Source organism: Streptomyces sp. NPDC001536 (assembly GCF_042894505.1).
Classification (GTDB): Bacteria; Actinomycetota; Actinomycetes; order Streptomycetales; family Streptomycetaceae; genus Streptomyces.
Map to the genome: position 1 here is coordinate 1 of NZ_JBIAVQ010000014.1, position 230,686 is coordinate 230,686.

At 70.6% G+C, this 230,686-nt stretch carries 197 protein-coding genes, 5 tRNA genes, 1 pseudogene and 1 riboswitch; of the genes and pseudogenes, 57 read left to right on the top strand and 146 right to left on the bottom strand.

Features of this window, described 5'->3' with window-relative positions; translation table 11 throughout:
- Positions 1-264 precede the first annotated feature (264 nt).
- The 3 genes from ACFY0U_RS32535 to thyX all read right to left on the bottom strand — a co-directional run bounded on the left by ACFY0U_RS32535 (position 265) and on the right by thyX (position 3,957).
- A complete protein-coding gene (locus ACFY0U_RS32535) occupies positions 265-1,950 on the bottom strand; it encodes a ribonuclease J (RefSeq protein ID WP_388641923.1) in 1,686 nt (561 codons plus the stop codon).
- A 155-nt stretch (positions 1,951-2,105) separates the two neighbouring features.
- Positions 2,106-3,005: a 4-hydroxy-tetrahydrodipicolinate synthase gene (gene dapA, locus ACFY0U_RS32540; protein ID WP_388641925.1), complete on the bottom strand. Its 900-nt coding sequence runs from the start codon at positions 3,003-3,005 to the stop codon at positions 2,106-2,108.
- Between the two features lie 211 nt (positions 3,006-3,216).
- Positions 3,217-3,957, bottom strand: a complete 741-nt coding sequence (thyX, locus tag ACFY0U_RS32545; protein WP_388641927.1) for an FAD-dependent thymidylate synthase — start codon at positions 3,955-3,957, stop codon at positions 3,217-3,219.
- A 199-nt stretch (positions 3,958-4,156) separates the two neighbouring features.
- Between thyX and ACFY0U_RS32550 the strand changes: the two genes are divergently transcribed.
- Positions 4,157-4,396, top strand: a complete 240-nt coding sequence (locus ACFY0U_RS32550; protein ID WP_388641929.1) for a hypothetical protein — start codon at positions 4,157-4,159, stop codon at positions 4,394-4,396.
- A 90-nt stretch (positions 4,397-4,486) separates the two neighbouring features.
- Entirely contained in the window at positions 4,487-5,041 is a 555-nt protein-coding gene (locus tag ACFY0U_RS32555) for a hypothetical protein (protein ID WP_388641930.1), read from the top strand.
- Positions 5,042-5,110: 69 nt separating this feature from the next.
- Here the strand turns inward: ACFY0U_RS32555 and ACFY0U_RS32560 are convergent, their stop codons facing one another.
- From ACFY0U_RS32560 to rpsO, 5 genes are all read right to left on the bottom strand, one after another.
- Positions 5,111-5,563 carry a hypothetical protein gene (locus ACFY0U_RS32560; RefSeq protein WP_388641932.1) on the bottom strand — a complete coding sequence of 151 codons (453 nt, stop codon included), beginning with the start codon at positions 5,561-5,563 and terminating at the stop codon, positions 5,111-5,113.
- Complete coding sequence (dapB, locus tag ACFY0U_RS32565; RefSeq protein WP_388641934.1) at positions 5,563-6,315, bottom strand: 4-hydroxy-tetrahydrodipicolinate reductase; 753 nt, start codon at positions 6,313-6,315, stop codon at positions 5,563-5,565. Before dapB ends, ACFY0U_RS32560 begins: the two co-directional genes overlap by 1 nt.
- Before the next feature lie 43 nt (positions 6,316-6,358).
- Positions 6,359-7,738 (bottom strand): M16 family metallopeptidase, encoded by a 1,380-nt coding sequence (locus ACFY0U_RS32570; RefSeq protein ID WP_388641936.1) that lies wholly within the window; start codon positions 7,736-7,738, stop codon positions 6,359-6,361.
- Positions 7,735-9,951 (bottom strand): polyribonucleotide nucleotidyltransferase, encoded by a 2,217-nt coding sequence (locus tag ACFY0U_RS32575; protein ID WP_388641938.1) that lies wholly within the window; start codon positions 9,949-9,951, stop codon positions 7,735-7,737. Before ACFY0U_RS32575 ends, ACFY0U_RS32570 begins: the two co-directional genes overlap by 4 nt.
- Before the next feature lie 290 nt (positions 9,952-10,241).
- Entirely contained in the window at positions 10,242-10,529 is a 288-nt protein-coding gene (gene rpsO / locus ACFY0U_RS32580) for a 30S ribosomal protein S15 (protein WP_046263478.1), read from the bottom strand.
- A 271-nt stretch (positions 10,530-10,800) separates the two neighbouring features.
- Here rpsO and ACFY0U_RS32585 point away from each other — a divergent pair, with 271 nt between their 5' ends.
- Positions 10,801-11,082, top strand: a complete 282-nt coding sequence (locus ACFY0U_RS32585) for a DUF397 domain-containing protein (protein WP_171146652.1) — start codon at positions 10,801-10,803, stop codon at positions 11,080-11,082.
- A gap of 42 nt (positions 11,083-11,124) precedes the next feature.
- Here ACFY0U_RS32585 and ACFY0U_RS32590 read toward each other — a convergent pair whose 3' ends face one another.
- On the bottom strand, positions 11,125-12,621 hold the full coding sequence (locus ACFY0U_RS32590) for a PQQ-binding-like beta-propeller repeat protein (RefSeq protein ID WP_388641941.1): 1,497 nt from the start codon (positions 12,619-12,621) through the stop codon (positions 11,125-11,127).
- A gap of 494 nt (positions 12,622-13,115) precedes the next feature.
- On the opposite strand from ACFY0U_RS32590, the pseudogene ACFY0U_RS32595 reads away from it, so the two are divergent.
- Positions 13,116-13,196: pseudogene (locus tag ACFY0U_RS32595) on the top strand (SCO5717 family growth-regulating ATPase); the annotation flags it as partial.
- A gap of 627 nt (positions 13,197-13,823) precedes the next feature.
- A complete protein-coding gene (locus tag ACFY0U_RS32600; protein ID WP_388642298.1) occupies positions 13,824-17,081 on the top strand; it encodes an AAA family ATPase in 3,258 nt (1,085 codons plus the stop codon).
- 74 nt (positions 17,082-17,155) lie between these two features.
- On the opposite strand, the gene ACFY0U_RS32605 is transcribed toward ACFY0U_RS32600, so the two are convergent.
- From ACFY0U_RS32605 to rimP, 9 genes are all read right to left on the bottom strand, one after another.
- Positions 17,156-18,103 (bottom strand): bifunctional riboflavin kinase/FAD synthetase, encoded by a 948-nt coding sequence (locus ACFY0U_RS32605; RefSeq protein ID WP_388641943.1) that lies wholly within the window; start codon positions 18,101-18,103, stop codon positions 17,156-17,158.
- 133 nt (positions 18,104-18,236) lie between these two features.
- Complete coding sequence (locus tag ACFY0U_RS32610) at positions 18,237-21,983, bottom strand: trypsin-like peptidase domain-containing protein (protein ID WP_388641945.1); 3,747 nt, start codon at positions 21,981-21,983, stop codon at positions 18,237-18,239.
- A 234-nt stretch (positions 21,984-22,217) separates the two neighbouring features.
- Complete coding sequence (gene truB / locus ACFY0U_RS32615) at positions 22,218-23,123, bottom strand: tRNA pseudouridine(55) synthase TruB (protein WP_388641947.1); 906 nt, start codon at positions 23,121-23,123, stop codon at positions 22,218-22,220.
- A complete protein-coding gene (gene rbfA, locus ACFY0U_RS32620) occupies positions 23,120-23,566 on the bottom strand; it encodes a 30S ribosome-binding factor RbfA (RefSeq protein ID WP_037741849.1) in 447 nt (148 codons plus the stop codon). Before rbfA ends, truB begins: the two co-directional genes overlap by 4 nt.
- Positions 23,567-23,613: 47 nt before the next feature.
- Positions 23,614-23,907 carry a DUF503 domain-containing protein gene (locus ACFY0U_RS32625; RefSeq protein ID WP_079313067.1) on the bottom strand — a complete coding sequence of 98 codons (294 nt, stop codon included), beginning with the start codon at positions 23,905-23,907 and terminating at the stop codon, positions 23,614-23,616.
- A 136-nt stretch (positions 23,908-24,043) separates the two neighbouring features.
- On the bottom strand, positions 24,044-27,181 hold the full coding sequence (infB, locus tag ACFY0U_RS32630; protein WP_388641950.1) for a translation initiation factor IF-2: 3,138 nt from the start codon (positions 27,179-27,181) through the stop codon (positions 24,044-24,046).
- 163 nt (positions 27,182-27,344) lie between these two features.
- The gene (locus tag ACFY0U_RS32635; RefSeq protein WP_388641952.1) at positions 27,345-27,626 is read right to left on the bottom strand and encodes a YlxR family protein; all 282 of its coding nucleotides are present in this window, start codon (positions 27,624-27,626) and stop codon (positions 27,345-27,347) included.
- A 114-nt stretch (positions 27,627-27,740) separates the two neighbouring features.
- Entirely contained in the window at positions 27,741-28,727 is a 987-nt protein-coding gene (gene nusA, locus ACFY0U_RS32640; protein WP_388641954.1) for a transcription termination factor NusA, read from the bottom strand.
- Positions 28,728-28,729: 2 nt separating this feature from the next.
- Positions 28,730-29,227: a ribosome maturation factor RimP gene (gene rimP / locus ACFY0U_RS32645; protein ID WP_388641956.1), complete on the bottom strand. Its 498-nt coding sequence runs from the start codon at positions 29,225-29,227 to the stop codon at positions 28,730-28,732.
- A 213-nt stretch (positions 29,228-29,440) separates the two neighbouring features.
- Between rimP and ACFY0U_RS32650 the strand changes: the two genes are divergently transcribed.
- The 3 genes from ACFY0U_RS32650 (at position 29,441) to ACFY0U_RS32660 (ending at position 31,442) form a co-directional block, all read left to right on the top strand.
- Positions 29,441-29,971 (top strand): hypothetical protein, encoded by a 531-nt coding sequence (locus ACFY0U_RS32650; protein WP_388641958.1) that lies wholly within the window; start codon positions 29,441-29,443, stop codon positions 29,969-29,971.
- Positions 29,972-30,038: 67 nt separating this feature from the next.
- A complete protein-coding gene (locus ACFY0U_RS32655; protein WP_388641959.1) occupies positions 30,039-30,524 on the top strand; it encodes a ferritin-like domain-containing protein in 486 nt (161 codons plus the stop codon).
- 27 nt (positions 30,525-30,551) lie between these two features.
- The gene (locus ACFY0U_RS32660; protein WP_388641961.1) at positions 30,552-31,442 is read left to right on the top strand and encodes an aminoglycoside phosphotransferase family protein; all 891 of its coding nucleotides are present in this window, start codon (positions 30,552-30,554) and stop codon (positions 31,440-31,442) included.
- 202 nt (positions 31,443-31,644) lie between these two features.
- Here ACFY0U_RS32660 and ACFY0U_RS32665 read toward each other — a convergent pair whose 3' ends face one another.
- From ACFY0U_RS32665 to ACFY0U_RS32725, 13 genes are all read right to left on the bottom strand, one after another.
- On the bottom strand, positions 31,645-33,348 hold the full coding sequence (locus ACFY0U_RS32665; protein ID WP_388641963.1) for a proline--tRNA ligase: 1,704 nt from the start codon (positions 33,346-33,348) through the stop codon (positions 31,645-31,647).
- A gap of 73 nt (positions 33,349-33,421) precedes the next feature.
- Positions 33,422-33,991, bottom strand: a complete 570-nt coding sequence (locus ACFY0U_RS32670) for a GNAT family N-acetyltransferase (protein ID WP_388641965.1) — start codon at positions 33,989-33,991, stop codon at positions 33,422-33,424.
- A 75-nt stretch (positions 33,992-34,066) separates the two neighbouring features.
- Positions 34,067-34,915 carry a GNAT family N-acetyltransferase gene (locus tag ACFY0U_RS32675; RefSeq protein ID WP_388641967.1) on the bottom strand — a complete coding sequence of 283 codons (849 nt, stop codon included), beginning with the start codon at positions 34,913-34,915 and terminating at the stop codon, positions 34,067-34,069.
- Positions 34,916-35,165: 250 nt separating this feature from the next.
- Complete coding sequence (gene ispG / locus ACFY0U_RS32680; protein WP_388641969.1) at positions 35,166-36,323, bottom strand: flavodoxin-dependent (E)-4-hydroxy-3-methylbut-2-enyl-diphosphate synthase; 1,158 nt, start codon at positions 36,321-36,323, stop codon at positions 35,166-35,168.
- A gap of 170 nt (positions 36,324-36,493) precedes the next feature.
- On the bottom strand, positions 36,494-38,473 hold the full coding sequence (locus ACFY0U_RS32685) for a recombinase family protein (RefSeq protein WP_388641971.1): 1,980 nt from the start codon (positions 38,471-38,473) through the stop codon (positions 36,494-36,496).
- A gap of 121 nt (positions 38,474-38,594) precedes the next feature.
- Positions 38,595-39,887, bottom strand: coding sequence for a M50 family metallopeptidase (locus ACFY0U_RS32690; protein ID WP_388642300.1), 1,293 nt, complete (start codon positions 39,885-39,887; stop codon positions 38,595-38,597).
- Positions 39,888-39,895: 8 nt separating this feature from the next.
- Entirely contained in the window at positions 39,896-41,152 is a 1,257-nt protein-coding gene (gene dxr / locus ACFY0U_RS32695) for a 1-deoxy-D-xylulose-5-phosphate reductoisomerase (protein WP_388641973.1), read from the bottom strand.
- A gap of 97 nt (positions 41,153-41,249) precedes the next feature.
- Positions 41,250-43,181 (bottom strand): acyl-CoA dehydrogenase family protein, encoded by a 1,932-nt coding sequence (locus ACFY0U_RS32700; RefSeq protein WP_388641975.1) that lies wholly within the window; start codon positions 43,179-43,181, stop codon positions 41,250-41,252.
- Positions 43,182-43,283: 102 nt separating this feature from the next.
- Positions 43,284-44,093: an endo-1,4-beta-glucanase gene (locus tag ACFY0U_RS32705; RefSeq protein ID WP_388641977.1), complete on the bottom strand. Its 810-nt coding sequence runs from the start codon at positions 44,091-44,093 to the stop codon at positions 43,284-43,286.
- 74 nt (positions 44,094-44,167) lie between these two features.
- Entirely contained in the window at positions 44,168-46,345 is a 2,178-nt protein-coding gene (locus tag ACFY0U_RS32710) for a protein kinase (protein ID WP_388641979.1), read from the bottom strand.
- Positions 46,346-46,350: 5 nt separating this feature from the next.
- Positions 46,351-48,066, bottom strand: coding sequence for a PQQ-binding-like beta-propeller repeat protein (locus tag ACFY0U_RS32715; RefSeq protein WP_388641981.1), 1,716 nt, complete (start codon positions 48,064-48,066; stop codon positions 46,351-46,353).
- A gap of 23 nt (positions 48,067-48,089) precedes the next feature.
- On the bottom strand, positions 48,090-48,524 hold the full coding sequence (locus ACFY0U_RS32720; protein WP_388641983.1) for a hypothetical protein: 435 nt from the start codon (positions 48,522-48,524) through the stop codon (positions 48,090-48,092).
- 101 nt (positions 48,525-48,625) lie between these two features.
- Positions 48,626-50,833: a PQQ-binding-like beta-propeller repeat protein gene (locus tag ACFY0U_RS32725; protein ID WP_388641985.1), complete on the bottom strand. Its 2,208-nt coding sequence runs from the start codon at positions 50,831-50,833 to the stop codon at positions 48,626-48,628.
- A gap of 200 nt (positions 50,834-51,033) precedes the next feature.
- On the opposite strand from ACFY0U_RS32725, the gene ACFY0U_RS32730 reads away from it, so the two are divergent.
- Both ACFY0U_RS32730 and ACFY0U_RS32735 read left to right on the top strand, forming a co-directional pair.
- Positions 51,034-52,047: a LacI family DNA-binding transcriptional regulator gene (locus ACFY0U_RS32730; protein ID WP_388641987.1), complete on the top strand. Its 1,014-nt coding sequence runs from the start codon at positions 51,034-51,036 to the stop codon at positions 52,045-52,047.
- A 120-nt stretch (positions 52,048-52,167) separates the two neighbouring features.
- Positions 52,168-54,216 (top strand): TIM-barrel domain-containing protein, encoded by a 2,049-nt coding sequence (locus tag ACFY0U_RS32735; RefSeq protein ID WP_388641989.1) that lies wholly within the window; start codon positions 52,168-52,170, stop codon positions 54,214-54,216.
- A 99-nt stretch (positions 54,217-54,315) separates the two neighbouring features.
- Here ACFY0U_RS32735 and ACFY0U_RS32740 read toward each other — a convergent pair whose 3' ends face one another.
- The 7 genes from ACFY0U_RS32740 to ACFY0U_RS32770 form a co-directional block, all read right to left on the bottom strand.
- Positions 54,316-55,029 carry a hypothetical protein gene (locus tag ACFY0U_RS32740; RefSeq protein WP_388641991.1) on the bottom strand — a complete coding sequence of 238 codons (714 nt, stop codon included), beginning with the start codon at positions 55,027-55,029 and terminating at the stop codon, positions 54,316-54,318.
- Between the two features lie 38 nt (positions 55,030-55,067).
- Positions 55,068-57,284 carry a glycoside hydrolase N-terminal domain-containing protein gene (locus ACFY0U_RS32745; RefSeq protein ID WP_388641993.1) on the bottom strand — a complete coding sequence of 739 codons (2,217 nt, stop codon included), beginning with the start codon at positions 57,282-57,284 and terminating at the stop codon, positions 55,068-55,070.
- Positions 57,281-59,263, bottom strand: coding sequence for a beta-galactosidase (locus tag ACFY0U_RS32750; RefSeq protein WP_388641995.1), 1,983 nt, complete (start codon positions 59,261-59,263; stop codon positions 57,281-57,283). The genes ACFY0U_RS32745 and ACFY0U_RS32750 overlap by 4 nt, the downstream gene beginning before the upstream one ends.
- Positions 59,263-61,467 (bottom strand): 1,4-beta-glucanase, encoded by a 2,205-nt coding sequence (locus tag ACFY0U_RS32755; RefSeq protein WP_388641997.1) that lies wholly within the window; start codon positions 61,465-61,467, stop codon positions 59,263-59,265. The genes ACFY0U_RS32750 and ACFY0U_RS32755 overlap by 1 nt, the downstream gene beginning before the upstream one ends.
- Before the next feature lie 124 nt (positions 61,468-61,591).
- Positions 61,592-62,527, bottom strand: a complete 936-nt coding sequence (locus ACFY0U_RS32760; RefSeq protein ID WP_388641999.1) for a carbohydrate ABC transporter permease — start codon at positions 62,525-62,527, stop codon at positions 61,592-61,594.
- Entirely contained in the window at positions 62,524-63,558 is a 1,035-nt protein-coding gene (locus tag ACFY0U_RS32765) for an ABC transporter permease (RefSeq protein WP_388642001.1), read from the bottom strand. Before ACFY0U_RS32765 ends, ACFY0U_RS32760 begins: the two co-directional genes overlap by 4 nt.
- 27 nt (positions 63,559-63,585) lie before the next feature.
- Positions 63,586-65,286: an extracellular solute-binding protein gene (locus ACFY0U_RS32770; protein WP_388642002.1), complete on the bottom strand. Its 1,701-nt coding sequence runs from the start codon at positions 65,284-65,286 to the stop codon at positions 63,586-63,588.
- 326 nt (positions 65,287-65,612) lie between these two features.
- On the opposite strand from ACFY0U_RS32770, the gene ACFY0U_RS32775 reads away from it, so the two are divergent.
- Positions 65,613-68,465: a glycoside hydrolase family 3 C-terminal domain-containing protein gene (locus ACFY0U_RS32775; RefSeq protein ID WP_388642004.1), complete on the top strand. Its 2,853-nt coding sequence runs from the start codon at positions 65,613-65,615 to the stop codon at positions 68,463-68,465.
- Between the two features lie 200 nt (positions 68,466-68,665).
- Here ACFY0U_RS32775 and ACFY0U_RS32780 read toward each other — a convergent pair whose 3' ends face one another.
- The 3 genes from ACFY0U_RS32780 to ACFY0U_RS32790 all read right to left on the bottom strand — a co-directional run bounded on the left by ACFY0U_RS32780 (position 68,666) and on the right by ACFY0U_RS32790 (position 74,551).
- Complete coding sequence (locus ACFY0U_RS32780; protein WP_388642006.1) at positions 68,666-70,111, bottom strand: aldehyde dehydrogenase family protein; 1,446 nt, start codon at positions 70,109-70,111, stop codon at positions 68,666-68,668.
- A 306-nt stretch (positions 70,112-70,417) separates the two neighbouring features.
- The gene (locus tag ACFY0U_RS32785; RefSeq protein ID WP_388642008.1) at positions 70,418-72,004 is read right to left on the bottom strand and encodes a PucR family transcriptional regulator; all 1,587 of its coding nucleotides are present in this window, start codon (positions 72,002-72,004) and stop codon (positions 70,418-70,420) included.
- A 132-nt stretch (positions 72,005-72,136) separates the two neighbouring features.
- Positions 72,137-74,551, bottom strand: coding sequence for an ATP/GTP-binding protein (locus ACFY0U_RS32790; RefSeq protein WP_388642010.1), 2,415 nt, complete (start codon positions 74,549-74,551; stop codon positions 72,137-72,139).
- Between the two features lie 275 nt (positions 74,552-74,826).
- On the opposite strand from ACFY0U_RS32790, the gene gabT reads away from it, so the two are divergent.
- Complete coding sequence (gene gabT, locus ACFY0U_RS32795; protein ID WP_388642012.1) at positions 74,827-76,161, top strand: 4-aminobutyrate--2-oxoglutarate transaminase; 1,335 nt, start codon at positions 74,827-74,829, stop codon at positions 76,159-76,161.
- Between the two features lie 458 nt (positions 76,162-76,619).
- Entirely contained in the window at positions 76,620-77,222 is a 603-nt protein-coding gene (locus ACFY0U_RS32800; RefSeq protein WP_388642302.1) for a phosphatase PAP2 family protein, read from the top strand.
- On the opposite strand, the gene ACFY0U_RS32805 is transcribed toward ACFY0U_RS32800, so the two are convergent.
- The 8 genes from ACFY0U_RS32805 to ACFY0U_RS32840 all read right to left on the bottom strand — a co-directional run bounded on the left by ACFY0U_RS32805 (position 77,161) and on the right by ACFY0U_RS32840 (position 86,864).
- The gene (locus tag ACFY0U_RS32805) at positions 77,161-78,954 is read right to left on the bottom strand and encodes a chitinase (protein WP_388642014.1); all 1,794 of its coding nucleotides are present in this window, start codon (positions 78,952-78,954) and stop codon (positions 77,161-77,163) included. The genes ACFY0U_RS32800 and ACFY0U_RS32805 overlap by 62 nt on opposite strands.
- Before the next feature lie 88 nt (positions 78,955-79,042).
- Positions 79,043-79,495 carry a hypothetical protein gene (locus ACFY0U_RS32810; protein WP_388642016.1) on the bottom strand — a complete coding sequence of 151 codons (453 nt, stop codon included), beginning with the start codon at positions 79,493-79,495 and terminating at the stop codon, positions 79,043-79,045.
- Positions 79,496-79,675: 180 nt separating this feature from the next.
- Positions 79,676-81,103 (bottom strand): NAD(P)/FAD-dependent oxidoreductase, encoded by a 1,428-nt coding sequence (locus tag ACFY0U_RS32815; RefSeq protein WP_388642018.1) that lies wholly within the window; start codon positions 81,101-81,103, stop codon positions 79,676-79,678.
- 35 nt (positions 81,104-81,138) lie between these two features.
- Positions 81,139-81,939, bottom strand: coding sequence for an ABC transporter permease (locus tag ACFY0U_RS32820; RefSeq protein ID WP_388642020.1), 801 nt, complete (start codon positions 81,937-81,939; stop codon positions 81,139-81,141).
- Positions 81,940-82,869 carry an ABC transporter permease gene (locus ACFY0U_RS32825; RefSeq protein WP_388642022.1) on the bottom strand — a complete coding sequence of 310 codons (930 nt, stop codon included), beginning with the start codon at positions 82,867-82,869 and terminating at the stop codon, positions 81,940-81,942.
- Complete coding sequence (locus ACFY0U_RS32830; RefSeq protein ID WP_388642024.1) at positions 82,869-84,032, bottom strand: ABC transporter ATP-binding protein; 1,164 nt, start codon at positions 84,030-84,032, stop codon at positions 82,869-82,871. Before ACFY0U_RS32830 ends, ACFY0U_RS32825 begins: the two co-directional genes overlap by 1 nt.
- A complete protein-coding gene (locus ACFY0U_RS32835) occupies positions 84,029-85,276 on the bottom strand; it encodes a spermidine/putrescine ABC transporter substrate-binding protein (protein WP_388642026.1) in 1,248 nt (415 codons plus the stop codon). Before ACFY0U_RS32835 ends, ACFY0U_RS32830 begins: the two co-directional genes overlap by 4 nt.
- 52 nt (positions 85,277-85,328) lie before the next feature.
- Positions 85,329-86,864 (bottom strand): gamma-aminobutyraldehyde dehydrogenase, encoded by a 1,536-nt coding sequence (locus ACFY0U_RS32840; protein ID WP_388642028.1) that lies wholly within the window; start codon positions 86,862-86,864, stop codon positions 85,329-85,331.
- A 209-nt stretch (positions 86,865-87,073) separates the two neighbouring features.
- On the opposite strand from ACFY0U_RS32840, the gene ACFY0U_RS32845 reads away from it, so the two are divergent.
- A complete protein-coding gene (locus ACFY0U_RS32845; RefSeq protein ID WP_388642030.1) occupies positions 87,074-87,631 on the top strand; it encodes an NADAR family protein in 558 nt (185 codons plus the stop codon).
- 87 nt (positions 87,632-87,718) lie between these two features.
- Here the strand turns inward: ACFY0U_RS32845 and ACFY0U_RS32850 are convergent, their stop codons facing one another.
- Positions 87,719-88,669 carry a DUF4190 domain-containing protein gene (locus ACFY0U_RS32850; protein WP_388642032.1) on the bottom strand — a complete coding sequence of 317 codons (951 nt, stop codon included), beginning with the start codon at positions 88,667-88,669 and terminating at the stop codon, positions 87,719-87,721.
- A gap of 150 nt (positions 88,670-88,819) precedes the next feature.
- Here ACFY0U_RS32850 and ACFY0U_RS32855 point away from each other — a divergent pair, with 150 nt between their 5' ends.
- Both ACFY0U_RS32855 and ACFY0U_RS32860 read left to right on the top strand, forming a co-directional pair.
- Positions 88,820-89,881, top strand: coding sequence for an adenosine deaminase (locus tag ACFY0U_RS32855; protein WP_388642034.1), 1,062 nt, complete (start codon positions 88,820-88,822; stop codon positions 89,879-89,881).
- A gap of 45 nt (positions 89,882-89,926) precedes the next feature.
- Positions 89,927-90,610 carry a glycerophosphodiester phosphodiesterase gene (locus ACFY0U_RS32860; protein ID WP_388642036.1) on the top strand — a complete coding sequence of 228 codons (684 nt, stop codon included), beginning with the start codon at positions 89,927-89,929 and terminating at the stop codon, positions 90,608-90,610.
- Positions 90,611-90,678: 68 nt separating this feature from the next.
- On the opposite strand, the gene ACFY0U_RS32865 is transcribed toward ACFY0U_RS32860, so the two are convergent.
- Entirely contained in the window at positions 90,679-91,272 is a 594-nt protein-coding gene (locus tag ACFY0U_RS32865; protein ID WP_388642037.1) for an NADPH-dependent F420 reductase, read from the bottom strand.
- Here ACFY0U_RS32865 and ACFY0U_RS32870 point away from each other — a divergent pair.
- The gene (locus tag ACFY0U_RS32870) at positions 91,271-91,654 is read left to right on the top strand and encodes a winged helix-turn-helix transcriptional regulator (RefSeq protein WP_388642039.1); all 384 of its coding nucleotides are present in this window, start codon (positions 91,271-91,273) and stop codon (positions 91,652-91,654) included. The genes ACFY0U_RS32865 and ACFY0U_RS32870 overlap by 2 nt on opposite strands.
- Here ACFY0U_RS32870 and ACFY0U_RS32875 read toward each other — a convergent pair.
- Entirely contained in the window at positions 91,636-93,297 is a 1,662-nt protein-coding gene (locus tag ACFY0U_RS32875) for an RNA polymerase sigma factor (RefSeq protein WP_388642041.1), read from the bottom strand. The genes ACFY0U_RS32870 and ACFY0U_RS32875 overlap by 19 nt on opposite strands.
- A 271-nt stretch (positions 93,298-93,568) precedes the next feature.
- On the opposite strand from ACFY0U_RS32875, the gene ACFY0U_RS32880 reads away from it, so the two are divergent.
- Positions 93,569-94,717, top strand: a complete 1,149-nt coding sequence (locus ACFY0U_RS32880; protein ID WP_388642043.1) for a serine hydrolase domain-containing protein — start codon at positions 93,569-93,571, stop codon at positions 94,715-94,717.
- Here ACFY0U_RS32880 and ACFY0U_RS32885 read toward each other — a convergent pair.
- The 7 genes from ACFY0U_RS32885 to ACFY0U_RS32915 all read right to left on the bottom strand — a co-directional run bounded on the left by ACFY0U_RS32885 (position 94,710) and on the right by ACFY0U_RS32915 (position 100,045).
- Positions 94,710-95,225 carry a hypothetical protein gene (locus tag ACFY0U_RS32885; RefSeq protein WP_388642045.1) on the bottom strand — a complete coding sequence of 172 codons (516 nt, stop codon included), beginning with the start codon at positions 95,223-95,225 and terminating at the stop codon, positions 94,710-94,712. The two genes, ACFY0U_RS32880 and ACFY0U_RS32885, sit on opposite strands and share 8 nt — an antisense overlap.
- A gap of 56 nt (positions 95,226-95,281) precedes the next feature.
- Positions 95,282-95,737 (bottom strand): hypothetical protein, encoded by a 456-nt coding sequence (locus ACFY0U_RS32890; RefSeq protein WP_388642046.1) that lies wholly within the window; start codon positions 95,735-95,737, stop codon positions 95,282-95,284.
- Positions 95,721-96,212, bottom strand: coding sequence for an RNA polymerase sigma factor (locus tag ACFY0U_RS32895; protein ID WP_388642047.1), 492 nt, complete (start codon positions 96,210-96,212; stop codon positions 95,721-95,723). Before ACFY0U_RS32895 ends, ACFY0U_RS32890 begins: the two co-directional genes overlap by 17 nt.
- Positions 96,209-96,820: a class F sortase gene (locus ACFY0U_RS32900; protein ID WP_388642049.1), complete on the bottom strand. Its 612-nt coding sequence runs from the start codon at positions 96,818-96,820 to the stop codon at positions 96,209-96,211. Before ACFY0U_RS32900 ends, ACFY0U_RS32895 begins: the two co-directional genes overlap by 4 nt.
- Entirely contained in the window at positions 96,817-97,173 is a 357-nt protein-coding gene (locus tag ACFY0U_RS32905) for a sortase-dependent protein (protein WP_388642051.1), read from the bottom strand. The genes ACFY0U_RS32900 and ACFY0U_RS32905 overlap by 4 nt, the downstream gene beginning before the upstream one ends.
- A gap of 111 nt (positions 97,174-97,284) precedes the next feature.
- On the bottom strand, positions 97,285-98,475 hold the full coding sequence (locus ACFY0U_RS32910) for a spermidine/putrescine ABC transporter substrate-binding protein (RefSeq protein WP_388642053.1): 1,191 nt from the start codon (positions 98,473-98,475) through the stop codon (positions 97,285-97,287).
- Between the two features lie 130 nt (positions 98,476-98,605).
- Positions 98,606-100,045 (bottom strand): gamma-aminobutyraldehyde dehydrogenase, encoded by a 1,440-nt coding sequence (locus ACFY0U_RS32915; protein WP_388642055.1) that lies wholly within the window; start codon positions 100,043-100,045, stop codon positions 98,606-98,608.
- Positions 100,046-100,215: 170 nt separating this feature from the next.
- Here ACFY0U_RS32915 and ACFY0U_RS32920 point away from each other — a divergent pair, with 170 nt between their 5' ends.
- The 7 genes from ACFY0U_RS32920 (at position 100,216) to ACFY0U_RS32950 (ending at position 106,904) form a co-directional block, all read left to right on the top strand.
- Complete coding sequence (locus ACFY0U_RS32920) at positions 100,216-100,731, top strand: Lrp/AsnC family transcriptional regulator (RefSeq protein ID WP_046261928.1); 516 nt, start codon at positions 100,216-100,218, stop codon at positions 100,729-100,731.
- A gap of 19 nt (positions 100,732-100,750) precedes the next feature.
- A complete protein-coding gene (locus ACFY0U_RS32925) occupies positions 100,751-102,115 on the top strand; it encodes an aspartate aminotransferase family protein (RefSeq protein ID WP_388642056.1) in 1,365 nt (454 codons plus the stop codon).
- A gap of 205 nt (positions 102,116-102,320) precedes the next feature.
- Positions 102,321-103,061, top strand: a complete 741-nt coding sequence (locus ACFY0U_RS32930; protein ID WP_388642057.1) for an ABC transporter ATP-binding protein — start codon at positions 102,321-102,323, stop codon at positions 103,059-103,061.
- Positions 103,043-104,380, top strand: a complete 1,338-nt coding sequence (locus ACFY0U_RS32935) for a hypothetical protein (protein WP_388642059.1) — start codon at positions 103,043-103,045, stop codon at positions 104,378-104,380. The genes ACFY0U_RS32930 and ACFY0U_RS32935 overlap by 19 nt, the downstream gene beginning before the upstream one ends.
- A gap of 95 nt (positions 104,381-104,475) precedes the next feature.
- Complete coding sequence (locus ACFY0U_RS32940; protein WP_388642061.1) at positions 104,476-104,895, top strand: VOC family protein; 420 nt, start codon at positions 104,476-104,478, stop codon at positions 104,893-104,895.
- A 35-nt stretch (positions 104,896-104,930) separates the two neighbouring features.
- On the top strand, positions 104,931-106,052 hold the full coding sequence (locus ACFY0U_RS32945) for an LOG family protein (protein WP_388642062.1): 1,122 nt from the start codon (positions 104,931-104,933) through the stop codon (positions 106,050-106,052).
- A 147-nt stretch (positions 106,053-106,199) separates the two neighbouring features.
- Positions 106,200-106,904: an LAETG motif-containing sortase-dependent surface protein gene (locus ACFY0U_RS32950; protein WP_388642064.1), complete on the top strand. Its 705-nt coding sequence runs from the start codon at positions 106,200-106,202 to the stop codon at positions 106,902-106,904.
- Positions 106,905-106,963: 59 nt separating this feature from the next.
- Here the strand turns inward: ACFY0U_RS32950 and ACFY0U_RS32955 are convergent, their stop codons facing one another.
- The 6 genes from ACFY0U_RS32955 to ACFY0U_RS32980 all read right to left on the bottom strand — a co-directional run bounded on the left by ACFY0U_RS32955 (position 106,964) and on the right by ACFY0U_RS32980 (position 113,420).
- Positions 106,964-107,761, bottom strand: coding sequence for a maleylpyruvate isomerase family mycothiol-dependent enzyme (locus ACFY0U_RS32955; RefSeq protein ID WP_388642066.1), 798 nt, complete (start codon positions 107,759-107,761; stop codon positions 106,964-106,966).
- A gap of 25 nt (positions 107,762-107,786) precedes the next feature.
- Positions 107,787-108,809 (bottom strand): ABC transporter ATP-binding protein, encoded by a 1,023-nt coding sequence (locus tag ACFY0U_RS32960; protein WP_388642068.1) that lies wholly within the window; start codon positions 108,807-108,809, stop codon positions 107,787-107,789.
- Complete coding sequence (locus ACFY0U_RS32965) at positions 108,809-110,410, bottom strand: ABC transporter permease (protein WP_388642070.1); 1,602 nt, start codon at positions 110,408-110,410, stop codon at positions 108,809-108,811. Before ACFY0U_RS32965 ends, ACFY0U_RS32960 begins: the two co-directional genes overlap by 1 nt.
- 44 nt (positions 110,411-110,454) lie before the next feature.
- Positions 110,455-111,528 (bottom strand): thiamine ABC transporter substrate binding subunit, encoded by a 1,074-nt coding sequence (locus ACFY0U_RS32970; RefSeq protein WP_388642071.1) that lies wholly within the window; start codon positions 111,526-111,528, stop codon positions 110,455-110,457.
- 78 nt (positions 111,529-111,606) lie between these two features.
- A riboswitch (TPP riboswitch) is annotated at positions 111,607-111,714 on the bottom strand.
- 23 nt (positions 111,715-111,737) lie between these two features.
- Positions 111,738-112,844 carry a 23S rRNA (adenine(2503)-C(2))-methyltransferase RlmN gene (rlmN, locus tag ACFY0U_RS32975; protein WP_388642073.1) on the bottom strand — a complete coding sequence of 369 codons (1,107 nt, stop codon included), beginning with the start codon at positions 112,842-112,844 and terminating at the stop codon, positions 111,738-111,740.
- Positions 112,845-112,886: 42 nt separating this feature from the next.
- Positions 112,887-113,420, bottom strand: a complete 534-nt coding sequence (locus ACFY0U_RS32980; RefSeq protein WP_388642075.1) for an NUDIX domain-containing protein — start codon at positions 113,418-113,420, stop codon at positions 112,887-112,889.
- Between the two features lie 140 nt (positions 113,421-113,560).
- Here ACFY0U_RS32980 and ACFY0U_RS32985 point away from each other — a divergent pair, with 140 nt between their 5' ends.
- Positions 113,561-113,965 (top strand): hypothetical protein, encoded by a 405-nt coding sequence (locus tag ACFY0U_RS32985; protein ID WP_388642076.1) that lies wholly within the window; start codon positions 113,561-113,563, stop codon positions 113,963-113,965.
- 13 nt (positions 113,966-113,978) lie between these two features.
- On the opposite strand, the gene ACFY0U_RS32990 is transcribed toward ACFY0U_RS32985, so the two are convergent.
- From ACFY0U_RS32990 to rpsB, 6 genes are all read right to left on the bottom strand, one after another.
- On the bottom strand, positions 113,979-114,428 hold the full coding sequence (locus tag ACFY0U_RS32990) for an SRPBCC family protein (protein ID WP_388642078.1): 450 nt from the start codon (positions 114,426-114,428) through the stop codon (positions 113,979-113,981).
- A gap of 135 nt (positions 114,429-114,563) precedes the next feature.
- Entirely contained in the window at positions 114,564-115,697 is a 1,134-nt protein-coding gene (locus ACFY0U_RS32995) for a phosphatidate cytidylyltransferase (RefSeq protein WP_388642080.1), read from the bottom strand.
- The gene (gene frr / locus ACFY0U_RS33000) at positions 115,697-116,254 is read right to left on the bottom strand and encodes a ribosome recycling factor (protein WP_041821334.1); all 558 of its coding nucleotides are present in this window, start codon (positions 116,252-116,254) and stop codon (positions 115,697-115,699) included. Before frr ends, ACFY0U_RS32995 begins: the two co-directional genes overlap by 1 nt.
- A gap of 170 nt (positions 116,255-116,424) precedes the next feature.
- Positions 116,425-117,183 (bottom strand): UMP kinase, encoded by a 759-nt coding sequence (gene pyrH / locus ACFY0U_RS33005; protein ID WP_171146335.1) that lies wholly within the window; start codon positions 117,181-117,183, stop codon positions 116,425-116,427.
- Positions 117,184-117,363: 180 nt separating this feature from the next.
- Positions 117,364-118,200 (bottom strand): translation elongation factor Ts, encoded by an 837-nt coding sequence (gene tsf / locus ACFY0U_RS33010; RefSeq protein ID WP_388642083.1) that lies wholly within the window; start codon positions 118,198-118,200, stop codon positions 117,364-117,366.
- A 95-nt stretch (positions 118,201-118,295) separates the two neighbouring features.
- Positions 118,296-119,207, bottom strand: a complete 912-nt coding sequence (gene rpsB, locus ACFY0U_RS33015; RefSeq protein WP_388642084.1) for a 30S ribosomal protein S2 — start codon at positions 119,205-119,207, stop codon at positions 118,296-118,298.
- A 281-nt stretch (positions 119,208-119,488) separates the two neighbouring features.
- Between rpsB and ACFY0U_RS33020 the strand changes: the two genes are divergently transcribed.
- Positions 119,489-120,043 (top strand): murein hydrolase activator EnvC family protein, encoded by a 555-nt coding sequence (locus ACFY0U_RS33020; RefSeq protein ID WP_388642086.1) that lies wholly within the window; start codon positions 119,489-119,491, stop codon positions 120,041-120,043.
- 57 nt (positions 120,044-120,100) lie between these two features.
- Here the strand turns inward: ACFY0U_RS33020 and ACFY0U_RS33025 are convergent, their stop codons facing one another.
- The 17 genes from ACFY0U_RS33025 to ACFY0U_RS33105 all read right to left on the bottom strand — a co-directional run bounded on the left by ACFY0U_RS33025 (position 120,101) and on the right by ACFY0U_RS33105 (position 133,074).
- Positions 120,101-120,658: a TetR/AcrR family transcriptional regulator gene (locus ACFY0U_RS33025; protein WP_171146348.1), complete on the bottom strand. Its 558-nt coding sequence runs from the start codon at positions 120,656-120,658 to the stop codon at positions 120,101-120,103.
- Between the two features lie 94 nt (positions 120,659-120,752).
- Complete coding sequence (whiG, locus tag ACFY0U_RS33030) at positions 120,753-121,592, bottom strand: RNA polymerase sigma factor WhiG (protein WP_388642087.1); 840 nt, start codon at positions 121,590-121,592, stop codon at positions 120,753-120,755.
- A gap of 283 nt (positions 121,593-121,875) precedes the next feature.
- Positions 121,876-123,039 (bottom strand): DNA-processing protein DprA, encoded by a 1,164-nt coding sequence (gene dprA, locus ACFY0U_RS33035; protein ID WP_388642088.1) that lies wholly within the window; start codon positions 123,037-123,039, stop codon positions 121,876-121,878.
- Positions 123,036-124,661, bottom strand: a complete 1,626-nt coding sequence (locus tag ACFY0U_RS33040; protein WP_388642089.1) for a YifB family Mg chelatase-like AAA ATPase — start codon at positions 124,659-124,661, stop codon at positions 123,036-123,038. Before ACFY0U_RS33040 ends, dprA begins: the two co-directional genes overlap by 4 nt.
- A gap of 1 nt (position 124,662) precedes the next feature.
- Positions 124,663-125,034: a YraN family protein gene (locus ACFY0U_RS33045; protein ID WP_171143244.1), complete on the bottom strand. Its 372-nt coding sequence runs from the start codon at positions 125,032-125,034 to the stop codon at positions 124,663-124,665.
- Positions 125,035-125,141: 107 nt separating this feature from the next.
- Positions 125,142-125,450 (bottom strand): DUF2469 domain-containing protein, encoded by a 309-nt coding sequence (locus ACFY0U_RS33050; protein ID WP_005311352.1) that lies wholly within the window; start codon positions 125,448-125,450, stop codon positions 125,142-125,144.
- 56 nt (positions 125,451-125,506) lie between these two features.
- On the bottom strand, positions 125,507-126,031 hold the full coding sequence (locus tag ACFY0U_RS33055; protein ID WP_388642090.1) for an NUDIX hydrolase: 525 nt from the start codon (positions 126,029-126,031) through the stop codon (positions 125,507-125,509).
- Complete coding sequence (lepB, locus tag ACFY0U_RS33060) at positions 126,021-126,800, bottom strand: signal peptidase I (protein WP_388642091.1); 780 nt, start codon at positions 126,798-126,800, stop codon at positions 126,021-126,023. The genes ACFY0U_RS33055 and lepB (ACFY0U_RS33060) overlap by 11 nt, the downstream gene beginning before the upstream one ends.
- Before the next feature lie 86 nt (positions 126,801-126,886).
- Positions 126,887-127,846 carry a signal peptidase I gene (gene lepB, locus ACFY0U_RS33065; protein ID WP_388642092.1) on the bottom strand — a complete coding sequence of 320 codons (960 nt, stop codon included), beginning with the start codon at positions 127,844-127,846 and terminating at the stop codon, positions 126,887-126,889.
- Positions 127,734-128,828 (bottom strand): signal peptidase I, encoded by a 1,095-nt coding sequence (gene lepB / locus ACFY0U_RS33070; RefSeq protein ID WP_388642094.1) that lies wholly within the window; start codon positions 128,826-128,828, stop codon positions 127,734-127,736. The genes lepB (ACFY0U_RS33065) and lepB (ACFY0U_RS33070) overlap by 113 nt, the downstream gene beginning before the upstream one ends.
- Positions 128,821-129,537, bottom strand: coding sequence for a signal peptidase I (gene lepB, locus ACFY0U_RS33075; protein ID WP_388642095.1), 717 nt, complete (start codon positions 129,535-129,537; stop codon positions 128,821-128,823). Before lepB (ACFY0U_RS33075) ends, lepB (ACFY0U_RS33070) begins: the two co-directional genes overlap by 8 nt.
- A 47-nt stretch (positions 129,538-129,584) precedes the next feature.
- Positions 129,585-129,935, bottom strand: coding sequence for a 50S ribosomal protein L19 (gene rplS / locus ACFY0U_RS33080; protein ID WP_053848457.1), 351 nt, complete (start codon positions 129,933-129,935; stop codon positions 129,585-129,587).
- Between the two features lie 133 nt (positions 129,936-130,068).
- Complete coding sequence (gene trmD, locus ACFY0U_RS33085) at positions 130,069-130,902, bottom strand: tRNA (guanosine(37)-N1)-methyltransferase TrmD (RefSeq protein ID WP_388642096.1); 834 nt, start codon at positions 130,900-130,902, stop codon at positions 130,069-130,071.
- Entirely contained in the window at positions 130,902-131,465 is a 564-nt protein-coding gene (gene rimM, locus ACFY0U_RS33090) for a ribosome maturation factor RimM (protein ID WP_388642097.1), read from the bottom strand. The genes trmD and rimM overlap by 1 nt, the downstream gene beginning before the upstream one ends.
- 85 nt (positions 131,466-131,550) lie before the next feature.
- Positions 131,551-131,790, bottom strand: a complete 240-nt coding sequence (locus ACFY0U_RS33095; RefSeq protein WP_003973401.1) for an RNA-binding protein — start codon at positions 131,788-131,790, stop codon at positions 131,551-131,553.
- A gap of 2 nt (positions 131,791-131,792) precedes the next feature.
- On the bottom strand, positions 131,793-132,212 hold the full coding sequence (gene rpsP, locus ACFY0U_RS33100) for a 30S ribosomal protein S16 (protein ID WP_266821491.1): 420 nt from the start codon (positions 132,210-132,212) through the stop codon (positions 131,793-131,795).
- A 265-nt stretch (positions 132,213-132,477) separates the two neighbouring features.
- A complete protein-coding gene (locus tag ACFY0U_RS33105; RefSeq protein WP_171143234.1) occupies positions 132,478-133,074 on the bottom strand; it encodes a hypothetical protein in 597 nt (198 codons plus the stop codon).
- A gap of 773 nt (positions 133,075-133,847) precedes the next feature.
- On the opposite strand from ACFY0U_RS33105, the gene ACFY0U_RS33110 reads away from it, so the two are divergent.
- Positions 133,848-134,705, top strand: a complete 858-nt coding sequence (locus tag ACFY0U_RS33110; RefSeq protein WP_388642099.1) for an SAM-dependent methyltransferase — start codon at positions 133,848-133,850, stop codon at positions 134,703-134,705.
- 22 nt (positions 134,706-134,727) lie between these two features.
- Here ACFY0U_RS33110 and ftsH read toward each other — a convergent pair whose 3' ends face one another.
- The 6 genes from ftsH to ACFY0U_RS33140 all read right to left on the bottom strand — a co-directional run bounded on the left by ftsH (position 134,728) and on the right by ACFY0U_RS33140 (position 144,357).
- Positions 134,728-136,665 carry an ATP-dependent zinc metalloprotease FtsH gene (ftsH, locus tag ACFY0U_RS33115; RefSeq protein ID WP_388642101.1) on the bottom strand — a complete coding sequence of 646 codons (1,938 nt, stop codon included), beginning with the start codon at positions 136,663-136,665 and terminating at the stop codon, positions 134,728-134,730.
- A gap of 103 nt (positions 136,666-136,768) precedes the next feature.
- Positions 136,769-138,322, bottom strand: coding sequence for a signal recognition particle protein (gene ffh / locus ACFY0U_RS33120; protein WP_388642102.1), 1,554 nt, complete (start codon positions 138,320-138,322; stop codon positions 136,769-136,771).
- 82 nt (positions 138,323-138,404) lie between these two features.
- On the bottom strand, positions 138,405-140,858 hold the full coding sequence (locus ACFY0U_RS33125; protein WP_388642103.1) for a [protein-PII] uridylyltransferase: 2,454 nt from the start codon (positions 140,856-140,858) through the stop codon (positions 138,405-138,407).
- A 25-nt stretch (positions 140,859-140,883) separates the two neighbouring features.
- Positions 140,884-141,222, bottom strand: coding sequence for a P-II family nitrogen regulator (locus ACFY0U_RS33130; RefSeq protein WP_003997576.1), 339 nt, complete (start codon positions 141,220-141,222; stop codon positions 140,884-140,886).
- Positions 141,219-142,556, bottom strand: a complete 1,338-nt coding sequence (locus ACFY0U_RS33135) for an ammonium transporter (RefSeq protein ID WP_388642105.1) — start codon at positions 142,554-142,556, stop codon at positions 141,219-141,221. Before ACFY0U_RS33135 ends, ACFY0U_RS33130 begins: the two co-directional genes overlap by 4 nt.
- Positions 142,557-142,869: 313 nt before the next feature.
- Entirely contained in the window at positions 142,870-144,357 is a 1,488-nt protein-coding gene (locus ACFY0U_RS33140; RefSeq protein ID WP_388642107.1) for a hypothetical protein, read from the bottom strand.
- A gap of 435 nt (positions 144,358-144,792) precedes the next feature.
- Between ACFY0U_RS33140 and ACFY0U_RS33145 the strand changes: the two genes are divergently transcribed.
- Positions 144,793-145,458: a bifunctional DNA primase/polymerase gene (locus tag ACFY0U_RS33145; protein WP_388642109.1), complete on the top strand. Its 666-nt coding sequence runs from the start codon at positions 144,793-144,795 to the stop codon at positions 145,456-145,458.
- 81 nt (positions 145,459-145,539) lie between these two features.
- Here the strand turns inward: ACFY0U_RS33145 and ftsY are convergent, their stop codons facing one another.
- A complete protein-coding gene (gene ftsY, locus ACFY0U_RS33150) occupies positions 145,540-146,742 on the bottom strand; it encodes a signal recognition particle-docking protein FtsY (RefSeq protein ID WP_388642110.1) in 1,203 nt (400 codons plus the stop codon).
- A 108-nt stretch (positions 146,743-146,850) separates the two neighbouring features.
- Between ftsY and ACFY0U_RS33155 the strand changes: the two genes are divergently transcribed.
- Together ACFY0U_RS33155 and ACFY0U_RS33160 are read left to right on the top strand one after the other, a co-directional pair.
- Positions 146,851-148,272 (top strand): cytosine permease, encoded by a 1,422-nt coding sequence (locus tag ACFY0U_RS33155; RefSeq protein ID WP_388642112.1) that lies wholly within the window; start codon positions 146,851-146,853, stop codon positions 148,270-148,272.
- 53 nt (positions 148,273-148,325) lie between these two features.
- Positions 148,326-149,297 (top strand): LLM class flavin-dependent oxidoreductase, encoded by a 972-nt coding sequence (locus tag ACFY0U_RS33160; protein WP_388642113.1) that lies wholly within the window; start codon positions 148,326-148,328, stop codon positions 149,295-149,297.
- Positions 149,298-149,436: 139 nt separating this feature from the next.
- On the opposite strand, the gene ACFY0U_RS33165 is transcribed toward ACFY0U_RS33160, so the two are convergent.
- From ACFY0U_RS33165 to ACFY0U_RS33180, 4 genes are all read right to left on the bottom strand, one after another.
- A complete protein-coding gene (locus tag ACFY0U_RS33165; protein ID WP_388642114.1) occupies positions 149,437-150,852 on the bottom strand; it encodes a sugar porter family MFS transporter in 1,416 nt (471 codons plus the stop codon).
- Between the two features lie 239 nt (positions 150,853-151,091).
- Positions 151,092-154,679, bottom strand: a complete 3,588-nt coding sequence (gene smc, locus ACFY0U_RS33170; RefSeq protein WP_388642115.1) for a chromosome segregation protein SMC — start codon at positions 154,677-154,679, stop codon at positions 151,092-151,094.
- 228 nt (positions 154,680-154,907) lie between these two features.
- The gene (locus ACFY0U_RS33175; RefSeq protein ID WP_037649730.1) at positions 154,908-155,111 is read right to left on the bottom strand and encodes a hypothetical protein; all 204 of its coding nucleotides are present in this window, start codon (positions 155,109-155,111) and stop codon (positions 154,908-154,910) included.
- 382 nt (positions 155,112-155,493) lie between these two features.
- Positions 155,494-155,775: an acylphosphatase gene (locus ACFY0U_RS33180; RefSeq protein WP_388642118.1), complete on the bottom strand. Its 282-nt coding sequence runs from the start codon at positions 155,773-155,775 to the stop codon at positions 155,494-155,496.
- Positions 155,776-155,948: 173 nt separating this feature from the next.
- On the opposite strand from ACFY0U_RS33180, the gene ACFY0U_RS33185 reads away from it, so the two are divergent.
- On the top strand, positions 155,949-157,127 hold the full coding sequence (locus ACFY0U_RS33185) for a CAP domain-containing protein (RefSeq protein ID WP_388642120.1): 1,179 nt from the start codon (positions 155,949-155,951) through the stop codon (positions 157,125-157,127).
- Positions 157,128-157,213: 86 nt separating this feature from the next.
- A complete protein-coding gene (locus ACFY0U_RS33190) occupies positions 157,214-157,606 on the top strand; it encodes a winged helix-turn-helix transcriptional regulator (protein ID WP_388642122.1) in 393 nt (130 codons plus the stop codon).
- Here the strand turns inward: ACFY0U_RS33190 and mutM are convergent.
- The 8 genes from mutM to recG form a co-directional block, all read right to left on the bottom strand.
- Complete coding sequence (mutM, locus tag ACFY0U_RS33195) at positions 157,579-158,439, bottom strand: bifunctional DNA-formamidopyrimidine glycosylase/DNA-(apurinic or apyrimidinic site) lyase (RefSeq protein WP_388642124.1); 861 nt, start codon at positions 158,437-158,439, stop codon at positions 157,579-157,581. The genes ACFY0U_RS33190 and mutM overlap by 28 nt on opposite strands.
- Positions 158,440-158,511: 72 nt before the next feature.
- On the bottom strand, positions 158,512-159,315 hold the full coding sequence (gene rnc / locus ACFY0U_RS33200; RefSeq protein ID WP_388642125.1) for a ribonuclease III: 804 nt from the start codon (positions 159,313-159,315) through the stop codon (positions 158,512-158,514).
- A gap of 7 nt (positions 159,316-159,322) precedes the next feature.
- Positions 159,323-159,496, bottom strand: coding sequence for a 50S ribosomal protein L32 (rpmF, locus tag ACFY0U_RS33205; protein ID WP_015657589.1), 174 nt, complete (start codon positions 159,494-159,496; stop codon positions 159,323-159,325).
- 2 nt (positions 159,497-159,498) lie between these two features.
- Positions 159,499-160,152 carry a YceD family protein gene (locus ACFY0U_RS33210; RefSeq protein ID WP_388642126.1) on the bottom strand — a complete coding sequence of 218 codons (654 nt, stop codon included), beginning with the start codon at positions 160,150-160,152 and terminating at the stop codon, positions 159,499-159,501.
- A gap of 132 nt (positions 160,153-160,284) precedes the next feature.
- Complete coding sequence (locus tag ACFY0U_RS33215; RefSeq protein ID WP_388642127.1) at positions 160,285-161,334, bottom strand: ATP synthase F0 subunit B; 1,050 nt, start codon at positions 161,332-161,334, stop codon at positions 160,285-160,287.
- Positions 161,335-161,391: 57 nt separating this feature from the next.
- Complete coding sequence (gene coaD / locus ACFY0U_RS33220) at positions 161,392-161,871, bottom strand: pantetheine-phosphate adenylyltransferase (protein ID WP_384168565.1); 480 nt, start codon at positions 161,869-161,871, stop codon at positions 161,392-161,394.
- A gap of 26 nt (positions 161,872-161,897) precedes the next feature.
- Positions 161,898-162,485, bottom strand: coding sequence for a 16S rRNA (guanine(966)-N(2))-methyltransferase RsmD (gene rsmD, locus ACFY0U_RS33225; protein WP_388642129.1), 588 nt, complete (start codon positions 162,483-162,485; stop codon positions 161,898-161,900).
- A gap of 80 nt (positions 162,486-162,565) precedes the next feature.
- Positions 162,566-164,764: an ATP-dependent DNA helicase RecG gene (recG, locus tag ACFY0U_RS33230; RefSeq protein WP_388642130.1), complete on the bottom strand. Its 2,199-nt coding sequence runs from the start codon at positions 164,762-164,764 to the stop codon at positions 162,566-162,568.
- A gap of 163 nt (positions 164,765-164,927) precedes the next feature.
- Between recG and ACFY0U_RS33235 the strand changes: the two genes are divergently transcribed.
- Both ACFY0U_RS33235 and ACFY0U_RS33240 read left to right on the top strand, forming a co-directional pair.
- A complete protein-coding gene (locus ACFY0U_RS33235) occupies positions 164,928-166,766 on the top strand; it encodes an HSP90 family protein (RefSeq protein ID WP_388642131.1) in 1,839 nt (612 codons plus the stop codon).
- The gene (locus ACFY0U_RS33240; protein ID WP_388642132.1) at positions 166,766-169,933 is read left to right on the top strand and encodes a tetratricopeptide repeat protein; all 3,168 of its coding nucleotides are present in this window, start codon (positions 166,766-166,768) and stop codon (positions 169,931-169,933) included. The genes ACFY0U_RS33235 and ACFY0U_RS33240 overlap by 1 nt, the downstream gene beginning before the upstream one ends.
- Positions 169,934-169,936: 3 nt before the next feature.
- Here ACFY0U_RS33240 and ACFY0U_RS33245 read toward each other — a convergent pair whose 3' ends face one another.
- Positions 169,937-171,856: a DAK2 domain-containing protein gene (locus ACFY0U_RS33245; protein ID WP_388642133.1), complete on the bottom strand. Its 1,920-nt coding sequence runs from the start codon at positions 171,854-171,856 to the stop codon at positions 169,937-169,939.
- A gap of 259 nt (positions 171,857-172,115) precedes the next feature.
- Here ACFY0U_RS33245 and rpmB point away from each other — a divergent pair, with 259 nt between their 5' ends.
- Positions 172,116-172,301, top strand: a complete 186-nt coding sequence (rpmB, locus tag ACFY0U_RS33250; RefSeq protein ID WP_003993230.1) for a 50S ribosomal protein L28 — start codon at positions 172,116-172,118, stop codon at positions 172,299-172,301.
- 113 nt (positions 172,302-172,414) lie between these two features.
- Here the strand turns inward: rpmB and thiD are convergent, their stop codons facing one another.
- Together thiD and ACFY0U_RS33260 are read right to left on the bottom strand one after the other, a co-directional pair.
- A complete protein-coding gene (thiD, locus tag ACFY0U_RS33255; RefSeq protein WP_388642134.1) occupies positions 172,415-173,209 on the bottom strand; it encodes a bifunctional hydroxymethylpyrimidine kinase/phosphomethylpyrimidine kinase in 795 nt (264 codons plus the stop codon).
- Positions 173,206-174,171: a thiamine-phosphate kinase gene (locus ACFY0U_RS33260; protein WP_388642136.1), complete on the bottom strand. Its 966-nt coding sequence runs from the start codon at positions 174,169-174,171 to the stop codon at positions 173,206-173,208. Before ACFY0U_RS33260 ends, thiD begins: the two co-directional genes overlap by 4 nt.
- Before the next feature lie 206 nt (positions 174,172-174,377).
- On the opposite strand from ACFY0U_RS33260, the gene ACFY0U_RS33265 reads away from it, so the two are divergent.
- Positions 174,378-174,611: an Lrp/AsnC family transcriptional regulator gene (locus ACFY0U_RS33265; protein ID WP_003997603.1), complete on the top strand. Its 234-nt coding sequence runs from the start codon at positions 174,378-174,380 to the stop codon at positions 174,609-174,611.
- A 20-nt stretch (positions 174,612-174,631) separates the two neighbouring features.
- Entirely contained in the window at positions 174,632-175,135 is a 504-nt protein-coding gene (locus ACFY0U_RS33270) for a DUF3515 domain-containing protein (RefSeq protein ID WP_388642138.1), read from the top strand.
- Between the two features lie 12 nt (positions 175,136-175,147).
- Here the strand turns inward: ACFY0U_RS33270 and ACFY0U_RS33275 are convergent, their stop codons facing one another.
- The 3 genes from ACFY0U_RS33275 to ACFY0U_RS33285 are packed head-to-tail and all read right to left on the bottom strand — an operon-like array spanning position 175,148 to position 178,148.
- Positions 175,148-176,305, bottom strand: a complete 1,158-nt coding sequence (locus ACFY0U_RS33275; RefSeq protein WP_388642140.1) for a D-alanine--D-alanine ligase family protein — start codon at positions 176,303-176,305, stop codon at positions 175,148-175,150.
- A gap of 59 nt (positions 176,306-176,364) precedes the next feature.
- Positions 176,365-177,375: an NAD(P)H-dependent glycerol-3-phosphate dehydrogenase gene (locus ACFY0U_RS33280; protein ID WP_388642141.1), complete on the bottom strand. Its 1,011-nt coding sequence runs from the start codon at positions 177,373-177,375 to the stop codon at positions 176,365-176,367.
- Positions 177,372-178,148: a lysophospholipid acyltransferase family protein gene (locus ACFY0U_RS33285; protein WP_388642143.1), complete on the bottom strand. Its 777-nt coding sequence runs from the start codon at positions 178,146-178,148 to the stop codon at positions 177,372-177,374. The genes ACFY0U_RS33280 and ACFY0U_RS33285 overlap by 4 nt, the downstream gene beginning before the upstream one ends.
- A gap of 155 nt (positions 178,149-178,303) precedes the next feature.
- Here ACFY0U_RS33285 and cofC point away from each other — a divergent pair, with 155 nt between their 5' ends.
- Both cofC and ACFY0U_RS33295 read left to right on the top strand, forming a co-directional pair.
- Positions 178,304-178,942 carry a 2-phospho-L-lactate guanylyltransferase gene (gene cofC / locus ACFY0U_RS33290; protein ID WP_388642145.1) on the top strand — a complete coding sequence of 213 codons (639 nt, stop codon included), beginning with the start codon at positions 178,304-178,306 and terminating at the stop codon, positions 178,940-178,942.
- A gap of 94 nt (positions 178,943-179,036) precedes the next feature.
- Complete coding sequence (locus ACFY0U_RS33295) at positions 179,037-179,228, top strand: hypothetical protein (protein WP_388642146.1); 192 nt, start codon at positions 179,037-179,039, stop codon at positions 179,226-179,228.
- Between the two features lie 70 nt (positions 179,229-179,298).
- Here the strand turns inward: ACFY0U_RS33295 and ACFY0U_RS33300 are convergent, their stop codons facing one another.
- The 4 genes from ACFY0U_RS33300 to leuC form a co-directional block, all read right to left on the bottom strand.
- The gene (locus ACFY0U_RS33300) at positions 179,299-179,952 is read right to left on the bottom strand and encodes an HU family DNA-binding protein (RefSeq protein WP_388642148.1); all 654 of its coding nucleotides are present in this window, start codon (positions 179,950-179,952) and stop codon (positions 179,299-179,301) included.
- Positions 179,953-180,089: 137 nt separating this feature from the next.
- Complete coding sequence (locus ACFY0U_RS33305) at positions 180,090-180,320, bottom strand: hypothetical protein (protein ID WP_046258874.1); 231 nt, start codon at positions 180,318-180,320, stop codon at positions 180,090-180,092.
- Positions 180,321-180,585: 265 nt separating this feature from the next.
- Positions 180,586-181,179 carry a 3-isopropylmalate dehydratase small subunit gene (gene leuD / locus ACFY0U_RS33310; protein ID WP_388642149.1) on the bottom strand — a complete coding sequence of 198 codons (594 nt, stop codon included), beginning with the start codon at positions 181,177-181,179 and terminating at the stop codon, positions 180,586-180,588.
- A gap of 5 nt (positions 181,180-181,184) precedes the next feature.
- Positions 181,185-182,609 (bottom strand): 3-isopropylmalate dehydratase large subunit, encoded by a 1,425-nt coding sequence (gene leuC, locus ACFY0U_RS33315; RefSeq protein ID WP_388642151.1) that lies wholly within the window; start codon positions 182,607-182,609, stop codon positions 181,185-181,187.
- A 192-nt stretch (positions 182,610-182,801) separates the two neighbouring features.
- On the opposite strand from leuC, the gene ndgR reads away from it, so the two are divergent.
- A complete protein-coding gene (gene ndgR, locus ACFY0U_RS33320; RefSeq protein WP_007384919.1) occupies positions 182,802-183,518 on the top strand; it encodes an IclR family transcriptional regulator NdgR in 717 nt (238 codons plus the stop codon).
- A gap of 75 nt (positions 183,519-183,593) precedes the next feature.
- Here ndgR and ACFY0U_RS33325 read toward each other — a convergent pair whose 3' ends face one another.
- Positions 183,594-184,115 (bottom strand): DUF4188 domain-containing protein, encoded by a 522-nt coding sequence (locus ACFY0U_RS33325; protein WP_388642152.1) that lies wholly within the window; start codon positions 184,113-184,115, stop codon positions 183,594-183,596.
- Between the two features lie 89 nt (positions 184,116-184,204).
- On the opposite strand from ACFY0U_RS33325, the gene ACFY0U_RS33330 reads away from it, so the two are divergent.
- The gene (locus tag ACFY0U_RS33330) at positions 184,205-184,849 is read left to right on the top strand and encodes a MerR family transcriptional regulator (protein WP_388642154.1); all 645 of its coding nucleotides are present in this window, start codon (positions 184,205-184,207) and stop codon (positions 184,847-184,849) included.
- Between the two features lie 53 nt (positions 184,850-184,902).
- Here ACFY0U_RS33330 and ACFY0U_RS33335 read toward each other — a convergent pair.
- The 9 genes from ACFY0U_RS33335 to ACFY0U_RS33375 form a co-directional block, all read right to left on the bottom strand.
- Positions 184,903-184,975, bottom strand: a tRNA-Glu gene (locus ACFY0U_RS33335).
- 46 nt (positions 184,976-185,021) lie between these two features.
- A tRNA-Gln gene (locus ACFY0U_RS33340) sits at positions 185,022-185,093 on the bottom strand.
- Positions 185,094-185,113: 20 nt separating this feature from the next.
- Positions 185,114-185,186, bottom strand: a tRNA-Glu gene (locus tag ACFY0U_RS33345).
- Between the two features lie 62 nt (positions 185,187-185,248).
- Positions 185,249-185,321, bottom strand: a tRNA-Glu gene (locus ACFY0U_RS33350).
- A 40-nt stretch (positions 185,322-185,361) separates the two neighbouring features.
- Positions 185,362-185,433: transfer RNA gene (locus tag ACFY0U_RS33355), tRNA-Gln, on the bottom strand.
- A 90-nt stretch (positions 185,434-185,523) separates the two neighbouring features.
- Positions 185,524-186,255 (bottom strand): HAD family hydrolase, encoded by a 732-nt coding sequence (locus tag ACFY0U_RS33360; protein WP_388642155.1) that lies wholly within the window; start codon positions 186,253-186,255, stop codon positions 185,524-185,526.
- Positions 186,256-186,350: 95 nt separating this feature from the next.
- On the bottom strand, positions 186,351-187,835 hold the full coding sequence (gltX, locus tag ACFY0U_RS33365; protein WP_388642156.1) for a glutamate--tRNA ligase: 1,485 nt from the start codon (positions 187,833-187,835) through the stop codon (positions 186,351-186,353).
- Complete coding sequence (locus ACFY0U_RS33370; protein ID WP_388642158.1) at positions 187,819-188,595, bottom strand: fumarylacetoacetate hydrolase family protein; 777 nt, start codon at positions 188,593-188,595, stop codon at positions 187,819-187,821. Before ACFY0U_RS33370 ends, gltX begins: the two co-directional genes overlap by 17 nt.
- A 118-nt stretch (positions 188,596-188,713) precedes the next feature.
- The gene (locus tag ACFY0U_RS33375) at positions 188,714-188,899 is read right to left on the bottom strand and encodes a hypothetical protein (RefSeq protein ID WP_046258883.1); all 186 of its coding nucleotides are present in this window, start codon (positions 188,897-188,899) and stop codon (positions 188,714-188,716) included.
- A 604-nt stretch (positions 188,900-189,503) separates the two neighbouring features.
- On the opposite strand from ACFY0U_RS33375, the gene ACFY0U_RS33380 reads away from it, so the two are divergent.
- From ACFY0U_RS33380 to ACFY0U_RS33415, 8 genes are all read left to right on the top strand, one after another.
- Positions 189,504-193,322, top strand: a complete 3,819-nt coding sequence (locus ACFY0U_RS33380) for a nitrate- and nitrite sensing domain-containing protein (protein WP_388642160.1) — start codon at positions 189,504-189,506, stop codon at positions 193,320-193,322.
- 9 nt (positions 193,323-193,331) lie between these two features.
- The gene (locus tag ACFY0U_RS33385) at positions 193,332-193,745 is read left to right on the top strand and encodes a roadblock/LC7 domain-containing protein (protein ID WP_003973453.1); all 414 of its coding nucleotides are present in this window, start codon (positions 193,332-193,334) and stop codon (positions 193,743-193,745) included.
- A 111-nt stretch (positions 193,746-193,856) separates the two neighbouring features.
- Complete coding sequence (locus ACFY0U_RS33390) at positions 193,857-194,252, top strand: DUF742 domain-containing protein (RefSeq protein ID WP_030611532.1); 396 nt, start codon at positions 193,857-193,859, stop codon at positions 194,250-194,252.
- A complete protein-coding gene (locus ACFY0U_RS33395) occupies positions 194,233-194,808 on the top strand; it encodes an ATP/GTP-binding protein (protein ID WP_046258886.1) in 576 nt (191 codons plus the stop codon). The genes ACFY0U_RS33390 and ACFY0U_RS33395 overlap by 20 nt, the downstream gene beginning before the upstream one ends.
- A 380-nt stretch (positions 194,809-195,188) precedes the next feature.
- Positions 195,189-198,464 carry a nitrate- and nitrite sensing domain-containing protein gene (locus ACFY0U_RS33400; protein ID WP_388642163.1) on the top strand — a complete coding sequence of 1,092 codons (3,276 nt, stop codon included), beginning with the start codon at positions 195,189-195,191 and terminating at the stop codon, positions 198,462-198,464.
- Positions 198,465-198,474: 10 nt separating this feature from the next.
- Positions 198,475-198,888 (top strand): roadblock/LC7 domain-containing protein, encoded by a 414-nt coding sequence (locus ACFY0U_RS33405; RefSeq protein WP_005479603.1) that lies wholly within the window; start codon positions 198,475-198,477, stop codon positions 198,886-198,888.
- A gap of 97 nt (positions 198,889-198,985) precedes the next feature.
- Positions 198,986-199,564: a DUF742 domain-containing protein gene (locus ACFY0U_RS33410; RefSeq protein WP_388642165.1), complete on the top strand. Its 579-nt coding sequence runs from the start codon at positions 198,986-198,988 to the stop codon at positions 199,562-199,564.
- Complete coding sequence (locus tag ACFY0U_RS33415) at positions 199,545-200,126, top strand: ATP/GTP-binding protein (RefSeq protein WP_026248371.1); 582 nt, start codon at positions 199,545-199,547, stop codon at positions 200,124-200,126. The genes ACFY0U_RS33410 and ACFY0U_RS33415 overlap by 20 nt, the downstream gene beginning before the upstream one ends.
- Positions 200,127-200,268: 142 nt before the next feature.
- Here ACFY0U_RS33415 and ACFY0U_RS33420 read toward each other — a convergent pair whose 3' ends face one another.
- The 3 genes from ACFY0U_RS33420 to ACFY0U_RS33430 form a co-directional block, all read right to left on the bottom strand.
- A complete protein-coding gene (locus ACFY0U_RS33420; RefSeq protein WP_388642167.1) occupies positions 200,269-200,463 on the bottom strand; it encodes an acyl-CoA carboxylase subunit epsilon in 195 nt (64 codons plus the stop codon).
- Between the two features lie 57 nt (positions 200,464-200,520).
- Positions 200,521-202,104: an acyl-CoA carboxylase subunit beta gene (locus tag ACFY0U_RS33425; RefSeq protein ID WP_388642168.1), complete on the bottom strand. Its 1,584-nt coding sequence runs from the start codon at positions 202,102-202,104 to the stop codon at positions 200,521-200,523.
- Between the two features lie 154 nt (positions 202,105-202,258).
- The gene (locus ACFY0U_RS33430; RefSeq protein ID WP_388642169.1) at positions 202,259-204,595 is read right to left on the bottom strand and encodes a polysaccharide lyase 8 family protein; all 2,337 of its coding nucleotides are present in this window, start codon (positions 204,593-204,595) and stop codon (positions 202,259-202,261) included.
- A gap of 135 nt (positions 204,596-204,730) precedes the next feature.
- Here ACFY0U_RS33430 and ACFY0U_RS33435 point away from each other — a divergent pair, with 135 nt between their 5' ends.
- Positions 204,731-205,285 carry a YceI family protein gene (locus tag ACFY0U_RS33435; RefSeq protein ID WP_388642171.1) on the top strand — a complete coding sequence of 185 codons (555 nt, stop codon included), beginning with the start codon at positions 204,731-204,733 and terminating at the stop codon, positions 205,283-205,285.
- Positions 205,286-205,342: 57 nt separating this feature from the next.
- Here the strand turns inward: ACFY0U_RS33435 and ACFY0U_RS33440 are convergent, their stop codons facing one another.
- Positions 205,343-205,924 carry a YdeI family protein gene (locus ACFY0U_RS33440; RefSeq protein ID WP_388642173.1) on the bottom strand — a complete coding sequence of 194 codons (582 nt, stop codon included), beginning with the start codon at positions 205,922-205,924 and terminating at the stop codon, positions 205,343-205,345.
- A gap of 202 nt (positions 205,925-206,126) precedes the next feature.
- Here ACFY0U_RS33440 and ACFY0U_RS33445 point away from each other — a divergent pair, with 202 nt between their 5' ends.
- Complete coding sequence (locus ACFY0U_RS33445) at positions 206,127-206,909, top strand: serine protease (RefSeq protein WP_388642175.1); 783 nt, start codon at positions 206,127-206,129, stop codon at positions 206,907-206,909.
- An 88-nt stretch (positions 206,910-206,997) separates the two neighbouring features.
- Here ACFY0U_RS33445 and ACFY0U_RS33450 read toward each other — a convergent pair whose 3' ends face one another.
- Positions 206,998-208,347 (bottom strand): hypothetical protein, encoded by a 1,350-nt coding sequence (locus ACFY0U_RS33450; RefSeq protein WP_388642176.1) that lies wholly within the window; start codon positions 208,345-208,347, stop codon positions 206,998-207,000.
- A gap of 34 nt (positions 208,348-208,381) precedes the next feature.
- The gene (locus tag ACFY0U_RS33455; protein WP_388642178.1) at positions 208,382-211,393 is read right to left on the bottom strand and encodes a glycoside hydrolase family 3 N-terminal domain-containing protein; all 3,012 of its coding nucleotides are present in this window, start codon (positions 211,391-211,393) and stop codon (positions 208,382-208,384) included.
- 217 nt (positions 211,394-211,610) lie between these two features.
- Here ACFY0U_RS33455 and ACFY0U_RS33460 point away from each other — a divergent pair, with 217 nt between their 5' ends.
- Both ACFY0U_RS33460 and ACFY0U_RS33465 read left to right on the top strand, forming a co-directional pair.
- Complete coding sequence (locus ACFY0U_RS33460) at positions 211,611-212,105, top strand: hypothetical protein (protein ID WP_388642180.1); 495 nt, start codon at positions 211,611-211,613, stop codon at positions 212,103-212,105.
- Complete coding sequence (locus ACFY0U_RS33465) at positions 212,099-212,581, top strand: hypothetical protein (RefSeq protein WP_388642182.1); 483 nt, start codon at positions 212,099-212,101, stop codon at positions 212,579-212,581. Before ACFY0U_RS33460 ends, ACFY0U_RS33465 begins: the two co-directional genes overlap by 7 nt.
- Before the next feature lie 7 nt (positions 212,582-212,588).
- On the opposite strand, the gene cimA is transcribed toward ACFY0U_RS33465, so the two are convergent.
- The 10 genes from cimA to ACFY0U_RS33515 all read right to left on the bottom strand — a co-directional run bounded on the left by cimA (position 212,589) and on the right by ACFY0U_RS33515 (position 224,746).
- Positions 212,589-214,193, bottom strand: a complete 1,605-nt coding sequence (gene cimA / locus ACFY0U_RS33470; RefSeq protein WP_388642184.1) for a citramalate synthase — start codon at positions 214,191-214,193, stop codon at positions 212,589-212,591.
- A 302-nt stretch (positions 214,194-214,495) separates the two neighbouring features.
- Positions 214,496-215,746: a TolB family protein gene (locus ACFY0U_RS33475; RefSeq protein WP_388642185.1), complete on the bottom strand. Its 1,251-nt coding sequence runs from the start codon at positions 215,744-215,746 to the stop codon at positions 214,496-214,498.
- A gap of 29 nt (positions 215,747-215,775) precedes the next feature.
- Positions 215,776-217,797 carry a hypothetical protein gene (locus ACFY0U_RS33480; protein ID WP_388642186.1) on the bottom strand — a complete coding sequence of 674 codons (2,022 nt, stop codon included), beginning with the start codon at positions 217,795-217,797 and terminating at the stop codon, positions 215,776-215,778.
- A gap of 150 nt (positions 217,798-217,947) precedes the next feature.
- Entirely contained in the window at positions 217,948-218,550 is a 603-nt protein-coding gene (locus tag ACFY0U_RS33485) for a TetR/AcrR family transcriptional regulator (RefSeq protein WP_388642188.1), read from the bottom strand.
- On the bottom strand, positions 218,547-218,711 hold the full coding sequence (locus tag ACFY0U_RS33490) for a hypothetical protein (RefSeq protein ID WP_388642189.1): 165 nt from the start codon (positions 218,709-218,711) through the stop codon (positions 218,547-218,549). Before ACFY0U_RS33490 ends, ACFY0U_RS33485 begins: the two co-directional genes overlap by 4 nt.
- A gap of 9 nt (positions 218,712-218,720) precedes the next feature.
- A complete protein-coding gene (locus ACFY0U_RS33495) occupies positions 218,721-219,749 on the bottom strand; it encodes an agmatine/peptidylarginine deiminase (RefSeq protein WP_388642191.1) in 1,029 nt (342 codons plus the stop codon).
- A gap of 8 nt (positions 219,750-219,757) precedes the next feature.
- The gene (locus tag ACFY0U_RS33500; RefSeq protein ID WP_388642193.1) at positions 219,758-221,470 is read right to left on the bottom strand and encodes an urease subunit alpha; all 1,713 of its coding nucleotides are present in this window, start codon (positions 221,468-221,470) and stop codon (positions 219,758-219,760) included.
- A complete protein-coding gene (ureA, locus tag ACFY0U_RS33505) occupies positions 221,467-222,171 on the bottom strand; it encodes an urease subunit gamma (RefSeq protein ID WP_388642195.1) in 705 nt (234 codons plus the stop codon). Before ureA ends, ACFY0U_RS33500 begins: the two co-directional genes overlap by 4 nt.
- Positions 222,172-222,360: 189 nt before the next feature.
- Positions 222,361-223,449 carry a branched-chain amino acid aminotransferase gene (locus ACFY0U_RS33510; protein WP_388642197.1) on the bottom strand — a complete coding sequence of 363 codons (1,089 nt, stop codon included), beginning with the start codon at positions 223,447-223,449 and terminating at the stop codon, positions 222,361-222,363.
- A 253-nt stretch (positions 223,450-223,702) separates the two neighbouring features.
- Positions 223,703-224,746, bottom strand: a complete 1,044-nt coding sequence (locus ACFY0U_RS33515; RefSeq protein ID WP_266887658.1) for a 3-isopropylmalate dehydrogenase — start codon at positions 224,744-224,746, stop codon at positions 223,703-223,705.
- Between the two features lie 143 nt (positions 224,747-224,889).
- On the opposite strand from ACFY0U_RS33515, the gene ACFY0U_RS33520 reads away from it, so the two are divergent.
- Positions 224,890-226,449, top strand: a complete 1,560-nt coding sequence (locus ACFY0U_RS33520) for a purple acid phosphatase family protein (RefSeq protein ID WP_388642199.1) — start codon at positions 224,890-224,892, stop codon at positions 226,447-226,449.
- Between the two features lie 51 nt (positions 226,450-226,500).
- Here ACFY0U_RS33520 and ACFY0U_RS33525 read toward each other — a convergent pair whose 3' ends face one another.
- The gene (locus tag ACFY0U_RS33525; protein WP_020121043.1) at positions 226,501-226,632 is read right to left on the bottom strand and encodes a hypothetical protein; all 132 of its coding nucleotides are present in this window, start codon (positions 226,630-226,632) and stop codon (positions 226,501-226,503) included.
- A 239-nt stretch (positions 226,633-226,871) separates the two neighbouring features.
- Complete coding sequence (locus ACFY0U_RS33530) at positions 226,872-227,768, bottom strand: LysR family transcriptional regulator (RefSeq protein WP_388642200.1); 897 nt, start codon at positions 227,766-227,768, stop codon at positions 226,872-226,874.
- A 104-nt stretch (positions 227,769-227,872) separates the two neighbouring features.
- Between ACFY0U_RS33530 and ACFY0U_RS33535 the strand changes: the two genes are divergently transcribed.
- Positions 227,873-228,865, top strand: coding sequence for an NADP-dependent oxidoreductase (locus tag ACFY0U_RS33535; RefSeq protein WP_388642202.1), 993 nt, complete (start codon positions 227,873-227,875; stop codon positions 228,863-228,865).
- A gap of 81 nt (positions 228,866-228,946) precedes the next feature.
- Positions 228,947-229,813 carry an alpha/beta fold hydrolase gene (locus ACFY0U_RS33540; RefSeq protein ID WP_388642204.1) on the top strand — a complete coding sequence of 289 codons (867 nt, stop codon included), beginning with the start codon at positions 228,947-228,949 and terminating at the stop codon, positions 229,811-229,813.
- Here ACFY0U_RS33540 and ACFY0U_RS33545 read toward each other — a convergent pair.
- Complete coding sequence (locus tag ACFY0U_RS33545) at positions 229,797-230,657, bottom strand: alpha/beta fold hydrolase (protein ID WP_388642206.1); 861 nt, start codon at positions 230,655-230,657, stop codon at positions 229,797-229,799. The genes ACFY0U_RS33540 and ACFY0U_RS33545 overlap by 17 nt on opposite strands.
- Between the last annotated feature and the right edge of the window lie 29 nt (positions 230,658-230,686).

The following is a 230,686-nucleotide window of genomic DNA, read 5'->3' on the forward strand; positions in this document are numbered from 1 at the left end:
TGCGTTTCCGACTCTATCAGACCGTTTCCGGTTCCGATTTCCTCGGTGCTTTCCAGGTTCCCGCTTTCGCGTTTCCCTTTCCGGCGGCTCCGACTTTATCAGAGATTCTGAGTCGGAATTCCCACCCGCTTCGGGGACTGGATCCGGCGCACGAGGCGACCGGGTTCCCGTTCAGGCGGAGCCGTAAACGTACTGGAGCGGGGTGCCCCGATGCAAATCGAGGCGCCCCGCTCCTGGTTCACGCGTACGGAGTCCGACGGACCGTCAGACCTCCACCACCACCGGGAGGATCATCGGCCTGCGGCGATAGGTGTCGGAGACCCACTTGCCGAGGGTCCGCCGCACCAGCTGCTGCATCTGGTGCGGTTCGACCACGCCGTCCTGGGCCGAGCGCTCGAGGACCTCCGTGATCTTCGGGATCACGTCGGCGAACGCCGAGTCCTCGATGCCCGAGCCACGGGCCTGGACGTGCGGTCCGCCCGTGATCTTGCCGGTCGACGAATCGAGGACCACGAAGACCGAGATGATGCCCTCGTCGCCGAGGATCCTGCGGTCCTTGAGAGCCGGCTCGCCGACGTCGCCGACCGAGAGGCCGTCGACGTACACGTAACCCGCCTGGACCTTGCCGGAGATCTTGGCCTTGCCCTCGATGAGGTCGACGACGACGCCGTCCTCCGCGATGACGATCCGGTCGTGCGGGACGCCGGTGAGGGCGCCGAGCTCGGCGTTGGCGCGCAGGTGCCGCCATTCGCCGTGGACCGGCATCAGGTTCTTCGGGCGGCAGATGTTGTAGAAGTACAGCAGCTCGCCGGCCGAGGCATGGCCCGAGACATGGACCTTGGCATTGCCCTTGTGGACGACATGGGCGCCCCAGCGGGTCAGACCGTTGATCACGCGGTAGACCGCGTTCTCGTTGCCGGGGATCAGGGACGACGCCAGGATCACGGTGTCGCCGTTGACGATCCGGATCTGGTGGTCGCGGTTGGCCATCCGGGACAGGGCCGCCATCGGCTCGCCCTGGGAGCCCGTGCAGACCAGGACCACCTCGCGGTCGGGAAGGTCGTCGAGCGTCTTGACGTCGACCACCAGGCCCGGCGGGACCTTCAGATAGCCCAGGTCCCTGGCGATGCCCATGTTGCGGACCATCGAGCGGCCGACGAAGGCGACCCTGCGGCCGTACTCGTTGGCCGCGTCCAGGATCTGCTGGATGCGGTGGATGTGGCTGGCGAAGCTCGCCACGATGATCCGCTTGCGGGCGTTCCCGAAGACTTGGTGCAGGACGTTGGAGATGTCCCGCTCCGGCGGGACGAACCCCGGCACCTCGGCGTTCGTCGAGTCGGAGAGGAGGAGGTCGATCCCCTCCTCGCTCAGACGTGCGAAGGCGTGCAGGTCCGTCAGACGGTTGTCCAGCGGGAGCTGGTCCATCTTGAAGTCGCCGGTGTGGACCACCATGCCCGCGGGGGTGCGGATGGCCACGGCCAGCGCGTCCGGGATGGAGTGGTTGACCGCGACGAACTCGCAGTCGAAGGGGCCGATGCGCTCGCGGTTCCCCTCCGCCACCTCAAGGGTGTACGGGCGGATGCGGTGCTCCTGGAGCTTCGCCTCGATCAGCGCGAGGGTCAGCTTGGAGCCGATCAGCGGGATGTCCGGCTTCTCGCGGAGCAGGAAGGGGACGGCACCGATGTGGTCCTCGTGGCCGTGCGTGAGCACGATGCCCTCGATGTCGTCGAGGCGGTCCCTGATGGACGAGAAGTCCGGCAGGATCAGATCGATGCCGGGCTGCTCCTCCTCGGGGAAGAGGACTCCGCAGTCGACGATCAGAAGACGGCCACCGTACTCGAAGACCGTCATGTTTCGGCCGATCTCACCGAGACCGCCGAGCGGGGTGACCCGCAGGCCGCCCTCGGGGAGCGGCGGGGGCGGACCGAGTTCAGGATGCGGATGACTCAAAAGACTCTCCTCACCACACGCGCCACGTACCGGTAGGGCACGTGGCGCGCATGACGTTCGTGCTAGTAGCAGTTGTCGTTAATGGGTGCAGGCACCGGTGGCCCGCTTATTCAGTTGTGAAGTCCGTTGCGCGCCGGGGCGCGCGAAGTCTGTTGTCAGAGCTGTACCCCGCCGGCGGCAAGATCGATCTTGAGCTGCTCGATCTCTTCGGGCGCGAGCTCCACCATGGGGGCGCGCAGCGGTCCGGCGGGCAGGCCCTGGAGGGCGAGCGCGGCCTTCGTGGTCATGACGCCCTGGGTGCGGAACATGCCCGTGTAGACCGGGAGCAGCTTCTGGTGGATCTCGGTGGCCTTCTGTACGTCGCCGGAGGTGTACGCCTCCACCAGCGCGCGCAGCTCGGGGGTGACCAGATGGCCGACGACCGAGACGAAGCCGACCGCGCCCACGGAGAGCAGCGGCAGGTTCAGCATGTCGTCGCCGGAGTACCAGGCGAGGCCGGAGCGGGCGATGGCCCAGCTGGCGCGCCCGAGGTCGCCCTTGGCGTCCTTGTTGGCGACGATGCGCGGGTGCTCGGCCAGCCGGACGAGTGTCTCGGTGTTGATCGGGACGCCGCTGCGGCCGGGAATGTCGTAGAGCATGACCGGCAGCTCGGTGGCGTCGGCGAGGGCCTTGAAGTGCCGGTACAGGCCCTCCTGCGGGGGCTTGTTGTAGTACGGCGTGACGACGAGCAGGCCGTGGGCGCCGGTCTCCTCGGCCGTGCGGGCGAGTTCGAGGCTGTGGTGGGTGTCGTTGGTGCCGACGCCGGCGACGACGTGGGCGCGGTCTCCGACCGCTTCCAGTACGGCTCGTACGAGGTCCGTTTTCTCCGCGTCGCTGGTGGTGGGGGACTCACCGGTGGTGCCGTTGATGATCAGGCCGTCGTTGCCTGCGTCCACCAGGTGGGTTGCGAGCCGCTGCGCGCCGTCGAGGTCGAGCGCGCCGTCCGCCGTGAAGGGCGTGACCATGGCGGTGAGGACCCTCCCGAAGGGGGTCTGCGGAGTGGAGGTCGGAGCCATGGGTAACACGCTACTCGCTGCTCAAGGCGTGGTCTGCCCTCGGGGGGCTGGAAAAGTCATGACAAAGATGGAGCCCGGCACTGCCTGCTCGGGGGTTCAAGCAGTGCCGGGTCCGTTTGATCAGGCTAGATGAACTTCTCTAAATGCCGCAATACGGACACTTCGCACGGCTGACCCGTACATCTGTGCCCGGGCGGAGAACGCGGGTGCGTTACGGCGCCACACGGCCGTTCGCATTGAAGGCGGCGTAGGTGAGCGGCATGAGCTTGGCCCACTCCGCCTCCATCTTCTCGCCGACCATCTCGATCTCCCGCTGCGGGAAGGACGGGACCTTCGCCAGTTCGTGCTGGGTGCGCAGGCCGAGGAAGTGCATCAGCGAGCGCGCGTTGCAGGTGGCGTACATCGAGGAGAACAGGCCGACGGGGAGGACGGCACGGGCGACCTCGCGGGCGACGCCGGCGGCCAGCATCTCCTGGTAGGCCTCGTACGACTGTCGGTAGGAGTCCTCCATCGTGCGGGTGACCAGCTCCTGCTGGGCCTCGGTGCCCTCGACGAAGACGTACTTGCCGGGGCGGCCCTCCTGGACGAGCTTGCGGTCCGCGCCGGGGACGTAGAAGACCGGTTCGAGCTCCCTGTAGCGGCCGGACTCCTCGTTGTACGACCAGCCCACGCGGTGCCGCATGAACTCGCGGAAGACGAAGATCGGGGCGCTGATGAAGAAGGTCATGGAGTTGTGCTCGAAGGGGCTGCCGTGCCGGTCCCGCATCAGGTAGTTGATGAGGCCCTTGGAGCGCTCGGGGTCCTTCTGGAGCTCCTCCAGGGACTGTTCGCCGGCGGTGGAGACACGGGCGGCCCACAGGACGTCGGAGTCGGCCGCGGTGTGCTTGACCAGCTCGACGGTGACGTCGCTGCGGAAGCTGGGCTTGAGGTCGTCGGCGGGGGTGTCGGTCACGGCTCGGCGGGTCCTTCCATCACTTCTCTCGGGCGGCGCCCACTCTACGGCCCGGCACTGACATCGGGGCGTTCGGTGCCGGGACGCGACATCTTCGGTGAAGTTCTGTGAATTCGGGGCATCAGGGCACCTTTTGTGGCACTCGTGCGTCTGTATCAGCAACAGTCACTTATTCGAGCTTGAAAGGAGCGTCTCCCCGATGTTCCGTCGGCGTGAGCCCGTCCCGTTCGCCTTCGTCGCCGAGGCCGACAGGTTCCGCAGCAATGTCACTCCCCCGCCCCGTGAGAAGTCCTCCGCCGGGGAGATAGCCGGGAGCTGGCTCCTGGGCGTCACCATCGTCGCCGCACTGGTGGGGTCCCTGGTGCTCGGGATGCCCGCACTGACGCTCGATCACTCCCCCACATCGACGCAGGAGTCACAGGCGTCCCAGGGACACTGACTCATCCGGGCCCCCGAGGGTGGATCCAGGGGACAGCGGCGGATAGCCTCACCGGGCACAGCCCCCGCATGGATCGAGTGAGGACCAGTCGTGCCCCTGCCCTTCCTGACGGCCGACCGCGCATTCGAGACAGCCGACGACGTCGCGCTGCCCTTCGACGACCGCAAGCACTGGCGGCGTCCCTACCGGCCCGGTCCCTATCGGGTGGGTGCGGCCGCGCTGCTGTTGCTGCTCGCCTCGTATGTGCTGTTCGCGGCGGTCATCATCGCCCTCACCGGCTCCGCGTCCGAGGGCGGGGTGGTCTTCGGGATCGCGCTGGCCGTCATCGCCGTCGCGCTGCGGCTGCTGCGCATGGGCACGTGGGTGAGCGCCCACGGGGTGCGTCGGGTGGGGTTCTTCCTCACGCGTACGACGCGCTGGGACAAGGTCGTCGCCGTGCGGACGGTGCAGCAGCCGGTGCGCTGGCTGGGGCTGCCGCGCACGGTGCAGGGCCAGGCGCTGACCGTCGTACGCCATGACCGGGCGGCCGGGGACACGGTGCCGCTGCTGACCACGCACAACGCGGACTTCCTGGCGCGGCCCGAGGCGTTCGACCGGGCCGCCGACTCGGTGGAGGCGTGGGGCGCGGAGTACCAGCGGGGCTGACTCACCCGTAGAGACGCCGAAGGGGCCGGTCCGCAGCTGCTGCGGGCCGGCCCCTTCGGCTTACGGCAATCAGGCCTGGACGGGTTTTCCCTCGTGCAGGGCGATCGCGCGCTGCATCGCCTTGCGGGCGCGCGGGGTGTCGCGGGCGTCGTGGTAGGCGACGGCGAGGCGGAACCAGCTGCGCCAGTCGTCGGGTGACGCCTCCGTCTCGGCCTTGCGCTTGGCGAAGACCTCGTCGGCCGAGTCGCGGTCGATGCGGCCGCTGGGGGTGCGCTGCAACTCGTCGAGGGGCAGGCCGCCCTCGGCGTCGAGTTCGGCGGCGAGCTGGTTGGCCTTGCGGACGAACTGGGTGTTCTTCCACAGGAACCACACGCCGATGACCGGCAGGATCAGCACCGCCACGCCGAAGGTGACGGTGAGGAGCGTGCCGGTCTGGATGAGCATGACGCCGCGGCTGCCGACCAGGACGAAGTAGAAGACCAGGACGGCGGCCGTTATGGCGTAGGACAGCTTGGCGCGCATCAGCCCAGGTCCAGGAAGTGTTCCAGGCCGAAGGTGACGCCCGGGGTGGTGACCACGCGACGGGCGCCCAGCAGGATGCCCGGCATGAAGCTGCTGTGGTGGAGCGAGTCGTGACGGATGGTCAGCGTCTCGCCCTCGCCGCCCAGCAGGACCTCCTGGTGGGCCAGCAGGCCGCGCAACCGGACGGAGTGGACGGGAACACCGTCGACATCAGCGCCGCGCGCGCCGTCCAGGCCCGTCTCCGTGGCGTCCGGCGCCGGGGCGGTGCCCGCCTCTGCGCGGGCCGCGGCGATGAGCTGGGCCGTGCGCGTGGCGGTGCCCGAAGGCGCGTCGACCTTCTTCGGGTGGTGCAGCTCGACGACCTCCACCGACTCGAAGTAGGGCGCGGCGATCTGCGCGAACTTCATGTTGAGGACGGCCCCGATGGAGAAGTTGGGCGCGATGAGGACGCCTGTCTCCGGGGAGGCGGCCAGCCAGCCGTTCAGCTGCGAGAGACGCTCGTCGGTCCAGCCCGTCGTACCGACGACGGCGTGGATGCCGTGGCCGACGCAGTACTCGAGGTTGGCCATCACCGAGTCGGGCGTGGTCAGTTCGACGGCGACCTGGGCGCCCGTCTCGGCCAGCGTCTCCAGCTTGTCGCCCCGGCTCAGGGCGGCGACCAGCTCCATGTCCTCGGCGGCCTCCACGGCCCGTACCGCCTCGGAACCGATCCGGCCCTTGGCACCGAGGACCGCCACGCGCAGCTTGCTCATCTCTTGCTTCCTTAAAGACGCTTCCGAAGACAGACGGGGAGGGTTACGCCACGGCCTCGTGCAGACGGGACGCCTGCTTGTCCTTGAGCGGGCCGATGACCGACAGCGAGGGCCGCTGTCCCAGGATGTCGCGGGCGACCGCGCGGACGTCGTCCGGGGTGACCGCCGCTATCCGGGCCAGCATGTCGTCGACGGACATCTGCTCGCCCCAGCACAGCTCACTCTTGCCGATGCGGTTCATGAGCGCACCGGTGTCCTCCAGACCGAGGACGGTGGAGCCGCGGAGCTGGCCGATGGCGCGGGCGATCTCGTCGTCGGTCAGGCCGTTCTCGGCGACCTGGTCGAGTTCGTCCCGGCAGATCTTCAGCACGTCGTGGACCTGCGAGGGCCGGCAGCCCGCGTACACGCCGAACAGGCCGCAGTCGGCGAAGCCCGAGGTGTACGAGTACACGCTGTAGGCCAGGCCCCGCTTCTCGCGGACCTCCTGGAAGAGCCGGGAGGACATGCCGCCGCCCAGCGCGGTGTTCAGCACACCCAGCGACCAGCGACGCTCGTCCGTGCGGGCCAGGCCCGGCATGCCGAGGACGACGTGCGCCTGCTCGGTCTTGCGGCCCAGCAGCTCGACGCGGCCCGCGGTGCGCAGGGCGCGCCTGCCGTCGCGCGGGGCGATGGGCGTGGCGTCGGTGTTCTTGAGGGCGCCCGCCTTCTCGAAGGCCGCGCGGACCTGCCGTACGACCTTGTTGTGGTCGATGTTGCCCGCGGCCGCCACGACCAGGTGCGTCGGGTCGTAGTGCTTCTTGTAGAAGCGGCGGATGCGGTCGGCGGTGAGGGCGTTGACGGTGTCGACCGTGCCGAGGACCGGGCGGCCGAGGGGGTTGTCGCCGAACATCGTGTGCGCGAACAGGTCGTGCACGCAGTCGCCCGGGTCGTCCTCGGTCATGGCGATCTCTTCGAGGATGGCGCCCCGCTCGACGTTGACGTCGTCCTCGAGGATCAGGGAGCCCGTGAGCATGTCGCAGACGACGTCGATGGCGAGCGGCAGATCGGTGTCGAGCACGCGTGCGTAGTAGCACGTGTACTCCTTCGCCGTGAACGCGTTCATCTCGCCGCCGACCGCGTCGATCGCCGAGGAGATGTCCAGCGCCGACCTGCGCGTGGTGCCCTTGAAGAGCAGGTGCTCCAGGTAGTGCGTGGCGCCGTTCAGGGACGGGGTCTCGTCGCGGGAGCCGACGTGGGCCCAGATGCCGAAGGTGGCGGAGCGGACCGAGGGCAGGGTCTCGGTGACGACACGCAGGCCACCCGGAAGGGTGGTCTTGCGGACCGTGCCGATGCCGTTCGCGCCCTTGACGAGGGTTTGGGTACGGGCGACGGCCCGCGCCTCCGAAGAGGTGCGGGCCGTCGCCGTTGAGCTACTCGACGTCACTTGTCGGTGTCGTCCTTCTTCTCATCGTTCTCTTCGCCCTCGATGACCGGGATCAGGGAGAGCTTGCCGCGGGAGTCGATCTCGGCGATCTCGACCTGGACCTTGGAGCCCACGCCGACGACGTCCTCGACGTTCTCCACGCGCTTGCCGCCGGCGAGCTTGCGGATCTGCGAGATGTGCAGCAGACCGTCCTTGCCCGGGAGCAGCGACACGAACGCGCCGAAGGTGGTCGTCTTCACGACCGTACCCAGGTAGCGCTCGCCGACCTCCGGCATGGTCGGGTTGGCGATGCCGTTGATCGTGGCGCGGGCGGCCTCGGCCTGCGAGCCCTGGGCGGCACCGATGTAGATGGTGCCGTCGTCCTCGATCGTGATGTCGGCGCCGGTGTCCTCCTGGATCTGGTTGATCATCTTGCCCTTCGGGCCGATGACCTCACCGATCTTGTCCACGGGGATCTTGACGGTGATGATCCGCGGGGCGTTGGGGGACATCTCGTCCGGCGTGTCGATCGCTTCCATCATCACGTCAAGGATGTGGAGGCGGGCGTCACGGGCCTGCTTGAGGGCCGCGGCCAGGACGGAGGCCGGGATGCCGTCCAGCTTGGTGTCCAGCTGGAGGGCGGTCACGAACTCCTTGGTGCCGGCGACCTTGAAGTCCATGTCGCCGAAGGCGTCCTCCGCACCGAGGATGTCGGTGAGGGTGACGTAGTGCGTCTCGCCGTCGATCTCCTGGGAGATCAGACCCATGGCGATACCGGCGACGGGGGCCTTCAGCGGCACACCGGCGTTCAGCAGCGACATGGTGGAGGCGCAGACCGAGCCCATGGACGTCGAGCCGTTGGAGCTCAGCGCCTCGGAGACCTGGCGGATCGCGTAGGGGAACTCCTCGCGCGTCGGCAGGACAGGGACCAGGGCGCGCTCGGCGAGGGCGCCGTGGCCGATCTCGCGGCGCTTGGGGGAGCCGACGCGGCCGGTCTCGCCGGTGGAGTACGGCGGGAAGTTGTAGTTGTGCATGTAGCGCTTGCGGGTCACCGGGGAGAGGGTGTCCAGCTGCTGCTCCATGCGGAGCATGTTGAGGGTGGTGACGCCCAGGATCTGGGTCTCGCCACGCTCGAACACCGCGGAGCCGTGCACGCGCGGGATGGCCTCGACCTCGGCGGCGAGCGTACGGATGTCCGTGACGCCACGGCCGTCGATGCGCTTCTTCTCCTTGATCACGCGCTCGCGGACGAGCTGCTTGGTCAGGGAGCGGTACGCGGCGGAGATCTCCTTCTCGCGGCCCTCGAACTCCGGCAGGAGCTTCTCGGCGGCGAGCGCCTTGACGCGGTCCAGCTCGGACTCGCGCTCCTGCTTGCCGGCGATGGTCAGCGCGGAGGCGAGCTCCGGGCGGACGGCGGCGGAGAGCGCCTCCAGGATGTCGTCCTGGTAGTCGAGGAAGATCGGGAACTCGCCGGTCGGCTTGGCGGCCTTGGAGGCGAGGTCGGCCTGGGCCTTGCAGAGCACCTTGATGAAGGGCTTCGCGGCTTCCAGACCGGCGGCGACGACCTCCTCGGTCGGCGCCTCGGCACCGCCCTTGACCAGCTGGATGGTCTTCTCGGTGGCCTCGGCCTCGACCATCATGATCGCGACGTCGCCGTCCTCCAGGGTGCGGCCCGCGACGACCATGTCGAAGACGGCGTCCTCGAGCTCGGTGTGCGTCGGGAAGGCCACCCACTGGCCGTTGATCAGCGCGACGCGGACGCCGCCGATCGGGCCGGAGAAGGGCAGGCCGGCCAGCTGCGTGGACGCGGAGGCGGCGTTGATCGCCACGACGTCGTACAGGTGGTCGGGGTTGAGCGCCATGATCGTGGCGACGACCTGGATCTCGTTGCGCAGGCCCTTCTTGAAGGACGGGCGCAGCGGGCGGTCGATCAGACGACAGGTGAGGATGGCGTCCTCGGAGGGACGGCCCTCACGGCGGAAGAAGCTGCCGGGGATCTTGCCGGCGGCGTACATCCGCTCCTCGACGTCCACCGTGAGGGGGAAGAAGTCGAGCTGGTCCTTGGGGTTCTTGGAGGCGGTGGTGGCCGACAGCACCATGGTGTCGTCGTCCAGGTACGCCACGGCGGAGCCGGCGGCCTGCTTGGCCAGACGGCCCGTCTCGAAGCGGATGGTGCGGGTGCCGAAGGAGCCGTTGTCGATGACGGCCTCGGCGTAGTGGGTCTCGTTCTCCACTAGCGTTTCTCCATTACTTTTCGTCTTTTGTCCCGGCCCGCCCGTGTGGTGGGGGGACATGGGTGGAGAAGCGCGCCGTCTGTTGCGGGCCGGTCTTCGATCGAAGCACCCGGGTTCGCATTGCCCGGGAGCCACTACCGAGGACCGGCGGCGGCGAGGTGCACTTCTCCTCGTGGTACTGCGTTGTGCTACCACACTACAAAGTAGGTGTGACACTCCGCACGTTTCCGCACGTACGGCAAAGGGAGCGGTCCCCGACTCGTTTCGGGAACCGCTCCCTTCATGGCGTCTTACTTGGCGCCCGCCGCACCACGGCGGATGCCGAGGCGGTCGACCAGCGCGCGGAAGCGCTGGATGTCCTTCTTCGCCAGGTACTGGAGAAGGCGGCGGCGCTGACCGACGAGGATCAGCAGACCACGACGGGAGTGGTGGTCGTGCTTGTGGGTCTTGAGGTGCTCGGTCAGGTCCGAGATCCGGCGCGAGAGCATGGCGACCTGGACCTCGGGGGAGCCGGTGTCGCCCTCCTTCTGACCGAACTCGGCGATGAGCTGCTTCTTCACTGCGGCATCGAGCGGCACTCGAAACTCCTCGTAGTCTGAAAATGGCCACCGAGTGCCCCCGGTCTATGTCTCGGGGGAGCTTCCGTTACTCGGGAGGCGGGGATCCGCTGGGCGCGGCCTCCAGAGCGAAGGGCTCCGGGGGTGCGTACACGAACGGCCGTCACTCAGGGTACCAGGCAAAGGTGGGGGCCTTCGCCCCGGTTCCGGAAGCACCCTGACGGGGTGCGGGGGGCCACTAGGGTGAGCGCTCGGATCGTGGTCGTACGACGTCGGAAGGGGTCGCCGGGACATGGCGGAGACGGCAGAGGAGATCAAGGCGCGCAAGGAGCGGGAGCGGGACGAGCTCTACGCCCTCGACATCTCGGGCGTCGAGTGGCACAGCGCGCCGGGCACCGAGGAGCACGAGGAGCGGGTCGAGATCGCGTACCTGCCCGAGGGTGCCGTGGCCATGCGGTCCTCGCTGGACCCGGACACCGTGCTGCGGTACACGGAGGCGGAGTGGCGGGCGTTCGTGCTGGGCGCGCGGGACGGGGAGTTCGACATCGAGCCGGCGCCACAAGAGGCGGAGTGAGAGTGAGGGGCGGCACACACGCGTGCCGCCCTTTTCACTTCCTCAGTGCTTGAGCCCGGCGCCCCCGACGGCCAGGGCCATCAGCACCGAGTCGGTCGGGTACTTGTCGTCGGCGACCAGTTCCCGCTTCCCGAAGAAGACCCGGCCCTGTTCGTAGAGGATGTCCGACTGCTCCGGGGCGCTGAGCTCGCCGTCGTCGTCCTCGGGGAGTGTGAAGAGGAGGAGCGGGGTCTCCTTGTCCGTCCTCGGGTTCCAGCGCACCACGGCGGCCGGGGCGACGGCGCCCGCTCCGCGCCGGTAGATCAGCAGGTCGTCGCCGCTCATCCGCAGGGGGTAGACCTTCTGGAGCTCGCGTCCGTCGAACTTTCCGGCGGTCTTGCCCGTGACCAGGTCGAACGCCACGATCCAGTTCGACGGCTCGTTGGTCTCGATGCGCTCCTCGCTGGTGACGAAGGCCCGGTCGCGTCCGACGACCACGCCGTCGCAGGCCTCGTACTCGCCGAAGAAGGACAGTCCGAAGTACCGCTCGCCGCACGTGGCCTCGTAGCCGTTCAGCGCGATGGTCGTACGGTGCTTGCCCGCGCTGTCGAGTGAGATCAGGTCGGTCACCTCGCTGTCCCCCGCCGCGACGGCGAGCACCGGCGGTTCGGACGACGGCAGGTAGACGGTCTGGACCCCGCCGGCGACCTTGTACGTCCAGCGAACCTTGCCCGTGCGCGGGTCCAGCTTCTGCACCTGGAAGGTGACGTCGGGCAGTGATCCGCAGCTGAGCAGGGACAGCAGGGCGCGGCCGCCGGCGAAGGCCTTGTCCTGGCACTTGGCGCCGAGGCTGCTGTTCCAGAGCTGCTCGCCGGACTTCATGTCGTACGCCACGGAGCCCTGCCCCCAGGCCACGGCGACGACGCCCTTGGTGAGCGTGAGGTTGGTGTTGGTGACGTAAGCGGCGTTCGCTGCGGGCATCTTCTTCTGCCACAGCTTCTTGCCGGTGTCGAGGTCGAAGAAGACCACCTGGTCGCAGACGCCGTCCTTCTCCGAGCCCTTGGGCCGCGGAGGCTGGATGACGACGGCGGTACGGCCGTCCGCGGTGACGTGTCTGCTGGTGGCGCAGATATGGCCGTCCAGCTTGAGGCTCCAGGCCTTCTCGTCGGCGTCGAGGGCGATGTTGTAGCCCTCCAGACGGTCGGCGACGCCCTTGACCATGACCTTGCCGGTGGCCCAGGTGCCGGGCGCGTAGCGCGGGTCGGCGTCGTTGGTCTTGGAGAGGTTCTCCTCGTCGTGCTCGATCATCATCCGGCCCTCGGGCGAGGCGGGGACCGTCTCGGTCGTCTCCCTGATCTCGTCCGGGCTCTGCGCGACGGTTCGCTCGGCGCCGGCGGGTGCGCTGTCGCCCCCGGACGCGAGGAGCCAGCCGCCTCCGCCCAGCGCGACCGCCGCGACGACGGCCACGGCGCCCAGCAGTTTCGTACGGCGGCGCCTGCGGGCGGTGTCGGCCGAGAGTGCGGATTGGGTGTAGATCGAGGGAGGCGGGCCGAAGCTCACGCGAAGGAGCCCCTTCTGTTTCTGGCGGGATGATGACCGGATCGGCGACCGTTTCGGTGATCGGATCGGCCCTACTATGCCCGGCGGCGCGATCTGGACGGGGATCGGGGTGGTCCGCCGCCTCCCCCAACAGCCCTGCGCGGCAAGGCGCTTCGGGGATCCTTGTGCTCGGCTCCCCTCACCTTCCGTTTGTGTTCGGGGCGTTCACGAACATCGCCCTTTTTCGTCATGAATGCGAAAGCTGTGTAGGCCAGTTCTGGGCAGGTTGTGACGCGGTGGACGTGCGCTCAGGGGTGGACGGGCCTGCCGGGGTGGGGCTTGTGGTGATTAGGCTGGTACCGGGGGCGACGCCAGAACCCGTGGACCGGGCGTCAGTACTCAGGGGGAGAGCCGGTGGATCGGACGACCTCGAACGACTTCGGATGACCGGAAGACGACAAGAACAGGTCGCCCCTAGCACGGTATGAGGGTGCTCGACCACATCAGGAGGAATTGTGAGCAGCGATCGGGACGGGATCCGCGGGGGCTGGGCCACACCCGGCGATGACCAGCCCGACGCGGAGTCCGCCAGCGAGATGACGGGCGAGTTCACCATCGACTACGCGCCGCCTGCCTGGTACACGCAGAACGCTTCGGGGGGTTCGGGTGACGGGGGGACTCCGTCGGGTGCGGGTGGATCGCCGAGTGCGGGCGGACCGGCCGGTTCCTCCGGATCTTCCGGCTCCTCCGGATCTTCCGGTACGACGGGTTCGGCCGGGGCCGGTTCGTCGGCTTCGGGTACGCCCGGTGCCGCGCCGTCTCCCGTGGACTGGTCCGCTTCCTCGCTGCCGGGGCTGACGCCGCCCGCGCATTCGCGTCCCCAGGGTGCCGCTCCGGCGCCCGGGGCTCCGTTCACGCCTCCGGCGCCTGGTCCGGGATCTCCCTTCACGCCGCCCGCGCCGGGTCCTGGTGCTCCCTTCACTCCGCCCGCCGCTGGTCCGGGGGCGCCTTTCACGCCTCCGGCGCCGCCGTCCTCGGGTCCCGGGGCGCCTTTCACGCCGCCGGCGCCTGGTCCGGGCGTGCCCTTCACGCCGCCCGCGCCGTCGAACGAGGGGCCGGGTGCGGTGCCCGGGCTTCCGGCGGGGAGCGGGTTCGAGCCGCAGCGGCCACAGCAGCCTTCGCAACCCGAGTCGCCGGCCCCGGATGCCGGGTCGCCTACGGCCGTGCCGAACATTCCGGGGTTCCAGTCCCCGTGGGGCGCTCCGACGGCACCGCCCGCGTCGTCCCCGTCGAGCTTCGCCCTGCCCACGCCCGCGACTCCGCCGGCCGCCGCGGACTCCGACCCCGCCCCGGCAACGCCGCCCACCGCGCCGCCGACGAGCTTCACGCTTCCCGCGCCCACGGCTCCGCCTGCCCCTGCGGTGGCGGACTCCGACGAGTCGGCGCCCTCCGCGTCGCCGTCGAGCTCCACGCCGCCCGCCCCCGCGCTGGTCGACGAGGAGCCGGAGTCCGGGAACGGTGACCTGGAGAGCGGCGCCACGATGCGGTTCTCCGCGGCCTCGCTGAAGCGGGAGATCGCGGAGCGCGCTGCGGTGGCCGAGGAGGAGTCTGTGCCGGTGGACGAGGAGGCCGACGCCGCCGTCGCCGCTGACGCCGCCGAGCCCGCCGTGTCCGAGGACGCCGAGCCCGCCGAGGATGCCGTAGTGGAGCCGGCCGTGGTTGGCGAGGCGGACACCGCGGGTGCCGATGCGGTGGACGAGGTTGACGACCACGTCGCGGAGACGGTCGAACCGGCTACCCAGGACAGCGCGGAGACGGTCGAGGAGGCCGACGAGGCAGATGAGGTCGTCGCGTTCCCGGGTGCCTCCGAAGACACCTCGCTGGCCCAGGACGTCGACGCCGACGTGGCGGACCCGGAGCCCACGGCGGAGGACGCCGGTCCCGACGAGGAGACCGAGGCGGAGGAGGCCGCGCCTCAGGACGCCGTGTCCGAGGACGCCGATCCCGCCGAGGCCGAGCCGGCCGACGCCGAGCCGACCGACGCCGAACCGGAGGACACCGAGCCCTCGGACGCGGCGCCTGCCGAGGCCGAGCCGGAGGACGCCGTACCCGCGACCACGGAGCCCACCGACGCCGTACCGGCTGATGCCGAGCCCGAGGACGCCGTACCGACTGCTGCCGAGCCCGAGGACACCACGCCCGAGGACAGCGCCCCCCAGGACGCACCCCCCGCCTGGACTCCCCCGCCCGCGCCGCAGGCCGGAATGCCGCCGCTGCCGCCGTCGTACCAGCCCGCCGCTCCCGCCCCGGCAGCTCAGTGGCCGGCACAGCCCCAGGCCCAGCCGCAGCCCCAGCAGCCGGCCCCGGCGGCACCCGCGCCGCAGCCGACGGCCGCGCAGGCCCCGCCCGTACCGCAGCAGCAGCCGCCCTTCCAGCCGCAGGCCCCGCAGCCCGCGCCCGCCGCCTGGAACCAGCCGCCCGCGCCCCCGGCACCCGCCCCGGTCGCACCGCAGCCCGGCACCCCGGCCGCCCAGCAGCAGCCCGCGACCCCCGGCCCGCAGGACGGTTACGGCTTCCCGCAGCCCGGTGGCGCCCCCGCACCCAACCCACAGCCCGGCTACGGCTTCCCTCAGCCGGGCGCTGCCCAGCCGACCCCGCAGCCCCCGGTGCCCAACGCCCAAGGCGGCTACGGCTTCCCCCAGCCGGGTGGCACCCCCGCACCCACCCCGCAGGCCGGCGGCACCCCCCAGCCCGGCGCTGCCCAGCCGACCCCTCCGCAGCCCCCGGCGCCCAACGCCCAAAGCGGCTACGGCTTCCCCCAGCCGGGACAGCCCCCGGCCGGCGCCCCCTCGGACCCGCACGCCCAGCCGATGCCCGCCCCCGGTGCCCCGCAGCCCGCTGCGGACGGTTACGGCTTCCCGCAGCCCGGCGGCGCCCCCGCGCCCAACCCGCAGGCCGGCTACGGCTTCCCCCAGCCCGGTGGCCCGGCACCGGCCCCCAACGCCCAGGCCGGCTACGGCTTCCCGCACCCCGGTGCACCGAACGCCCCGCAGGCACCCGCCCCCGGCGGCTACGGCTTCCCGCAGTCGCCCGCGCCGCAGGCCGGCCAGCCGCAGCCGGGCGTACCGCAGGTACCGGCCCAGCCGGACGGACAGCCCCCGGCGGCCGCTCCGCAGGGGTACGACCCGCACGCCGCCCAGGCACCGCAGGCACCCCAGCCGCCCATCGACCCCCGCACCGGTACCGCCTGGCCGCAGCCCATGCAGCACGACCAGCGGCAGATGACCAACCCCGGTGCGGCGCCGCTCGGTTACACCGCTGCCGTGGAGCTGTCCTCGGACCGGCTGCTGAACAACAAGAAGCAGAAGGCGAAGAGCGGCCGCCCCGCCGCCCAGCCGTCCCGGTTCAAGATCGGTGGGAAGAAGGAAGAGGCCGAGCGGCAGCGGAAGTTGGAGCTGATCCGCACGCCCGTGCTGTCCTGCTACCGCATCGCGGTCATCAGCCTCAAGGGCGGTGTCGGCAAGACGACCACGACCACCGCCCTCGGCTCGACCCTCGCCACCGAGCGGCAGGACAAGATCCTCGCCATCGACGCCAACCCGGACGCCGGCACCCTCGGCCGCCGGGTGCGGCGGGAGACCGGGGCCACCATCCGTGACCTCGTCCAGGCGATCCCGTACCTCAACTCGTACATGGACATCCGCCGGTTCACCTCCCAGGCGCCGTCCGGGCTCGAGATCATCGCCAACGACGTCGACCCGGCCGTGTCCACGACCTTCAACGACGAGGACTACCGGCGGGCCATCGACGTGCTGGGCAAGCAGTACCCGGTGATCCTGACGGACTCCGGTACCGGTCTGCTCTACTCCGCCATGCGCGGTGTGCTCGATCTGGCCGACCAGCTCATCATCATCTCGACGCCGTCCGTCGACGGTGCGAGCAGCGCCAGTACGACGCTCGACTGGCTGTCGGCGCACGGGTACGCCGATCTGGTGTCGCGGTCCATCACCGTGATCTCGGGTGTCCGCGAGACCGGCAAGATGATCAAGGTCGACGACATCGTCAGCCACTTCGAGACGCGCTGCCGCGGTGTCGTGGTCGTGCCCTTCGACGAGCACCTCGCCGCCGGTGCCGAGGTCGACCTCGACATGATGCGGCCGAAGGTGCGCGAGTCGTACTTCAACCTCGCGGCGATGGTCGCCGAGGACTTCGTACGCCACCAGCAGATGCATGGCCTGTGGACCAGCGACGGCAACCCGCCCCCGGTGGCGGCCCCGCCGCTGCCCGGCCAGCCCATGCCCGGGCAGCCGTACCCGCACCAGCCTCAGCAGCCGTACGCCCCGCAGCCGGGCCAGCCCTATCCGCAGCAGGGCCAGCAGCCCGGTCAGCCCTACCCGCCGCAGGGTCAGCCGTACCCGCCGCAGGCCCAGCAGCCCGGCCAGCCCGGGTACCCGTACCCGCCCGCGCCCCCGCAGCAGTAGCCCACACAGCCGAAGGGCGGCCGGTGCTCACCAGCACCGGCCGCCCTTCGGCGTCGTAAGAGCGAGAAAAGCGGCTACTCGGCCGCCGCGATCAGCTCTCGGCACTTCTTGACGTCCTCGGCCATCTGCACCAGCAGCGCGTCCAGGGAGTCGAACTTCGCCTGGCCGCGTACGTACGCGAGGAAGTCGACGGCCACGTGCAGGCCGTACAGGTCGAGGCCCACCCGGTCGATGGCGTAGGCCTCGACCGTGCGCTCGGTGCCGTCGAACTGGGGGTTGGTGCCGACGGAGATCGCGGCCGGCATGGCCTCGCCCTGGGCGTGCAGCCAGCCGGCGTAGACGCCGTCGGCGGGGATGGCGGTGTGCGGGAGCGTCTCGACATTGGCCGTGGGGAAGCCCAGTTCGCGGCCGCGCTGCGCGCCCCGAACGACCACGCCCTCGACCCGGTGCGGGCGGCCCAGGATCTCACCGGCGCCCTCGACGTCGCCGGAGGCGACCAGGCGGCGGGTGAGCGTGGAGGAGAACGGCTCGCCGCCGCCCGCCTCGCCGCACACGAACAGGTCGATGACCTCGACCTCGAAGTCGTACGTCTTGCCCTGCTCGGCGAGGAACTCCACGTTCCCCGCGGCCTTGTGGCCGAAGCGGAAGTTGGGGCCCTCGACGACCGCCTTGGCGTGCAGCTTGTCGACCAGGACCTTGACGACGAACTCGGCCGGCGAGAGCTTCGAGAACTCCGTCGTGAAGGGCAGGATGAGGAGCGCGTCCACGCCCAGCTCCGCCATCAGCTCGGCGCGGCGGTGGTGCGGGGCCAGCAGGGGCGGGTGGCTGCCGGGGCGGACGACCTCGCTGGGGTGCGGGTCGAAAGTGACGACGACGGCGGGAACGCCCAGCTCACGGGCGCGTTCCACGGCATGCCGGATGATCAGCTGGTGCCCGCGGTGGACTCCGTCGTAGGAACCGATGGTGACGACGCTGCGCCCCCAGTCCTCGGGAATGTCCTCCAAGCCACGCCAGCGCTGCACTGTGACCGCTCCTCGTCGAACCTGTGTCCGTGTGTACGGCTTACCTCTTACGCAGGTCTAAGGGTGCCATGCCGCGTCGCTCCGGCCCGCATCGGCATGGGCGCTGTGACTCGACGCACGTGGCGCGGGCGGGTCAGGCGGGGACGCGTACGCCTGCCAGGTTCTCGATCATCCGGCGGGTGCTGGGGCCGACCACAGCCGCCCACCGCTGCGGAGCGTCGGTCAGCCAGCCCGCCACCTGCCCGGCGAAGCCCGGCACCTGACGGGCGAGATCGACGAGGCCGCGGTCGAAACGGGCCGCGCCCTCCGGGGTGCGGACGAGAAGGAGACCGGTGCGGTGGACGAGTTCGCGCAGTCCGTCGTCGGGGTGGCGGGCGGCGGCGCGCAGGAGGGCGTCCAGGACGGCGGGCGCGTGTTCGTGGCTCAGGAGGAAGTCGAGGAGTTCGCGACGCAGGGGGCGGGAGGCGGGGGTGCCGGGGGTGGCCAGTACGGCGGCGAGGGCGGCCCGCACCTCCTCCGAGCCGCCGTCCAGCAGGCCCGTGACCAGCGGGAGCAGTACCGCCCGCGCGGCCGGCCCCTGGTCGAGGCGCCGGTCCACGTATGCCGCCATGTCCGCCGCGGTCTCCGGGCGCTGCTCCACCGCCTCCTTCACGAGTACGGCGATCCGGCGGGCCTGCGTGGGCGTGGTGACGTCGGCGAGGGTACGCAGGGCCGCTCCGGCGCCGGGGCGGCGCAGCCGGGCGCGGAAGGCGTCCAGGACCGGCTCCGGGTGGGTGGCCAGGGCGGCGACCAGGGCGCTCGGCGGGAACTGCGGGTCGCCGGCCAGGAAGTGGCCGAGAGCCTGCGGGAGATGGCGGGCACGCGTGCGTGGATCGCGGACCAGGAGGGCGAGCGCGCCCCCGTGCAGGGTGCAGTCGGCGGGGCGGGCCAGCAGGGTGAGGGCGGTGTAGCGCAGCAGCTCGCGGTCGGCCTCCGTCGTCACGTGCGGGGCGGCGCGCAGGCCGTACGCCACCGCCGCGACCCGTCGGTCGGGGCGTTCGTCGTGCGCCCATCGGTCCACGGCCCGGCACACCGCCGACGGTTCGTCCTCCGCGAGCACGGCGAGCAGCTCGTCGGCCCGTCGGTGCGCACAGTCGACGAGCACCTCGGTGAGGTCGTCGAGGGCCAGCCTCCGGTGGGTGTGCAGCAGCGCCTGCGCGGCCTTCGCGACGGTCGCGTGCGGGGTGGCGGGCAGGGGGCGCTCGTCGTCGAACCAGCGGGTCAGATGCGGTGCTACGGCGGTGGCGTCGGCGGCGAGCAGTCCGGAGGCCGCGTCCAGGAAACGGGGGGCGGTGTCGTGCGCGGGGCCGTCGGCGAGGACGAGACGGCGGAGGAGGTCGAGGAGGGTGATCGGGGGGAGGGGGAGGGCGAGCCAGAAGTCGGGGGCGAACTCGGTGGATCGGGTGGGGGGTTGGGGGCGGGGTGGGGCGTGCTGGGGTCGGGTGCGGGGTGCGGTCTGCTGGGGTGTGTCTTCTTGCGCGTGGCCTTGAGCTCGTTCTTGCGCTCGGTCTTGGGCGCGTTCCTCGCGTCGCCAGGCCACCACGCGGTCCGCGAGCAGGCGCAGTACGCCCGTGTACGGCGTCGCGTCGGGGACGCGGAGCAGGGACTCGGTGAGGAGGCGGGCCGCCCACCAGGAGTGGGGGTCGGCGTCCAGGGCCTGGATCAGCTCCTCCAGGCGGAGGGCCAGTCGGGGGGTGCCGTGCTGGCGGGACAGGAGGAGCAGGGCCTGGACGACCGGGCCGATGCGGTGGTGCGGGACCGGGAAGGGGTGCGGGCTGTGGCGGTGGACCAGGGCGCGCAGGGCCTCGTCCAGGTCCAGGTGCATGCCCTGGATCCAGTCGGCGAGTTCCTCGTGGGCGAAGCGGTAGCCGTTGCCGGCGGGGACCAGGAGGCCCTCGGTGAGGACGGCGGACGCCCAGCCGGTGCCGCCGCCGAGGCGGGCGGGGGCCTGGCCCCAGGGGAACACCGCCTCGAACGACTCGCGGTCCAGTTCGCCCTGGCCCGGGCCGAGGCTGCGGCGGGCGGCCTCGTGCACCTGGCCGGAGACCTTTGCGGCGAGGCGGCGTACGGCGGTGCCGCGCAGGCCGTTCTCGGCGGCGAGGCGGACGGCGACGCGGAGGCACATCAGGTCGAGGTGGGCGGCGAAGACGTCGTGGCGGTCTGTGCGGGTGCCGAGGGTGTCGGTGTGGCTGTCGATGTCGCTGCCGGGGAGGGCGGCTCGGACCTCGGAGAGGAGGCGGAGGGTGAGGGGGTGGCGGGCGTCGGTGTCCGTGAGGGCGCCCTCGGGGATGCCGTAGCGGGCTCGGGCCTGGCGGGCTTCGTCCTCGTGCAGGTCGGCGAGGTGCACGCAGGGCGGTTTCTCGCCCCCTCCGCCCCTACCCGTCCCCTCCCTGAGGGCTGCGCCCCCAGACCCCCCATCGGCCTGAACGGCCTCGTCCTCAAACGCCGGACGGGCTGGGGGTGGCTGAGCGGCATCGGCATCGGCATCGGATGCCAGGCGGACCGGGAGATGCGGTCTGTGCAGGATCCCATTCGGAAAGCCCTCCCCCGCTCCCTCCCAGTACTCCCCCCGGCACGCCACCACCAGCCGCGCCCCCGTCTCCCCCAGCCACTTCGCCGTCCCCTCGGTCCACTCGGTCATGCGGTGGGCGAGGACCGGGGGCATCTCCTCGGGGCCGTCGAGGAGGAGGAGCAGAGGCCGATCCTCGGTGTGGGCGAGGCGGGACAGGTGCTCAGGGTTCACGTCTCCCAGGTCGGCGACCTGGGCCGAGCGTGACGCGGCGACGATCCGGGCCGCCCGGGTCAGCGCTCTGCGGGCCGCGTCGGCGACCGAGGTGTCGTCGTCCCTGAGGTCGGCGCCGCGCAGCCAGAGGGTCGGGGCGGGCCGGGGGCCCCGGTTGCGGCGGGCGGCGAGGGACGCGAGTTCTGTCGTACGACCGCTTCCGGGTGGGCCGACGAGGGCGAGGACGGCGGCCGGGCCCTCGGTGAAGGCCTCGAACTCCGTTGCCGTGGCGGCCCGTTGGATCGGGGGGACCGATCCGGGGGTGTCGGTGCCCGCCCGGCCGACGTAGCCCGCGAGCGCACCCGGCGGGCCGTCCTGGCCCACCGAGGTCGCCGTCAGTTCGAGGACGCCCGCGAGGTTGAGGTCCACGCCGTACGCGGGGACGGTCGCCGCGTTCTCGGCGAGGAGCTCGGCGAGCGGACCGGGCGGTGCCGGAAGCAGGGGTACCGCGAACCCTGCGTCACGGCCGCCGCCCTGGAGCGCGGTGCCGAGGACGCCGACCACCGCGCCGGTCGCGGCGTCGAGCACCGGTCCCCCGGCCGCCCCGCCACCCAGCCGCAGCGCGTCCCGCCCGGCTGTGCCGATGGCCAACTCCAGCGCACTGTCCAGGAGATGGAAGCGATCCGTCGCCGTGTACGTCACGGGGGCCGCGCCGAGCACCCTCGCCTCACGCCAGCACCCGGCGGCGATCCGCACATAGGCGCCGGTCCCGATCCGGTTCCGCACGGTGACGGGGAGCGGGTCGGCGCCGAGCCCCTCGGTCCGTACGAGGGCCAGGTTCAGCTCGGGCAGGGCGGTCACCGCGTCGGCGGTCACCACGCAGTGGCGGTCCTCGGCGGCGTAGAGCAGAAGTCTCGGCAGTCCGTCGACGGCCTCGTGGCTCGTGATCACGGTGCCGTGGTGGTCGGCCACGAACCCGGTGCCCCGGGGGCGGCCGGCGAGGTCGTGGATACGGACCAGGGATGCGTCGCCCGCCTGTCCCGGCCCGGAAGTCGCCGTGTGCTCGCTCTCACCCGCGCGCCGGCGGCCGCCCGCGGTCCGCGGGCCCCGTCCCGCCATGGTCGAACCTCCCCGCCGTGCCCTTCCCTGTCTTCGACGGTAGGCACCAGGTGATCGGCGGGACAGATCGCGCGGTGAACGCGCCCCCTTCCGCTCCCCCGCTTCACTCCGAGCGCCTGCCCGCACGGGTGAATGGGCGGGGATCGGTGGATACACCCTAGGGGTGGGGGAACCGAGGGGGGACCGTGGAGCGGCGGACAACTCCGTGACCGCCGCTCCACGGGCGGGAGCGTCTCAGCCGAAGACGGCGAGGCTCTTCGCCTTGCCCTTCTGCTCCTCCACAAGGGCCAGCAGATGGCCCTCGGGGGCGAAGACGGCGACGGTGCCGCGGCCCGAGTACTCGTCGGGCATCTCCAGGCGTACACCGTTGGTGAGCAGCCGGGTCCGCTTTTCGTCCACATCCCAGCGCGGGAACGCGGCCGCGGCCGCCTCGGCGATCGGCATCACCGTCAGCTCCTGCTGGTGCTGCTCCAGGGTCCTGGCCGCGTCCAGCTTGTACGGGCCGACGCGCGTGCGCCGCAGAGCGGTGAGGTGGCCGCCCACACCCAGGTCCGCGCCCAGGTCACGGGCGAGCGCCCGGATGTACGTACCGGACGAGCAGACCACCGAGACGACCAGGTCCAGGACGGGCGTGCCGTCCTCGGCGACGGCGTCGCGGACGTCGTACACCGCGAAGGACGAGATCCTCACCGGCCGGGCGGGGATCTCGAACTCCTCGCCGTCCCGCGCCCGCTTGTAGGAGCGCACCCCGTTGATCTTGATGGCGCTGACCTTGGACGGCACCTGCATGATGTCGCCGCTGAGCTTGGCGATGCCCGCATCGACGGCGTCCCGGGTGACCTTCGAGGCGTCTGTCGACCCCGTGATCTCGCCCTCCGCGTCGTCGGTCAGGGTCGTCTGGCCCAGGCGGATCGTGCCCAGGTACTCCTTCTCGGTGAGCGCGAGATGCCCGAGGAGCTTGGTCGCCTTCTCGACGCCGAGGACGAGCACACCGGTCGCCATCGGGTCGAGGGTGCCGGCGTGTCCGACGCGGCGGGTCTTCGCGATCCCGCGCATCTTGGCGACCACGTCGTGCGAAGTGAAGCCCGACGGCTTGTCGACGATGACAAGCCCGTCGGGCGTCTGGTTCTTCTGCGTCATTCGGCGGTGTCGTCCTCGTCTTCACCCGGCTTCTTGTACGGGTCCGCGTCACCGGCGTAGGCGGCGCCGGCCGAGACCTCGCGCACCTTCTCGTCGGACTGGCGTGCCTTGTCGAGGAGGTCCTCGATGGTCTTGGCGGTGTCCGGGAGGGCGTCCGCGACGAAGGTCAGCGTCGGTGTGAACTTCACACCGGCCGCCGCACCGACCGCGGAACGCAGCACGCCCTTGGCGCTCTCCAGACCGGCGGCCGCGGCCGCGCGCTCCTCGTCGTCCCCGTACACCGTGTAGAAGACGGTCGCCTCCCGGAGGTCACCCGTGACCCGGGTGTCCGTGATGGTGACGTGCGAGCCGAGCCGCGGGTCCTTGATCCCGCGCTGCAGCTTCTGGGCCACCACCTCTCGGATGAGGTCCGCCAGCCTCTTCGCCCGCGCGTTGTCGGCCACTGGTCCGTCTCCTTAAGTGTCTTGCTTCTTGCCAAGCGTTCGTCGCTTCAGTCTTCGTCGCTGTGGAGTCTGCGGCGAACCGAGAGCAGTTCCACCTCGGGCCGTCCGGCGACCAGCCGCTCACAGCGGTCCAGTACGTCGGTGAGGTGTCCCGTGTCCCCGGAGACCATCGCCAGCCCGATCTCGGCCCTGCGATGGAGGTCCTGATTGCCCGTCTCCGCCGCGCTCACCGCGTATTTGCGCTGGAGCTCGGCCACGATCGGACGGACGAGAGAGCGTTTCTCCTTGAGCGAGTGGACGTCGCCGAGGAGCAGATCGAAGGACAGAGTCCCCACATACATATGTGTGTCCGGATGTCCCGCCGGTTCGGGGTATGGGCGCCGCGTCGACGCCGATACAGGAACCGTACACGCAACGGCCGGGGCCGATCGACGGATATTACGTCCGCCGACCGGCCCCGATCGCGTGCTACGACAATCAGCCGCGCGGCTTCTCGCGCATCTCGTACGTCGCGATGACGTCGTCGACCTTGATGTCGTTGAAGTTGCCGAGGTTGATACCGCCCTCGAACCCTTCGCGGATCTCGGTGACGTCGTCCTTGAAGCGACGCAGACCGGAGATGTTGAGGTTCTCCGCGATGACCTTGCCGTCGCGGACGAGTCGAGCCTTCGTGTTGCGCTTGACCTCGCCCGAGCGGACCAGGACACCGGCGATGTTGCCCAGCTTGGACGACTTGAAGACCTCGCGGATCTCCGCCGTGCCGAGCTCGACCTCCTCGTACTCCGGCTTGAGCATGCCCTTGAGGGCCGCCTCGATCTCCTCGATGGCCTGGTAGATCACCGAGTAGTACCGGACGTCGACGCCCTCGCGCTCCGCCATCTGCGCCGCGCGGCCCGCGGCGCGGACGTTGAAGCCGATGACGATGGCGTCGGAGCCGGTCGCCAGGTTGATGTCGGACTCGGTGACCGCACCCACACCGCGGTGCAGGACACGAATGTCGACCTCGTCGCCGACGTCGAGCTGGAGCAGCGAGGACTCGAGAGCCTCCACCGAACCGGACGCGTCGCCCTTGATGATGAGGTTGAGTTCCTGCACCAGACCGGCCTTGAGCGCCTCGTCCAGGTTCTCCAGGGAGAACCGGACTCCACGCCGGGCGAAGTTGGCGTTGCGCTCGCGCGCCGCGCGCTTCTCGGCGATCTGACGTGCCGTGCGGTCCTCGTCGACGACCAGGAAGTTGTCGCCGGCACCCGGGACGTTGGTGAGACCCAGGACCAGGACGGGGGTCGACGGACCCGCTTCCTCGACGTTGTTGCCGTTGTCGTCGAGCATGGCCCGGACTCGGCCGTACGCGTCGCCGACCACCATGGTGTCGCCGATGCGCAGCGTGCCGCGCTGGACCAGGACCGTCGAGACGGCACCGCGGCCGCGGTCGAGGTGGGACTCGATCGCAATACCCTGCGCGTCCTGCTCCGGGTTGGCCCGCAGGTCGAGCGAGGCGTCCGCGGTGAGGACCACGGCCTCCAGGAGAGCCTCGATGTTGAGGCCCTGCTTGGCGGAGATGTCGACGAACATGGTGTCGCCGCCGTACTCCTCGGCCACCAGACCGAACTCGGTGAGCTGACCGCGCACCTTGGTCGGGTCGGCACCCTCGACGTCGATCTTGTTGACCGCGACCACGATCGGCACGTCGGCCGCCTTGGCGTGGTTCAGCGCCTCGATCGTCTGGGGCATCACACCGTCGTTGGCCGCCACCACGAGGATCGCGATGTCGGTCGACTTGGCACCACGGGCACGCATGGCGGTGAACGCCTCGTGACCCGGGGTGTCGATGAAGGTGATCTTGCGCTCTTCGTCGTTGACCGAGGTCGTGACCTGGTACGCGCCGATGTGCTGCGTGATACCGCCGGCCTCGCCCGCGACGACGTTCGTCTTGCGGATGGTGTCGAGCAGTCGGGTCTTACCGTGGTCGACGTGACCCATGACGGTCACGACCGGCGGACGCGCGACGAGGAACTCCTCGCCACCCTCGTCCTCGCCGAACTCGATGTCGAAGGACTCGAGCAGCTCGCGGTCCTCCTCCTCCGGGCTGACGATCTCGACGACGTAGTTCATCTCGCCGGCGAGCAGCTGGAGGGTCTCGTCGGAGACGGACTGCGTGGCAGTGACCATCTCGCCGAGGTTCATCATCACGGCGACGAGCGACGCCGGGTTGGCGTTGATCTTCTCCGCGAAGTCGGTGAGGGACGCACCGCGCGACAGGCGGACGGACTGTCCGTTGCCGCGAGGCAGCATCACGCCGCCGACCGACGGGGCCTGCATGGCCTCGTACTCCTGGCGCCTCTGCCGCTTCGACTTGCGACCACGACGCGCGGGACCGCCGGGACGGCCGAACGCACCCTGTGTGCCACCACGGCCACCGGGACCACCCGGACGACCGCCGAAGCCGGGACGGCCACCGCCGCCACCGGGACCACCCGGACCGCCGGGACGACCGGCGAAGCCGCCACCGCCGCCACCGGGACCGCCCGGACGACCGGCGAAGCCGCCGCCACCGCCACCGGGACCGCCCGGACGACCGGCGAAGCCGCCGCCGCCACCCGGACGACCGCCGCCACCGCCACCGGGACGACCACCGCCACCGGGACCGCGGCCACCGGGACCACCGCCGCCGGGACGCGGGCCGGCAGCCGGACGCTGCGGCATCATGCCGGGGTTGGGACGCGGACCGCCGCCGGGACGGGGAGCTCCGCCCTGCGGACGGGGCATGCCACCGGGGCTCGGACGACCGCCACCCGGAGCCTGCGGACGGGGACCGCCCGCCGCACCCTGGGGACGGGGACCGCCCTGGCCCTGGCCCTGCGGACGCGGGGCGCCGCCGGGACGGTCACCGGGGCCACCAGGACCGCCGGGACGCGGGGCACCGCCCGGACGGGGCGCCTGCGGGCGCGCCATGCCGGTGGAGCCACCAGAGGTGAAGGGGTTGTTGCCCGGACGGGGACCGGCCGGACGGGCACCGGGACGCGGCGCCTGGCCACCCGGACGCGGGGCGCCCGGACGGTCGCCACGGTCACCACGACCCTGGCCGCCCTGACCGGGACCACCGGCGGGACGGGGGCCGCCCGGACGGGGGGCCTGCTGGCCGGCCGGACGCGGGGCGCCCGGACGCGGGCCGGAGCCCTGGCCCTGGGCGGGCGCGGCGGGAGCCGACGGGGGTGCCGTGAACTCGGGCGTGGTCGGAGCCGGGGACGCCGGCGCGGGGCGCGGCGCGGGCTTCGGGCCCGGGGTGGGACGGGGGCCGGGAGCGGCCGGCGCGGCGGGAGCCGCGGGCGTCTCGGCAACGGCCGGCTTGGGGGCCGGCGGGCGCGGGGCGGCCGGACGGGCAGCCTGCGCCGGAGAGGGGGCGCCCGGCTTTGCCGGGGCAGCCTTGCGGGCGGGGGCGGGCTTGCCGCCTCCGTTGCCCTGCTGAAGGGCGTCCGTCAGCTTACGGACGACGGGCGCTTCGATGGTCGAAGACGCCGAACGGACGAATTCACCGAGTTCTTGGAGCTTGGCCATGACGACCTTGCTCTCAACCCCGAACTCCTTGGCGAGTTCGTATACCCGGACCTTAGCCACTTCGCTCCTTTTAGGTCCGGGTTGCGTCCGGACCGTCGCTACTTCATGGGCGTACTCATCGCGTGCTCATCGAGTGCTCATCGCAATCTCGACCTACTTCCAACTCGCGGGGTACCAGGGCCGCACGGGGGTTCCGTACGACGCTCCTTGCGGTGTTGCCTGCTCAGCAACTGTCTGTCTGCTCGACGTACTGGCGCAACGCCATTACGTCGAGCGCTCCCGGGGCGCGAAGCGCCCGCGTGAACGCCCGGCGGCGTACCGCCTGGTCGAGACAGACCAGGGCGGGGTGCACATACGCGCCCCGGCCGGGCAGCGTACCGCGAGGATCGGGGACGCACGCGTCCTTGATCGCCACGGTACGCAGCAGATCGGTCTTGGCCGCTCGCTGCCTGCACCCCACACAGGTGCGTTCAGGGCATGCGCGGGCACGCGTCCGGCCAGACACTGCTAAGTCTACCTCCCCGTAGCGACCTCACCCCTTTGGGGCAGGGATCGAACGGTTGTTGTCGTGATCTCAGCCCCCGTGGGCCGAGATCTATTCCCGATCGAGATCCGGGACCTATTCGCCCGGCTGCTCGGTGTCCGGACGGATGTCGATCCGCCAGCCGGTCAGACGAGCCGCAAGCCGGGCATTCTGCCCTTCCTTGCCGATCGCCAGCGACAGCTGGTAGTCCGGCACCGTCACGCGCGCGGAACGGGCCGCGAGGTCGACGACCTCCACCTTGGAGACCCGGGCCGGGGAGAGCGCGTTCGCCACCATTTCGGCCGGGTCGTCCGACCAGTCGACGATGTCGATCTTCTCGCCGTTCAGCTCACCCATGACGTTGCGCACCCGCCCGCCCATGGGGCCGATACAGGCGCCCTTGGCGTTCAGTCCGGAACGGGTGGACCGTACGGCGATCTTCGTCCGGTGACCGGCCTCGCGCGCGATGGCGGCGATCTCCACCGAACCGTCGGCGATCTCCGGCACCTCCAGGGCGAACAGCTTCTTCACCAGATTGGGATGTGTGCGCGACAGGGTGACGGACGGACCGCGTACACCCCTCGCCACCCGCACGACGTACGAGCGCAGCCGCATGCCGTGCGGATACGTCTCACCGGGGACCTGCTCCTGCACCGGCAGGATGGCCTCCAGCTTGCCGATGTCGATCAGCACGTTCTTCGGGTCACGGCCCTGCTGGACCACGCCCATGACGATGTCGCCCTCACGCCCTGCGTACTCGCCGAGCGTCGCGTCGTCCTCGGCGTCGCGCAGCCGCTGCAGGATGACCTGCTTGGCGGTGGTGGCGGCGATACGGCCGAAGCCGGACGGGGTGTCGTCGAACTCGCGGGCCTCCTGGCCCTCCTCGAGGTCCTCGGGGTCCTCCTTCGCCCACACCGTCACGTGGCCGGTTTCCCGGTTGAGCTCCACGCGCGCGTGGCGGCGGCTTCCCTCGGTGCGGTGGTAGGCGATGAGGAGGGCCGACTCGATCGCCTCGACCAGCAGGGGGAAGGAGATCTCCTTCTCCCGTACCAAGCCCCGCAGGGCACTCATGTCGATGTCCACGGCTACGCCTCCTCTTCCTTCTTGTCCTTGCGGTTGAACTCGACCTGCACGCGCGCCTTGTCGATGTCGGAGAAGGCGAGTCTGCGGCTGGTGGCCTTGCGGCCCTTGACTCCGGGCACCTCGACGTCCAGGCCCTCGTCGTCGACCTCGAGGATCCGTGCGACCACTTCGCCGCCCTCGGTCAGCTGGAACTTCACCAGCCGGCCCACGGCGCGCACATAGTGCCGGTGCTCCTTGAGGGGGCGCTCCGCGCCCGGGGTGCCGACCTCGAGGGTGTATTCGCCCTCGCCCATCGCGTCCGTCTCGTCGAGCTTCGCCGAGAGCGCGCGGCTCACATCGGCGATCTGGTCCAGGTCCGCCCCGGTGTCGGAGTCGACGACGACGCTGAGCACGCGCTTCCGTCCTACGGAGTCCACTGAGATCTCTTCCAGATCCAGTCCCTGGGAGCTGACGAGCGGTTCCAGGAGCTCTCGCAGCCTCTCGCTCTGGGTGGTGCTCATCCGGGTGACTCCTCGGCCGCGTGTGCTGTTGTGGGTAGGTCGCGTGTCTGGTCAAAGGGTATCCGGTCCCAAGGTGTGTTGCCGTCCACCGTGCGGCGACCGGGGGCCGCAGCGGTGCCGGTGAGGGGTTGCGGACCGGGGCGCGGGTACCGTGATCACCGGCGGGCCGCCTTCCCGCCCGTCTGTTCGTACGAGCCCCCGAGGACGACTGCCGTGCCGTACCCCCCGCCGCCGCGCACCCCCTCGGGGCCGCGCCGAAGAACCCTCCTCGCCTCCGCCGCGGGCGCCACCCTGCTGGTGGGGTGCTCCTCCGGATCCGATCAGACCGAGGAGAGCACCGGTGGCAGTCCGTCGGTCGCCGAACGGGCACGCACGCGTGCGGCGCGGGACAGCCGGGGGATCGTCGAGCGGTACGACGCGGTGATCACCGCGTATCCCGGGCTCGCGGACCGGCTCGGGGTGCTGCGGGCGGAGGCCGTGCGGCATGCGGAGGCGTTCGGCGGTACGCCGACGGCCACCGCCTCGGCGTCGCCGACCGCTCCAGGCTCCCCCGCCCCCTCCCCCTCCGTCGTACCCGGCACCGAGAAGGACGCCCTCGCCGGGCTCGCCGCCGCGGAGCGTTCCCTCGCGGACGCGCGGGCGAAGGCGCTCCTGGAGGTGCCGGGCGAGCTGGCCCGGCTGCTGGCCTCGGTGGCGGCGGCCGGGGCGGCGCACGCGTATCTGCTGACGGAGGCGGCCAAGTGAGCGACGCGGAGAAGAAGCGCGGGCCGGTCTCGTCGGCGGGCGGGTCCGTGCGGACGGAGGGCGTGCAGTGAGCGACGAGCAGGACAAGCGTGAGCTGGCCGCCCTCCAGGCGGCGCTGGCGGCCGAGCATGCCGCCGTCTACGGGTACGGGGTCGTCGGCGGGCGGATCCGTGAGGGGCGGCGGACCGAGGCGAAGTCGGCGTACGACGCCCATCGCGCCCGGCGCGACGCGCTGGCCCGTGAGGTGCGGGACCTGGGCGGCACCCCGGCGGCGGCAGCGGCCGGATACGCGCTGCCGTTCCCGGTGCCGGACTCGGACGCGGCCGTACGGCTGGCCGCCGAGCTGGAGGACCGGGTCGCCGGGGTGTACTCCGACCTGGTGCGGGCAACCGTGGACGGGCGGCGCTCCATGGCCGCCGAGGCACTGCGGGAGGCGGCGGTGCGGGCGGTTCGCTGGCGCGGGGAGAGCGTAGCCTTCCCTGGTCTCGCCGAACGGGCGGCGACCGCGTCGGCCTCGCCGACTTCGCCGGCTGCGGCAACGCCCACGGCGTAACGGGTACGGGAAGGGAACTGCTCGCGTATGGCTTTCGAACCGCCACAGCGTCTGGTGAGGGCGCTCGGTGAGACGGCACCCGGTGACGGCTGGTTGGAGAAGCTGCCCGAGGTGGCTCGGCAGGCCGTCGCGCTACGCGAGTCGACCGTGGAACGGGTGCAGGTGCCGGGCGGCCGCAGCAGCCTGGTCGTGCTGATCCGGCGGTCCGACGGCACCCCCGCCGTGCTCAAGCTGGCCCCGCCGCGGTTCCGGCCGGAGGCCGAGCGGGCGGCGCTGGCGCACTGGGGCGGGCTGGGTGCGGTGCAGTTGCTCGACGAGCCGGTGACCGAGGGGGTGCTGCTGCTGGAGCGGCTGCATCCCGATGTGTCGGTGCGGTCGCTGCCGGAGGCGAAGGCGCTGCTGGAGGCGGCGGGGACGTTGCGGCGGCTGTGGGTGGAGCCGCCGGGTGACCAGGTCTTCGAGACGGTGGCCGAGCGGACCGGGCGGCAGGCCGAGGCGATGGCTTCGAGCACGGACGCGGATGTCGCCGGGCTCGTGGAGGCGGCCCTCGCTGCGCGGGAGGAGTTGCTGGTCGAGGCGCCCGAGCAGCGGTTGCTGCATGGGACGTTTCGGCAGAGCAAGGTGTTGGCCGGGGAGCGTTCGCCGTGGCTTGCCGTGGGGCCGGATCCGGTGGTGGGTGAGTGCGCGTTCGATCTGGCGCGGCTGGTTCGGGATCGGGTCGAGGACTTGATCGCTCAGCCGTCGGGGGCCGCTATTACTCGGCGGCGGATCAAGCGGCTCGCCGAGTCGTTGGATGTGGATCAGGAGCGGTTGCGGGGGTGGACGTTGTTCCGGGCCGTGGAGTCCGGGGTGCGGGCGCGGCGGGTTGGTCGGCTTCAGGATGCTGAGTTGTTGCTGGAGTTTGCCGGGTGGCTTTAGGGGTTGAGTTTTGGGTGCGGGCCGGTGTGCTTGCCGCGTTCGGCCGGAGGCGAGGCCGGCGGAGGAGTCGGTCGACGAGGGGGACGAGCTGTCCGATGTGGACATCTCCGCGGCGAGGGATGCCGTCCGCCGGGTGCCTCTGCGGACCGCGGCGGCGGCACCTCTCGTTCCCTGCTTCCTGAGGAACTTCTGCGGATGACGGTCAGGCGCTGAGGCGGGCGATCGCCTCGTCCACCGTCAGTTCCTCGCGCTCGCCGGTCCTGCGGTCCTTGAGCTCCAGGACGCCCTCGGCGGAGCGGCGGCCCGCGACGAGGATCTTCGGTACGCCGATCAGCTCGGCGTCCGTGAACTTCACGCCCGGGGAGACACCGGCCCGGTCGTCGACCAGGACGCGGAGGCCCGCGGCGCGCAGCTTCTCGGAGACGTCGAGGGCCAGCTCGGTCTGGAGGGCCTTGCCGGCGGCGACGACGTGGACGTCGGCCGGGGCGACCTCGGCGGGCCAGCACAGGCCCTGCTCGTCGGCGGTCTGCTCGGCGATGGCCGCGACCGCGCGGGTGACGCCGATGCCGTAGGAGCCCATGGTCACGCGGACCGGCTTGCCCTGCTGGCCGAGGACGTCGAGCTTGAGGGCGTCGGCGTACTTGCGGCCCAGCTGGAAGATGTGGCCGATCTCGATGGCGCGGTCCAGCTTGAGGCCGGTGCCGCAGTTCGGGCAGGGGTCGCCCTCCTGCACGACCACGACGTCGACGTACTCGCCGACCTCGAAGTCACGGCCCACGACGACGTTCTTGGTGTGCGTGTTCGCCTTGTTGGCGCCCGTGATCCACGCGGTGCCCGGGGCCACGCGCGGGTCGGCGATGTACTTGACCTTCTCGCCCAGGCCCTTGGGGCCGACGTAACCGCGGACCAGGTCGGGACGGCCCGCGAAGTCCGCCTCGGTGACCATCTCGACGACCGCCGGGGCGAAGTGCGCCTCGACCTTGTCCATGTCGACCTCGCGGTCGCCGGGGACACCGACGGCGACGATCTCGCCGTCGACCTTCACGAGGAGGTTCTTCAGGGTCGCGGAGGCCGGGACGCCGAGGGAGGCGGCGAGGGTCTCGATGGTGGGGGTGTCCGGGGTCGGGATGTCCTCGGCGGCGGGGACGGCGGAACCGTCGACCGGCTTCAGCTCGTACGAGATCGCCTCGGTGTTGGCCGCGAAGTCGCAGTTGGGGCAGTCGGCGAAGGTGTCCTCGCCGGCGCCGGCCGGGGCGAGGAACTCCTCGGACTTGGAGCCGCCCATCGCGCCCGCGGTGGCGGCGCAGATGCGGTAGTCGAGGCCGAGGCGCGTGAAGATCTTCTGGTAGGCCTGGCGGTGCAGCGCGTAGGACTGGGCCAGGCCCTCGTCCTCGGTGTCGAAGGAGTACGAGTCCTTCATGAGGAACTCGCGGCCGCGCAGGACGCCGGCCCGCGGGCGGGCCTCGTCCCGGTACTTGTTCTGGATCTGGTAGAGGATGACCGGCAGGTCCTTGTAGGAGGACGCCTGGTCCTTCACCAGCAGCGTGAAGATCTCCTCGTGGGTCGGGCCGAGGAGGTAGTCGCCGCCCTTGCGGTCCTGGAGGCGGAACAGCTCGGGGCCGTACTCCTCCCAGCGGCCGGTCGCCTCGTACGGCTCGCGCGGCAGGATGGCGGGGAGCAGCACCTCCTGGGCGCCGATCGCGTCCATCTCCTCACGGACAATCCGCTCCACGTTGCGCAGGACCCGCATGCCGAGGGGGAGCCAGCTCCAGATACCGGCCGCGGTGCGGCGGACGTAGCCGGCGCGGACGAGGAGCTTGTGGCTGAGGACCTCGGCGTCCGCCGGGTCGTCGCGCAGCGTCTTCGCCATCAACTGGGACATGCGCTGGACCGGTGCGTTGGCCATGGTTCTCGTACTCCTGCCGGAAAAGGGTGATGGCTAGGAGGTTAGCCGGGGGGCCGGTTGCGGCGGAAATCGGTTAACGGCGGCGCAGCGGCAAGGGGGCGCCCATGACCGCGTACGGCTTCGGGGCGCTGGGGAACAGGACCTGTCGTGCGAGGTCCTGGTAGCCGAGGGAGTGGTAAAGGCCGCGGGCCGGGCTGTCGGTGTCGATCGCGGAGAGGATCGAACGGGGTTCACGGGCGCCGTCCGTGATGGTGGTGATCAGGGAGCGGCCGACCCCGCGGTTCTGGTAGCGCGGGTGGACGTGGAGTTCCGTGATCACGAAGGAGTCGTCCAGCCAGATGTCGTGGCCCTGGGCGCGGAGGTACGGCTCCACGACCGTGGACCACCAGTGGGTGCGGTCGTTGGGCATGCCGTAGACGAACCCGACGAGGTGTCCGTCCGCGGTCGCGCCGAGGGCTCTCGCGCCGGGGTACGTCATGTGGCGGAGGACGATCTGGCGGCGTACGGCCACCTCGTCGGCACCGAGTCCGAAGGCGATGGCCTGGACCGCGAGGGCCTCGTCGACGTGGGTGGAGAGGTCCAGGGGGCCGATCACTACGTCGTCGTCGGGGTGGCGGCGGTGTCCGTGACCGGGAAAGCGCATGTGGGGAGATTACAGGGGGGTGCGCGTCGGTGGTCGGCTGCGGGTTGTACGTGGTCGCTCGCGTGCTTCCCCGCGTCAGAACAGCACGCTCATGAACGCGCCCACCTCCTGGAAGCCCACCCTCTTGTACGTCCTTCTCGCCGACGTGTTGAAGTCGTTGACGTAGAGGCTGACCACCGGGGCCACGTCCGCGAGGGCGTAACGCAGGACCGCGGCCATGCCCGGGGCCGCCAGGCCCCTCCCCCGGTACTCGGGGGCCACCCAGACGCCCTGGATCTGGCAGGCCTGGTTCGTGGCCGCGCCGATCTCGGCCTTGAAGACGACCTTGCCGTCGGCGTCGAGGCGGGCGAACGAGCGGCCGGAGCCGACGAGTTCGGCGACCCTCGCCTGGTAGAGGAGGCCGCCGTCGCCGGCCAGCGGGGAGACGCCGACCTCCTCGGTGAACATCGCCACGCACGCCGGCATGATCGTTTCCATCTCGTTCTTGCGGACGCGGCGGACGTAGGGATCCGGGGCGATGTCGGTGGGCATGCGGTCGGTGACCATGAGGGGCTGGCGCGGGCGGATGTCCCGGGCCGGGCCCCAGCTGGGTTCGAGGAGACGCCAGAGTTCGGCGGTGGACTCCGCCGGGCCGACGATCGAGGAGCAGCGGCGGCCGGCCCTGCGGGCGCGGTCGGCGAAGGCGCGGACGGCTCGGGGGGTGGCGCAGATGGGGACCAGGTTGGCGCCGGCGTAGCACAGGGACGTCAGCATGCCGTCCTCGTACCAGCCCCACATCTCGCCGCCGAGGCGCCACGGGTCGAGGCCGGCGACCTGTACGCGGGACGTCACGAAGGCGTTCGCGACCGGCTCGCGGTCGAGGACGGCGAGCGCGGCGTCCAGGTCGCTCGGTTCGAGGACCCGGGAGGTCGTCTGGGTCAACACGGGCGGGGCCTCACACTGGGGACTGCTGATCTCCGCACTGTACCTGCGGAAGCTGAGCGGTGCCGCCCAGTGGAGGGGGCCGTTGTTTTTGGCGTGCGGGGCGTTGAGGTTGCCGGGGCGCCTCTGAGCTCGGGTGGTTGTGATTCGTCGGCGGCTGCGGGTTGTGTGGGGCTGGTCGCGCAGTTCCCCGCGCCCCTGGAGGGCTGGGGCCTGCGGCCCCTCAGCCCTCCAGCTCGTCCGGCTAAAACCGTCAGCCTGCTACCGCCACCGACGGCTCGCCCGACGCGACGCCTTCCGCCTCCATCTGCTCGGCCAGCTTCATGGCCTCCTCGATGAGGGTCTCCACGATCTTGGACTCGGGGACGGTCTTGATGACCTCGCCCTTGACGAAGATCTGGCCCTTGCCGTTGCCGGAGGCGACGCCGAGGTCGGCCTCGCGGGCCTCGCCGGGGCCGTTCACGACGCAGCCCATGACGGCGACGCGCAGCGGGACCTCCATGCCGGTGAGGCCGGCGGTGACCTCTTCGGCCAGCTTGTAGACGTCGACCTGGGCGCGGCCGCAGGACGGGCAGGAGACGATCTCCAGGCCGCGCTGCTTGAGGTTCAGGGACTCCAGGATCTGGTTGCCGACCTTGACCTCCTCGACCGGGGGTGCCGAGAGGGACACGCGGATCGTGTCGCCGATGCCCTGGGAGAGCAGCGCGCCGAAGGCGACCGCCGACTTGATCGTGCCCTGGAACGCCGGGCCCGCCTCGGTGACGCCGAGGTGGAGGGGGTAGTCGCACTGGGCGGCGAGCTGCTTGTACGCCTCGATCATCACGACCGGGTCGTTGTGCTTCACCGAGATCTTGATGTCCCGGAAGTCGTGCTCCTCGAAGAGGGACGCCTCCCACAGCGCCGACTCGACCAGGGCCTCGGGGGTCGCCTTGCCGTACTTCTGGAGCAGGCGGCGGTCCAGGGAGCCCGCGTTCACGCCGATCCGGATCGGGGTGCCGTGGTCCTTCGCCGCCTTGGCGATCTCCTTGACCTTGTCGTCGAACTGCTTGATGTTGCCGGGGTTGACGCGGACCGCGGCGCAGCCGGCCTCGATGGCCGAGAAGACGTACTTCGGCTGGAAGTGGATGTCCGCGATGACCGGGAGCTGGGACTTGCGGGCGATGGTGGCGAGGGCGTCGGCGTCGTCCTGCGTGGGGCAGGCCACACGGACGATCTGGCAGCCGGACGCCGTCAGTTCCGCGATCTGCTGGAGGGTCGCGCCGATGTCGGACGTACGGGTCGTGGTCATCGACTGCACCGAGACCGGGGCGTCTCCGCCGACCGCGACGGAGCCGACCTGGATCTGCCGGCTCTTACGGCGCTCGGCAACCCTGGTCGGAACGGACGGCATGCCGAGAGAAATCGCAGTCATCTGCTGTGCAACCCCAAGTCGTGGATCAAGGTCCGGCGCCAACGGAACAGTGGGCTCCAGGCTTCGAGATTACGGCACATGCCCAGGCTCAAGCACATCCCACCAATCAACCCACCCGAACGAAGACGGCCCGGCACACAGAGTGCCGGGCCGCCGTGAACGCCGTATGGCTAGGAGATTCTCACCGGGTTGATGAGGCCCGGATCGCTCTGGATGCTCAGCTCCGGAGCGGTCTCATGGCTCAACACGGGAGTGCCCTCACCTTCCCTGTTCAGGAGCTCCACGATCTCCGTCCACACGCCGTCCACCAGCCAGGCTCGCTGTCGGGGGCGAACCTTCCCCGGGGCACCGAAGCGCTCAGGAAGATCACGCCACAGGATTCCCGTGCGCAGACGATGGAGCATCCCCTCCAACGCAGACCGTAGGTCCAGCGATGACCGAAAGTGGTGCGCCCCGTACGTGGAGCGGAGCAGTTCCTCGATGCGGGCCCACTGGCTGTCCTCAGGGTCGGGAGGCACAAGTGTCCCCGTGTGCTCGTGCCACTGAGTGGTCGAGCACTTCGTCCCTTCGCGGTACCGAAACCCGGAATCCACGATGCGGACCCGTACCTTGAGCTCCTCGACCAGACAACGCTGGTCGGAGGACGACAGAGCCCGGATGTCCGGAGCGGCCGCGCCCAGAACATCCACAAGCCGGGCTTCCTTGTGAGCGCGACGCTCCAGCTCCGTCGGCCAGTCCTGGGCATGGGCCAGGATCCGCTCGAAGACCTCCTTCTCCGATTCGAGCTGACGCATCGCGGCCGTGACGACACGGCTCTGGGGTGCTTGGCACCGCAATCCGTCCAGTTCCTCCGCACACTGCGCGACCAGCCTCTCCAGCGACCTCACCCGCTCAAGGTGCCGAATCAGCCGCGTCTGCACCTCGGAGGACGTCGACAGCATCGGCCGAGTGTGGCGTGGCAGGGCGGCCAACACGGCATTGACGTGCCGCACCGCCTGCTCCTCGACGTGATCAGCGCGCAGAAACACACAGCCACATGAGACGGCTTCCTGCCATCCCGAGCAGCGGTACGTCCGCACCCCGTCGTTGCTGCGGAAGCACCCGACGTAGGGCCGGCCGCACGGCCCATGGATGCGCCCGGTGAGCGGGTACTCCCCCAAGGGAATCTTGCGTGGCCGAGCCAGCTCGGCCAGCGCCTGCTGAAAGGCATGGATCCGATCCGCCGGGAGGATCGCAGGCAGCGGGATCACCACACTCTCGCCGTACACAGGCCGCCCATCGCCGTCGAGCCTCGTGCAATGGCCGCCCCACTGCTGATCGGAACGGCGAAAGACGGCCTCTCCGAGAAACGCTGCGCTCCTGAGCCGCCGGTTGAGGTTCGAGGCCGTCCAGCGCTTTCCACTGCGGGTGAGAAACCCACGTCGGTTCAGTTCCTCGGCCATGTCCGCGACTGGGCGACCTCCCTCGATCACAAGGTCAGCCAGGAGTCTCACCACAACGGCCTCAGCCGAGTCGACTTCGAGAATCGACCCGAAGGCACCCTTCCCACTGATCCGATAACCATAGGGAGCCGGACCGCCCGGCCAGCCGCCCTCGACCGCCTTGAGCTGCCGACCCGACTGTGTGCGGGCGACGATACGGCGGTAGTCCGCCTCCACCGCCTGTGCCAGCCGGTCGACGGTGAGCCACCTTTCAACGCCCGGCTCACCCAGAGCCTCGGCACAGCACTCGACCCATGCCCCGGCATCTTCGATCTGCCAGATACAGCGCCAGATGGCGGCTTCGGTTCGCCCCAGACGGTCAAGGCTGTGCAGGAGCACCAAGTCCACCCGTCCTGCGGCGATTTCCATGAGTAGTTCGTCGAACCCAGGCCGGGAATCCGTTGCGCCGGATTCGCCTAGATCTTCCCAACGTCCCGCAAGACGCCACATCGGCCGCTGCTCTACGAACGCCCGAATAGTGTCAGCCTGAGCCGGGATTCCATACCTTCGCTTCTGCTCCGCCGTCGAGACCCGCATATAAGCAGCGACAGCGAGAGTCTCGGAGTCCCTGCCCTTGTCTTCTGCGCACAGCGCAGTACCTTGCTGCATGTCAGTCCCTTCGAGACTGGCCAGACCCCAGGGTGTTGGCGCACCGCTGGGGTCACCCATGAACAGCAAAAACGTACGAGGCACCCACTCCCGTCGCACAAAGAATTCACGCCCTTCACCCGTGCGAGCTGCATGAGCGAAGGGCGTGACGATTGTCGCGATGACAGAAAATGAGCGATTCTCAGCTCAAGCGGACCGGATTAACGACATCGGCGACCAAGACGAGCAGGGTAAAGCAAATAAAGATCCCCGCCACCACATAAGCCACCGGCATCAGCTTCGCCACGTCGAACGGCCCCGGGTCCGGTCGGCGCAGTACCTTCGCCACGTTCCGGCGCAGGGACTCCCACAGGGCGCCCGCGATGTGGCCGCCGTCGAGCGGCAGCAGCGGGAGCATGTTGAAGAGGAACAGGGAGAGGTTGAAGCCGGCGAGCAGCATCACGAACATCGCCAGTTGCTGGGAGGCCGGGATGTCGAGGGTCGCGATCTCGCCGCCCACCCTTGCCGCGCCGACCACGCCCATCGGGGAGTCCGGCTCGCGCTGGCCGTCGCCGAAGGCGGCGTCCCACAGGGCCGGGATCTTGGAGGGCAGGGCGGCCAGGGAGTCGACGGCGTCGCCCACCCGGTCCGTCATCCAGACCACCGAGTCGCCGAAGTCCTGCTTGACCACTCCGGTGGCCGCGCTGAAGCCGAGGAAGCCCGCCTTGACGTACTCGCCCTCGACGTAGGCGCCGTTGGAGTCCTTCTTCGCGACGAGGTTGGTGGCGATGGTCGCCTGGAGGGACACCTGCTTGCCGTCCCGGTCGACGACGATCGGGACCGTCTTGCCCGCGCTGTCGCGGATGAGGTCGGAGAGGGTGTTCCAGTCGTCGGTCCTCACTCCGGCGAAGGAGACGATCTTGTCGCCCTTCTTCATGCCGGCGGCCGCGGCCGGGGAGGCCGCGTCGGTCTTCTTGCAGGTGTCGCGGTTCTCGCTCTGGGAGATCACGCACGGGGAGACCGAGGCCACATTGGTGGTCTGCTGCTGGATGCCGAAGCCCATGAGGACGGTCAGGAACAGGCCGATCGCGAGGATCAGGTTCATGAACGGGCCCGCGAACATCACGATGACGCGTTTCCAGGGCTTGCGGGTGTAGAACATCCGCTTCTCGTCACCCGGCTGGAGTTCCTCGTACGCGGCCGAGCGGGCGTCCTCGATCATGCCGCGCCAGGGCGAGGTGGAACGGGCCTCCAGCTTGCCGTCGGGTCCTGGCGGGAACATGCCGATCATGCGGATGTAGCCGCCGAACGGGATGGCCTTGACGCCGTACTCGGTCTCGCCCTTGTTCCTCGACCAGAGGGTCGGGCCGAAGCCGACCATGTACTGCGGCACCCGGATGCCGAAGAGCTTGGCCGTGGACAGGTGCCCCAGCTCGTGCCACGCGATCGAGACCAGCAGGCCGAGCGCGAAGACCGCTATGCCGAGGATGAACATCAGGGTCGTCATGCACGGGCCTCCGCCGTCTGTGCTGCCAGTTCCCGGGCCCGGGTGCGCGCCCAGGTCTCCGCTTCGAGGACGTCCGACACGGTGAGTGAGGTTCCCGTGACCGGCGTGCCGTGTTCGTCCACGACGCGCGTCACGGTCTCCATGATCCCGTTGAACGGCAGCGCGCCGGCCCGGAAGGCCTCGACGCACTCCTCGTTGGCGGCATTGAACACCGCCGGGGCCGTGCCCGCGAGCTCCCCCACGTGCCTCGCAAGGTTGACCGAAGGAAACGCGTCGTTGTCGAGCGGGAAGAACTCCCACGTCGACGCCTTGCTCCAGTCGAACGCGGGGGCCGCGTCGGGGACGCGCTCCGGCCAGCCGAGGCCGATGGCGATGGGCCCCCGCATGTCGGGGGGCGTCGCCTGGGCGATCGTCGATCCGTCCGTGAACTCAACCATCGAGTGGACATACGACTGGGGATGCACGACCACCTCAATGCGGTCGAAGGGAATGTCGTAGAGGAGGTGTGCCTCGATGACTTCCAGGCCCTTGTTGACGAGGGTCGCGGAGTTGATCGTGATGACCGGGCCCATGGCCCAGGTGGGGTGGGCGAGGGCGTCCTCGACGGTGACGTTCGAGAGTTCTTCCTTCGTACGGCCGCGGAACGGGCCGCCGGACGCCGTCACCACCAGCTTCCGTACGTCCGCTCTCGTGCCGGACGCCAGCGACTGGAACAGCGCCGCGTGCTCGGAGTCGACCGGGATGATCTGCCCGGGCTTGGCGAGGGCCTTGACCAGCGGGCCGCCGACGATGAGCGACTCCTTGTTGGCGAGCGCGAGGGTGCGGCCCGCCTCCAGGGCGGCGAGGGTCGGGGCGAGGCCGATGGAGCCGGTGATGCCGTTCAGTACGGTGTGACTGTCGGAGGCGGCGACCTGGGTGGCCGCGTCCGGTCCGGCGAGGATCTCGGGGAGCGGCTCGCCCGTGCCGTACCGGCTCGTCAGTGCCTCGCGCAGCTGCGGCACAACGTCCTCGCGGGCGACCGCGACGGTCCGCACCCCGAGCCGGTGCGCCTGCTCGGCGAGGAGGTCGACCCGGCCGCCGTTGGCGGAGAGCGCGGTGACCCGGAAGCGGTCCGGGTTGCGCAGGACGAGGTCGATGGCCTGGGTCCCGATCGACCCGGTGGAGCCGAGGATCACCACGTCCTTGGGGCCGTCGCCCGCCACGGGGTCGTAGACGAGGTGCGGGTCGGCGAGAGGGGCTGGACTGTCGCTCATCCCCCCATTGTTGCCGTAAGGACGGTGTGTGAGGACAGCGCGTCCCCCGAAGGAGCCCTAAGGGGTTCTCCCCGCGGGACGCGCTGTCATGGGCCGGTCAGCGGATCGGGCGGTGGACGTTCTCGTGTTCGCTGGGGCCGGGTGTGGCGTCGGCGATCCACGGGCCCTCGCCCGAGGGGTCGACGATGCCCTCCTCCAGCCACTCGTAGGTGCCGGACATGACGCCCTTGACGACCTTGCGGTCCAGGTCGTCGGTGTTGGTCCACAGGCGGCCGAAGAGTTCCTCGACCCGGATGCGGGACTGGCGGCAGAAGGCGTCGGCGAGCTGGTAGGCCTCGCGGCCGTGGGCCTCGGTGGTGCGCAGGAGCTCGGCGCGTACGCAGACCGCGCTCATCGCGAAGAGTTCCGCGCCGATGTCGACGATCCGGCCGAGGAAGCCCTGCTTGGTCTCCATGCGGCCCTGCCAGCGGGACATCGCGTAGAAGGTGGAGCGGGCGAGTTTGCGGGCCGTGCGTTCGACGTAGCGGAGGTGGACCGAGAGGTCGACCTCGCGTTTGAATTCGTTGTACGAGTAGGGGAGTTGGCCCTGTCCGGCGACCAGTTTCGGCAGCCACTTGGCGTAGAAGGCACCGGCCTGGGCGCCTGCCTTCGCCTTGTCCGACAGGGACTTCTCCGGGTCGATCAGGTCGCCGGCGACGGAGAGGTGGGCGTCGACCGCCTCGCGGGCGATCAGGAGGTGCATGATCTCCGTCGAGCCCTCGAAGATGCGGTTGATACGGAGGTCGCGCAGGACCTGTTCGGCCGGGACCGCGCGTTCGCCGCGGGCCGCCAGGGAGGCCGCCGTCTCGAAGCCGCGGCCGCCGCGGATCTGGACCAGTTCGTCGGCGATGAGCCAGCCCATCTCGGAGGCGAAGAGTTTGGCCAGCGCGCCTTCGATGCGGATGTCGTTGCGGTCCTCGTCGGCCATCTGGCTGGAGAGGTCCAGTACCGCCTCCAGGGCGAAGGTGGTCGCCGCGATGAAGCTGATCTTCGAGCCGACCGCCTCGTGCTGGGCGATCGGCTTGCCCCACTGCTCGCGGGCGGCCGACCACTCGCGGGCGATCTTCAGGCACCACTTGCCCGCGGCGACACAGGAGGCGGGCAGGGAGAGACGGCCGGTGTTGAGGGTGGTCAGCGCGATCTTGAGGCCGGAGCCCTCCGGGCCGATGCGGTTCGCCGCCGGGACCCGGACCTGGTGGAAGCGGGTGACGCCGTTCTCGATGCCGCGCAGGCCCATGAAGGCGTTGCGGTTCTCGACGGTGATGCCGGGCGAGTTGGTCTCGACGACGAAGGCGGTGATGCCGCCCTTGTGCCCCTCGCTCTTGGGGACCCTGGCCATCACGACCAGGAGGTCGGCGACGACGCCGTTGGTGGTCCAGAGCTTCACCCCGTCGAGGACGTACTCGTCGCCGTCGGGCACCGCGCTCGTGGCGAGCCTGGCCGGGTCGGAGCCGACGTCCGGTTCGGTGAGGAGGAAGGCGCTGATGTCGGTGCGGGCGCACCGGGGCAGGAAGGCCTCCTTCTGCTCCTGGGTGCCGAACAGCTTCAGCGGCTGGGGGACGCCGATGGACTGGTGGGCGGAGAGGAGTACGCCGATCGCGGGGCTGGCGGAGCCCGCGAGGGCCAGGGCCTTGTTGTAGTACACCTGGGTGAGGCCGAGGCCGCCGTACTTGGTGTCGATCTTCATGCCGAGGGCGCCGAGCTCCTTGAGGCCGGCGATGACCTCGTCGGGGATGCGGGCCTCGCGCTCGATGAGGGCGCCGTCCACCTTGCTCTCGCAGAAGTCGCGGAGCTTGGCGAGGAACTCCTCGCCGCGCTGGGCGTCCTCGTCGGGCGGCATGGGGTGGGGGTGGATGAGGTCGAGCCGGAAGCGGCCGAGGAACAGTTCCTTGGCGAAGCTGGGCTTGCGCCAGTCCTGTTCCCGGGCCGCTTCGGCCACCTGACGGGCCTCACGTTCGGTGACGACGGGCTTCTGTTGTGGTGCGGACATGAGGGCCACCTCACCGCGAATCGGGATCATGGTTACCGACCGGTGCTACCCGATCGTATGTACCCGATACCGAGCGTGCCCACCACCCCTGGGAGCGGCCGTTCAGCCGATGTCGACGGAATACGCCTTGGTGTCAAGGCGGCCGGTGCCCTTGAAGACCTCGGTGCCGGACTCGATGCCGGAGACGTACTTGTCGTTGCCGAGCAGCTTGCGCCGAACGAGGGCCTGGGTGAAGTCGTCCAGGTTGAGCGTGGCCTTGGTGGTGTTCGTGCGGCGGACGAAGGAGTACACCTTCCAGCCGATGTCGCCCTGGTAGATGTCCCACATGGCGCCGCCGAGGCTGACGGATCCGTACTTGCTGCCGAGGGGTCCGGCGCCGCCCTGCCGGTTGAGCCAGATCATGATCTCGTCGGTGGGCTGGTCCTGCCAGTCAGCGGTGTTCTTGCTGTGCAGCCACAGGTCGTAGGCGACGTTCATGACGCCGGGGTTCGAGCTGACCGTGAACTCCCAGCTGGTCCTCACCGGCTTGCGGTCGCCGACGCGGATCGGCAGACCGGTGGCGGACTTGTCGACCTTCCAGCCCCAGTGCCAGCCGAGGACGCTGGACGCGTAGGACTTCACGTCGTAGTCCTTGCCGGTGCCGCTGTTGGCCAGGCTGTAGTTCGTCCCCCACGAGATCGTCGACCCCGACCGGGAGTTGTCCCAGACGCACTGCGTGCCGGTGGCCTTCTCCCGGTTCCAGACGTTGTTGTTCACGTAGTACTTGCCGAGCGTGATCGTGTCGAAGTCCGTGCACTTCTTGCTCGACTCGTCCGCCTGCGCGACGGTCACACCGACGGCCGCGGCGAGCGCGACCGTGGCGGAGACGAGGGTCTTCGCCTTCTTGGAGAAGCGGGGGCGGCGGTGCTGCATGGGGCGGGTCCTCACGAAGGGGGTGATCGATGACGTCCCTTCAGTGGGCACCGAGGCGTCAAAGGTTGCCGTCGCTAGCCGGTCAGTGGGTAGGCCCGCAGTCGGGTGCCGCGCAGGACGTACAGCGAGCGGCCGTCGGTCAGGAGTCTGACCTGGGCCGCCTGGGCGTCGACCGTTTTCAGGGTCCAGGCTGTCTTGTGGGTGCGGAGGTCCACCGCTGTCGCCTCCTCCTGGAGGACTCCGCCCGTCTGGGGGAAGACGTAGCCGGCCGCGAGGAGCGGGGGCGGGGCCGGTTTGTCGACGAGGGTGCGGTTGCTCTTCCAGGTCCAGCCCTGGTGGCGGTCGTCGCGTTGGACGACGGCCAGGTCCTTGCCCAGGGCCGTCAGGTAGATCGTCGTGCCGTCGATGGTCGTACCGCCGTGCAGGACGCGGCCCTTGGAGCCGGTGCCGGTGTCCTCGGGGTCGAGGCTCCACAGGGTGCGGCCGGTGCGCAGGTCGAGGCAGAGGACACCGCGGCCGGCGACGACCGCGGTGCCGTCGGCGGCGGCGACGGTGCGCTGGGTCAGCCCGTTGTACTGGACGTCGAGCGCGGTGGTGGACAGGGCGCGGCTCCACAGGGGCGCGCCGGTGGTGGCGCGGTACGCCGTCACCTCGTCGTTCTCCAGGAAGACCAGCACCCCGTCGGCGACCGCCCCGGCGGCCCCCTCGGCGGCGCTGCGCCGGACGCGTCGGCGCCAGCGCAGCCGGCGGTCGGTGACGTCGTAGGCCAGGAGGTACCGGTCGCGGCCGCCCGGTCTGTCGCCGTAGTGGGCGCCGGGGGCGTGTCCGACGGCGTAGACGGTGTGCCGGTCGGCGGTGAAGACGGGCTCCAGCAGCAGGTCGAAGCTGACGCCGAGGGGCGCGGAGTACCAGACCCGGCCGTCGGACGCCTCGATCCCGGCCAGCCGTCCGGTCAGGCCGCCGGTCTTCATCACGGCCGCGCTGCCGCAGGCCGTGAGGTGGCCGGCGTTGACGATCTCGCCGATCCAGCGCGGTGTGCCGGTGCGCGCGTCGATGCCGAACACCTGCCGGTCGTCGTACGCGGGGATGATCAGCGTGCCGTCGATGAGGACCGCGCCGGTGCCGATGCCGGCCCGTTTGAAGTCCGCGGTGTACTCCCAGCGGGCGCTCGGCGGATCGCCCGGGTCGCGGGTGGGGGACGTGGCGGGCGCCGGCCGGTGTACGGGCGCGGCCTCGTCCTCGCCGTCCGTGCGGGAGACCGCCCATACGGCGCCGCCCGCACCCGCGAGGGCCACCGCGGCGACGCCGGTCAGCAGCGCGCGCCGGGTCGGCCCGGGCGCGGTCGGCGGGGCGCCGCTCACCCGGGCCGGCGGGGCCTCGCCGGTGCGGGCGGTGCGTTCGGCGAGGTCGGCGAGGACCGGGGCGGGCAGCCGGTCGCCGAACCAGCCCGTGCCGCCGATCCGTTGGGCGACGGACGCGAGGGTGGGGCGCGTGTCCGGGTCCCGGTGGAGGCAGTCGGCGAGCAGCGGCCGTAACTCCTGCGGTACGACGGTGAGTTCGGGTTCCTCGTGAGTGATGCGGTAGAGGACCTCGCCCGGTTCGCCGTCCCCGAAGGGCGGGCGGCCGCAGGCGGTGTACGTCAGGACGGAGGCGAGCGCGTACACGTCGCAGGGCGGGCCGTCGCGGCCGTCGGCGGCGAGTTGCTCGGGGGCCATGTAGGCGGGGGTGCCGGGTGCCCCGCCGGTGCGGTGGTCGGTGTCCGCGGTGCGGGCGATGCCGAAGTCGACGAGTCGGGGGCCGGACGGGGTGAGCAGGATGTTGGACGGCTTGAGGTCGCGGTGGACCACTCCGGAGGTGTGCAACGCGACGAGCCCGGCGACGAGTTGGGCGCCCAGAGCCCGTACGGACTCCTCCGGCCACGGCCCGTGGGCCGTGACGGCCTCCGCCAGTGAGGGGCCCAGGACGTACGCGGTGGCCAGCCATGGGCGCCCGCCGTCCGTGCCCGCGCCGACGAAGGACGGCACATGCTCCAGATCGCCGAGGGCCCGTACGGTGTCCGTCTCGTGCTGGAAGCGGGCCGTGAAGTCGGGGTCGGCGGCGAGCGCGGGGTGCACGGCCTTGAGGGCGACGGTGCGGCCCGTCGGGGTGCGGGCGAGATAGACGGTGCCCATCCCGCCGGAGCCGAGCCGGGCCAGCAGCCGGTGGCCGCCGATCGTGTGGGGGTCGTCGTCGGTGAGCGGGAAGGGGCGCATCGGCCTCACCCCGCCGGGAGCGCGATGACGGTGGAGTCGTTGACGACCAGCGCGGTGTTGTCCACGACGAAGGCGGTGTAGAGCGAGGAGGCCGCCTGGCTGCTCTGGAAGGACCACTTGTACGCCCCGGAGCGCGGGTCGAGGGCCACCACTCCGGCGCCTCCGCCCCACGTCAGCAGGGTGCGGGCGGACTTGGTGAGGCTGAGCCCCGGCGCCTTGCGGGTGGCGTAGGGCGGGTCGGGCAGCAGGTCGCGGCGCCAGATCTCGCGGCCGTCGGCCGGGTCGACGGCGTACACCGTGCGGTTCGCGTCGGTGACGTACACGACGGTGCCCAGGCCCGGGACGCGCAGGACGTGGGGCACGTCGACGTACACGCCGGTGCCGGTGCCGTCCCCGTCGTCGTCGTTGAGGTTGATCTCCCACGACGGCTTGTCCGAGCGCAGCGGCGCGGCCGTCACCCGGCCCTGGTGGACCTGGTAGACCTGCCCGGAGAGCGTGTCCGCCGAGATCGTGGCGCCCTCGGTCGTCCAGGTGTGGCGGACGGGCGGGCCCATGGTGCCGGAGGCGATGTCGACCTCGGCGAGTTCGACGGCGCCGTCCTCCTTGTACAGGACGTGCAGTTCGTCCTTGCCCGGCAGGAAGATGAACGCGCCGGACTTGGCCACCGGTACCTGGAGCCGCCAGCGCTCCTTGCGGCCGACGAGGTCGAAGGAGACGAGGTAACTGCGCGGGGTGGCGCCCTTCGTGAAGTTGTCGGGGCCGTTGGCCTTGCAGTAGAGGATCCCGCGCCGTTTGTCGCAGGCGAGCAGTTCGCTCAGGACGAGCTCGCCGACGCCGTACGGCCGCTTGCCCCACCTCTGCCTGCCGTCGTCGGTGGCGACCGTGACCAGCTCGCCGTAGCACTGGAGGATCAGCGTGCCCGGCTCCCCGGGCAGCATCGGCTCGTTGGAGTCGATGCCGACGCGCTGCCAGACGGGGCGGCCGTCGGACATGTCCAGCGCGGTGAGCGCCGGGAACTCGGCGAGATAGACGACGTGGGTGCCGTCCGGGTGGGTGTCGTGCCACAGGCCGGTGTTGACGTTGTGGAGGAACTGGTTCTTGGCCTCGTAGCGCCACAGCGCGGCGGGCGGGGTGCCGCGCGGCACGGTGGCCGGTTTCGCCGTCGTACGGCGGCCCGCGACGGCCGGTGCGGTGAGCGCCCCGGTGCCGCCGCGCCCCGCCACCCATCCGGCGACCGCGCCGCCGCCCACCAGCAGTCCGGCGCCGGCGGCGGTGAGCAGGGTGCGGCGGGAGGGCCTCGCGAGAGGTGCGGGCGGCGGGGCGTCGGCGGCGGACTCCAGGGCCAGCGCGCGGTCCGCCTGCCGGGCCAGCGCGGCGAGCAGCCGGGCGGGCGGCTGGAAGGGCTCGTCGCCCAGTTCGTCCGCCAACTCCTGGGCGGTGGGCCGCTCTTCGGGGTCCTCGTGGGAGCAGCGGCGCAGCAGCGCGTCGTCCGGGGCGCGGCCCGCGGCGGCATGGGTGAGGACGTCCCCGAGGGCGGCGATGTCGTCCTGCGGGCTGCCCGTGAGGCGGGGCCGGACCAGGCGGGGGCCGTCGGGGGCGACGAGGACGGCGTCCGGGGAGAGGGCACCGTGCGCGTACCCCGCCGCGTGCAGCCGGGCCAGGGGCGCGGCGAGACACGCGGCGAGGGAGCGCACGGTGCCGGCGGGGAGGCCGCCGTACATGAGGGCACCGGCCTCGGCGAGGGTCAGCGAGGGGGTGAACCGCCAGGCGATCCAGGGGGTTGGGCGGCGGTGCCGTCTTCCAGGAGCTCGGGGAAGCCGGGGCCGGTGGCGGTGCGGAGGGCGGTGGCGGAGCGGCGGGTGGGGGTGGAGGTGGCGCGCGGGGTGGGGGTGTCGTGGTCGAGGTCGGTGGCGGTGCCCGGGTGGAGGGCGGTGCCCGTGGGGGCGGTGCCGTTGCTCTTGCCGTTCCGGTTCCCGCGTCCGTTGCCCCTGCCGCGGCCGGTCAGCCCTGCTCGGGTTTTCCCGTTGCCCACGCCGTCCCGGACGAGCGTGATCTCGGCCAGCCCCTCCTCGCCCGGCCTGCGGGCCAGCAGGCGCGGTTCGCCGCCCGCGGGTGTCAGCCGGGCCAGCAGGACGTAGGGCCCGAGCAGGCGTGCGTCGTCGAGGCTCAGCTCTTCCATGCGATCCCCCATCGCTCCCCGTCGCTCTGCGGTGCGCGCCGGCTCCCCAGCAAGCGCATTCCTCAAGCAGGGGTAACGACGTGCGCGGGTCGCGGCCCGTTTCACAGTGTGGGCATCGCGCGCAGGGTGTCGCGGCGGGCGACGAAGACCCGTCCGGCGGCGCCGGCGAGCCGCCAGCCCGGGGGATCTGCCTGGTCGGCGAAGGTCCACATGAGACGGCCGGTGCGGATGTCGACCGTGTACACGCCCCTGTCGGCGCCCGGCTGGACCGGGGAATCGGTCGGGTTGCCCAGCAGCCCGTACAGCGCGTGGCCGACCACGACATCGGCCCGGCGCGGTACGCCGCTGTAGTCCATGGAGACCGTCCAACGCGGCACCCCGGAGCGGGCGTCCAGGCACCGCAGGGCGGTGGGATCGGCGGCCGTGTACACCCGGCCGTCGGCGACGGTGGGCGCTCCGTAGAAGCCGTACGCCCGGTCCGGCGCCTGCGTCCAGCGGGCCTTGCCGGTGCGGGCGTCGAGCAGGGCGAGCGGGCGGCCGCCCACGCAGAAGGCACCGTCCCAGGCAGTCGGGGCGACGGCACCGACACGACCGCCGCCGATCAGCGCGGGCGTGCCGATGGTCCAACGCCAGGTCGCCCGGCCGTTCGCGGTGTCGAAGGCCTGGGCGGTGCCGTCGTCGGTGCACACCAGCAGCCGCTGCCGGGTCACGGCGGCACGCGCGGCGGCGACGCCGGTCACCGCGCGAGCGGAGGTCCACCGGTCCCGACGGTCCGTCAACCCCACCGCACGGACCCGGCGTTCACGGTCGAGGACGTACGCCGCCACGCCGTCCACCGCGAGCAGCTGGGCGGCACCGATGTCCCCGGTCCGCCAACGCGGCTTCCCCGTAAGGGAGTCGAGGCCGGTCAGGCGGCCGTCGCCGGTCACGACGAGGATCACCGGCCCGGCGACGAGCAGCTCACCGAGCCGGTCGGGAGCCTTGGTCCCCTTCCAGCTCCACGCCCGCCGCCCGGTGTGCTGCACCCACGCGGCCACGCCGCCCGGCGTGCCCGCGGCGACCACCTGACCCGCGGTGACCGGGCCCGGCCCGTCCGGGTGCAGCCCCGTGGCCCGCCAGAGCGCGGCGGGCACGGTGTCGGCGGTCGGGGCGGCGAGCGGCTCGGCGACGGGGACGCCGTTCTCGGTACGTTCGCCGGCCGGCTCGGCCCGGTCGCGGGTCAGCCACCAGACCCCGGCCCCCACGCCGGGCACGGCCAGCGCGGCGGTCGCGGTGAGCAGGCGCCGCCGGGTGGGGGACGGGACGGGGGCGGCGGTCCGCAGCAGGTGGTCCGCCTCGGCGCGGCGGTGGTCGATGTCGGCGGCGACGGGGGCGGTGAGCCATGCGGGGGCGGGGGTGACGGGCCGGGGGCCGCCGAAGCTGCGGGAGAGCTCCCCCGGCGACCGCCCGCCCGAGCCCTCCTCGGCCCATCCTGCCCGCTCCCCCGGCGACCGCCCGCCCGAGCCCCCCTCAGCCCACCCCGCCAGCTCCCCCGGCGTGGGCCGGCCACCCGCCCCCTTCGAAAGACAGGCCCGCGCCACCCCCACCAGCCCCTGCGGCACCCCCTCCAGGTCCGGCTCCTCGTGGACCACCCGATACCCGACCGCGGCCGGATGCCCCGCCCCGAAGGGCCCCCGCCCCGTGCAGGCGAAGACCAGCACCGCCCCCAGCGCGAAGACGTCCGCGGCAGGCCCCGCCCGGCGGCCCGTGATCTGCTCCGGCGGCGCGTATCCCGGTGTGGCCGGCGCCGCTCCCGGCTGGGTCAGGGTGAGGCCGTACTCGGGTCGGGCGATGCCGAAGTCGATGATCCGGGCGCCCGCCCGCGTCAGGACGATGTTGGACGGCTTCAGATCCCGGTGCACCAGCCCGGCCTCGTGGATGACCTCCACCGCCCGCGCCAGCTCCCCCAGCAGCGCCCGCGCCCCGGCCTCGCCGAGCGTGCCGTGCTCGGCGACCGCCTCGTGCAATGTCGGCCCGGCCAGATACGCGGCGGCGATCCACGGTACGGGCCCGTCGAGGTCGTACCCGAGCACCGGCGCCACCCCGGTCCCGCGTACCGCCGACGCCGCGTCCGCCTCGCGCCGGAAGCGCCGCACCATCACCTCGTCGCGTGCCGTCTCGGGCCGCAGCACCTTCACCGCCGCGACCTGCCCCCGGGCGTCCCGGCCCAGGTACACGGCGCCCATCCCGCCCTCGCCGAGCAACGCGACGACCCGGTACGGGCCGATCCACCGGCCGGGCTCCCCCGATTCCGTTCCGTGGCCCCCCACGATCGGCCATGGTAGGGAGGAACCCCACACCCCGGAAGAGCCGTCGGGAGGCCCGGAGGGGAGTCCGCGCCAAGTCGATGTCGAAGCGCTTCGACAACCTATGGACACCCACCTCGGGTGGAGCTACTGTCGAACCACCCTCACCCGCCCTTATTCGCACTGCGCACTGTCGAAGCGCTTCACAAAGCTTGGAGAGCTGGATGGTCACCCTCGCCGAGGTCGCCCAGCACGCCGGAGTCTCGGCGAGCACGGTGAGCTATGTCCTCAGCGGCAAGCGGTCCATCTCCGGGGCCACCCGGCAGCGGGTGGAGCAGAGCATCCGCGAGTTGGGCTACCACCCGAACGCGGGCGCCCGCGCCCTGGCCAGCAGCAGGTCGAACATCATCGCGCTGATGGTCCCGTTGCGCACCGACATGTATGTGCCGGTGATGATGGAGATCGCCATCGCGGTGGCCACCACGGCCCGGCTCCACGGCTACGACGTCCTGTTGCTCACCGGCGAGGAGGGTCCCGACGCCGTACGCCGTGTCACCGGCAGCGGGCTCGCCGACGCGATGATCCTGATGGACGTCGAACTCGACGACGAGCGGCTGCCGTTGCTGCGCGGCACCGACCAGCCCTCCGTGCTCATCGGCCTCCCCGCCGACATCTCCGGACTCACCTGCGTCGACCTCGACTTCCGGGCCACCGGAGCACTCTGCGTCGAGCATCTCGCGATGCTCGGCCATCGCGACATCGCTGTCATCGGCGAGGCTCCCGCGGTCTACGAACGGCACACCGGCTTCGCCGAGCGCACGCTCGACGGACTCCGGTCGCGGGCCCAGGAGTTGGGCGTACGACTGCTGCACCGGCCGTGCGAGGGCGGGTACGACGCGATGGCCGTGACGCTCGCCCGCATCCTCGACGAGCGCCCGTCCACCACGGGCTTCGTCGTGCAGAACGAGTCGGCCGTCGAGCCGCTGCTCGCCCTGCTGCGCCAGCAGGGCCGTGCCGTGCCCGAGGACGTGTCGGTCGTCGCGGTCTGCCCCGACCAGGTCGCCACCCAGGCCTCGGTGCGGCTGACGTCGGTCGCCATCCCCGCGCAGGAGATGGGCCGGCACGCCGTGGAGCGCCTGGTGGCCAAGCTCGACGGGCGCGGCAAGGACGAAGTCGTGCTCATCGCACCCGAGTTGACGGTCCGGGCGAGTACGGGACCCGCGCCGTCGGCGCTCTGACGAACCTGTTCCTTCCGTTCCTTCCGTTCCTTCCGTTCCTTCTGTTCCTTCTGCACCGAGCAGCCCGAGCAGACCCGCTGGGGCACCCCTTGTCTCCACTCGCCTCCAGGAGCACCCCTCGTGACTCAGCCTGCCGTAAACCAGCCCCAGCAGGGCGTTGTCAGCCTCGCGCAGTCGTCTCCCACCGTCGGTACGTTCCGTGAGCGGGACGGCTGGCTGGAGTGGAGCGGGCGCCAGGAGACGCTCCGTATCGAGCCCTGGGGCCCGGACGCGGTCCGGGTCCGGGCGAGGCTCGGCGGCCCGATCCTCGAAGGGCTGCCGGGCGCGTTGCTGGAGAGCCCGCCCGCCACCTCGTCCACGGTCAAGATCGAGGACGGCCGGGGGCAGTTGACCGTGGGCACCCTCACCGTCGAGGTCGACGCCGAGGGCCTGATCCGCTTCCTTCGCACCGAGGACTCCGCCGAGCTCCTCGCCGAGTCCCGCGCGCACTTCTGGTGGCCCGGCTCGCGTCTCTACACCGCCGTCGGCAACGGCCACCACCGTCTGGAGCAGCGCTTCGCCGCGTACGACGACGAGAAGCTGTACGGCCTCGGCCAGCACCAGCACGGCAGGCTCGACCAGAAGGGCCTGGTCCTCGACCTGGTCCAGCGCAATGCCGAGGTCGGCATCCCGGTGCTGACCTCCAGCCGCGGCTACACCCTGCTGTGGAACAACCCGGCGATCGGCCGGGTCGAGCTCGCCCACAACGGCACCCGCTGGGTGGCCGACTCGGCCCGCCAGATCGACTACTGGATCACGGCTGGCGCCCCGGCCGACGGCCAGCGCCGCTACTCCGCGGCGACCGGCCGCACCCCGATGATGCCGGAGTGGGCTGCGGGCTTCTGGCAGTGCAAGCTGCGCTACCGCACCCAGGACGAACTCCTCTCCGTGGCAAGGGAGTACAAGCGCCGCGGGCTGCCGATCTCCGCGATCGTCTGCGACTTCTTCCACTGGACGCATCTGGGCGACTGGAAGTTCGACCTCTCCGAGTGGCCCGACCCGGGCGCCATGGTGCGGGAGCTGGAGGAGCTCGGCATCAAACTCGTCGTCTCCGTCTGGCCGTCGGTGTCCCCGCTGAGCGAGAACCACCAGCTCATGGAGCAGCGCGGCTATTTCATCGGCACCCAGTACGGTCCGATGGCGCACGCCGACTGGCCGGACAAGGAGGTCGCCTCCACCGTCCAGGTCGCGTTCTACGACGCCACGAACCCCGAGGCCCGCGAGTTCATGTGGTCGCGCGTCCGCGACAACTACCTGGTCCCGTACGGCATCACGGCGTTCTGGCTGGACGCCTGCGAGCCGGAGCTGAAGCCGGGCTTCCCGGAGAACCTGCGCTACTGGGCGGGCCCGGGCCTGGAGGTCGGCAACAGCTACCCCGCCGAGAACTCCCGCACCTTCCACGAGGGCCTGACGGCCGAGGGCGAGGAGGTCATCACCCTCAACCGCTCGGCGTGGGCGGGCAGTCAGCGCTACGGGGCCGCCCTGTGGTCCGGTGACATCGGCACCGACTTCCCGACCCTGCGCCGCCAGATCGCGGCCGGCCTCAACACCGCGCTCTCCGGGATCCCCTGGTGGAACACCGACATCGGCGGCTTCCACGGCGGCGACCCGACCGACCCGGCGTACCAGGAGGTCATGGTCCGCTGGTTCCAGTTCGGCACGCTGTCCCCGCTGATGCGCCTGCACGGCTTCCGTGACCCGGGCATGCCGCTGGGCCCGGAGATGACCGGCGGTCCGAACGAGGTGTGGTCCTACGGCGAGGAGGCCGGCGCGATCCTGGAGCGGTACCTGCGACTGCGCGAGCGCCTCAAGCCGTACGTCCTCGACGTCATGCGCGAGGCCCACGAGGAAGGCCTGCCGCCCATGCGGCCGCTGTTCCTGGAGTTCCCCGAGGACCACGCGACCTGGTCGGTCGACGACGCCTATCTCTTCGGCGGCGACCTCCTGGTGGCCCCGGTGCTGACGGCGGGCGCGACGGCCCGCACGACCTATCTCCCGGCGGGCGCGACCTGGACGGACGCGTGGACCGGTGAGACGTACGAGGGCGGCACGACCGTGACGGTCGACGCCCCGCTGGACCGCATCCCGCTGTTCCTGCGGGACGGGGCGCGCCTGCCCGTGGCCGAGTAGACGCGCCGGTGCGGCCGGTCCCGATAGGGGAGGGACCGGCCGCACACGCGGGCCGACGCGGGAACCGGGGAGCCGCCGGTCCGGCGGCTCCCCTTGCGCTCAACTGCTGCTGACGGTCAGGTTGTTGGTCTGGAAGTCGAGCCCGCCGGACGACGAGGTGATCTCGTAGCCGAACTGCACGTCGCCGATGGTCTCGTTGCCGAACCAGCCCTTGGTGTCCTTGATCCACTTCAGGATCGGGAGGATGTTCACCGTGCCGGAGCTGGAGTCGGAGGTGCGCAGGAACGAGAAGACCTCGTTGACACCGTTGGTGCCCTTGTAGACGGTCCAGGTGTGGCCGCCGAGGGTGACGTTGCCCTGCGAGGTGCCCAGCGGGCCGACGGCTCCGTTGTAGTTGACCCAGAGCATGATCTCGTAGTCGTAGTCCGTGTCCCAGATGTCGTACGAGGTGTTGTACGCGCCGGACGACGGGACCGTGACGTTGTAGCTGCTGGAGAGCGAGCCGAGGGAGGTGATCGTCTTGTTGATCACCTTCTTGGAGTTGGGGTAGGACTTGATGCCGCCGGTGTTGGGGTGGTTGGCCCAGACACCCCAGTTGGTACCGGAGTTGGCCCACACGCACTGGCTGCCGGCGCCGGAGCCCCAGATGTTGTTGTAGAGCGTGTAGCCGTTCAGGGTCGTGTTGCCCCACTGGTCGCAGGAGTTCCAGACGGCGGCGGAGGCGGGGGCGGAGGCGAGGCCGACGGTGGCACCGAGGGCCATCGCCGGGGCCAGCACGGCCATGGTGACTTTGCGGAGAGTGCTCTTTGCCATGGTGTCCCTTTCCATGGGTGGGGGGAATTGCGGGGTGTTCACCACGCCCCAAGCGGGAGGACGTGGTCTTCTCCGGCGACAAGGTCGAGCGGCCGACCGCCGGTGGAAGTCCTCAGTTCGACGCGGTGGGTACGGGTGGGGCGTAGCACCGCGGTCGCTTCGTGCGGGGTCCAGACGAGGTCGAGCTCCGCGCCGAACCGGGTGCGGACGCCCGTGAGCCGACCTGCCGGGTACGCCGTCGGGAGGGCCGGCAGCAGGACCAGCCGGTCCGGCGTGGACTGGACGAGCATCTCGATGAGCACGGCCGGGAGGGTGTGGGCGGCGTCCGCGTTGTAGACGTCGCGGTTCGGGTAGTGCGCGCTCATCAGGGAGTCGTGGAAGAAGTCGCCCTTGAGGACCTGACCGAGGGCGTGCGCGACCCTTTCGCCGTCGCGCAGCCGGGCGGCGACGAGGGCGTGGTGGAGGTGGCCGTGGGCGGAGTCGTTCTCGGCGCCGCGGAGTTCGAGGGCGCGGTGCGCGGCCGCGGCGAGGTCGGGGGTGTCGTACGGGGTGATCTCGTCGAGCGGCCAGACGCCGTAGAGGTGGCTGAGGTGGCGGTGGTCGTAGGTGTCGTCGAGGCCGGGCCAGGCCCATTCGGCGAGGGCGCCGTCGTCGTTGATCCGGTGGGGCGGGAGCCGGTCGGCGAGGGCGCGCCATGTCGAGGCGTGCTCCGGGTGATGTTCGCCGGCGGTCAGCAGCGCGTGCCGGGCGGCCGAGAGGTCCATCGCCGCGTTGATCGCACCCCAACTGGCGTTGGCGGGGCGGTTCTCGGGTGAGTAGGACGGAACGACGACAAGACGTCCGTCAGCGTCCGTCCGGGTGAGGAAGTCCTCGTAGAACAGGGCGGCTTCGGCGAGCGCGGCGGCGGTGCGCGGGTCGCGCTCGCCTCGGGTCTCGTCGTGGTCGACGAGCGGCTTGAGCAGCCAGTCGGCGCCGGCCGTCCACAGGTGCAGCGGGTATTCGCGGCTGAAGTGGTACGTCAGCCCGGACTCGCCGTCGCTGTGCGGCGGGGCGACGATGCCCCGGGCGCCGAAGATAGCGCGGGCGTTGTCCCGCCAGTCGTCGAGCTGACGGTGGATCAGGGAGGCGTGGGCCTCGGTGACTTCGGGCAGGGCGGCGGCCGCCGCGGACGCGGTCTGGAGGTTGACGTTGGCGTCGTTGGTGAACGCCCCCGACCAGGCGGTGTCCCAGTCGCCGGTCCACAGACCGGTCAGGCGGGGCGGGAAGAGGCCGCTGGAGGAGAGCAGGTGGTAGCGGCCGGCGGCGAAGAGGCGTTCCAGGAGGGCGGGGCTGTCGGTGCGGGTGAGCAACTCCGAGCCGGGTAGGGCGCGTTCGGCGGGGTCGGCGTCGAGGTCGAGGGTGACGCGTTCGTAGGCGGTGCGGTGGAGGGCGGTGTGGCGGTCGAGGAGGAGGGTGTACGGGTCCGGCTCGTCCGCGGCGAGTTCACGGAGGCCGCGCGCCTGCTCCAGCACGTCGAGCTCGCCGGTGTGCCGCAGTACGCGGGTCAGCAGCAGTACGGACTCGGCTCCGGCGATCCGCAGGCCGGGGGGTGTGAGCGTGGTGGTGCCGCCCGTGACGAGGACCAGGGTGACGCCGGTGTAGGCGCGGTCGCTGCCGGGGTAGCGGGCCCGCAGGGTGAGCAGGGCGCCGTCGGGGGTGAGGACGGCGCCGTGGCCGACGCCGAGGTCCTTCGGGGCGCCGGGGAGCCGGTGGTCCAGGGAGATGTCGAGGTCGGCCGCGATGACCTGCTGGACGATGACGTCGTCGGCGCGGGAGACGAAGACGCGGCTGTGCCGGCCCTCGGACTCGCTGTGGACGACCCCGGTGGCGAACGCGACGGAACGTCGGTGTCCCCGAGCACCGCCGGACGCCGTGCGCAGCCGTATCTGGAAGGCGGGGTGGAAGGGCTGCACCCACTGGAGGTCCCGTCCGTCCGTGAACCCCTCCGCCGCGGCCGGCTCCCCGGCGAGCAACCGGTCCTGGAGTGCGGGCAGTTCGGCGGCGAGCTCGGGCGGGCGGGCCTGCTCGGCACCGTTGGGGCGGACGAGGGTGTGATGGGTGACGACGACCCGCTCGTCGTCCGGCTCACCGAACACAAGAGCGCCGTGATGGCCGTTGCCACTCAGGAAGCCGTCCTCCCAGCGGGTCGCGGGGCGGGGTTCCCAGGTGCCGTGCACGATGCCGGTGTCCGCGTTCACGTTCCCGTTGACGTTCATGTGCGCAACACCACCACGCCGTACCGGTCCAAGGTCAACTCGTCCGTGACGATCGCCCCCGTGAGGAGGTCGTGGTGAGTGCCGGGGAGCTCGACGGTCACGGATTCGCGGGAGTGGTTGAGGACGAAGAGCAGGTGACCACGTCGTACGGCCTCGACGCTCGCGGGGAGCCGGTCGAGCACCGGGCGCACGTCCGCCTCCGACGCGAACTGCGCCAGCAGAGCGCGCAGTTGGTCCGCCTCGGGAAGTGTCGCGAGATACCGCGCCCGCCCCTTGCGGAGCACCGCCGGCAGCCCGTCGAGGTCACCGCCCTTGAAGACGGCCTCGGCGACCGCGTCCTCGTCCTTCTCGATCTCCTCCGACCACAGCGTCCCGCGGAACCCGTCGCACTCGACGCCCTCCCCCGCGTCCAGCGGCCACCACTCGTGCAGGGTGCGGATGCCGAACAGCTCCCGCAGCCGTCCGTCCATGCCGCCGGGCCGCACCCGGTCGTCCTCGTCTGCGATGCCGGTGAGGAAGCCGGAGACGAGGGTGCCGCCCTGTCGGGTGTACGCGACGAGGTTGTCGATCGCCGTGTCGCTCAGGGAGTACAGCTGGGGGACGACGACCAGCTTGTACGCGCTCAGATCGTGCTCGGGGTGGGCGAAGTCGGTGGCGAGGTGGGCCTCCCACAGGGCTCGGTGCCAGGCGGTGAGGACCTGGGTGTAGTCGACCTCGGTGGAGAGCCTGCCCTCGTGGGCGCCGGCCCACCAGGAGTGCCAGTCGTGCAGGACGGCGATGTCGTTGGCGGTGTGCGTGCCCGTCACCTCGCCGGAGATCTGGGCGAGTTCCGCGCCGAGCCGCTTGACCTCCTGATACGTCCGCCCCCGCTCCCCCGCGTGACTGACCATCCCGGAGTGGAACTTCTCGGCGCCCTGCCGCGACTGCCGCCACTGGAAGTAGCAGACGGCGTCGGCGCCACGGGCGACGGCCTGGAGGGACCAGAGGCGGTTGAGGCCGCGCGGCTTGGGGTGGTTGACGCCCCGCCAGTTGACCGGTCCGGCGGCCTGTTCCATCAGCATCCAGGGTCCGCGGGCCTGCGAACGGGTCATGTCCTGCACCAGAGCGCTGGTCTGGGCACCGAGGGGGTCGCGCGGATCGGGGTAGAGGTCGACGGAGACGACGTCCTCCTCCTCGGCCCACCGCCAGGCGTCCTGCCCGCTCCACAGCGGCATGAAGTTGGAGGTGACCGGGACGTGCGGGGTGTGGCGGCGCACGATGTCCCGCTCGGCGACGTAACACTCCAGGAGCATGTCGGAGGTGAACCGCTTGAAGTCCAGCACCTGGGCGGGGTTCTTGAGGTAGTGGGCGTGCCGGGGCGTGTGCACCTCGGTCCAGTCGCCGTAGCCCTGGCTCCAGAAGGCGGTGCCCCAGGCGTCGTTGAGTTCCGCGAGCGTGCCGTATCGGTTCTGGAGCCAGCGGCGGAAGCGGGCGGCGGCCTCGGGGCCCCAGTCGTAGGTGCAGTACTCGTTGTTGATGTGCCACATGGTGAGGGCCGGGTGGCCGCCGTAGCGGGCGGCGAGGTCCTCGGTGATGGCGGCGGCGTACCGGCGGTAGACGGCGCTGGAGTGCGAGAAGTGCTGCCGGCCGCCCCACCACTCGGTGCGGCCGTCCTGGTCGACGGGCAGGGTGTCGGGGTGCAGATGTCCCAGCCAGGGCGGGGGCGAGGAGGTCGGGGTGGCGAGGACGACGCCGATGCCGTGTTCGTGCATCAGGTCCATCAGCCGGTCGAGCCAGCCGAAGTCCCGCTCTCCCGGCCGGGGTTCGAGCTTGGACCAGGAGAAGACGCCGAGGGTGACGGAGTTGACGCCGGCGTCCTTCATGAGCCGGACGTCCTCGTGCCAGGTCTCCTCGGGCCACTGCTCGGGGTTGTAGTCGCCGCCGAAGAGGATGCGACCGCGCGTCGCGTCGCCGAGTTCGGGCCTCTTCTCCATGGCCATCAGACGGGCTCCCCGTACTGGATGCCGCGCCCGTTGGTGGCGAGGTAGACGCGCCCGTACACACGCGGGTCTCCGGTGATGACCTCGCCGGTCCACCCCCACTGATGCCGGTCGTCGTTGATCCGCACCCAGGTACCGGCCTCGTCGTCGGACCGGTGCACTGCGGTGATGCTCTCCGTGGAGCCGACCATGTAGATCGCCGGGTAGTCGGCCCCGTCGGCGGCCTTGCCGAAGCCGAGGGTGTACGAGGCCCAGCAACTGGCGACCTTGTCGAAGCTCAGGCCCCCGTCGGTGGACCGGTGGAGCCCGTTCGACTTCACGCTCAGCCACAGGTCACCGGGGCGCCCGGGCGCGGCGACCAGCTCGAACTGGCTGTCCCCGGAGGGCAGCCCGGTCGCACGCCCTGTGAACGTGAGGCCACTGTCAGTGCTGGCGTATAGCGTTCCTGTGTCGGTGTCGTACGCGTAGAAGTGCGTCGGGTCGGCCGGGTCGGCGACCGGCGTGGCGCCCTTCGGGAAGGAGGAGATCTCGGTCCAGGTGGCCCCGTTGTCCGCGGAGCGGTAGGCCGGGTACTTCGTGCCGTCCCAGTGCACGAAGACCCACAGCAGCACGCTGCCGTCGGCGTTGGTGGCGATCGGCCCCGGTGCGTCCTTGGCGACGGAGGGCTGGGCCTCGAAGGGCGCCCAGGTCTGTCCGCCGTCGTTCGAGTAGGCGCCGTTCCCGTGGTCGCCCCACCCGCTGCGCACGACGTACGCCGGCTTCCGCGCGGCCTGTGCGAGTCCCGTCGCCGTCCCGAACACGGGGTTCGTGGCCATGCCGCGCGAGGGCGAGGCGGTGAGCCGCTCGTGGTACATCACGCCGATGTCCCCGGACCCGCTGATCAGATGCGCCTCCCCGACCGGGGGCGAGATCAGCTGCCGCACGGACGTCTCCTCCATGCCCCGGATCTGCGGCGCCCAGTGCTTCAGGTCCCGGGTGCCGTAGAGGGTGGCGCCGGTGCCGTAGACGACATGCCGGGAGTCGTACGGGTCGAGGGCGAGCGCCTGGATCCACCAGCCGAACTTGGGCGCGTCCGCGCCCCACTTGAGATAGGGGGTCTCCGACACGTCGAGAACAGCCGAGTCCTTGAGGGACGTCCAGTGGCGGCCACCGTCGGTGGAGCGGAACACGGTGTCGATGGCGGCCCACCGGTTGTTGGTGGAGACGACGAGGGTGCCGGGCCGTCGGGCGTCCACGGCGACCCCGCCGTAGCCGAAGGTGTCGGTGGAACCGTCACCGGTCGTCCCACCCGGCTTCACCGGGGTGACCTCGGTCCACTTGCCGTTGGCGGTGCACAGCTTGTGCACGCTGCCGTCGGACTGCCCGTTGGGCCCGGGAGCGTTGGCGTACGTCACGTACAGCTCACGGGTGAAGCGGTCGTACGCGGCCCGGATCGGCACCCTGGCGGCCACGCCGGAAGGCTGCCCGGCCACGGCCTCCCACTTCGTCCCGTCGGCGGTACGGAACAGGTTGGCGGCCCTCCCGTCGGAGTCGCCCCAGCCGGCGTAGAGGGTGCGCCCGGCGGCGACGAGCAGGGTGACCCCTTGCCCGGAGGCGCTCGGGGTGCCCGGGAATCCGGTGGCGGCCGCCCAAGTGGCCCCCCGGTCGGTGGACTTGAGCAGCCCGTCGTGCCGGGTCCCCAGCCACAGGGTGTCACTGTCCCGCGGATCGACGAGCAACCGCTCACCGGCCCCCCGCCCGTCCTCGTTGGCCCCGAGCTTCACGGCGAGATCGGTACGGGCCCAGGTGACACCACGGTCGTCGGACCGCAGCACGGCTCCGTTTGACGCCCAGGACTGCGCATAGGTACCGAGCGCGAGATAGACCCTGTTGGGGTGGGCCGGGTCCACGGCGATGGCCTCCACGCCGAGGAGGTTCCAGTCGTCCCAGCCGAGGTGATCGGTGAGCGGGGTCCACCGACCCGATCTGTCGTCCCATCGGTAGGCCCCACCGATGTCGGTACGGGCATAGGCGAGCCCACGGACGGAGGGATGGAAGAGAACTCCGGTGACGAACCCGGTGCCACCGATGAAGACGTTCCGCCAACGGTAGGGGGAGGCGGCGGCCTCGGCGGCACGGGCCTGAGCGACGGGAAGAGCGGTGAGCGCGGTGGCGGCAGCGGTTCCAGCAAGAACGGCACGCCGGCTCAGATTGGACGTAAGCATGACAAGCCTCGCTCTGAAGAAATGGGGGAGTCAGACCTACCTGGGGGCGCGGGGAACTGCGCGACCAGCCACCAACAATCCGCAGCCGCCGACGATCCGAAGCACCCCATTCAGTGGGCGCCGGTCAACCCTTCACCGCACCCGTCAACATGCCCTTCTTGAAATGCCGCTGGACGAACGGCGACAACACAGCCACCGGCAGCAACGCCATCACCATGACCGCCATCTGCACGGCCAGCCCGGACAGCTGCCCCGTCTTGATCGCCTGCCCCAACCCCACCGGCGCCTCCTGCTTCTGCACCAGCTGGATCATGACGTTCTGGAGCGGCATCATGTCCTGGTCGTTGAGATACAGGGACGCGTTGAACCAGGCGCTCCAGTACCCGACGGCGTAGAACAACGTGATCACCGCGATGACGGCCCGCGACAACGGCATGATGATCTGCCACAGAATCCGGAAGTCCCCGGCCCCGTCGATCCGCGCGCTGTCGGTCAGCTCCGGCGAGATCCCCATGAAGAACCCGCGCAGCACCAGGATGTTGAAGACACTGATCGCGCTCGGCAGGATCAGCGCGAGGTAACTGTCGGTCAGCCCGAGGGTCTGCACCAGGAGATAGGTGGGGATGAGCCCGGCGCTGAAGAACATCGTCGCCAGCAGCGTCATGAGGATCCACCGGTGCCCGACCGACTCCGTCCGCGACAGCCCGTACGCGCACAGCACGGACACGGTCATGGAGAACACCGTACCGACGAGGGTGACCAGGACGCTGATGATCGCCGCCCGGGTCACCTGGCCGCCGCTGAGCAGTTCCTGGTAGGCGATGAAGGTGATGTCCTTCGGCACCATCACCAGACCGCCGGCCTCGTCGATGGTCTTGCGCGAGGAGACACTGGTGACGACGACGATCCACAGCGGGAAGAGAATCGCGAGGCAGGCGATCCCCAGCACCAGGCCCTTGCCCGCCAGCCCCACCTGCGAGGGCCGCTCCTCCCATACCGGCCGGGGCGGCGCCGCCCACCGGCCGGGCTTGTGCACAGGTTTGTCGATGACGGCGGTCATTTCTTGTACACCCCCTGCTCGCCCATCAGATGGGCCACCTTGTTCGCGGCAAGGACGAGACCGATGCTGATGACGCCCTTGACGAGTCCGGCGGCGGCCGCGTAGCCGAAGTCCTGGTTGCGGACGCCGTTCCACCACACGAAGGTGTCGAGCACTTCCGAGGCGCCCGGTCCCACGGCGTCTCGTTGCAGCAGGATCTGCTCGAAGCCGACGGTCAGGGCGTCGCCGACACGCAGCACCAGCAGCAGCGCGATCACCGGCCGGAGCGCCGGCAGGGTGACATGCCACATCCGGCGCCAGCGGTTGGCGCCGTCCATCGCGGCGGCCTCGTACAGATCGGGGCTGACCGCGGCCAGGGCGGCGAGGAAGACGATGATCCCCCAGCCGGCGTCCTTCCAGACCGCCTGCGCGGTGACCAGGAACTTGAAGGTGTTCGGGTCGGTCATGATGTCGAGGCCGTCGTACCCGTGGTCGCGCAGCAGCGTCGAGAGCAGTCCGGCACCGCCGAGCAGCTGCTGGAAGACCGCGATCACCAGCACCCACGAGAAGAAGTGCGGCAGATACAGAACGGCCTGCGCGATCGCCCGCACCCGGGGCCTGACCACGCTGTTGATGAGCAGCGCGAGCAGGACCGGGATCGGGAAGAACAGCACGAGCTGGAGGAAGAACAGCACCAGGGTGTTCTGGACCGCCTGCCAGAAGGAGGAGTCCTCGAAGATCCGCTGGAAGTTCTCCAGCCCCACCCAGGGGCTGTGCAGCATGGACACGACGCCGTTGTCGCTGATGTAGGGGTCGTAGTCCTGGAAGGCGACCACGTTGCCGAGGATCGGCACGTAGTTGAAGAGCAGGACCAGGGCGACGGCCGGCAGCGTCATCAGGAGCAGGACACGGTCGCGTCTGAGCCTGAGCCGCAGACTCAGCTTCCGCGAGACCTGTTTCCTACGGGATCCGGTGGCGCCGCCGGATTCCTCCGGGGTCTTGTCCGTGGTGTCGGCCTCGGCCCTGCTCCGAGGCACCGTGCTGTGGGACACGGCCGTTCTCCTTGCCTCGGTACCGGGTCAGCTGGCCGCGGAGCCGTTCTCGTCGAGGATCTGCTTGTACCAGTCGCGCAGCTTGTCGCCGCCCTTGCTCTTCCAGTCCGAGACGGCCTGCTGCATGTCGCTGATCTTCTTGCGGCCGCGGACGATGTCGTCCTCCAGCTGCTCGAAGTCGTTGGCGAGGTTGGTGTAGCGGTTGGGCTCGGTGATCTGCATGCCCCAGAAGGTGGACTTCTTGGTGAAGGCGCCCATCCGCTGCTCCCACTCGACCTGCCCCTTGGCGACCTCGGGGAAGTCGGGGTGGGCGAGGGTCGCGGCGGGGCTCGCGACCATGACGTAGGCGTTCATCACCTCGAGATTGCCCTGGTCGGTCTTGGTGGGGACGCCGTCCTTGACGGTGTAGTGGGTGCCCTCCACGCCGTAGTTGGTCATCATGTACTCCTTGGTGCCGTACGGCGCCGCGGTGACGTTCGCGACGGCCAGCACGTCGCGGATGACCGACTCGGAGGCCTTCTTGTTGACGAAGGAGAAGATGCCGGCGGGCTGCTCGGCGTAGATGGTGGGGTTGCCGCCGTCATGGCCCCAGACGTCCATGCCCCAGATCTTGAACTCCGGGTTCTGGGTGGCCTGTTCGGCGGTGCGGCCCCACCACTGGGAGATGTTGTTGGGGTAGATCAGGAACTCGCCCGCCGCGAACTTGGGCCCGGGGTCCGGGGCGTTCTTGCCCATCTTGGAGTCGGGGTGGACGACGCCCGCCTCGAACAGCTTGCGGGACCACTCGATGGCCTCGAGGTACTCCTCGGTCTCGATGCGGTAGACCAGCTTGCCGTCGACCATGTTCCAGCCGAGCGGCTTCTCGCTGCCCGAGAAGACACCGAAGGCCTGCCAGGCGGTCCACTTCATGTCCAGACACGCCCAGCGCTTGGCCTTGGCGTTGGTGATCTCCTTGGCCAGGGCCATGAACTCGTCGCAGGACTTGGGTATCTCGTACCCTTCCTTCTCGAAGATGTCCTGGCGGTAGAGGGGCACGATGCTGGGCGCCCACGGCGCGGGCATGGGCAGGCCGCGCAGCTTGCCGCCGAAGATGGAGCGCTTCCAGGCGTCCGTGGGGATGGCCGCGAGGTTCGGGTACTCCTTGACCGCGTCGCCGGACAGGTAGGGCCCGAGGTCGGCGAACTTGCTCATGATGGCGGTGGGGATCTTGCCGTTCATGTTCCAGCCGGGGACGACCACCACGTCCGGGACGTCGCTGGAGGCCAGCACCGCGCCGAGCTTCTGCTCGTAGGTGTTGCCGTCCTGGTTCTGCCAGGCGACGTCGACACCGATCAGCTCGTTCATCGCCCTGTAGTAGGCGTTGCCGCTCTTGGGCGGGGAGCCCCAGAACGGCGACATGACGGTGACCTTGCCGCCCTTGCCGAGCTTCTTGGTCACCGAGGTCTTCAGGGTGGCAAGGTCGAGCTTGCTGGTGAACCCGATCGCCGAGCCGTTCTTGGCGGGGATGTCCGGCGTCACCACATTGCTGACCACGTACGCCGGCAGGATCTTCTCGGCGTCCTTGCCCGACGTGGTGCCGTCACGCGAGCCGCTGTCCGAACCGCCGCAGGCGGAGAGCAGCGGCATCCCTCCCGCCACTGCTGCGGTGGCGACCGCGGTGGAGGCGAGGAAGCTTCTCCGGCTGGGTCCGGAAGGACCAGGGGAGGGGGAAGCGGCGTTCGGCGTCATTGCGTCAACCCTTCATGGCGCACCAGGACACCCGGCGGAGGAGCCGTCGGCTGTGGTGTCTTGAGTGGAACTGGCTGAGCTGAGGCGCTTCTTGGACTTCTACGGTCGCTGCGTAGTCGAAGCGCTTCGATGTTGCTGTGAGGTTAAGTGAAGGCCTGTGGGTGCACAAGGGTCGCTCCCAATATTCCTCCGAGGCATGGGAGGCGACCTTTTCTTATGCACCGCTTGAAGTGATGGCGCCGCTCCCTTGACACCCGCCCCGGTGTCGAATGAGCATCGAAGCGCTTCGAAAGCGCTCGACCGCTCCACTCCAAGGGGATCCCCAGGTGACCGCACAGACGCCGCCCACGCCGCCTTTCCGCGATCCGCATCTGCCGTTCGCGAAGCGCATCGACGATCTGCTGTCGCGGCTCGGCCTCGACGAGAAGATCGGCTTCCTGCACCAGTTCGCCCCGGCCGTAGAGCGGCTCGGCGTCGACGCGTTCCGCACCGGTCAGGAGGCCCTGCACGGCGTGGCCTGGATGGGCCCGGCCACGGTGTTCCCGCAGGCGGTGGGCCTGGGCGCGACCTGGAACACGGATCTCGTACGACGGGTCGGCGAGGCCGTCTCCAAGGAGGTCCGCGCGATGCGGGCCCGCGACGACCGCGTCGGCCTCAACGTCTGGTCCCCGACGGTGAACCTGCTGCGCCACCCCCTGTGGGGCCGCAACGAGGAGGGCTACTCGGAGGACCCGAAGCTCACCTCGGCGATCGCCGTCGCGTACACCCGCGGGCTGCGCGGCGACCACCCGACGTACTGGCGCACCGCCCCCGTCCTCAAGCACTGGCTCGCCCACAACAACGAGACGGACCGGGCCACTTCGTCCAGCTCGGTCCGCCCGCGCGTGCTGCACGAGTACGATCTGCGCGCCTTCCGCGAGACGGTCGAGGCGGGTGCGGTCGCCGGAGTGATGCCCGCGTACAACCTGGTCAACGGCCGCCCGAACCACGTGAGTCCATATCTGCGCGAGCATCTGCGCACCTGGACGGACGAGGACCTGCTGGTCTGCTCGGACGCGGGCGCACCCTCCAACCTGGTCGACCACGAGCACTACTTCGACACCCATGAGGAGGCCACCGCGGCCTCGCTCCTGGCCGGCGTCGACAGCTTCACCGACCACGGCACGGACAGCACGCAGATCACCGGCCGGGTCACAAAGGCCTACGAACAAGGCCTGTTGACCGAGGCCGACATCGACGCGGCGGTCCGCCGCCAGCTCTCGGTCCGCTTCCGCCTCGGCGAGTTCGACCCGCAGTACGACCCGCACGCCCTGACCACGGACTTCGACACCCCGGCCCACCGCGCCCTCGCGCAGGAGGCGGCCGAGCAGTCGGTCGTCCTGCTGCGCAACGACGGGGTGCTGCCGCTCGCCCCGGACACCCGGCTCGCCGTGGTCGGCCTGCTCGCCGACGAGTGCAAGCTCGACTGGTACAGCGGCACGCTGATCCATCGCTCCACCCCGCTGGAGGGCCTGTACGAGCGTTTCGGCGCCGAGCGGATCGAGTTCACGGAGGGCGTGGACCGGGTCCGGCTGAAGGCGTCGGACGGAACCTTCCTGCGCGTGCCCGAGGCGGACGCCGACGACACGGTGCGCGGCGCCGAGGGCGCCCTCGACCCGGCGCTGCTCGCGGGCCGCACGGACCTGCCGCCGCTCACCACCCACGCGGTCGGCACCGAACTCGCCCTGGTCGACTGGGGCGGGGGCGTCCTGACCCTGCGCGCTCCCGACGGCCGCTATCTCTCGGTCGCCGAGGACGGCTATGTGCGCGCCTCCGCCGACCAGCCCGGAGGCTGGGTCGTCCAGGAGACGTTCCGGCTGGAACCCCATGAGAACGGACACCTCCTCAGACATGTCGGCACGGGTCGCCACGTCTTCGTCGGCGCCGACGGAGTAAAGGTTGCCGATGAGAACGCGGAACTCGACGATCAGCCCGAAATCTTCACGCTGATCGTCGCCGAGCACGGAAGGGACGCGGTCGCCAGGGCCGCCGCCGAGGCCGACGTGGTCCTCGTGGTGGCGGGCAACGACCCGCACATCGACGGCCGCGAGACCGAGGACCGCAGGACCCTCGCCCTCCCCGCCCACCAGGACCGCCTGCTGCGCGCCGCCCGTGCCGCGAACCCGAACACGGTGCTGGCGCTGGTCTCCGCCTACCCGTACGCGATCGAGCCGGGTCCGCTGCGGGCCGCGCTGTGGATGTCCCACGGCGGCCAGGCCGCCGGCACCGCGCTGGCCCGGGTCCTGGCCGGCGACGTCTCCCCCGCGGGCCGCCTCCCGCAGACCTGGTACACCGACGACGCGGACCTGCCCGACCTCCTGGACTACGACGTGATCGGCGGCCGCCAGACGTACCTGTACTACGAGGGCACCCCGCTGTTCCCCTTCGGGCACGGCCTGTCGTACGCGTCCTTCTCCTACGGGGACCTCAAGTACCGCGCGGAGGAAGGGGCGTTGCGCGTCTCCTTCACCGTCGTGAACACCGGGGACGTGACGGCCGACGAGGTCGCCCAGCTCTACACACGCGCCGTGGACCCCTCGGTCCCGCGTCCGCGCCGCGAGCTGGTGGCGCACCGCAGGGTCACCCTCGCGCCCGGCGAGAAGGCGGAGCTGTCCTTCGACGTCCCGCTGTCCGCCTTCGAGTTCTGGGACGTGGCGCACGGCAGGTGGCGCCTGGAGCCGGGGCCGTACGACCTGATGGCGGCCGCCTCCAGTGAGGATGTGCGGCTGCGGACGACGGTTGTGCTGGACGGCGAGCCGGGCGGGCCGCGGCCCGTCGTCGAACGGGGCCTGGACGGGGCCGACTTCGACGAGCAGAGCGGTGTCGCGATCGTCGACCGGACGAAGACGGCCGGTGACGCGGTGACGCCGGCGAACGGCAGGGCGGCCGAACTGGTCTACCGTGCCTGTGACTTCGGGGCGGGTGTCACGGAGGTGACGGTGGCCGTGGCGGGCGAGGGCACGGTGGAGATCTCGCTCGACGGCGGCCCGGCGCTCGCGGCGCTGTCGCCCAGGACGCCCACGTCAGGGCCGTACGACTATGTCACGCTCCGCACCGCGCTCACGGCCTCCGGTGTGCACGACGTGCGCCTCAGGCTGCGCGGCCCGTTGCGGCTCGCGCGTGCCGGCTTCTCCGGCTGAGGGTCCGGAGGGGGTCGGCACAAAGAAGGGGCCCGGCACCGGAAGGCATCGGTGCCGGGCCCCTTCGGACGGTGAGCCTCCGCCGCTGCGAGCACTCTAGCTGAAAATGGTTCCCATTAGCTAGAGCCATCCGCGCACGGATGTGCCGACGGCCGGAGCCTCTGCACAGCGGGCTCCGGCCGTCGGTCGTTCACCGCGGGTCAGAGAGCGATCCCGGTGAGGACGAGCACCCGCTCGTAGGTGTAGTCGTCCATCGCGAACTTCACGCCCTCGCGGCCCACACCGGACTGCTTGGCGCCGCCGTACGGCATCTGGTCGGCGCGGTAGGAGGGCACGTCGCCGATGACGACGCCGCCGACCTCGAGCGCGCGGTGGGCACGGAAGGCGACCTGGAGGTCGTGGGTGAACACGCCCGTCTGGAGGCCGTACTTGGAGTCGTTGGCGGCCGCGAAGGCCTCGGCCTCGCCGTCCACCTTCTGCACGGTCAGGACGGGTCCGAAGACCTCCTCGCAGGAGATCGTCGTGTCGGCCGGTACGTCGGTGAGGACGGTCGGCGCGTAGGAGGCGCCGTCGCGCTTGCCACCGGTGAGGAGGGTGGCGCCGGCGGCGACGGCCTCGTCGACCCACGTCTCGACGCGCTTGGCGGCGTCCTCGCTGACCAGCGGGCCGACGTCGGTCTTGTCGTCGGACGGGTCACCGGTGACCTGGGCCTCGACGGCGGCGACGACACGGGGAAGCAGCCGGTCGTACACGGAGGCGTCGGCGATGACCCGCTGCACGGAGATGCAGGACTGGCCGCCCTGGTAGTTGGAGAAGGTGGCGATACGGGTCGCGGCCCAGTCGAGGTCGGCGTCGGAGGCGTAGTCGCCGAGCACGACCGCCGCGCCGTTGCCGCCCAGCTCCAGGGTGCAGTGCTTGCGCGGCACCGAGTCCATGATCGCGTAGCCGACCTTCTCGGAACCGGTGAAGGAGATGACGGGCAGCCGCTCGTCCTGCACCAGCGCGGGCATCCGGTCGTTCGGGACGGGAAGGATGCTCCAGGAACCGGCCGGCAGCTCGGTCTCGGCGAGGAGTTCGCCGATGATGAGCCCGGAGAGCGGGGTGGCGGGCGCGGGCTTGAGGATGATGGGGGCCCCGGCCGCGATCGCGGGGGCGATCTTGTGGGCGCACAGGTTGAGCGGGAAGTTGAAGGGCGCGATACCGAGGACGACGCCCTTGGGGAAGCGGCGGGTCAGCGCGAGCCGGCCCTGACCGCCGAGGTCGGTGTCGAGGCGCTGGGCCTCACCGCCGTTGAACCGGCGAGCCTCCTCCGCGGCGAACCGGAACACCGAGACGGCACGGCCGACCTCGCCCCGGGCCCACTTGATCGGCTTGCCGTTCTCGGCGGAGATCAGCTGGGCGATCTCCTCGTTGCGCTCGGCGAGGCGACGGCTCACGTGATCGAGAGCGGCGGCGCGGGTGTGGGCGGGCGTGGCGGCGAACTCGTCCCGGACGGCGTACGCGGCGGCGACGGCCTCCTCGATCTGGGCGTCGCTCGGCACGCTGACCTTGCCGACGATCCGCCCGTCCCACGGCGAGCTGACATCGAAGCTGACCTCGCCGGCGACCTGGCGCCCGGCAAGCCAGAAGGCGTGGGTGGAAGTCATGTCCCGGCCCTTCCGCGTTGGGGGTGTGCGTTGGCTTTCGGGTCCACGGTAGGGGCGGGGGCACGGAGGGGCGTTTGTCCGGCGCGGAGTGGTGGGGGGTGGGGGTACGCCGGATTGGCGGGGTGGTGGCAGGCGGGAATGCGCCCCGAGGGCTTTTCGCCCCCGCCGCTTCACGCCGGTCCAGGCAATCTCAGCCCGTCCGGCGTTTGAGGACGAGGCCCTTTCGGGGCCGACGGCGGGGGTCTGGGGGCGCAGCCCCCAGGGATGGGACGGGTAGGGGCGGCGGGGGCGAGAAAAGCCCTCCGGTCACTGCTCCGTCGACGTCGCCTTCAGCGCCAGCCACAGTTCCATCCGCACATCCGGATCATCCAGCGACCGCCCGAGGATCTCCTCCACCCGCCGCATCCGGTACCGCAGCGTGTGCCGGTGCACGCCAAGGTCGGCCGCGGCCGCGTCCCACTGTCCGTGCCGGGACAGCCATGCCCGCAGCGAGGCCACCAGATCCCCCCGTCCGGTCGCGTCATGCTCGCGCAGCGCCCGCAGCAGACCGTCCGCGAAGGCCTGCACCGCGTCGTCGGCCAGCAGCGGCACCACCGACCCCGCCGCCAGCTGCTCGTGCTCCACACACACCCGCCCCCGCCGCCGCGCGACGGACAACGCCTGCTCGGCCTGCTTGTAGGCGGCCGCCGCGGCAACGGGACCGGCCGGCGCCGACACCCCCACGACCAGCTCACCGTCGCCCTCCGCGCCGCCCTGCTCCCCCACCGCCCGCCCGGCGTCCAGGCCGGCGGCGTACTCCCCGCACGCCCCGACCGCCGCACCCCCGTCCGCGGCAAGGACCACCAGCCGCTCCCCCTCGGGAACGACCAGCACGGCCTCCCCGGCCCGCGCGGCGGCGGACTCCACGGCCTCGGCGAGGGCTCCCAGAGGCTCACCCGTCCGCCCGGCGGGCACCGACTCGGCGACGACCACCCGGAAGGGCGCGTCCAGCAGCGACCCGTACAGATCCCCGGCGACCGCCCGCGCGTGGTCCGACTCCCCCGCCAGCAGCATCCGCAGCACCGCCGCCCCGAGCCGCTGCTCGGCGGCGCGCAGGGACCGGGACCGCTCGGTGGTCAGGGTCAGCAGGGCGATCGCCGAGTGGACGGCGTACCGCTCCGCCGTCCCCGGCGCCGCCGCCGTCCCCACCGCGAGCGCGGACCGCGGCCGCCGCCCCGTGCCCAGGGAGTGCAGCTCGACACGGTCCTCGTGGTCGGGGCCGCCGACCACGGAGGAGGCCGGCGCGGGCCGCTCCCGCAGCCGCTCCACGTCCGCCGTGAGCCGTGCGGCCCGCCGCCCCGCCCACTCCGGCGCGGCGGCGACGACGGCACCGGACGCGTCGTACAGCGCGGCCCACCCGTCCACCTGCGAGGCGAGCGCGGACAGCAGCCCCTCGGGACCGTCCGTCAGCGCCTGTTTGGTCAGCTCCCGCTGCGCGGCGAACCCGGCCGTCACCGCCCGGTACTGATCGGCGGCGATGGCCGCGGAGACGGCCTTGCTGATGGCGAGGAAGGGGGTGCGGCGAGGCACTTCGAGCAGCGGGAGCCCCCCTGCCTCGGCCGCGTCGACGAGCGCCTCGGGAATGTCCTCGTAGTTGACCCCGACCGCGAACCCGAGCCCCACGACCCCCGCCCCGACCAGCCGCTTCACATACCGCCGCATCGCCTCCGGATCCTCCGCGTCCAGCTTGAGCGCGGTGATCAGCAGCAGCTCCCCGCCCTCCATGTACGGCACGGGATCGGCGAGCTCGCTGACATGCGCCCAGCGCACGGGGACGTCGAGCCGGTCCGCGCCCGCCCGCACGGTCAGCTTGAGCGCGGAGTGGTGGACGAGCGAGGCGAGCGTGGGTGGCATGAGGCCTTCAGGTCTACGGGGTTCGGGCGTGCCCTGTGATCATTTGGCCGTCCTGTATGAACGGCCTGTGCCGATTCTGCCTCACTGTACGGTCACCCGGTCACCGCGAGCCCCGACCCCGGACGTCGCGGCCTAGCCCCGTAGATCCACCAGCAACGGCGGCGCGTGCTCCCCCGTCGCCCCGGTCAGCGACAACACCGCGTGCCCCGGCGGCACGGAATGCGCCAGCTCGGACGCGGACCACCGCTCCCGCTCGATCTGCCGGACGGTGACGGCCTCGGTCGTCACCGCCTTGCCGGTCACCAGCTTGCGCAGGGCATGCATCGCCCGGGTCATCGGCTGGTCGGCGAAGACCGTGTGCTGGGCGACGTCCTTGGTCTCCACCCACTCGGTGCCCCAGGCTTCGGCGAACCGGCTGCCGTCCCAGGTCGTCACCCCGGACAGCGCCATCCGGCAGCCGACCGCCCCGAACAGCGGCCCGTGGAGCACCTGCGGAACGTCGGAGACCGTGCGCAGCGCGAGCACGACACCCGCGTTCTGCGAGCGCAGCCGCTGGATCCGCCGTACGGACTCGGGGGTCACGGTGCCGGTGGCGTCGTCGACGACCAGTCCGGCGAAGTGCTCGCGGGCCCCTTCCCGTACGACGGAGGTGAACTGGGCCAGCACCAGCCGGGCGATCAGCCGGGACGCCTCTGCGTGACCGTGCTCGGGCAGGTCGACACGGACGCGCAAGGGGTGGTGGACGAGGGCACGCAGCGAGAACGGGCGGGGCCCGTCCCCGCCGGAGCCGTCCGCCGCGCCCGCGCCGAAGAAGCCGGCGAACGCGGGCCGGTCCAGCAGTGCCAGCCGGTCGGCGAGGACGGGACCGGGGTCGCCGGCGCCGCCGCTCTGCCGTGCCCGGGCGTCGAGCTCGCGGCGCATCACCGCGTACCGCTCGTCGGCCAGCCGCCCGCGCAGCTCGGCGAGGACCGCGGGGTCCCCTTCCAGCAGTTCGCGCAGGACGGGCAGGGACGGGAAGTGCCCGTACGCGGTCCGGTAGGGACCGAGGAGCTGGGCGAGGGCCCGCGCCGCGCGCTCGGGGCCCACGGTGTCGAGATCCCCGGCCAGCGCCTCGGCGAGCAGCCCGGCCGCCTCGTCGGGGTCGTCGGTCTCGGCGTACGGGTCGAGGTCGTGCACGGAGCGGGGGTCGCCGACGCGCACGACGACGTCGTACGACGAGTCCGCCCCGACCGGTGTGCCCGCGCCGCACACCACGACGACGGCACAGTCGCCGGTGAGCGCCCGCAGGGTGAGGGACTCCACCACCGGGGTGATCACCTGCCGGGTCTTGCCGGCGCCCGAGGGCCCGACGACCAGCAGGGAGGTGGCCAGGGTCTCCGGCCCGAGAGCCGCGCCCACGCCGCCGTACGCCCGCGGGGTGCGCTCGGCGGTGGCCCACCGCCCGATGCGGACCTGTCCGGTGAGCAGGTCGTGCCGGGCGGCGCGGCCGGAGAGATCGCGGGCGCCGGAGGGGTGGGTGAGCGCGGCGGCGCCCTGGCGCAGCACGGTGTCCGTGAAGGCGGTGAGCCGGCCCTGGCTCCGGGCGCGCTGCCAGGCGCGCTCGATCCGGGCGCAGTCCACGTCGTTCATCCGCCCGGCCAGTACCTCGGCGGTGAGCAGGTCGGCGGCCTGATGCTGCCCGGCCTCCCGCAGCTCGGGCCAGCGGGAACGGGGCTGCTCGGCGACGGGCACCGGGTGCCGGCCCTGCCCGGCGCGGCGCCGGGCGGCGAGCCAGGCGCGGGCCAGGGGCCACCAGCCGCCGATCCGGGCGAAGGGCCACAGGACGAGGGCGGTGACGAGGGCGTAGAGCGTGTCCGTGGCCCAGGGCGAGGTGTAGACGCCGTATCCGCCGCTGATGAGGGCGATGAGGGAGAACAGCGGGTTCACGACGGGCAGGGCGTCCCAGCCGACGAGGGGGAAGGCGTCCGGGAAGACGAAGCTGAGGGTGATCAGAGCGCCCACGGCGGCCAGCAGGGCGCGGGCGGGCTGGGGCTTGCCGGTCACGAGGTGGCGGACCACGGCCGGCCAGCTGCCGAGCCGGCCCACCGTGTAGACGAGCACGGCGAAGAAGAGACCGCTGTAGACCTCCAGGGCCTCGACGCCCGGGTACTCCAGCGACTGCCCCTCCAGCCGCTTCGGCGACGCCATCGTGCCGCCCCACCACCAGTCGTCCGGGGTGAAGAGCCGCAGCAGCGTGTACTGGTACGGGAGCGCGCCGCGCCGCCACAGGGACCACAGCACGAGCGCCACGGCGAACGGGATGAGCATGCCGGCGACGGTCAGCGGATTGAGCCGCTCCGTCCTCGATGCCGCCTTCGGCATCCGGTATCCGAAGCGCCAGATCCCGGGCTTCGTCTCGGGCCGGGCCTCGTTGAGCCAGTCGGCCACGGACGCGCCCGGCGTGTGCGCCGGCCGCGGTGGCACGTTCGGCACGTCCGGCGGCCCCGCCGGACGCGGCACGGGATTCGCATGCGTACCCCGCGCGTCCTGCGTCCCGTCCCTGTCCATCGCCCTCGTTCCCTGACCAGCCGTTCCGTCCACCATCAGCCGTCAATCTAACGCCCCCGCAAGGGGAGTTCACCGCTTACGCGGCCGACGTCCGGACCGTCCGCGTCCCCGGCGGCGGCGAGCCGCTCCGCCTCGCTATGTCCACCACGGACAAACCCGCCCCCCTGACAACGCCCACATGGAGCATGCCCACCCCCCGTCCTCCGTCCTAGCCTGCGAGAAAAGAAGAGAAGCGTCCGCAAAGACCTCGTTCGCAACACCCCCAGGAGCCCCTCATGAGCGCACTTCCGCAGGAGCGCCGGATCGTCACCGCCATCCCCGGCCCGAAGTCGCAGGAGCTGCAGGCCCGCCGCGTCAACGCGGTCGCGCAGGGCGTGGGCTCGGTGCTGCCCGTGTTCACCGCGCGGGCGGGCGGCGGCATCATCGAGGACGTCGACGGCAACCGCCTGATCGACTTCGGTTCCGGCATCGCGGTGACGTCCGTCGGCGCCTCCGCCGAGGCCGTCGTACGCCGGGCCTCCGCCCAGCTCGCCGACTTCACCCACACCTGTTTCATGGTCACGCCGTACGAGGGCTACGTGGAGGTCGCCGAGGCCCTCGCCGAGCTCACGCCGGGTGACCACGCCAAGAAGTCCGCGCTGTTCAACAGCGGTGCCGAGGCCGTCGAGAACGCCGTCAAGATCGCCCGTGCGTACACCAAGCGCCAGGCCGTCGTCGTCTTCGACCACGGCTACCACGGCCGTACGAACCTCACGATGGCGCTGACCGCGAAGAACATGCCGTACAAGCACGGCTTCGGCCCCTTCGCGCCCGAGGTCTACCGCGTCCCGGTCGCCTACGGCTACCGCTGGCCGACCGGCCCGGAGAACGCCGGCCCGGAGGCCGCCGCGCAGGCCATCGACCAGATCAGCAAGCAGGTCGGCGCGGACAACGTCGCCGCGATCATCATCGAGCCGGTGCTCGGAGAGGGCGGCTTCATCGAGCCGGCCAAGGGCTTCCTGCCGGCGCTGAGCAAGTTCGCGAAGGACAACGGCATCGTCTTCGTCGCCGACGAGATCCAGTCCGGCTTCTGCCGTACCGGCCAGTGGTTCGCGTGCGAGGACGAGGGGATCGTCCCGGACCTGATCACCACCGCCAAGGGCATCGCGGGCGGTCTGCCGCTCGCCGCGGTGACCGGCCGCGCCGAGATCATGGACGCCGCGCACGCCGGTGGCCTGGGTGGCACGTACGGCGGCAACCCGGTGGCGTGTGCCGGTGCGCTGGGCTCGATCGAGACGATGAAGGAGCTCGACCTCAACGCCAGGGCGAAGAACATCGAGGCCACGATGAAGGCCCGGCTCACCGCGATGGCCGAGAAGTTCGACATCATCGGTGACGTCCGGGGCCGTGGCGCGATGATCGCCATCGAGCTCGTCAAGGACCGCGCCACCAAGGAGCCCAACGCCGAGGCGACGGCCGCTCTCGCCAAGGCCTGCCACCAGGAGGGCCTGCTGGTCCTTACCTGTGGCACCTACGGCAATGTGCTGCGTTTCCTGCCGCCGCTGGTCATCGGCGAGGACCTCCTCAACGAGGGCCTCGACATCATCGAGCAGGCCTTCGCGCGCATCTGACGCCCCAGGGAGATCACGGGGCACACCCCGCCCCAGGTCACACCCGTCACACCCGCCCCAGCCCCGGATTCACAGCGGATTCCGGGTCTGGGGCGGCCGCCGTCAGAGGGTGTGAAGAACGTGTGCGGGGTGTCTGTCAGGACGCGATTCCGGCTGTCGCAGCCCCATCGGCTGCCGTAGGTTCTACCCAGATGAGAGATACACCCCGCCCACAGGGGACTGTGGGCGACATCAGGCCGGGGCCTCCCCAGCTTCGACCTGGTCGTGCCCTCGCGCACACAACCGGAGCCTCCGGCTCCGGATCTCCTCACCGATCGGACGGTCGCCCGCCCCAAACCCCCCGGGGCGCGCGACGATCCGGTCCGGACGGCCGCCCCGGAACCACCCCCCCTGTTCCGGGGCGGCCGACCTCCTTCTTTCTCTTCCTTCTTCTCGGCCTCCCGGCCGTCCTCTTCGCGCTGATCACCTGGCAGGTCGTCGAGGACGGCCCTCTGGTGCGCCTGGACGAACGCGTCAGCCGCGCCCTGGTCCACCCCGACCGCGCCTCGGAACTCCTCTCCGACCTCGGCAACGTCCAGGTCGCGGTCCCGGTCCTGGCCCTGGTGCTCGCCTATGTGTCCTGGCGGGCCCGACGCACCGGTACAGACCGCTGGTGGCAGCCGCCCGCCGGCGCCGCGCTGCTGATGGCCCTGGTCCCCGCCCTGATCGTCCCGATCAAGGAACTCACCGACCGCCCCGGCACCCCGGTCGTACCGCCGGCCACCGGCTACTACCCCTCCGGCCACACGGCCACGGCAGCCGTCGCCTACGGCGCCGCGGCCCTGCTCCTCCTCCCCTGGCTGCACACCACGTGGCTTCGCCGCACGACCGTGATCCTCTACGGCGTCCTCGTCCTCGGCGTCTCCTACGGCCTGATCCGCCGCGGCTACCACTGGCCACTGGACGTCGTGGCCAGCTGGTGCCTCTCCACGGTCCTGCTCACCGGTTACGCCCTGACGGTCAGCCGAAGTAGCCGTCGAACGTCCGCTGGAACTCCCAGCTCCCGTACCGGTCCCAGTTGATCGACCACGTCATCAGGCCGCGCAGGGCGGGCCAGGTGCCGTGGGTGGCGTACGCGCCGCAGTTCGTCCTCTTCGTCAGGCAGTCGAGGGTCTTGGTGACCTCGGCGGGCGGCACGTGTCCGTTGCCCGCGTTCGTGGAGGCCGGCATGCCGATCGCCACCTGGTCGGGGCGCAGGGGCGGGAAGACGTTGTTCGCGTCGCCGGCGACCGGGAAGCCGGTGAGCAGCATGTCGGTCATCGCGATGTGGAAGTCGGCGCCGCCCATGGAGTGGTACTGGTTGTCGAGGCCCATGATCGGGCCCGAGTTGTAGTCCTGGACGTGCAGCAGGGTCAGGTCGTCGCGCAGGGCGTGGATGACCGGGAGATACGCGCCCGCCCTCGGGTCCTGGCCGCCCCACTTGCCGGTGCCGTAGTACTGGTAGCCGAGTTGGACGAAGAAGGTCTCGGGGGCCATCGTCAGCACGAACCGGGAGCCGTACTTCGCCTTGAGCGTCTTCACGGCCGAGATCAGGTTGACGACGACCGGTGTCTTCGGGTTCTTGAAGTCGGTGTCGTCGGCGTTCAGGGAGAGCGAGTGGCCCTCGAAGTCGATGTCGAGGCCGTCGAGTCCGTACTCGTCGATGATCTTCGAGACCGAGGTGACGAAGGCGTCCCGGGCCGCCGTGGTCGTCAGCTGGACCTGGCCGTTCTGGCCGCCGATGGAGATCAGCACCTTCTTGCCGGCCGCCTGCTTGGCCTTGATCGCCGCCTTGAACTCGGCGTCGCTCTCGACGTTCGGGCACTCGGTGACCGGGCAACGCTCGAAGCGGATGTCCCCGGAGGTGACCGAGGTCGGCTCACCGAAGGCCAGGTCGATGACGTCCCAGCTGTCGGGGACGTCGGCCAGGCGCGTGTAGCCGGAGCCGTTGGCGAAACTGGCGTGGAGATAGCCGACCAGGGCATGGGCGGGGAGGTCGGTCGAGCCGCCGGATCCGGCGGTGGTGGTCGCGGTGACGGTGGCCGACTTCGCGGACTCGCCGGCGTCGTTGAGCGCGGTGACCTGGAAGCTGTAAGCGGTGGTCGGCGAGAGCCCGGCGATCGTGGCCGAAGTCCCGCTCACCGTCTGGACCTTGGCGCCGTCGCGGTACACGGCGTAGCCCGTCGCTCCGGTGACCGCCGACCAGGACAGGGCCACGCTGGACGGGGTGACCGTCCCCACGGCGAGACCGGTGGGCGCCGCGGGCGGCCGGCCCGCGTCGACGCCGGGGCCGACCAGGGAGATGTCGTCGGCGTGGTACGCGCCGGTGCCGTACCAGCCGTGGGTGTAGATCGTGACCTTGGTGGTGGCGGGGCCGGTGCGGAAGGTCGTGGTGAGCTGCTGCCAGTTCGGGGCGGACTGGGTCCAGGCGGAGACGTCGGTGGTTCCGGTGCCGCTCGCGCCGAGGTAGACGTAGGAGCCTCGGACGTGTCCGGAGAGGGTGTACTGGGAGTCGGGCTTGACGGTCACCGTCTGGGCGCACCGGGCGTTGTCGCTGCCGACCGGGGTGGCCTGGAGCGCGGCGACGCCACTGCGCACGGGGCTGCTCACCGTCGTACCGGCCGAACAGGTCCAGGCGTCGAGGCCCGCCTCGAAGCCGCCGTTGCGGGCGAGGTCCGCGTCGGCCGCACGGGCGGCCGACGAGAGCGCGGTGCTGCCGCCCGCGGCCAGCAGTGTGGCCGTGAGCGCGGCGACGAGAGGTCTGGAGCGGTCCACAAGTGCCTCCGGGACTGGGGGAATTGGAGGGTGGAGCGCGCCCAATTTGGTCCAGACCAATTAGGTTGTCAAGACCTCCCGCGAGCGGCTATCCGTCCTCCTCCGTGGCCAGACCCGCCGCCGCCTCGTGCATCGCCAGTTCGAGGAGGGCCGGGTCGGTGAGGGTGCCGGAACCGTCCGGCGGGACCAGCCAGCGGACGCCGCCGGTGGAGCGTCCCGGGTACGGCACCACGATCCAGGTGCCGGCGCCGGCCGCGCGGATGCCCGTGCCGACCCAGCGTGCGGCGGTACCGGGTGGCACGAGGAAGCCCATCCGGGCGTCGCCGAAGTCGACCAGCACCGGGCCGGGCTGGTCGATGATGCGGGTGAGGACGTCGAGCGTGGGATAACCGAGCTCACCCGGCAGGATGAGCACGTCCCAGGCCTTGCCGGCGGGCAGCAGCGCGACCCCGAGGGGATTGCGCTCCCACTCCCAGCGGCAGGCCTCGGGATCCGGCGCCACCGATGCCAGCCACTCGACCGCCGTCTTCGCCCCAGTCATGAGAAGACCTCCCTGTTCCTTCGTGGACGCGGTTCGCGTCCACGAGGGAGAGGGAGGTCCTGGGCAGGCATTACGCGGGTTTCACGACCCTGTTGGAGTGAACCGGATCACATCCGGGGGCAACGACCGCCGCCGGCCGTCCTCAGCCGCCTCAGCCGCCTCAGCTGTCCTCAGCCGTCCTCAGCTGTCGAAGCCCAGCCCCAGTCTGTCCATCGTCTTCAGCCACAGGTTGCGCCGCCCGCCCCGCGAGTCCGCCCGGGCCAGGGACCACTTGGTCAGGGCGATGCCGGTCCAGGCGAACGGTTCGGGCGGGAAGGGCAGGGGCTTCTTGCGGACCATCTCCAGGGAGGTGCGTTCCGTGGTCTCGCCGTCCAGGAGGTCCAGCATGACGTCCGCGCCGAAGCGGGTCGCGCCGACGCCGAGTCCCGTGTAGCCGGCCGCGTAGGCCACGTTGCCGTGGTGCGCGGTGCCGAAGAACGCCGAGAAGCGGGAGCAGGTGTCGATCGCACCGCCCCACGCGTGCGTGAAGCGGACCCCTTCGAGCTGCGGGAAGCAGGTGAAGAAGTGCTCGGCGAGCTTGGCGTACGTCTCCGGGCGGTCGTCGTACTCGGCGCGTACCCGGCCGCCGTAGTGGTGGACCGCGTCGTAGCCGCCCCAGAGGACGCGGTTGTCGGCGCTGAGCCGGAAGTAGTGGAACTGGTTCGCCGAGTCCCCGAGGCCCTGGCGGTTCTTCCAGCCGATCGCCGCGAGTTGCTCGCTGCTCAGCGGCTCGGTCATCAGCGCGTAGTCGTAGACCGGGACGGTGTACGACCGGACCCGCTTGACCAGGTTCGGGAAGATGTTGGTGCCGAGCGCGACCTTGCGGGCCCGGACCGAGCCGTAGGGGGTGCGTACGGCCATTCCGGCGCCGTAGGGCTTCAGCGTCAGGGCGGGGGTGTGCTCGTGGACGCGGACGCCGAGTTGCAGACACGCCCGCTTCAGGCCCCAGGCGAGCTTCGCCGGGTTGAGCATGGCGACGCCCCGGCGGTCGTACAGGCCCGCCTGGAATGTCGGTGAGTCGACTTGTTCCCGTACCGCCTCGGCATCCAGGAACTCCACGCCCTCGGCGAGGCCCGCGCGCTCCATCTCCTCGTACCAGTCGCGCAGTTCCCACGCCTGGTACGTCTCGGTGGCGACGTCGATCTCGCCGGTGCGCTCGAAGTCGCAGTCGAGGGAGTAGCGGGCGACCGCCTTCTCGATCTCGTCGAGATTGCGGGCGCCCAGCTCCTCCAGCTTGTGGATCTCGTCCGGCCAGCGGGTCAGCCCGTTGCCCAGACCGTGCGTGAGCGAGGCGGCGCAGAAGCCGCCGTTGCGGCCCGAGGCGGCCCAGCCCACCTCGCGGCCCTCCAGCAGGACCACGTCCCGCTGCGGATCGCGCTCCTTGGCGAGGAGCGCGGTCCACAGTCCGCTGTAGCCACCGCCGACGACCAGCAGATCGCAGGTCTCGGCGCCGGTGAGGGCGGGTTCGGGGTGGGGCTTGCCGGGGTCGTCCAGCCAGTACGGGACCGGCTGGGCGTCGGAAAGGGATTTCGTCCAGTCACTGCCACGACTCATGGCGCTTGGGGCCATGATTTCAACTCCCTACAGAGGGTTCTCTGAAAGGCTTATGCCTTTTGCTTGTTGCGGCGATTACTGATGACCATAGAGGCCAGCACGAGCAGTACGGCGACCAGGAACATGGCCGTACCGATCACATTGATCTGAACGGGTGTGCCGCGCTGTGCCGAACCCCAGACGAACATGGGGAAGGTGACGGTCGAGCCCGCGTTGAAATTGGTGATGATGAAATCGTCGAAGGAGAGCGCGAAGGCGAGCAGCGCGCCCGCCGCGATTCCCGGTGCCGCGATCGGCAGGGTGACCCTGACGAAGGTCTGGAACGGGCCGGCGTAGAGGTCACGCGCGGCCTCCTCCAGCCTCGGGTCCATCGACATCACGCGCGCCTTGACGGCGGTGACGACGAAGCTGAGGCAGAACATGATGTGGGCGATGAGGATCGTCCAGAAGCCCAGCTGCGCGCCCATGTTGAGGAACAGGGTGAGCAGCGAGGCCGCCATGACGACCTCGGGCATCGCCATCGGCAGGAAGATCAGCGAGTTCACGGCGCCGCGGGCGCGGAACCGGTAGCGGACCAGCGCGAAGGCGATCATCGTGCCGAGGACGGTGGCGCCGATCGTGGCCCAGAACGCGATCTGGAGGCTGAGCGAGAGCGAGCCGCACATGTCGGCGACCCCGCACGGGTCCTTCCAGGCGTCCAGGGAGAACTGCTGCCATTCGTAGTTGAAGCGCCCCTTCGGATTGTTGAAGGAGAACACCGTCACGACGATGTTCGGCAGCAGGAGATATCCGAGCGTCAGCAGTCCCGCGATGATGACGAATTTGCGCTTGAGCCAGTTGACGAAGGCCATTTAAACCAGATCCTCCGTTCCGGACCGGCGGATGTAGACCGTGACCATGACGAGGATGGCGGCCATCAGGATGAAGGAGAGCGCCGCGGCCGTCGGATAGTCCAGAATCCGCAGGAACTGGGACTGGATGACGTTTCCGACCATGCGGGTGTCCGTCGAGCCGAGCAGGTCCGCGTTGACGTAGTCACCGGCGGCCGGGATGAAGGTCAGCAGCGTGCCGGAGACGACACCCGGCATCGACAGCGGGAAGGTGACCCTGCGGAAGGTCGTGATCGGCTTGGCGTACAGGTCGCCGGCGGCCTCGTGGAGGCGGGTGTCGATGCGCTCCAGTGAGGTGTAGAGCGGCAGGATCATGAACGGCAGGAAGTTGTACGTCAGACCGCACACCACCGCCAGTGGCGTGGCCAGCACGCGGTCGCCGGAGGTCCAGCCGAGCCAGCTGGTGACGTCCAGGACGTGCAGGGTGTTGAGGGCGCCGACGACCGGGCCGCTGTCCGCGAGGATCGTCTTCCAGGCGAGGGTGCGGATCAGGAAGCTGGTGAAGAACGGCGCGATCACCAGGATCATGATCAGGTTCCGCCAGCGGCCCGCGCGGAACGCGATCAGATACGCCAGCGGGTAGCCGAGGATCAGACACAGGATCGTCGCCGAGCCCGCGTACAGGATCGAGCGCAGGTACTGCGGCCAGTACTCGGACAGCGCGTCCCAGTAGGTGGCGAAGTGCCAGGTGACCTTGTAGCCCTCCTCCAGCGAGCCCGTCTGCACGGACGTGGAGGCCTGGTAGATCATCGGCAGCGCGAAGAAGACCAGCAGCCACAGGATGCCGGGCAGCAGCAGCCAGTACGGCACGAGACGGCCGCGCTTGCGCGGGGGCTTCTTCTCGGGCGCGGTCGGGGAGAGCGGCGGCGGCGCCTCGGTGAGGGTCGTCATCAGACCGCCACCGCTTCGTCGATGCCGGCGTCGATGTCCTGGGCGGCGTCGAGTCCGAAGGTGTGCGCCGGGCTCCAGTGCAGGACGACGTCGGCGCCGGGCACGAGGCGGGAGTCCCGCTCGATGTTCTGGACGTAGACCTCGAACTCGGGGCAGACCGCGCTGTCGATGACGTACTGCGTGGAGACCCCGATGAAGCTGCCGTTGGCGATCTTGCCGGTGATGCGGTTGCGGCCCTCGGGGATCTCGCCGGCGTCGTCGGCGTGGGTGAGGGAGATCTTCTCCGGGCGGACGCCGACCAGCACCTTGCCGCCGGTCCGCGTGGGCGCCGAACATCGCGACTCGGGCAGGACGAGCTTGCCGCCGCCGGCCTTCAGGACGATGTCGTCGCCGCTCTTGGCGTCGACCTCGGCCTCGATCAGGTTCGACGTGCCGAGGAAGTTGGCGACGAAGGTGGTCTGCGGGTTCTCGTACAGGTCGGACGGCGAGCCGAGCTGCTCGACGCGGCCCGCGTTCATCACGGCGACCTGGTCGGCCATGGTCATGGCCTCCTCCTGGTCGTGCGTGACATGGATGAAGGTGATGCCGACCTCGGTCTGGATGCGCTTGAGCTCCAACTGCATCTGGCGGCGCAGCTTGAGGTCGAGGGCGCCGAGGGGCTCGTCGAGGAGGAGCACCTTGGGGGTGTTGATCAGCGCCCGGGCGACCGCGACACGCTGCTGCTGGCCGCCGGAGAGCTGGTGCGGCTTCTTACGCGCCTGCTCACCGAGCTGCACGAGCTCCAGCATGTCCTCGACCTGCTTCTTCACCGACTTGATGCCACGCCGGCGCAGACCGAAGGCGACGTTCTCGAAGATGTCGAGGTGCGGGAAGAGGGCGTAGGACTGGAAGACCGTGTTCACCGGCCGCTTGTACGGCGGCAGGTGGGTCACGTCCTGCTCGCCGAGCGAGACGGTGCCCGTGGTGGGCTCCTCCAGACCCGCGATCATCCGCAGGGTGGTGGTCTTGCCGCAGCCGGAGGCGCCGAGCAGGGCGAAGAAGGACCCCTGCGGCACGGTCAGGTCCAGCGGCTGCACGGCGGTGAAGCCGTTGTCGTACGTCTTGCTGATGCCCGAGAGGCGGACGTCGCCGGTGTTGTCTGTCTTGTTCGTCACGGTGGTCACGCCCCAGTCAGCTTCGCGAACTTCTCTTCGAACTCGGTCTCTTCCTTCGAGCTCAGCGAGCGGAAGGCGTGGGACTTCGCGGCCATGGCCTTGTCCGGGATGATCAGCGGGTTGTTCGCCGCATCCGGGTCGAGCTTCTCCAGCTCGGCCTTCACCCCGTCGACGGGCGTCACGTAGTTGATGTACTCGGCGAGCTCGGCGGCCGGCTTCGGCTCGTAGTAGTAGTCGATGAGCCGCTCGGCGTTCGTCTTGTGACGGGCCTTGTTGGGGATGAGCATGTTGTCCGTCGACGTGATGTACCCGCTGTCCGGGATCAGGAAGTCGATGTCCGGGCTGTCCGCCTTCAGCTGGACGACGTCACCGGCCCAGGCGATACAGGCGGCGAAGTCGCCGCTGCTCAGGTCGGAGGTGTAGTCGTTGCCGGTGAAGCGGCGGATCTGGCCCTTGTCGACGGCCTTCTGGATCCGGGCGATCGCCGCGTCGTAGTCGTCGGCGGTGAAGTTCGCCGGGTCCTTGCCCATGTCGAGCAGGGTCATGCCGATGCTGTCGCGCATCTCCGACAGGAAACCGACCTTGCCCTTGAGCTTGGGGTTGTCGAGCAGGTCGGAGAGGGACTTCACCTCGACGCCGTCGAGGGACTTCTTGTTGTACGCGATGACGGTCGAGATGCCCTGCCACACGTACGAGTAGGCACGGCCGGGGTCCCAGTCGGGGTTGCGGAACTGCGCCGACAGGTTGGTGTACGCATGGGGCAGGTTCGCCGGGTCCAGTTTCTGGACCCACCCGAGGCGGATCAGCCGGGCCGCGAGCCAGTCGGTGAGGACGATGATGTCGCGGCCGGTGTCCTGGCCGGCGGCGAGCTGCGGCTTGATCTTGCCGAAGAACTCGACGTTGTCGTTGATGTCCTCGGTGTACTTGACCGTGATGCCGGTCCGCTGCTTGAACTGGTCGAGCGTGGGGTGGTGCTTCTCGCTCTCGTCCACGTCGATGTACTCGGTCCAGTTGGAGAAGTTGACGACCTTCTCCTTGGCCGAGTGGTCCTCCGCGGAGACTCCGCCCTTGGTGTTGCCCGCCGCGGGGATACCGCAGCCGGTCAGGGCCCCGAGGCCGCCGACCGCGAGCGCGCCGCCCGCGGAGGCGCGCAACAGGGACCGCCGGGTCATGGCGGCCCGGCCGTTGCGGAAGCTGCGCCGCATGGCGGCCACTTGGGCCGGGCTCAGGCGGTCGGGCTCGTACTGCTCCATGCGCGTGGTGCCCTTTCGGGAGGGTTCGGCCGCGGTCGGACGGCCTGCTGCTCTATCGGTCCCCGAAGATCGTGCGGTGCCAGTCCTTCCTGGCGACCGCCGTATTGTCGAACATGACGTGCTTGATCTGGGTGTACTCCTCGAACGAGTACGAGGACATGTCCTTGCCGAAGCCGGACGCCTTGTACCCGCCGTGGGGCATCTCGCTGATGATCGGGATGTGGTCGTTGATCCAGACGCAGCCCGCCTTGATCTCGCGGGTGGCGCGGTTCGCCCGGTAGACGTCGCGGCTCCAGGCGGAGGCGGCGAGCCCGTACGGGGTGTCGTTGGCGAGCTCGATGCCCTCGTCGTCGCTGTCGAAGGGCAGGACCACGAGGACCGGTCCGAAGAGCTCGGACTGGACGATCTCGCTGTCCTGGGCGGCGTCCGCGACCAGGGTGGGGAGATAGTACGCGCCGTTCTTGAGATCTCCCTGAGGAGCCTCACCGCCGGTCACCACGCGCGCGTAGCCACGCGCACGGTCGACGAAGGCGGCGACCCGGTCCCGCTGGACGTGCGAGATGAGGGGGCCGAGATCGGTACCGGCGGCGAAGGGGTCGCCGAGCCGGACCTGGGCCATGAGCTCGGCCGTCTTCTCCACGAACGCGTCATAGAGAGGCCGTTGCACATACGCGCGCGTGGCGGCCGTGCAGTCCTGGCCGGTGTTGATGAGCGAGCCCGCGACCGCGCCGTTGACGGCGGCGTCCAGGTCGGCGTCGTCGAAGACCACGAAGGGCGCCTTGCCGCCGAGCTCCAGGTGGATGCGCTTGACGGTGGCGGTGGCGATCTCGGCGACCCGCTTGCCGACGGCGGTGGACCCGGTGAAGGAGGTCATGGCGACGTCGGGGTGCCCGACGAGATGCTCGCCGGCTTCCTTGCCGGTGCCGGTGACGATGTTGACGACCCCGTCCGGGATCCCGGCGTCGGTGGCGGCCTGGGCGAAGAGCAGCGAGGTCAGGGGGGTGAGCTCGGCGGGCTTGAGCACGATCGTGTTGCCCGCGGCGATGGCCGGGAGGACCTTCCAGGCGGCCATCTGGAGCGGGTAGTTCCAGGGGGCGATGGAGCCGACGACACCGATGGGCTCACGACGGACGTACGAGGTGTGGTCGCCGGAGTACTCCCCGGCGGACTGCCCCTGGAGGTGCCGGGCCGCGCCCGCGAAGAAGGCGGTGTTGTCGATGGTCCCCGGCACGTCGAACTCGCGCGTCAGCTTCAGCGGCTTGCCGCACTGGAGGGACTCGGCGCGGGCGAATTCCTCGGCGCGGTCGGCGAGTACGGCGGCGAAGCGGTGCAGCGCGTCCGAGCGCTCGCCGGGCGTCGTGGCGGCCCAGGCCGGGAAGGCCTCGCGCGCGGCGGCGACGGCCGCGTCCACGTCGGCGGTGCTCGCCAGTTCGTACGTGTAGACCTCCTCGCCGGTCGCGGGGTCGACGACCGCGTGTGTCCGTCCTGAGGTGCCCTTCGTGAGGCGGCCCGCGATGAACTGCGCACCGTCCGCGAAGCGCTCCTGCGCGGGGAATCGGTCCGGGGTGGCGTTGCCCGGGTTGTGCATGTCGCTCTCCTCCGCCGCCGGCCCACGTTTCCCGCAGGCGGGGCGTGGCTCCAGCTCGATTTGAGTGCCGATCCTGACAGAGCAAGTGGCGTCCGACAAGGGATTCCGTTGTTGCCTTTTAGTTACGCGACGGAATCTGTCGACCAGGTGTCGAGCTGGCATCGAAAAGCCAGGACGGAGTGTCAGTGGTTCCTGCCAGACTCGCATGCATGACGAAGATCGATTCTCGGGACACCCTGGTCAGGGCGGTCCGGACGGGGGCGAGGGTCAGGTACCTCCACTTCTGGGGACATCGCCCGCTGCCGGACGGCCGGATCGGGGCGAGCTGTCTGAGCCAGTGGTGGCCCTCACCGTTCGTGGTGGACGGAGTGACGTATGCGACCGCCGAGCACTGGATGATGGCGGGCAAGGCGCGGCTGTTCGGCGACGCCGAGGCGGAGCGCCGGGTGCTGGCCGCGGGACATCCTTCGGTGGCGAAGAAGGAGGGGCGGCTGGTCCGGGGCTTCGACGAGACGACCTGGGAGCGCGAGCGCTTCCGGATCGTCGTCGAGGGCAGCGTGCACAAGTTCCACGCGGACGCCGGGCTGCGGTCGTTTCTGCTGGGAACGGGAGAGCGGGTGCTGGTCGAGGCCAGTCCGGTGGACCGGGTGTGGGGGATCGGGCTCACGGCCACGGACGAGGGGGCGCTGGATCCGGAGCGGTGGCGGGGGGCGAATCTGCTGGGGTTCGCGTTGATGGCGGCGCGGGATCGGTTGCGGCTTCGCTGAGTCCGCCGGCCGGTGGGGGCTGGTCGCGCCCCCGCGGCGGCAGCCGTACATCGGCACAGCCCGCGCGCCTGAAGGGCGCGCTTCCGCTCAGGTCAGTATCAGCAGTACGACCATGCCGATGCCCAGTGCGATGCCCACTGCCCCGCAGATGATCCCGGCCAGGGCCTGGCCCGGGTTGTCGGCCTCGCCTCTCCTCGCCTTGCCCCTGCCGATCGCGCCGAAGATCACGCCGAGGATGCCCAGGATGATCGCGAGCGGCCAGAGGCAGAAGACGATGGCTCCGAGGATGCCGAGGACCAGACCGGCGGTGCCCATCCCGTTGCTGGGCTGCGGCTGCATGCCGGGCCAGTTGTAGTGGCCCTGCGGCGCGGGGCCCGGGTAGCCGTAGCCGGCGCCCGGATATCCGTAGGGCACCTGGCCCGGGCCGTCGGGGGCGATGGGAGGTGGCGGGACGTGGCCGCCCTGGGGATAGGGGGTGGGGCCGGTCGGGGGTGCAAAGGGGTTCGGCGGCGGGGCGAACGGATCGGCGCTGGTGGTCTGCCCGGGCGGGGCGAAAGGGTTGGCCCATGCTTGCGCGGAGGGCGTGGCGGCCGTGCCGTCCGCGCCCGGCATCTGGGCGACCGTCCGCTGGTCGTGGACGGATGGGGGCGGCCAGGCGGGGGCGTCGCCGGAGCCCGCGGGCGCGTCGCCGGTCGGGGCGAAGGGGGACGCGGAGACATCGCCGGACGACGAGGCGGGCGCATGCCCGGAGGACGGAGTCGGCTTCTCGGCGCTCGGCTCCGCGCCGAACACCCCACCGCGCCCCGCACCGACCACCCCGCCGACCGCACCACCGGTCGACCCGAACGTCGTGTCACCCGACGGCGCGAGCGGCACCTCCTCCGCCGTGGCGGCCGGCTCGGCCGTCCCGTCGCCCGCCGGCGACGCCCAGTGACCCCGCTCCCCCGACGCGTCACCCTTGTCCAGCCCCGTTCCCGGAGCCGTCGGCGCAGTCGGCCGCGGGGTCTCGTCCTCCGGCGGCCGCGGCTCGTCGGACATGTTCGGGACCCCCTCCGTCGTGTGCCCCGTCATGCTACGACCAGGTCCCGTCCCGGCAACCGGTCGGCCTACGATGATCCCGAGTCATCGATCAGCCGATCACCCGCGCCCGCCGCACGCCGGCCGAGGGCGCCGTTCCGGGGAGGAACCTTGACCGAGCACCTCATCGAGCCCAGCGTCCCGCGCGACCTGCACGCCTTCATCGCCTCGCTGCCCAAGGCCGAACTGCACGTCCACCACGTCGGCTCCGCCTCCCCCCGGATCGTCTCCGAACTGGCCGCCCGCCACCCCGACTCCAAGGTCCCCACCGACCCCGAGGCCCTGGCCGACTACTTCACGTTCACGGACTTCGCCCACTTCATCGACGTGTACCTGTCCGTCGTCGACGTGATCCGCACGCCGGAGGACGTACGGCTGCTGACGTACGAGGTGGCCCGCGACCTGGCCCGGCAGCAGGTGCGCTACGCCGAGCTGACCATCACGCCGTACTCCTCGACCCGCCGCGGTATCGACGAACGCGCGTTCATGGACGCGATCGAGGACGCCCGCAAGGCGGCGGAGGCTGAGTTCGGGACCGTGCTGCGCTGGTGCTTCGACATCCCCGGCGAGGCGGGGCTGGCCTCCGCCGAGGAGACCGTGCGGCTCGCCACCGACGACCGGCTGCGCCCCGAGGGCCTCGTCTCCTTCGGACTCGGCGGGCCCGAGATCGGCGTACCGCGGCCGCAGTTCAAGCCGTACTTCGACCGCGCGATCGCGGCCGGCCTGCACTCGGTGCCGCACGCCGGGGAGACGACAGGGCCGGAGACCGTGTGGGACGCCCTGACCCACCTGCGCGCCGAGCGCATCGGCCACGGCACCAGCTCCGCCCAGGACGAGAAGCTGCTCGCCCATCTCGCCCAGGAGCGGATCGCCCTGGAGGTGTGCCCGACCTCCAACATCGCCACGCGCGCGGTGCGCCACCTCGACGAGCACCCCATCAAGGAGTTCGTGAAGGCCGGCGTCCTCGTCACCATCAACTCCGACGACCCGCCCATGTTCGGCACCGACCTGAACAACGAGTACGCCGTCGCCGCCCGCCTCCTCGACCTCGACGAGCGCGGCTTGGCCGACCTCGCCAAGAACGCGGTCGAGGCGTCCTTCCTCGACGAGCCCGGCAAGACCCGTATCAAGGACGAGATCGACACGTACACCGAGGCGTGGCTCGCGCCCTGAGTGCCCGGGCTGACCGCCAAGGGACCTGCCCACCACAATGGGCCCATGCAGAAGCTGACCGCAGTGGCCCATCGCGGCGACCCCTACCGCGTCCGTGAGAACACGCTCGACTCCGTGCGTTCCGCGCTCGAACTGGGCGCGGACGCCGTCGAGATCGACGTACGCCTCACCCGGGACGGCGTCCCCGTGCTGCTGCACGACCACACGCTGAAGCGGCTGTGGGAGCACGACCGGCCGCTCACGTCCCTGTCGGCGGACGAGGTCCGCGGGCTCACGGACGCCAGGGTGCCGACGCTGGCCGAGGCGCTGGCGGTGGCCGAGGGGGCCCGGCTGATGCTCGACCTGCCGGGCTCTCCGGACGTGCGGGCTGTCCGCCGGGTCGTGGACGTCGTACGCGAGAGCGGTGCCGAGGACCGCGTGTACTACTGCGCGGGCGCCCCCGCCATGCTCGCCGTGCGCGCCGCCGACCCGGCCGCCGAGATCGCCCTGACCTGGACCTCGCTGGCCCCGCCGCGCCCCGCTCTGCTGGACGCGGTCCGCCCGCGCTGGCTCAACTACCGCTTCGGGCTGGTCGACAAGGCCCTCGCCGAGCGCGTCCACCGCGACGGCTACCTCGTCTCCGTCTGGACCCCCGACACGGTCCGCTCGATGCGCCGGCTCATCGCCGCGGGCGTCGACTCGATCACCACGAACCGCGTCGACGCCCTCTGCGCCCTGCGCGACGAGTAGGTCCCGTCCGGCGGAGCATGCCGGCATCACGGGGAGCCGCTCGCACCGGATGCACCGGACCGGCAGCCCTAAGTCCACTGGAGCGGGGGCGCGATCGCCTGCGCGTCCGCTCCCTCCCCCACCCACAGCCCGATGAGCAGCGCCGCCGTCGCCTCCACCAACCCGGCCCGGTCGAGCCCGCCGGCGTTCAGCGGCTCACAACCGAGGTCGCGCACGAGTCGTCGTACGACATCCAGGGCCCCCTCGTCGTCCCCGCACAGCGGCACGGCCAGCGGGCGGCCGTCGAAGACCGGCGGGGTCAGGCGCCAGACGTCCTCGTGGCAGAGGTTGAAGGCCTTGACCACCCGCGAGGCCGGTGCGGCGGCCGCGATCCGCTCGGCGGCCGACGGACCGCCCGCCGTGAGCAGCCGGAAACCGGGGTGGCCCACCGGGTTGGTGCAGTCGATCAACACCCGTCCGCGCAGCACCTCTTCGAGCCCCGCGACCACGTCCACCACCGCCTCGTAGGGCACCGCGAGCAGCACCGCGTCCGTCCCGAACCCGGCCGCCTCCCGCACCCCTCCCTGTGACCGGCTCCCGGCCACCACCTCGTGCCCGGCCCGCCGCCACCGCGTGCCCAGCGCGTCCGCCATTCCGCCCGTACCGAGAATCCCTATACGCATGGGCAGGACTGTAGGAAGCCGTTCGGGCACCATTCGGTACGTGACGTACCTCGCCGACTGCCGCGCCCGTCTCGCCTTCGACCTTCTCTCCAACACCTGGAACGCCGTGGTGCTCTGGGCGCTGCGGGACGGTCCGGTGCGCCATGGGGAGCTCCGGGACCGCATCGGCGGCATCAGCCAGAAGGTGCTCACCGAGACGCTGCGGCGGCTGGAGTTCAACGGGCTCGTCCAGCGCCGCGCGTCCGGGGGAAGCCGCGTCGCGTACGAACTCACGGACCTGGGACGGACCTTGCTCGCCCCGATCGACGCCTTCGGCGCCTGGGCCTTCGAGCACGGCGACGAGGTGATGGAGGCCCAGGACCGCTACACCCGGGAGCGCTGAGCCACCGTCGCCGGATCGGCGGGGTTCTCCCGGGTGACGTACTGCGGTACCGGCGCCGTGTCCTTGCCGTTGTCGCGGACCAGCCCGTAGCGGATCGCGCCCTGCGGGGGGCCGTACCGGACGTCCTCCTCGGCCGCCTGCCAGGTGGAGGGGAAGACGGTGAGGCCGTAGTCGGCGCCGCGTTCGTTCTGGTTGAGGGTGACGGTGCCGTCGAGGTAGAAGTACTCGTTCTGCCACATCTGCTGGGCGCCGTCGGGCAGCACCGTCCAGCCGATGGAGGGGCTGCCCATGCCCGTCGTGTCGGTGCCGGTGTAGACGTCGTCCATACGGCGGCCGCCGCCGGAGGCGACATGGAAGAGCTCGCCCTTCAGACCCGTCCAGGTCGGCATGGTCAGCCCGCCGGAGCGTGACTGCGGGGCGATCTGCCAGCGGACCAGGACGTAGCCCTGCCCGCTGAGCGTCACCTTCTCGCCGCGGTGCTGCATGACGGCCCTGGCGCCCCAGGTGCTGGTGATCCCGGACTCGGGGCGGTGCGGCAGGGCGGCGGGCTCGGCGGAGGGGTCGGGGGCCTGGTCGACGGCGTCGACGACCGTGCCGTAGAGATCGACCTTCTTCGGCGACGGGCTCGGGGACGGCGAGGGGGTCGCCACGGCCGACGGCGAGACCGTCACCGGCGGTCGGGCCGTGCTGGCCGCCGTGGGGCCGGCGACCACGCGGGGCGGCGGGCTGTCCGAGGGCTGGGTGACGACGTACGCGCCGCCCGCCACGATCGTCGCCCCCGCCGTGACGGCGACGACGGGCTGGGTGAGCGCGGCCATCGCCTTGGCGGACCAGCCGACGGACGTGGCCGCGGCGGTGGCGGCCACCGCCGTCTTGCCGCCGAAGGCCAGGGAGAGGGTGAAGCCGACGGGGAGCGGGACGAGCGCGATGCCGACGAGGAGGCGTTCCGCCGGTACGACGGCCTCGCGGGTGTCCCCGCAGTAGCCGCACCCCCGGATGTGCCGGGCCAGCCGCTTGCGCCAGACGGAGTCGGGCCGCCCGTTCCAGCGGCCGGTCAGTTCGCGCAGGTCCGGGCAGGCGCCGTCGAGGGCCCGCACGATGCCGCGCGCGGTCTCCACGCGCTCCTTGAGCCGCTGGACGCGCACCGCGGCATGCTGCCGGTTGATGCCGGCGGCGGCCGCCAGCTCGCGCCGGGTCAGTTCGCCCGCGACCTCCAGCCACCACAGCGACAGCAGCTGCCGGTCCTCGTCGTCGAGCCAGCGCACCGCCTCCGCGACCTCACGCCGCTGCCCCTCCAACTGGAGCCTGAGGACGGTGAGTTCGGCGAAGTCGGCGGCGTCCCCCGCGGCCGCCTCCGCCAGCGGGGCGGGGGCGGTGCGGCGCCGGGCCCGGTCCCGTATCTGGCGCATGGCGATGGCGACCAGCCAGGACCGGAAGCTGTCCGGGTCACGCAGCGAACCGAGGTTGTCGACGGCCCGCAGCATGGTCTCCTGGACGACGTCGTCGACATCGGCGTGACCGTTCAGGGCGCGGCCGACGATGTTGTAGACCAGCGGCAGCCAGCCCGCGACCAGGTCGTCCAGCGCCTGCCGGTCACCGGCCTGCGCGGCCGCGATGGTGTCGCGCCATTGCCGCGTGTCCACGTCGTTCCGTCCCTCGGTTCGGTTCTGCACGCACCCTCTCAGGCGGCCCCGGGGTCATGGCTATGCCGGAGATCACAGCGTGGAGACGGAGTGAAGGACTCCGCGATAACACTTTTCTGTCCCCCTAGGGACTCCCCCCGACAACTCCCCTACACATATGGGCAGTTGACCCGCGAGCGTTCAGGGTCGGGCGCCCTCCTCGCCGACGATCCGGGAACAGCCGCAGCGGCACAGGATGATCACAGCCACCCCACACCCCCTGGAGCCTCAGATGCGCACCCGTACGTCCGTCCTCACCCTCTCCCTGGCTCTCGCCCTCGCCGCCGGACCCCTCGCCGCCCCCGCCTTCGCCGCGGCCCCGGCCGCCGCCGAGTGCACCACGGACGCGCCGGACGCCAAGGCGCTGCGCACCGCGCTCGCCGGACTCCCGGACGCGGACGCGACCGCCGCGCTCGTCCGGGTCGGCGGGTGCGGCGGCAGCTGGCGGGGCGGCTCGGGCGTGCACGACCTGGAGAGCGGCCGGCCGGCGGACCCGGACGCGCGGTTCCGGGCCGGGTCGACGACGAAGGTGGTGACGGCCGCGGCCGTGCTGCGTCTGGCGGCCGAGGGCTGGATCGACCTGGACAAGCCGGTTCAGCACTACCTGCCCGGTCTGCTCGGCAGGCAGTTCCGCCCGATCACCGTACGGCAACTGCTGGACCACACCAGCGGTATCCCGGCCGGTGACAGCCTCGGCACCACCTTCGAGGAGCTGTACGCCCACCGCTTCGACACGCTCACCCCGCAGCGGGTCGCCAAGTCGGCGGGCGCGAAGGCGCCGGAGTTCTGCCCGGGGAAGCAGCAGCACTACCTCAACATCAACTACACGTTCCTCGGCCTGCTGATCGAGAAGGTGACCGGGCAGCCGTACGCCACCGAGGCCACCCGGCTCGTGCTCGCGCCGGCCGGAATGCGGGACACCTACTTCCCGGGCACCGACCCCCGCATTCTCGGCCCGCACAACCTCGGCTACCAGAAGGTGGAGCGGGCCGACGGGACCACCGAGTTCCTGGACGTCACCGAGTGGAACCAGGCGGACCGGTTCGCGGCCGGAGACATGATCTCGACGACCGCGGACCTGGAACGGCTGATCACCGCGCTCTTCGAGGGGCGGATCGTGCCGAAGTCGAAGATGAAGGAGGTCTTCGCGGTCCCGACGGACATCACCGGCGCCAGCTACAGCGCGGGCGGCCTCCAGCGCTTCGAGATCGAGGGGACGGTCTACTGGGTCAAGTCCGGCGGCCGGTACGGCTACAGCTCGGCGATCGCCGCCACCAAGGACCTCGGCCGCACCGTCGCCTACTCGGTCAACTCGACGGACGCGAAGAGCGCGGACGCGAACCCGGTCGTCACCCGGATCATCATGGCCGCGGTCAAGTAGCGGCCACGGCCCACGCGTTGCCCGGCGTGAGCGCCTCCAGCCGCTTGATCTTCCTGCGGACGACGTACAGCGGGATCACCCCGAACACCCCGAACGACATGTCGATCACCTGCCACCAGAACGGAATCCCGCGGATCGGCCCGCAGATCAGCGCGAGCGGGATGATCCCGGCGCAGGCGATCATCGCGAACTCGACGACCCAGATGTTGCGCACGGGGTCGCGGTAGGGGCCGTAGAAGGCGACCGCGATGACGAGGTGCGCGAAGGCCAGCCAGTCGGTGCCGTAGAGGAGGAAGGGGTAGTCGCTGTCGGCGGTGTCGAGACCCTGGCGGACCCGCACGATCCAGTCCATCAGCGGGTCGGGGGTGGGCAGGTGCCGCAACAGGTCCTCGGTCCAGCGCAGTTCGTGGACGAGGGGGAAGGCCGTGGCGCCGCTGAGCACCAGGCACACGACGAACAGGACCAACCAGGCGCGGATGCCCTTGAGCAGGGCGGCTCTGTCGCTCATGGCAGGAGCGTACGCCTGGAATTGAACATGTTCAAAATGTCTTTCGGCGGTCGCTTCTACGGCTGCTCCGCGGGCGTCGGCTCGGCGGTGGGGGTGGGCGCGGTGGACGGCGTGGCCGAGGGGACCCGGGGGCTGACGGGTACCGACGTCTCCGTCGGGGACGGCACGGCCGAGGACTGCCCGGCCGAGGGTTCCCCGGCTGTGGACGGCACGGCCGAAGGCGGCGGCACGGTCGCGGGTCCGCTGCTCGCGGGTGGCGGTGCGAGCGGGACCGTCGGGGACGCGGGGGCCTCGGACGTCGTCAGCCGCAGCGGCAGCAGGACGGCGGCGGCGAGACCGCAGGCCACTGCGGTTCCCGCCGCCGCGCGGAGCAGCTTGCGCCGGGTCGCACCGCGCCGGATCGCCTCGTAGCGGCCAGGGGGTGGGCCCAGACGGTCGGCGGGGGGCCGCAGCAGGATGGTGAGCGGGTCGTCCGGGTCGAGGCCCGGATCGTCGTCAGGGCGTGTGATCAAGGCTTCTCCTCAGGTGGGCGCGGAGCAGTTCGCGGGCCGCGTGGAGGTCGGCCTTGACGGTTCCTTCCTTGCGTCCGGTCAGCACGGACACCTCGCGGATCGGCATGTCAGCGTAGTAGTGGAGCAGGATCGGGACGCGCAGTCGCTCGGGCAGGGACTGGACGAGCAGGCGTACGGCGGGGTCGGCCTGTTCGTCGTACGGGCTCACCGCGACCTCGTTGCCGGCCCGGCGCACGGCTCTGCGCTCGCGCTCCAGCTTGCGCCAGTGGTCGCGGACGAGGTTGGCCGCGGTGACGTAGAGGAAGCCGCGCGGTTCCTCCACGGCCGTCCAGCGTGCCCACAGCCGGGTGAAGGCCTCCGAGGCGATCTCGTGGGCCGTCTCGTCGTCGTCGACGAGCCGGCGGCACCAGCCGGCGAGGCGGGGGTAGAGGGCGGCGAACAGGTCGGACGCCGCCCTCTCTCGGGACCGTTTCAACGTGCTCCTGAAGAGATGGCCGCGGCGAAGACGATCACGTTGTCGCGGTACCCGGCACCGGTCCGGGGTCCGCCGCAGGTGATGAGACGCAGCTCGGGCCGGTCGACGTTCCCGTACACGGCCCCGGCCGGGAAGTCGGCCTTGTCGACCGTACGGACCTCGGTGACGGCGAAGGCCGCCGTGCCGCCGTTCTCCAGGCGCGCCTCGACGCGGTCACCCCGGCGCAGTTCCCCCAGCCGCCGGAAGACCCCGTCCCCGTACGAGCCGACCGTGACATGGCCGAGGAGCACCGACGGACCGGTCTGCCCCGGCGTCGGCGAGTGCTCGTACCAGCCGGCCCGGTCGTGCGCGGTGACCGGAGGCACCTGCACGGTGCCGTCCGGGGCCAGCCCCAGCCGCATGACGGGGGTGTCGACCCCGATCTCCGGTATCCGCAGCCGCACCGGGACCGAACGCCCCTGTGGGGTGGCCGACTTGACGGGCGACGGCGTACCGGAGGCGCCGCCCGCTGCCGTGGTCTCCCCGCTCGTGGCCCCCGGGCCGCCGCACCCCGCCAGCAGCATGGTCAGCGCCGCAGCGGTGAAGGCACGCCTGGAGAGCGGGCTCATGCGCCGGTCGCCCGCCGACGCCGTACGAGGAGGACGGCCCCGCCGGCCAGGACGACGGCCGAGGCGGCGCCCCCGCCGACCAGGACGCCGGAGCCACCGGACCCGGACGAGGCGACGCCGGTGTCGGGCGCCCCGCTGGGCACGACGGAGACCTGGTCCGAGGCCGGCGCCTCGGTCGGCGCGGCGCTCGGTTCGGCGGAGCCGGTCGGCGCCACGCTGGGTTCGGCGCTCGGGGCGGTCGTGGCGCTCGGGACGGGGCTCGGGGTCGCGGTCCCGTCAGCGAACGCGGGCACCGCGCCCGCCAGGACGGCGGCGCAGGCGAGGGCCAGGGCACTGAGGCCGGTTCGGCGCATCAATCGCTCTCTTTCGTCGGTCCGCCCGCGGGGTGCGGGACGGATCGAGCGGAGAGACGAGTCAGCGGCGGACGGGGTTGTAAAGAGATGGCAAAGCCATCGGCGGGCGGCCTACAACCCCACGATCGCGTTCCACCGCTTCGCGAACCCCACCCGCTCCTTGGACGTGATGTCCCGGGCGATCACGAGCCGCTCGCGCATCTCGTCGTCGGGGAAGATCAGCGGGTTCTCGGCGAGCTCCGCGGTGTCCTTGTCGTCGGACGCGGCGAGGATCTCGCGGGCCGCCGGAACCGGGCAGACGTAGTTGACCCAGGCGGCGAGCTCCGCGGCGACCTCGGGCTCGTAGTAGTAGTCGATCAGCCGCTCGGCGTTGGCCTTGTGCAGGGCCCGGTCGGGGATCATCAGGGAGTCCGACCACAGCTCCGCGCCCTCCTCGGGGACGACGAAGCGGATGTCGGGGTTGTCGGCCTGGAGCTGGATGACGTCTCCGGAGTACGCCTGACAGGCCAGGACGTCGCCGGTGACGAGGTCCTTGGTGTAGTCGTTGCCGGTGAAGCGGCGGATCCGACCACTGCGGACATGCTGCTCGACCTGGTCGCAGACCGTGTCGAAGTCGGCCGCCCTCCACGTCCTGATGTCGACGCCGTTGCCCTGCATGAGCAGCGCGAACGCCTCGTCGAGCCCGGAGAGCAGGGTCACCCGGCCCTTGAGGTCGCTCGCCCAGAGATCCTTGACGCTCCGTATCTCGCGGCCCAGCTTGCGGTGGTTGTACGCGATGCCGGTGATGCCGGACTGCCACGGCACCGTGAATGTGCGGCCCGGGTCGAAGGCGGGCGACCTCAGCAGCGGGTCCAGGTACTTCGTGACGTTGGGCTGGTTCGCCCGGTCCATCTCCTGGACCCAGCCGAGCCGGACGAACCGGGCGCACATCCAGTCGCTGATGACGATCAGATCGCGGTCGGTCTGCTGGTGGTTCATCAGCGCGGGGCTGATCTTGCCGAAGAACTCGTCGTTGTCGTTGATCTCCTCGACGTAGTCGACGGTGATCCCCGTCCTCTTCCCGAACGCGTCCAGCGTCGGCCGCTTCGTCGAGTCGTCGTCGTCCGTGTCGATGTAGAGCGGCCAGTTCGCCCACGTCAGCCGCTTGTCGATGGCGGACCGGTCGGGCACGGCACGGTCCCCGGCGGACACGTACGCGGCGGGCACCCCGCACCCGGCGAGCGCGCCCAGCGCCGCGCCACCGCCGAGCGCGCGCAGCAGGGAACGGCGGGTGAGCCGGGGCTTGTGCAGTGGGAGGGCCATTGAGGCAGCATGCCGCGCCTGTCTGTGGCCGGACAATCGACGCTGCGTCGAGCCGTGGAACAGGTGACGGACACCCTGTCGAACAGCGGCCCCGGCTGGGAGTTCATCTCCACCCGGGGCCACCGAACGGCTACGCGTCCAGGGACGTCATCACGTGCTTGATCCGCGTGTAGTCATCGAACCCGTACCCCGACAGGTCCTTGCCATAGCCGGACTTCTTGAAGCCCCCATGCGGCATCTCCGCCACCAACGGAATGTGCGTGTTGATCCACACACACCCGAAGTCCAGCTTCTTCGACATCCGCATGGCCCGCCCGTGGTCCTTGGTCCACACCGAGGAAGCCAGCGCGTAGTCCACCCCGTTGGCCCACTCGACGGCCTGGTCCTCGTCCGAGAAGGACTGGACGGTGATGACCGGTCCGAAGACCTCGTTCTGAATGATCTCGTCGTCCTGCTTGAGCCCGGACACGACGGTCGGCGCGTAGAAGTACCCCTTCTCACCGACCTGGTGGCCACCGGACTCGACCTTGGCGTGAGCCGGCAGCCGCTCGATGAACCCGGAGACCTGCTTCAGCTGGTTCGGGTTGTTGAGCGGACCGAACAGCACGTCCTCGTCGTCCGGCTGCCCCGTCTTCGTGTCGGCGGCGGCCTTCGCGAGCGCCTGCACGAACTCGTCGTGGATGCCCTCCTGCACGAGCACGCGCGTCGCGGCCGTACAGTCCTGCCCGGCGTTGAAGAAGCCCGCGACGGAGATGTCCTCGACGGCCTTGGCGATGTCGGTGTCGTCGAAGACCACGACCGGCGCCTTGCCACCGAGCTCCAGGTGAACCCGCTTGAGGTCCTTGGACGCGGACTCGGCGACGGACATGCCCGCACGCACGGACCCGGTGATGGAGGCCATCGCCGGGGTCGGGTGCTCGACCATGAGCCGGCCGGTGTCACGGTCGCCCGTGACGACGTTGAAGACACCCTTGGGCAGGATCGACCCCATGATCTCGGCGATGAGGACGGTCGAGGCCGGGGTGGTGTCCGAGGGCTTCAGCACGACCGTGTTGCCGGCCGCGATCGCCGGCGCGAACTTCCACACGGCCATCATCATCGGGTAGTTCCAGGGCGCGACCTGCGCACAGACGCCGACCGGCTCACGGCGGATGATCGAGGTCATCCCCTCCATGTACTCACCGGCCGAACGGCCCTCCAGCATCCGCGCCGCACCGGCGAAGAACCGGATCTGGTCCACCATCGGCGGAATCTCCTCGGACCGCGTGAGCCCGATCGGCTTGCCGGTGTTCTCCACCTCGGCCGCGATGAGGTCCTCGGCGCGCTCCTCGAACGCATCGGCGATCTTCAGGAGGGCCTTCTGGCGCTCGGCGGGGGTGGTGTCGCGCCAGCCCGGGAAGGCGGCGGCGGCCGCGCTCATCGCGGCGTCGACGTCCGCCGCTCCGGACAGCGGAGCGGTCGCGTACGCCTCGCCCGTCGCGGGGTTGACCACCTCGGTGGTCCGTCCGTCGGCGGCGTCCCGGAACTCACCGTCGATGTAGTTGCGCAGACGACGCAGCTCGGTGCTCACTGCCGGCCTCCTGTGTCGGGTCGAACTGTCCATTGGTTGAGACACCCACCCTAATCGCCTCACCCACGTTTTCAACACCCCTGATCGCACCACGGCTGCGAAATCCGCAGTACTCACTCCCGTAAACAACGAATTTCATTGCTGTGGCCTTGCGAAACCATCGAGACGTCGTGCACAGTGAGGTCGTGGCCAGTCGAAGCGCAGAGCACAGGGACTCCCGCGAGTCCAGGAACGGCACTCCTCATCTGGATGCCGTCTCCCTCGCCATCATCGAACAGCTCCAGGAGGACGGCCGCCGGCCGTACGCCGCCATCGGCAAGGCCGTCGGCCTCTCCGAGGCGGCCGTGCGCCAGCGCGTCCAGAAGCTGCTCGACCAGGGCGTGATGCAGATCGTCGCCGTCACGGACCCGCTCACCGTGGGATTCCGGCGCCAGGCGATGGTCGGGATCCACGTCGAGGGCGATGTCGAGTCCGTGGCCGACGCGCTGACCTCCATGGCCGAGTGCGAGTACGTGGTGATGACCGCGGGCTCCTTCGACCTGATGGTGGAGATCGTCTGCGAGGACGACGACCACCTCCTGGAGGTCATCAACCGACGCATCCGCGCCATCCCCGGCGTGCGCTCCACCGAGAGCTTCGTCTATCTGAAGCTCAAGAAGCAGACCTACATGTGGGGAACCCGATAACCGTGAGGACCCGATAACCGTGAGCACCAAGGACCTCAGCCAGACCGCGTACGACCACCTGTGGATGCACTTCACCCGCATGTCCTCGTACGAGAACTCCCCGGTCCCCACCATCGTCCGGGGCGAGGGCACCTACATCTACGACGACAAGGGCAAGCGCTACCTCGACGGTCTCGCGGGCCTGTTCGTGGTCCAGGCCGGCCACGGCCGCACCGAGCTCGCCGAGACCGCCTTCAAGCAGGCGCAGGAGCTGGCGTTCTTCCCCGTGTGGTCGTACGCCCACCCGAAGGCCGTGGAGCTGGCGGAGCGCCTCGCGCACGAGGCCCCGGGCGACCTCAACAAGGTCTTCTTCACCACCGGTGGCGGCGAGGCGGTCGAGACCGCCTGGAAGCTCGCCAAGCAGTACTTCAAGCTCACCGGCAAGCCCACCAAGTACAAGGTCATCTCCCGCGCGGTCGCCTACCACGGCACCCCGCAGGGCGCCCTGTCCATCACCGGCCTGCCGGCCCTCAAGGCCCCCTTCGAGCCGCTCGTCCCGGGCGCGCACAAGGTCCCCAACACCAACATCTACCGCGCCCCGATCCACGGCGACGACCCCGAGGCCTACGGCCGCTGGGCCGCCGACCAGATCGAGCAGCAGATCCTCTTCGAGGGCCCGGACACGGTCGCCGCGGTCTTCCTGGAGCCGGTGCAGAACGCGGGCGGCTGCTTCCCGCCGCCGCCCGGCTACTTCCAGCGGGTGCGCGAGATCTGCGACCAGTACGACGTCCTGCTCGTGTCGGACGAGACGATCTGCGCCTTCGGCCGCCTCGGTACGACGTTCGCCTGTGACAAGTTCGACTACGTCCCGGACATGATCACCTGCGCCAAGGGCATGACCTCGGGCTACTCCCCGATCGGCGCCTGCATCATCTCCGACCGCCTGGCCGAGCCGTTCTACAAGGGCGACAACACCTTCCTGCACGGCTACACCTTCGGCGGCCACCCGGTCTCCGCCGCGGTCGGCATCGCCAACCTCGACCTGTTCGAGCGCGAGGGCCTCAACCAGCACGTGCTCGACAACGAGGGCGCCTTCCGCGCGACTCTGGAGAAGCTGTACGACCTGCCGATCGTCGGCGACGTCCGCGGCAACGGCTTCTTCTACGGCATCGAGCTGGTGAAGGACAAGGCGACCAAGGAGTCCTTCACCGACGAGGAGACCGAGCGCGTCCTGTACGGCTTCCTCTCCAAGGCGCTGTACGACAACGGCCTGTACTGCCGCGCCGACGACCGTGGCGACCCGGTCGTCCAGCTCGCGCCGCCGCTGATCTCCAACCAGGAGACCTTCGACGAGATCGAGCAGATCCTGCGAGCGACCCTCACCGAGGCGTGGACCAAGCTCTGATCATCGCGCACTGATCTTCCTCCTGGATGATCAACAACGGCCCCGGTGCCGCCCGTTCGAGTGAGAAACGGGCGCCCGGGGCCGCGTGCTGTCCGGCCTCGCGAGGCGGACTCCCTAGCGTGCCCAGTGACCGATCGGCCCTGTCTTCGTTCCCCCGCACGGGGGATCAACGCAGGGAAAACGGATCAGAACGAGGTGTACGCGTATGCAGGCCCCGCCCGACAACGACGTTCTCTGGGCGCGCGCCCTGCACTTCACCTACAAGGACGGCTCGCCCGGCCTCGGCGGCGTCTCCCTCGGCGTCCAGGAGGGCGAGATCCTCGCCGTCAGCGGCCCGCGCGGCAGCGGCAAGTCGACCCTGCTGCACTGTCTGGCCGGACTGGTCCCGGCCCAGCGCGGCGAGGTCTGGTTCAACAGCGTGCCGGTCCACACGATGGGCCCGATGACCCGGGAACGCCTGCGCCGCGACCGCTTCGGCTGGATCGACCCGGCGCCGGTCCTCGTCCCCGAGCTGAACGTCTGGGAGAACGCCGCCCTCCCGCTGATGCTCCGCGGCACCAGCCGCCGTCGCGCCAAGACGGCCGCACTGGAGTGGCTGGAGCGTCTCGACATCGGCGACAAGACCCGCAAGCACCCGCACGAACTGCACCAGGCGGAGCGTCAACGGGTCTGCATCGCACGGGCGTTGGCGCCGGCGCCGACGGTGCTGTTCGCGGACGAGCCGACCGCCCCGCTGCACCGCGCGGACCGGGCCCATGTCCTGCGCACCCTGACCACGGCGGCCCGCTCGCACGGCATCACGGTGGTCCTGGCGACCCACGACGCGGAGACGGCGGCGCTGGCCGACCGCACGGTCTCGCTCCTGGACGGCCGCCGGGTGAACACGGTCCACCTCCCCCCGGTCGCCGAGTCGGAAGGCCGGGCCGCGTGCTCGCTCTCCGTCTGACCCGCGGTGCCAAGCCGGCCGTACAGCTGCGCCGCCTGCTGGTGGCCCTGGCGGCGGCGGGCACGGGCTTCCTCCTGCTGTGCACCCTCGGCTACGCGATCGGCCACCCGGACGATCCGGCGGGTTCGCTGCTCCGCCTGGCGTGGTGCCTGACGCCGCTGGCGGCGACGGTCTACTTCGCGATGGCGGTGGCCCGGACGGACCCCGGCACCCGCCCCCGCCCGGGCCTCGCCGCGATCGGCCTGGGCCCCGCCCGTCTGATGGCGGTCTCGGCCGCCACCACGGCCCTGTCCTGCGCGCTGGGCTCGATGCTGGCCCTCCTCTTCTTCCTGCACCTGCGCGGCGATCTGACCGGGATGCCCTTCGACGGCGCGGCGGCGGAGTTCCTGGCAGCGGACGCCTCCCTGCCCCTGCCCGCGGCCCTGACCCTGCTGGGTCTGGTCCCGGCGATCGCGTCGGTCGCGGTGGCCCTGGCGAACCGCCCGAAGGACATCCGCACGGCCACGAACCGCCGGTCCGCGCGGTCGTACGGCCGCTTCGGGGCGTACGGCAGGACGGGGACGCGGGAGACCTTCGGCGCGTACGGAAGGTTCGGCTCGCAGCTTCGGCGCAGGGGCGCGGCCGACGATCAGCCGGCACCGACGGACGACCCGGCCCCCGCGGAGACCCCCGCCCCGGAGGACCAGCCCCACGATCCGGCCCCGCACACCGTCCCCCCGTCCCCCCGCGAAGCGCCCAAGGACCTCCCCTGGGGCATCGCGGTCCTGGCCGCGGGTCTGGCGGTGGAGGCCTACGCGGCAGAGGCCTCCACCACCCCGCTCACCTTCCCCGGCGGCCCCACCCCCGTCCTCCTCGGCTGGCTGCTCACCGCCGCCGGTCTGACCCTGGCCGGCCCCGGCCTCACCCACCTGTGCGGCCGCCTCCTGCAAGCGGTCCGCCCGGGCGCCCTGCGCCTGCTCGCCGGCCGGGTCCTCATGGAGGAGGCGACCCGTATCGGCCGCCCCCTCGGCGTGGTCTGCGCGGTCGCCTCCGCCACGTACGCCATGGCCGAACTCCACCGGCCCGACACCGACGCCTTCGGCCCCCTCACCACCCTCGGCACCCTCCTGGTGACCGGCTGCACGGTGGCGACCCTGCTCACCGCGGCCGTGGAGGCGAAACACGCCCGCGCGGACACCACCGCCGCCCTCCTGCGCCTGGGCGCCCCCGCGACCATGCTCCGCAGCGCGGCCGCCCTGCGCGCGGGCGCGGTGCTGGCCCTCTTCGGTCCCCTGACCCTCGTCGTCGCCGAGCTCGCGGCGATGCCACTGGCTCGCTGAAACTCGTAGAAGAAAAACGACCATCCGCCGATGAGTTCCGTTCGGCGCGCCGGTCTACCCACCGAACACCACGACCCCGATGGGAGAGACCAGACATGACCTCCACCGCCTACCAGCAGATGATCTTCGTCAACCTGCCGGTCAACGACCTCGACGCCTCGAAGAAGTTCTTCACGGAGCTCGGCTACTCGATCAACCCCCAGTTCAGCGACGAGAACGCGGCTTCCGTGGTGATCAGCGACACCATCGTGGCGATGCTTCTCACCAAGCCGTTCTACTCGACCTTCACGAAGAAGGAGATCGCGGACGCCACGACGACCAGCGAGGTGCTGATCTGTCTGAGCGCCGAGAGCCGCGAGAAGGTCGACGAGCTGGTCGAGAAGGCGGGCGCTGCGGGCGGCACCGTGTCGGACACGGTCCAGGACCCCGGCTTCATGTACGGCCGCGCCTTCGACGACCTCGACGGCCACACCTGGGAGGTCGTGTGGATGGACCCGGCCGCGATCGAGGGCTGAACATCCGCCGCAACAGCTGTGCCTAGCATGGGCGGGTGCAGACGATGCCCGCCCATGCGGCCCACCACAACGACCGTGAGATCGAGAGCCTCGACGAGTTCGACGCCACGGTCTCGGCCCGCGGCACCCTCGCCGGCTTCCGCGTCCAGGCCGTCGATCTGACGGACCGCACCAGGGAGTTGCTCGCCACGGACACGGCGGGCGCCGTCTTCCTCGGCTGCCGGATGCGCCAAGACGCGGCCGCCAAGGTCCACGCGGACGGCGCGATGGTCTTCCCGCCCGTCCCCCACCTGCCGTTCGACCCGTACCGCGGCCTCCTGTACTCGCCGGACGAGCTCTTCGCCGGGCTCGGCAAGGGCTACGAGGAGACGCTCGACGCCCGTGCGTACGCCTGGTTCCAGCAGACCAAGGCAGACGGCGACATACTCGCCTCGATGCTGCGCTCGATCCACGACGACGCCGTCTCGGACGCGCTCGACGAACTCCTCAGAGGCACACGGGTCGTGGGTGTGATGGGCGGCCACGCGATGGGCCGCGGCACGGAGGCCTACGCCGGTGCCGCACGGCTCGGCCGTGAGCTGACCCGCGCCGGCCTCACCGTCGCCACCGGCGGCGGACCGGGCGCGATGGAGGCGGCGAACCTGGGCGCGTACGCCGCCCCCTTCGACGACGAGATACTCACCGAGGCCCTCCAACTCCTCGCCAAGGCACCGAAGTTCACACCGTCGATCACCGACTGGGCGGCGGCCGCCTTCGAGGTGCGCACCCGCTGGCCGCGCGGCGGCGTCTCCGTCGGCATCCCGACCTGGTTCTACGGCCACGAGCCGCCGAACCCCTTCGCCTCCCACATCGCCAAGTACTTCGCCAACGCCACCCGCGAGGACGGCCTGTTGGCCCGCTCCACCGCTGGTGTGGTGTTCCTGCCGGGCGCCGCCGGCACCGTACAGGAGATCTTCGACAACGCGACGCCCAACTACTACGAGTCCCGCGGCGAGCCGACGCCGATGGTGCTCGTCGACCGGGCGCACTGGACGGAGAAGCTGCCCACGTGGCCGCTGTTGCGGTCACTTGCCCGGGAGCGGTCGATGGAGTCGCGAATCGCCCTGGTTGACCGAATCGAGGAGGCTCCGCAGGCGTTGAAACGTCTTGGCGGTTAATAAGACGGCAAAGGCAATGCTCGGGACGCGCCTACACGTTGACACTTCTTATGGCGCGCTTATAAACCTGTGAGTCTCTTGGGGATCGTGATGTCACGTCACTTCTCCCTCAACCCCCCGCATTTGCGCATCTCGTAAAGGACAAACGTGGCAGTTCTGTCCATATCCCGCCGCACCATCGCCCGTTCCGCCCGCGTCCTCGGAGTCGCCTCCGCCTCGGCCGCGCTCGCGCTGGGTGTCGCCGGCAACGCGCTGGCCTGCAACATCAACGAGTTCTCCGCCGAAGCCAAGTGCGACGGCGAGAACGGCGTCATCACCGTCACCGATGTGGACCCGGCCGGCATCCCGGCGACCGTCACCGTCTACCTGCAGAACAACGGCGCCGACCTCAAGAAGGTCGGCGAGCAGGTGGTGAAGGGCTCGCGCGAAGGCACCACGATCACCTTCACCGAGGACTGGAAGCCGAACGCGGAGTACCGCGTCCATGTCACCGCCAAGGGCTACCTCGACGAGGACATCAAGCCCAACCTGACGACCCCGTCCACGGCCTGCAAGAAGGAGGAGGAGTCCCCGACGCCGACGGCCACCCCGTCTCCGTCGGACTCCGCCACCCCGCCGGCCGAGGAGGAGAGCCCGAGCCCGACCCCGTCGGCCTCGGAGAGCGAGAGCACCGCCCCGGCGTCCTCGCCGAGCAACGCGCCGACCCCCGCGGCCGGTGACTCCAACCTCGCCGAGACCGGTGCGAACTCCAACACCGGTGTCATCGCCGGCATCGCGGCGGCCCTGGTCGCCATCGGTGGCGGCGCGGTCTTCTTCGGCATGCGTCGTCGTGGGGCGAGCAGCAGCCGCTGACGTCTCGCGAGCAGTACCGCTGTGGCCCGTTCTCCGTCAGGGGGCGGGCCACCGTCGTGTCAGCCGAAGGTGGCCCGCTCCAGCCAGAACTCCAGCAGCCGCCGATCGCCCAGCACCTCCAGCTCCGGGCTGTCCAGGGGCAGTCGACGGTAGAAGGCGAGCATGACGGCGGTCAGCGGACCCCGGAGCGCGACCGTCGCCTTCTCGTGCCCGCGCCGCCAGACGATGACGTCGTCGGTCAGCTCGACCAGCCACTCGGCATCCAGCGCGGGCGTGCCGTCGGTGGCGTGCAGATGGATGCTGCGCCCGGCGCCTCTCAGCTCACTGGCCTCGTCGTGCGGCATGGTCCGCTGTGCGAACTCCACGATCTGGAGCCATTCGTCGATCGCGTCGGCGGCGATGTCCGGCGCGACCTCGTAGGGCAGCCCGGCGGCGAGGGTGGCGTCGGCGCGGTGGACCGTGAGCTCGTGGACCATCCGGCGAGCCCAGAAGCCGGAGGTGGGGATACCGGCCCAGGCCCACACCTTCGTGTCCGCCCCGGCCTCCCGCAGCGTGCCGACGAGCATCTCACCGGTCTCGGCGAGCCACGCGTCCAGTGCGGCCGCGTCTCCCGTGGCCTCGGGCCCCTGGCCCAAGGGCACCTGTTCCTCGGGGACTTCGGCCTCGGCCCTGGTGCGCACCATCAGCTCCACCCAGCGCAGGGCCCCGCCGGTGTGCCGCACCAGCCGCTCCAGCGACCAGTCGGGGCAGGTGGGCACGGTGACGGACAGATCGGCGCCCGAGGTCACCACGGACCTCAACAGGCCGACCTGGTGGGTGATCTCGTCGCAGTAGCGGTCATGGGCAAGCGGCGTCATGCCCCGCACCCTATGGGGACCGGGATCAGCCGAGCACGACGATTTCGGCCGCGTCGAACTCCACGCCGACCCGGTCCCCGACCTCCGGCGCCGCCCGCAGGGCGCACGCCGCCTCAAGGTGCGGCGCGTCCCCCTCCGGGCGCAGGCGTACGGCGACATGCGTGCCCTTGAAGGTGCGGGCGGCGACCGTGCAGGGCAGCCCCTCGTCGGCGCCCACGAGCCGCACGCCCGCGGGCCGCACCAGCAGACTCCGCAGACCCTGCGCGCTCCCCACCGGGACCGGCAGCTTGCCCCAGGGCGTGTCCGCGGCCTCGCCGCCGACCATGCCCTCCACGACGTTCTCGAAGCCGAGGAAACGGGCCACGAACTCGTCCGCGGGCCGCTGCCACACCTCAAGGGGCGTACCGGACTGGGCGATCCGCCCGTCCCGCATCACGACGACCCGGTCGGCGAGCGCGAAGGCCTCGCCCTGGTCGTGGGTGACCGCGAGCACGGTGGTCCCCAACCGCCCGAACAGTTCCCGCAGTTCGACCACGAGCCGCTCCCGCAGCGAGCGGTCCAGCTGTCCGAGCGGCTCGTCCAGCATCAGCAGCCGGGGCCGGGGCGCGAGGGCGCGGGCCAGCGCGACCCGCTGCTGCTCACCGCCGGACAGCGAGGCGACGGCACGGCGACCGGCGCCCGGAAGCCCGACGAGGTCGAGCAACTCCCGTACCCGATCGGCCTGTTCGCCCTTGGAAGCCCCGTGCATCCGCAGCCCGAACGCCACGTTCCCGCCCACGTCCCGCTGCGGGAACAGCTGATGGTCCTGGAACATCAGCCCGACCCCGCGCTTGTGCGCGGCCACCCCCGCCTGGTCGTGCCCGTCGAGCGACACCCGTCCCTCGTCCAGGTGTTGCAGCCCGGCCACCGCCCGCAGCAGCGTCGACTTCCCGCTCCCGCTGGGCCCGAGCACACACACGATCTCGTGCTCGGCGACCGACAGGTCGACCCCGTCCAGCACCGCCCGCCCGCCGAAGCGGACCGTGGCGCCCTGAAGGCTCAGCAGCATCAGAACTCCCCCGTCCGATCGGTCCGCAGCCGCTCAAGGACCAGCAGCGCCACCGCGCACACCACCATCAGAATCGTCGAAAGGGCCATCGCCTGGCCGTAGTTGAGCTCCCCGGCCCGCCCCAGCAGCCGCGCCACCGCGACCGGCAGCGTCGGGTTGTCGGGCCGCGCGATGAACACGGTCGCCCCGAACTCCCCCAGCGACACGGCGAACGCGAACCCGGCCGCGATCAGCAACGCCCGCCGCACCAGGGGCAGATCGACCTCCCGCCACACCCGCCAGGGCGACGCCCCGAGCACGGCCGCGGCCTCCCGCAGACGGTGATCGACGGCTCGCAGCACGGGCAGCATGGTCCGTACGACGAAGGGCACCCCGACCAGCGCCTGCGCGAGCGGCACCAGGATCCACGATGCCCGCAGATCCAGCGGCGGCTCGTCGAGGGCGATCAGGAACCCGAACCCGACGGTCACCGCGGACACCCCCAGCGGCAGCATCAGCAGCGCGTCGAAGCCCCGTACGAACCGCCCCGCGTCCCGCCGGGTCAGCGCGGCCGCGGCGAGACCGCCGATCAGCACCGCGATGGCGGTGGCGGCGACGGCATAGGACAGGGAGTTGCCGATCGCCTCGATCGGGGGCACCAGGAACACTCCGCCGTCGGACTTCGTCAGCGCCCGGTAGTACCCGAAGTCGGGAGCGTCGAGCGAACGCCGCACCAGCACGGCGAGCGGCAGCAGCAGGAGGACGACGACGGTGAGCAGCACCCCGCCCAGCAGCGCCCACTGCCCCGGCCCGCGCGGCCGCCGGGCCGTCATGGACGCGTCCACCAGCCGCAGCTCGCTCTCCCGTCGCCGTACGGTCCAGGCGTGCAGGGCGAGGATCGCGCCCACGGCCACGAACTGGACGATCGTGAGGACCGCGGCCGTGGCGAGGTCGAAGATCTCCGAGGTCTGGCGGTAGATCTCCACTTCGAGGGTGGAGAAGGTCGGTCCGCCGAGGATCTGCACCACGCCGAAGGAGGTGAAGGTGAACAGGAACACCATGAGGGCGGCGGCGGCCACGGCGGGGCCGAGCGCGGGCAGGGTCACCTTCCGCCAGGCCGCGAGGCGCGAGGCGCCCAGCATCCGCGCGGCCTCCTCCTGCCGCGGGTCGAGCTGCGACCAGAGCCCGCCGACCGTGCGTACGACGACGGCGTAGTTGAAGAAGACGTGCGCGAGCAGGATCGCCCACACGGTCGTGTCCAGCCGTACGCCCCACAGCTCGTCGAGCAGCCCCCCGCGCCCCACGAGCGCCAGGAACGCCGTACCCACGACGACCGTCGGCAAGACGAACGGGACCGTCACGACCGCCCGCAGGATCTGCTTGCCGGGAAAGTCGAAACGGGCGAAGACATAGGCGCCGGGCAGCGCGATCAGCAGGGTGAGCGCGGTGGAGGCGAGGGCCTGCCAGGTGGTGAACCACAGGACGTGCCGGATGTCGGACTGGGCGAGCACGTCCGTGATCCGGCCGACCTGCCAGGTGCCGTCGGCCTTGAGCCCGCGCGCCACGATCGCGGCGACGGGCCAGGCGAAGAAGACCCCGAAGAACGCGACGGGCAGGGCCATGAGGCCGAGCCGCGCCGCGTTTCCCTTGAGGCTCCCGCGCGGGGCTACTTCAGTACGAGCGAGGTCCACGACTTGACCCACTGGTCACGGTTGTCGGCGATCTTGGCGGGGTCCATGGTCTCGGGATCCTTCGCCTGCGGCCCGTACTTCGTGAACTCGGCCGGAACCTGGGCGCCCTCCCGCACCGGGTAGACGAACATGTTCAGCGGCATGTCGTCCTGGAACTCCTTGGTGAGCAGGAAGTCGAGGAGCGCCTTGCCGCCCTTGCTGTTCTCGGCGTTGCTCAGCAGGCCCGCGTACTCGACCTGCCGGAAGCAGGTCCCCTCGGCGACCCCGGTCGGCGCGCTCGTCGGCTTCGGGTCGGCGTAGATGACCTCGGCGGGCGGCGAGGAGGCGTAGGAGACGACGAGCGGCCGGTCGGCCTTGGCCTTCTTGCCGCCGGCGGACCCCGAGAACTCCTCGTTGTAGGCCTGCTCCCAGCCGTCGACGACCTTCACGCCGTTGGCCTTGAGCTTGGTCCAGTAGTCCTGCCAGCCGTCGTCGCCGTACTTGGCGGCGGTGCCGAGGAGGAAGCCGAGGCCCGGCGAGGAGGTGGAGGCGTTCTCGGTGACGAGGAGGTTCTTGTAGGCGGGCTTGATCAGATCGTCGTACGACGTCGGCGGGGCCAGCTTGTGCTCGCTGAAGTAGGCCTTGTCGTAGTTGACGCAGATGTCGCCGGTGTCGATCGGCGTGACCTTGTCCCCGTCGACCCGGAACCCGGCCTTGATCTCATCGGCGCCCTTCGCCTCGTACGACTGGAACAGCCCGTTGTCGAGCGCCCTCGACAGCAGGGTGTTGTCGACGCCGAAGAAGACGTCGCCCTGCGGGTTGTCCTTGGTCAGGATCGCCTTGTTGACGGCCTGCCCGGCGTCGCCGTCCTCAAGGACCTTGACCTTGTACCCGGACTCCTTCTCGAACGCGGCGAGCACGCTCTTGGAGACAGCCCACGAGTTGTGGCTGACGAGGGTGACGGTCGTGGAGTCGCCGGACGACTCACCGCTGTCGGACGACCCGCACGCGGACAGCGCGAGGAGACCGAACCCGACGGCGAAGACCGTGGCCTTCTTGGTGATGCTCACTGGATTCCTCCTGGGTTGACCAGGAAGAGACGCGGCCCTGCCCGGAACCTCTGAGAGGCTCCGGGCAGGGCGCAACAGCTTGAGTAATGACCGATCTCCCTACCCAGAATGACCTGGGCCAGGTTCGGAGGGTCTGCGGCCCGATTGCCGCACTCTCAGCGCTGTGGCGCTCCCCTGTCGGAATATGAAGATGTACGTACGGGCTCAGGTTACCGCTCGCCCGCCGCCAGCTGACCGCAGGCCCCGTCGATCTCCTGCCCACGGGTGTCCCGAACGGTGACGGGCACCCCGTGCGCGGCGATGGCCTCGACGAAGGCCTTCTCGTCCTCGGGCCGGGAGGCGGTCCACTTGGACCCGGGAGTCGGGTTCAGCGGAATGAGATTGACATGCACGGGCTTGCCCTTGAGCAGCCGCCCGAGCCGGTCACCACGCCAGGCCTGGTCGTTGATGTCCCGGATGAGGGCGTACTCGATGGACAGCCGACGGCCCGACTTCTCGACGTAGTCGAACCCGGCCTCGAGCACCTCGCGCACCTTCCACCGGGTGTTCACGGGTACGAGGGTGTCGCGCAGTTCGTCGTCCGGCGCGTGCAGCGAGATCGCGAGCCGGCACTTGAAGCCCTCGTCGGCGAACCGGTGGATGGCCGGCACGAGCCCGACGGTGGAGACGGTGATGCCGCGCTGCGAGATGCCGAGCCCGTCGGGGGCGGGGTCGGTGAGGGCGCGGATGGACTGCACGACCCGCTTGTAGTTGGCGAGCGGCTCACCCATGCCCATGAAGACGATGTTGGAGAGCCGCGCGGGCCCACCGGGCACGTCCCCGTCCCTGAGCGCCCGCATCCCGTCCACGATCTGGTGGACGATCTCGGCGGTGGACAGATTGCGGTCGAGGCCCGCCTGCCCGGTGGCGCAGAAGGGACAGTTCATCCCGCACCCGGCCTGCGAGCTGATGCACATGGTCACCCGGTCCGGGTACCGCATCAGCACCGACTCCACGAGCGTCCCGTCGAACAGCCGCCACAGCGTCTTGCGCGTGGTCCCCTGGTCGGTCGACAGATGCCGTACGACGGTCATCAGCTCAGGAAGCAGCGCCTCCTGGAGCTTGGGCCGGGCCGCGGCCGGGATGTCGGTCCACTGCTCCGGATCGTGCGCGTACCGCGCGAAGTAGTGCTGCGAGAGCTGCTTGGCACGAAACGGCTTCTCACCGATCTCGGCCACGACATCCTTGCGCTCGGCAGGAGTGAGATCGGCAAGGTGCCGCGGCGGCTTCTTGGCTCCGCGGGGGGCGACGAAAGTGAGTTCTCCGGGCTTGGGCATGGTCATACCAGTGTCGCAGATCAACCGGAGTGCCCCAGTCGGCTACCGCCAGGCCCAGAGATGGGCGGAAACCACGCCGTCGCCGACCTCCCTGGTCCAGAAGTTCCACGAGGAAAGGCCCGGCACCTCGACGTCGACGTCGTGGAAGACGTACTCGGACGCCAGACCGGGATACGAGGGTGACGAGTCCCTGCGCAGCCGCCGTTCGGAAACGGAGCCCACGACGACTCCGGGACCTTCGACTCCGAGTTCCTCGGCCACGCACCGCCGTGCCGTGTCGGAGACTTCCTCGCCGGGCTTCCTCTTCTCGGCGGGGGCCTCGTTCCTGGGACGCCATGAGCCGTCGGCCATCAGCTGCGCGATCTCCACGAGCTCCTTGCCGCCCTGCCGGACGCGCAGGGTGACGACGGTGACGCGACGCAAGGGCGGCTCGGAGTCCAGGGTCGTCTCCCCCGCCTCGATCTCGTCCCACAGGTGCCGCACGGACTTGGTCCCGTCGGTCCCCCACGACTCATGAGGGATCCCGCTCCTCTCCAGCCACTCCCGCAGCTGACCCAGGCTGTCCGGAACCCACATACGCCCCGCCCCTCACGGTGTAGCCCGCTCCACCACCCATACGGGAGGCAGCTGCCTCGTAGCAGGGGACCCTACGGCGGAATCGTGGACGGCACACAGTTCGCAGCAGCGCGCTGTGCCTTCCACGAGGGGACCGTTCCATGGCCGTCAACCGCCGACGCGGACGCCGTATCGCCGCCGTCGCCACCACTGTCGCCGCCGTCGCACTGACCGCCGGGCTCCTCACCGGCTGCGAGGACACCGACGATGCGCTCGACTGCCTCACCAACGCCGACACGATCGCCGACAGTCTCAAGGCGATCCACGAGGCCGGCTGGGACGCGGCGAAGGACCCGTCGAAGACCGACGACTCCATCGACACCATCGAGAAGAACCTCGACAAGATCAACGACGACGCGGACGACAGCGAGGTCGACAAGGCCGTCGACGACCTGAACAAGGCCATCGAGGACTACAACAGGTCCATCCTCGACGGCGACACCGACCCGGACAGCAGCCGGATCGACGCCGCCGCGAATGAGCTCAAGGACGTCTGCACGTCCTGAATGGCGGGCGCCCCTATGTGATGGGCCGCTCCAGGCACTCCTTGAGCAACTGCTCGTCCCGCGGGAGCTCCTTGCGGACCTGCGGGCGGACGACGAGGGGTACCAGGGCCTTGCCGAGGCCGTGCCCCTCGAAGTCGATCTCTATCGTCACGCGGGAGCGGCGCCCTTCGTCGAGCGCCTCGATCTCCCCGTGGGTACGTGGCCTGACAGGGCCTTCGATGCCGTGCAGATCCCAGCTGTACGGCGGGTCGAGCCGGTCGAACTCGACGGTCACCGGCATCTCACGGTTCCCGATGCGCCGGATGACCCGGACCCGGGAGCCGGCGTGGAGGGGCCCCTCGTCGAGCTGCTCGGCCTTGACGGCGCTCAGCTGCCACTCCGGCAGGTGGGAGGGGTCGGTGATATACGCGTAGACGTCTTCGGGACTGCGGTCGACGTCGATCACTTCACGGATGGCGGACATGACGCCCTCCTTCCAGGGCGATCCCCTTCGAGGGCTTACAGGGGAATCGTCCCACCGGAGCGGTCGGGAGAACAGGACCGCCGGAACGGAAGAAGCCCCCACCGAAGCGGGGGCTTCTCCCGGATACCGAAACGATCAGCCGGAACCGACGAACAGCACCAGCAGCAGCCACACCACCGGCGCCGTCGGCAGCAGGGAATCCAGCCGGTCCATGATGCCGCCGTGGCCCGGCAGCAGCGTGCCCATGTCCTTGATGCCGAGGTCCCGCTTGATCATCGACTCGCCGAGGTCGCCCAGCGTCGCGCTGGCCGCCACCGCGAGGCCCAGCAGCAGGCCCTGCCACCAGGTGCCGTCGTCGATCAGGAAGTGCATGCACAGCGCACCCGCGGCCATCGCGAACGACACCGCGCCGAGCAGCCCCTCGCGGGTCTTGCCGGGGCTGATGCGCGGCGCGAGCTTGTGCCGGCCGAAGCGCCAGCCGACGGCGTACGCCCCGGTGTCGCTGACGACCGTCAGGACCAGGAACGTCATGACACGGAACGCACCGTCGTCCGCGGTGAGCATCATCGCGACGAACGTCGCCAGGAACGGCACGTAGAACGCCGCGAAGACGCCCGCGGTGACGTCCTTCAGATAGCCCTCGGGCGGCTCGGTCATCCGCCAGACCAGGACGGCGAGCGCGGTGAGCGCCATCGCCACCCAGGCACCCTCGGCGCCCCGGACGTACCCGGCGACGACCATGGCCGCACCGCCGACCGCCAGCGGCACGAGGGGCGCCTTGATGCCCTTGCGCTCATCGAGCCGGGACGTCAGCTCCCACAGTCCGACGACGACGGCGACCGCGATGACGCCGACGAAGACGGCCTTGACGACGAACAAGGACGCGACGATCACCGCACCGAGTCCGACACCGACCCCTATGGCCGCACCCAGATCCCGCCCCGCGCTCTTCTTCTGCGGCGCGGGAGCCGGCTGCGGGACGTCGGGCATGGGCTCCGGATTCTGCGGCGCCGCCGCATGGGGCTGCGCCGACGTGGTTTCGTCGCGGAACAAGGGGCCGCTCAGCCGAGCGGCCCCCCGGTCGTCATCCTGGTCGTCGCCGTATCGGGGCACGGCGGGTCCGTCAGGCACGATGGGCATGGGGCGAGTGTGCTGCGCCTCAGGCGCATCGTACGCGGGACCCGCCGGGGCAGCCCCCTGGACAGGCCCCTGGTCGGACGGCCCCCAGTACCCGGCTTGTGGCGGCGCTCCCCAGGAAGAGTCGTTCATCAGACCTCGAGAAGCTCCGCTTCCTTGTGCTTCAGGAGCTCGTCCACCTGGGCGACGTACTTGTGCGTAGCGTCGTCGAGCTCCTTCTCCGCACGGCGGCCCTCGTCCTCGCCGACCTCGCCGTCCTTGACGAGCTTGTCGATCGCGTCCTTGGCCTTGCGGCGGACCGAGCGGATGGACACCCGGGAGTCCTCCGCCTTGCCCTTGGCGACCTTGATGTAGTCGCGGCGGCGCTCCTCGGTGAGCTCGGGGAACACCACACGGATGATGTTGCCGTCATTGCTCGGGTTGACGCCCAGGTCGGAGTCGCGGATCGCCTGCTCGATGTTGCGCAGCGCGCTCTTGTCGAACGGGGTCACCACGGCCATGCGCGGCTCCGGCACGGAGAACGAAGCCAGCTGGTTGATCGGCGTCGGCGCGCCGTAGTAGTCGGCCACGATCTTGTTGAACATCGCCGGGTGCGCACGACCGGTGCGAATCGCGGCGAAGTCCTCCTTGGCGACCACGACGGCCTTCTCCATCTTCTCCTCGGCCTCGAGGAGGGTCTCTTCGATCACCACTTGCTCCTGCGTGTCTTGAGTGAGGCCCGGCTGCGGTTCCTTGGTGAGGGGCGGCGGCCGGCTGCGTCGCGTCTTCTTCCTGCACGGTTCCCGACCGGCAGGACATTGTCCATCCCCCGGTCAGGGTCCGTCCCGTCCGTCCCCCGGACGGGTTGGTTGCCGGATCGTCAGTCCCGGCTGCCCTGGTCACCCACGAGCGTGCCGATCTTCTCACCCTTGACGGCGCGGGCGATATTGCCCTCCGCCAGGAGCTCGAAGACGAGGATCGGGAGCTTGTTGTCGCGGCACAGCGTGATCGCGGTCATGTCGGCGACCTTGAGGTCGCGGGTGATGACCTCGCCGTAGCTGAGCGAGTCGAACTTGACGGCCTCGGGGTTGGCCTTCGGGTCGGAGTCGTAGACCCCGTCCACGCCGTTCTTGCCCATGAGCAGCGCCTCGGCGTCGATCTCCAGGGCGCGCTGGGCGGCGGTGGTGTCGGTGGAGAAGTACGGCATGCCCATACCGGCGCCGAAGATGACCACACGGCCCTTCTCCAGGTGGCGCACGGCGCGCAGCGGGATGTACGGCTCGGCGACCTGGCCCATGGTGATGGCGGTCTGCACGCGGCTGTCGATGCCTTCCTTCTCCAGGAAGTCCTGGAGGGCGAGGCAGTTCATCACGGTGCCGAGCATGCCCATGTAGTCGGAGCGGGCGCGGTCCATGCCGCGCTGCTGGAGTTCGGCGCCGCGGAAGAAGTTGCCGCCGCCGATGACGACCGCGATCTCCGCGCCGTCGCGCACGACGGCCGCGATCTCGCGGGCGATCTTGTGCACCACGTCCGGGTCCACGCCCAAGCCCCCGCCACCGGAGAAAGCTTCTCCGGACAGCTTCAGCAGAAACCGGCCGCTCACTTTGCCGTCGTCGCTCTTCTGGGCCTTGGTGGTCATCGGATTCTCCTCATGGTGCACATACGAAGAAGGCCATTGCCGATGGGAACTGGTTCGCATCCCATGCGCGGCAATGGCCTCCTCGTCAGATCTGCTGTCGTCCACCACGCGCGTGCGTGGCGGCGTACCGGACGACTGTCTTAGACCCTATCGGGGTCGGACGTCGCACGCGGTACGGACTCAGATGCCGACCTTGATACGCGTGAAGCGCTTCAGGGTGACACCGGCCTCGTCCAGAACCTTCTGGACGGACTTCTTGTTGTCGAGCGCGTAGGGCTGACCGAGCAGCGTGGCGTCCTTGAAGAAGCCGTTGAGGCGACCCTCGACGATCTTCGGCAGGGCGGCCTCGGGCTTGCCCTCGGCGCGGGTGGTCTCCTCGGCGACGCGGCGCTCGGACTCGACGACCTCGGCCGGCACGTCCTCCTTGGAGAGGTACTTCGGCGCGAAGGCGGCGATGTGCTGGGCGACACCCTTGGCGAGGTCGGCGTCGGCCTTGTCCAGCTCGACCAGGACACCGATCTGCGGGGGCAGGTCGGGCATGGTGCGGTGCATGTAGGAGAAGACGAAACCGTCGGCGAACTGCGCGAAGCGGTCCAGGACGATCTTCTCGCCGAGGTTGGCGTTGGCCTCGTCCACGAACGCCTGGACGGTCTTGCCGGCCTCGATCTCGGAGGCGAGCAGAGCCTCGATGTCCGCCGGGGAGGTGGCGGCGACGTGCTCGGCGATCGCGGTGGCGACGGCCTGGAACTTCTCGCCCTTGGCGACGAAGTCCGTCTCGCACTTCAGCTCGACCAGGACACCGGCGGTGTTGTCGTCGGCGATGAGGGAGACCACGGCGCCGTTCTCGGCGGAGCGGCCCTCGCGCTTGGCGACGCCCTTCTGGCCCTTGATGCGCAGGGCCTCTACGGCCTTGTCGACATCGCCCTCGGCCTCGTCCAGGGCCTTCTTGCAGTCCATCATGCCGGCGCCGGTGAGCTCGCGGAGCTTCTTGACGTCGGCGGCGGTGTAGTTCGCCATGATTCCTGGAATCTCTCTCGAAGTCTGAAGATCTACGGGCCAAACGGCGGGGGCTGGTCGGCCCCCGCCGTCAAGAGACCCGAAGGGGTGAGGGGTCAGGCCTGCTCGGCCTCGGCGGCCGGAGCCTCGACAGCGGCATCGGCCGGAGCCTCGGCCTCAGCAGCGGGGGCCTCGGCGGCGGGCGCCTCAGCGGCGGCCTCGGCCTCAGCGGCGGCCGGGGCCTCCTCGGCCTTCTTCTCGCCCTCGAGCAGGTCGCGCTCCCACGCGGCGAGCGGCTCGCCCGCACCCTTGTCACCCTTGTCGCCGGTGGCGACGCCGGAGCGGGCGATGAGGCCCTCGGCGACGGCGTCGGCGATCACGCGGGTGAGCAGGGTGACGGAGCGGATCGCGTCGTCGTTGCCCGGGATCTTGTAGTCGACCTCGTCGGGGTCGCAGTTGGTGTCGAGGATGGCGACGACCGGAATGTTGAGCTTCCGGGCCTCACCGACCGCGATGTGCTCCTTCTTGGTGTCCACGATCCAGACGGCGCTGGGCACCTTGGACATCTCGCGGATACCACCGAGGGTCTTCTCCAGCTTGGCCTTCTCGCGCGAGAGCACGAGAAGCTCCTTCTTGGTCAGACCCGAGGCCGCGACGTCCTCGAAGTCGATCTGCTCGAGCTCCTTGAGGCGCTGCAGACGCTTGTAGACGGTGGAGAAGTTGGTGAGCATGCCGCCCAGCCAGCGCTGGTTCACGAAGGGCATGCCGACGCGCGTCGCCTGCTCGGCGATGGCTTCCTGCGCCTGCTTCTTCGTGCCGACGAACATGACCGTGCCGCCGTGGGCGACGGTCTCCTTGACGAACTCGTAGGCGCGGTCGATGTACGACAGCGACTGGAGCAGGTCGATGATGTAGATGCCGTTGCGCTCCGTGAAGATGAACCGCTTCATCTTCGGGTTCCAACGACGGGTCTGGTGACCGAAGTGGACGCCGCTTTCCAGCAGCTCCCGCATCGTGACGACGGCCATGGCCGTTCTCCTTGTTTCTCGGTTATGTCCTGACGCCCGCGTGCGCCTTGCCACTGAGGACCGAGGGGCGCTGACAGGGACCGTTGCCGGCCGCCGTGTCGGGGCGTGCGAAGTCGACCCGGTGACCCGGATCGCCATAGGAAGTGTACGGGACCCGCGGGGCACCGGGTGACGCCGCTGTCCACAACCGGGGCTCGGTCCACAGCTCCCGGCCATGATCACGGCCCTTCCCGCAGGGTTGCGGCATGCGAGCGATGCGATGGGTGAGCAGGGGTGGCCCGGTGTTACTGCCGGCTCTGGTGCTGACGGTGCTGGCCGCGGGCCCGGTGTCGAGCGATCCGGCCCCGCCCCCGCCGGCCGCCCCGGACCCCGCGGTCCCGGCCATCGGCCGGGCCTGGCCGGTGGGGGTGCGCCCCTCGGTCCTACGAGGCTGGGAGCCCCCGGCGACGGCGTACGGCCGCGGTCACCGGGGCGTGGACCTGGCGGCCGCACCGGGCACACCTGTACGAGCGGTGGCGGCGGGGCGGGTCCTGTACGCGGGGCGGGTGGCCGGAAAGGGCGTGGTCTCGGTGGAACTGACCGGCACGGACCTGCGTACGACGTACGAACCGGTGACGGCGTCGGTCGAGAAGGGCGACGAGGTGGCGTCCGGCGAGGTGCTCGGCACGGTGGAGGCGACGGGGTCGCACTGCACGGCTCCGTGCGTGCACTGGGGCCTGCGGAAAGGGGAGAGCTACCTGGACCCCCTGTCATTGCTGCCACCGTGGCTGCTGCACCGGGGCCCGTCGAGGCTCCTGCCGGTACTGGGGGTGCCGCTGCCCTCTTCGGTCACCTAGCCTGCGCCCACCAGGCGCGGGCAGGCATCCCGGCCCCCGCGGCGACCCGCACGGACCTCAGCCCCGAACACCCCGCAGCGCCATGGTCACAGCGGCGTCGGTGATGGCCGAAGGATCCTCCGCCGCCCCCAGTTCGATCCGCCGCACGGCCGCGTCCACGACCCCTTGCAGCAGCATCGCGGCGAGCCGGGGTTCCGCGTGTCCCATCTCCCCGAGCGCCTGCCCGATCATCGCCACCAGGCCACCGTGCGCGGCCCGGATCTTCTCCCGGGCGCCCGCGTCCAGCTCGCTGGCCGAGATGGCCACGACCGCCCGGTGCCGCCGGTCCCCGACCAGGGCGAGCTGCCGGCGCACATACGCCTCGACCTTGGCCTCGGGCCCCTCCGCCGCGGCCATCGCCGCCGAGACCTCCGCGGCCCAGACCGGGAAGTCGACCTCGCACAGCTCCTCGACCACCGCGGCCCGCGACCTGAAGTACTCGTACACGGACGACCGCGCCAGCCCCGTCCGCTCGGCGAGAGCCGGGAACGTCAGGGCCTCCGTCCCGCCCTCGGACAGCAACGACCGAGCCGCGTCCAGCAGGGCGGCTCGCTGCATCGACCGGTGCTCGGCCACGGAGGCCGCTCGAATCCTTGGCACGTCGTCCACTTTACGGACGCACCACGCCCGGCGGGAGTCATCCGTCCCCACGCTCCATCATTCGGCCAGGTCACCGACCGAAGCCGGCCAGTTTCGCGCGCAGTTGCAGCACCGACTTGGTGTGGATCTGACTGACCCGGCTCTCGGTCACGCCCAGCACGTTCCCGATCTCCGCGAGCGTGAGCCCCTCGTAGTAGTAGAGCGTGACCACGGTCTTCTCCCGCTCGGGCAGCGTGTTGATGGCTCGCGCCAGGAACCGTCTGAGCTCCCGGTCCTCGGCCACCTCGACCGGATTGTCGGCGGCGGTGTCCTCCAGCGTGTCCATGACGCTGAGCCCGTCCCCGCTCTCGCCCCCGACATGCAGCAGCTCCTCCAGGGCCACCACGTTCGCCAGCGACAACTGACTGAAGACCGCGTGGAGTTCGTCCACCGCGATCCCCATCTCGGCGGCCACCTCGCCCTCGCTGGGCGTCCGCCGCAGCCGCGCCTCCAGCGTGGCGTACGCCCGCTCGACGTTCCGCGCCTTCTGCCGCACCGAGCGCGGGATCCAGTCCAGCGCCCGGAGCTCGTCGATCATCGCGCCCCGGATCCGCGTGATCGCGTACGTCTCGAACTTGATCTCCCGGTCGATGTCGAACTTCTCGATCGCGTCGATGAGCCCGAAGACCCCGGAGGACACGAAGTCGGCCTGCTCCACGTTGGGCGGCAGACCCACGCTCACCCGGCCCGCCACGTACTTCACCAGCGGCGAGTAGTGCAGGATCAGCTGCTCCCGCAGCCGCTCGTCGCCCGTCGTCTTGTACGAACGCCACAGTTCGTCGAGCGTCGAGGGAGCGGGCGGCCGCACGCTACCGTCGCGGGCGGCTGGGGGGAACGCCGCCCGGTCGGACCCGGAGGTGTGCTGGGGCATTCGTCGCCTTGTGCCGTTCTGCCGTGAATGAGGTCTGCCTGGGTGAGCTGTCTGCCTGATGTCGAGATCGATGCCGTGGTGCCGGTCTGTGCCGGAATCCACGTGAGCGTAGCGTGACTGGAGTGTCGCGGTGTGCGAAGGGCGTGGCGGAAGCTGTGCGCAGATACGTTCCTTTAACCGCCCCGCCGGGTCACGCCGGTAGCTCTGCGTGATCATGCGGCGGGGCCAACTGCGGGAATTCCCAAGGCTTTCGGGGTTCCCCCGGACGGCCGAACACGCTCGGTCAACATCGACTCCGATCCTGCCGGACGGAGATCATCGCCTGGCGTGTCAACTTCCAGCCGTCGCCGTGTCGTTCGACGTAACCAAGTGAGCGGAGTTCGTACAGTCTCGCGACGGCGTCGTCCTCCGTCGTCTGCGCACCGCCCGCGACCTCGGCCGCGGTCGCCGCGCCGCGTGCCGGCAGCGCGGCCAGGACCCGCCGGGCGCCCGGCGTGAGCAGGTCGCGCGGCAGGACGGGCCCTCTCCGTTCCGGGGCGAGCTCCCCCATGTCGCCGACCAGCTCGACGACTTCCTCGGCGTCCGTGACGAGCACCGCCTCCCCGCGCAGCAGCTCGTGCACTCCGGCGGAGAGTGCGCTGGTGGCCGGCCCGGGCACGCCCATCGTGTACCGGCCGAGCCGCTGCGCCGCCCGCGCGGTGACGAGGGAACCGCTCCGACAGGCCGCCTCGACCACCACGGTCCCCCTGGTCAGCGCGGCGATCACCCGGTTCCGCAGCACGAACCTGCTCGGCGTCGGATGGTCGCCGGGCGGCAACTCCCCGATCACCAGGCCCTGTTCCGCGATCCTGGTGATCAACTCGGTGTGCCCGGGCGGGTAGGGCCGGTCGACCCCGCAGGCCAGCACGGCAACGGTGGCCCCGCCGGCGCCGAGGGCACCGCGGTGGGCGGCCCCGTCGACGCCGTAGGCTCCGCCGGACACGACGACCCACCCGCGCTCGGCGAGACCGCACGCGAGGGTGGCCGCCATGTGGGCCCCGTACTCGGTGCACGCCCGGGCGCCCACGACGGCGACCGATCTGAGCGCCCACATCCGCAGGCTGGGCGCCCCGCGCACCCACAGCCCCAGCGGGCGCGCGTCACCGAGGTCGTCGAGCTGTCCGGGCCACTCGGCGTCGCCGGGACACACGAACCGCACCCCGGCCCGCCCGGCGACCTCGAGATCCTCGTGCGGCTCGGCCCGCCGGGCCCGTGCGAGCAACCCCGCCCACCGCTTCCCGCTCACCCCCGGCGGCCCGACCTCCCGCCCGTCCCGCAACCACCGGGCCACCTCGCCCGCCCCGTACTCCCGCACCCACCGCCCGGCGACCTCGTCACCGGGCTCGATCACGCGGGTGAGGAAGACGCGGGCGAGGAGTTCGCGGTCCGGGTCCTGGCCTGCGTTCACGTGAGCGCTCCGATGGCCATCGGTACTCCCCTGGGGATCCCGGTGCGCAGTTGCAGGGCGAGGGCGACGTCGGTCGCGTCGGGGCGGTCGTGTCCGAGCAGGTCGGCGACGGTCCAGGCGACGCGCAGGACACGGTCGAGGCCGCGGGCCGTCAGGACGCCGCGTTCGAGGTTGCGCTCGGCCTCGTCCATCGCGCCGGACACCGCGTGCCAGCGGCTGCGCAGCTCACGGCCCGGCACTTCGCTGTTGGTCCGCCACGGGGTGCCGACGAGGCGTGCCGCCGCCCGCTCCCTGGCCGCCCGTACCCGGTCGGCCACCACCGCGGTCGACTCTCCACGGGCGCCGCGCTCGGCGAGCTGGGCCCGCGTGACCCGGTCCACCTCCACCCGCAGGTCGACCCGGTCGAGCAGCGGGCCGGAGAGCCGGGCCTGGTAGCGGCGGATCGCCGAGGGCGGGCATTCGCAGAAGTCGTCGGTCTGCGAGAAGCGTCCACAGGGGCACGGGTTGGCCGCGAGCACCATCTGGAACTTCGCCGGGAACCGCACGACGCCCGCACTGCGGGCGATCACCACATGGCCCGCCTCCAGGGGCTGCCGCAGTGCGTCGAGCGCCTGACTGCTGAACTCGGGAGTCTCGTCGAGGAAGAGAACCCCCCGGTGGGACAGCGACACCGCACCGGGCCGGGCGATGCTCGGACCGCCTCCGACGAGCGCCTGCATGGTGGCCGAGTGGTGCGGGGCGCAGTAGGGCGGGATGTCGATCAGCGGCTTGCCCGGCGGCAGCAGACCCGCCACCGAGTGCACCGCCGTGACCTCGAGGGACTCCTCGCGGGTCAGTCGGGGCAGGACGGCGGGCAGCCGCTCCGCGAGCATCGTCTTGCCGGCGCCGGGCGGCCCCTCCAGGAACAGATGGTGGCCGCCGGCCGCCGAGACCTCCACGGCCGTTCGGGCCGAGAGCTGGCCCACGACGTCGGCCAGGTCGTGGCCGTGATCCTGCTGCGCGGCACCCACGCTGTGCATCCCCGTGGCCGCGCCGGTGCCCGGCACCCGCAGGCCCGCCATGAGCGGGTCGGGGCGGCCCGGGTCGTCCGGCTCCTCGTCGGGAACCGGCTCGTCCGCGAGGACCGCGATCAGCTGTCGCAGGCTGCGTACACCCAGCACGGACACACCGGGCACCAGCGAGGCCTCGGCGGCGGCGCACTCCGGCACGACGACCTGCTCATAGCCCGCGTCGGCGGCGGCCAGCACCGCCGGCAGGATGCCCCGGACCGGACGCACCCGTCCGTCGAGGCCCAGCTCTCCGATCATCACGATGTCGGCGAGGACCCGCGGATCGATCCGCTCCGAGGCCCCGAGCACCGCACACGCGATGGCGAGATCGAAGCCCGAGCCGGCCTTCGGCACCGACGCCGGGCTGAGCCCCACCGTCAGCTTCTTCTGCGGCCACCCGTCACCCGAGTTCACCACCGCCGCCCGAACCCGGTCCTTGCTCTCCGTAAGACTCTTGTCCGGCAACCCCACCAACGTGAACGCCGCCACCCCGGGCTCCAGATCCGCCTGGACCTCCACGACCACGCCCTCGACGCCCACCAGCGCCACCGAGCACGTACGAGCGAACCCCATGTCAGGCCACCCCTCGCGCGTGTTCGACGACGGGTGCGCCGCGGCTCGGCAGGACGACGCCCACCAGGTCGATGCGGACGCCGCCCGGTGGTGCTCCTCCGTGGGCGTGGATCCAGCACGCGGCGAGGCCGCGCAGGCGTTCCGCCTTCTCGGGGGTCACCGCGGCCATCGGATGCTCGAAGGCACCCGTGCGCCGTGTCTTGACCTCGCAGACGACCAGGACGTCCCCGTCCCGCGCCACGATGTCGATCTCACCGGTCCTGCCACAGCGCCAGTTGCGCTCCAGGACCGTCATCCCGGCCTGCGCCAGCCGCCGCGCGGCCAGCGTCTCGCCGTACCTTCCGAGTGCACTGCGTGCCTGATGTGTGTTCATGTCGGCACCACCTCCGGCGCCAACCGTCACGCACACCGGCCCACCAAGTTGATCTTGGTGGGCTACTCAGCGGTTGTGGAGAACTCCGTCACCCCGACGGGGCAACGTCAGCTGCCCGGAAGCTCCAGATCACTCTTGTTGAGCTCCTCGATGTTCACGTCCTTGAACGTGAGCACCCGCACCTGTTTCACGAAGCGGGCCGGCCGATACATGTCCCACACCCACGCATCCGCCATCGACACCTCGAAGAACACCTCACCCTGAACCGAGTGCACCTGCATCTCGTAGTCGTTGGTCAGATAGAAGCGCCGCTCGGTCTCGATCACGTACTTGAACAGACCGACGACATCGCGGTACTCCCGATAGAGCTTCAGCTCCATCTCGGTCTCGTACTTCTCGAGGTCCTCGGCGCTCATGGCATGTTCCCCTTCAGCCGTGCGGTCCCACCATTGTGCGCCAGTCCCGTCAGCCCCTAGACGATTTCGGGGTCGAGGGTCACGGGCCCGGCCGGGGGACCTTCGTCGAGCAGCCTGCGGAGCAGCTCGGCGAGTCTGGTCGGATACACCGTCTCATGTGCCCGGGTCAGTTCCTGACACGTCCACCAGCGCGCTCCGGCGACGCTGCGCCGCTCCAGCTCGGTCAGCGCCACGGCTCCGGGCACCTCATCGGACGTATGGGCCGTCCGCGCCAGGTAGTACCACTCGTCCTGGTCCCACCGGCGGCCCGCGAACGGGAAGGAGCACATCCGTCGCCACAGCACCGGCCCGAGCTCCACATCGGTGATGCCGGTCTCCTCCACGAGTTCCCGCAGAGCGGCCTGCTCACGAGTCTCGTCGCCCTCGATGCCGCCGCCCGGGGTGAACCACCAGTCGTTCGTCGGATCGTCCGGCTCATGGCCGTACAGCAGGAGGATGCGGTCGTCCGGGTCGAGGAGCACCACCCTGGCCACCTTGCGCAACCCGCCCTCGTAGGTGTCCGCCGAGGCCTCAGCGCGCACCCACGGGCTCCGTCCGGGTCCGGGAGCGGCCGCGGCCCAGCAGCTTGGCGACCGGGCCGTAGGCGCCGCCACCGAGGACGAGCACCGCACCGGCCACGATCAGGATCGTGATCGTCCGCAGCGGGCCCGGCGAGGAGAGCGCACCGAGCTCCTCGAAGCCGGTCGGCTGCTTCAGCATGCCGTTCATCGGCCATACGACGGCGTCGACGCGGGCCGTCACGGCGGACCGCGCGACCGTGCCGCTGGCGGCGTCCGTCAGATGCGCGCTGGAGTCCAGGGAGCCCTGCCGCTCGTCACCCAGCAGGAACAGACGTCCCTCGGGGACCGTCACGGACGGGATCTTCTTCCATTCCGCCGCGCTGCCCTCGGGCAGATACGGCTCGTCGATCTGCTTGCCGTTGACGGTCAGCTTGCCGTCCGTGCAGCAGGCGACCGTGTCGCCGCCGACCGCGACCACGCGCTTGACCACGGGGGCGTTGGACACCCAGGTCTTGTCGGTGAAGACGACGACATCGCCCCGCCGTACCTCACCGCCGTCGACACGCTCGGCCAGCACCCGGTCGCCGGCGTCGATGGTGGGCGCCATCGAGCTGGTGGGCACGGTGTACGGCCGGTAGACCACCGCCCCCCAGGCGAACCCGCCGAGGAACAGCACAAGGCCCAGCGCGACGGCCAGCCCGGACAGTCGCTGTCCGGTCCGGCTGCCCACCGGGCCCGTGTTCGTGCCGCCGCTGCGCGGGGCCGTGCGTATCGTGCTCTCGCCACCCATGGGTCCGCACCCTACCCGGCGGTACCGGACACGGTCAGCCCCTCACCGGCGGCCGAGGTCACCCGCTCCGTAAAGGTTTCCCTAGGTCAGCGGGGATCGGCCGGCGCGATCCTCCGACGCCGCCACAGCACCAGCGGAACCGCACCCACGAGCGCGAGGCCCTGCGGGGCCACCGACAGGGCGGTGGAGGCGGCGGACCGCGTGCTCAGATCCTGGTCGAAGGTGTCCGGGACCGGCAGCGTGCCCCAGCGGTTGATCGGCCAGGCCTTCACGATGGCGCGTCCGACGACCTCGTCGACCGGGACCATGCCGTGGTACTTGTCGTCCTGGTTGTACCGCGAGTCGCGCGAGTTCTGGCGGTGGTCGCCCATGACCCAGATGTAGCCCTCGGGCACCTTGACCTTGAACTGGCCGCCGATGTCGTCGACCGTGCACGGGGTGTTGCCCGGGTACACGTACGACGACTCGCTCAGCGCCTTGCCGTTGACCTTCACCGGGCCGGTGCCCTTGCACTCGACGGTGTCGCCGCCGACGCCGATGACGCGCTTGATGAGGTCCTTCTCCTCGGCGGACGGCATCAGGCCGATCCAGCTGAGGAACGTCTGCACCGCGTTCGGGTCGGCGGTCGGTTCGCCCGCGAGCCACTTCGAGGGGTCGTGGAAGACGACGACCTCACCGCGCTCGGGCTCGGAACCGAACCACGGGGTGAGCTTGTCGACCAGCACGCGGTCACCCTGCTGAAGGGTGTTCTGCATCGAGTCCGAGGGGATCGAGAACGCCTGCACCAGGAACGTCTTGATCAGCAGCGCCAGGACGAGCGCGATACCGATCAGGATCGGCAGCTCCTTCCAGAAGGAGCGCTGGGTCTTCTGCTTGGGGGCCGAGTCGCCCGGCCCGTCGTCCCCGGGCTGTGTCCGCTCGTCCGCCGCGGAGTCACTCCCGGAGGTCACGGCGTCGTCCGTGGCCGGGTCGGCCGCGTCCACGGGGCGTCCGCGGTGCTCCTCGCCGTCGTGCCCGGACCGTGCGCCAACCGCCACATCCCCCACGCCAACTCCTTACTCTGTGCCGCCGCCTGCCCCATAGACGGCGCAGGCCCACCACTCCCATAACGAGCGGGAGTTCCGCAGGGGTCGGGAGCTGGATCGTTCCGTTCGGATCGTCGGAGGCAACCCTATGCGACAGTTGGGGAGCCGCAGTCGACCCGGCGGCCGAGTCGGTAATGGATGAGTATGTTTTCGGCTCGTCCAGGGTGTTCCAGTGGCCGAGGGGCCAGGCGATGACCCTCGCCCGTCCCACCACCGAGTCCTCGGAGACCGTACCGCCGTAGTCGGTGTCCTGATGCACGCGGGAGTCCGCGGAGTTGGCCCGGTGGTCGCCCATCACCCACAGCCGCCCCTGGGGGACGGTGATGTCGAACTCCTGCGTCGAGGGGGCGTTGCCGGGATAGAGGTAGTCCCCCTCGGTGAGCGGGACGCCGTTGACGGTGACACGCCCTTGTGCGTCACAGCACTTGACCCGGTCGCCGCCGACACCGACGACCCGCTTGATGAGGTCCTTCTCGTTGTCGGACGGCAGCAGGCCGATGAAGGTGAGCCCCTCCTTGATCTGCTTGATGACGACGGGATCCTCCTTCTTCGTCGTCGTCTGCTCGTCCTTCAGCCAGCCGCCCGGGTCCTTGAAGACCACGACGTCCCCGCGCTGCGGCTTGGAGCCGAACCACGGGGTGAACTTGTCGACCAGCACCCGGTCGCCGATCTGGATCGTCTGCTCCATGGAGCCGGACGGGATCACGAAGGCCTGCACGAGGAAGGTCTTCAGCACCAGGGCTATGAGCACGGCGACACCGACGAGAAGCGGTATCTCCTTGGCGGCGGAGCGCCTGCGGCGCCGCTTGACCTTGCGCTGGAGCTTGCGCCGCTCCGCGCGCGTACGGCCGCCGGCGGGGCTGGCGGCGCGCCGGACACCGGTGGGCAGAAGGTTGTCGGCGGCGTCGCTGGGCACACCGCGCGGTTTGCCGCGATTACCCATCGGCACCTGCCGCGGCGGGCACGCGCGCGTAGGCGTCGGGGCGGTGCAGCCGTGTCCAGTGGGCGGTCGGCCATACGATCCAGTCGGCGCGGCCGATCACCTCGGTCACGGGGATCATGCCGCCGCCGGGCGAGCCCAGATGGTCGCGGGAATCGCTGGACTCACCGCGGTGGTCGCCGAGGACGAAGAGGGTGCCGTCGGGCACGACGACGTCGAAGTCCACCGAGGACGGGCTGTCACCGGGGTACAGGAACGACGACTCGTCGACCGACCGGCCGTTCACCTCGATCCTCCCCTCCTTGTCGCAGCAGACCACGTGGTCTCCCCCCACACCCACCACACGCTTGATGTAGTCCGCATCCCCGAAATACCCGGTTCCGTCGAACACCACTACATCCCCGCGCCGCGGCTCGGCACCAAAACGGTACGCCAACTTATTTACGAGAACCCGGTCCCCGATCCTCAATCCGTTTTCCATGGATCCGCTGGGAATCTGGAACGGTTGCACCACGAAAGCGTTGAGGGACAGCAAAAACAGCAGGCAGACCAACAGGGTCAGGCTGGTCCGGCCACCGGGTAGCCACTCGGTGATCCGTGACACCAACGCGAAACGCGACCGTCCCTCCTGCCCCTCTGTGTCCGAGATCTCCTCGGATTCGGAAGGGCGGGAGGAGCGGTCGCGCTCCGTCTGCTGTGCTTCGGTGTCCATCGGGGCCAGATGCTATCCGGCCCCTGTGTGGCCCCCGGAAGGCGAGATCAGTTCTCGCGCTTCTCCTTGATCTTCGCGGCCTTGCCGCGCAGCTCGCGGAGGTAGTACAGCTTGGCGCGACGCACGTCACCGCGGGTCACGAGCTCGATCTTCTCGACGATCGGGGTGTGCACCGGGAAGGTGCGCTCGACGCCGACGGAGAACGAGACCTTGCGGACCGTGAAGGTCTCGCGGACACCGGCGCCCTGGCGACGGATGACGACGCCCTTGAACTGCTGCACACGGGAGCGGTTGCCCTCGATGACGCGGACGTGGACGTTGACGGTGTCACCCGGGCGAAAGGCCGGGATGTCGCTGCGCAGCGACGCGCTGTCGACGGAGTCGAGCAGGTGAGACATTTCGTCTGCTTTCTTCACCCATGCCACAGGTCATAGGCGGGAGCTAGGTGTATCGGAGGATGTTGTCCGTGCCGGAGCGGGCGTCGTGTCCCCCTGTGGCAGGGGCGCACGCCGGACGACGCACAACAGCGACCTATTCTTCCACGCCCTCGACCCGACGCCAAAATCGGCCGTACGGCTCCCCTGCCGGATCGGGCGCCCAGCCCAGGATGGAGAGCATCTCGCGGTCCTTCTTGTCGAAGGCCTTGGGGTCGCAGCGCTCGATGAGGTCGGGCCGGTTGGCGGTGGTGCGCTTGAGCGCCTCCTCGCGCCGCCAGCGGGCGATCTTGCCGTGGTGGCCGCTGAGCAGCGTCTGCGGGATCTCCCGGCCGCGCCACCGGGGCGGCTTGGTGTAGACGGGGCCCTCCAGGAGGTTCGCCATGGCACCGGGCGCGAAGGAGTCGTCCCGGTGGGACTCGGCGTTGCCCAGGACACCGGGCAGCAGGCGTGCCACGGCCTCCGTGACGACGAGGACGGCCGCCTCGCCGCCGGCGAGGACGTAGTCGCCGATGGAGACCTCGTAGACCGGCATCCGGGTCGCGTACTCGTCGATGACACGGCGGTCGATGCCCTCGTACCGGGCGGGCGTGAAGACCAGCCAGGGCCGCTCTGAGAGCTCTACGGCGAGTTCCTGGGTGAAGGGGCGGCCGCTGGGCGTGGGGACGATGAGCGCGGGGGCGTGGGAGCCCGTCTCGTAGCCGTCCGCGAGGGCCGAGTCCAGTGCTTCCCCCCACGGGTCGGTCTTCATGACCATGCCGGGGCCGCCGCCGTACGGGGTGTCGTCGACCGTGTTGTGGCGGTCGTACGTCCAGTCGCGCAGATCGTGGACATGGACGTTCAGCTGTCCACGCGCGCGTGCCTTGCCGACGAGGGAGACGTTCAGGGGTTCGAGGTACTCGGGGAAGATCGTGACGACGTCGAGGCGCATTACGACTCGTCCCCGGTGTCCGTAGCGTCGTCGCGCGAGGACGCGATCTCGGCGTTGTCGTCGATCAGCCCGGGCGGCGGGTCGATGATCGCCCGCTGCTCCTCCAGGTCGATCTCGGTGACGATCGACTCGACGAACGGGATCATCACCTCACTGCCGTCGGGCCGCTCGACGATGAACAGGTCCTGGGACGGCAGATGCGAGATCTCGGTGATCCGGCCGACCTCCACACCGTCCTTGGTCACCACGTCCAGGTCCATCAGCTGGTGGTCGTAGTACTCGTCCTCCTCCTCGGGCAGCTCCTCCGGGTCCACCTCGGCGATCAGGAGGGTGTTCCGGAGGGCCTCCGCGCCGGTGCGGTCCTTCACGCCCTCGAAGCGCAGGAGGAGGCGTCCGCTGTGGACGCGGCCGGTCTCGATGGTGAGGGGGCCGGTGGAGGCGGGGTCCGTGAGCAGGACGGCGCCGGGCCCGAGCCGCAGCTCCGGCTCGTCGGTGCGGACCTCCACGGTGACCTCGCCCTTGATGCCGTGGGCACGGCCGATGCGAGCGACTACCAGCTGCACTGTGCTTGTTCTCCTGTAGGTACGACTACGGGCCGGGGACGGCCCAGTGGCCCTCCCCGGCCCGAGCCGGTGCTGCGTTTTGGCGTCAGCGGACGTGGTCGACGTCGACAAGGTCGACGCGGACACCACGGCCGCCGATGGCGCCCACGACGGTACGCAGAGCGCGTGCGGTGCGGCCGTTGCGACCGATCACCTTACCGAGGTCGTCGGGGTGGACCCGGACCTCCAGCACCCGCCCGCGGCGCAGGTTGCGCGAGGCGACCTGCACATCGTCAGGGTTGTCGACGATGCCCTTCACGAGGTGCTCGAGAGCCTCCTCGAGCATGCTCAGGCCTCGGTCGACTCGGACTCGGCGGCAGCCTCGTCCTTCTTCTCAGCCTTCTTCTTCTGGGTGATGGCCTCACCCTTGCCCTCGTCGTCGCCACCGAGGGCGTCGAACACCGGGCGAGCGGCCTTCGGCTCGGCCACGAGCAGCGGGGCCGGGGCGGGCAGGCCCTTGAACTTCTGCCAGTCGCCGGTCAGCTTCAGGATGGCGAGGACGGGCTCGGTCGGCTGCGCGCCGACACCCAGCCAGTACTGCGCGCGCTCCGAGTCGACCTCGATGCGCGAGGGGTTCTGCACCGGGTGGTACAGACCGATCTCCTCGATCGCACGGCCGTCACGACGGGTACGGGAGTCGGCGATGACGATGCGGTAGTGAGGCGAACGGATCTTGCCCAGACGCTTCAGCTTGATCTTGACTGCCACGGGAGTGGGTTCTCCTGGTTTTGACGTGGTTGGGCACGGCGAGATTGCCGCGTGGGGTTGCGGTACCCGAGTGCCCGATGGACGCGTCAGCCGGAGGCGAGAGGGTTCCTGTGCGGCTGTCGAGTACAGCTAGCCATTGTGCCATACCCGGCGGGTCGCGTCGGACGGAGCCCGCGGCGAGGCATGCCTGAGGGGCACCCGGCGGCGCAGGGTGCCCCAGGCGTCGTTCCGGCACCCACGAGATGCCGGTACTCCACCGGCCGCGCTACGCGGCCCCGACGACCTCGGGGATCCGGAACGGCTTGCCGCACCCTCCGCAGACGATGGGCGCCTGCGCGAGGACCGACGGGACGACGCGCACGTTGCGGCCGCAGTCGCAGACCGCCTTGACGCGTACGCCGCCACCGGACGAGCCGTGCCGGGCGGCCGGGCCGCGGAAGGAGCGGGCCGTGTCGGCGGAGGTGGCCGCCGTATGGGCCTTCAGGGCGCGCTGGAGCCGCTCGATGGTCGGGCGGTAGCGGCGCTTGGCCTCGGGGTTGAGCGTGACCAGTGAGAAGCCACTGCTGGGGTGCGGCTCCTCGGGGTGGTCCAGGCCCAGCTCCTCGGCGATCGCGAGGAATCTGCGGTTGTGGTAGCGGCCGGCGCGGGAGGTGTCGCGGACGCCGCGCGAGGCGGCGATCCCATGGACTGCCTCGTGGAGCAGTCGCTCGAAGGAGAGCTCGTGTCCGCACGCGGACGACGACTCTCCGATCAGGGACTCTGGCGCGGCGAGGTCCGGCAGCTCGGGGTGGTACCGCTGAATGTCGGCCCACGCCTGCGCCAGCTCGGCGGCGAGAACAGGTGGTGTCTGTGTCGTGCTCACGTAATGACAACGAGCCGGAGTGCCCCAGTGTTCCGATTCCGGGCCATCCCAAATAATTTGCACGTACCCGTCAGTTGCCGCTGATGCGTCCTGACGAGGGCGGGTGCGCTGATCTGCGGAGAAGCCTCACAGCTCGTACCAAGGCGGTACGTAGTCTGATATACGCCCCGCCACGTAGACGGTGTCAGCGCGCCGGGGCGACTGTGGTCCGCGGATGCGCAAGAGGCGTTTCGGCCGCTCTCCCGCCGGAAGGGCGCTACCTCGATAAGCGCGCGCGACGACCGCGACGTTACCGTTCGCCTCGCCGTCGCCGGGAACCGCCCCACCCCTGCCGACCAGACACCGTACGGCCACCACGCGCCCGGCCGACCTGACCTCGCCTTCTTCGCCGGGGGCCGCCTGCGCGGTCCTCGGTGTGGCCCCGTACGCCCGCCGCCCCGCGCTGATCGCCGAGCGTGCGGACCTTGGCCGGAAGCGCCTTGTCGCCCGCGATCGCGAGGACGACGGCGTGGATCGGCGCGGGCCGCGACGGCACGGACAGGCCGTTGTCATCTCCGTGAGCGGTCTCGTGTCATGACGTGACCGTACGGCTCCAGGTTGCCGGGATGTGAAATCTCGCCACGCGCACAAGGAACCCACAAGCCGGGCCCCACAGACCCTGGACGCGCGCTCGAGTGCGGAGTTATCTGGCATACGGGGGGAGTGCGAGCGCACGTCACGGGGGCCATGGAAACGGGCACAGGAGCAACTCTCGGCGGATTGGGGCGCTTTCGATGACACCTACGCTCGTGCGGCAGCACCTGACTCATACGGGAGAGGCGCCCCGTGTGGACCGGTGTGCACGCGCGCGTGACTGGTCCGAGATCCAGGAGCGGATGCTGGTTCCGCTCTACGAGGCCGTCTACGAGCGACTCGAAGTGGGCACCGGCACCCGGGTGCTGGGCCTCGGCTGCGGCAGCGGACTGGCCCTGCTGATGGCAGCGTCGAGAGGGGCCGCGGTCACCGGTGTCGACTCCTCGCACCCGGAACGACTGGCGCTGGCCCGCGAGCGGCTGCTGCCCGAGGCATGGGGCACGCGCACGCGTGCGGACACCCGGATCGTCGACGGTCGCCCCCGGGACGCGGCCGACGCGGAGACGCCCGCGTACACCCTGGTGACCGCCTTCGAGCCCATCGGGTGTCTCGCGGGTGACTCGGAGGGGCTCGCCGGGCTGCTCGCCGCGGCGACGCCGCTCGCCGAGCGGGGGGCGCCCGTGGTGCTCGCCGGCTGGGGTCCGCCGGAACGCTGCGCCACGTCGTCCGTGCTGCGGGTGGCCACGAAACTGGCGGATCCGCTGCGCGGCACGGGCAGTTGGCGCCCCGCCCTCCGCGACGACCTGGAGGAGGTGGCCCAGCGGGCGGGTCTCAAGCCGGACGGCTCCGGCCGGGTCGCCTGCCCCTTCGGCTACGCCGGCGTGGACAGCGCCCTGCGGGGCCTGCTCTCCACGGGCCTCTTCGACGCGGCGATCTCCGCGACGGACCAGGCCCAGGTCGACAAGGAGGTCACGGAAGCCCTCCACCCGCACCAGCGCCGGGACGGGACGGTGTGGATGCCGAACGTGTTCCGGTACCTGATCGCGCGCGTGCCCTGAACACCGCGCAGGAACGGCCGGCCTAGGTGTCGTCCTTCGCCAGCCGGGTGATCCCCGCGATCCGGTACGCGTCCGCCTCCTCCAGCGTCTCGTTCTCCAGCAGGGCCTGGGCGAGGGCGTCCAACTGGTCGCGGTGGTCGCGGAGTTTGCGGCACGCCTCCTCGTAGCAGTCGTCGACGATCCGGCGCATCTCGTGCTCGATCACGTCCAGGGTCTGCGGGGCCGCCGAGAGGCCGTAAGCCTGCTGGGCGTCACCGGGCAGCGCGGACAGTCGGCCCACGCGCTCGCTCATCCCCCACCGTGCGACCATGCCGCGCGCGATGTTGGTGACCTGTTCGAGGTCGTTCTCCGCACCGGTGGTGATGGCGTCGTAGACGACGTGTTCCGCGGCCATGCCACCGAGCGCGCCGATGATCCGGCCGCGCAGGTACTCCTCGGTGTACGCGTACCGGTCCGCGTCCGGCGTGGACAGCGTCACGCCGAGCGCCCTCCCGCGCGGCACGATGGTGATCTTGCGGACGGGGTCCGCGCCCGGCTGGAGCATGCCGAGGAGGGCGTGTCCGCTCTCGTGGTACGCCGTGCGGCGCCGCTCCTCCTCGGGCATCACCAGCGGCCGTTCCGCGCCCAGTTGGACCTTTTCCAACGCCTCCGAGAGGTCGCTCTGCGTGACCCTCTCCTGTTTGCGCTTGACCGCGAGGAGAGCGGCCTCGTTGGCGAGGTTGGCCAGTTCGGCGCCGGTCATGCCCGGGGTCGTGCGGGCGACCTGGGCCAGGTCGACGCCGTCGGCGAGCGGGATCTCGCGGGTGTGGATCTCCAGGATCGCCTCACGGCCGCCCCGGTCGGGGGGCGAGACCATGACCACCCGGTCGAAGCGTCCGGGACGGGTCAGAGCCGGGTCCAGGACGTCGGCGCGGTTGGTCGCCGCGATGACGATGACGCCCTCCGAGCCGGAGAAGCCGTCCATCTCGGTGAGGATCTGGTTGAGCGTCTGCTCGCGCTCGTCGTGGCCGCCCATGCCCGAGCCGCCGCCGCGGGCCCGGCCGATGGTGTCGATCTCGTCGATGAAGATGATCGACGGGGCCACCTTGCGCGCCTCGGCGAACAGTTCACGCACGCGTGAAGCGCCGACACCCACGATCATCTCGATGAACTCCGAGGCGGAGGCCGAGAAGAAGGGCACCCCCGCCTCACCGGCGACGGCCCGTGCGAGCAGTGTCTTGCCGGTGCCGGGCGGACCCGCGAGCAGCACACCGCGCGGCATCTTGGCGCCCATCTTCCGGTAGGCGTCCGGGTTCTTCAGGAAGTCGACGACGTCGTTGAGCTCGCCCTCGACCTCGTCGATGCCCGCCACGTCCTGGAAGGTCGTGCGCTTCTCCCCCGTCTCCAGCTCGACCGGCTTGGGCGGGGCCTTGCGCCCGAGCATCCCGCCGGCGCCGCCCATCCCCGCCCTCATCCGCCGCGCGACGAAGATCCACAGCGCGACCAGGAGCAGCATCGGGGCCAGCGAGATCAGCAGGTTGAACAGGAAGCTGCGCTGCTGGACGACCGGCTGCGCGGTGACGGTGACGTCGTGCTTGGTCAGGTCCTCCCAGAGCTGGTCGTCCGCGAAGGTGGGCCGCTCGGTCTTGAACTTGGTGTAGGTGCCGTCGCCCCCGGGCTTGTCCTGCTTCTTCTTGAGCTGGCCCTGGATCGCGTCGCCCTTGGCGTAGATCTTGCTGACGTTGCCGTCGTCGACCTGCTTGCTGAACTCGGTGTACGAGATCGTCGGCTCGTCGCCGTCGTTGAAGTACGACAGCACGAGGTTGGCGACCAGGAACACGACCAGCGCGGCGAGCAGCAGGCTCCACCAGCCCCCGCGCGGCTTGCGTCCGCCGGACGGCGGCTTCGGCGGCTCCTGCGGGGTGCCCTCGGTACGCCAGGGCTGGTCGGGGGATTTCCGCGACGGCGCAGGGTTGGTCATATCCGGACGTTACGACAGGAAAGCCGCGCGGGCATGTGCGCGTACGTCGCTGGGGGCGCCCTCCGTGACGGAGGGCGCCCCCAGCGACGTACAGAACGAATCGTCAGCCCATGAACTTCTTGAACTCGTCCGGCAGCTCGAAGTCCTGCGGGGCCTGCTGGCCCGGGACGCCGAAGGCGTTGCCGCCCTGGGCGCCGGCGGCCCGACGCGCGGCCTCCTCGGCCTCCTGCTGCTTGCGCTTCATCGGGTTGCCGGAGCGCTGCTTGCCCTTGGCCTGCTTCGGCTGCTTCTTGGTGCGGCCGGGGCCACCGCCCATGCCCGGCATCCCGGGCATCCCCGGCATGCCGCCGCCCTGGGCCATGCGGGACATCATCTTGCGGGCCTCGAAGAACCGCTCGACCAGGTTCTTCACGGCGCTGACCTCGACACCGGAGCCCTTGGCGATACGGGCGCGGCGCGAGCCGTTGATGATCGTCGGCTCCTGGCGCTCGGCCGGGGTCATCGACTTGATGATGGCGGCCGTGCGGTCGACGTCGCGCTCGTCGAGATTGTTGATCTGGTCCTTGATCTGGCCCATGCCGGGGAGCATGCCGAGCAGCTTGGAGATGCTGCCCATCTTCCTGACCTGTTCCATCTGGGCCAGGAAGTCGTCCAGGGTGAAGTCCTGGCCCTTCTTGGACGCCAGCTTGGAGGCCATCTTCTCGGCCTCTTCCTGGCTGAACGTCTTCTCCGCCTGCTCGATCAGGGTGAGCAGGTCACCCATGTCGAGGATGCGGGAGGCCATCCGGTCAGGGTGGAAGGCGTCGAAGTCGTCGAGCTTCTCGCCGTTCGACGCGAACATGATCGGCTTGCCGGTGATCTGCCGGATCGACAGGGCCGCACCACCGCGGGCGTCACCGTCGAGCTTGGAGAGCACCACGCCGTCGAAACCGACGCCGTCGCGGAAGGCCTCGGCGGTGTTGACCGCGTCCTGGCCGATCATCGCGTCGACGACGAAGAGGATCTCGTCCGGCGAGACCGCGTCACGGATGTCCGCGGCCTGCTGCATCATCTCCTGGTCGATGCCCAGGCGGCCGGCGGTGTCCACGATGACGATGTCGTGGACCTTGGACTTGGCGTGCTCGATGGAGTCCTTGGCGACCTTGACCGGGTCACCGACGCCGTTGCCGGGCTCCGGCGCGTAGACGGCCACGCCCGCGCGCTCGGCGACGACGCTGAGCTGGTTCACGGCGTTGGGACGCTGGAGGTCGGCGGCGACGAGGAGGGGCGAGTGGCCCTGCTCCTTCAGCCAGCGGCCGAGCTTGCCCGCGAGGGTGGTCTTACCGGCACCCTGGAGACCCGCGAGCATGATCACGGTGGGCGGCTGCTTGGCGAAGCGCAGCCGCCGGGTCTCGCCGCCGAGGATCGTGACGAGTTCCTCGTTGACGATCTTCAGAACCTGCTGGGCCGGGTTCAGCGCCTTGGAGACATCGGAACCGAGCGCGCGCTCCTTGACGTTCTTGATGAACGTCCGGACGACCGGCAGAGCCACGTCCGCTTCGAGGAGGGCGATGCGGATCTCGCGCGCGGTGGCGTCGATGTCCGCCTCGGAGAGCCGTCCCTTGCCGCGCAGGTTCTTGAAAGTCGCTGAGAGGCGATCGGAGAGAGTATCGAACACGGCGCTCGCGGTCCTCGGGGTCGGTGGCTGTGGGAATCGCCCTCCAGGGTATCCCGGCGGCACGCGTCACCGGGATCCCCGTTCAACCTCGCAGGGTCTCCTCCAGTTTCCGCGCCACCGAAGCCGCTTCCTCACTGGGCAGCGGCGCCCCCTCGGACCCCGTGACATAAAAGGCGTCCACCGCGTTGGCGCCGAGCGTCGACACATGGGCGCTGCGCATCCGCACGCTCGCGTCCTCCAGCGCCTGGCCGATCCGGAACAGCAGCCCCGGGGCGTCCTGGGCGCGCACCTCGATCACCGTGGCCAGCCGGGACGCGGCCGGGTGGACCGTCACCCGTGCCGCGGGCGCGACCACACCGCGCCGGCGCGGATACGCGGCGTCCCGCTCGGCCAGTCGGCCCGCGATGTCCAGGGAGCCGTCCAGGGCGCGCACGAGGTCGGCCCGGAGCCGCGCCGCCTGCGGCAGGGAGCCGTACTCCGCCGCCACCCGCCAGTTCAGCAGCAGCACCGAGCCCTCGACGCCGTCCGGCAGGTCCAGGGCGCGCAGCTCGGCCGTGCGGACGGTGAGGCGGTGCATGGCGAGCACGCCGGCCACCGCGGGCAGCACGCCCGGCTGGTCGGGTACGGCGATCAGCAGCTCCACGCCGAGCGGCTCGGGGTCGCCGGAGGGCTGTTCCTCCGCGAGCGCCGGGGGCTCGGTCTGCGCGCGCAGCGACAGCACCGGGCTGCCCGTGGCGATCGCCTCGATGGCGAGCCGCTCCTGCTCGGCGGTGGGCGCGGCGGCCTCGGGCTCGTCCAGGTCGTCCCCGGCGAGCACGGCCGAGACCCGCTTGACCAGGTCGGCGACGAGCGAGCCCCGCCAGGACGACCAGGCGGCCGGCCCGGTGGCCAGCGCGTCCGCCTCCGTCAGGGCGTGCAGCAGTTCGAGGGTGCCCTGCGAACCGACCGCCTCGGCGACCGAACGGACCGTGGCCGGGTCCTCCAGGTCGCGCCGGGTGGCCGTGTCCACGAGCAGCAGGTGATGCCGTACGAGGGACGCGAGCACCGCCACGTCCTCGCGGTCGAAGCCGATCCGGGCCGCCACATCACGCGCGATGATCTCCCCGGCCACGGAGTGGTCGCCGGGCCAGCCCTTGCCGATGTCGTGCAGCAGCGCGGCGACGAGCAGCAGGTCGGGACGGTGGACGCGGCGGGTGAACTCCGAGGCCCGCACCGCGGTCTCGATGAGATGCCGGTCGACCGTCCAGATGTGCACCGCGTTGCGCTGCGGCCGGCAGCGCACCCGCTCCCAGTCGGGGAGCAGCCGGGTGATCAGGCCCTCCGCCTCCAGCGCCTCCCAGACATCGATCGTCGGGGAGCCGGAACCGAGCAGGGTCACGAGCTGTTCGCGGGCCTCGGCGGGCCAGGGCGTGGGCAGGGGGCGCACATTGGCGGCCAGGCGCCGTACGGCGTGCAAGGACAACGGCAGACCCGCCTGCGCGGCGGCCGCGGCGGCGCGCAGCGGGAGCACGGGGTCGCGCTCGGGACGCGCGGCCCGGGCGAGCACCACCTCGCCGTCCTGCTCGACCACGCCCTCCGCCAGCGGCGACCTGTCCACCACCGGCTTGCCGCCGCCCAGCATGGCGCGCAGCCGTGGCCGCACGGCGCGCGAACGCAGCACGCGCCCCACCTCGCGCCAGGTGACATCGCTGGCGTACGAGATGACCCGCGCCGCCTCGTACACCTGCCGCAGCAGTGTGTCCGCGTCGAGCAGGCCGAGCTCGGCGGCGACCTGGTCCTGCTCCTGGAGCGCGAGCCGGTCGGTCGCCCGCCCGGTGGTGAGGTGCAGGGCGTCGCGTACGTCGAGGAGCCGGCGCCGGGCGTCGTCGAGACCCTCGCGCGGGGCGTCGGCCAGCCAGGAGGCGGCGACGGCGCGCAGGGCGGTGGCGTCCCGCAGTCCGCCGCGGGCTTCCTTCAGGTCCGGCTCCAGCAGGTACTGGAGCTCGCCCTGGCGCTCGGCGCGCTCGGCGCACAGCTCCTGGAGTTCGGGGAGGCGCTTGGGCGCCTGGTTGCGCCAGTCGGCGAGGACGGCGGTGCGCAGTCCGGCGGTCAGGCCCAGATCACCGGCGAGGTGACGGGCGTCCAGGAGACCGAGTTGGACTTTCAGATCCTCCGCGGCCGTCTTGCGGGCCTCGGCGGGCGTCCGCACGGAGTGGTCGAGGGCCAGGCCCAGGTCCCAGACCGGGTACCAGAGGCGGTCGGCCAGGGCCGCGACCGCGCCGGAGTCGCTGCCGTCGTGCAGCAGGAGCAGGTCCAGGTCGCTGCGCGGGGACAGCTCGCCACGGCCGTAGCCGCCGACCGCGACCAGGGAGACCCCGCGCAGTGCCCCGGCGCCCGTGTCGAAGAGCCCCGACAGCCAGTCGTCGGTCAGTTCGGAGAGGGCCGAACGGCGCGGCGGCCCGGACTGCGCCCCCTCGGTGAGGAGGCGCAGCCGGGCCGCCGCGTAGCCGCTGGGTCCCGAGTCTTCTGCTTCTTTACGCACGTCCGTACTCGACACCCAGCAGCTCCTAAATCTTCTTCTGTCAGAGCGCGTCGGGTCCGCGCTCGCCGGTCCGGACCCGTACGGCCGTCTCGACCGGCAGGGACCAGACCTTGCCGTCACCGATCTTGCCGGTGCGGGCGGCCTTGACGATGACGTCGATCAGCTGCTCGGCGTCGTCGTCCTCGGCGAGGACCTCGATGCGGATCTTGGGGACCAGGTCGACGGTGTACTCGGCACCGCGGTAGACCTCGGTGTGGCCCCGCTGACGACCGTAACCGCTCGCCTCGGTGACCGTCAGGCCGTGGACCCCGAAGGCCTGGAGGGCTTCCTTGATCTCGTCGAGCCGGTGGGGCTTGACGACGGCGGTGATGAGCTTCATGCGTCCACCTTCTTGCTCGCAGCGGCGGCGGCCGGGGCGGCGGTGGTCTTGGCGGCACCGCCGCCGGCACCGCTGAAGTCGTATGCGGTCTCGGCGTGCTCGGCCTGGTCGATACCGGCGACCTCTTCGTCCTCGGTGACCCGCATACCGATGGTCTTGTCGAGGAGGAAGGCGAGGATCGCGGAGGCGATCAGGGAGTAGGCGAGGACACCGCCGACACCGGCGAGCTGCTTCCACAGCTGGTCGAACTTGTGGTCGCCGTAGAAGACACCGGCCACGTCCGACTGACCCTTGCCGCTGGCGAAGAAGCCGATCAGGACCGAGCCGACGACACCGCCGACGAGGTGGACACCGACGACGTCGAGCGAGTCGTCGTAGCCGAACTTGTACTTCAGGCCGACGGCCATGGCGCACAGGACACCGGCGATGGCACCGACCGCGATGGCGCCGATCGGGGTGACCGCACCACCGGACGGGGTGATGGCGACCAGACCGGCGACCGCGCCGGAGGCGGCGCCCAGCGTGGTGAACGCGCCGTGGCGGATCTTCTCGTAGATGAGCCAGGCCAGCATGGCGGCGGCGGTGGCGACCTGCGTGTTGACGAACATCAGCGTGCCGACGCCGTCGTCGTTGCCGAGCCACGAACCGGCGTTGAAGCCGAACCAGCCGAACCACAGCAGACCGGCGCCGAGCATGACCAGCGGCAGGCTGTGCGGGCGCATCGGGTCCTTCTTGAAGCCGACGCGCTTGCCGATGACCAGGATCACGCCGAGCGCCGCGGCACCGGCGTTGATGTGGACCGCCGTACCACCGGCGAAGTCGATCACGCCCAGCTCGAAGGCCCAGCCGCCGGTGCCCCAGACCCAGTGGGCGACGGGGAAGTACACGATCGTGGCCCACAGCGCGATGAACAGCGCCCAGGCGGAGAACTTCACACGGTCGGCCAGCGCACCGCTTATCAGGGCGGGCGTGATGATCGCGAACATCAGCTGGAAGACCATGAAGGCCAGGACCGGGATGTTGTACGGGAGCCAGAGGTCACCCTTGTCGATCCCGCTGAGGCCGACGAAGTCCGACGTCCAGCCGACGAGGCTGCCCTTGTCGGCGCCGAAGGCGACGGAGAAGCCGTACAACACCCACAGGATGGTGATGATCCCCATGCTGATGAAGCTCATCATCAGCATGTTCAGGGTGCTCTTGACGCGGACCATGCCTCCGTAGAAGAAGGCCAGACCCGGGGTCATGAGCAGCACCAGGGCGGAACAGATGAGCATGAAGCCCGTGTTGGCGGGCGACAGCTCTACGTCTGCCGCCATCGTGATGGCTGGTGCCATCGGCGTCTCCTCGTCGTTGGTACGGCCCCGTGCGGGCGAAGCCTGAGCGGATTGAGGGGTGGGCCGGTTATGCGCCAAGAGATTGGCGCAGCGCGGTTTCGTTGGAAGCCCCTCGTTGTTTCGCGGCCGTGACGAAGGCGCCTTACGTGTTACGCCTCGATGAACTGCCGGATGTTCGCCGGAAGGATCGTTATCGTGGCGCAACCTTCGGTGAAGGCAGTAAACCGGCCGCGGTCGGCCTTCCGATGACCTGGCATGGGGGAGCCGAGTCGGGCAGTTCGGGAGGGCCGGCCGCGGCCGGGGCACAGGGAATTCAGACGGCTTCGGCCGTCTCCGGCAGCTCGATGACGAGCTTCTCGGTGAGATCCACGACCTCGGCGAGATCACCGAAATCGCGTACGGCCGTGTCGACCGTCTTTCGGATACGAGTGTTCACACGCTCGGAGCGGACCTTCTTGGCGATGTGCATCGCCTCCTCGGCCAGCACCGCGCTGCGCTCGGGCTCGCGCTGGAGCAGATGCACGGTGGCCATGCCGATCAGGTTGAGTGCGTACGACCGCTGGTGCTCGTCGTCCTTGGCGAAGAGGTCCACGGCCCGCTGCATCAGAGGCTCGGCCAGGGAGGCGTACGTGGGGCTGCGGCCGGCGACATAGGCCAGGTCACGGTAGGAGTGGGAGTTCTCCCCGTGCAGCTCGGCCTCGGAGAAGAAGCGGATCCAGTCGGGGTCCGGCTCGTCCCATTCGTCGGCGTCGGCGAAGGTGTCCTCGGCCATCCGGACCGCGCGCTTGCACTTGCCGGGCTGTCCCATGTTGGCGTACGCGCGGGCCTCCATCGCATACAGCATCGACTGGGTGCGCGGGCTCGCGCAGTCCCGGCTGCCGTACTGGGCGAGGTGGATCAGCTCCAAGGCGTCGTCGGGCCGGCCCAGATGGATCATCTGGCGGCTCATGCTGGACAGGACGTACGAGCCCAGCGGCTTGTCGCCGGCCTCCTTGGCGGCGTGCAGGGCCAGGACGAAGTACTTCTGCGCGGTGGGCTGGAGCCCGACGTCGTACGACATCCAGCCCGCGAGCTCCGCCAGTTCGGCGGCGACCTTGAACAGCTTGCGGGTGGTGGTGTCGGGCTGCGGTTCCTGGAGGAGGTCCGTCACCTCGTGCAGCTGGCCGACGACCGCCTTGCGGCGCAGACCGCCGCCGCACTGGGCGTCCCACTGCCGGAACATCACGGTGGTGGACTCCAGGAGGTCCAGCTCGGGCTTGGACAGCCGGCCGGCCCGGCGGGACATCGACTCCGGTTCGGGGTGCGCGGTGGACGGGGAGGGCACGAGCCAGCGCTGCATGGGCTCGATGAGGGACGGGCCCGCGGACAGGGCCAGCGAGGTCCCGAGGAAGCCGCGCCGCGCCAGCATCAGGTCGCTGCGCGAGAACTCGCTGAGGAGGGCCACGGTCTGCGGGCCCGTCCAGGGCAGGTCGACCCCGGACACGGACGGTGACTGGCGGGCGGCGCGCAGGCCGAGATCCTCGACCGAGACGACACAGCCGAACCGCTCGGAGAACAGCTCCGACAGGATCCTGGGGATCGGTTCGCGGGGGTTCTCGCCGTCCAGCCAGCGGCGGACGCGCGAGGTGTCGGTGGAGATGTGGTTGGCGCCCAACTGGCGGGCCCGGCGGTTGACTTGGCGGGCGAGTTCGCCCTTCGACCAGCCGCTGCGCACGAACCACGAGGTGAGCAGCTCATTGGGGCGCTTGTCGCCGTTCACCGCGCTGCCGGCGCCCGTTCCGCTTTCGCCGTTGCCGCTCACTGGAACGCCCCCATCCCTGAGACCACTTGTCGCTGAGTGCGCCAAGCCCTATCAGAATGCCGGTAAATACGGCCGCCCGTCCGGTACTTCTCACCCTTCGAACGGGATGCCGACTTGCCTCCGGCATACCCACAAGTGCATGTGCCCCCAGGACTCGTGCACTCAAAGTAATCCTACGATCACCCCTCCAGCCATGGCGATCCCGGAAACGCCACCATTCGCCACCCCTTCGAATGAACTCACGGTCGCCCACACGCGATTCACTTGACATAGGACAGCCGGGAGTGGGCGGAGCGGTGCACTCAGGGGCGCACAGGACCGGGCGCACCACCCGGGGCGCATCCGGGCGCCGCGTGAGGCGTTCCGGGACATGGCTCAGGTCACTTTCCGTGCCCGTCTCGTAACCATCGGTGCGTCGGACCCGTTGGAGGGGGCATGGGCTTCACGATCGGCAGCAGTCGGGGGATCCGCGACATCCGGTCCTCCTCGCGTCGCCGCGGCCGCTCGTCGGAGTGCACCGCCGTGGCCGAGTTCACCGGGCTCTGGGGCTGGGACGTGGTCCCGGGTGCCCGGGCCGCCGCGGGCGCCTGTTCCTGCGGCCGTGCCGACTGCCGGGCACCGGGCGCGCATCCCCTGGACTTCGCACCCGAGGTGCCCGCCGGGGCGACGCTGGACGAAGTGACCGGCGCGTGGGCCGAGTTCCCGGGCGCCGCGGTGATGCTGCCGGTCGGCCGGGCCTTCGACGTGATCGAGGTGGCGGAACCCGCCGGCCGCCGCGCCCTGGTCCGTCTGGAGCGCATGGGCCTCCCGCTCGGCCCGGTGACGGCGACCCCCGAGGGCCGCGCCCAGTTCTTCGTCGCCCCCGGCGCCGCCGCCGAACTGCCCGAACTCCTCTACCGCATGGGCTGGGACGACCCGACCTCCCTGGACCTGCGCGGCCTGGGCCCCGGCACCCACATCACGGCCCCGCCCTCGGACCGGGCCGGCCTGGGCCCGGTCGAGTGGCTGCGCTCCCCCGCGCTGGATTCGGCGACCAAGCCCCCTGCCGCAAGGTTGCTGTTGGGCACGCTGGCGTACGTGGCGCACCGGTCGCGGGCGTAACGGTACGAGCAGGCGTACACGGCGAAGTGCCCGTCCCCGACTGCACCTCGGGGGCGGGCACTTCTTCGCGCGTACGACAGGTCAGTCGCCGATAAGCGCATCCACGAACGCCTCCGGCTCGAAGGGCGCCAGGTCGTCCGCACCCTCACCCAGGCCCACCAGCTTCACCGGCACACCCAGCTCCCGCTGGACCGCGATGACGATGCCGCCCTTGGCGGTGCCGTCCAGCTTGGTCAGCACGATGCCGGTGATGTCGACGACCTCGGCGAAGACGCGGGCCTGCACGAGCCCGTTCTGTCCGGTCGTGGCGTCCAGCACCAGCAGCACCTCGTCGAGCGGCGCCTGCTTCTCCACGACCCGCTTGACCTTGCCGAGCTCGTCCATGAGCCCGGTCTTGGTGTGCAGGCGCCCGGCGGTGTCGATCAGCACGACGTCCGCGCCGATCTCCTTGCCCTCCTTCACCGCGTCGAAGGCGATGGAGGCGGGGTCGCCGCCCTCGGGGCCGCGGACGGTGTGGGCGCCGACCCGGTCGCCCCAGGTCTGGAGCTGGTCGGCGGCGGCGGCACGGAAGGTGTCCGCGGCACCGAGGACGACACTGCGCCCGTCGGCCACGAGGACACGGGCCAGCTTGCCGGTGGTGGTGGTCTTGCCGGTGCCGTTGACACCGACGACCATCACGATGCCGGGCTTGCTGGTCTCGGGCTCCGTCCTGACCGTGCGGTCGAAGTCGGTGCCGAGCAGCTTGAGGAGCTCCTCGCGCAGGAGCGTGCGCAGCTCCGCGGGGGTTCGGGTGCCGAGCACCTTCACGCGCTCGCGCAGGCCGTCGACCAGTTCCTGGGTGGGGGCCACGCCGACGTCGGCGGTGAGGAGGATGTCCTCGATCTCCTCCCAGGTGTCCTCGTCGAGGTGCTCGCGCGACAGGAGCGTGAGCAGCCCCTTGCCGAGCGCGTTCTGGGAGCGGGAGAGGCGCGCGCGCAGGCGGACGAGCCGTCCGGCCGTGGGCTCGGGGACCTCGATCTCGGGGACTTCGAGAGCCGGCGGTTCCTCGACGACGACCGGGGCCGAGCCGTCCGGGAGATCCACCTCCTCTATCGTCCGGCGCGGTTCGTCGCGGGGCGTCTCGGCCTCGTCGCCGACATGCGGCTCGGCCGGAGGGGCGGTGATGTCGGGTGCTGCGGGAGGCGGCGGGGGCAGCGGCTTCTTGCGTCGGCTGCCGACGACGAGCCCGCCGAGCACACCGAGCACGACCACGGCGATGACTACAGCAAGGATGACGGTTTCCATAACCCGTCCAGTATCAGTCATGGGCCCCTTCCGGACCCAGCCTGTACTTTCCTCCAAGGGCAAAGGGAGCAGCAGGAGACCAATCGGCCCAAAGTACGATGAATCCTCATGAGCGGTCTCGAAACGCACGGCCTTGAGCCGATCCCTGACTCCGAGCGCACCGCCCGTCCCCGCGAACTCTTCCCCACCTGGGTCGCCGCCAATATCAGCGTCCTGCTCCTGACCATGGGAGCGACCCTGTCCGTCGGCTACGGACTCAACTTCTGGCAGACCCTGGTGGTCGGCGTCGCGGCGCCGGTCGTCTCCTACGGCCTGGTCGGTCTCATCGGAATCGCCGGCAAGCGCGGCGGTGCCCCCGGCATGGCCCTGTCCCGGGCGGCGTTCGGACAGCGCGGGAATCTGCTGCCGGGTTCGCTGATCTGGATCGCCCGCTGGGGCTGGGAGACGATCAACGCGGTGACCGGCGCCTACGCGCTGCTGACCGTCCTCGACATCCTGTTCGGCATCAGGAGCAACACCCCGCTCATCGTCGTCACGCTCCTGCTCTTCGTGATCACGACGTTCGCGATCTCCGGCCTGGGCATCAACGCCGTACGGACGTGCAACAAGTGGGCGACGTACCTCTTCGGCGGCTTCTCCGTCCTCGTCCTCGGCCACCTGGTCGTGGAGACGGACTGGAGCAAGGTCTTCGGGCAGAGCGCGGGACCGGCGTCGGCGATGATCACGGGCGTGGGTCTGATCGCGGCGGGCGGGATCAGCTGGGTGCCCTCCGCTCCCGACTTCACGCGCTATCTGCCGGCCTCGACGCCCTCGGCGGCGATCGTGCGCGACACGGTGGGCGGCGCCGGGATCGTCGTACTGCCGATGGTCCTGATGGGCATGGTGATGGCCTCGGCGACACCCGACCTGGCCTCCGCCTCGGACCCCGTGTCCTTCCTCGGCGAGATCCTCCCGCTGTGGCTCGCGGTGCCCTATCTGCTGATCGCCCTGACCGGCACCCTGCTGATCAACTCGATGTCCATGTACTCGGCGGGCTTCACCGCGCAGACGCTTGGTTTCAGGGTCCCGCGCCACTGGGCGGTCTCGGTCAACGCGGTGATCTCCCTGGTCCTCGGCAGCGTCCTGATGCTCGCCGCGACCGGTTTCATGGGGCCCTTCGTCACCTTTCTCTCGCTGCTCGCGGTGGCCTTCTCGGCCTGGCTCGGCGTCTTCGGCGTCGACATGCTGCGTCGCACGGAGTACGACGCCGAGGCCCTTCTCGACACGGGCCGCAGCAGCGCCTACTGGTACCGGGGCGGCTTCGGCCCGGCGGCGGTCACGGCGTGGGCGACCGGTCTCGGCACCGGGCTCCTGTTCACCACGTCCGACTGGTTCACCGGCCCGCTGGCCTCGAACAACCCGATCGGCGAGTACGGCCTCGGCTGGGTCGCGACGATCGTGGTCTCGGGCGCGCTGTACGCGGTGCTCCCGAAGCCGGCGGTCGGCGGGCAGGAGACTCCCGCCGAGGAGCCCGCGACCATGGCTATCTGACGCATCGTCAGCTAGCGTCCCCCTCCACCGTCCAGTGCAGCGAGGGGGACCCCATGCCCATCACGGTCGTACGCTTCAACCTCGTCGAACCCGGCGCCACCCCCGCCTCCCTCCGCGCCCGCTACCAGGCCGCCCTGGAGATGACCGCCTACGCCGACGAACACGGCATCAGCACGGTCCAGACCGAGGAACACCACGGCGTGGCCAACAACTGGCTCCCCTCCCCCTTCGCCTTCGCGGGCGCGGTCTTCGGCGCGACCAAGCGGCTCGCGGTCACGGTCTCGGCGGTCATCGGCCCCCTGCACGACCCGCTCCGGCTGGCCGAGGAGATCGCCGTACTGGATCTGCTGAGCGGCGGCCGCCTGGTCACGGTCGCGGGAATCGGCTACCGGCCCGAGGAGTACGCCCAGTTCGACGTGGACTGGAAGCGGCGCGGCAAGCTCCAGGACGAACTGCTGGAGACGCTGCTCAAGGCCTGGACCGGCGAGGAGTTCGAGTACCGGGGCCGTACGGTACGAGTCACCCCGCGCCCCTGCACCGAGCCGCACCCCCTGCTCCTGGTCGGCGGCTCCTCACGGGCCGCCGCGCGCCGGGCCGCCCGCCTGGGCCTGCCGTTCTTCCCCAGCGCGCATCTGCCGGAGCTGGAGGCGTACTACAAGGAGCGGCTCGTCGAGTACGGCACCGAGGGCTGGACCATGATGCCCGCCGCCGAGACCCCCCTGCTGCACATCGCCGAGGACCCGGACCGCGCGTGGGACACCTACGGCTCCTGCTTCCTGCACGAGGCCCGGACCTACGCCTCCTGGCAGTCCGGCGACATCCGCTCCGCCGTGAAGTCGGGCGCCACGACCGTGCAGGAACTGCGCGCCGAGGGCGTGTACCGGATCGTGACACCGCAGGAGTGCGTGGCACAGGGGCTCGACAACCTCGTACTCCATCCGCTGGCGGGCGGAATGCCGGTGGAGGAGGGGTGGCGGAGCCTGCGGCTGTTCGCGGAGCAGGTGCTGCCGGCGCTGACGGACTGACCTGTGCGGTGGTCCACCGGGGCGAGGTGGTCACGACACCGCCGCCCCCGACCCGGGCAGTGACCGGGTCGGGGGCGGCGGCAGGAGCCGGGGGAAGGGCAGCGGGGTTGGGCCCGTCCCCCGAGTGCGTGCGGGCTGCTCAGCCCATCTCCTCCAGCGCCTTGCCCTTCGTCTCCTTCACGAACTTGAGGACGAACGGGATGGAGAGCGCGGCGAAGATCGTGTAGATCACGTAGGTCGCGGAGAGGTTCCAGTCGGCCAGCGACGGGAAGCTCGCGGTGATGGCCCAGTTGGCGATCCACTGTGCGGAGGCGGCCACACCGAGGGCGGCGGCGCGGATCTTGTTCGGGAACATCTCGCCGAGGAAGACCCAGACCACCACACCCCAGGACAGGGCGAAGAAGAGGACGAAGACGTGGGCGGCGATCAGGGCGGTCCAGCCCTGCGCGGCCGGCAGCTTTCCGTCGACCAGGTCGAAGGAGAAAGCCCAGGCCTCAAGGCCGAGACCGATCACCATGCCGACCGAGCCGATGAGTGCCAGCGGCTTACGGCCGACGCGGTCCACGAAGATCATGGCGATCACGGTGCCGACGATGTTGATGATCGACGTCGTGAACGAGTAGAAGAACGACTCCGTCGGGTCGACACCGACCGACTGCCACAGGGTCGAGGAGTAGTAGAACGCGACGTTGATGCCGACGAACTGCTGGAAGACCGAGAGGCCGATACCGACCCAGACGATCGGCTTGAAGAAGAAGCTGCCGCCGAGCAGGTCCTTGAAGGTGGACTTGTGCTCGCTCTTCATGGCGTGCTCGATCTCGGTGACACGAGCGTCCAGGTCGATCTTGTCGCCCTCGACCTCCTTGAGGATCTCGCGGGCACGCTCGTGCTTGCCGACGGAGATCAGGAAGCGCGGGGACTCGGGGATCGCGAAGGAGAGCAGGCCGTAGAGGACGGCCGGGATCACCATGACGCCGAGCATGACCTGCCAGGCCTCCAGGCCCATCAGCTTGCCGCGCTGGTCACCGCCCGCGGCGTTCAGCAGGCCCCAGTTGACCAGCTGCGAGATGGCGATGCCGATGACGATCGCGGCCTGCTGGAAGGAGCCGAGGCGACCGCGGTAGGCCGGCGGGGCGACCTCCGCGATGTAGGCGGGGCCGATCACGGAGGCCATACCGATGGCGAAGCCACCGACGACGCGCCAGAAGGCGAGGTCCCACAGGGCGAAGGGCAGTGCGGAACCCACCGCGCTGACCGTGAAGAGCACGGCCGAGATCTGCATGCACCGGATGCGGCCGATCCGGTCGGCGATCCGGCCGGCGGTCGCGGCACCGATGGCACATCCGATCAGGGCGATGGCGATGACCTGCGCCAGCGCTGCGGAGCCGATGTCGTAACGGTCCCTGATGGCCTCGACCGCGCCATTGATCACGGAGCTGTCGTAGCCGAAGAGGAAACCGCCCATCGCGGCCGCCGCCGCGATGAAGATGACGTGCCCGAGGTGCTCGGGCTGAGCCGACCTGGCTCCTGATGTGGGTGCCGCTGTGCTGGTCAAGTGAAACTCCTCGGGCCACCGGCAGCGCCGCCGGGTGGGGGGTGAGCCCTTCCAGTGGCGCATAGCTTCACGCCGCCCACCACCTGAAGGTAAAAGCAACGTTGCAGAGACTATGCCTTCAAGTTTCGAAGTCAACAGGGGGACGGCTGTGAAGTTTCCGCACCCATGGCGTGCCGATTCGTTCAAGACTTGAAGTCGATCAGAAAACGCAGGTCGCGATAGGTGTAGAGGGCACGCGACTAGCGAAGTCGCTGCGAGATGACCTTCGACACACCGTCGCCCTGCATGGAGACGCCGTACAGCGCGTCGGCGACCTCCATCGTGCGCTTCTGGTGGGTGATCACGATCAGCTGCGAGGCTTCCTGGAGCTCCTGCATGATGCGGATCAGCCGCTGGAGGTTGGTGTCGTCGAGGGCGGCCTCGACCTCGTCCATGACGTAGAACGGGCTGGGCCGGGCCTTGAAGATCGACACCAGCATCGCCACGGCCGTCAGCGACCGCTCACCGCCGGAGAGCAGGCTGAGCCGCTTCACCTTCTTGCCCGGCGGACGCGCCTCGACGTCGACACCGGTGGTGAGCATGTTGTCGGGGTCGGTGAGGATCAGCCGCCCGTCACCACCCGGGAACAGCCGGCTGAAGACACCCTCGAACTCCCGGGCGGTGTCCCGGAAGGCCTCGGTGAAGACCTGCTCGACCCGCTCGTCGACCTCCTTCACCACCTGAAGCAGATCGGCGCGGGTCTTCTTCAGGTCCTCCAGCTGCTCGCTGAGGAACTTGTGCCGCTCCTCCAGCGCCGAGAACTCCTCAAGGGCGAGCGGGTTCACCTTCCCGAGCTGCTGGTAGGCGCGTTCGGCCGCCTTGAGCCGCTTCTCCTGCTCGGCCCGGTGGAACGACTTCGGCTGGTTGCGCGGATGCTCCGGATCCTCCGGCAGCTCCTCGCCCTCGGCGGGCGGAGAGGGCGGTACGAGCTGATGGGGCCCGTATTCGGAGATGAGCCCGGCGGGCTCGACGCCCAGCTCCTCCAGCGCCTTGGTCTCCAGCTGCTCGATCCGCATCCGCTTCTCGGCGCCGAGCACCTCACCGCGGTGGACCGAGTCGGTCAGCTTGTCGAGCTCGCCCTTGAGGTCCCGGCCGGCATTGCGGGCGGCGGTCAGCTCCTGCTCGCGGCGCGCCTTGGCGGCCTCGGCGGCGGACCGTTCCTCCTCGGCTCGCCCGAGCGACACCTCGACGTGCACGAGGAGTTGCCGCGCACCGGAGGCGACGGCCTCCGCGACGCCGGCCTCGTGCCGCAGCCGCGCCCGCCGCTGCTCGGCACGCGCGCGTGCGTCGCGCTCGGCTCGGGCGGCGCGGTCGAGGGAGTCGGCGCGGCCGGCGAGGCCCTTGACGCGCTCCTCGTGCGTACGGACCTGGAGGCGGGCTTCCATCTCGGTCTGGCGTGCGTTGGCGCCGTCAGCGGCGAGGCGGTCGCGTACGGAGGTGTCCGGCTCCTCTTCTACGGGCATCTCCTCGGCCACGGCGAGGCGTTCGGCGAGTTCCTCCACGTCCTGGAGGGCCTTGTCGAGCGACTCCTGTGCGCGGGTGGCCGCCGCGACGGATCGCTCGGCCTCGCCCGCGGCACCGCGCGCCTGGCCGGCGAGGCGGCCGAGCTGCTGGGCCACGGTCGACTTCTCCCGGTCGGCGGCGCGGCGCCGCTCGCTGAGTTCCTCGACGAGGGCGGTACGTTCTTTCCGCAGCTCCTGTGCCTCGTGCTGGGCCTCGCTCAACTCCTCGCAGCGGACGGCGAGTTCTTCCAGCTCGGCGGCTGCCTCGTCGACGGATGCCTGTACTTCGAGGAGGCTGGGGGCGCCTGCGGAGCCGCCGTGGGCGAAGTGGGCGCCGAGGAGATCGCCTTCGGCGGTGACGGCGGTGAGGTGGGGGTGGGCGTAGACGAGGTCTTCGGCGTCTTCGAGGGTGCCGACTACGACGATGCCGTGGAGTAGGCGTCGTACGGCAGGCATGAGGTCGGAAGGGCCGCGGACGAAATCGAATGCGTGGGCTTGTGTGGCGTCTGCGGGCGCGTCGTGGCTGGTCGCGCAGTTCCCCGCGCCCCTTTGGGGCGCGTCTTCCGGGCCCCCTGCCAAGAGAAGTGACGCCCGGCCCCCGTCCTGCTTGCGCAGCAGCCGGATCGCGTCCGCCGCCGCCGACGGTGACGTCACCGCCAGTGCGTCCGCCGCCGCGCCGAAAGCCGCCGCCAGCGCCACCTCGTACCCCGGTGTCACAGTCAGCAGCTCCGCCGCCGGACCCAGCAGGCCGGTGAGGCGGTCCTTCGCGCCCAGCAGTATCCCCGTGCCGTCCTTCCTGCGCAGCCCCAGCGCGAGCGCCTCGTGCCGTGCCTGTGTCGCCGCCCGCTTCCGCTCGGCAGCCGTGGCCGCTTCCCGTGCCGCCGTGAGGGCCGCCTCCGCCTCCCTCAGCGCTGCCTTCGCCGCGTCGTGCTGCTCGGCCAGCTCGGCGTCGCCGGCGTCCAGTCCGTCGACCTCGGCCTTGAGCGCCTCGTACTCCTCCTGGGCGGCGAAGGCACGCTCCTGGGCCTCGTCTCTCGCGGACGCCAGGCGGTCGATCTCGGCCTGGGCCGAGGCCGCGCGCGAACGGGCCGCGTTGACCTGGCCGTTCAGTCGGGCCAGCCCCTCGCGGCGGTCGGCGATGGCGCGGGCGACGTCCTTCAGGCGCCGTTCCTCGTCCGTCAGCGAACGTTCCAGCTCGGCGCGGTGCGCGACCGTGTCCTCCAGGGCGTGCTCGGCCGCCTCCAGGGCCGCTTCGAGCTCGGCCTCCTGCTCACGGATCCGGGCTGCCTCGCGCTCCATGTCCTCGGGGTCACGGCCACGCCGTTCCTCCGGTGGCGCCGAGGTCGCGCTCTTCACGCGCGCGTCGGCGAGCGAGACCGTGCCGCGCACCCGCTCGGCGAGCTGGGAGAGCTCGTACCAGGTCTGCTGGGCCCGCTGGAGCCGCGGCGTCAGCTGCCGCACCTCGTCCTCCAGGAGGGCCTCCCGTTGCAGGGCCTTCCTCAGCTCCTGCTCGGCGGCTTCCTTGCGCTCCTTCAGCGCGGCCTCGTCGGCGATCTCGGACTTGAGCGCCTGGCGCAGTCGTACGAGATCGTCGGCCAGGAGCCTGAGGCGGGCGTCGCGCAGATCCGCCTGGATCACCGCGGCCCGCCGCGCGACCGCCGCCTGGCGGCCCAGCGGCTTCAGTTGCCTCCGCAGCTCGTCCGTGAGGTCCTGCACGCGCGCGAGGTTGGCCTGCATCGCGTCCAGTTTGCGGAGGGCCTTCTCCTTGCGCTTGCGGTGCTTGAGGACGCCGGCCGCCTCCTCGATGAAGGCGCGGCGGCCCATGGGATCGGCGTGCAGAACGGAGTCGAGCTGGCCCTGACCGACGATGACATGCATCTCGCGGCCGATGCCGGAGTCGGAGAGCAGCTCCTGGATGTCCAGCAGACGACAGGTGTCGCCGTTGATCTGGTACTCGCTGCCGCCGTTGCGGAACATGATCCGCGTGATGGTGACCTCGGCGTACTCGATGGGCAGCGCCCCGTCGGAGTTGTCGATGGTCAGGGACACCTCGGCGCGACCCAGCGGGGGCCGCCCGGTGGTGCCGGCGAAGATGACGTCCTCCATCTTGCCGCCGCGCAGCGACTTGGCGCCCTGCTCGCCCATGACCCAGCTGAGGGCGTCGACGACATTGGACTTGCCCGAGCCGTTCGGGCCGACGACACACGTGATACCCGGCTCGAACCGGAGCGTGGTCGCCGAGGCGAACGACTTGAACCCGCGGAGGGTCAGGGCCTTGAGGTGCACGCCGCTGGACTCTACCTTCCGGGGTTGTCTCACTCCATGAACGCGCTGTATCCCGCGGTTTCACCCATGAACGTGCAGGGCACATCAGACGTTAAAGAGACCGGGAAGGTGTACGCGGGGGAAAGAAAGAAGGGACGCCGAAGCGTCCCTTGCAAACTCAAACTCTGACAACTTAGCGGTTGACACGGGCGGCCCAACCACTGCTGATGTCGTGGTGCGATGCAGTGATCAGGTGAGCGCAGGCTCCGCCTGGTGTGCGTCGATGCTCTCCAGAAGCGAGTCGTGAGAAGCGGCAGCCGCGAGCGCGTCGTTCTCGGCCTGGATCCGTACGAGCTCGGATTCGAGGTCTTGTACGCGCTGCTGGAGCCGTCGCATCTCGGCAATGAGTCGCGGGTCGGAGCCGCCGACGTAACCGAGAAGCGCCTTTGCCATGATGGATGGTCCTCCACACTGAGTGACCGACCGAAGCGGTGTGGGTCGTGAGGGATTCGCACCCGCGATGCTTGGCACTGTTGAGTTTGTGCTGCCGTTCATCCATGCCAAACAGCTAAGGTGCGCGGGGTGCATTCAGCGTCTCACCAAAAAGTTTGACGGTCAACACGATCACGCCCTGTATTGGCGGGCGACCCGGGGGCACGCGACCGGAAACGGCGGCGCAGCGACTCCTGCGGGGCCCTCAGGGCGTAGCGATCATCCTTAAGTGCGGAGCCTCCCAGGAAATGCCGTTCTTGGCAACCACCAGGGCCTTTCTGCTTCGGGCAGGTGCCAGTGGCATGCCCCTCCGGTTCGACCTGGCCCGCTTTACAGAACCGGCTCAGCGGATGGCGAAGCCGTCGTAACCCCCGCGGGGTGTGTCCCAGATCTCGGTGACACCGTCCACGCGCCCGGGCGTGTCCTCGCCCTGGAGCCAGTCGAGGAGTCCTTCGCACCGCGCCTTCGGGCCCTCGGCGACCACCTGGACCCGTCCGTCCCCCAAATTGAGAGCAAAACCACTCAACCCACCGAGCTCCAGGGCCTTGGCCCGCGTGAACCAGCGGAAACCCACACCTTGGACGCGTCCTCGCACCCAGGCGACCAGTCGTACATCCTCGCTCATAGATGCAACCTAACCAACCAATGTCTCTCTGGACTCTCCCTCCCCTGGCGCCATGCGGTACCGTCCCCTGCCAATGAATCTCATACGAAACTCACTCGATCGTGTGAGTTTTGTGAGTTCGGTCCGACCGCTGGGGACGAGTCGGCCACAAAGGACGAGGAAGGCCAGGACACATGGGACGCCACCGACGCTCCGCCGCCGGCCGCGCCGCCACGGGCCGCGCCACGGGGGTCACAGAAACAGACGGCTCATACACGAGCGGCTACGACCCGCAGCACTCGTATGACTACGACCCGCAGCACTCGTACGGCTTGGACCAGCAGTTCTCCTACGACTTCGACGCCGACGCCCGGGGTCACCACACGGGTGAGTACCCCACGATGGGCATCGCGCCCTATCTGAACCCCGAGGCGCACTCCCGCAGTGACGCCTACCTCTACGCGACGGACGACGAGTACGCCCAGGTCACGGGCACCACGAGCACCGCGATGTTCCCGAGCGAGGGTTTCTCGCCGGGTGAGGGTCCGCGGCGCGGCGGGGGTTCGCGTCGCCGTCGCAAGAAGAAGGTCGTGACGCCGGTCAAGACCGGTCTGCTCGGGGTCTCCGCGGCGGTCGCGATCGGCACGGTCGCGGTGGCCACGGGTGTGGTGCCCGGCCTCGACAACTACAAGCTCGGCGGTGGCAACGCCGACAACGTGCAGGCCGCGGACACCCCGACCAACTCCGCGACCGAGCAGGGCGGCACCTCCGGCAGCGCCGACGAGAGCCGGGACGACGAGGCGGCCAGCCGCGACGGCGAGCGCTCCGCCTCGGCCTCGCCCACCCCGTCCGCCTCGCCCTCGACGGCGGCGCCGACCAAGGCGCCGTCGAAGAAGCCGACGGCCACGCCCAGCGAGAAGAAGCCGGTGACGCCGCCCTCGCGTGCGGCCACCAAGGCGCCGGCGAACACCAAGGCCCCGGTGGCGGTCTCCGTGGAGTCCCAGGCCGAGGCCGAGGTGCTGAAGCTCGTGAACGAGGAGCGGGCGAAGGTGGGCTGCAGCCCGGTGGCCGCGAACAGCGCGCTGGGCAAGCTCGCCGAGGACTTCAGCGACGCGATGGCCGCCGAGGGCTTCTTCGACCACACCGACCCCAGCGGCAAGACCCCCTGGGACCGGGCCGAGGCAGCCGGCATCACCAGCCTCGGCGGCGAGAACATAGCCCGGGGCCAGGCCGACGCGGCCGCGGTGATGGAGGCCTGGATGAACAGCCCGGGCCACAAGGCGAACATCCTGAACTGCGACTTCAAGACGCTGGGGGTCGGCGTGCACATCGGGCCGGGTGGCCCGTGGTGGACGCAGGACTTCGGGTACTGACCGAAGCGAAGGCAGCCGAAAAGGGAGCACTAACTCATGGTTAGTGCTCCCTTTTCGTTAGCGCTGCCCTCCCGTACGCTGGAGGTATGGACAGCACGCAGGAGCTCGACCTCTCGTACGACGTGTTCGCCAAGGCCTGCCCCTCGCGCGGCACGCTGGAGCACGTCACCGGACGCTGGGGCGGCCTCACCCTCGGCGCCCTGCACAAGGGCGGCTCCCTGCGCTTCAACGAGCTGCGCCGTCGGGTGGACGGCGTGAGCGAGAAGATGCTCTCCCAGACATTGCAGGCCCTGGAGCGCGACGGCCTGGTGCACCGCGAGGCCCAGCCGACCAACCCGCCCCGCGTCGACTACGAACTGACGCCGCTGGGCCGCGGGGTCGCCGAGCGGCTGATCGGCCTCATCGACTTCGTGGAGGGTCGTATGGACGACGTACTCGAAGCACGCCGCCACTACGACGAGACGCGCGGCGCCCGCTGACACTTCGGGCAGAAATAGCTGGACCGGTTCATCCAGGGCCGTCGGCGCATCGGCGTACCGCACCGCTTGCAGGGCAGTCCTTCGCGGCCGTACGCGTCGAGCGAGCGGTCGAAGTAGCCTGATTCTCCATTGACGTTGACGTACAGGCTGTCGAAACTCGTGCCGCCCACCGCCAGGGCCGCGTTCATCACATCCCTTACGTGGCCCAGGAGTTCGGTTGTGCGCGGGCGGGTGAATCCGGCGGTCGGGCGCTCGTAGTGGAGGCGGGCGCGCCAAAGTGCCTCGTCCGCGTAGATGTTGCCGACGCCGCTGATCAACGACTGGTCGAGCAGGGCCCGTTTGATGGTGCTGCGCTTGCGGCGCAGGGCCTGGTGGAACGCCTCGTCGTCGAAGAGCGGGTCCAGGGGATCGCGGGCGATGTGCGCGATGACGTCGGGCAGGCCGTCCTCGGTGTTGTCGTGCAACGACAGGCCGCCGAAGGTGCGTTGGTCGACGAAGCGGAGTTCCGTACCGAGGCCGTCGGCGAAGCGGACGCGGATGCGCAGATGCTTCTCGTCCGGTGTCTCGTGCGGCTGGACCAGCAGCTGGCCGCTCATGCCGAGGTGCGCCAGGACCGACTGGTTGGTGTCCTCCAGCGGCAGCCACAGATACTTGCCGCGGCGGCTGGGCACACCGATGCGGTGACCCTTGAGGCGGTGGGTGAAGTCGTCGGCGCCGGCGATGTGACGGCGTACCGCACGCGGGTGCAGCACCTCGGCCTCGGCGACGGCACGGTGGGCGACCCACCGCTCCAGACCTCGTCGGACGACCTCGACCTCAGGCAACTCGGGCATGGGATCCCCCGGTGTATGAGCCGAGCGCCCGCCCCGGTGCGGGACGGGCGCTCTGGGTATCGCGCTGTGCGGTCAGGCGGAGGCGGGCGCCTCGTCGGCGCCGGCGTCGGCCTCGATGGCCTTCGCCGCAGCCTTGGCGCGCTCGTCCGCCGCGGCCCGGATGGACCGCCATGCGGACTCGGCGGCCTGTTGCTCCGCCTCCTTCTTGCTGCGGCCGGTGCCGGTGCCGTACGAGACGCCTCCGACGCGGGCGGCAGCAGTGAAGGTCTTCTCGTGGTCGGGGCCGGTCTCCGAGACCTGGTACTCGGGCACGCCGAGGCCTTCGGTCGCGGTGAGCTCCTGGAGACTGGTCTTCCAGTCCAGGCCGGCACCGAGGTTGGAGGACTTCTCGATCAGCGGGTCGAAGAGCCGGTGGACGAGTTCGCCCGCCGCGTCCAGACCCTGGTCGAGATAGACCGCGCCGATCACCGCTTCGAGGGTGTCGGCGAGGATGGATGCCTTGTCCCGGCCGCCCGTACCCTCTTCACCACGGCCGAGCCGGATGAAGGAGCCCAGGTCGAGCCCACGGCCCACCTCCGCCAGCGCACGAGAATTGACCACCGCGGCCCGCAACTTGGCCAGCTGGCCTTCGGGCAGGTCGGGGTGGGTGCGGTACAGCGTGTCCGTGACCACGAGGCCGAGGACGGAGTCCCCGAGGAACTCCAGGCGCTCGTTGGTGGGCAGACCGCCGTTCTCGTACGCGTAGGACCGGTGGGTCAGCGCACGCACCAGAAGGGCGGACTCGAGTTTGTACCCGAGCCGCCCTTCCAACAGCGTGTGGGACGAGGCCGTGTTGTCCGCAGAATTCTTCTTCGGAGTGGACACAGTGCCTCTCACCAGCCGCTCAGACCTCGAGGACCTGGCGCTTGTTGTACGTGCCGCAAGACGGGCACGCGATGTGCTGCTGCTTGGGCTCGTGGCAGCGCTCGCACGCAACCAGAGGGGTGACCGCAGCCTTCCACTGCGACCGGCGGTGGCGCGTGTTGCTGCGCGACATCTTCCGCTTCGGAACAGCCACGGCTACTTCTCCTGCTTCTCGTCGGCGTGCGCTGATGGAAGCGCGCCGCCGCTCATCTCGTCCTTCTCGCCATCTTCGAGTGAACCGGCGAGTCCCTGCAGTGCCGCCCAACGGATGTCGACGGCGTCGTGGTGGTGGTCCGGGTCGTCCGCCAGCCGCGCTCCGCACTCGGAGCACAGGCCAGGGCAGTCGTCCTGGCACACCGGCTGCATCGGCAGGGCAAGCACCACCGCGTCACGCAGCACGGGTTCGAGGTCGAACAGGCCGTCCTCGAGAAAGAGCCTGTCCTCGTCTTCCTCGGCGTCGTCGGCCGGTTCCGCTTTCACACGGCCCCGGTCATCGGCGTCAGGGTACGAGAACATCTCCTGGAAGTCCGCTGCGAGCTCCAGCTCCAGCGGCTCCAGACACCTTACGCACTCCCCCTCGGCCAGTGCACGGGCGGTGCCTGTGACAAGCACCCCTTCCATGACCGACTCGAGCCGGAGTTCGAGCTCCACCGGGGCGCCTTCCGGCACTCCGATCACTCCCGCGATCCCCAGATCCTTGGGAGCGTCGATCTCACGGGTCAGGCGCTGCTGCGCACCAGGCCGCCGCCCCAGCTCGTGTGTGTCGAACACGAGAGGCTTGCGGTGGTCGAGGCGGGCGTTCAGAGCCATTCCTGCTTTCGATCTTCGAGCTCAGAGGGACGCTGCCCTTCGGTGTTCCCGGGCAGCGTTGATCGCGGACGTACGCGCGACCGAAGAGCCAGGATACTGGACCTTTCCCTCACGGCCCAATCCGGTGCTCTCCTACTGGCCGCGCCCCTGCTCGTAGGCCCTGAGCTGCTCCGGAGTGATCATGCCGGTGTCGAAGAGGCTGGTCTCGTCGAGGGCGTACGACTGCTGGGCGTGCTGCTGGCCCTGCTGGCTCTGTCCGGCGTCGTAGGCGGCCTGCTGGGCGTCGTAGCCCTGGTAGGCGTAGGGATCGGCCTGCTGGTAGCCGTAGGCGTCCTGCTGCTGGGCGTAGGCCTGCTGCTGCGGGTAGCCGCCGCCGTAGGTGTCCGTCTGCTGGTAGCCGTAGGCCGGCTGCGGCTCGTACTGCGGCTGGGCGGGCTGCTCGGCGGCGGCCCGGTTGTCCTGCTCGGCGAGGGCCGCGAGGTCGGCAAGGTAGTCGGCGTCGCTGGAGTGCTGGACGGTGGTGTTGTCGTCGGCGAGGGCGCCGAGGTCGTCCGTGGCGATCCGGCCGTGCAGCTTCTGGCGGCCCTTGCCGACGGCCTCCAGGGTCTTGGTGAGGACCGCCTCGAAGGCGCCGAGCTTGGTGTCGACGTAGGTGTCGGCGTCCCGGCGCAGGGTCTCGGGGTCGTGGCTGCGCTCGGGGGCGTCCTCGTCCTCGTAGCCCTGCTCGTCGAGGCCCGGACCGGTGCCGAGGAGCTTCTCGCGGCCGCGGCCGACGGAGCCGATGGTCTTGGTGAGGACGACCTCGAAGTTGGCGAGCTTGGAGTCGACGTAGTCGTCGGCCTCCGCGCGGACCTCCTCGGCCTCCCGGCGGGCCTCGGAGAGGATGCGGTCGGCCTCGCTCTGGGAGCGGCGGGCGACCTCGGTGTCGGAGATCAGCGAGCCGCGCTCGGCGTGCGCGGTCGAGATGATCCGCTCGGCCTCCTGACGGGCCTGCTCGACCATCTGCTCACGGCCGCCGATCAGCTCCTGGGCCTGGGCGAGGGAGTCGGGCAGGGCCGCCCGCACCTCCTCCAGCATCGCGAGCAGCTCGGCGCGGTTGACCACGCACGAGGCCGACATGGGCATCGACCGGGCGCCGGAGACCGCGGCGACGATCTCGTCGAGCTTCTTCTGCACGTCCACCTGTGCTCGCCACTCTCTACAGCTGTGTTGGAGACGGACGGGACGACTGTAGCCCCATCAGTCCTTGCGCAGGCGCTCGTTGAGCGCCTCCAGGACCAGCGGCGGCACCAGGTGGGCGATGTCTCCGCCCCAGGTGGCGACCTCCTTGACGAGCGAGGAGGACAGGAAGCTGTAGGTGGGGTTGGTCGGCACGAACAGCGTCTCGACACCCGACAGACCGTTGTTCATCTGGGCCATCTGGAGCTCGTAGTCGAAGTCGCTGACCGCGCGCAGGCCCTTGACGATGGCCGGGATGTCGCGCTGCTTGCAGTAGTCGACGAGGAGGCCGTGGAAGGACTCGACCTTGACGTTGCCGTACTCGGCGGTGACCTGGCGGATCAGCTCGATCCGCTCCTCGACCTCGAACAGGCCCTTCTTGGACTTGTTGATCATGACCGCGACATAGACCTCGTCATACAGACGGGAGGCGCGGGAAATGATGTCGAGATGTCCGTTGGTGATCGGGTCGAACGACCCGGGACAGACGGCGCGGCGCACTTGAGATCCCTCGCTCTCCGGTCCGGTCATCGTGCGTCTTCGCACGTAGAGGCGGCGCGACCGTACCAAAAGGTTCCTTCGCCGTAGCGACGGGACCGGAGTGGTGCGAAGCCGTCCGGCCAGAGGAATTCTCCGCCTCTGGTGCTGCGCTCCACGGTGACCAGCGCTTCGGCCGTGAGCCAGCCCTGGGTGCGGAGTGTGAGCAGAATCTCGCGAAGATCGTCGTCCGAGACGGCGTACGGGGGGTCGAGGAAGACGATGTCGTACGGGTCTGGCGGCGCCGGTGTCCGGACGATCTGTTCGGCTTTGCCCGCCCTCACCTCGGCGCCGGGGAGGCCGAGATTCTTCACGTTCTCCCGGATGACGCGAGCGGCTCTGGCGTCGGCCTCGACCAGGAGGGTGTGACTCGCGCCACGGGAGAGGGCCTCCAGGCCTACGGCGCCCGAACCGGCGTAGAGGTCGAGGACGCGCTCGCCTCGGAGGGGGCCGCCGAGGAGGGACTGCCAGGTGGAGAAGAGACCTTCGCGTGCGCGGTCGGAGGTGGGGCGGGTGCCGGTGCCTGGCGGGACGGCGAGTCGACGTCCGCCGGCTGCGCCGGCGATCACGCGGGTCATCTTCGGTCCTTGGTCGTGGGCGGCTTCAGGTATCAGTGTGGCTGGTCGCGCGGTTCCTCGCGCCCCTTGGGGGGTCTTCCTCACCCCTTTTCCAGGTACTGCTCTCTTTCGTCGTCCAGGAGGGCGTCCAGGGCTGTGCGCAGACCTGGGAGGTCGGCGAGCTCCGGATCCGCCGCCACCACTGCCGCCGCCTCCTCCCTCGCCTCCGCGATGATCTCCTCGTCCTCGATGACGGCCAGCATGCGCAGGCTGGTGCGGGCGCCGGACTGGGCCTGGCCCAGGACATCTCCCTCTCGGCGTTGTTCGAGGTCGATGCGGGAGAGTTCGAAGCCGTCCAGGGTGGACGCCACCGCGTTCAGGCGCTGGCGGGCAGGGCTGGCCTCCGGCATCTCCGTGACCAGGAGGCAGAGGCCGGCCGCCGAGCCTCGGCCGACGCGGCCGCGGAGCTGGTGGAGCTGGGAGACGCCGAAGCGGTCGGCGTCCATGATGACCATCGCCGTGGCGTTCGGGACGTTGACGCCGACCTCGATGACCGTGGTGGCGACCAGGACATGGGTCTCGCCGGCCGCGAAGCGGCGCATGACCGCGTCCTTGTCGTCGGGGTGCATACGCCCGTGCAGGACCTCGACGCGCAGGCCCCGCAACGGCCCCTTGGTGAGCTGGTCCGCCACGTCGAGAACGGCCAGCGGTGGGCGCTTCTCGGCTTCGTCCTCGGGGGACTTCTTCTTTTTCGGATCCACCTCCTCGTCGCCGATGCGGGGGCAGACGACGTATCCCTGGTGGCCGTTCTCGACCTCCTCCCGCACCCGTTCCCAGGCGCGGGCCAGGAAGTGGGGCTTGTCGGCGGCCGGGACGACATGGCTGGCGATCGGGGAGCGGCCGGCCGGGAGCTGGTCCAGGACCGAGGTCTCCAGGTCGCCGAAGACCGTCATGGCGACCGTGCGAGGAATGGGGGTGGCGGTCATGACGAGCAGGTGGGGCGGCTGTTTGCCCTTGCCGCGCAGGGCGTCCCGCTGCTCCACGCCGAAGCGGTGCTGTTCGTCCACGACGACGAGTCCGAGGTCGTGGAACTGCACCTTGTCCTCGATCAGCGCGTGCGTGCCGATGACGATCCCGGCGTCCGCGGTGACGAGGTCGAGCAGGGCCTGACGACGAGCGGCCGTGCCCATCGAGCCGGTCAGGAGCACCACCTTCGTGGCGTGCTCGGACCCGCCCAGCATTCCGCCCTCGGCCAGCTCGCCCATCATCTCGACGATCGACCGGTGATGTTGCTGGGCCAGCACCTCGGTGGGAGCGAGCATCGCGGCCTGACCGCCTGCGTCGACGACGGCGAGCATGGCGCGCAGGGCCACCATCGTCTTTCCCGATCCGACCTCTCCCTGGAGCAGCCGGTGCATCGGATGCTCCGTCGCCAGGTCGTCGAAGATCTCCTTGGAGACCTTCTGCTGGCCCTCGGTGAGGGTGAAGGGGAGGCGGGCGTCGAAGGCGGTCAGGAGGCCGTCCGCCTTGGGCTTGCGGGCCACCGCGGGGAGTTGGGCGTCGGCGTGGCGGCGGCGGGCGAGGGCGACCTGGAGGACGAAGGCCTCGTCCCACTTGAGGCGGGAGCGGGCGTCCTCGATGTCGGCCTTGGTGTGCGGGCGGTGGATCTTGAGGAGGGCCTCGGGGAGGGGGACCAGGCCGCGGCCGTCGCGGAGGGAGTCCGGGAGGGGGTCCACCGCCTCCTGGGCGCTGGGCAGGACCGTCTGGATCGCCTTGCCGATCTTCCAGGACTCCAGCTTGGCCGTGGCGGGATAGATGGGGATCAGGGCGCCGGCCCAGGTCTCCACCGTCTCCTCCGCGTCTCCGCGCAGCAACTCGTAGGCCGGGTGCGCCAGTTGGAGGCGGCGGTTGAAGACCGAGACCTTGCCGGCGAACATCGCGCGGGTGCCCGGCAGGAGCTCCTTGTGGGGCTTGTGGACACCGGCACCGAAGAACACCAGCTGGAGGCGGCCGCTGCCGTCGGTGATGGTCACCTCCAGCCGCTGCCCCTTGCCCCGGGGGGCCTTGGCCGAGGCGAAGGTGTGCAGACGGGCGTCGGCGACCTGGGCGACCACCGTGACGTGCTCGTCCATGGGGAGGTCGGCCAGGTGGGTGAGCTGGCCCCGCTCCTCGTATCTGCGCGGGTAGTGGTGCAGGAGGTCGCCGACGGTGTGCAGGCCGAGATGCTCGGCCATCACCTTCGCGGTGGGTGGGCCGAGCACCTTTTTCAGTGGTTCTTCGAGCGCGGGCACGAGATCCATTGCACACCACCCCACTGACAATGCCGTATACGTCTCGGGAAACCCCTGGTCAGACGGGCTGTTCCGGCTCTAGGATGACGCGCTCCGGCCATCTAGCGGTCACCGCCCCACCGGGACCGCCCGACCCCGCGCCGACGACCTCCCCACCCGCGGCGCTGCAGCGATGGACTCCCAGACCTCACAGTCATCCCAGGCATCCCCGTCACCTCATACGTTCCAGGTCGACCTGCGTGGCCTGGTGGATCTGCTGTCCCATCACCTCTACTCCAGTCCCAAGGTCTATCTGCGCGAGCTGCTGCAGAACGCCGTGGACGCCATCACGGCCCGGCGCGCCGACCAGCCCGACGCCCCGGCCAAGGTGAGGCTCTTCGCCCAGGACGGCACTCTGCGGGTCGAGGACTCCGGCGTGGGGCTCACCGAGGCGGATGTGCACACCCTGTTGGCGACCATCGGCCGCAGCTCGAAGCGGGCCGACGGACTCCAGGAGGGGCTTCAGGAGGTCCGCTCCGACTTCCTCGGCCAGTTCGGCATCGGGCTGCTCGCCTGTTTCGTGGTGGCCGAGCAGATCCGGGTCGTCAGCCGCAGTGCCCGTACGCCCGAGGCGGCGCCCGTGGAGTGGACAGCGAGCGACGACGGTTCGTACACCGTACGGACGTTGCCGCACGAGGCCCGTCCCGAGCCCGGCACGACCGTGCATCTGACGGCTCGGGCGGGAGCCGGGGAGTGGCTCACCCCCGAGCGGGTCCTCACGCTGGCGCGGGACTTCGGCGCGCTGCTGCCGTACGACGTGCGGGTGGACGACGAGGCGGTCACCGACCTGCCGGCGCCCTGGGACCGGCCCTACCCCTCCCCCGCCACCCGCAGGGTGGCCCTGGCGCGGCACTGTCACGACCTCTTCGGTTTCACCCCGCTGGACTCGATCGAGCTGAACGTGCCCGTCGCCGGGATCCGCGGAGTGGCGTACGTGCTGCCCTCGGCGGTCAGCCCGGCCACGCGCGCGACGCACCGCGTCCACCTCAAGGGCATGCTGCTGACCGAGCGCGCCGAACAGCTGCTGCCCGACTGGGCGTTCTTCGTGCGCTGCGTCCTGGACACGGACAGTCTGCGGCCGACGGCCTCGCGCGAGTCGCTCTACGAGGACGAGACGCTGGCGGCCGTACGGGAGGCGCTGGGCGAGAAGATCCGGTCCTGGCTGACGGGGCTGGCCGCCGGTGATCCGGAGCGGCTGGCGGCCTTCCTCTCCGTGCATCACCTGGGCGTGAAGTCGCTGGCCCGGCACGACAAGGACATGCTGCGCACGATGCTGCCGTGGCTGCCCTTCGAGACGACCGACGGACAGCTGTCCCTGGAGGAGTTCGCACAGCGCCACCCGGTCGTGCACTTCACGCGGACCGTGGAGGAGTACCGGCAGGTCGCGCCCATCGCGTCCGCGCAGGGCGTCGGGGTGGTCAACGGCGGTTACACCTACGACGGCGACCTGGTCGAGGCGCTGCCGTCGGTGCGGCCGGGGACGGTGGTCGCCGAGCTGGACACCGACACCGTGACCGCGCACCTGGACGCGGTCGACCCGGCCGACGAGCTGGCGCTGTCCGGCTTCCTGGCGGCCGCGCGGGCCACGCTCGACCCGCTGGGCTGTGACGTCGTCCTGCGGGCGTTCCGGCCGCTCTCCGTGCCCGCGCTGCATCTGGACGACCGGTCCGCGCGGCACGAGCAGGCGCGCGCGGAGGCCGAGGCGCGGGCCGACGACCTGTGGGCGGGCATCCTCGGCTCGCTGCGCGGCAGCGCGCCACGCGCGCGTCTCGTGCTCAACCACCTCAATCCGCTGATCCGGCGGATCAGTTCGCTCGGCGATTCGGAGCTGATCGGCACCGCCACGGAGTCCCTGTACGGACAGGCGCTGCTGATGGCGCAGCGCCCGCTCAGGCCCGCGGACTCGGCGCTGCTGAACCGGTCCTTCATGGGCCTTCTGGAGTGGGCCACGAACGGCGAGGAGGATCGCTGATGAGCGAGATCACGGACTTCGACGCCCTGCGCCGGGCGATGGCCGAGAACGGCGAGCAGCCGGAGGGTCCCGCCCGCAACGCGCGCGCGGAGCAGCTGCTGGTGGCGGCCGAGGCACTGAACGTCCCGCTCGCCGTGATCGAGGCGCTCGGACACCAGCTGAAGGTCTACAACTACAGCTCCGAGAAGGACAAGATGTTCGTCCCCTTCGCGCGTCTGCTGCGCATGTGGGACGAGCGGCCGGAGGACTTCGACGAGTACGAGACCCACACCCTGCACTGGGTCTTCAAGTGGATGTCGTCCGGGATGCTCGACCAGCCGCACGTGCCGCTCGCCTCCATCGAGAAGTGGCTCGGCGAGATGGAGCACCGCTACCGGCTCGCCGGGCACTCCGAACGGGCCGTGCGCAGCGCCGAGTTCAACGTCGCCGCGCACATCGGGGACCTGCCGCGCGCGGAGCGGGCGTACGCCGCGTGGCTCGCCGCCGACCGGGACCGGATGGCCGACTGCCACGCGTGCGAGCTGCACGGGCAGGGGTGGTGGCAGAGCGAGCGGAGCCGGGACGCGGAGGCGATCGAGCTGTGGACGCCGGTCCTGGAGGGCGAGCTCGGCTGCGCGCACGAGCCGCACACCTCCCTCGCGGCCTCCCTGGTGCCCCTGCTGCGCCTCGGGCGCCTCGACGAGGCCCGTGCGAACCATCTGCGGGGCTTCAGGCTCGTACGGGCCATGGAGAGCATGCGGGGCGCCTACGCGGACCACGTCGAGTTCTGTGCCCTGAGCGGCAACGAGGCGCGCGGTCTGGAGCTGCTCGCGGAGCGGCCGGCGTACTTCACGGACACCGGGCATCCGCGCAGCGGGCTGGAGTTCCTGAGCGTGGTGGCGCTGCTCATGGACCGGCTGACCGGGCTCGGTCTCGGCGACCGTCAGGTGCCGGGACCGGCCGGCCGTTCCTGGACGGCCCGCGAACTCGCCACGCACGCGCGTGCGGAGGCCCTCGACCTGGCCGGCCGCTTCGACGCGCGCAACGGCACGACGTACGTCAGCGAGCGGGCACGCGCGCGTATGGCGCAGGAGCCGTTGGTGGAGCGGTTGCCGCTGGGGGTGCGGTCGGCGCGGACGGCCACCCCTGTCGCCGCGTCCCCCGTGGTCGAGCGGGAGGCCGCGGAGCCGGATCTGGCGGCGCTGATCGCCGAGGCGCGGCAGCTGTCGGACCGTCTGCGGCCGAACGCCGTCGAGGCGTGGGTGGCGGTGTCGCGGGCGGCGGAGGGCGTCGAACTCGACCCGCGCGACCGGGCGGAGATCGCCGACCACCAGGCCATGGACCTCGGTCCCGAGGGCATCGAGTTGTTCGAGCGGGCCGCCGAGCTGTACACGCAGGCGGGCGACCCGGGCGAGGCACTGGCCGCACGCGCGCGTGGCGCGTTCGTACGCGCGCTCGCGGGCGACATGGATGGAGCCCTCACGGCGATCGCCGGCCCGTACGACGAGATCCTCGCGCTCTACGCCGAGGACGGCACCGGCGTACGCCAGACGGCGTCGGTGCTGATGGCGCGGGCGCGGATCCTGATGCGGCGGGTGCAGGAGGCCGGGGAGGCACCGGAGGGGGACAGCGACGTGGCGCCGGACGAACGGGCGGGCTCCGAGGGGGCTGGTCCTTCCGTCGCCGCCGGTCCCCTGGAGACGGACCCGGCCGGGGAGGGAACGCCGGTGACGGCCGAGACTCCCGCCGACGGCCGAGTACGGGACGACGTCCAAACGGCACCCGGGGTCCCCGAGGGGAGTCCCACGGCGACCGGAGTCCCGGGCGGCGGCCCCTCTCTGGCCTCCCTCCGCGCCGACGCCGACGCCGCCGTGCGGGAGGTGCTCGCGCTCGTCGACGGGCGGGCCGGGGACGACGTGCAGCTCGGGTCGCGGGCCGCCGAGGCGTGGGCGATGTTCGCGGAGCTGGCCGCCGGGGACGGGGAGTTGAGGATCGCGGCGGATCTGTTCCGGCATGCCGCGGAGGGGTTCGTGGGGGCGGGTCTGCCGTGGTTCGCCGTGGAGTCCGAGGCCCGGCTGGCGCAGCTCGCGCACCACATGGGCGATGTCGCGGAGGCCGAGCGGGCGCTGCGGGCCGCGTTGGAGCACGGCGGGCCGCATCTGGAGGCGGTCGGACGGGCCCAGCTGCACCTCCAGCTCGCCGAGGTGCTGGGCGGCAGGGGCCAGGTCGAGGAGGCCGCCGAGCACGCCCTGGAGGCGGCGCACTGGGCCGACGCGGCCGGTGAGGGGCCGGCGCTGGGCGCGTGGGCGCGGCAGCTGCTCGGCGGGTTCCTGCTGCGGCAGGGGCGGTGGGCCGAGGCCGCGGAGGTGCTGGAGTCGGCGCTGCCCGACCTGTCCGCCGAGACACACGGCGACGGCGCGGTCGTCCAGGTGCAGTGGTGGCTCGGCGACTGTCTGAGCGAGCTCGGCGAGCACCGCGCGGCGGCCGAACGGCGCTTGCAGGCGGCCGAGATCGCCAGGCTCTGGCCCGAGCAGCACGACCACGCCACGCTCGCCCATCTCGCCGCCGAGTCCCTCGGCCAGGCCGGGCTGTCCGTCGAGGCGGATCAGGCCTACGCCCGCGCGGGTGAGCTGTGGCGCTCGCTCGGCGATGTCCACGGCCTGGTCCGTGCCCTGCGCGCCCGCGCGTGGCTCGCGCTGGGCACGCAGGACGGTCAGGGCGACGCCCGGGAGCTGATGGCGGCCGCGGTCCGGGAGTGCGAGGAGGCTCTGGGTGCGGACGCCGCCGACGAGGAGGCCCGGCAGCGGCTCGTCGCCGAGCTCGGGCACACGCACCTGCAGTTCGGCGACCTGCTCGCCCGTTCCGCCGCCGAGGACGACGATGACGACTCCATCCGGGCCGCGATGGAGGACGCCCTGTCGCAGGTGACGGAGGCCATCGTGGTGTTCGCCTCGCTCGGCGACGACGCCCTGCACAGCCGTACCGGCGCCGAGCTCGCCGCGGGCTGGCTGGAGGCCGACCTGAGCCGCCCCGACCGCGCGGCGGCACGCGCGCGTGGGGTGCTGGCGGCGTACCAGGCCTACGAGGCGCACGAGGAGCAGCACGAGTACGACGAGAGCGAGGCCGACGAGACCGCGCTGGCCCGGCGGGCGGAGGCGCAGCAGATGCTCCAGGTCCTGGAGGACTAGCGGCTACTCGACCCCGATGAGCAGCAGGGCCCCTTGCCGTCCGCCCCGGTAGACCACCGTGTCGACGCCGAGGTGTCCCTCACGCACGCGTGCTTCGAGGTGGTCGGCGATGGAGTCGGGTGCCTCGTCGCCGAGGACGAGGGTGACGAGTTCGCCGCCGGCCGAGAGCATGCGGTCCAGGACGGTCTCGGCGGCGGCGGTGACGTCCGAGCCGATGACGGCCACGTCGCCGTCGATGAGGCCGAGGACGTCGCCGGCCTGGCAGATGCCGGCCATGGTCCAGGACTGGCGCTCGGCGACGGCGACCTCGGCGTAGCGGGTCGCGCCGGCCGCCGAGGTCATCGACACGACGTCCTCGTCGAAGCGGCGTTCCGGCTCGTGCACGGCGAGCGCGGCGATGCCCTGGACGGCGGAGCGGGTCGGGATGAGGGCGACGCGGATGCCCTCCGCGCGGGCCTGCTCGGCGGCCGCGGCCGCGGTGTGGCGCAGGTCGGCGTCGTTGGGCAGCAGGACGACCTCGCGCGCGTGGGCCCGTCGTACGGCTTCGACCATCTCCCCGCTGGCGGGCGGCTCCCCGGGACGCGCGAGCACGGTGGTCGCGCCGGCCTCGGTGTACAGCCCGGCCAGGCCCTCACCGGGCACGACGGCGACGACGGCCCGCTGCACCCGCTCGCGCGGCGGCCGCTCACCGCCCCGCGTGTGCACGTCGCCGAGCCCGAAGTGCGTGATCCGGATCCGGTACGGCCGTCCGGCCTCGACTCCCGCCTCCACCGCGGCACCCGCGTCGTCGACGTGCACATGGACGTTCCACAGCCCGTCGCCGCCGACCACGACGAGCGAGTCCCCGAGCCCGTCGAGCCGCGTCCGGAGCCGGTCCACGGCCTCGTCCTCGGCCTCCAGGAGATAGATCACCTCGAAGGCGGGCCCGCCCTGCTCAGGGAGGCTGTCGGCGCACTCGTCGGCGTCACCGGGGCCTGCCGCCCCGGCCGCACGGGCCTCGACCCGAGCCGCTGCGCCGGAGTCGAAGGCCGTCTCGCCCCCGCCCGGGGAGCCGCCGCGCGGATCGCCGTAGGCCGCGGAAGCGCGGTCTCCGGGTGCCGCACCGGCCGACCCGGCCCGGCCGCCGTCAGGCGCCGCGACGCCGTCAGCCGTCTCCGCACCGCCGGTGTCCACGCGCGCGTGGAAGCCCCCCGAGCCCTCGTGGCCCGCCCGCGCGAGCCGCCCGGAGACCGCCCCCGGCGCCTCCCCCGTGAACGTCTCCACCAGCGCCCCGAGCACCGCCACCAGCCCCCGCCCCCCGGCGTCGACCACCCCGGCACGCTCCAGCACGGCCAGCTGGCCCGGAGTCGCCGCGAGAGCCTCCCGCGCCCCTTCGTAGGCGGCGCGCGCGACCACCCCGCAGCCGCCGTCGGTCGTCTCGGCCGCGTCGGCCGCCGCCGAGGCGACCGAGAGGACCGTTCCCTCGACCGGGTGAGCCACGGCCTGGCGGGCGGAGTCGGCGGCGTGCCGGAAGGCGAGCCGCAGGCCGGCGCCGTCGGTGTGAGCGGTCTCACTGTCCGCGGCGAGCACCTGGGCCATGCCGCGCAGCAGCTGCGCGAGGATCGTGCCGGAGTTGCCCCGGGCGCCTATGAGGGCGCCGTGCGCCATCGCGCGCGCCACGTCGGCCGACGACGGCTTCCCGGCGTCCCCCGAGCCGCTCCGGTGGCCTCCGGGACCGACCTCGTGGCCCTCGAACACGGCCTCGACGGCCGCGACGGCGGACTCCATGGTCAGGTACAGGTTCGTGCCGGTGTCCCCGTCGGCGACGGGGTAGACATTGATCGCGTCGATCTCCTCGCGCGCCCGCCCGAGCGCCGTCAGCGCGAGGCCGCACCAGGTGCGTACCGCGAGAGCATCGAAGAATGTCTGCGGCACCTGCGCCACCTGCGCCTCCCTGAGCTGCCCGGACGTGGACGCAGCGTAGACCCCGGAGAGGGGTCCGCCGGAAGAGGGCCTGGAGCAGGCCACTGAGCAGCCATGGTAGTTTCGTTCTACTGGCGCAGTCGTTGTATGCTGCTCCGGTTGCCCGATCCTGATCGGGCCATTCCCCCTGGCAGCGCCACCAAGATCTCTGATCCTACGATCTCGATCCCGGCATGCCGGGATCTATCCGTAAGTGCATCTGAAGTCTTTGGAGTGACCCGTGGCTGCCAACTGCGACGTCTGCGGCAAGGGGCCGGGCTTCGGCAACAACATCTCGCACTCGCACCGCCGTACGTCCCGTCGCTGGAACCCGAACATCCAGCGCGTCCGTACCGTGGTCGGCGGGACGCCGAAGCGCGTGAACGCTTGCACCTCGTGCATCAAGGCCGGCAAGGTCTCGCGCTGACGCACAGTTAAGCGCGCGGCCACTGCTGGTTCGCTGTAAGTAGCCGGTCCACCGTGAGGTGGGTCGGCTTCTTGCTGTACCTGACAAGCACCCGTCGGTCAGACGTCCGACGGTCAGAGGGCCCACCCGTGATCCACGGGCCCGATCCCCCCGCCCAGCGCGAACCCGCCCCTGATCGCCCCGGTGACGTACTCCTTGGCCGCCGCCACCGCCTCCGGCACGGACTGCCCCTTGGCGAGGTACGAGGCGATCGCCGAGGCGAGCGTGCAGCCCGTGCCGTGGGTGTGCCGGTTGTCGTAGCGGGGCGAGCGCAGCCAGTGCTCCTGCGAGCCGTCGGTGAGCAGGTCGACGGCGTCGCCGGTGAGATGGCCGCCCTTGATGAGCGCCCACCGCGGCCCGTACGCGAGGACGGCGGCCGCGGCCCGGCGGAGGTCCTGCTCGGCCTCCACCCGTACGCCGGTGAGTTGGGCCACCTCGTCGAGGTTCGGTGTCGCCACCGTGGCCACCGGCAGCAGCTTCGTCCGTACGGAGTCCAGCGCGGAAGCGGCCAGCAGCGAGTCGCCGTGCTTGGAGATGCCGACCGGGTCGACGACGGCCGGGGCGTCGGTGCCGCCGATCAACTCGGCCACCGCCTCGACGAGTTCCGCCGAGGCGAGCATGCCGGTCTTCACGGCCTGTACGCCGATGTCGTCGACGACACTGCGGTACTGGGCGCGAACGGCCGCCACGGGCAGTTCCCAAGCCCCCTGCACGCCGAGGGAGTTCTGCGCGGTGACGGCCGTGACGACGCTCATGCCATGCACGCCGAGCGCGAGCATCGTCTTCAAGTCGGCCTGGATTCCGGCGCCTCCGCCCGAGTCGGAGCCCGCGACCGTCAGTACCCTCGGCGGCGCGCCCGAAGACGTCACGACTCGATGTCCCCGAAGTGGTCCCAGCCGCCCTTGCTGGTCCAGGGCGCCCCGTCGACCGTCACCTGGGGCAGCGCCGAGGGGTTGAGGACCTCGCCGATGACCTTCCAGCGGGCCGGCAGCTTCACGTCCGGCGGGAAGGTCGCCACGATCGCGTGGTCCTCTCCCCCGGTGAGCACCCACTGCATGGGGTCGACACCGACGGCCTGCCCGATGTCGTTCATCTGGGACGGGATGTCGATGGCGCCGGAGCGGATGTCGATGCGGACCTTGCTGGCCTCGGCGATGTGCCCGAGGTCGGCGATCAGCCCGTCGCTCACGTCGCACATCGCGGTCGCGCCGAGCCCGGCGGCCGCGGGGCCCGCGTGGTACGGCGGTTCGGGGCGCCGGTGCGCCTCCACGAAGGCGCGCGGCGAGCGGAAGCCGCGGGAGAGCACCGCGAACCCGGCCGCGGACCAGCCCAGCCAGCCGGTCACCGCGACGAGGTCGCCGGGCTGTGCGCCGCCGCGGGTCACGGGCTCCTGGTTGCGCAGATCGCCGAGCGCGGTGATGGAGACCATGATCGTGTCTCCTCGTACGACATCACCGCCCACGACCGACGCTCCCGCCACCTGGCACTCGTCGCGCAGCCCGTCCATGAGCTCGCTCGGCCAGGTGACCGGGAGCTCGGCCGGCACGACCAGACCGAGCAGGAGCGCCGTCGGTACGGCGCCCATGGCGGCGATGTCCGCGAGGTTCTGCGCGGCGGCCTTGCGGCCCACGTCGTAGGCCGTGGACCAGTCGCGGCGGAAGTGCCGCCCCTCCAGGAGGATGTCGGTGCTGGCCACGACCCGGCGATCGGGAGCGGCCACCACCGCGGCGTCGTCGCCGGGGCCGACCCGGACCGACGGGGTGGTGGTGAGACGGGAGGTGAGCTCCCTGATGAGCCCGAACTCCCCGAGCTCACCAACAGTGCCCTTCATTGCCCTTTCGCCCCTTCTGTCCCTTGCTGTGCCCGGTCGCGCGTGACCAGTGTCCTCGATACGGTCGAAGAGACCGTCAACTTCTGTCATGCCCGCACCCCGGCGCGGAGGCCGCGGGCCCCGCGGGTCTCCCCGCGGCGAGCGGCGACGCGATACCGTGGCGTTCCTTTTCCCCACATGATCCTCGTGGCCGCCCTGGAGGTTCCGTGGTACAGGCGTACATCCTGATCCAGACGGAGGTCGGCAAAGCGTCGACCGTCGCCGAGACGATCAGCAAGATTCCTGGGGTGATCCAGGCCGAGGACGTGACAGGACCTTATGACGTGATCGTGCGGGCGCAGGCCGACACCGTGGACGACCTGGGCCGCATGGTGGTCGCGAAGGTCCAGCAAGTGGACGGCATCACTCGTACCCTGACCTGCCCGGTCGTCCATCTGTAGCCCCCGTCTACCCTTGGCCGGTGAACTTCTTCCGTCACCGGCACCGCACTGTCTTCGGGCTGCCCGCCCTGGCCCTGCTGATCGTCACCACAGGGTGCTCCTCAGCAGACGACAGTGACTCGGTGACGGTTCCCAGCCCCACGGCGAAGGTCGCGAAGCTGTGCCGAAACCTGGACAGTGTCCTGCCGGACAAGGTCGACGGTCTCGGCCGGCATGACCCCGAGCCCGCGTCCGCGCTGACGGCGGGCTGGGGAAGCCCGGCGATCATACTGCGCTGCGGTGTCACCCGGCCGCCGAAGATGGTCGACCCCAAGGTCGCCACCGGCAGCGACCCCAAGGCGATAGCGGGCGAGGTGAACGGCGTCGAGTGGCTCATGGAGAAGCAGGACGACGGGTCGACCCGCTTCACCACGGCCAACCGACAGGCGTACGTCGAGGTGACGGTGCCCGAGGGGCGGGACACCGCGGGGATGCTGACCGACATGGCCTCGTCGGTCAAGAAGGCGATCCCCTTCGGGAAATGAACCGTACGGCTCCTAGCGGAGCCCCGTGGAGCGCCTGAGCGCAGCCTGGATCAGCCGGTCCACCAGCTCCGGGTAGCCGATCCCGCTCGCCTGCCACATCTGCGGGTACATCGAGATCGGGGTGAAGCCCGGCATCGTGTTGATCTCGTTGATCACGAACTCCCCGTCCTCGGTGAGGAAGAAGTCCGCGCGGACCAGCCCCTCGCAGGAGGCCGCCTCGAAGGCATCGACGGCGAGTCGCTGGACCTCCGCCGTCTCCTGCGCAGTCAGCGGGGCCGGGACCAGACCCGGGGTCGAGTCGATGTACTTCGCCTCGAAGTCGTAGTACGCGTGCGCGTCCGGCGGCGGGATCTCCGCGGGGACCGAGGCCCGCGGGCCGTCCTCGAACTCCAGGACACCGCACTCGATCTCCCGGCCGCGCAGCGCCGCCTCGACGAGGATCTTCGGGTCGTGCCGCCGGGCCTCGGCGATCGCCTCGTCCAGCCCGGACGGGTCGTCGACCTTGGTGATGCCGATCGACGAGCCCGCGCGCGCGGGCTTCACGAACAGCGGCCAGCCGTGCTCAGCGGCCAGGTCGACGATCTTCTTGCGGGCGGCCGACTCGTCCTGCTCCCACTCGCGGGGCCGAATCACCACGTACGGGCCGACCTTGAGCCCGAAGGAGGTGAACACCCGCTTCATGTACTCCTTGTCCTGGCCGACGGCCGAGGCGAGCACGCCCGAGCCGACGTAGGGGACTCCGGAGAGCTCCAGGAGGCCCTGGAGGGTGCCGTCCTCGCCGTAGGGGCCGTGCAGGACGGGGAAGACGACGTCGACCTCGCCGAGCGCCTTGGGCACCGATCCCGGCTCGCTGTAGACGACTTCACGGTTCGCGGGGTCGACGGGGAGCACCACGCCGCCCTCCTGCGACTCGGCGAGCGCCTCGATGTCGGGCGTACGGCGGTCGCTGATCGCCATGCGCTCCGGATCGTCGGCGATGAGGGCCCACCGCCCGTCCCGGGTGATACCGATCGGCAGGACCTCGTACTTGGTCCGGTCGATGGCCTTGAGGACGGCGCCGCCGGTGACCACGGAGATCCCGTGTTCGGAGCTGCGCCCGCCGGACACGACGGCCACGCGCGGCTTGCGAGGCGGCTGCTCGGGGCTCTGGGGGAGGTTCTCGGTGCTCATATCGCGTTGAGAGTACCCGTTGGTAGAGCCCCGATACAGCGTGGCTCGAGAGGCGTCGCTCAGCGTCGTTCGGGCTTCGCGCTGCGCGACATCAGCTCCTTGACGGCGACCACCGGAGGCTTGCCCTCGTGCACGATCGCGACGACCGTCTCGGTGATCGGCATGTCGACGCCGTGCCGGCGCGCCAGATCCAGCACGGACTCACAGGACTTGACGCCCTCGGCGGTCTGCTTGGTGACCGCGATGGTCTCCTGGAGAGTCATGCCCTTGCCGAGGTTGGTGCCGAAGGTGTGGTTGCGGGACAGCGGCGAGGAGCAGGTCGCCACCAGGTCGCCGAGACCGGCGAGTCCGGAGAACGTCAGCGGGTCGGCGCCCATCGCCAGCCCCAGGCGCATCGTCTCGGCGAGACCGCGCGTGATGAGCGAGCCCTTGGTGTTGTCGCCGAGCCCCATGCCGTCCGCGATACCGACGGCGAGCCCGATGACGTTCTTCACGGCACCGCCCAGCTCGCAACCGATCACGTCCGTCTCGGTGTACGGCCTGAAGTACGGCGTGTGGCAAGCCGACTGGAGCCGCCGGGCCACCGTCTCGTCCGTGCACGCGACCACCGCGGCGGCCGGCATGCGGGCCGCGATCTCGCGGGCGAGGTTGGGTCCGGTGACCACGGCGATGCGGTTGCGGCCGACCTTGGCGACGTCCTCGACGACCTCGCTCATCCGCATGGCGGAGCCGAGTTCGACGCCCTTCATGAGGGAGACGAGGACCGTGTCGGGCGCGAGCAGCGGCACCCACTCGGCGAGGTTGCCGCGCAACGTCTGTGAGGGGACGGCCAGTACGGTGAAGTCGGCGTCGCGCGCGGCCTCGGCGGCGTCCGTCGTCGCCCGCAGATTCACCGGGAGTTCGACGCCGGGGAGGTAGTCCGGGTTGGTGTGCGTGGAGTTGACCGCATCCGCGAGTTCGGCGCGACGGCCCCACAGGGTGACCTCGCAGCCCGCGTCGGCCAGCACCATGCCGAAGGCGGTGCCCCACGATCCGGTGCCGAAGACGGCCGCCTTGACCGGCTTGCTCACGTGCTCCGCCCCTCTTCCTGCTCGACCTTCGCCTGAGTCTGCGCGGAGGTCCTGCGCCGCTGCTCGATCCGCTCCTGGCGCGGGTCGTAGGGTGACTCGGGCGCCCTCTCGCCGCGGATCTCCTCCAGTTGGCGGGTGACCGCGGCCATGATGACCTCGGTCGCCTCCTTCAGGAGTTCCGGGCTCATCTCCTTGTCGTAGAAGCGCGACAGGTCCACGGGGGGACCCGCGAGGACGCGCGAGGTCTTGCGGGGACGGAGGTTGAGCTTCTTGGCGTACGGCGGCAGCAGTTCGTTGGCGCCCCACTGCGCGACCGGGATCACCGGGCACTTGGTCTGGAGGGCCACCCGCGCGGCGCCGGTCTTGCCGGTCATGGGCCACTGGTCGGGGTCCCGGGTGATGGTGCCCTCGGGATAGAAGGCCACGCATTCACCGCGTTCCACGGCGTCGATCGCGGCCCGGAAGGCGCTCAGCGCGTCGGTGGTCTCGCGATAGACGGGGATCTGTCCGGTGCCGCGCATGAAGGCACCGATGAATCCCTTCTTGAAAAGACCGCTCTTCGCGAGGAATCGCGGAACGCGGCCGGTGTTGTACTGAAAGTGTGCGTAGGCGAAGGGATCGACGTGCGAATTGTGGTTCACCGCGGTGATAAATCCGCCGTCGGCCGGAATGTTCTCCATTCCGCGCCAGTCCCGCTTGATCAGAACCACCAGCGGCGGTTTGGCGATCACCGCTGCGAGGCGGTACCAGAAGCCGATTCTGCGGCGGGGCACGCGGACACCTTCCTCTAGGGCCTGGGGGGCCGCACAAGTGTCGCCCCAGGCCGACGGTCTGTCGAGAACACCGTACGCCTAGCGGCGACGACCGCCAGATTGCCCAGGTGACGGCTGAGTGACAATGCTCGCGACAAGAGAGGGACGGAACGCTCGTGCAGTGGACCTTGGTCATACCCCTGAAGCCCCTGGCTCGCGCCAAGAGCAGGCTCTCGGACACCGCCGCCGACGAGTTGCGTCCTGGCCTGGCCCTCGCCTTCGCCCAGGACACGGTGGCGGCCGCGCTGGCCAGCCCCGCGGTCGCCGATGTGGCAGTCGTCACGAACGACCCCCTGGCCGCCCGGGAGCTGACCGCCCTGGGCGCCCGAATCGTCCCCGACGAGCCGCGCGCGGGCCTGAACGCGGCGCTGGCGTATGGAGCGGGTGCCGTACGTGCTCGGCGCCCCGAAAGCGCGGTGGCAGCCCTGAATGCCGACCTGCCGGCTCTGCGCCCGCTGGAATTGGCCCGGGTTCTGGACGCGGCCGCCGAATTCCCGCGCGCCTTTCTGCCGGATGCGGCAGCAATCGGTACGACGCTACTGGCAGCCCGGGAAGGCCAGGAATTGCGCCCGACTTTCGGAACGGATTCCCGGGCCCGGCATCGCGCCTCGGGGGCGGTGGAACTGTGTCTCACGGGGGTGGATTCCGTACGCCAGGACGTGGACACCGGTGAGGACCTGCGGATGGCGCTGGCCCTGGGGGTGGGACCCCGGACGGCGGCTGTGTCAGCAGGGCTGTTGATTCCCGACCTCTAGGGGCGTGGGGCTGTATCGATATGCGGCTCCGCCACGTGGGCGCGACCAGCCACAACGGACCCGCACCCGACAACGAACCACTACCCTGACGACCATGCAGGCCACCGCTTACACATACGACGCGGAATCCAGAACCGGCAGCGTGCTGCTCGACGACGGCACCCCGGTCCCTTTTGAGGCACCCGCATTCGATGCAGGGGGCCTCCGGCTCCTGCGCCCCGGCCAACGCGTCCGCATCGAACTGGACGACGCCAAGATCACCCTCGTGACCCTCCAGACCTTCTGAACCCCCTGAACACGCCGCGGGCCGGACTCCGTCACGGAGTCCGGCCCGGCGCGTGAGTACCCCTGCGCCCCTACCTCTTGCGGGCGGTGGTCTTCTTGGCGGTGGTCGTACGAGCCGCCGACTTCTTGGCGGGGGCCTTCTTGGCCGTCGCCTTCTTCGCCGGGGCCTTCTTGGCCGTCGCCTTCTTGGCGGTGGTCTTCTTCGCGGCGGTGGTCTTGGCGGCGCCCGTGGTCTTCTTGGCCGTCGTCTTCTTCGCCGTGGTCTTCTTCGCGGTCGCCGTGGTCTTCTTGGCGGTCGTCTTCTTCGCCGTGGTCTTCTTCGCGGCGGCCGTCGCCTTCTTCGCCGGGGCGGCCTTCTTCGCGGCGGCCTTCTTGACCGTCGCCGAAGCCCCGCCGGTCAGGCTGCCCTTGGGCGCCTTCTTGACCGCGACGTCGTTCTTCGGGAGCTTCTTCGTGCCGCTCACCAGGTCCTTGAAGCCCTGGCCGGCACGGAAGCGCGGAACGGAGGTCTTCTTGACCCGAACCCGCTCGCCCGTCTGGGGGTTGCGGGCGTACCGAGCCGGACGGTCGACCTTCTCGAACGAACCGAAGCCGGTGACCGAGACCCGGTCCCCCGCCACGGTCGCGCGGACGATGGCGTCCAGGACCGCGTCGACCGCGTCGGCGGCCTGCTGACGGCCACCGACCTTGTCGGCAATCGCTTCTACGAGCTGCGCCTTGTTCACGTCTTCCCCTTCGGAGACATTGCCCGAACGAAACTGTTCAGGCTTTTTCGCACGTTAGGCAGATATATACCGCAAATCAAACACGAAACGGGCTTATCACCCTTGTGCCGCAACGGTTTCGGCTGTCTCGGACTTGTTCAGCGTTCCTCTTCGGGGAATCGACCCGCGTCGAGGTCCGCCGTGAAGGCCTCCAGACGCCTTGCCGCATCGGCGAGATCGTGCTTGGCCGCGGCCGTAATGACCAGCAGCTTCCGGGTCAGCGCCATCCGTACGCCCTCCGGGACTTGCAGTGCGCGCACTCTTGTGTGCGCTTCCTTGAGTTGGTCCGCGACTGCCGCATAGAGCTTGAGTTGGCCGTCGTGTTCCATGCACAGATTGTGCCATCTGGGGCGAGTTGTCGCCTGCTCAGGGTGCAACTGCCGCCTCAAACGGCCTTCCGGGCGCTTGCGGAAGCCGCGGCTTCACCTGTCGCGTACCCCGGCAACACCCCTCCTAACGTGGGAAGTTGAGGACCGTCACGGGCGCGTGCAGGGCCGTTCGGGTGCAGACACAGCCGTACCCCCGATCGGGCTGATCGGGGGTACGGCGGGGGTGTTGCGGTGGCCGAAAGTCGACCTGTTGGACGGCTCCGGGTCAGACCTCGAGCGTCCGCGGCTTGTACGAGGGGCGCTTGGCCTCGTAGGCGGCGATGTCCTCCTCGTTCTGGAGGGTGATGGAGATGTCGTCCAGGCCGTTCAGCAGCCGCCAGCGGGAGTTCTCGTCCAGCTCGAAGCTCGCGGTGATGCCCTCGGCGCGCACCTCGCGGGCCTCCAGGTCGACCGTGATCTCGGCCTCGGGGTCGTTCTCGGTGAGCTCCTGGAGCGCGTCCACGATCTTTTGGTCCAGAACCACCGTGAGCAGGCCGTTCTTGAGCGAGTTACCGCGGAAGATGTCGGCGAACCGGGAGGAGATGACGGCCTTGAAGCCGTAGTTCTGCAGCGCCCACACGGCGTGCTCACGGGAGGAGCCGGTGCCGAAGTCGGGGCCGGCGACCAGGACCGTGGCGCCCTTGCGCTCGGGCTGGTTGAGGATGAATTTCTCGTCCTTGCGCCAGGCCTCGAACAGACCGTCCTCGAACCCGTCCCTGGTCACCTTCTTGAGCCAGTGAGCAGGGATGATCTGGTCGGTGTCGACGTTGGAGCGGCGCAGCGGGACGGCCCGGCCGGTGTGCGTGGTGAATGCTTCCATGACTCTCAGACTCCAGCGGGCACAGGGGCGTCGGACAGGTCGGCGGGCGAGGCCAGGTGGCCCAGCACGGCGGTCGCGGCGGCGACCTGCGGCGAGACCAGGTGCGTACGCCCGCCCTTGCCCTGCCGGCCCTCGAAGTTGCGGTTGGAGGTGGACGCGGAGCGCTCACCGGGGGCCAGCTGGTCCGGGTTCATGCCCAGACACATCGAGCAGCCCGCGTGCCGCCATTCGGCGCCGGCCTCCTTGAAGACGACGTCCAGGCCCTCGGAGACGGCCTGCAGACCGACCCGCGCGGAGCCGGGGACGACCAGCATCCGTACGCCGTCGGCGACTTTGCGGCCCTTGACGAGTTCGGCGGCGGCGCGCAGGTCCTCGATACGGCCGTTGGTGCACGAACCTACGAAGACGGTGTCCACCTTGATGGAGCGCAGCGGCTGGCCGGCCTCCAACCCCATGTATTCCAGGGCCTTTTCGGCGGCGAGGCGCTCCGAAGCGTCTTCGTACGAAGCGGGATCGGGGACGTCCGCCGAAAGCGGCGCGCCCTGGCCGGGGTTGGTGCCCCAGGTGACGAACGGCGACAGTTCCTCGGCCTTGATGACGACCTCGGCGTCGAACTCCGCGTCCTCGTCCGACTTCAGCGTCTTCCAGTACGCGACGGCCGCGTCCCAGTCCTCGCCCTTGGGGGCGTGCACCCGGCCCTCGAGGTAGTCGAAGGTGGTCTGGTCGGGGGCGATCATGCCCGCGCGGGCGCCGGCCTCGATCGACATGTTGCAGATGGTCATCCGGGCCTCCATCGAGAGCTTCTCGATGGCGGAGCCGCGGTACTCCAGGACGTAGCCCTGGCCGCCGCCGGTGCCGATGCGGGCGATGATCGCCAGGATCAGGTCCTTGGCGGTGACGCCCTCGGGCAGCTCGCCGTCGACCGTGATGGCCATGGTCTTCGGGCGGACCAGCGGCAGCGTCTGGGTGGCCAGCACATGCTCCACCTGGGAGGTGCCGATACCGAACGCCAGACCGCCGAAGGCGCCGTGCGTGGAGGTGTGGGAGTCGCCGCAGACGACCGTCATACCGGGCTGGGTCAGACCCAGCTGCGGGCCCACGACGTGCACGACGCCCTGCTCGACGTCGCCCAGCGAGTGCAGGCGCACACCGAACTCGGCGGCGTTCTTGCGCAGCGTCTCCAGCTGGACACGGGAGACCGGGTCCGCGATGGGCTTGTCGATGTCGAGGGTCGGGGTGTTGTGATCCTCGGTGGCGATGGTCAGGTCGAGCCTGCGCACCGGGCGACCGCTCTTGCGAAGGCCGTCGAAGGCCTGCGGGCTGGTCACTTCGTGCAGCAGGTGCAGATCGATGAAGAGGAGGTCGGGCTCGCCCTCGGCGCGCCGGACGACGTGGTCGTCCCAGACCTTCTCCGCGAGTGTCCTACCCATCGCTTTCCCTCCGGCCGGCAAATGGTGCGCCGGCCCAACTAGAGATCTTCAGGAAGCGGCGCCCGCACCCCCTGGTTGCCCGGGCAGCCGCCGTCAGGCCCGTTGGTCTGCGGGCCGCTGTGTATCCAAGGGTTGCGCGTCTCACGAAAAAAGGAACTTGCGTTTCACAGAGTGAGACGTGAGTATCGTTTCATGGACAACAGTAGCGGCGTCGGCGTTCTGGACAAGGCAGCCCTTGTCCTCAGCGCCCTGGAGTCCGGTCCGGCCACCCTCGCGGGTCTTGTGGCGGCCACCGGACTGGCACGACCCACGGCCCACCGGCTGGCCGTGGCCTTGGAACACCACCGTATGGTGGCGCGCGACATGCAGGGCCGTTTCATTCTCGGCCCCCGCCTGGCGGAGCTGGCCGCGGCCGCGGGCGAGGACCGCCTCCTCGCCACCGCCGGCCCGGTGCTCACGCATCTCCGCGACATCACCGGCGAGAGCGCGCAGCTCTACCGCCGCCAGGGCGACATGCGCATCTGCGTCGCCGCGGCGGAGCGGCTGTCCGGCCTGCGGGACACCGTCCCGGTCGGCTCGACGCTCACGATGAAGGCCGGCTCCTCGGCCCAGATCCTGATGGCCTGGGAGGAGCCCGAGCGCCTCCACCGCGGCCTCCAGGGCGCCCGTTTCACGGCCACCGCGCTCTCGGGCGTACGACGCCGGGGCTGGGCCCAGTCCATCGGCGAGCGCGAGCCGGGCGTCGCGTCCGTCTCCGCGCCCGTACGCGGCCCCTCCAACCGTGTCGTGGCCGCCGTCTCGGTCTCCGGCCCCATCGAGCGCCTGACGCGCCACCCGGGCCGTATGCACGCCCAGGCGGTCATCGACGCCGCCGCCCGCCTCTCCGAGGCCCTGCGCCGCACCGGCTGACGGACCCGGGACACCACAGCGGGGAGGACCTGCCCCAACGCCGCGGCAGGCCCTCCCCGTCCCCCGATCCCCCCGTCACCTGGCTTCTTCGGCCACCTTCGCCTCGCCGGCCCGCGCCGACCGGTCCTTCGCGTACCGCCCCCGCTTCTCCAGCGGCACCTGCCCATGCGCCGCAGCGAGCCCGAACGCCGGCATGTCCCCGTAGACCGCCTCGTACGACCCCTCGGGCACCACATAGGCCTCGTGCCAGATCCCCACATGCCCCTTCAACGCGCCCTCCCGCTCCTTGCGGTTGAGCAGGGCCCATATCCGGTGGTGGAGCATCTCCGGCGAGTGCGCGTAGGCGTAGAGCTTCTCCTTGGACTCCCAGTACTGGACCACGTAGTACGTCCGCGGCGACGCCGTCAGCATCACCTTGCCCAGCAGCCCGCGGCTCGGGTCCTTCCCCAGCTCGGCCAGCATGCGGAACATCGACAGCATCACCAGCCCCCACTGGTGCACCGCCCAGAAGTGGTTGACCCGCATCCCGATGAGGAGGACCACGACCTCCCCCTCGGCATCGGCGGTCGTACGTCCCGGCACCGGCTTCGCGAACACGGGTCCCCCAAGGCTCCCTCGTCGGACAGCAGCACTATCCTTCTCCGTGACGCTTGGATAGTGGCACTCCCCAATGAAGGGCGCAAGGCATGCGGTTGGCCGAACTGAGCGAGCGCAGTGGGGTGTCCACCGCGACGATCAAGTACTACCTGCGCGAAGGGCTGTTGGCGCCCGGCCGCCAGATCAACACGACGACGGCCGAGTACGACGAGGAGCACCTGCGCCGGCTGAAGCTGATCCGCGCGATGATCCAGGTCGGCCGGGTGCCGGTGGCGACGGTCCGGGAGGTGCTGGGGCATGTCGACGACGAGTCCCTGCCCCGCGCGATGCGGCTGGGCGCGGCACTGTGGGCCCTGCCGCAGGTGCCGGAGCCGGCCGCGGACGACGAGTTCGTCCAGGGGGCGCGGGCCGCGATGGAGGAGCTGCTGCGGACCCTGGGGTGGTCCAACGCCCAGGCCATGACGACGATCTCGCCCTCTTTCCGCTCCCTCGTGGTGGCCGCGGCCGCGCTGCGCCGCCTCGGCTACGACTGGGACCCGGCGACCCTCGTGCCCTACGCCCGGCTCATGCACCAAGTGGCCGAGCTGGACATGGAGTTCATGGAGTCGCATGTCTCGGAGGCCGAGAAGGCGGAGGTCGCGGTGCTGGGTGTGGTGCTGGTCGAGCCGATGCTCCAGGCGCTGCACCGGCTGGCGCAGGAGGAGGAGTCGACGCGGAGGTACGGCTACGAGTAGGGCGCCGGGAACGGCGAAGGCCCCCCACCGAAGTGGAGGGCCTTCACTCTGCGTACCCCCGACCGGATTCGAACCGGCGCTACCGCCTTGAGAGGGCGGCGTGCTAGGCCGCTACACAACGGGGGCCCTAGCGATCCTGCAAGCGTTTGACTTACAACGCCGCAGGTCCGAGCTGGTCTACCTGGACTCGAACCAAGAATGACGGTACCAGAAACCGTAGTGTTGCCAATTACACCATAGACCAATAAGGTTTAAACCTTTTCGTACCCCCGACCGGATTCGAACCGGCGCTACCGCCTTGAGAGGGCGGCGTGCTAGGCCGCTACACAACGGGGGCCCTAGCGATCCTGCATCGAGGTCGGCGGGAGCTACCCTGACCATCCTCGCGGGAAGGATCTGTACCCCCGACCGGATTCGAACCGGCGCTACTGCCTTGAGAGGGCAGCGTGCTAGGCCGCTACACAACGGGGGCTTCGCGGAGTTGATCTCCGCCTGCAGATGAGCTCTGCGAGCTGGCCTACCTGGACTCGAACCAAGACTAACTGAACCAGAATCAGTCGTGCTGCCAATTACACCATAGGCCACTGGAACGCAAGCCCCGAAGGGGATCTTGTTCTAGTTTGCTCCGTCGGTTCCGGCCTTTCGGCCCGCTCTCCGGCGGCGCAGGAAGAACATTACCCGAAGGTGGACGGGGCTCCAAAACGGGTATCCGCGCCGAGGATCGCGGGGAGTTCGGCGAGCGTGGCGATCCGGTGGAGGCCGACGGGTGCCGCGTCGGTCGCGTACACGCCGTCGCGGTCGATCCAGAAGGAGCGCAGACCGGCCTCGGCGGCACCGCGTCCGTCGATCTCCGGGTGGTCACCGACGTAGGCCACCTGCTCCGGGGCGAGTTCCAGGGCCTCGCAGGCCGCGTGGAAGGCGCCGGCCTCCGGCTTGGAGACGCCGAGTTCGGCGGCGCACAGGACGGCCTCGAAGCGGTCGTACACGCCGAGGGCGCGCAGCTTGCGGTCCTGGACGTGGATGCTGGAGTTGGAGAGCACCGCGTGCCGGTGGCTGGCGGCGAGGGCGTCCAGGACGGGCAGGACGTCCGGGAAGAGGGCCCAGACCGTCTCGTAGTGCGCGACGTACCGCTCGAACCAGGCGTCGGCCTCCGCGTCGCTCAGCGCCCGGCCCAGGAATGCCCGCACCCGGTCCCGGCGCTGTCCCTGGAAGTCGACCTCCCCCGCCGAGAACCGCGCCCACTGGACGTCGGTGATCTCCCGCCAGCTCACGATGGCCTGCTCGACACTCTCGTACGCCTCCAACAGCCCCTCGGCCGCGAGGTGCAGGCGCATTCCGGCGCGGTCGGCACCGGTGTAGTCGAAGATGGTGTCGTCCACGTCCCACACGACGGCACGAATGCTCATGATCCGACCGTAACCCGGGAGTTGGCGCCCTGTCCGGGGGACGGCGAAGGGGCGGCGCCCGGTGGCCCGGGTGCCGCCCCTCACGTGCGCGTGCGTTACGCCGCCAGCTTCGCCAGGGCCGCGTCGATGCGGGCCAGGGTCGTCTCCTTGCCCAGGACTTCCAGGGACTCGAAGAGGGGCAGGCCGATCGTGCGGCCGGTGACGGCGACGCGGACCGGGGCCTGGGCCTTGCCGAGCTTGAGGCCGTGGGCCTCGCCCGCCGCGAGGACGGCTTCCTTGAGGGACTCCGCGGAGGTCCAGTCCGCCGACTCCAGCTTCTCGCGGGCCGTCGTCAGGAGAGCGTCGCTGCCTTCCTTCATGGCCTTCGTCCAGCTCGGCTCGTCGAAGACCGGCTCCGGCAGGAACAGGAAGTCGACGTTGTCCGTGATCTCCGAGAGGACCTTCAGACGGGTCTGGGCGTGCGGGGCGATCGCGTGCCACTTCGCCTCGTCGAAGTCCTCCGGCGCCCAGGGGGCGAACGGGGCCCGCAGCCAGGGGGCGCAGCGCTCGGTGAAGTCCTTCACGTCGAGCAGGCGGATGTGGTCGCCGTTGATCGACTCGCACTTCTTGAGGTCGAAGCGGGCCGGGTTGGGCTGGACGTCCGCGATGTCGAAGGCCGCGACCATCTCGTCGATCGTGAAGATGTCCTGGTCGGCCGAGAGCGACCAGCCGAGCAGCGAGAGGTAGTTGAGCAGCCCCTCGGGCAGGAAGCCGCGCTCGCGGTACAGGTTGAGCGAGGACTCCGGGTCGCGCTTGGAGAGCTTCTTGTTGCCCTCGCCCATCACGTACGGCAGGTGGCCGAAGGACGGCGTCCCCTTGGCGATGCCCAGCTCGGTCAGCGCCTTGTACAGCGCGATCTGGCGCGGGGTGGAGGAGAGCAGGTCCTCGCCGCGCAGGACGTGGGTGATCTCCATCAGGGCGTCGTCGACCGGGTTGACCAGGGTGTACAGCGGGGCGCCGTTCGCCCGCACGATGCCGTAGTCCGGCACGTTCTCCGGGGTGAACGTCAGCTCGCCGCGGACCAGGTCCGTGAAGGTGATCGTCTCGTCGGGCATGCGGAAGCGGACGATGGGGGCACGGCCCTGCGCCTCGTACTCCTCGACCTGCGCGGCGGTCAGCTCGCGGCAGTGGCCGTCGTAGCCGGAGGGCTTGCCGGCGGCGCGGGCGGCCTCGCGGCGGGTGTCCAGCTCCTCCTGGGAGCAGTAGCAGCGGTACGCGTGGCCGGCGTCCAGGAGCTTCTGCGCGACCTCCTTGTAGAGGTCCATGCGCTGCGACTGGCGGTAGGGCGCGTGCGGGCCGCCGATCTCGGGGCCCTCGTCCCAGTCGAAGCCCAGCCAGCGCATCGAGTCGAGCAGCTGCTCGTAGGACTCCTCGGAGTCGCGGGCCGCGTCGGTGTCCTCGATGCGGAAGACGAGCGTGCCCTGGTGGTGCTTGGCGAACGCCCAGTTGAACAGGGCGGTGCGGACCAGGCCCACGTGGGGGTTACCGGTGGGCGAGGGGCAGAAACGTACGCGGACGGGTGCGCTAGCCACGCTTGACAACCTTGTTGGTGAGAGTGCCGATGCCTTCGATGGTGACGGCGACCTCGTCGCCGACGGTGAGCGGTCCGACGCCTGCCGGGGTGCCCGTGAGGATCACGTCGCCGGGGAGCAGCGTCATGGCCTCGGAGATGTTGACGATCAGATCCTCGATCGGGTGGATCATCTCGCTGGTGCGGCCGAGCTGGCGCTGCTGGCCGTTGACCGTGAGCTGGATCGTGAGATCGCTCGGGTCGAGGTCGGTCTCCACCCAGGGGCCGAGCGGGCAGGAGGTGTCGAAGCCCTTGGCCCGCGCCCACTGCTTCTCGCGCTTCTGGACGTCGCGTGCGGTGATGTCGTTGGCGCAGGTGTAGCCGAGGATGACGTCCTTGACGCGCTCCCGCGGGACCTCGCGGCACATACGGCCGATGACCACGGCCAGCTCGGCCTCGTGGTGGAGTTCCTCGGAGAAGGACGGGTACTGGATCTCGTCGCCGGAGCCGATCACCGAGGTGGACGGCTTGAAGAAGGCGAACGGGACGTCGGGGACGTCGTTGCCCAGTTCCCGCGCGTGCTCGGCGTAGTTGCGGCCGTAGGCCACGACCTTGTTGGGGAGCACCGGCGGCAGCAGCCGGACCTTGCTCAGCGGGACCTTCGTACCGGAGAGCTCGAAGTCCGCGAACGGGATGCCCTTGATGATGTCGAGGACGAGCTCGTCAGGCTTGTCGCCCTCGACCGCGCCGAAGGCGACGTTCCCGTCGATGGAGAATCTGGCGATGCGCACGGGATCCTTGCGCCCCTCACTTGAGCCGTCTGGAGTCTGACGCTCCAGGCTAACGCGGCAGGGGCCGGCGCCTCGCGCATTACGGCGGGCGCCCGGTGGTCGTACGGACGAGCGTGATCTACTCGGCGGTGGCGGAGACCGGGACGTCCATGAGGATCGTGCGGCGCGGGTTGGCGGTCTGGGCCGGGAGGTCGACGGAGTGCTCCGGGAGCTCCGGGGTCTGCAGGTCGTCGGCGTCCTCGAGGTGCGCCAGCGTCGTGCGCCGCGGGTTGGCTATGTTGCGGAACATCATCGTCGTCTTCACGGTTGTACGAGACCTTGTCGTCTTCGGGCGCCGGACGGGCCCCAAGGGGCCGGTGGCAGGCGCGGGTTGGCAAAGTGTTACGTCATGTAAAGCGTCAGGCTAAACATGGGATTCCCCTCCGAAGGCGTGAAGACCCCATGATCGGCATGTGAGTTTGCTCACGAGGTGAGACACAAAGCGGTCAATTCAGGCCCACAAGTCACCCCAACGAAACGGACATTGGCCCCCTGAAGCCACCATTCCGCTCCTGATCATGGCGACTGGGACACCCTTGTCACACAAGGGATCCGTTCGGGTACGTCCGGTTTTGAACGGATCACTTTCTACGTCTCGTGACGCACCCCTCACGTGCTGTCACGGAAGTCACAGCCTGGCCTACGGCCCTTGTTGGAGATCCTGCACTGTGCTGGAATCTCACGGACCGCCGCAGGAACGAGCCGGCGCACAGGGGGCGCACCGCGCGCCGGGTGGCGGCGAGTAAGGGGGAGCCAGCGCCGGTCACTCACGACCATCGGGGGGCGTAATTCAGGGCGCCCCCTAGTACGCCGACACCGTGCCCTTCCGTTCACGCGGAGGGGTGCCTGGTCCAGAGGTTGCGACGCTAGTGCAGGGACGTTTCAAGAGGGATGGCAGCGCTTCGGCGGAGCCGGAGCCGCACGGCGGGACTGGCCCCATGAAAGCCGGCTCCGCGCCCCAGCACGCCCAGAACCCGGGCCTGGCGCCCCCGTCCGGCGACGGGGGCGAGCGCTCCGGTCGACCCGGCGCGGCGTCCTCCGGACCCGCGAACCCCGCCGCCCCGACGGTGAAGGCGCCCAAGGGCCCGACCGGCCCCGGCTCGCGAATAGCTCTGCGCAACTGGCGTATCTCCACGCGCCTGGTTTCGCTGCTCGCGCTGCCCGTGGTCGCGGCCACCTCGCTGGGCGCCCTGCGCATCAGCGACAACATGGACGACATCCAGCAGCTCGAGAACATGAAGCTGCTGACGGACATGACCAAGCAGGCGACCGCGCTGGCCGACGCGCTCCAGAAGGAGCGCGACCTGTCCGCCGGTCCGCTGGCGCACGGGTCCAGCGCGACCGAGTACACGATCAAGGGCCTGCGGGAGAAGACGGACCGCGCCCTCGAGGACTTCGTCGACTCCTCGGAGGAGATCGACACCGAGGGTGACGGCCTCCAGGGCATCCGCGAGAACGTCGTGCTCCTGGTCAGCAACCTGCGCGGCATCGAGAAGATCCGCAACACCGCGTACGAGCAGAAGAACAACTCCACCCAGACGGTGGAGGCCTACCACCGCCTCGTCACGCAGCTGCTGGACCTCTCGCGCGACATGGCGCAGGCGACCAGCAACCCCGAGATGATCCAGCGCACCCGTGCCCTGGCGGCCTTCTCCGCCGCCAAGGAGTACTCCTCCGTGCAGCGCGCGGTCCTCGCGGCGGCCCTGCCCGCGAACAAGACGACGTTCGGCGACCTCTCCGAGAACGACCGGCTGTACGGCCAGTCCGCTCTCACCAACGAGGAAGCCGACATCAAGAGCTTCCAGGTCATCTACGGCAAGACCAGTGCCGTGGAGCTCATGGAGCCCATCAGCGACAACAACTCCACCATCCAGTCCGCCGACACCTACGCCAGCCGTGCCCTCAACGCACAGGACGGCCTGGAGAACCTGGACAAGCGGTCCTACCAGGACTGGGTGGACGACAGCTCCTCCAAGATCGACCAGATGGGCAAGATCGAGCACACGCTGCTCGAGGAGATGGAGCAAAAGGCCCGCGAGCTGCGCAACGAGTCCGAGCGGGAAGCGATCATCTCCGGTGCGCTGATCCTGCTCGTGCTCGGCATCTCGCTCGTCGGCGCCTTCGTCGTGGCCCGGTCCATGATCCGCTCGCTGCGCCGCCTGGAGGAGACCGCCACCAAGGTCGCCCAGGACCGTCTGCCCGAGCTGGTCAAGGCGCTGTCCGAGTCCGACCCGCAGGACGTCGACACGTCCGTGGAGTCGGTCGGTGTCCACTCCCGGGACGAGATCGGCCGAGTGGCCGCGGCCTTCGACGACGTGCACCGCGAGGCGGTCCGCCTCGCCGCCGAGCAGGCCCTGCTGCGGGGCAACGTCAACGCGATGTTCACCAACCTCTCGAGCCGCTCCCAGGGTCTTATCCAGCGCCAGCTGTCGCTGATCTCCGAGCTCGAGTCCCGTGAGGCCGACCCGGACCAGCTGTCCTCGCTGTTCAAGCTGGACCACCTCGCGACCCGTATGCGCCGGAACGGTGAGAACCTTCTGGTCCTCGCGGGTGAAGAGCCCGGCCGCCGCTGGACCCGCCCGGTCCCGCTGGTCGACGTGCTCCGCGCCGCCGCCTCCGAGGTGGAGCAGTACGAGCGCATCGAGCTGGCCTCGGTGCCGACCACCGAAGTCGCCGGCCGCGTCGTCAACGACCTCGTGCACCTCCTCGCCGAGCTGCTCGAGAACGCGACCTCCTTCTCCTCGCCGCAGACCAAGGTCAAGGTCACCGGTCACGCGCTGCCCGACGGCCGCGTCCTGATCGAGATCCACGACACCGGTATCGGCCTCTCCCCCGAGGACCTCGCGGCGATCAACGAGCGGCTCGCCTCGCCGCCCACCGTGGACGTCTCGGTCTCCCGGCGCATGGGTCTGTTCGTGGTCGGCCGGCTGTCGCAGCGCCACGGCATCCGCATCCAGCTGCGCCCGTCCGACTCCGGTGGTACGACCGCCCTGGTCATGCTGCCCGTCGACGTCGCCCAGGGCGGCAAGAAGCCGCAGCCCAAGCCCGGCCAGGGGGCCGGCGCCCCGACCGCCGCACAGGCCGCCGCAGGTGTGGCCGCGGCCCGTCGTGGCCCCGGTCAGCAGGGCGGCTCCCTCGGGGCCGGTGCGCCCATGGGCGGCGGTGCCCTCGGGGCCGGCGCCCAGCCCGGTGGCCGGCTCAACCCCGGTCAGGGGCCGCGGGCCGCACTCCCGGGCACGGGCAACGGCGGTCGTCCGGGTGCACCGGGTGCTCCGCGCGGACCCCAGTCGCCCTCGGCTCCTCCGCAGGGCCGGCCTTCCCCGGCCGGTGCGGGCGCCGGATTCGGCGGTCAGGCACCGGGTGCGCCGCAGGGGCTCCAGGCCGCGGGTACCTCCGCGCCGCAGGACGCCTTCGGTGGCGGCCGCGGTCCCGTGCCCCCGCAGCAGTCCGCTCCCGCGGGCAACGCGGCCACCTCGGGCAACTCGGGCAACGAGCAGCAGGGCCGTCGCCGTGGCCGTCAGCTCCCGGGCCGTGGCGGCCCGCGGGCCGAGCTGCCCGGCGGCAACGCGCAGCAGCCCCGGACGCCCAGCTGGAGCGACGAGAACGCGCAGCCGCAGATCTCGCACGCCTCGCTGGACACCCCGCGCGGCCATGACGAGCAGGACCCCGCGCAGACGTCCCGGATGCCGCGGATCGACGACCGGCAGGGCCCGGGCGCGACCACGGAGATGCCCGCGATCCCCCGGTCCGACGGCCGCCAGGGTCCCGGCGCCACCTCCGAGTTCGCCCGCCCTGACTTCGACTCCCCGCAGAACACGGGCCAGTTCGCCCGCCCCGGCACCTCGCAGGGCGGCGCCGACTTCGCCGCCCCGCAGAACACCGGCCAGTTCGCCCAGCAGAACGGCACGGGCTCGTTCGTCCGCCCGGACGTCTACGGCGCCCCGGGGCAGAACAGCCCCTCGGCGACGGGTCAGTTCGCGGCTCCGCAGGGATACGACAACGGCTCCACGGGCCAGTTCCCGATGCCCGGCCAGGACAGCGGCTCCACCGGCCAGCACGCCCTGCCGGGTCACCAGAACCCGCAGCACACCGGCCAGTTCGAGCGACCGCAGGCGAATGGCGGACGGGGTCCGGCCGACTTCGGCGTCCCGCGTCCCCCGGTCCCGCCGCGTCCGCAGCGTCCCGCCCGTCAGGAGCCCGAGGCGCTGCCGCCGGCGACGGGTGCCGGCGACGGACGGACGCCCCTGTACGACACCCTGGAGACCAACTGGTTCCACGGTCAGCAGGGCCAGCAGGACCAGGGCGGCAACGCTCCGGCCCAGACCCCGCAGCAGCCGCAGACTCCCGCGGCTCCCTCTTCCCCCGCATCCGCTCCCCAGCGGACCGCGGCCAACGCCGCCTGGCGCAGCTCGCCGAACGACGACCTCGTCCGGCAGGCCGAGCGGGTCCGGCAGCCGGCCGCGGGCGGTGTCACCACCTCCGGCCTGCCGCGCCGGGTACCCCGGGCGAACCTCGTCCCGGGCACGGCTCAGCAGCAACAGCACCAATCCGGTCCGGCGGTCTCGCGTGCGCCTGATGACGTACGCGGCCGTCTGACCAATCTCCGTCGGGGTATCGCGCAAGGTCGTCAGGCCGGCACAGGCCAGACGGGCAGCTTCCCGAGCCCCACTCACCAGCAGGAGCGTTAGTTGAGCCCGATGAGCCAGGCGGCACAGAACCTGAACTGGTTGATCACCAACTTCGTGGACAACACCCCCGGGGTGTCCCACACCGTCGTCGTGTCCGCCGACGGCCTTCTGCTGGCGATGTCCGAGGGTTTCCCGCGCGACCGTGCCGATCAGCTGGCGGCCGTCGCGTCGGGTCTCACCTCACTGACGGCCGGGGCCTCCCGGATCTTCGAGGGCGGCAACGTGGCACAGACGGTCGTCGAGATGGAGCGGGGTTTCCTGTTCCTGATGTCCGTCTCGGACGGCTCGTCCCTGGCCGTGCTCGCGCATCCCGAGTGCGACATCGGTCTGGTGGGCTACGAGATGGCATTGCTCGTCGACCGTGCGGGGGCGGTCCTCACGCCGGATCTCCGCGCCGAACTACAGGGCAGTCTGCTTCACTGACCGGCCCCGGATCCACCTGTCTCACCAAATCACCGTCCGGCCGCCACAATCCCCCCACCGGCCATGTCAGACGGCTTGACTGACCGACTTGCTGTCCCGCCCGGAGGATTCATGACCCCGCCCACCGCCTCTCATGATCCGTACGCGGAGCCGTACGAGGATGAGGGCGACCAGCCGCTGGTACGTCCGTACGCGATGACCGGCGGCCGGACCCGGCCGCGCTACCAGCTCGCCATAGAGGCCCTGATCAGCACCACGGCCGACCCGGCGGCACTGATGGGCCTGCTCCCCGAGCACCAGCGCATCTGCCACCTCTGCCGTGAGGTGAAGTCGGTGGCCGAGGTGTCGGCGCTTCTGGCCATGCCGCTCGGCGTGGCTCGCATCCTCGTCGCGGACCTCGCCGAGGCGGGTCTCGTCGCCATCCACCAGCCGGGCGGCGACGAGAGCACCGGCGCTCCGGACGTGACACTGCTCGAAAGGGTGCTCAGTGGACTTCGCAAGCTCTGACGGAGGCCGGGCGACCACCTCCGCGAAGATCGTGGTGGCCGGCGGCTTCGGCGTCGGCAAGACCACGTTCGTGGGCGCCGTCTCCGAGATCAACCCGCTGCGCACCGAGGCCGTGATGACGTCCGCTTCCGCGGGCATCGACGACCTCACGCACACCGGGGGCAAGACCACCACCACGGTGGCCATGGACTTCGGCCGTATCACCCTGGACCAGGACCTGATCCTGTACCTCTTCGGTACGCCGGGCCAGGACCGCTTCTGGTTCATGTGGGACGACCTGGTGCGCGGCGCCATCGGCGCGATCGTGCTGGTGGACACCCGCCGGCTCGCCGACTGTTTCCCCGCGGTCGACTACTTCGAGAACAGCGGCCTCCCCTTCGTCGTCGCGCTCAACGGCTTCGAGGGGCACCAGCCCTACGCGCCCGAGGAGGTGCGTGAGGCCCTCCAGATCGGTCCGGACACCCCGATCATCACGACGGACGCCCGCCACCGCTCGGATGCGAAGAGTGCCCTGATCACACTGGTCGAGCACGCTTTGATGGCACGGCTGCGGTAGCACTCAAATCGTCCGTGTCGTACGGAAGTTGTCGTAGACGCCCCGGAGCCGGCTGTGTCCTTTGACACGGTCGGCCCTGGTGTTCATAACGTTTCGGCAGAGGAATCGGGTGGTACGGCCACGCGTCGTTGTCAACCGGTCTCGCTGCGCTCACAAAAGCCCCGTCATTTGACGGGGCTCGCTCTTTATGACCGTTTTATCTAGGGCTTACATCACTCCGAATCCCCGTCCTCCCATGTTTGGAGGACCGTAGGCCGACATGCTGGAATGCCTGAACTGCCCAATAGTCAAAGACGTACTCACTAGTCGATGGCGCACTGGGCTCTGAGAGACTGCGGCACAACGTTTGGTGCCGACCCCGCCGAGAGGTTGTTGGTCGAGTGAGGCGAAGCAAGAACGGTCCCGAGCCGTCGGCCCGGGGCAACTTCACCCCGCCGCCGCGCGGAGCGGCGCCCGCCCCTGTGCCCGGTTCGGAACCGACGGCCACGCCCGCTCCGAGCGGCGGCCGTCTCTCCCCGCGCAACTGGCGCGTGCCGACGCGGCTGAACGCGATCCTGCTCATACCCGTGCTGGTCGGCCTCGTCATGGGCGGCTTCCAGGTGAAGAGCTCGATCGACACCTGGCAGCAGGCCGAGGACGCGGAGAAGACCGCGCGCCTGGTCCGGGCCGCCCTGACCTACGGCGACGCCCTCTACAACGAGCGCGACTCCACCGCCGCCCCGCTGCTCCAGGGCCTGGGCGAGGACGACAAGACGGTCGTCGCCGCCCGCAAGGCCACGGACACCGCCGCCGACGCCTTCGACGAGGCCGCGCAGAACATGCCGCAGACGGCGGGCCTCCAGCGCCGCCTCCAGATCTTCCGCAAGGTGGAGCCCAACCTCCAGAAGCTGCGCGCGGCCGCGTACACCAGCACGCTCAAGGGTGTGCAGACCGAAGAGGGCTACGTCGAGGTCGCGCACCCCTTGATGGAGTTCTCCAACGAGCTCGGTCTCGGCACCGGAAACATCACCAGCTACGGCCGTACCGTCTACGCGATCGCGCTGACCAAGGCCTCGCTGTCGCTCGAGCGCTCCATCGGTATGCACCTGCTGATCAAGCCGGACACCGACCCCAAGGACTTCGCCGCCCAGCGCACCGCGCTCACCTCGTACGCCTACCTCGAGGGCATCGCCATCGAGGAGTACATCGGTGGTGGCACCGAGGCCGACGCCCAGAAGCTGGACACCCTCCAGAAGCAGGCGACGGCCGACGGCGCGGCGATGGCCCAAGAGGCCAAGAAGAAGAACCCGGCCTACGTGGCGCCGCCCGCCAACCCGGTCACCATGGTCAAGGCCATCGGCGCGCTGCCCTCCACGGACAAGTCCGAGCGTGACCTGATCGCCGCGAAGGGCGTCACCGCCGAGAACTGGTGGGCGGTCAACACCCTCAAGTACAAGGTCTACCGGACCATCGAGTCCGACATGGCCGACAAGGCGGTGTCCGAGGCCGCGAGCATCGCCGACGACGCCAAGCGGGACGCCTTCATCACCGGTGCCGCCGTCGTGGTCGCCCTGCTCGCCGCGTTCATCCTGGCCGGCATGGTGGCCCGCCAGATGTCCCGCTCGATGCGCCAGCTGCGCAACGCCGCCTTCGGTATCGCCGAGCAGCGTCTGCCGATGCTGGTCGACCAGCTCTCCCGTACCGACCCCGGCCGGGTCGACACCCGGGTCGCGCCGATCCCGATCACCTCGACCGACGAGATCGGCGAAGTCGCCCGCGCCTTCGACCAGGTCCACCGCGAGGCCGTCCGGCTCGCCGCCGAGCAGGCCCTGCTGCGGGGCAACATCAACGCGATCTTCACCAACCTCTCGCGCCGCAACCAGTCGCTGATCGAGGGCCAGCTGACCCTCATCACCGACCTGGAGAACAACGAGGCCGACCCGGACCAGCTGGAGAACCTCTTCCGCCTGGACCACCTCGCGACCCGTATGCGCCGCAACGGCGAGAACCTCCTGGTCCTCGCCGGCGAGGAGCCCGGCCGCCGCTGGGACCAGCCGGTCCCGCTGGTCGACGTGCTGCGCGCCGCCTCCTCCGAGGTGGAGCAGTACGAGCGCATCGAGCTCTCCGGCGTCCCGGAGGCCGAGATCCACGGCCGCGCCGTGACCGACCTCGTGCACCTGCTCGCCGAGCTCCTGGAGAACGCCACCACGTTCTCCTCCCCGCAGACCAAGGTCCGCGTCACCGCGACCCGTCTCCCCGACGGCCGCGTGATGATCGAGATCCACGACAAGGGCATCGGCCTCACCGCCGAGGACTTCGCGGACATCAACCACAAGCTGGCCAACCCGCCGACCGTGGACGCCGCGATCTCGCAGCGCATGGGTCTGTTCGTGGTCGGCCGGCTGTCCGACCGGCACGGCATCCGCGTCCAGCTCCGTCCCTCGGGCGAGCAGGCCGGTACGACCTCGCTGGTCATGCTGCCGGACGCGATCACCCACGGTGGTGGTGGCGAGCAGCAGCAGCCGTCGCAGGACGAGTTCACGGTCTCGCAGATCATCCCGGAGCAGAACTTCGGCGGCGAGGACTTCAACACCGGTCTGCCGATGCGCACGGCCGCCGAGCTCGGCTTCGACGACAGCCGCTACACCGAGGTCCCGGACGACATCCGCGAGCTGGACCCCGTGGGCCGCTCCCTCATGCGTGAGGAGCGCCGCGCGGCCCTGGAGGCCCAGCACGGCCAGCCCTCCCTGGAGGGCCCCGGGAACCAGTCGTACGCCGACGAGTTCGACGCGCAGCAGGCCGCCTACGAGAACGGCCAGGGCGGCTTCCAGCAGCCCTCCGCCTACGAGGAGCAGCAGCAGGGGTCGTACGCCGAGCCACAGCGCGCCGCGTACGAGGAGCCGCAGCAGGCGTCGTACGACGAGCAGTACTACGCGCCGAACGGCGGTGTGCCGCAGAACGACGCCTTCTCGGCCAACGGCGGCTACCCCGAGCCCACGTACGCGGAGCCGGCCCAGGCGGACCACACGTCCGTACCGGAGTCCATCCCGGCCTTCGAGGAGCGGCGCTACCAGGACGACTGGCCGCAGCAGGACGGGTTCCAGAACGGCTACCAGGGCCAGTACGCTCCCGAAGCGGAGTCCGTGCAGGCCGCTGACGTCAGTGAGCGCGAGCACGTAGGCTTCGACCGTCCGGGTCCGGCCCCGTCGGCCGCCCACGACCTGACCGAGGCCGGGCTTCCCCGCCGCGGATCGGGCGGGAGCGGAGCGAACGGCGCGGCCCGTGCGAACGGGACGAACGGAACGGGCACCACGACCGACATGTTCGGCTCGCGGCAGGTGAGCCAGGAGCCGCCGGCCTCCGCACCGGAGAGCAACGGCAACGGCGACTGGCGCTCGGCCAACGACGAGCGCTGGCAGCAGGCTTCGGCGCTCAAGAAGCCCAAGGCGGGCGGGGTCACCTCCTCCGGTCTGCCGAGGCGGGTGCCCAAGGCCAACCTGGTCGAGGGAGCCGCCGAGACCACCCCCCAGGGCGGCCCACAGGTCTCCCGCGCTCCCGAGGACGTCCGGGGCAGGTTGAGCAACCTGCGCCGCGGTGTCGAGCGGGGTCGCAGCGCAAGCAGTGAAACGAACGGCCAGGGCTTCGGTCCTGACAGCACCTACAACCAGGAGCGTTAGTGTGAGCCCGATGAGCCAGGCGGCACAGAACCTGAACTGGTTGATCACCAACTTCGTGGACAACACCCCCGGGGTGTCCCACACGGTGGTGGTCTCCGCCGACGGACTCCTTCTGGCGATGTCCGAGGGTTTTCCGCGTGACCGCGCCGATCAGCTTGCGGCCGTCGCCTCCGGTCTGACCTCGCTGACCGCGGGTGCCTCGCGCATCTTCGAGGGCGGCAGCGTGAACCAGACGGTTGTGGAGATGGAGCGGGGATTCCTCTTCATCATGTCCGTCTCCGACGGTTCCTCGCTCGCAGTTCTCGCACATCCGGAGGCGGACATCGGCCTCATCGGGTACGAGATGGCGCTCCTGGTGGACCGCGCCGGTACGGTCCTGACGCCCGATCTTCGAGCGGAGCTCCAAGGGAGCCTTCTCAACTAACAGACAGACGGTGCGTTTTGGCGTCCCGAGGCCATAAGGTTTCGGGACGCGGCTCCACAGTGATGCGGTGCCCGGCACAGTCGGAGGAGGAGAGAGAGTGGCAACACCCCCAGGCGGTTCATCGTCCGGTAATTGGTCGTACGGCCCTGGCCAGGGTCAGAACGACGGTTCCCAGAACCCGAACCGTTACAACTTCCCCTCCGCACCGAGCCAACGGCAGCCGTACGCGCCCCAGGGCCCCGGGCCCTCGCCGTACGACCAGCCGCCGGCACCGCGCATCCAGCCTGTGCAGCCGCAGCGACGCGCCCCTGAGCCGGCGCCCGCAGGGGCGTCGAACAACCCCTTGGTGCGCCCGTACGCCATGACCGGCGGCCGGACGCGCCCCCGCTACCAGCTCGCCATCGAGGCACTGGTGCACACCACCGCGCAGCCGCACCAGATGCAGGGCCAGTTGCCCGAGCATCAGCGGATCTGCAACCTCTGCCGGGAGATCAAGTCGGTAGCCGAAGTCTCGGCTCTCCTCACGATCCCCCTCGGCGTGGCCAGGATCCTCGTCGCCGACTTGGCGGAGGCGGGCCTGGTCGCCATTCATCAGCCCGGCGGCGACGAGAACGCCGGCGGCCAGCCAGACGTGACACTGCTCGAAAGGGTGCTCAGTGGACTTCGCAAGCTCTAGCGGCGGTCCTTCCCGCTCCACCACCTCGGCGAAGATCGTGGTGGCGGGTGGCTTCGGCGTGGGCAAGACCACGTTCGTCGGGGCCGTCTCGGAGATCAACCCGCTGCGTACCGAGGCCGTCATGACGTCCGCTTCCGCGGGCATCGACGACCTCACCCACACCGGTGACAAGACCACCACCACGGTGGCCATGGACTTCGGCCGTATCACCCTGGACCAGGACCTGATCCTGTACCTCTTCGGTACGCCCGGTCAGGACCGCTTCTGGTTCATGTGGGACGACCTGGTGCGCGGCGCCATCGGCGCGATCGTCCTCGTCGACACGAGGCGCCTTGCCGACTGTTTCCCGGCTGTCGACTACTTCGAGAACTCGGGGCTTCCTTTTGTGATCGCCCTGAACGGGTTCGACGGGAACCAGCCGTACAACCCGGACGAGGTGCGCGAGGCGCTCCAGATCGGTCCGGACACCCCGATCATCACGACGGACGCGCGGCACCGGGCGGATGCGAAGTCGGCGCTCATCACGCTGGTGGAGCATGCCTTGATGGCACGCTTGCGGTAATTGCGGCTACTGGGCTGCCTCGGACGGTTGTACGCCGTCTGCGGCAGTCCTTTGGCTTGTCGCGCAGTTCCTCGCGCCCCTTAGGTACGTCGAAGGGCCCCTCTCTTGTGAGAGGGGCCCTTCGACGGTGTCAGCGTATGGCTCAGTGCCAGCTGTGCGGGGCCCTGAAGCCGCCCTCGCGCTCCAGGCGGCGCCAGCCGGCCTTGGGGTGGCCTCGGTGGCTCTGTTCCGTGGTGGACGGCTGGGCGGCGGCGCGGGCCAGGAGGATCGCGGTGATCGCGGCGACTTCCTCGGGCCCGGCGTGGCCCTTCTCGACGCGGATGTCGGGAGTGTTCATGGGTGTCAGTCTCCGTGAGAGAGGTTTCCGCGGGGGTGTCGCGGAGGGTCCGCTGGGTTACTGCGGGGGATTGCCGTGCTTACGGGACGGCAGGTCGGCGTGCTTGGACTGGAGCATCGCCAGGGACTTGATGAGCACCTCGCGGGTCTCCGCCGGGTCGATCACGTCGTCCACCAGGCCGCGCTCGGCCGCGTAGTACGGGTGCATGAGCTCGGACTTGTACTCCTTGACCATGCGGGCCCGCATGACCTCGGGGTCCTCGGCCTCGGCGATCTGCCGGCGGAAGATGACGTTGGCGGCGCCCTCGGCGCCCATCACGGCGATCTCGTTCGTCGGCCACGCGTAGGTGAGGTCGGCGCCGATGGACTGGCTGTCCATGACGATGTAGGCACCGCCGTACGCCTTGCGCAGGATCAGCGAGATCCGCGGCACGGTCGCGTTGCAGTAGGCGTAGAGGAGCTTCGCGCCGTGGCGGATGATGCCGCCGTGCTCCTGGTCGACACCCGGAAGGAACCCGGGGACGTCCAGGAAGGTGACGATCGGGATGTTGAAAGCGTCACACATCTGGACGAAACGCGCAGCTTTTTCGCTCGCCTCGATGTCCAGGACGCCTGCGAGGGACTGCGGTTGGTTGGCGACGATGCCGACGACCTGGCCGTCGAGGCGGGCCAGGGCGCAGATGATGTTCCGCGCCCAGCGCTCGTGGACCTCGAGGTAGTCGCCGTCGTCGACGATCTCCTCGATGACCTTGGCCATGTCGTAGGGCCGGTTGCCGTCCGCGGGGACCAGGTCGAGCAGGATGTCGCCCCGGCGGTCCGCGGCGTCCGTGGAGTCCACGCGCGGCGGGTTCTCGCGGTTGTTCTGCGGCAGCATCGACAGGAGGTAGCGCACCTCGGCGATGCAGGTCTCCTCGTCGTCGTACGCGAAGTGGCACACGCCCGAGGTCTCGGCGTGCACGTCCGCGCCGCCCAGTCCGTTCTGCGTGATCTCCTCGCCCGTCACGGCCTTGACCACGTCCGGGCCGGTGATGAACATCTGCGAGGTCTCACGGACCATGAAGACGAAGTCGGTGAGGGCGGGGCTGTAGGCCGCACCACCCGCGCACGGGCCCAGCATCACCGAGATCTGCGGGATCACCCCGCTCGCCCTGGTGTTGCGCTGGAAGATGCCGCCGTAGCCCGCGAGGGCGGAGACGCCCTCCTGGATGCGGGCGCCGGCGCCGTCGTTCAGCGACACCAGCGGCGCGCCGGCCGCGATGGCCATGTCCATGATCTTGTGGATCTTGGTGGCGTGGGCCTCGCCCAGCGCGCCGCCGAAGATCCGGAAGTCGTGCGCGTACACGAAGACCGTGCGGCCCTCGACCGTGCCCCAGCCGGTGATGACACCGTCGGTGAACGGCTTCTTGGCCTCCAGGCCGAACCCGGTCGCCCGGTGCCGGCGCAACTGCTCGACCTCCTGGAAGGAGCCCGCGTCGAGGAGCAGCTCGATGCGCTCCCGGGCGGTCAGCTTGCCCTTGGCATGCTGCGCCTCGGTCGCCTTTTCGCTCGGTCCGGCCATCGCCTGCGCACGGATCTCGTGCAGCTCGGCCACTCGCCCGCGTGCGTCCGTCGGCTCACCCGGCGCGTCATCCAAAACGGTCATGTAGTGACCTTACGAAGCCCGGCAAGGAAAGCGGGCCGTCGACTCCGTACAGTCTCCGGCCCGTTTTCCTGGTACCCCTGAACAGAACCTGAGAGGCATGCAGCCGTTCCGACTGCTCAGAGGGCTTCCCGCTTGTAGAGATCACACAAAGCCATCACCTGAGAGTCACCTCACATTCCTGTGGGGCGCATGCCATCCCCGGGGTGATTCTCAGGCGCAGACGGCGGCCCGCGGCGAGGATCTCGACCGTGTCGTCGGCCCGGATCACGGCACGGACCGGATGGTCCCAGATGATCTCCACCGGCTCCCCCGTCCGGGGTGGCTCGCTCACGCAGAGGGTAGCGGTGCGGCCCCGGCGGCGGACCAGCACGCTCGCGCCCGCGGAGGCGGTGAGCGGGCCCGCCGTGGCGGCCTGCCAGAAGGTGGCGGCCGTCAGGCCCAGGGAGGGGACGTGGACCGCCTGGCGGGTGGCGTCGTTGGCGAGGACCTTCAGCCAGTGGGGGTCGGCGGCGCGGGCCGCGACCTCGTGGCGGGACGCACCCGGCATCAGGACGTAGACGTACGACGCGTCCGTCGGGTCCGTGCCGTGGTCCAGCCAGAGGGTCTGCCAGCGGCGGGTGGCCCGCTCCGTCGTACTGGCCGCGTTGATGTCCGACCAGGCGCCGGTGCGGTCCTCGCGGAGGGTGCGCAGTTCGCCGTACGGCACCACCCAGCCGCCGTGGCCCTCCAGATGGGCCCAGCCGCGGCCCTGCACGAAGGCCGAGGTGCCGCCCTCCCCCAGGTTGCGGTTGTCGACGACGGTCTCGACCGGGACGCCGTCGGCGCAGGTGATGCCGGCGCCCAGGCAGATCACCACGTCGGCGACACAGAACCACGACTTACGCGCTTCCAGCGTCGAGCCGAGGCCCTTCAGATGCTGTCCGATCGCCGCGTACTCGCCGTCGGTGACACCGCCGACCCAGCGCGCGTCGGGCCTGGGCTCGCCCCACTCCCCGCCGGCCCGGTCGGGAAGGCGGAGGGTGGAGACGGTCGTGCCCGGGAGGCGGTACCAGTCGACGGTGGGCCAGTACCAGTCTGTGTACTGGTCGGCCCGGTCGGCCCGGCCGCCGGCCCACCAGGAGAGCATTCCGGCGCCCGTGTGCCAGCCGCGCGGGTTCTCGCCGTTGCCGCACTCGTAGTACGCGATGCGGTCGCTCGCCATGGCGATGTTCGCGACGAAGCCGGGGCGTCGGTGGACGGCCCGGTCCATCGCCGCGAAGAGCCGGTGGCCGACGGGGTCGGGGGCGGCCGGGACGGCTGACTCGGCGACCGCGTGCAGCCGGGCGAGGTCGGCCACGCCGAACTGACGCGCCGTCAGGATCGGGGAGGCGGTGTCCCGTTCGATCCATCCCTTGATACGGCCGTACCAGCGCTCCCGCTCCGCCTCGCTCGCCCCGCCCGCGAGAAGGGCCATCGCGGCGATGACGCCCTGGCCGTGGAAGTGGTCGCCGCGCAGCACGTGCCGCTCGTCGCTCTTGAGGTAACCCCGGCTGATGGCACGGCCGTTGACGCTGTCCATCATCAGACCGTCGTGGATCAGGGGCGCGTAGGCGTGCTCGACGGCGTCGAGGACGATCTGTCGGTTCGGGTCGGTCACGGCCCACTCGGAGCCGGCCAGCAGGGCGAAGAGACGACCGAGGCCGTCGAGGAGGACCTGGCCGTAGGTGCCCGAGTAAGGGACCCGGGTGTGCTGGACGAACGAGCCGTCGGCGTAGAGGCCGTCGCCCCGGGTGACGTACGGGAAGACCGGTGAGAGCGCGTCGCGGGCGAGGGCGATCTTGGCGGGTGCCCGGCCGAGGATGCCGCGCAGGGCGACGGAGCGGCACAGGTCCACGCGGTTGGCGCCGGTGGAGGTACCGGAGTAGTCGGCCAGCAGCGCGTCGGGCAGGAAGTGGTCGACGGCGGCGCAGGCGGCTTCCCGCTGGGCGTCGGAGAGGTGGTCGTACAGGGCGGCCGTGAGGTCCATGAGCAGACGGGGGCTGCCGATCTGCCATTCCCACCAGTTGCCGTAGCGGGTGGTGGAGGGGTGGTAGACCGTGGCGGAGAGGTGGTCCAGGCCGCGCAGGACGGCCGCGAGGAGGGACCCGTCGCCGGTGGAGCCGGTGCCCTGCTGGACGTAGGCCTGGGTCATGGTCCACAGCCGGCTGTAGCTCTGGGTGATGCCGGACGGCGGGTCGTAGGCGTGGCCGGGCCACAGGGAGGTCGCGGTGGGGGTCATGGTCGCGTGGAAGCCGCGGGCGAGGGTGCCGGTCTCGGCGAGGCGGGTGGCGTACGGCTCGGCGGCCGGGTCGTAGCCGGTGCCGAGGGCGAGGTCGAGCCAGCGCAGGCGGAGGGCGGCGTGGGGGTCGGGGGCGGCGGCGCGGGCGCCGGGGGCGGCCGTGGCGAGGAGCGCCGCCGCGAGTAAGACGGTCCGGCGGGCGAGTCGGAAGTGACCTCCGGGGTGCGGGTTCATACCCTGGGCATCTACCACCTCAGCGTAATCACGCCAACACTTTGCGGATGATGTTGAAACTTGTACGGAATAGGTCTACGGTCGTTCCTGTTAGGTAATTCAACGTTCAACTTCCTCACTTCCAAGGAGTACACCATGGCGAACACCGACCTGACCGCCCTGACCGGCGACTACACGATCGACACGGCCCACTCGACGATCGGCTTCACCGTCCGCCACGCCATGGTGACCAACGTGAAGGGGAAGTTCGTCGACTTCAGCGGCTCGCTGCACCTGGACGGCGGCGACCCGGCCGCCTCCACGGCGTCCATCGACGTGAAGATGGACAGCATCGACACCGGCTCCGCCGACCGTGACGGGCACCTCAAGAGCGCGGACTTCTTCAAGACGGACGAGTTCCCGACGATGACCTTCCGCTCCACCAAGGCGGAGGCGCTCGGCGACGAGGACTACCGCATCACCGGTGACCTCACCATCCTCGGCACCACCAAGCCGCTCACCATCGACCTCGAGTTCAACGGCGCCGCGAAGGACCCCTTCGGCAACGAGCGCGTCGGCTTCGAGGGCAAGGCGACGATCCTGCGCTCCGAGTGGGGCCTGACCTGGAACGCGGCGCTGGAGACGGGTGGCGTGCTGGTCTCCGACAAGATCAAGCTGAACTTCGACATCTCGGCGATCAAGAACGCGTGACGCGTCTTTCGTGAGCATGCCCGCCCTCGTGTCCTTGAGGGCGGGCGCTCGGCGTTCTCAGCCGTCGCGGCGCGCCGACTCCTCCAACCTGGCCACGGCCGAGGCGACGTGAGCCGCCCGGCTCTCCGGGGTGAGGGCCCGCAGCACACCGAGCATGACCTGGTACCGGTCCGTCTTCCCGAGCGCCTCGAAGGCCGCGCCGGCCCGTGGGCTGCGCTCCAGCGCGGCGGCCAGGTCGTCCGGCACGCCGGCCTCCTTCTGGGAGAGATACGCCGCCGCCCACCGTCCGTCCGCCTTCGCCGCGTCGATCTCCGCGAGGCCGGCGTCCCGCATCCTGCCGTCGGCGATCAGTTCCTCGACCCGCCGGACGTTGACCATGGACCACAGGCTGCCGGGGCGGCGCGGGGTGATCCTCTGGAGGAAGTGCGAGGCGTCGCATCCCTTGCGCTGACCGGTGATCCAGCCATGACAGAGGGCCACGTCATTGACCTCGGCGGCGGTGACGGACGGGATGCCCGAGCCCTTCTTGGCGACCTTCACCCAGAGGCCGGGGTGGGGGGACGGGTGGGTGGTGAGCCAGGTGTCGAGGGCGGCGGCGGAGGCGAAGGTTTCCGACATGGGGCGACCGTACGCGCCCATTAGGCCAGTTCCTGTCCTAATCGGCGCGGGGTCGGGCTGGCCGAATCCCACCCCTTGTGCGGCCTGTCACAGCGTTCTCATAATCCAGCAACAGATTTGACCTGCCCATGCCAGTGGATGGGTGTCTCTTTGCTGTCCTTTTTGGCATGCGCACGACATTTCTGCGACTGAGTACTTCCACCCCCCACGGGAAGGCAGAACGTTGAAGAGACTCCTCACGGCCCTCAAGAGATCCGTGGCATTCGGTGCCGCCGCTCTCGCGATCGTCAGTCTTCAGCCCGTCTCGGCCGCACAGGCCGCTCCCGCGCCCGTCGTCGGCGGGACCCGGGCGGCGCAGGGTGAGTTCCCGTTCATGGTGCGGCTGTCCATGGGCTGCGGCGGGGCGCTGTACACCCAGCAGATCGTGCTGACCGCCGCGCACTGTGTGAACGGGACCGGGGCGAACACCAGCATCACGGCGACGGCCGGTGTGGTCGACCTCCAGTCCACCACCGGGCGGGTTCAGGTGCGGTCGACGTATGTGTACCGGGCTCCCGGCTACAACGGCAACGGCAAGGACTGGGCGCTCATCAAGCTCGCGCAGCCGATCAATCTGCCGACGCTGAAGATCGCCACGACCACGCAGTACAACACCGGGACGTTCACCGTCGCCGGGTGGGGTTCGGCCAGCGAGGGCGGGGCCCAGCAGCGGTATCTGCTCAAGGCCACCGTGCCGTTCGTGAGTGACGCCACGTGCCGGTCGTACAGCGGGTACAGCGGGCTCGTCGCGAGCGACGAGATCTGTGCCGGGTACGCGGCGGGCGGGGTCGACACCTGTCAGGGTGACTCCGGTGGGCCGATGTTCCGGCGGGACGCGAGCAACGCGTGGATCCAGGTCGGCATCGTGAGCTGGGGCATCGGGTGTGCCCGGCCGAACGCGCCCGGTGTGTACAGCGAGGTGTCCACCTTCGCCTCGGCGATCGCGTCGGCTGCGGCCTCTCTCTGACGCGGGTTGTCCTCTACGAACTTCCGCGGGCCCGGCGTGTGTTGCGCCGGGCCCGTGTCCGTTTCCACACCCAGGCCCGAATCCGCGTTCAGAAGCCTCCCCCGCCGAAATCGCCGCCGCCTCCGTAGTCCCCGCCCCCGAAGCCGCCCGAGAAGTCGTCCGAGTTGAAGTCCGCGCCCGAGACGTCGCCGCCCTCGTAGCCGCCGCCGAAGTCGCCGTAGCCGGAGCCGTAGTCGGCGGCGTAGGCGGGGGTGGCCATCATGGTGCCGAGCATGGTGCCGAGGAGGAGGCCGGGGAGGATGCCGGTGCCGAAGTAGCCGCCGGCCCAGGGGCCGTAGGCGGGGCCCGCGTCCCAGTAGGGGCGGCGGCCTCGGTCGGTGTCGACCTCGCGCATCACCGGGTCGCGGCCGTCGGCGAGGCGGGTCGCGTCGGCCGCGCAGACCGGGACCTCGCGCGGGGCACCGCTGGGCGGGGTCCAGGTCGCGTCCGTGGTCGACGGGCCGTGGCGAGGGTCGAAGAAGCAGGGTGGGCGGCGGGCCGGGAGGGGCCTGCTCTCCCTGCGGGCGGCCAGGAGGGCCAGGGAGAAGCGGCCGTCCTCCAGGGCCTGGGTCACCGCGCGGACCTCCTCCGGGTGCTGCGCGGCCGCCATGAACGACTTCGCCTTCTCGTAGGCGTCGAGCGCGTGCTCGTAGTCCTCGCGCATGGCGTCGTCCGCGCCCGGTTCGGCGGGGTGGAAGTCCAGGCGGTCCAGTTCCTCGCCGAAGGCGGTGATGTCCTCGTCCACCACGACCCGCAGCTTCTCCAGGGCGGCCCGCTGCTCCTCCGCGTGCCGGCGACGGTTGCGGCGGACCAGCGCGTACGTGCCCACGCCGCCGGCCGCCAGCACGGCACCGACCGTCACCAGCGCACCCGCCGGGACACCTCCGCCGTCGGAGGACGAGCCCCAGCTCGCGGGCGCCGAGCCGCCCATGTTGGCCAGCGCCTGGTCCGTGAAGTCGTCGAGCTGGGTCTTCGTGTCGCTCTCGCCCTCGACGCTCGCGACGAGGTTGCGTACGGCGGTCCGTGGCAGGACCGAGGAGTCCGCGCCCGCGTCGAAACGGTCACCGACCCGCACCGCGTACAGGCCCGTCACCCCGGTCGCGGTACGCAGGTTCCGCAGGAGGTTCTCGGTCGGCTGGTCCGCGGGCAGAACCGCCACGAACAGGGCCTTGTCCGCGTCCTCGATCTGCTCGGCGAGCGCGGCGGCGTCCCCGGAGGACAGCTGCGCGGAGGCCGCCGGGTCGACGTACACCGGACTCTCGCGGAGCGCCTCCGCGATCCTGGAGACGCTCGTGGCGGCGGAGGCGGGCGCGGGGACCGCCCACAGTACGGTCAGGGCCGCGAGCACCAGGGCCGCCAGCAGCCCTGGGAGGCTTCGGGTCCGTAGGACGGACTTCATACTTCGAAGCTACCCGAAGCCTCCCAAAACAGCCTCAGCCGGTCGCCGCTTCATAGGCCTCCGTCAGCTTCGCCACCGCCGCCGCGTACCGCCCGGTGAGCAGCAGGTGGTCCGCGTCCGCGAAGGGCTTCGCCGAGGCGGCCGTGATCTTCTTCTGCTGGACGATCAGCCGCGCCTTGGTCACGAGCGCACGGCCCACCTCCTCGGACCCGGCCTTCTCGGCCACCGCCGCCGCGGCACCGAGCGCCTTCAGCGTCGTCGCGCCGCCCTCCGGCACCTTGGTCAGCGTCGTGAGGCCCCAGCCGTACGGGAACTGCGGGTCGTACGACGTGTCGCCGACGTTGATCGGCAGCTGGGCCTGCGACTTCGGCCAGGTGACGGGAAGCTGCCCGGTGAAGAGCCGCTTTCCGTACAGCACGTCGGCCACGCCGTCGCCCTCGCTGCCCGGCAGCCAGGAGGCGACCAGCGCGTCGATCTCGCCCAGCCGGTCGCCGATGAGCTGGGGGCGGCCGGAGACGATCAGCACCGCGCACTTCATGGCCGCGCAGACCGTGTCGACTGCGGCCTGGTCGGCGGGGCTCAGCGCCAGGTCATGGCCGTTGCCGACGTCTCCGACGCCCTCGGCGTACGGGGTCTCGCCGACGACGACCACCCCGATGTCGTGGCCGGTCGTGGGGGCGGAGGCGTCCTTGGAGTACGTCAGTTCCGCGGAGTTCTTCCGCATGGCCTCCAGGATCGTCGTGCCGGGGGTGATGTCGCCGGACGCGCCCTGCCAGGTGATGGTCCAGCCGCCGCTCTGGTTGCCGATGTCATCGGCGTTGGAGCCGGCGACGTACACCTTCTGGGACTTCTTCAGCGGCAGCACGCCGTCGGCGTTCTTCAGCAGCACCTGCGACTCGGCGGCGGCCCGGCGGGCGACGGCCCGGTGTTCGGCGGAACCGATCTTCGAGGCGCCGCCGGTGTCGGCGTACGGCTTCTCGAAGAGGCCGAGACGGAACTTCTGCGTGAGGATGCGGGAGACGGCGTCGTCGATGCGCCGCTCACTGACGCGTCCGGCCTGTGCCTCCTCCACGAGCGTCGTACGGAACTCCCTGAAGGCGTACGGGACCATGACCATGTCGACGCCGGCGTTGACCGAGGTGCGGACGTCGGAGGCGCGGTCGCCGGGGATCTGGTCGATGCCGTCCCAGTCGCTGATCACGAAGCCGTCGAAGTCCATACGGCCCTTCAGGACACCGTTGATCATGTCGGCGCGGGCGTGCATCTTGACCGGGCCCTGGCCGTCGCCGAGGACGTCGAGCGAGGAGTACGAGGGCATGACGGTGCCGACCCCGCGGTCGACGGCGGTCCGGTACGGGGCAAGGTGGACGGCCTCCAGCTGCTGCCGGGTGACCTTGGTGACGCCCTGGTCGATGGTGTAGGTGCCGGTGGTGGAGGAGCCGTACTCGGTGCCGCCGTCGCCGACGAAGTGCTTGGCGGTGGCGAGGACCTTGTCACCGCGGCTCAAGTCCTTGCCGTTGCGCGCCCCTTGGAGGCCCTGGATGACCGTCTCCAGGGAGTCGACGAGGGCCGGGTCCTCGCCGAAGGACTCGTAGGAGCGGCCCCAGCGTTCGTCGCGGGTGACGCAGAGGCAGGGGGCGAAGTCCCAGGGGATGCCGGTGGCGCGGACCTCGGCGGCGGTCACCGCGCCGGTCTGCTGGGCGAGTTGGGGGTTCCTGGTGGCGCCGAGGCCGATGTTGTGGGGCATGACGGTGGCGCCGACCAGGTTGTTGTGGCCGTGGACGGCGTCGACGCCGTAGACGAGCGGGATCTGGAAGCGGGTTGCCTGGGCCCGGAGTTGGAAGGAGTCGATCATCTTCGCCCAGGCCTCTGGGGTGTTGGGCGTCGGCGTGGAGCCGCCGCCGGACAGCAGCGAGCCGAGGTCGTACGTGGCGATGTCCGCGCCGGTCCCCACGGCTCCGCGCTCGGCCTGGGTCATCTGGCCGGCCTTCTCCGCGAGCGACATACGGGAGAGGAGATCGGCGACGCGCTGCTTCACGGGCAACTTGGCGTTGAGATACGGCAGTCCGTGCGCGTCGACGACGATCTGCGGGGTCTCGGCCGGGGGCTTGGCGCCGGTGACGGTGAGGGCGAGGGGGACGGTCTCGGCGGCCTCGGCCGACTTGTCCTTCAGCGTCGGGACCCGGACGGTCCGCGTGGCTCCGGAGGCGGTGCCCGCCGGGAAGGTGAGGGTTCCGCTGACCGGGGTGTAGTCCTTGCCGGGTTCGGCGGTGCCGGTCGTGGCCGTCTCGTAGGCGACGGTGACGGGCTCGTCGATCGGGGCGGAGCCGGTGGTGGCGACGGAGATCTTCACGGTCGCCGTACCGCCCTCGTCCGTCGGGTACACGGCGGCGTCGGTGAGGACCGAGGCGCGCAGCGACTGGTCGGCCCTGCCGTACAACTCGACGCCGTCCATGGCGAACCGGCCCTGGACGCCGACGGGGAGGGTGACGGCGTAGCCCCAGGTCTCGGTGAGGCCGAGGATGTGGTCGATGCCGCCGACGGGCTGGTAGTCGGTGCGGTAGGCGAAGTCGGTGAAGGGGATCTCGATCTGTTTCCAGCCGCTGAAGTCGTCGGTGAAGGACGTCGTCCACAGCTCGGAGGCCTCGCCGTCGGCGCCGCCGTCCTTGAGCTCGAAGGCGACCTTCTTGCCGTTGTTCTGTCCGTCCCACCAGAAGCGGACGCCCTTGTGGGCGGACCAGTCGTGGGCGGGCTCGGCGAAGGCGAAGTCATGGGTGAAGCCGCCGTAGCCGCTGATGTCGTACGTGCCGGACAGGACGCGGGCGCCCTCGGGGGCGTCGTCGCGTTCTTCGAGGGCGAGCGCAGGCGGGTCGTCGTTGTCACTGCCCCACGTGAAGATGCCCCCCGCGGGTGGGTTCGCGAAGGGCACCTCGCCCTCGAAGCGGTCCACGGGGACCGGGGCGGGTTCGTCGGCGGCCTGTGCGGACACCATCGGCAGCAGGGTCGTCAGCAGGGCGGCTGAGGCGAGCAGGGCGGTTCTTCGCATGGAGCTTCCCCCTTGGCTCTCGTTAGTCCACACATGACTTACCTCACGGCGTGAGTTAACTGGTGGCCCGCAGGCCCGTCAAGGCATCACGTCAGCCATTCGGCCCCAACTCACGGCCCCATCAAGCATGTTGTACGACCGCAATGGGACCGGTGCACAACGGTGGTCGTACGGCTTCCCGTCCCGTGATGTCGTGAGCGGTACGGAGGTGGGGGGCATGAGGCGTACGGGGTTCGCGGTGGTGGGTGTGCTGGCGGGGGGAGTGCTGCTCGGGGGGTGCAGTCCCGCGATGCTCTCCCTGGCCGCCGTGTCGCTGGGCGAGGACGGGGAGCCCGTGGTGACCGTCCGGCCGTGCGGGGACGACCGGGTCGACAGCCTGACGCTGGACGGCATCCCGGGCGAGCGGCCGGTGTCGTACGACCCGCACCGCACCGCGTGGCAGGCACGGTCGGACGCCGGGATCGGGGACGTCACGTTCCCGCTCTTCGCGCCTCCCCGGTCCTGGGGCGTGCGACCCCAGGGCGCGCAGCGGCTCACCCCCGGGTACGGCTACTGGCTGGAGTCCGGCCCCACCGGCGGCGGATTCCCGTACCGGGTCGTGGTCTCGTTCACCACGGAGGAGCTGGCCGGGCTGGGACCCGGGGAGGTCTGGGCCGACGGGCGGGCGATGAGTCGGGGGGAGTTCGAGGAGCTCGTGGGGGACGTGTGCTGAAGGGGAGGGTGGCCGCCGTGGTGGGCGTCGCCGCGGGGGTGCTGTCGCTGAGCGGGTGCGCTGCCGTCGATCTGCCCCTCGCCGGGGTGCGGGTCGGCGCGGACGGGGTGCCGCACGCCCTGTTGCGGCCGTGCGGGGACGACAGTTACCGCAAGCCGATGCTCGAAGGAGCGGTCAGGGACGGGCGGAACCGTGCGGTGTGGGCCGTGCGGAGCACGAAGCTCGACGGAGACGCCGACTTCCCGCTGTTCTCGCCGCCGGCCGAGTGGGACGCCCGGCACAGGGGCGCCCAGCGGCTGCTGCCGAACCGCCACTACACCCTCCGGTTCGGCCACTACGTCACCGGCGACTCGTACAACGGGATCGTCGAGTTCACCGCCGAGAACATCGAGAAGCTGGAGCCCGGTCAGGTCTGGGCCGACGACCGGGCCATGAGCCTCGGCGAGTTCGAGGAGCTCGCCGAGGACTCCTGCTGAACGGCGGCTACTCGGCGGGCTCCACGCCGGCGCGCAGCAGACCGTAGGTGTACGCGTCCTCCAGGGCCTGCCAGGACGCCGCGATCACGTTCTCCGCGACGCCCACCGTCGACCACTCCCCCGCCCCGTCGGACGTGGAGATGAGGACGCGGGTCGTGGACTGGGTGCCGTGGACGCCTTCGAGGATGCGGACCTTGTAGTCGACGAGGTCGAGCTTGGCGAGCTGGGGGTAGATCTTTTCGAGGGCCACGCGCAGGGCGCGGTCCAGGGCGTTGACCGGGCCGTTGCCCTCCGCGGTGGCGACGATGCGCTCGCCCTTGGCGAAGAGCTTCACCGTGGCCTCGTTGGCGTGGCTGCCGTCGGGGCGGTCCTCGACGATCGCGCGCCAGGACTCGACCTGGAAGTACTTGAGGGGCTTGCCCTCGACCTCGGCCCTCAGGAGCAGCTCGAAGGAGGCGTCGGCCGCCTCGTACGTGTAGCCCTTGAGCTCGCGCTCCTTCACCCGCTCGACCACCCGGCCGACCACCTCGCGGTCGCCGCCGAGGTCGACGCCCAGTTCCTTGCCCTTGAGCTCGACCGAGGCGCGGCCCGCCATGTCGGAGACCAGCATGCGCATGGTGTTGCCGACCTGCTCGGGGTCGATGTGCTGGTACAGGTCCGGGTCGACCTTGATCGCGGAGGCGTGCAGGCCGGCCTTGTGGGCGAAGGCCGAGACGCCCACGTAGGGCTGGTGGGTCGAGGGGGTGAGGTTGACGACCTCGGCGATCGCGTGCGAGATCCTCGTCATCTCGCGCAGCTTGCCCTCCGGCAGCACCTTCTTGCCGTACTTCAGTTCCAGGGCCGCGACCACCGGGAACAGATTGGCGTTGCCCACCCGCTCGCCGTAGCCGTTCGCCGTGCACTGGACATGGGTCGCGCCCGCGTCCACCGCGGCCAGGGTGTTGGCGACCGCACAGCCCGTGTCGTCCTGGGCGTGGATGCCGAGCCGGGCGCCGGTGTCGGCGAGGACCGTGGAGACGACCGCCTGGACCTGGGCGGGGAGCATGCCGCCATTGGTGTCACAGAGGATGACCACCGAGGCGCCCGCTTCCGAGGCCGCCCGGACGACCGCCTTCGCGTACTCCGGGTTGGCGCGGTAGCCGTCGAAGAAGTGCTCGCAGTCGACGAAGACCCGGCGGCCCTGTGCCGTCAGATACGAGACCGTGTCGCGGACCATCTCCAGGTTCTCGTCCAGCGTGGTGCGCAGGGCGAGTTCGACATGGCGGTCGTGGGACTTGGCGACCAGGGTGATCACCGGGGCACCGGACGCCAGCAGCGCGTTGACCTGTGGGTCCTCCGCCGCCTTGGCGCCGGCCCGGCGGGTCGCGCCGAAGGCGACCAGCTGGGCGTGCTTGAACGCGATCTCCTGCTGGGCACGGGCGAAGAACTCGGTGTCCCGCGGGTTGGCGCCGGGCCAGCCGCCCTCGATGAAGCCCACGCCGAAGTCGTCCAGGTGCCGCGCGATGGCCAGCTTGTCCGCGACGGTGAGGTTGATGCCCTCCCGCTGGGCGCCGTCGCGCAGGGTGGTGTCGAAGACGTGGAACTGATCGTCGAGCTCGCTGGTTGCGGTCATGGTCTCAAGGCTCCTGAGGATTGGATCTCGGTCTGTACCGGAATGACCGGCTCCACCGTCCCCACATAGTCCCTCGCGCTCTCGCCTCTGGTTACGGGTGGGCCAGAAAAGCGAAAAACCTCTCGCGGGTGCGAGAGGTCTGCGCGCGGGTCGAGGACGACGGTGTCCGCCCGTACCTGGTCGTACGTGGCGGTCACTGCGGACCGGCGCGCCTGCTGCCAATAATCATGGCGAACGAGAGCACGGGGGCAGTCTGGCACAACCCCCGCGCCTCGCTCACGGCTGTCTCAGGATGCGGTCGATCACTTCAGATGGCGTACGTAGACGTCGGTGGTGAAGTCGCTCTGCCCCGCGTCCTCGGGCACCAGGTCGTTGGCCCAGCTGCTGAAGGCGACCGTGCGGCCGTGCCGGTCGATCACCGGGAACTCCGCGGGGTCGGCGCTCGGACCTCCCTGTGCCGCGACACTGACGAGCACCGTGCGTCCGGTGCGCAGATCGCGTACGTACACCTGGCGCGCCTCGTCCGGGCCCGGGGCGGCCGAGCCGAACACGAGGTGCCGGCTGTCGGCGCTGAGCTGGGGGTAGGCGGTGTAGGCGGCCGGGTCGGCGCCGTCGATCCGGGTCACCGACCCCGTCCTCAGGTCGCGCACGAAGACGTTGTGGCCGCCGTTGGTGTCGCCCGGGGTCAGCTGCGAGTCCAGCGAGTTGAAGACCGCGTACCGGCCGTCCGCGCTGACCTGCGGGAACTCGGTCTGCCCGTCGGACACCTTGCCGTCGGGCGCCTTGTCGACCTGGAACAGCTCGCCGCTCGGCACATCACGGACATAGGCGTCGCTCCAGTCGCCCCGGCTGGGGTACGGGACGAAGAACTGGTAGCCGACCCGGCTGCCGTCCGCGCTGATCGACGGGCGGGTGGCGGTGGACTTCCAGGCGCCCTCGCCCGGCACCTGGCTGATGCGGACCCGCTCGCCGGTGACACGGTCGACGCGGTAGATCCGGTTCGAGCTGTCGCCCGGCGTCCCCTCGCCGCTCGTGCGCAGAGCGACGAAGGCGACATAGCGGCCGTCGGCGCTGATCGCCGGGCCGGCGGCGGCCGTGTAGCCGGGGGCGATGGCGTCGTCGATCTGCTGGACGGCGCCGGTCTTCAGGTCCTTGATCCAGATGTGGTTGTCGTCGGTGTTGTAGGTGGGGTTGATGGTGTACGCGAGATACCGGCCGTTCGCGCTCAGGGAGATGTCCACGACGTTGCCGTCCCCGGCGGTGCTCGCCAGGCGGGTGGTGCCGGTCTTCAGGTCGCGCACGAAGGCGTCGGCGGTGCCGTCGGTGTCACCCGCGACAAGGTTGTCGGCGGCGGAGCGGAAGGCCACATAGCGGCCGTTCGCGCTGATGCTCTGCCCGTTGGAGGACCCGTTGCCGGTGGTGCCGTCCGGGGCCACACTCGCCTTCTCGGTGCGCGGGGCCCCGGGCGCGGCGCTCGCGGCCGGGCCGGTCAGGGTCGCCGTGGCGGCGGCGACGGTGACGGCGAGCGCCAGGGCCCGCTTGGTGCTGTTCATGGTTGTTCCCCCGTTGTGGTTGCTGCTGGTCATTGCACTGTCCGCAGGAAGACGTCCGACACTCCGTTGGTGTCCCCTTCCACCAGATCGGGTGATGCCGACTCGAAGGCGACGACCGTGCCGTCGGCGTTGACGGAAGGATGCCGGGCCGGGAGGTCGTTGCGGCCGCCCCAGCGGTCGACGCTGATCAACTGCCGTTTCCCGGTGGCGAGTTCCCGCAGGTATACGGCGCCGCGCGAGACGTACGCCACGTGCGTGCCGTTCCCGGAGAGCGAGGGCTGGGTGCCCCTGATCCGGGTGGTCGTACCGGTGTCGAGGTCGTGGACGCGTACCTCGCCACCCTGGTGGAAGGCGACCTTGCGGCCGTCCGCGCCGATCGACGGGGCCGAGCCCGCGCCGACCGTCGACAGGGCGCCGGTGTCCAGGTCGCGGACGTGGACCTCGCCGCCCTGCTCGAAGGCCATGTACCGGCCGTCGTAGTTGATGGACGGGTTGCCCGCCGGCTCGCCCGTGGGCGCGCTGACCACGTCGGTGTCGCCGCCGTTGAACTTGAAGCGGTAGACGCGGGGTTCGGGCGACGGGTCGGTGTCGGTGGCGGGCAGGGTGGCGGCGTAGGTGACCCATGCGCAGGTCGGGTCGACCTGGGGCTGTCCCATCCAGGTGAAGCGGACGCCCTGGTAGGAGCCGATGCTGGTGAGCTTGCCGACCGAGCGGTTGCGGACATGGACCTGCGGACCGCCGTCGGTCTCGGACGGGGCCACATAGCCGACCATGCGGCCGCTGTAGCAGGGGCTGCCCTCGCGCGAGGGGCCCTGGGCGGTGGAGTCGACCTGGGAGAGGCCGCCGGCCGCGTTGACGAACACGTCGTCGCCCGAGGTGAAGGCGACGACCTTGCCCTCCCCCATCACCGGGTCGTACGAGGCCCCGGGCCGCTGCTGTCCGTCCCCCGTCATGCTGATCCGCTCGGTGACGGACGGCATCGGGGCCGGGTTCTTTCTCAGCGGGCCCGAGAAGACGAACACGTCGGACTCCCCGTTGGTGTCGCCCGGCACCAGGTGGGACGCCCGCGAACTGAACGCCACCGCACGCCCATCGGCGGCCAGCATGTCGTCCCCGCCCTGGGCGTCCGGCGTGAGGGCGGCCCCGCGCAGCCCCGTCCGCAGATCGCGCACCCGCACCCCGTCCTCGCCCGCGACGACGGCGTACCGGCCGTCCGCGGTGACCGAGGAAGCGGTCCCCTCGGCCACGCGCCGCGCGGCGCCCGTGCGAAGGTCACGGCTGTGGACACCGTTGTCGGCATTGAAGAGGACGTGACGCCCGTCGGCGGTGATACGGACCAGGGAGGCGGCGCCGAAGCCCTGGTCGACCTGGGTCCGCTCGCCCGTCGCCCGGTCCTTGACGAAGATGTCGACCGGGTCCTCCTCCACCTGCCCGTGGACCGAGTACGCGACCCGTTCGCCGTCGCCGCTCACCGAGGCTCCGCGCTTGTCGCCCTCCTCGGCCGGTGAGATCAGTTCGTCGGTGCCGGTGGCCGTGTCACGGACGTACAGCAGCCGGAAGTTCGCGTCGCCGTCGCGGTTGCCGATGGTGTACGCGATGTGCGTGCCGTCCGGGCTGATCGACTGCGCGCGGCCCAACTCGTTGAAGCCGGGCGGGTCTTGCGGCCACAGCTTCTCCGTACGGCCGGTGGCGCTGTCGTACAGGTAGGGCGCGAGGAACCGGGTGCCCGCGGAGAAGGCGATACGGCTGCCGTCGGCGCTCGGCGCGGGCGTGCTGTAGGCGTAGCCGCTGCCGAGGGCGATCTTGGTGAGCCCGCCGTCGTCCAGGTCCTTCACGAGCAGGCACCTGTCGAAGCGCGCGCAGCCGAAGCCCGGCGCGATGGACGTGAACGCCACCGTGCGGCCGTCGGCGCTGATGGCGGCGCCCGTCGACGCCCCGTCGGCCTGGCTGCCGTCGGCGGCGGTGCTGACCCTGTTCACCATTGGCGCGTGCGGCTCGGCACCGGCGGTCGTTCCGGTGAGCGCGAGCAGCAGCGCTGTACCTAAGGACACGCTGGACACACGTACGGCTCTGGACATGTTCCCCCCATGTGTTCCCCGTGGACGCTCTCCCCCGGCCCCGCGCCGAGGGCTCCCCAAGAGGCAAACGCACCACGGGCCACAGGGTCAATCGGCCTTATTGCGTACAACCCGGGCTCGGGGTCACGCGTCCGCGAGGAGGTTCTCGTCCAGGAACTCCCTTACGTGGCCGAGAACTTGTGTACGGTCCGTCCCCCGGAGCCCGATCGCCACATGGATGGAGAAGCCGTCCAGCAGGGCTCGCAGCCGGGCGGCGAAGCGGTCCGGGTCGAGCGTGCGGAACTCGCCCCTCGACACCCCCTCCGCCAGCAGGGCCACCAGGTCGCGGTGCCATGCGCCCTCGATGGCGGCCTGGCGTTCGCGGCCGTCGTCGTCCGCGTTCTGCGAGCGGGTCCAGACCTCCAGCCAGAGGGTCCAGTGGGGGTCGCGGTGGCCGTCGGGTACGTACAGGTCGACGTATGCATCGAGCCGTTCGCGCGCGGTGGCCGTGCGGGTGAGGAGGCGGCCGCGCTCGGCGCCGAGGCGGCCCTCGCTCCACTCCAGGGTCTGGAGCAGCAGCTCGTCCTTGGAGTGGAAGTAGTACAGGAGGTGACCGCTGCTCATCCCGACCTCGCGGCCGAGGGCCGCCATGGTGAGCTTCTCCAGGCCGAGTTCGGCGATCATCTCCATGGCGGCGGCGAGCACGTCCTCGCGGGGCGGGGCGGGGGTGCGGCGGGCGGGGGTCATACGAGGCCCTCCATGGGGGCGGTGTCCGGCAGGAGGTGCGTCTCGTACGGGCCGCAGCACTCGGAGAACGGCGTCGCCACGACCGCGCACACCTCGTCCTCCAGGCGGGGCGGCGTCTCCGTCGGCCGGTTTCCGCGGGTGGCACACGTCAGCACGTTCACCCGTACGTTCTACCTGACCGTCGGCCGCGGCTGCTGCTGGGTGATGCAGTGGATGCCGCCCCCGCCCGCGAAGATCGTCCGCGCGTCCACCAGGGTCACCGTCCGGTCGGGGAAGAGGCGGCGGAAGATGCCGGCCGCGAGCTCGTCGTTCGGGTCGTCGAAGGCGCAGAGCACCACTCCGCCGTTGCAGAGGTAGTGGTTGATGTAGGAGTAGTCGACCCACTCCCCGTCCTCGTCCTTGAGGACCGTGGGCGCGGGGATCTCGACGACCTCCAGGCGACGGCCCTTCGCGTCGCTCTGGCCGCGCAGGATCTCGACGTACTCCCGCGAGCGGGCGTGGTCGGGGTGGTCGGGGTTCCGCTGACTGTGGACGACGACGGTGCCGGGCCCGGCGAAGGCCGCGACGATGTCGACGTGGCCCTGGGTGCCGTAGGTGCCGTAGTCGCCGGCGAGGCCGTGCGGGAGCCAGATCGCCTTGCTGGTGCCGAGCCGGGCGTGGATCTCCGCCTCGACCCGCTCGCGCGTCCAGCCGGGATTGCGCCCCGCGCCGAGCTGGACCGTCTCGGTGAGCAGGACGGTGCCCTCGCCGTCGACGTGGATCGCGCCGCCCTCGTTGACAAGTGCGCTGCTCAGTACCGGCACCCCGGCGAGATCCGCGACATGGCCGGCGATCTTGGAGTCGTGCTCCCAGCTCGCCCAGTCCTGTGCGCCCCAGCCGTTGAACACCCAGTCCACGGCGGCCAGTTCAGTGCCGTCGGTGACAAAGGTCGGGCCGATGTCGCGCATCCACGCGTCGTCGAGTTCCCGCTCCACCAAGTCGATGTCCGGGCCGAGCAGTTCGCGCGCGGACTCTCCCTGGCCCACGCCGTGGACCATCGTCACCGGTTCGAAGCGGCGTACCGCACGGGCCACCGAGGCCCAGGCGGTCCGGGCCTCGGCCAGCTCCGCGTCGTCGGTGAAGGTCGCGTTGGGGCCGGGCCAGGCCATCCAGGTCCGCTCGTGCGGGGCCCACTCCGGTGGCATACGGAAGGTGGTCATCTGAAGTCCTAGAGGAAGTAGAGGCGGTTGAGGGAGACCGAGTCGGCCGGTTCCGAGCGCAGCGGTTCGCCGTCCAGGGTCACCAGTCCGGTGCGCTGGTCCACATCGACCGCTCCGGTACGGGAGTTGAGGCGCAGGTCGGCCGGTCCGATACCGCGGGTGCCGCGCACGGCGACCCTGCGGCGGCGCGTCGGCATCGAGTCGTGGCCCTGGTCGAGCGCCGCCTGGGCGACGAAGGCGACCGAGATGTCGGCGGGGGTGGCGCCGTACGCGCCGAACTGCGGGCCCAGCACCAGGGGTTCGCAAGTGTCCGTCGCCGCTCCCGGGTCGCCGACCACGCCGTACGCCGGGAAGCCGGACTTCAGCACCAGCTGCGGTTTCGCGCCGAAGTACTCCGGGCGCCACAGCACGATGTCGGCCAGCTTGCCGACCTCGATGGAGCCGACCTCGTGGGAGAGGCCGTGCGCGATGGCCGGGTTGATCGTCAGCTTGGCCATGTAGCGCAGGACGCGTTCGTTGTCGTGGCCGTCGTCCGGGGCCCCGAACTCGGCCTTCATCTTCCCGGCCATGGCGAAGGTACGGCGGACCGTCTCGCCCGCGCGCCCCATGCCCTGCGCGTCCGAGGAGGTGATGCCGATCGCGCCGAGGTCGTGCAGGACGTCCTCGGCGCCCATGGTCCCGGCGCGGATGCGGTCGCGGGCCATGGCGGCGTCGCCGGGCAGGTCGGTCTTCAGGTCGTGGACGGAGACGATCATGCCGTAGTGCTCGGCGACCGCGTCCCGGCCGAAGGGCAGGGTGGGGTTGGTGGAGGAGCCGATGACGTTCGGGACGCCGGCCATCTTCAGCACGTTCGGGACGTGTCCGCCGCCGCAGCCCTCGATGTGGAAGGCGTGGATGGTGCGCCCCTCCAGGACGCGCAGGGTGTCCTCGACGGACAGGCACTCGTTCAACCCGTCGCTGTGCAGGGCGACTTGGACGTCGTGCTCCTCGGCGACGCGCAACGCCGTGTCCAGCGCCCGCGTATGGGCGCCCATGTCCTCGTGCACCTTGAAGCCGGACGCGCCGCCCTCCGCGAGGGCCTCGATCAGGGGCGCGTCGTGGGAGGACGAACCCCGGCCCAGGAAGCCGACGTTGACCGGCCACGCGTCGAAGGCCCCGAACGCGTGCCGCAGTGCCCAGGGCGAGTTGACGCCGACGCCCCACACCGGCCCGAACTCCTGCCCGATGATGGTGGTCACGCCGGAGGCCAGCGAGGCCTCCATGATCCGCGGCGACAGCAGATGGACGTGGGTGTCGACGGCCCCGGCGGTGGCGATGAGCCCCTCGCCGGACACGATGGACGTGCCGGTGCCGACGACGACGTCGACCCCGTCGAGGGTGTCGGGGTTCCCGGCCCGCCCGATGGAGCAGATGCGGCCTTCCCGGACACCGATGGAGACCTTGCGGATCCCCTGCACGGCATCGATCACGACGACGTTGCTGATGACGACGTCACAGGTCTCGCGGACGGCGGCGGCCTTGAGGTGGAGCCCGTCGCGGGCCGTCTTGCCGAAGCCGGCGAGGAACTCGTCGCCGTGGCGCTGGGAGTCGGACTCGACGCGGATCGTCAGCCCGGAGTCGCCGAGCCGGACGCGGTCGCCGGCGCGGGGGCCGTGGGTGGCGGCGTACTCGTGGGGGGTGAGGCGGCGGGCCTCGGCGGGGTGGCCTCCGGGGCGGCTCATCGGTCGGCCTCCTCGTCACGTATGCCGTCAACGCCCAGGTATCCGCACGCGGCGGCGCGGCGCAGGGCCTCCTCGCGGGCGCCGGGCGCGTCCAGCGGTCCGTCGACGAGTCCGGCGAAGCCGATGGCGACGCGGGCACCGCCGATCGGCAGCAGGCCGACCTCCAGCGACTCCCCCGGCCCGAACCGCACCGAGGAACCGGCGGGGACGGCGAGCCGCAGGCCGTAGGCGGCGGCGCGGTCGAAGTCGAGGCGCGGGTTGGCCTCGAAGAAGTGGAAGTGGGAGGTGACGGAGACCGGGACGGTCGCGGTGTTGGTGACGGTGAGCCGCAGGACGGCCTCGGGCTCGGCGTGCTCGGGCCCGGGCAGCAGCGCGCCGGGCGCCTCGGGGCCGAGCCCGCCGCCGATCGGGTCGCTCACCACGGCCAGCCGGGACCCGTCGTCGAAGACGGCCTCGACATGCACCTCGGTGACGACGTCCGCGACACCGGGCAGCACGTCGTCCGGACCGAGCACCGCGCGGGCCCGCTCGACGGCCTCGGCGAGCCGCGCCCCGTCCCGGGCGGCCTCGCACACGGTGTCCGCGATCAGCGCGGTGGCCTCCGGCACGTTGAGCCTCAGTCCTCGGGCACGGCGGGCACGGGCCAGCTCGGCGGCACCGAAGAGCAGCAGCCGGTCGCGTTCGGTGGGGGTGAGCCGCATGTCGTTCCCTTCTCTTAGAGCGTCACTCTAACCAATGCGCTCAATGAACGGAACCATTGAGCCCCTCCATGGAGGGCATCACATTGAGTGGCGTTCTAATGATGGGGAGACTTCCCGCACGGTCCCACACAGGCGCGGGGCCCGCTTCTGCCGTACAGAAGCGGGCCCCGGGGCAGTCCTTGAAGGCGCTCAGCCCAGCTTGTGCATCCAGCCGTGCTTGTCCTCGGCCGTGCCGCGCTGGATGTCCAGCAGGGCCTGCCGCAGCTTCAGCGTGACCTCGCCCGGCTCGCCGCCCGACTGCTGCCACTCGGCGGTCGCGCGCTTCACGGTGCCGACCGGGGTGATCACGGCGGCCGTGCCGCAGGCGAAGACCTCGGTGAGGGTGCCGTTCTCGGCGTCGCGCTGCCACTGGTCGATGGAGACGCGGCCCTCCTCGGACTCGTAGCCGAGGTCGCGGGCGACCTCCAGCAGGGAGTCGCGCGTGACGCCCTCCAGGATCGAGCCCGTCAGCGCCGGCGTGATGATCTTGTCGCCGTACACGAAGTACAGGTTCATGCCGCCGAGCTCCTCGACCCACTTGTGCTCGACCGCGTCGAGGTAGCAGACCTGGTCGCAGCCCTTGGCCGCCGCCTCGGCCTGGGCGAGGAGGGAGGCCGCGTAGTTGCCGCCCGTCTTCGCGTCGCCCATGCCGCCGGGGACGGCGCGGACGCGGTCCTCGGAGAGCCAGATGGAGACCGGCTTGACGCCACCGGGGAAGTAGGCGCCGGCCGGGGAGGCGATGACCAGGAAGAGGTACTCGTTGGCGGGCTTGACGCCCAGGCCGACCTCGGTGGCGATCATGAAGGGGCGCAGGTAGAGGGACTCCTCGCCGCCGTGCGCCGGGACCCAGGCCCGGTCCTGCTGGACGAGGGCGTCGCAGGCCTCGATGAACGTCTCGACCGGCAGCTCGGGCATGCCGAGGCGGTGCGCGGAACGCTGGAAGCGCTCGGCGTTCTTCTCGGGGCGGAAGGTGGCGACGGTCCCGTCGGGCTGGCGGTACGCCTTGAGGCCCTCGAAGATCTCCTGCGCGTAGTGCAGGACCATCGTCGCGGGGTCGAGCTGGAGCGGGGCGTACGGCACGAGCTGGCCGTCGTGCCAGCCGCGGCCCTCGGTCCACTTGATGACGACCATGTGGTCGGTGAAGTGGCGGCCGAACCCGGGGCTCGCCAGGATCGCGGCGCGCTCGGCGTCGGAAAGCGGCGAGGCTGAGGGCTTGAGCTCGATCGTGGGCGTCGTCATGAGTGGTTGTCCTTCACCGGTTGTGTAGTGACTGGCCGCGCTCACGCCCTCTACTGTCAGTTGCCAGTGCTAGGACGTCCGAGCATTCCCTCATTCCGCGGCTCCGCGTTCGATTATCGCGCTACGGAGGCCGTGGACGAAAACGGCGTGAATGCGACCCAGGGGATGATGGTGGCACCCGGCGGGGACATAAGGAAAGCCGCCGGGTGCGGATGCGACCCGGCGGCTTCGAGGTGTTTCTGGTGGCCGCGGGTCAGCCGGCTACTCGTACGGCCAGCGCGTCGCCGATCTCCGACGTGCTGCGCGCGGGCTTGCCGGTGCGCTCGGCGAGGTCGACGGAGACCGCCTCGTCGATCCGGGCGGCCTCGGCCTCGTAGCCGAGGTGACGCAGGAGCAGCGCGACGGACAGGACCGTGGCGGTGGGGTCGGCCTTGCCCTGGCCCGCGATGTCGGGGGCCGAGCCGTGGACGGGCTCGAACATCGACGGGAACTCGCCGGACGGGTTGATGTTGCCGCTCGCGGCGACGCCGATGCCGCCGGAGACGGCCGCGGCGAGGTCGGTGATGATGTCGCCGAAGAGGTTGTCGGTGACGATCACGTCGAACCGCGCCGGGTCGGTAACCAGGTAGATGGTCGCCGCGTCGACGTGGATGTAGTCGGTGGTGACCTCGGGGAACTCCTCGGCCACCTTGTTGAAGACGTTCGTCCACAGGTGGCCCGCGAAGGAGAGCACGTTGTTCTTGTGGACCAGCGTGAGCTTCTTGCGGGGGCGGGCCTGGGCACGGGCGAAGGCGTCGCGGACGACACGCTCGACACCGAAGGCCGTGTTCACGGAGACCTCGGTGGCGACCTCGTGCGGGGTGCCCTTGCGGATGGTGCCGCCATTGCCGGTGTACGGGCCCTCGGTGCCCTCGCGGACCACGACGAAGTCGATGGCGGGCTCGCCCTTGAGGGGGGTCTCGACACCCGGGAGCAGCTTCGAGGGCCGCAGGTTGACGTGGTGGTCGAAGAGGAAGCGGAGCTTCAGCAGGAAGCCGCGCTCCAGGACGCCGGAGGGGACGCTGGGGTCGCCGATGGCACCGAGGAGGATCGCGTCGTGCTGCTTGAGCGCGTCCACGTCGGCGTCGGTGAGGGTCTCACCGGTGGCGTGGTAGCGCTTGGCGCCGAAGTCGTACTCCTTGGTCTCCAGCTTCACATCCTGCGGAAGGACGGCGGAGAGGACCTTCAGGCCTTCGGCCACGACCTCCTGGCCGATGCCGTCACCCGGGATCACTGCGAGATTGATGCTGCGAGACATGTCGGCACCCTACTCCCGCGTCCCATGGGATGACACGGCATGTCCGCCATACGGACAGAAGCGCACACCTGGGCGTCAGCCCTTCGACTGGCGTTCACCCGTACGTATGGCGGCTGTTGGGGTCCGCTGGGAACTTCAGCAGCATGGACCTTCCCGACGTCGGCATCCCGCCGCAGCTCGCGCGCCGGATGAGCATGGCCGAGCAGTACGAGTACCTGCGCACGAAGCTGTCCCGGCGCCGCACCCTGGTGACGGCCGGCGCGGTGGCGGGCGGCCTGCTGACCGGCGGCTGCGCGGGAGACTCGCCCTCGCCCTCCCGTACGACCGCTTCCCCGTCCCCGGCGGCCAAGGTGCACGGCTCGGTCGTCGCCCCCTTCGGCCGCCACCTCGCCTTCGGCGCCGACCCGAAGACGCAGATGCGGATCTCCTGGCAGGTCCCGCTCGCGGTGAAGAAGCCGTTCGTCCGGATCGGCACCCGCCCCGACGACCTGAGCCGCACGATCGAGGCCGAGGTCCGCGACCTGCACACCCCGGGCGTCACGGGCATCCGTGCCGCGCTCGACCAGTACTACCTGCACGCCGCCCTCGACGGTCTGCGCCCCGGCACCACGTACTACTACGGCGTCGGCCACGACGGACTCGACCCGGCCGCCGCCGCACACCGCTCCACCATCGCCTCCTTCCGCACGGCCCCGGCGAGCCCGGAGACGTTCGTCTTCACGGCCTTCGGCGACCAGGGCGTCAGCAAGGCCGCGGCCGCCAACGACCACATACTGCTGCGCCAGAACCCCGCCTTCCATCTGCACGCGGGCGACATCTGCTACGCGAACGTCAACGGCCGGGGCGAGAAGACGGACGGCTACGACCCCTCGTACTGGGACCTGTTCCTCAAGCAGAACGAGGAGGTCACGCGGTCGGTGCCCTGGATGGTGACGACCGGCAACCACGACATGGAGGCCTGGTACTCCCCCGACGGCTACGGCGGCCAGCTCGCCCGCTGGTCCCTCCCGGACAGCGGCTTCGACCCGCGCTCGGCGCCGGGCGTGTACGCGTTCACCTACGGCAACGTCGGCTTCGTGGCGCTGGACGCCAACGACGTGTCGTACGAGATCCCCGCCAACCTCGGCTACACGGGCGGCAAGCAGACGGCCTGGCTGGACGAGAAGCTGGGGGAGCTCAGGGGATCGGTGGACTTCGTGGTCGTCTTCTTCCACCACTGCGCCTACTCGACCTCCTCGCACGCCTCCGACGGCGGGGTGCGCGAGGAGTGGCTGCCGCTGTTCGCGAAGCACCAGGTGGATCTGGTGATCAACGGGCACAACCACGTCTACGAGCGCACCGACGCCATCAAGGGCGACGCCGTCGGCAGGCGGGTGCCGATCGGGGCGTCGACCGACCCGACGCGGGACGGGACCGTGTACGTCACCGCGGGCGGTGGCGGCAAGGACCTGTACGGCTTCCCGGCGGGCGTGAAGGAGAGCTACGAGGGGCATGTGCGCGACCGCGAGTCCGTCGACACCTTCCAGTGGACGAAGTCACGGGCCGCGGACAAGGAGACCGTGGAGTGGTCGCGGGTGCGCTACCGGGGCTTCTCCTTCCTCCAGGTGGAGGCGGAGAGCGGTACGGCGCCGAGGCTCAAGGTGTCGGCGCTGGCGCAGAACGGCGACCGGATCGACCATTTCGAGGTGCGGCGCGGGGCATGAGCCCGCGCCGCACCCCGGCGGGTGCGGCTCCCGGGTACTGGGGGTGCGGCCTCAGTGGCCGGTCGAACCGCCGTTGTCACGGCGGTCGAGGGCGCGCTGGAGGGCGGCCGCGGCGTTCTTGCGGTCGGACTCGCTGGTGCGGGAGGTGTGACGGACTCGACGGCGGGCGGTCGTCTCGGCCATGAGAAATCGACTCCTTCTCGGGAGGGAGTTACGAGACTCCCCCACTGCCCAAAGGGCGTGGGAGGTGCCCCCAGAGGGGCGGGGAGTAATGGCCGCAGGGGTTGCCTGCACGGGGCCCGGCTCACGACCGTCATTCGCTTGATCGAGCGAGACGTTCGGCTTCTACAAAGCTAAGGGAGGGGGCTCTGTCTGTCTCCACAATTACTCGGACTTCCTACTATCTGAGACAGTGCAGTGGGTCACACAGCGCTGACCTGCGGTTTCGCATGGCTGCGCAGCTCGCGTACCAGGGCCCGCACAACGGCGGTGGCGGCGAGCTCGGGGGTGGTGACGTACCCGACCTGCCGGGTGGGCCGGTCCGGTCCGAGGTCGGTGATCTCCAGGCCGAGCGGGGCCCCGGCGAGGGAGAGCGCGGGCATGATCGCCATGCCGAGACCGCTGCCCACCATCGAGAGCACCGCCCCGTCGTCCTCGGCGCGGACGGTCGCCGTGGGGATCCAGTCCTGGGCCGCCCACCAGGTGCGGGTGTAGGAGGAGCAGTTCTCCCGCCAGTCGACGAGCGGCAGGGAGCGCGGGGTGGGGTGGCCGACCGGATGCACGAGCGCGTACGGCTCTTCCAGCAGCACGTCCCCGACCAGCTGCGGCGGGATCGGGGAACTGGTGCCGAAGGTGGCGATACCGAGGTCGGCCCGCCCCTCGGCAACCTCCCCGGCCGTGCCGGGCCCGATCTCCCGTACGACGGTGACGGTCGGCTCGACGGCGGGGTGCCGTGCGGTGAGGCGTTCGAGGACGGGCGGCAGGAGGTGGAGGGCTGCGCTGCGGAAGGCGGCGATGCGGAGGGGGCCGGCGACGTCCTCGGGCGCCACGGCCCGCGTCTCCCGTACGAGCACGTCCAGCATCCGCAGGACACGACGGCCGTGGGCGACGGCCCGCGCACCGGCCGCGGTCGGCCGGGCCCCGTGCCGTCCGCGCTCGAACAGCACGACGCCCAGCTTGCGTTCGATACCGCGCACCGCGTGCGAGACGGCGGACTGGCTCGTGCCGAGCCGACCGGCGGCGGCCGAGAAGCCGCCCTCCTCGGCGACCGCGACGAGGGTACGGAGTTCATGCGGCGCAAGATCGACGGTGCTGCTCATTGCGGGTCCCCCACCTGCGGCTATGAGCGAGAGCTCATGGATGCGTGCGTTCCATGAGCGCAACCCTCTGCTCCGGTCCGGCATTCCTCCGTACGGTCCCGTCCATGACCGACACAGCGATCACCGTGCACCAGACCGCCCGCCCGAACGGCTTCCCCACCCCCGACGACTTCGCCTTCGTGGAGTCCGCTCTGCCCGCCCCCGCCCCCGGCACGGCACTCGTCGAGAACCTCTACTGGTCGGTCGACCCCTACCACCGCGAAATGATGGACGGCGACTTCGAGTTGAACGCGCCGCTGGAGGGCCGCGCGCTGGGCCGGATCGTGGCCTCGCGCGACCCGGGGCTGCCCGAGGGCGAGATCGTCTTCCACCGGCAGGGCTGGCGCACCCACTCCCTGGTGACCCCGCGGGAGGTCAGACGCCTGCCGCGGTACGAAGGCGTCCCGCTGTCCGCGTACTTGAGCGTGCTGGGCGGCACGGGTCTGACGGCGTACGTCGGCCTCACCCGGATCGCGCGGCTGCGCGAGGGCGACGACGTGTTCGTCTCCGCGGCGGCGGGCGGGGTCGGCACGGCGACGGGCCGTTTCGCGCGGCTGCTGGGCGCGGGGCGGCTGGTGGGCAGCGCGGGCTCGGCGGCGAAGGTGCGCCACCTGACCGCGGAGGTCGGGTACGACGAGGCCTTCGACTACCGCACGGGACCGGTGTCCGACCTCCTCGCGAAGGCCGCTCCGGAGGGCATCGACGTGTTCGTCGACAACGTCGGTGGCGACCACCTGGCCGCGGCGATCGGCGCCCTGCGCGACCACGGCCGCGTGGTCCGCGTCGGCACGGTGAGCCAGTACAACACCCCGGACGCGCCGCCGGTCGTCTTCAACCACGCCGACGTGGTCGAGAAGAGCCTTCGCGTCGAGGGCTTCCTGGTGAGCAACTACCGGGACGTCCAAGAGGAGTTGTACGAGTTCGCCGTACCTCATCTGCTGAGCGGGGCGCTCGCGCCGGACGAGACGGTGGTGGAGGGCTTCGAGCGGATCGTGGAGGCGTTTCTGCTGATGCTGCGGGGTGGGAACACGGGGAAGATCCTGGTGATGGCCAACTAACCCTTCAGTCGCGCTTGACCAGTTAGGCGACTCATGCTGAACTTGCCTAACCTTCAAACACGCAATCAGAGGTTAGGCATCATGGCGACCGCCCACCGCACCACCACCGTCCGCGGCCTCGACATCCACTACCGCGAGGCCGGCCCCGCCGAAGCCCCCGTCCTCCTGCTTCTGCACGGCTTCCCGACCAGCTCGCACATGTTCCGCGACCTGATCCCCCTGCTCGCCGACCGCTACCGCCTCATCGCCCCCGACCACATCGGCTTCGGCCGCTCGTCGGCCCCGGACGCCGCCGGCTTCTCCTACACCTTCGCCGAACTGGCCGAGATCACCGCCGAGTTCACCGAGCAGCTGGGCCTGGAGGAGTACGCCCTCTACATCCAGGACTACGGCGCCCCGATCGGCCTGCGGCTCGCGCTCGCGCACCCCGAGCGCGTGACGGCGATCATCACGCAGAACGGCAACGCCTACGAGGAGGGACTGGGGACGGCGGCCTGGGCTCCCGTGCTCGCGCTCATCGCCGAGCGGACGCCCGAGACCGAGGCGCCGGTGCGCGAGATCTACTCGCTCGACGGCATCAAGTGGCAGTACCTGCACGGGGTTCCGGAGGACCTGCGGCATCTCGTCAGCCCGGACGCGTACGAGCACGACGCGGCCCTCATCGCCCGCCCCGGCCAGTCGGAGATCCAGCTCGACCTGATCTCCGACTACGGCTCCAACCTCGCCCTCTACCCCGCCTTCCACGACTACTTCCGCACCGGCCAGGTCCCCCTGCTGGCCGTGTGGGGCGCCCACGACGAGATCTTCGTCCCGGCCGGCGCCCTCGCCTACCAGCGCGACCTGCCGAAGGCCGAGATCCACCTCCTGCCCACGGGCCACTTCGCCCTGGAGACCCACGCGCCCCAGATCGCCGCGCTGATACGGGACTTCCTCAGCCGGACCCTGTGACGGGCCCCCTGACGGACCCTGCGAGCACCGCCCCCACCGCCTCCCGGAACCCCTCCGGATCCTCCACCCACGGCAGATGCCCGGCGCCGGGAAGCACCACCCGCCGCACCCGAGGCAGCGCCCGCTCCAGCGAGTCGACCGCCCAGCGCGGCCGGATATCCCGCTCACCGTCGACGATCAACACCGGCACGTCCAGGTCCTGGCAGGCGGCGTACAGCTCGGGGGTCCCCCAGCTCTCCTTCGTCTCCGCGCCCAGCGCCTTGTTGCACTCGAAGTCGATCTCGAACCAGGGGTCCGCCATCCGCCCGGCCTGCTCCAGCGCCCGCTCCCGGTCCCCGAAGTCGACCGACCACTGAAGCACCGCCCGCTCACGGTCCCCGTCCGTCAACTCCCGCCACCGGGCGTACCGTTCGGGCACCTCCCCCAGCCTCGCCCGAAAGTTCTCTTCGAAGGCCCCGTGCCAGGTGGAGACCGGGTCGATGCCCGTACCGCTCACGTACACCAGGCCCCCGACCCGCTCCGGGTGGGCCAGCGCGTAGCTCAGCGCCAGCTGGGCGCCCCAGGAGTGGCCGAGCAGCACGGGCCGGTCGAGCGCGAAGTGCCGCCGTACGACGTCCAGATCCGCGACGAACCGCTCGGTCGTCCACGGCCCCGCGCCCCGCTCCGAACGCCCGCACCCGCGCTGGTCCCAGCGCACGACGGTCGCCCGGTCCGTCAGCAGGGCGGCCACGTCCTCGAACATGTCCCACAGTCCGGGGCCGCCGTGACACAGCACCAGGGCCTCGCCGCCCTGCCCTTGCCGCGAGGCCCACAGCCGTACACCGTCGTCCGTCGTCACCGTCATGGCCATCAGTCTGCGCCATGCGGTCCGGC

Coding starts and splice junctions, on each gene's coding strand:
- ACFY0U_RS32865 (WP_388642037.1), bottom strand. CDS start 91,272: ATGCGTATAGGGATTCTCGGTACGGGCGGAATGGCGGACGCGCTGGGC.
- ACFY0U_RS33050 (WP_005311352.1), bottom strand. CDS start 125,450: ATGAGCGCCGAGGACCTCGAGAAGTACGAGACCGAGATGGAGCTGAAG.
- ACFY0U_RS32585 (WP_171146652.1), top strand. CDS start 10,801: ATGGCGGAGACGGCAGAGGAGATCAAGGCGCGCAAGGAGCGGGAGCGG.
- rlmN (WP_388642073.1), bottom strand. CDS start 112,844: ATGCCCAAGCCCGGAGAACTCACTTTCGTCGCCCCCCGCGGAGCCAAG.
- trmD (WP_388642096.1), bottom strand. CDS start 130,902: ATGCGCCTCGACGTCGTCACGATCTTCCCCGAGTACCTCGAACCCCTG.
- ACFY0U_RS33545 (WP_388642206.1), bottom strand. CDS start 230,657: ATGACGGTGACGACGGACGACGGTGTACGGCTGTGGGCCTCGCGGCAA.
- ACFY0U_RS32815 (WP_388642018.1), bottom strand. CDS start 81,103: ATGGCCCCAAGCGCCATGAGTCGTGGCAGTGACTGGACGAAATCCCTT.
- ACFY0U_RS33405 (WP_005479603.1), top strand. CDS start 198,475: ATGAGCCAGGCGGCACAGAACCTGAACTGGTTGATCACCAACTTCGTG.
- ACFY0U_RS32745 (WP_388641993.1), bottom strand. CDS start 57,284: ATGAACGTCAACGGGAACGTGAACGCGGACACCGGCATCGTGCACGGC.
- ACFY0U_RS33235 (WP_388642131.1), top strand. CDS start 164,928: ATGGACTCCCAGACCTCACAGTCATCCCAGGCATCCCCGTCACCTCAT.
- ACFY0U_RS32880 (WP_388642043.1), top strand. CDS start 93,569: ATGCGCACCCGTACGTCCGTCCTCACCCTCTCCCTGGCTCTCGCCCTC.
- ACFY0U_RS33305 (WP_046258874.1), bottom strand. CDS start 180,320: ATGGAACACGACGGCCAACTCAAGCTCTATGCGGCAGTCGCGGACCAA.
- ACFY0U_RS32900 (WP_388642049.1), bottom strand. CDS start 96,820: ATGAGCCCGCTCTCCAGGCGTGCCTTCACCGCTGCGGCGCTGACCATG.
- ACFY0U_RS32790 (WP_388642010.1), bottom strand. CDS start 74,551: ATGGACAGGGACGGGACGCAGGACGCGCGGGGTACGCATGCGAATCCC.
- ACFY0U_RS32665 (WP_388641963.1), bottom strand. CDS start 33,348: ATGGCCAACGCACCGGTCCAGCGCATGTCCCAGTTGATGGCGAAGACG.
- ACFY0U_RS32730 (WP_388641987.1), top strand. CDS start 51,034: ATGGTCACCCTCGCCGAGGTCGCCCAGCACGCCGGAGTCTCGGCGAGC.
- ACFY0U_RS32825 (WP_388642022.1), bottom strand. CDS start 82,869: ATGACGACCCTCACCGAGGCGCCGCCGCCGCTCTCCCCGACCGCGCCC.
- lepB (WP_388642094.1), bottom strand. CDS start 128,828: ATGGGTAATCGCGGCAAACCGCGCGGTGTGCCCAGCGACGCCGCCGAC.
- ACFY0U_RS33260 (WP_388642136.1), bottom strand. CDS start 174,171: ATGAAGGGCACTGTTGGTGAGCTCGGGGAGTTCGGGCTCATCAGGGAG.
- ACFY0U_RS32870 (WP_388642039.1), top strand. CDS start 91,271: ATGGGCAGGACTGTAGGAAGCCGTTCGGGCACCATTCGGTACGTGACG.
- ACFY0U_RS33185 (WP_388642120.1), top strand. CDS start 155,949: ATGGGACGCCACCGACGCTCCGCCGCCGGCCGCGCCGCCACGGGCCGC.
- ACFY0U_RS33160 (WP_388642113.1), top strand. CDS start 148,326: ATGCCCATCACGGTCGTACGCTTCAACCTCGTCGAACCCGGCGCCACC.
- ACFY0U_RS33190 (WP_388642122.1), top strand. CDS start 157,214: ATGGACAGCACGCAGGAGCTCGACCTCTCGTACGACGTGTTCGCCAAG.
- ACFY0U_RS32760 (WP_388641999.1), bottom strand. CDS start 62,527: ATGACCGCCGTCATCGACAAACCTGTGCACAAGCCCGGCCGGTGGGCG.
- ACFY0U_RS33535 (WP_388642202.1), top strand. CDS start 227,873: ATGACCGACACAGCGATCACCGTGCACCAGACCGCCCGCCCGAACGGC.
- ACFY0U_RS33135 (WP_388642105.1), bottom strand. CDS start 142,556: ATGGCACCAGCCATCACGATGGCGGCAGACGTAGAGCTGTCGCCCGCC.
- ACFY0U_RS32690 (WP_388642300.1), bottom strand. CDS start 39,887: ATGTTCATCCTCGGCATAGCGGTCTTCGCGCTCGGCCTGCTGGTCTCG.
- ACFY0U_RS33525 (WP_020121043.1), bottom strand. CDS start 226,632: ATGGCCGAGACGACCGCCCGCCGTCGAGTCCGTCACACCTCCCGCACC.
- ACFY0U_RS33110 (WP_388642099.1), top strand. CDS start 133,848: ATGACACCTACGCTCGTGCGGCAGCACCTGACTCATACGGGAGAGGCG.
- ACFY0U_RS33460 (WP_388642180.1), top strand. CDS start 211,611: ATGAGGCGTACGGGGTTCGCGGTGGTGGGTGTGCTGGCGGGGGGAGTG.
- ndgR (WP_007384919.1), top strand. CDS start 182,802: ATGGACAACAGTAGCGGCGTCGGCGTTCTGGACAAGGCAGCCCTTGTC.
- ACFY0U_RS33425 (WP_388642168.1), bottom strand. CDS start 202,104: ATGACCGTTTTGGATGACGCGCCGGGTGAGCCGACGGACGCACGCGGG.
- ACFY0U_RS32995 (WP_388642080.1), bottom strand. CDS start 115,697: ATGAACGACTCTTCCTGGGGAGCGCCGCCACAAGCCGGGTACTGGGGG.
- ACFY0U_RS32985 (WP_388642076.1), top strand. CDS start 113,561: ATGGCCGTCAACCGCCGACGCGGACGCCGTATCGCCGCCGTCGCCACC.
- ACFY0U_RS33455 (WP_388642178.1), bottom strand. CDS start 211,393: ATGCGAAGAACCGCCCTGCTCGCCTCAGCCGCCCTGCTGACGACCCTG.
- leuD (WP_388642149.1), bottom strand. CDS start 181,179: ATGGAAGCATTCACCACGCACACCGGCCGGGCCGTCCCGCTGCGCCGC.
- ACFY0U_RS32705 (WP_388641977.1), bottom strand. CDS start 44,093: ATGCAGCACCGCCGCCCCCGCTTCTCCAAGAAGGCGAAGACCCTCGTC.
- ACFY0U_RS32740 (WP_388641991.1), bottom strand. CDS start 55,029: ATGGCAAAGAGCACTCTCCGCAAAGTCACCATGGCCGTGCTGGCCCCG.
- ACFY0U_RS32990 (WP_388642078.1), bottom strand. CDS start 114,428: ATGTCCGCCATCCGTGAAGTGATCGACGTCGACCGCAGTCCCGAAGAC.
- ACFY0U_RS32750 (WP_388641995.1), bottom strand. CDS start 59,263: ATGGCCATGGAGAAGAGGCCCGAACTCGGCGACGCGACGCGCGGTCGC.
- ACFY0U_RS32660 (WP_388641961.1), top strand. CDS start 30,552: ATGGCTTTCGAACCGCCACAGCGTCTGGTGAGGGCGCTCGGTGAGACG.
- ACFY0U_RS33520 (WP_388642199.1), top strand. CDS start 224,890: ATGGACCTTCCCGACGTCGGCATCCCGCCGCAGCTCGCGCGCCGGATG.
- ACFY0U_RS33530 (WP_388642200.1), bottom strand. CDS start 227,768: ATGAGCAGCACCGTCGATCTTGCGCCGCATGAACTCCGTACCCTCGTC.
- ACFY0U_RS32980 (WP_388642075.1), bottom strand. CDS start 113,420: ATGTGGGTTCCGGACAGCCTGGGTCAGCTGCGGGAGTGGCTGGAGAGG.
- ftsH (WP_388642101.1), bottom strand. CDS start 136,665: ATGACCAACCCTGCGCCGTCGCGGAAATCCCCCGACCAGCCCTGGCGT.
- ACFY0U_RS33095 (WP_003973401.1), bottom strand. CDS start 131,790: ATGCTCGAGGAGGCTCTCGAGCACCTCGTGAAGGGCATCGTCGACAAC.
- truB (WP_388641947.1), bottom strand. CDS start 23,123: ATGACGCAGAAGAACCAGACGCCCGACGGGCTTGTCATCGTCGACAAG.
- ACFY0U_RS32610 (WP_388641945.1), bottom strand. CDS start 21,983: ATGGCGGGACGGGGCCCGCGGACCGCGGGCGGCCGCCGGCGCGCGGGT.
- rplS (WP_053848457.1), bottom strand. CDS start 129,935: ATGTCTCACCTGCTCGACTCCGTCGACAGCGCGTCGCTGCGCAGCGAC.
- ACFY0U_RS33440 (WP_388642173.1), bottom strand. CDS start 205,924: ATGGGCGCGTACGGTCGCCCCATGTCGGAAACCTTCGCCTCCGCCGCC.
- ACFY0U_RS33540 (WP_388642204.1), top strand. CDS start 228,947: ATGGCGACCGCCCACCGCACCACCACCGTCCGCGGCCTCGACATCCAC.
- ACFY0U_RS32960 (WP_388642068.1), bottom strand. CDS start 108,809: ATGCTGCTGAGCCTTCAGGGCGCCACGGTCCGCTTCGGCGGGCGGGCG.
- ACFY0U_RS33210 (WP_388642126.1), bottom strand. CDS start 160,152: ATGGCTCTGAACGCCCGCCTCGACCACCGCAAGCCTCTCGTGTTCGAC.
- ACFY0U_RS33430 (WP_388642169.1), bottom strand. CDS start 204,595: ATGAACCCGCACCCCGGAGGTCACTTCCGACTCGCCCGCCGGACCGTC.
- ACFY0U_RS33500 (WP_388642193.1), bottom strand. CDS start 221,470: ATGAGCCGCCCCGGAGGCCACCCCGCCGAGGCCCGCCGCCTCACCCCC.
- ACFY0U_RS33510 (WP_388642197.1), bottom strand. CDS start 223,449: ATGACGACGCCCACGATCGAGCTCAAGCCCTCAGCCTCGCCGCTTTCC.
- dapA (WP_388641925.1), bottom strand. CDS start 3,005: ATGGCTCCGACCTCCACTCCGCAGACCCCCTTCGGGAGGGTCCTCACC.
- mutM (WP_388642124.1), bottom strand. CDS start 158,439: ATGCCCGAGTTGCCTGAGGTCGAGGTCGTCCGACGAGGTCTGGAGCGG.
- ACFY0U_RS33360 (WP_388642155.1), bottom strand. CDS start 186,255: ATGAGCATTCGTGCCGTCGTGTGGGACGTGGACGACACCATCTTCGAC.
- ACFY0U_RS33515 (WP_266887658.1), bottom strand. CDS start 224,746: ATGTCTCGCAGCATCAATCTCGCAGTGATCCCGGGTGACGGCATCGGC.
- ACFY0U_RS33450 (WP_388642176.1), bottom strand. CDS start 208,347: ATGAAGTCCGTCCTACGGACCCGAAGCCTCCCAGGGCTGCTGGCGGCC.
- ACFY0U_RS32835 (WP_388642026.1), bottom strand. CDS start 85,276: ATGGAGCAGTACGAGCCCGACCGCCTGAGCCCGGCCCAAGTGGCCGCC.
- ACFY0U_RS32850 (WP_388642032.1), bottom strand. CDS start 88,669: ATGTCCGACGAGCCGCGGCCGCCGGAGGACGAGACCCCGCGGCCGACT.
- ACFY0U_RS33045 (WP_171143244.1), bottom strand. CDS start 125,034: ATGAACACACATCAGGCACGCAGTGCACTCGGAAGGTACGGCGAGACG.
- ACFY0U_RS32770 (WP_388642002.1), bottom strand. CDS start 65,286: ATGACGCCGAACGCCGCTTCCCCCTCCCCTGGTCCTTCCGGACCCAGC.
- ACFY0U_RS32785 (WP_388642008.1), bottom strand. CDS start 72,004: ATGCCACCCACGCTCGCCTCGCTCGTCCACCACTCCGCGCTCAAGCTG.
- ACFY0U_RS32965 (WP_388642070.1), bottom strand. CDS start 110,410: ATGGCCCTGCCCGTCGCGTTCTTCGGGGTCTTCTTCGCCTGGCCCGTC.
- rsmD (WP_388642129.1), bottom strand. CDS start 162,485: ATGACCCGCGTGATCGCCGGCGCAGCCGGCGGACGTCGACTCGCCGTC.
- gabT (WP_388642012.1), top strand. CDS start 74,827: ATGAGCGCACTTCCGCAGGAGCGCCGGATCGTCACCGCCATCCCCGGC.
- ACFY0U_RS33175 (WP_037649730.1), bottom strand. CDS start 155,111: ATGGCAAAGGCGCTTCTCGGTTACGTCGGCGGCTCCGACCCGCGACTC.
- ACFY0U_RS33145 (WP_388642109.1), top strand. CDS start 144,793: ATGGGCTTCACGATCGGCAGCAGTCGGGGGATCCGCGACATCCGGTCC.
- ACFY0U_RS33180 (WP_388642118.1), bottom strand. CDS start 155,775: ATGAGCGAGGATGTACGACTGGTCGCCTGGGTGCGAGGACGCGTCCAA.
- ACFY0U_RS33130 (WP_003997576.1), bottom strand. CDS start 141,222: ATGAAGCTCATCACCGCCGTCGTCAAGCCCCACCGGCTCGACGAGATC.
- ACFY0U_RS32845 (WP_388642030.1), top strand. CDS start 87,074: ATGACGAAGATCGATTCTCGGGACACCCTGGTCAGGGCGGTCCGGACG.
- ACFY0U_RS32700 (WP_388641975.1), bottom strand. CDS start 43,181: ATGTCCGCACCACAACAGAAGCCCGTCGTCACCGAACGTGAGGCCCGT.
- ACFY0U_RS32860 (WP_388642036.1), top strand. CDS start 89,927: ATGCAGAAGCTGACCGCAGTGGCCCATCGCGGCGACCCCTACCGCGTC.
- ACFY0U_RS32955 (WP_388642066.1), bottom strand. CDS start 107,761: ATGACGCCGCTTGCCCATGACCGCTACTGCGACGAGATCACCCACCAG.
- ACFY0U_RS32685 (WP_388641971.1), bottom strand. CDS start 38,473: ATGGGTGACCCCAGCGGTGCGCCAACACCCTGGGGTCTGGCCAGTCTC.
- ACFY0U_RS33040 (WP_388642089.1), bottom strand. CDS start 124,661: ATGGGGTTCGCTCGTACGTGCTCGGTGGCGCTGGTGGGCGTCGAGGGC.
- tsf (WP_388642083.1), bottom strand. CDS start 118,200: ATGGCGAACTACACCGCCGCCGACGTCAAGAAGCTCCGCGAGCTCACC.
- ACFY0U_RS32820 (WP_388642020.1), bottom strand. CDS start 81,939: ATGGCCTTCGTCAACTGGCTCAAGCGCAAATTCGTCATCATCGCGGGA.
- ACFY0U_RS33275 (WP_388642140.1), bottom strand. CDS start 176,305: ATGAGCACCGAGAACCTCCCCCAGAGCCCCGAGCAGCCGCCTCGCAAG.
- ACFY0U_RS33240 (WP_388642132.1), top strand. CDS start 166,766: ATGAGCGAGATCACGGACTTCGACGCCCTGCGCCGGGCGATGGCCGAG.
- cimA (WP_388642184.1), bottom strand. CDS start 214,193: ATGACCGCAACCAGCGAGCTCGACGATCAGTTCCACGTCTTCGACACC.
- lepB (WP_388642091.1), bottom strand. CDS start 126,800: ATGGGTGGCGAGAGCACGATACGCACGGCCCCGCGCAGCGGCGGCACG.
- ACFY0U_RS32715 (WP_388641981.1), bottom strand. CDS start 48,066: ATGTACGGCGGCCTCCCCGCCGGCACCGTGCGCTCCCTCGCCGCGTGT.
- ACFY0U_RS32710 (WP_388641979.1), bottom strand. CDS start 46,345: ATGCGCCCCTTCCCGCTCACCGACGACGACCCCCACACGATCGGCGGC.
- ACFY0U_RS32885 (WP_388642045.1), bottom strand. CDS start 95,225: ATGAGCGACAGAGCCGCCCTGCTCAAGGGCATCCGCGCCTGGTTGGTC.
- ACFY0U_RS33420 (WP_388642167.1), bottom strand. CDS start 200,463: ATGAACACTCCCGACATCCGCGTCGAGAAGGGCCACGCCGGGCCCGAG.
- leuC (WP_388642151.1), bottom strand. CDS start 182,609: ATGGGTAGGACACTCGCGGAGAAGGTCTGGGACGACCACGTCGTCCGG.
- ispG (WP_388641969.1), bottom strand. CDS start 36,323: ATGACTGCGATTTCTCTCGGCATGCCGTCCGTTCCGACCAGGGTTGCC.
- lepB (WP_388642095.1), bottom strand. CDS start 129,537: ATGGACACCGAAGCACAGCAGACGGAGCGCGACCGCTCCTCCCGCCCT.
- ACFY0U_RS33485 (WP_388642188.1), bottom strand. CDS start 218,550: ATGACCCCCGCCCGCCGCACCCCCGCCCCGCCCCGCGAGGACGTGCTC.
- ACFY0U_RS32905 (WP_388642051.1), bottom strand. CDS start 97,173: ATGCGCCGAACCGGCCTCAGTGCCCTGGCCCTCGCCTGCGCCGCCGTC.
- ureA (WP_388642195.1), bottom strand. CDS start 222,171: ATGCGGCTCACCCCCACCGAACGCGACCGGCTGCTGCTCTTCGGTGCC.
- ACFY0U_RS32840 (WP_388642028.1), bottom strand. CDS start 86,864: ATGCACAACCCGGGCAACGCCACCCCGGACCGATTCCCCGCGCAGGAG.
- whiG (WP_388642087.1), bottom strand. CDS start 121,592: ATGCCCCAGCACACCTCCGGGTCCGACCGGGCGGCGTTCCCCCCAGCC.
- recG (WP_388642130.1), bottom strand. CDS start 164,764: ATGGATCTCGTGCCCGCGCTCGAAGAACCACTGAAAAAGGTGCTCGGC.
- ACFY0U_RS32720 (WP_388641983.1), bottom strand. CDS start 48,524: ATGGAAGAGCTGAGCCTCGACGACGCACGCCTGCTCGGGCCCTACGTC.
- dapB (WP_388641934.1), bottom strand. CDS start 6,315: ATGAGCAAGCTGCGCGTGGCGGTCCTCGGTGCCAAGGGCCGGATCGGT.
- ACFY0U_RS33295 (WP_388642146.1), top strand. CDS start 179,037: ATGCAGGCCACCGCTTACACATACGACGCGGAATCCAGAACCGGCAGC.
- ACFY0U_RS32810 (WP_388642016.1), bottom strand. CDS start 79,495: ATGACTGGGGCGAAGACGGCGGTCGAGTGGCTGGCATCGGTGGCGCCG.
- ACFY0U_RS32550 (WP_388641929.1), top strand. CDS start 4,157: ATGTTCCGTCGGCGTGAGCCCGTCCCGTTCGCCTTCGTCGCCGAGGCC.
- rpsB (WP_388642084.1), bottom strand. CDS start 119,207: ATGGCCGTCGTCACGATGCGGGAGCTGCTGGAAAGCGGCGTCCACTTC.
- rimP (WP_388641956.1), bottom strand. CDS start 29,227: ATGAGCACCACCCAGAGCGAGAGGCTGCGAGAGCTCCTGGAACCGCTC.
- ACFY0U_RS32560 (WP_388641932.1), bottom strand. CDS start 5,563: ATGCGCGCCAAGCTGTCCTACGCCATAACGGCCGCCGTCCTGGTCTTC.
- ACFY0U_RS32755 (WP_388641997.1), bottom strand. CDS start 61,467: ATGCTTACGTCCAATCTGAGCCGGCGTGCCGTTCTTGCTGGAACCGCT.
- ACFY0U_RS32910 (WP_388642053.1), bottom strand. CDS start 98,475: ATGGCCCTCCCACTGCACAAGCCCCGGCTCACCCGCCGTTCCCTGCTG.
- ACFY0U_RS32940 (WP_388642061.1), top strand. CDS start 104,476: ATGACCTCCACCGCCTACCAGCAGATGATCTTCGTCAACCTGCCGGTC.
- ACFY0U_RS33390 (WP_030611532.1), top strand. CDS start 193,857: ATGACCCCGCCCACCGCCTCTCATGATCCGTACGCGGAGCCGTACGAG.
- pyrH (WP_171146335.1), bottom strand. CDS start 117,183: ATGACCACCAAGGCCCAGAAGAGCGACGACGGCAAAGTGAGCGGCCGG.
- ftsY (WP_388642110.1), bottom strand. CDS start 146,742: ATGGAAACCGTCATCCTTGCTGTAGTCATCGCCGTGGTCGTGCTCGGT.
- ACFY0U_RS32930 (WP_388642057.1), top strand. CDS start 102,321: ATGCAGGCCCCGCCCGACAACGACGTTCTCTGGGCGCGCGCCCTGCAC.
- ACFY0U_RS33330 (WP_388642154.1), top strand. CDS start 184,205: ATGCGGTTGGCCGAACTGAGCGAGCGCAGTGGGGTGTCCACCGCGACG.
- ACFY0U_RS32670 (WP_388641965.1), bottom strand. CDS start 33,991: ATGCGCTTTCCCGGTCACGGACACCGCCGCCACCCCGACGACGACGTA.
- ACFY0U_RS32625 (WP_079313067.1), bottom strand. CDS start 23,907: ATGTATGTGGGGACTCTGTCCTTCGATCTGCTCCTCGGCGACGTCCAC.
- dxr (WP_388641973.1), bottom strand. CDS start 41,152: ATGAGCGACAGTCCAGCCCCTCTCGCCGACCCGCACCTCGTCTACGAC.
- ACFY0U_RS33475 (WP_388642185.1), bottom strand. CDS start 215,746: ATGAACAGCACCAAGCGGGCCCTGGCGCTCGCCGTCACCGTCGCCGCC.
- ACFY0U_RS33435 (WP_388642171.1), top strand. CDS start 204,731: ATGGCGAACACCGACCTGACCGCCCTGACCGGCGACTACACGATCGAC.
- ACFY0U_RS33495 (WP_388642191.1), bottom strand. CDS start 219,749: ATGACCACCTTCCGTATGCCACCGGAGTGGGCCCCGCACGAGCGGACC.
- ACFY0U_RS33155 (WP_388642112.1), top strand. CDS start 146,851: ATGAGCGGTCTCGAAACGCACGGCCTTGAGCCGATCCCTGACTCCGAG.
- ACFY0U_RS33385 (WP_003973453.1), top strand. CDS start 193,332: ATGAGCCAGGCGGCACAGAACCTGAACTGGTTGATCACCAACTTCGTG.
- ACFY0U_RS32780 (WP_388642006.1), bottom strand. CDS start 70,111: ATGACTTCCACCCACGCCTTCTGGCTTGCCGGGCGCCAGGTCGCCGGC.